Origin of the sequence: Micromonospora sp. NBRC 110038 (genome assembly GCF_020884815.1) — a bacterium.
In the GTDB taxonomy this organism is placed as follows: domain Bacteria; phylum Actinomycetota; class Actinomycetes; order Mycobacteriales; family Micromonosporaceae; genus Micromonospora; species Micromonospora haikouensis.
Genome location: NZ_BBOL01000009.1, coordinates 216,427 through 443,307 on the forward strand (window position 1 = coordinate 216,427; position 226,881 = coordinate 443,307).

203 protein-coding genes, 7 pseudogenes and 1 riboswitch (2 of these 211 cut by a window edge) are annotated in these 226,881 nt (G+C 72.9%); of the genes and pseudogenes, 117 read left to right on the top strand and 93 right to left on the bottom strand.

Annotated elements, in window-relative coordinates; all coding sequences use genetic code 11:
- Together LPU61_RS26505 and LPU61_RS26510 are read left to right on the top strand one after the other, a co-directional pair.
- A protein-coding gene (locus LPU61_RS26505; RefSeq protein ID WP_043961548.1) for a L,D-transpeptidase family protein crosses the window boundary here: on the top strand, nucleotides 1-711 show its 3' portion. The gene continues 165 nt to the left of window position 1, outside the view; 711 of the gene's 876 nt are visible here — the last part of the coding sequence; the start codon falls outside the window, past its left edge; it ends in the stop codon at nucleotides 709-711.
- Nucleotides 708-926, top strand: coding sequence for a hypothetical protein (locus LPU61_RS26510; RefSeq protein WP_043961549.1), 219 nt, complete (start codon nucleotides 708-710; stop codon nucleotides 924-926). The genes LPU61_RS26505 and LPU61_RS26510 overlap by 4 nt, the downstream gene beginning before the upstream one ends.
- 44 nt (nucleotides 927-970) lie before the next feature.
- Here LPU61_RS26510 and LPU61_RS26515 read toward each other — a convergent pair whose 3' ends face one another.
- Nucleotides 971-3,427 (bottom strand): helicase-associated domain-containing protein, encoded by a 2,457-nt coding sequence (locus tag LPU61_RS26515; RefSeq protein WP_229406502.1) that lies wholly within the window; start codon nucleotides 3,425-3,427, stop codon nucleotides 971-973.
- Between the two features lie 82 nt (nucleotides 3,428-3,509).
- Between LPU61_RS26515 and LPU61_RS26520 the strand changes: the two genes are divergently transcribed.
- The gene (locus LPU61_RS26520) at nucleotides 3,510-4,133 is read left to right on the top strand and encodes an HAD family hydrolase (RefSeq protein WP_043961551.1); all 624 of its coding nucleotides are present in this window, start codon (nucleotides 3,510-3,512) and stop codon (nucleotides 4,131-4,133) included.
- 28 nt (nucleotides 4,134-4,161) lie between these two features.
- Complete coding sequence (locus LPU61_RS26525) at nucleotides 4,162-4,548, top strand: cold-shock protein (protein ID WP_007074225.1); 387 nt, start codon at nucleotides 4,162-4,164, stop codon at nucleotides 4,546-4,548.
- Here the strand turns inward: LPU61_RS26525 and LPU61_RS26530 are convergent.
- The gene (locus tag LPU61_RS26530; RefSeq protein WP_043961552.1) at nucleotides 4,509-5,393 is read right to left on the bottom strand and encodes a 1,4-dihydroxy-6-naphthoate synthase; all 885 of its coding nucleotides are present in this window, start codon (nucleotides 5,391-5,393) and stop codon (nucleotides 4,509-4,511) included. The genes LPU61_RS26525 and LPU61_RS26530 overlap by 40 nt on opposite strands.
- A gap of 708 nt (nucleotides 5,394-6,101) precedes the next feature.
- Here LPU61_RS26530 and LPU61_RS26535 point away from each other — a divergent pair.
- On the top strand, nucleotides 6,102-6,995 hold the full coding sequence (locus LPU61_RS26535) for a helix-turn-helix transcriptional regulator (RefSeq protein ID WP_063838544.1): 894 nt from the start codon (nucleotides 6,102-6,104) through the stop codon (nucleotides 6,993-6,995).
- Here the strand turns inward: LPU61_RS26535 and LPU61_RS26540 are convergent.
- Entirely contained in the window at nucleotides 6,992-7,708 is a 717-nt protein-coding gene (locus tag LPU61_RS26540) for a futalosine hydrolase (protein WP_043963784.1), read from the bottom strand. The genes LPU61_RS26535 and LPU61_RS26540 overlap by 4 nt on opposite strands.
- 86 nt (nucleotides 7,709-7,794) lie before the next feature.
- Nucleotides 7,795-9,483, bottom strand: a complete 1,689-nt coding sequence (locus LPU61_RS26545; RefSeq protein WP_043961553.1) for an MFS transporter — start codon at nucleotides 9,481-9,483, stop codon at nucleotides 7,795-7,797.
- Nucleotides 9,484-9,572: 89 nt separating this feature from the next.
- Between LPU61_RS26545 and LPU61_RS26550 the strand changes: the two genes are divergently transcribed.
- Nucleotides 9,573-10,412 carry a DUF3027 domain-containing protein gene (locus LPU61_RS26550; RefSeq protein ID WP_043961554.1) on the top strand — a complete coding sequence of 280 codons (840 nt, stop codon included), beginning with the start codon at nucleotides 9,573-9,575 and terminating at the stop codon, nucleotides 10,410-10,412.
- A gap of 36 nt (nucleotides 10,413-10,448) precedes the next feature.
- Here the strand turns inward: LPU61_RS26550 and LPU61_RS26555 are convergent, their stop codons facing one another.
- Entirely contained in the window at nucleotides 10,449-10,727 is a 279-nt protein-coding gene (locus LPU61_RS26555) for a DUF2530 domain-containing protein (RefSeq protein ID WP_043961555.1), read from the bottom strand.
- 89 nt (nucleotides 10,728-10,816) lie between these two features.
- On the opposite strand from LPU61_RS26555, the gene LPU61_RS26560 reads away from it, so the two are divergent.
- From LPU61_RS26560 to thpR, 5 genes are all read left to right on the top strand, one after another.
- Entirely contained in the window at nucleotides 10,817-12,295 is a 1,479-nt protein-coding gene (locus LPU61_RS26560; RefSeq protein WP_043963786.1) for an NCS2 family permease, read from the top strand.
- 123 nt (nucleotides 12,296-12,418) lie between these two features.
- Nucleotides 12,419-12,868: a MarR family winged helix-turn-helix transcriptional regulator gene (locus LPU61_RS26565; RefSeq protein ID WP_176734295.1), complete on the top strand. Its 450-nt coding sequence runs from the start codon at nucleotides 12,419-12,421 to the stop codon at nucleotides 12,866-12,868.
- A gap of 85 nt (nucleotides 12,869-12,953) precedes the next feature.
- The gene (locus tag LPU61_RS26570) at nucleotides 12,954-14,267 is read left to right on the top strand and encodes an MFS transporter (RefSeq protein ID WP_043961556.1); all 1,314 of its coding nucleotides are present in this window, start codon (nucleotides 12,954-12,956) and stop codon (nucleotides 14,265-14,267) included.
- A 59-nt stretch (nucleotides 14,268-14,326) separates the two neighbouring features.
- Nucleotides 14,327-14,836: a hypothetical protein gene (locus LPU61_RS26575; protein ID WP_043961557.1), complete on the top strand. Its 510-nt coding sequence runs from the start codon at nucleotides 14,327-14,329 to the stop codon at nucleotides 14,834-14,836.
- Between the two features lie 47 nt (nucleotides 14,837-14,883).
- Complete coding sequence (thpR, locus tag LPU61_RS26580) at nucleotides 14,884-15,495, top strand: RNA 2',3'-cyclic phosphodiesterase (protein ID WP_043963790.1); 612 nt, start codon at nucleotides 14,884-14,886, stop codon at nucleotides 15,493-15,495.
- Nucleotides 15,496-15,789: 294 nt separating this feature from the next.
- Here thpR and LPU61_RS26585 read toward each other — a convergent pair whose 3' ends face one another.
- From LPU61_RS26585 to LPU61_RS26600, 4 genes are all read right to left on the bottom strand, one after another.
- Nucleotides 15,790-16,776 carry an aldo/keto reductase gene (locus tag LPU61_RS26585; RefSeq protein WP_229406503.1) on the bottom strand — a complete coding sequence of 329 codons (987 nt, stop codon included), beginning with the start codon at nucleotides 16,774-16,776 and terminating at the stop codon, nucleotides 15,790-15,792.
- A 91-nt stretch (nucleotides 16,777-16,867) separates the two neighbouring features.
- On the bottom strand, nucleotides 16,868-17,956 hold the full coding sequence (sepH, locus tag LPU61_RS26590; RefSeq protein WP_043961559.1) for a septation protein SepH: 1,089 nt from the start codon (nucleotides 17,954-17,956) through the stop codon (nucleotides 16,868-16,870).
- Nucleotides 17,957-18,142: 186 nt separating this feature from the next.
- Nucleotides 18,143-19,270, bottom strand: coding sequence for a phosphoserine transaminase (gene serC / locus LPU61_RS26595; protein ID WP_229406504.1), 1,128 nt, complete (start codon nucleotides 19,268-19,270; stop codon nucleotides 18,143-18,145).
- A gap of 376 nt (nucleotides 19,271-19,646) precedes the next feature.
- On the bottom strand, nucleotides 19,647-20,753 hold the full coding sequence (locus LPU61_RS26600; protein WP_043961561.1) for a citrate synthase 2: 1,107 nt from the start codon (nucleotides 20,751-20,753) through the stop codon (nucleotides 19,647-19,649).
- Between the two features lie 279 nt (nucleotides 20,754-21,032).
- Here LPU61_RS26600 and pdxH point away from each other — a divergent pair, with 279 nt between their 5' ends.
- The 6 genes from pdxH (at nucleotide 21,033) to LPU61_RS26630 (ending at nucleotide 26,314) form a co-directional block, all read left to right on the top strand.
- The gene (pdxH, locus tag LPU61_RS26605; protein WP_043963792.1) at nucleotides 21,033-21,683 is read left to right on the top strand and encodes a pyridoxamine 5'-phosphate oxidase; all 651 of its coding nucleotides are present in this window, start codon (nucleotides 21,033-21,035) and stop codon (nucleotides 21,681-21,683) included.
- The gene (locus tag LPU61_RS26610) at nucleotides 21,680-22,978 is read left to right on the top strand and encodes an MFS transporter (protein ID WP_229406505.1); all 1,299 of its coding nucleotides are present in this window, start codon (nucleotides 21,680-21,682) and stop codon (nucleotides 22,976-22,978) included. Before pdxH ends, LPU61_RS26610 begins: the two co-directional genes overlap by 4 nt.
- A 48-nt stretch (nucleotides 22,979-23,026) precedes the next feature.
- Nucleotides 23,027-23,959, top strand: a complete 933-nt coding sequence (locus tag LPU61_RS26615; RefSeq protein WP_043961563.1) for an aldose 1-epimerase family protein — start codon at nucleotides 23,027-23,029, stop codon at nucleotides 23,957-23,959.
- 17 nt (nucleotides 23,960-23,976) lie between these two features.
- Nucleotides 23,977-24,579 carry a nitroreductase family protein gene (locus tag LPU61_RS26620; protein WP_229406506.1) on the top strand — a complete coding sequence of 201 codons (603 nt, stop codon included), beginning with the start codon at nucleotides 23,977-23,979 and terminating at the stop codon, nucleotides 24,577-24,579.
- A 237-nt stretch (nucleotides 24,580-24,816) separates the two neighbouring features.
- Nucleotides 24,817-25,122, top strand: coding sequence for a type II toxin-antitoxin system VapB family antitoxin (locus LPU61_RS26625; protein ID WP_043961565.1), 306 nt, complete (start codon nucleotides 24,817-24,819; stop codon nucleotides 25,120-25,122).
- Between the two features lie 31 nt (nucleotides 25,123-25,153).
- Nucleotides 25,154-26,314, top strand: a complete 1,161-nt coding sequence (locus LPU61_RS26630) for an acyl-CoA dehydrogenase family protein (RefSeq protein ID WP_043961566.1) — start codon at nucleotides 25,154-25,156, stop codon at nucleotides 26,312-26,314.
- An 82-nt stretch (nucleotides 26,315-26,396) separates the two neighbouring features.
- On the opposite strand, the gene LPU61_RS26635 is transcribed toward LPU61_RS26630, so the two are convergent.
- Nucleotides 26,397-26,783 (bottom strand): helix-turn-helix domain-containing protein, encoded by a 387-nt coding sequence (locus LPU61_RS26635; protein ID WP_229406507.1) that lies wholly within the window; start codon nucleotides 26,781-26,783, stop codon nucleotides 26,397-26,399.
- 79 nt (nucleotides 26,784-26,862) lie between these two features.
- On the opposite strand from LPU61_RS26635, the gene LPU61_RS26640 reads away from it, so the two are divergent.
- Nucleotides 26,863-27,273, top strand: coding sequence for a RidA family protein (locus LPU61_RS26640; RefSeq protein WP_043961568.1), 411 nt, complete (start codon nucleotides 26,863-26,865; stop codon nucleotides 27,271-27,273).
- 301 nt (nucleotides 27,274-27,574) lie between these two features.
- Here LPU61_RS26640 and LPU61_RS26645 read toward each other — a convergent pair whose 3' ends face one another.
- Nucleotides 27,575-28,117, bottom strand: a complete 543-nt coding sequence (locus LPU61_RS26645; RefSeq protein WP_229406508.1) for a DapH/DapD/GlmU-related protein — start codon at nucleotides 28,115-28,117, stop codon at nucleotides 27,575-27,577.
- Between the two features lie 96 nt (nucleotides 28,118-28,213).
- On the opposite strand from LPU61_RS26645, the gene LPU61_RS26650 reads away from it, so the two are divergent.
- Complete coding sequence (locus LPU61_RS26650) at nucleotides 28,214-28,900, top strand: DUF4230 domain-containing protein (protein ID WP_043961570.1); 687 nt, start codon at nucleotides 28,214-28,216, stop codon at nucleotides 28,898-28,900.
- A gap of 90 nt (nucleotides 28,901-28,990) precedes the next feature.
- On the opposite strand, the gene LPU61_RS26655 is transcribed toward LPU61_RS26650, so the two are convergent.
- A complete protein-coding gene (locus LPU61_RS26655; protein WP_229406509.1) occupies nucleotides 28,991-29,200 on the bottom strand; it encodes a PspC domain-containing protein in 210 nt (69 codons plus the stop codon).
- A 216-nt stretch (nucleotides 29,201-29,416) separates the two neighbouring features.
- On the opposite strand from LPU61_RS26655, the gene LPU61_RS26660 reads away from it, so the two are divergent.
- From LPU61_RS26660 to LPU61_RS26690, 7 genes are all read left to right on the top strand, one after another.
- Nucleotides 29,417-30,787, top strand: a complete 1,371-nt coding sequence (locus LPU61_RS26660) for an L-serine ammonia-lyase (RefSeq protein WP_043961572.1) — start codon at nucleotides 29,417-29,419, stop codon at nucleotides 30,785-30,787.
- 58 nt (nucleotides 30,788-30,845) lie between these two features.
- On the top strand, nucleotides 30,846-31,661 hold the full coding sequence (locus LPU61_RS26665; protein WP_043963794.1) for an ABC transporter permease: 816 nt from the start codon (nucleotides 30,846-30,848) through the stop codon (nucleotides 31,659-31,661).
- Nucleotides 31,661-32,443, top strand: coding sequence for an ABC transporter ATP-binding protein (locus LPU61_RS26670; RefSeq protein ID WP_043961573.1), 783 nt, complete (start codon nucleotides 31,661-31,663; stop codon nucleotides 32,441-32,443). Before LPU61_RS26665 ends, LPU61_RS26670 begins: the two co-directional genes overlap by 1 nt.
- Nucleotides 32,440-34,485, top strand: a complete 2,046-nt coding sequence (locus LPU61_RS26675) for a DUF5941 domain-containing protein (RefSeq protein WP_374199716.1) — start codon at nucleotides 32,440-32,442, stop codon at nucleotides 34,483-34,485. Before LPU61_RS26670 ends, LPU61_RS26675 begins: the two co-directional genes overlap by 4 nt.
- Nucleotides 34,486-34,501: 16 nt before the next feature.
- On the top strand, nucleotides 34,502-36,694 hold the full coding sequence (locus LPU61_RS26680) for a bifunctional glycosyltransferase family 2 protein/CDP-glycerol:glycerophosphate glycerophosphotransferase (RefSeq protein WP_043961574.1): 2,193 nt from the start codon (nucleotides 34,502-34,504) through the stop codon (nucleotides 36,692-36,694).
- A 120-nt stretch (nucleotides 36,695-36,814) separates the two neighbouring features.
- Nucleotides 36,815-38,128: an ABC transporter ATP-binding protein gene (locus LPU61_RS26685; RefSeq protein ID WP_229406510.1), complete on the top strand. Its 1,314-nt coding sequence runs from the start codon at nucleotides 36,815-36,817 to the stop codon at nucleotides 38,126-38,128.
- Nucleotides 38,129-38,240: 112 nt separating this feature from the next.
- Complete coding sequence (locus tag LPU61_RS26690) at nucleotides 38,241-39,347, top strand: hypothetical protein (RefSeq protein ID WP_229406511.1); 1,107 nt, start codon at nucleotides 38,241-38,243, stop codon at nucleotides 39,345-39,347.
- A 135-nt stretch (nucleotides 39,348-39,482) separates the two neighbouring features.
- Here the strand turns inward: LPU61_RS26690 and LPU61_RS26695 are convergent, their stop codons facing one another.
- Nucleotides 39,483-39,824: a hypothetical protein gene (locus LPU61_RS26695; RefSeq protein ID WP_043961577.1), complete on the bottom strand. Its 342-nt coding sequence runs from the start codon at nucleotides 39,822-39,824 to the stop codon at nucleotides 39,483-39,485.
- Between the two features lie 209 nt (nucleotides 39,825-40,033).
- Between LPU61_RS26695 and LPU61_RS26700 the strand changes: the two genes are divergently transcribed.
- Complete coding sequence (locus LPU61_RS26700; RefSeq protein ID WP_229406512.1) at nucleotides 40,034-40,837, top strand: helix-turn-helix transcriptional regulator; 804 nt, start codon at nucleotides 40,034-40,036, stop codon at nucleotides 40,835-40,837.
- Nucleotides 40,828-41,016: a DUF397 domain-containing protein gene (locus tag LPU61_RS26705; RefSeq protein ID WP_229406513.1), complete on the top strand. Its 189-nt coding sequence runs from the start codon at nucleotides 40,828-40,830 to the stop codon at nucleotides 41,014-41,016. Before LPU61_RS26700 ends, LPU61_RS26705 begins: the two co-directional genes overlap by 10 nt.
- Nucleotides 41,017-41,062: 46 nt before the next feature.
- Here the strand turns inward: LPU61_RS26705 and LPU61_RS26710 are convergent, their stop codons facing one another.
- Complete coding sequence (locus tag LPU61_RS26710; protein WP_229406514.1) at nucleotides 41,063-44,161, bottom strand: M48 family metalloprotease; 3,099 nt, start codon at nucleotides 44,159-44,161, stop codon at nucleotides 41,063-41,065.
- Complete coding sequence (locus LPU61_RS26715) at nucleotides 44,158-44,793, bottom strand: hypothetical protein (RefSeq protein ID WP_043961581.1); 636 nt, start codon at nucleotides 44,791-44,793, stop codon at nucleotides 44,158-44,160. Before LPU61_RS26715 ends, LPU61_RS26710 begins: the two co-directional genes overlap by 4 nt.
- Before the next feature lie 124 nt (nucleotides 44,794-44,917).
- On the opposite strand from LPU61_RS26715, the gene LPU61_RS26720 reads away from it, so the two are divergent.
- From LPU61_RS26720 to LPU61_RS26730, 3 genes are all read left to right on the top strand, one after another.
- On the top strand, nucleotides 44,918-45,385 hold the full coding sequence (locus tag LPU61_RS26720; protein WP_043961582.1) for a DUF4442 domain-containing protein: 468 nt from the start codon (nucleotides 44,918-44,920) through the stop codon (nucleotides 45,383-45,385).
- Between the two features lie 68 nt (nucleotides 45,386-45,453).
- A complete protein-coding gene (locus LPU61_RS26725) occupies nucleotides 45,454-46,206 on the top strand; it encodes a beta-phosphoglucomutase family hydrolase (protein ID WP_229406515.1) in 753 nt (250 codons plus the stop codon).
- On the top strand, nucleotides 46,203-48,575 hold the full coding sequence (locus LPU61_RS26730; protein ID WP_043961584.1) for a glycoside hydrolase family 65 protein: 2,373 nt from the start codon (nucleotides 46,203-46,205) through the stop codon (nucleotides 48,573-48,575). Before LPU61_RS26725 ends, LPU61_RS26730 begins: the two co-directional genes overlap by 4 nt.
- A gap of 175 nt (nucleotides 48,576-48,750) precedes the next feature.
- Here the strand turns inward: LPU61_RS26730 and LPU61_RS26735 are convergent, their stop codons facing one another.
- Nucleotides 48,751-49,272, bottom strand: coding sequence for a hypothetical protein (locus LPU61_RS26735; RefSeq protein ID WP_229406516.1), 522 nt, complete (start codon nucleotides 49,270-49,272; stop codon nucleotides 48,751-48,753).
- A 93-nt stretch (nucleotides 49,273-49,365) separates the two neighbouring features.
- On the opposite strand from LPU61_RS26735, the gene LPU61_RS26740 reads away from it, so the two are divergent.
- Complete coding sequence (locus tag LPU61_RS26740; protein WP_229406517.1) at nucleotides 49,366-50,091, top strand: hypothetical protein; 726 nt, start codon at nucleotides 49,366-49,368, stop codon at nucleotides 50,089-50,091.
- 43 nt (nucleotides 50,092-50,134) lie between these two features.
- Here the strand turns inward: LPU61_RS26740 and LPU61_RS26745 are convergent, their stop codons facing one another.
- The 3 genes from LPU61_RS26745 to LPU61_RS26755 all read right to left on the bottom strand — a co-directional run bounded on the left by LPU61_RS26745 (nucleotide 50,135) and on the right by LPU61_RS26755 (nucleotide 51,138).
- On the bottom strand, nucleotides 50,135-50,317 hold the full coding sequence (locus tag LPU61_RS26745) for a hypothetical protein (RefSeq protein ID WP_229406518.1): 183 nt from the start codon (nucleotides 50,315-50,317) through the stop codon (nucleotides 50,135-50,137).
- Nucleotides 50,318-50,419: 102 nt separating this feature from the next.
- The gene (trxA, locus tag LPU61_RS26750; protein ID WP_043961586.1) at nucleotides 50,420-50,776 is read right to left on the bottom strand and encodes a thioredoxin; all 357 of its coding nucleotides are present in this window, start codon (nucleotides 50,774-50,776) and stop codon (nucleotides 50,420-50,422) included.
- Nucleotides 50,746-51,138, bottom strand: a complete 393-nt coding sequence (locus LPU61_RS26755; RefSeq protein ID WP_043961587.1) for a MerR family transcriptional regulator — start codon at nucleotides 51,136-51,138, stop codon at nucleotides 50,746-50,748. The genes trxA and LPU61_RS26755 overlap by 31 nt, the downstream gene beginning before the upstream one ends.
- 129 nt (nucleotides 51,139-51,267) lie before the next feature.
- Here LPU61_RS26755 and LPU61_RS26760 point away from each other — a divergent pair, with 129 nt between their 5' ends.
- Nucleotides 51,268-51,951, top strand: coding sequence for a dienelactone hydrolase family protein (locus tag LPU61_RS26760; RefSeq protein WP_229406519.1), 684 nt, complete (start codon nucleotides 51,268-51,270; stop codon nucleotides 51,949-51,951).
- Nucleotides 51,952-51,964: 13 nt separating this feature from the next.
- Here LPU61_RS26760 and LPU61_RS26765 read toward each other — a convergent pair whose 3' ends face one another.
- A complete protein-coding gene (locus LPU61_RS26765; protein ID WP_229406520.1) occupies nucleotides 51,965-53,158 on the bottom strand; it encodes an AI-2E family transporter in 1,194 nt (397 codons plus the stop codon).
- A gap of 202 nt (nucleotides 53,159-53,360) precedes the next feature.
- Between LPU61_RS26765 and LPU61_RS26770 the strand changes: the two genes are divergently transcribed.
- The 3 genes from LPU61_RS26770 (at nucleotide 53,361) to LPU61_RS26780 (ending at nucleotide 55,262) form a co-directional block, all read left to right on the top strand.
- The gene (locus LPU61_RS26770; protein WP_043961589.1) at nucleotides 53,361-53,546 is read left to right on the top strand and encodes an antitoxin; all 186 of its coding nucleotides are present in this window, start codon (nucleotides 53,361-53,363) and stop codon (nucleotides 53,544-53,546) included.
- Between the two features lie 251 nt (nucleotides 53,547-53,797).
- Nucleotides 53,798-55,000: a cytochrome P450 gene (locus LPU61_RS26775; RefSeq protein ID WP_043961590.1), complete on the top strand. Its 1,203-nt coding sequence runs from the start codon at nucleotides 53,798-53,800 to the stop codon at nucleotides 54,998-55,000.
- A gap of 19 nt (nucleotides 55,001-55,019) precedes the next feature.
- Nucleotides 55,020-55,262: a ferredoxin gene (locus tag LPU61_RS26780; RefSeq protein WP_043961591.1), complete on the top strand. Its 243-nt coding sequence runs from the start codon at nucleotides 55,020-55,022 to the stop codon at nucleotides 55,260-55,262.
- 60 nt (nucleotides 55,263-55,322) lie between these two features.
- Here LPU61_RS26780 and LPU61_RS26785 read toward each other — a convergent pair whose 3' ends face one another.
- The 4 genes from LPU61_RS26785 to LPU61_RS26800 all read right to left on the bottom strand — a co-directional run bounded on the left by LPU61_RS26785 (nucleotide 55,323) and on the right by LPU61_RS26800 (nucleotide 58,298).
- Entirely contained in the window at nucleotides 55,323-55,925 is a 603-nt protein-coding gene (locus LPU61_RS26785; RefSeq protein ID WP_229406521.1) for a hemerythrin domain-containing protein, read from the bottom strand.
- A gap of 246 nt (nucleotides 55,926-56,171) precedes the next feature.
- Entirely contained in the window at nucleotides 56,172-57,221 is a 1,050-nt protein-coding gene (locus LPU61_RS26790; RefSeq protein WP_229406522.1) for an ice-binding family protein, read from the bottom strand.
- 262 nt (nucleotides 57,222-57,483) lie between these two features.
- Nucleotides 57,484-57,891: a pyridoxamine 5'-phosphate oxidase family protein gene (locus LPU61_RS26795; protein WP_043961593.1), complete on the bottom strand. Its 408-nt coding sequence runs from the start codon at nucleotides 57,889-57,891 to the stop codon at nucleotides 57,484-57,486.
- A gap of 74 nt (nucleotides 57,892-57,965) precedes the next feature.
- Complete coding sequence (locus tag LPU61_RS26800; RefSeq protein ID WP_043961594.1) at nucleotides 57,966-58,298, bottom strand: YkvA family protein; 333 nt, start codon at nucleotides 58,296-58,298, stop codon at nucleotides 57,966-57,968.
- Between the two features lie 120 nt (nucleotides 58,299-58,418).
- Between LPU61_RS26800 and LPU61_RS26805 the strand changes: the two genes are divergently transcribed.
- Complete coding sequence (locus LPU61_RS26805) at nucleotides 58,419-59,582, top strand: VCBS repeat-containing protein (protein WP_229406523.1); 1,164 nt, start codon at nucleotides 58,419-58,421, stop codon at nucleotides 59,580-59,582.
- 89 nt (nucleotides 59,583-59,671) lie between these two features.
- On the opposite strand, the gene LPU61_RS26810 is transcribed toward LPU61_RS26805, so the two are convergent.
- Complete coding sequence (locus tag LPU61_RS26810; RefSeq protein WP_043961596.1) at nucleotides 59,672-60,490, bottom strand: hypothetical protein; 819 nt, start codon at nucleotides 60,488-60,490, stop codon at nucleotides 59,672-59,674.
- 241 nt (nucleotides 60,491-60,731) lie between these two features.
- On the bottom strand, nucleotides 60,732-61,154 hold the full coding sequence (locus LPU61_RS26815; RefSeq protein WP_229406524.1) for a hypothetical protein: 423 nt from the start codon (nucleotides 61,152-61,154) through the stop codon (nucleotides 60,732-60,734).
- 260 nt (nucleotides 61,155-61,414) lie between these two features.
- Here LPU61_RS26815 and LPU61_RS26820 point away from each other — a divergent pair, with 260 nt between their 5' ends.
- Nucleotides 61,415-62,026, top strand: coding sequence for a lipocalin family protein (locus LPU61_RS26820; protein ID WP_229406525.1), 612 nt, complete (start codon nucleotides 61,415-61,417; stop codon nucleotides 62,024-62,026).
- A 107-nt stretch (nucleotides 62,027-62,133) separates the two neighbouring features.
- Here the strand turns inward: LPU61_RS26820 and LPU61_RS26825 are convergent, their stop codons facing one another.
- The 6 genes from LPU61_RS26825 to eccB form a co-directional block, all read right to left on the bottom strand.
- Nucleotides 62,134-64,428, bottom strand: a complete 2,295-nt coding sequence (locus tag LPU61_RS26825; RefSeq protein WP_229406526.1) for an ABC transporter permease — start codon at nucleotides 64,426-64,428, stop codon at nucleotides 62,134-62,136.
- Nucleotides 64,425-65,162 (bottom strand): ABC transporter ATP-binding protein, encoded by a 738-nt coding sequence (locus tag LPU61_RS26830; RefSeq protein WP_374199721.1) that lies wholly within the window; start codon nucleotides 65,160-65,162, stop codon nucleotides 64,425-64,427. The genes LPU61_RS26825 and LPU61_RS26830 overlap by 4 nt, the downstream gene beginning before the upstream one ends.
- Before the next feature lie 29 nt (nucleotides 65,163-65,191).
- On the bottom strand, nucleotides 65,192-65,716 hold the full coding sequence (locus LPU61_RS26835) for a PadR family transcriptional regulator (protein WP_043961599.1): 525 nt from the start codon (nucleotides 65,714-65,716) through the stop codon (nucleotides 65,192-65,194).
- 104 nt (nucleotides 65,717-65,820) lie between these two features.
- Nucleotides 65,821-67,032: a WXG100 family type VII secretion target gene (locus LPU61_RS31670; protein ID WP_305072013.1), complete on the bottom strand. Its 1,212-nt coding sequence runs from the start codon at nucleotides 67,030-67,032 to the stop codon at nucleotides 65,821-65,823.
- Nucleotides 67,025-67,393, bottom strand: coding sequence for a hypothetical protein (locus tag LPU61_RS26845; RefSeq protein WP_043961601.1), 369 nt, complete (start codon nucleotides 67,391-67,393; stop codon nucleotides 67,025-67,027). The genes LPU61_RS31670 and LPU61_RS26845 overlap by 8 nt, the downstream gene beginning before the upstream one ends.
- A 139-nt stretch (nucleotides 67,394-67,532) precedes the next feature.
- Nucleotides 67,533-68,945, bottom strand: a complete 1,413-nt coding sequence (gene eccB / locus LPU61_RS26850; protein WP_229406528.1) for a type VII secretion protein EccB — start codon at nucleotides 68,943-68,945, stop codon at nucleotides 67,533-67,535.
- Nucleotides 68,946-69,195: 250 nt separating this feature from the next.
- Here eccB and LPU61_RS26855 point away from each other — a divergent pair, with 250 nt between their 5' ends.
- A complete protein-coding gene (locus tag LPU61_RS26855) occupies nucleotides 69,196-70,389 on the top strand; it encodes a type VII secretion protein EccE (protein WP_229406529.1) in 1,194 nt (397 codons plus the stop codon).
- Between the two features lie 19 nt (nucleotides 70,390-70,408).
- Here LPU61_RS26855 and eccD read toward each other — a convergent pair whose 3' ends face one another.
- The gene (gene eccD / locus LPU61_RS26860; protein WP_229406530.1) at nucleotides 70,409-71,806 is read right to left on the bottom strand and encodes a type VII secretion integral membrane protein EccD; all 1,398 of its coding nucleotides are present in this window, start codon (nucleotides 71,804-71,806) and stop codon (nucleotides 70,409-70,411) included.
- A 201-nt stretch (nucleotides 71,807-72,007) separates the two neighbouring features.
- On the opposite strand from eccD, the gene eccCa reads away from it, so the two are divergent.
- The 10 genes from eccCa (at nucleotide 72,008) to LPU61_RS26910 (ending at nucleotide 81,997) form a co-directional block, all read left to right on the top strand.
- Nucleotides 72,008-75,970 carry a type VII secretion protein EccCa gene (gene eccCa, locus LPU61_RS26865; protein WP_229406531.1) on the top strand — a complete coding sequence of 1,321 codons (3,963 nt, stop codon included), beginning with the start codon at nucleotides 72,008-72,010 and terminating at the stop codon, nucleotides 75,968-75,970.
- Between the two features lie 84 nt (nucleotides 75,971-76,054).
- The gene (locus tag LPU61_RS26870) at nucleotides 76,055-76,474 is read left to right on the top strand and encodes a YbaB/EbfC family nucleoid-associated protein (protein WP_229406532.1); all 420 of its coding nucleotides are present in this window, start codon (nucleotides 76,055-76,057) and stop codon (nucleotides 76,472-76,474) included.
- An 18-nt stretch (nucleotides 76,475-76,492) separates the two neighbouring features.
- Complete coding sequence (locus LPU61_RS26875; RefSeq protein ID WP_043961607.1) at nucleotides 76,493-76,786, top strand: hypothetical protein; 294 nt, start codon at nucleotides 76,493-76,495, stop codon at nucleotides 76,784-76,786.
- A gap of 31 nt (nucleotides 76,787-76,817) precedes the next feature.
- Nucleotides 76,818-77,543, top strand: a complete 726-nt coding sequence (locus LPU61_RS26880; RefSeq protein WP_043961608.1) for a hypothetical protein — start codon at nucleotides 76,818-76,820, stop codon at nucleotides 77,541-77,543.
- Nucleotides 77,540-77,812 carry a hypothetical protein gene (locus LPU61_RS26885; protein WP_229406533.1) on the top strand — a complete coding sequence of 91 codons (273 nt, stop codon included), beginning with the start codon at nucleotides 77,540-77,542 and terminating at the stop codon, nucleotides 77,810-77,812. The genes LPU61_RS26880 and LPU61_RS26885 overlap by 4 nt, the downstream gene beginning before the upstream one ends.
- A 200-nt stretch (nucleotides 77,813-78,012) precedes the next feature.
- On the top strand, nucleotides 78,013-78,321 hold the full coding sequence (locus tag LPU61_RS26890) for a WXG100 family type VII secretion target (protein ID WP_043961610.1): 309 nt from the start codon (nucleotides 78,013-78,015) through the stop codon (nucleotides 78,319-78,321).
- A 28-nt stretch (nucleotides 78,322-78,349) separates the two neighbouring features.
- Nucleotides 78,350-78,631, top strand: a complete 282-nt coding sequence (locus LPU61_RS26895) for a WXG100 family type VII secretion target (RefSeq protein WP_043961611.1) — start codon at nucleotides 78,350-78,352, stop codon at nucleotides 78,629-78,631.
- A gap of 81 nt (nucleotides 78,632-78,712) precedes the next feature.
- Nucleotides 78,713-80,089, top strand: a complete 1,377-nt coding sequence (gene mycP, locus LPU61_RS26900) for a type VII secretion-associated serine protease mycosin (protein WP_229406534.1) — start codon at nucleotides 78,713-78,715, stop codon at nucleotides 80,087-80,089.
- 37 nt (nucleotides 80,090-80,126) lie between these two features.
- Nucleotides 80,127-80,666 carry a hypothetical protein gene (locus tag LPU61_RS26905; RefSeq protein ID WP_043961612.1) on the top strand — a complete coding sequence of 180 codons (540 nt, stop codon included), beginning with the start codon at nucleotides 80,127-80,129 and terminating at the stop codon, nucleotides 80,664-80,666.
- 17 nt (nucleotides 80,667-80,683) lie between these two features.
- Nucleotides 80,684-81,997: a WXG100 family type VII secretion target gene (locus LPU61_RS26910; RefSeq protein ID WP_229406535.1), complete on the top strand. Its 1,314-nt coding sequence runs from the start codon at nucleotides 80,684-80,686 to the stop codon at nucleotides 81,995-81,997.
- A 90-nt stretch (nucleotides 81,998-82,087) separates the two neighbouring features.
- Here LPU61_RS26910 and mycP (LPU61_RS26915) read toward each other — a convergent pair whose 3' ends face one another.
- Entirely contained in the window at nucleotides 82,088-83,284 is a 1,197-nt protein-coding gene (mycP, locus tag LPU61_RS26915) for a type VII secretion-associated serine protease mycosin (RefSeq protein WP_229406536.1), read from the bottom strand.
- Nucleotides 83,281-83,679 carry a helix-turn-helix transcriptional regulator gene (locus LPU61_RS26920; RefSeq protein ID WP_374199717.1) on the bottom strand — a complete coding sequence of 133 codons (399 nt, stop codon included), beginning with the start codon at nucleotides 83,677-83,679 and terminating at the stop codon, nucleotides 83,281-83,283. Before LPU61_RS26920 ends, mycP (LPU61_RS26915) begins: the two co-directional genes overlap by 4 nt.
- A 193-nt stretch (nucleotides 83,680-83,872) precedes the next feature.
- On the opposite strand from LPU61_RS26920, the gene LPU61_RS26925 reads away from it, so the two are divergent.
- Nucleotides 83,873-84,583, top strand: a complete 711-nt coding sequence (locus LPU61_RS26925; RefSeq protein ID WP_374199722.1) for a carbonic anhydrase — start codon at nucleotides 83,873-83,875, stop codon at nucleotides 84,581-84,583.
- A gap of 117 nt (nucleotides 84,584-84,700) precedes the next feature.
- Here LPU61_RS26925 and LPU61_RS26930 read toward each other — a convergent pair whose 3' ends face one another.
- Together LPU61_RS26930 and LPU61_RS26935 are read right to left on the bottom strand one after the other, a co-directional pair.
- Nucleotides 84,701-85,726, bottom strand: a complete 1,026-nt coding sequence (locus tag LPU61_RS26930; RefSeq protein WP_043961613.1) for a hypothetical protein — start codon at nucleotides 85,724-85,726, stop codon at nucleotides 84,701-84,703.
- A gap of 4 nt (nucleotides 85,727-85,730) precedes the next feature.
- Nucleotides 85,731-85,861, bottom strand: a riboswitch (cyclic di-AMP (ydaO/yuaA leader).
- Between the two features lie 166 nt (nucleotides 85,862-86,027).
- The gene (locus LPU61_RS26935; protein ID WP_229406538.1) at nucleotides 86,028-87,452 is read right to left on the bottom strand and encodes a YibE/F family protein; all 1,425 of its coding nucleotides are present in this window, start codon (nucleotides 87,450-87,452) and stop codon (nucleotides 86,028-86,030) included.
- Nucleotides 87,453-87,806: 354 nt separating this feature from the next.
- Here LPU61_RS26935 and LPU61_RS26940 point away from each other — a divergent pair, with 354 nt between their 5' ends.
- The 3 genes from LPU61_RS26940 (at nucleotide 87,807) to LPU61_RS26950 (ending at nucleotide 91,369) form a co-directional block, all read left to right on the top strand.
- On the top strand, nucleotides 87,807-89,828 hold the full coding sequence (locus LPU61_RS26940; RefSeq protein ID WP_043961615.1) for a heavy metal translocating P-type ATPase: 2,022 nt from the start codon (nucleotides 87,807-87,809) through the stop codon (nucleotides 89,826-89,828).
- 104 nt (nucleotides 89,829-89,932) lie between these two features.
- Entirely contained in the window at nucleotides 89,933-90,628 is a 696-nt protein-coding gene (locus LPU61_RS26945) for a hypothetical protein (protein WP_229406539.1), read from the top strand.
- A gap of 84 nt (nucleotides 90,629-90,712) precedes the next feature.
- The gene (locus LPU61_RS26950) at nucleotides 90,713-91,369 is read left to right on the top strand and encodes a DUF305 domain-containing protein (RefSeq protein ID WP_229406540.1); all 657 of its coding nucleotides are present in this window, start codon (nucleotides 90,713-90,715) and stop codon (nucleotides 91,367-91,369) included.
- 205 nt (nucleotides 91,370-91,574) lie between these two features.
- Here LPU61_RS26950 and LPU61_RS26955 read toward each other — a convergent pair whose 3' ends face one another.
- On the bottom strand, nucleotides 91,575-91,877 hold the full coding sequence (locus LPU61_RS26955) for a metal-sensitive transcriptional regulator (RefSeq protein ID WP_043961618.1): 303 nt from the start codon (nucleotides 91,875-91,877) through the stop codon (nucleotides 91,575-91,577).
- A gap of 148 nt (nucleotides 91,878-92,025) precedes the next feature.
- On the opposite strand from LPU61_RS26955, the gene LPU61_RS26960 reads away from it, so the two are divergent.
- The 8 genes from LPU61_RS26960 to LPU61_RS26995 all read left to right on the top strand — a co-directional run bounded on the left by LPU61_RS26960 (nucleotide 92,026) and on the right by LPU61_RS26995 (nucleotide 98,915).
- Nucleotides 92,026-92,235: a heavy-metal-associated domain-containing protein gene (locus LPU61_RS26960; protein ID WP_043961619.1), complete on the top strand. Its 210-nt coding sequence runs from the start codon at nucleotides 92,026-92,028 to the stop codon at nucleotides 92,233-92,235.
- A 31-nt stretch (nucleotides 92,236-92,266) separates the two neighbouring features.
- A complete protein-coding gene (locus LPU61_RS26965) occupies nucleotides 92,267-93,277 on the top strand; it encodes a hypothetical protein (protein ID WP_229406541.1) in 1,011 nt (336 codons plus the stop codon).
- Between the two features lie 12 nt (nucleotides 93,278-93,289).
- Nucleotides 93,290-95,563 carry a cation-translocating P-type ATPase gene (locus tag LPU61_RS26970; RefSeq protein WP_229406542.1) on the top strand — a complete coding sequence of 758 codons (2,274 nt, stop codon included), beginning with the start codon at nucleotides 93,290-93,292 and terminating at the stop codon, nucleotides 95,561-95,563.
- Between the two features lie 74 nt (nucleotides 95,564-95,637).
- Nucleotides 95,638-95,811 (top strand): CsbD family protein, encoded by a 174-nt coding sequence (locus tag LPU61_RS26975; protein WP_043961622.1) that lies wholly within the window; start codon nucleotides 95,638-95,640, stop codon nucleotides 95,809-95,811.
- Nucleotides 95,812-95,979: 168 nt separating this feature from the next.
- Nucleotides 95,980-96,504 (top strand): hypothetical protein, encoded by a 525-nt coding sequence (locus LPU61_RS26980; protein ID WP_229406543.1) that lies wholly within the window; start codon nucleotides 95,980-95,982, stop codon nucleotides 96,502-96,504.
- 145 nt (nucleotides 96,505-96,649) lie between these two features.
- Complete coding sequence (locus tag LPU61_RS26985; protein WP_229406544.1) at nucleotides 96,650-96,988, top strand: ArsR family transcriptional regulator; 339 nt, start codon at nucleotides 96,650-96,652, stop codon at nucleotides 96,986-96,988.
- Entirely contained in the window at nucleotides 96,985-97,263 is a 279-nt protein-coding gene (locus tag LPU61_RS26990) for a hypothetical protein (RefSeq protein ID WP_052503604.1), read from the top strand. Before LPU61_RS26985 ends, LPU61_RS26990 begins: the two co-directional genes overlap by 4 nt.
- Before the next feature lie 125 nt (nucleotides 97,264-97,388).
- Entirely contained in the window at nucleotides 97,389-98,915 is a 1,527-nt protein-coding gene (locus LPU61_RS26995; protein WP_229406545.1) for an alpha/beta fold hydrolase, read from the top strand.
- A 149-nt stretch (nucleotides 98,916-99,064) separates the two neighbouring features.
- Here LPU61_RS26995 and LPU61_RS27000 read toward each other — a convergent pair.
- The 3 genes and pseudogenes from LPU61_RS27000 to LPU61_RS27010 form a co-directional block, all read right to left on the bottom strand.
- A pseudogene (locus LPU61_RS27000) lies at nucleotides 99,065-100,270 on the bottom strand (RNA polymerase sigma factor); the annotation flags it as partial.
- A gap of 155 nt (nucleotides 100,271-100,425) precedes the next feature.
- Entirely contained in the window at nucleotides 100,426-100,785 is a 360-nt protein-coding gene (locus LPU61_RS27005) for a YciI family protein (RefSeq protein WP_229406629.1), read from the bottom strand.
- Nucleotides 100,786-100,804: 19 nt separating this feature from the next.
- On the bottom strand, nucleotides 100,805-102,094 hold the full coding sequence (locus LPU61_RS27010) for a DUF2786 domain-containing protein (protein WP_229406546.1): 1,290 nt from the start codon (nucleotides 102,092-102,094) through the stop codon (nucleotides 100,805-100,807).
- Between the two features lie 329 nt (nucleotides 102,095-102,423).
- Here LPU61_RS27010 and LPU61_RS27015 point away from each other — a divergent pair, with 329 nt between their 5' ends.
- Both LPU61_RS27015 and LPU61_RS27020 read left to right on the top strand, forming a co-directional pair.
- Nucleotides 102,424-103,197, top strand: coding sequence for a DUF3152 domain-containing protein (locus LPU61_RS27015; protein WP_229406630.1), 774 nt, complete (start codon nucleotides 102,424-102,426; stop codon nucleotides 103,195-103,197).
- A gap of 152 nt (nucleotides 103,198-103,349) precedes the next feature.
- Nucleotides 103,350-103,745 carry an STAS domain-containing protein gene (locus LPU61_RS27020; protein WP_052503605.1) on the top strand — a complete coding sequence of 132 codons (396 nt, stop codon included), beginning with the start codon at nucleotides 103,350-103,352 and terminating at the stop codon, nucleotides 103,743-103,745.
- Nucleotides 103,746-103,817: 72 nt separating this feature from the next.
- On the opposite strand, the gene LPU61_RS27025 is transcribed toward LPU61_RS27020, so the two are convergent.
- Entirely contained in the window at nucleotides 103,818-104,585 is a 768-nt protein-coding gene (locus LPU61_RS27025) for a GAF and ANTAR domain-containing protein (RefSeq protein WP_082106164.1), read from the bottom strand.
- 169 nt (nucleotides 104,586-104,754) lie between these two features.
- On the bottom strand, nucleotides 104,755-105,210 hold the full coding sequence (locus tag LPU61_RS27030; protein WP_229406547.1) for an ATP-binding protein: 456 nt from the start codon (nucleotides 105,208-105,210) through the stop codon (nucleotides 104,755-104,757).
- 495 nt (nucleotides 105,211-105,705) lie between these two features.
- Between LPU61_RS27030 and LPU61_RS27035 the strand changes: the two genes are divergently transcribed.
- From LPU61_RS27035 to LPU61_RS27045, 3 genes are all read left to right on the top strand, one after another.
- Nucleotides 105,706-107,247 carry a glycosyltransferase family 2 protein gene (locus LPU61_RS27035; RefSeq protein WP_229406548.1) on the top strand — a complete coding sequence of 514 codons (1,542 nt, stop codon included), beginning with the start codon at nucleotides 105,706-105,708 and terminating at the stop codon, nucleotides 107,245-107,247.
- Nucleotides 107,248-107,474: 227 nt separating this feature from the next.
- Nucleotides 107,475-108,260 carry an FkbM family methyltransferase gene (locus LPU61_RS27040; RefSeq protein ID WP_229406549.1) on the top strand — a complete coding sequence of 262 codons (786 nt, stop codon included), beginning with the start codon at nucleotides 107,475-107,477 and terminating at the stop codon, nucleotides 108,258-108,260.
- A 380-nt stretch (nucleotides 108,261-108,640) separates the two neighbouring features.
- Complete coding sequence (locus LPU61_RS27045) at nucleotides 108,641-111,652, top strand: Ig-like domain-containing protein (protein ID WP_229406550.1); 3,012 nt, start codon at nucleotides 108,641-108,643, stop codon at nucleotides 111,650-111,652.
- Nucleotides 111,653-111,744: 92 nt separating this feature from the next.
- On the opposite strand, the gene LPU61_RS27050 is transcribed toward LPU61_RS27045, so the two are convergent.
- The 5 genes from LPU61_RS27050 to LPU61_RS27070 form a co-directional block, all read right to left on the bottom strand.
- Nucleotides 111,745-112,359 carry a hypothetical protein gene (locus tag LPU61_RS27050; protein ID WP_229406551.1) on the bottom strand — a complete coding sequence of 205 codons (615 nt, stop codon included), beginning with the start codon at nucleotides 112,357-112,359 and terminating at the stop codon, nucleotides 111,745-111,747.
- A complete protein-coding gene (locus LPU61_RS27055; protein ID WP_229406552.1) occupies nucleotides 112,356-113,732 on the bottom strand; it encodes a hypothetical protein in 1,377 nt (458 codons plus the stop codon). The genes LPU61_RS27050 and LPU61_RS27055 overlap by 4 nt, the downstream gene beginning before the upstream one ends.
- Nucleotides 113,729-114,532, bottom strand: a complete 804-nt coding sequence (locus LPU61_RS27060; protein ID WP_043961631.1) for an ABC transporter ATP-binding protein — start codon at nucleotides 114,530-114,532, stop codon at nucleotides 113,729-113,731. Before LPU61_RS27060 ends, LPU61_RS27055 begins: the two co-directional genes overlap by 4 nt.
- A gap of 95 nt (nucleotides 114,533-114,627) precedes the next feature.
- Entirely contained in the window at nucleotides 114,628-115,422 is a 795-nt protein-coding gene (locus LPU61_RS27065; RefSeq protein WP_229406553.1) for a zf-HC2 domain-containing protein, read from the bottom strand.
- Entirely contained in the window at nucleotides 115,419-115,970 is a 552-nt protein-coding gene (locus tag LPU61_RS27070) for an RNA polymerase sigma factor (protein WP_229406631.1), read from the bottom strand. The genes LPU61_RS27065 and LPU61_RS27070 overlap by 4 nt, the downstream gene beginning before the upstream one ends.
- A 210-nt stretch (nucleotides 115,971-116,180) precedes the next feature.
- On the opposite strand from LPU61_RS27070, the gene LPU61_RS27075 reads away from it, so the two are divergent.
- Nucleotides 116,181-117,827, top strand: a complete 1,647-nt coding sequence (locus LPU61_RS27075; RefSeq protein WP_229406554.1) for a cellulose binding domain-containing protein — start codon at nucleotides 116,181-116,183, stop codon at nucleotides 117,825-117,827.
- A 49-nt stretch (nucleotides 117,828-117,876) separates the two neighbouring features.
- On the opposite strand, the gene LPU61_RS27080 is transcribed toward LPU61_RS27075, so the two are convergent.
- Nucleotides 117,877-119,457: a bifunctional NAD(P)/FAD-dependent oxidoreductase/class I SAM-dependent methyltransferase gene (locus LPU61_RS27080; RefSeq protein ID WP_229406555.1), complete on the bottom strand. Its 1,581-nt coding sequence runs from the start codon at nucleotides 119,455-119,457 to the stop codon at nucleotides 117,877-117,879.
- 173 nt (nucleotides 119,458-119,630) lie between these two features.
- Here LPU61_RS27080 and LPU61_RS27085 point away from each other — a divergent pair, with 173 nt between their 5' ends.
- Entirely contained in the window at nucleotides 119,631-120,005 is a 375-nt protein-coding gene (locus LPU61_RS27085; RefSeq protein ID WP_043961635.1) for a PadR family transcriptional regulator, read from the top strand.
- Nucleotides 120,002-121,372, top strand: coding sequence for a permease prefix domain 1-containing protein (locus LPU61_RS27090; protein ID WP_043961636.1), 1,371 nt, complete (start codon nucleotides 120,002-120,004; stop codon nucleotides 121,370-121,372). The genes LPU61_RS27085 and LPU61_RS27090 overlap by 4 nt, the downstream gene beginning before the upstream one ends.
- A 65-nt stretch (nucleotides 121,373-121,437) precedes the next feature.
- Here the strand turns inward: LPU61_RS27090 and LPU61_RS27095 are convergent, their stop codons facing one another.
- The 6 genes from LPU61_RS27095 to LPU61_RS27120 all read right to left on the bottom strand — a co-directional run bounded on the left by LPU61_RS27095 (nucleotide 121,438) and on the right by LPU61_RS27120 (nucleotide 130,178).
- Nucleotides 121,438-122,565: a glycosyl hydrolase 53 family protein gene (locus LPU61_RS27095; RefSeq protein WP_229406556.1), complete on the bottom strand. Its 1,128-nt coding sequence runs from the start codon at nucleotides 122,563-122,565 to the stop codon at nucleotides 121,438-121,440.
- Between the two features lie 89 nt (nucleotides 122,566-122,654).
- A complete protein-coding gene (locus LPU61_RS27100; RefSeq protein WP_043961637.1) occupies nucleotides 122,655-122,849 on the bottom strand; it encodes a hypothetical protein in 195 nt (64 codons plus the stop codon).
- 187 nt (nucleotides 122,850-123,036) lie between these two features.
- Complete coding sequence (locus LPU61_RS27105; protein ID WP_229406557.1) at nucleotides 123,037-124,080, bottom strand: DUF916 domain-containing protein; 1,044 nt, start codon at nucleotides 124,078-124,080, stop codon at nucleotides 123,037-123,039.
- 60 nt (nucleotides 124,081-124,140) lie between these two features.
- The gene (locus LPU61_RS27110; protein WP_043961639.1) at nucleotides 124,141-124,767 is read right to left on the bottom strand and encodes a hypothetical protein; all 627 of its coding nucleotides are present in this window, start codon (nucleotides 124,765-124,767) and stop codon (nucleotides 124,141-124,143) included.
- Between the two features lie 40 nt (nucleotides 124,768-124,807).
- Nucleotides 124,808-127,198 carry a family 43 glycosylhydrolase gene (locus tag LPU61_RS27115; RefSeq protein WP_229406558.1) on the bottom strand — a complete coding sequence of 797 codons (2,391 nt, stop codon included), beginning with the start codon at nucleotides 127,196-127,198 and terminating at the stop codon, nucleotides 124,808-124,810.
- A gap of 103 nt (nucleotides 127,199-127,301) precedes the next feature.
- The gene (locus LPU61_RS27120) at nucleotides 127,302-130,178 is read right to left on the bottom strand and encodes a family 43 glycosylhydrolase (RefSeq protein ID WP_229406559.1); all 2,877 of its coding nucleotides are present in this window, start codon (nucleotides 130,176-130,178) and stop codon (nucleotides 127,302-127,304) included.
- 531 nt (nucleotides 130,179-130,709) lie between these two features.
- Here LPU61_RS27120 and LPU61_RS27125 point away from each other — a divergent pair.
- Nucleotides 130,710-132,299, top strand: coding sequence for a glycoside hydrolase family 43 protein (locus LPU61_RS27125; RefSeq protein ID WP_229406560.1), 1,590 nt, complete (start codon nucleotides 130,710-130,712; stop codon nucleotides 132,297-132,299).
- Between the two features lie 50 nt (nucleotides 132,300-132,349).
- Here LPU61_RS27125 and LPU61_RS27130 read toward each other — a convergent pair whose 3' ends face one another.
- Complete coding sequence (locus LPU61_RS27130; RefSeq protein WP_043961642.1) at nucleotides 132,350-133,660, bottom strand: cellulose binding domain-containing protein; 1,311 nt, start codon at nucleotides 133,658-133,660, stop codon at nucleotides 132,350-132,352.
- A 448-nt stretch (nucleotides 133,661-134,108) separates the two neighbouring features.
- Between LPU61_RS27130 and LPU61_RS27135 the strand changes: the two genes are divergently transcribed.
- The 6 genes from LPU61_RS27135 to LPU61_RS27160 all read left to right on the top strand — a co-directional run bounded on the left by LPU61_RS27135 (nucleotide 134,109) and on the right by LPU61_RS27160 (nucleotide 142,894).
- On the top strand, nucleotides 134,109-134,642 hold the full coding sequence (locus LPU61_RS27135) for a SigE family RNA polymerase sigma factor (RefSeq protein ID WP_229406561.1): 534 nt from the start codon (nucleotides 134,109-134,111) through the stop codon (nucleotides 134,640-134,642).
- Complete coding sequence (locus LPU61_RS27140) at nucleotides 134,629-135,855, top strand: hypothetical protein (RefSeq protein WP_229406562.1); 1,227 nt, start codon at nucleotides 134,629-134,631, stop codon at nucleotides 135,853-135,855. Before LPU61_RS27135 ends, LPU61_RS27140 begins: the two co-directional genes overlap by 14 nt.
- Before the next feature lie 319 nt (nucleotides 135,856-136,174).
- A complete protein-coding gene (locus LPU61_RS27145; RefSeq protein ID WP_082106165.1) occupies nucleotides 136,175-137,566 on the top strand; it encodes a ricin-type beta-trefoil lectin domain protein in 1,392 nt (463 codons plus the stop codon).
- A gap of 705 nt (nucleotides 137,567-138,271) precedes the next feature.
- A complete protein-coding gene (locus tag LPU61_RS27150) occupies nucleotides 138,272-139,033 on the top strand; it encodes a GAF and ANTAR domain-containing protein (protein ID WP_229406563.1) in 762 nt (253 codons plus the stop codon).
- Nucleotides 139,034-139,285: 252 nt separating this feature from the next.
- Nucleotides 139,286-139,696, top strand: coding sequence for an STAS domain-containing protein (locus LPU61_RS27155; protein WP_229406564.1), 411 nt, complete (start codon nucleotides 139,286-139,288; stop codon nucleotides 139,694-139,696).
- Between the two features lie 453 nt (nucleotides 139,697-140,149).
- On the top strand, nucleotides 140,150-142,894 hold the full coding sequence (locus tag LPU61_RS27160; protein WP_229406565.1) for an ice-binding family protein: 2,745 nt from the start codon (nucleotides 140,150-140,152) through the stop codon (nucleotides 142,892-142,894).
- Between the two features lie 314 nt (nucleotides 142,895-143,208).
- Here LPU61_RS27160 and LPU61_RS27165 read toward each other — a convergent pair whose 3' ends face one another.
- On the bottom strand, nucleotides 143,209-144,447 hold the full coding sequence (locus LPU61_RS27165; protein WP_229406566.1) for a hypothetical protein: 1,239 nt from the start codon (nucleotides 144,445-144,447) through the stop codon (nucleotides 143,209-143,211).
- A 316-nt stretch (nucleotides 144,448-144,763) separates the two neighbouring features.
- Between LPU61_RS27165 and LPU61_RS27170 the strand changes: the two genes are divergently transcribed.
- From LPU61_RS27170 to LPU61_RS27190, 5 genes are read left to right on the top strand one after another with little or no spacing between them, the layout of a single operon-like run.
- The gene (locus tag LPU61_RS27170) at nucleotides 144,764-146,386 is read left to right on the top strand and encodes an ABC transporter substrate-binding protein (RefSeq protein WP_229406567.1); all 1,623 of its coding nucleotides are present in this window, start codon (nucleotides 144,764-144,766) and stop codon (nucleotides 146,384-146,386) included.
- Nucleotides 146,383-147,387, top strand: coding sequence for an ABC transporter permease (locus LPU61_RS27175; RefSeq protein ID WP_229406568.1), 1,005 nt, complete (start codon nucleotides 146,383-146,385; stop codon nucleotides 147,385-147,387). The genes LPU61_RS27170 and LPU61_RS27175 overlap by 4 nt, the downstream gene beginning before the upstream one ends.
- Entirely contained in the window at nucleotides 147,380-148,255 is an 876-nt protein-coding gene (locus LPU61_RS27180) for an ABC transporter permease (protein WP_229406569.1), read from the top strand. Before LPU61_RS27175 ends, LPU61_RS27180 begins: the two co-directional genes overlap by 8 nt.
- Nucleotides 148,252-149,247 carry an ABC transporter ATP-binding protein gene (locus LPU61_RS27185; protein WP_229406570.1) on the top strand — a complete coding sequence of 332 codons (996 nt, stop codon included), beginning with the start codon at nucleotides 148,252-148,254 and terminating at the stop codon, nucleotides 149,245-149,247. The genes LPU61_RS27180 and LPU61_RS27185 overlap by 4 nt, the downstream gene beginning before the upstream one ends.
- Nucleotides 149,244-149,933: an ABC transporter ATP-binding protein gene (locus LPU61_RS27190; protein WP_229406571.1), complete on the top strand. Its 690-nt coding sequence runs from the start codon at nucleotides 149,244-149,246 to the stop codon at nucleotides 149,931-149,933. Before LPU61_RS27185 ends, LPU61_RS27190 begins: the two co-directional genes overlap by 4 nt.
- Nucleotides 149,934-150,071: 138 nt before the next feature.
- On the opposite strand, the gene LPU61_RS27195 is transcribed toward LPU61_RS27190, so the two are convergent.
- Both LPU61_RS27195 and LPU61_RS27200 read right to left on the bottom strand, forming a co-directional pair.
- Complete coding sequence (locus LPU61_RS27195; RefSeq protein ID WP_229406572.1) at nucleotides 150,072-151,664, bottom strand: MFS transporter; 1,593 nt, start codon at nucleotides 151,662-151,664, stop codon at nucleotides 150,072-150,074.
- Between the two features lie 76 nt (nucleotides 151,665-151,740).
- The gene (locus LPU61_RS27200) at nucleotides 151,741-152,400 is read right to left on the bottom strand and encodes a class I SAM-dependent methyltransferase (RefSeq protein WP_229406573.1); all 660 of its coding nucleotides are present in this window, start codon (nucleotides 152,398-152,400) and stop codon (nucleotides 151,741-151,743) included.
- 189 nt (nucleotides 152,401-152,589) lie between these two features.
- On the opposite strand from LPU61_RS27200, the gene LPU61_RS27205 reads away from it, so the two are divergent.
- The 8 genes from LPU61_RS27205 (at nucleotide 152,590) to LPU61_RS27240 (ending at nucleotide 161,900) form a co-directional block, all read left to right on the top strand.
- The gene (locus tag LPU61_RS27205) at nucleotides 152,590-153,186 is read left to right on the top strand and encodes a helix-turn-helix domain-containing protein (protein ID WP_043961654.1); all 597 of its coding nucleotides are present in this window, start codon (nucleotides 152,590-152,592) and stop codon (nucleotides 153,184-153,186) included.
- Nucleotides 153,187-153,423: 237 nt separating this feature from the next.
- On the top strand, nucleotides 153,424-154,326 hold the full coding sequence (locus tag LPU61_RS27210; protein ID WP_144420159.1) for a hypothetical protein: 903 nt from the start codon (nucleotides 153,424-153,426) through the stop codon (nucleotides 154,324-154,326).
- A 3-nt stretch (nucleotides 154,327-154,329) separates the two neighbouring features.
- Nucleotides 154,330-156,192 carry an ABC transporter ATP-binding protein gene (locus LPU61_RS27215; protein ID WP_052503609.1) on the top strand — a complete coding sequence of 621 codons (1,863 nt, stop codon included), beginning with the start codon at nucleotides 154,330-154,332 and terminating at the stop codon, nucleotides 156,190-156,192.
- Nucleotides 156,189-157,997: an ABC transporter ATP-binding protein gene (locus LPU61_RS27220; protein ID WP_229406574.1), complete on the top strand. Its 1,809-nt coding sequence runs from the start codon at nucleotides 156,189-156,191 to the stop codon at nucleotides 157,995-157,997. Before LPU61_RS27215 ends, LPU61_RS27220 begins: the two co-directional genes overlap by 4 nt.
- A 318-nt stretch (nucleotides 157,998-158,315) precedes the next feature.
- A complete protein-coding gene (locus LPU61_RS27225) occupies nucleotides 158,316-159,131 on the top strand; it encodes a hypothetical protein (RefSeq protein WP_229406575.1) in 816 nt (271 codons plus the stop codon).
- Between the two features lie 195 nt (nucleotides 159,132-159,326).
- The gene (locus LPU61_RS27230) at nucleotides 159,327-160,130 is read left to right on the top strand and encodes a phytanoyl-CoA dioxygenase family protein (protein WP_043961656.1); all 804 of its coding nucleotides are present in this window, start codon (nucleotides 159,327-159,329) and stop codon (nucleotides 160,128-160,130) included.
- Nucleotides 160,131-160,177: 47 nt separating this feature from the next.
- Complete coding sequence (locus LPU61_RS27235) at nucleotides 160,178-161,443, top strand: glycosyltransferase family 4 protein (protein ID WP_043961657.1); 1,266 nt, start codon at nucleotides 160,178-160,180, stop codon at nucleotides 161,441-161,443.
- Nucleotides 161,444-161,531: 88 nt separating this feature from the next.
- On the top strand, nucleotides 161,532-161,900 hold the full coding sequence (locus tag LPU61_RS27240; RefSeq protein ID WP_043961658.1) for an MmcQ/YjbR family DNA-binding protein: 369 nt from the start codon (nucleotides 161,532-161,534) through the stop codon (nucleotides 161,898-161,900).
- Nucleotides 161,901-162,051: 151 nt separating this feature from the next.
- Here the strand turns inward: LPU61_RS27240 and LPU61_RS27245 are convergent, their stop codons facing one another.
- A complete protein-coding gene (locus LPU61_RS27245; RefSeq protein WP_043961659.1) occupies nucleotides 162,052-162,726 on the bottom strand; it encodes a TetR/AcrR family transcriptional regulator in 675 nt (224 codons plus the stop codon).
- Between the two features lie 188 nt (nucleotides 162,727-162,914).
- On the opposite strand from LPU61_RS27245, the gene LPU61_RS27250 reads away from it, so the two are divergent.
- Both LPU61_RS27250 and LPU61_RS27255 read left to right on the top strand, forming a co-directional pair.
- Nucleotides 162,915-163,883, top strand: coding sequence for an NAD(P)-dependent alcohol dehydrogenase (locus LPU61_RS27250; RefSeq protein WP_229406576.1), 969 nt, complete (start codon nucleotides 162,915-162,917; stop codon nucleotides 163,881-163,883).
- A gap of 93 nt (nucleotides 163,884-163,976) precedes the next feature.
- Nucleotides 163,977-164,444: a DUF6326 family protein gene (locus tag LPU61_RS27255; RefSeq protein WP_043961660.1), complete on the top strand. Its 468-nt coding sequence runs from the start codon at nucleotides 163,977-163,979 to the stop codon at nucleotides 164,442-164,444.
- Nucleotides 164,445-164,468: 24 nt separating this feature from the next.
- On the opposite strand, the gene LPU61_RS27260 is transcribed toward LPU61_RS27255, so the two are convergent.
- The 3 genes from LPU61_RS27260 to LPU61_RS27270 all read right to left on the bottom strand — a co-directional run bounded on the left by LPU61_RS27260 (nucleotide 164,469) and on the right by LPU61_RS27270 (nucleotide 167,336).
- On the bottom strand, nucleotides 164,469-165,644 hold the full coding sequence (locus LPU61_RS27260) for an SGNH/GDSL hydrolase family protein (protein ID WP_229406577.1): 1,176 nt from the start codon (nucleotides 165,642-165,644) through the stop codon (nucleotides 164,469-164,471).
- A gap of 109 nt (nucleotides 165,645-165,753) precedes the next feature.
- Nucleotides 165,754-166,731, bottom strand: a complete 978-nt coding sequence (locus LPU61_RS27265) for a CPBP family intramembrane glutamic endopeptidase (protein ID WP_043961662.1) — start codon at nucleotides 166,729-166,731, stop codon at nucleotides 165,754-165,756.
- A complete protein-coding gene (locus LPU61_RS27270) occupies nucleotides 166,728-167,336 on the bottom strand; it encodes a hypothetical protein (protein WP_229406578.1) in 609 nt (202 codons plus the stop codon). The genes LPU61_RS27265 and LPU61_RS27270 overlap by 4 nt, the downstream gene beginning before the upstream one ends.
- 98 nt (nucleotides 167,337-167,434) lie before the next feature.
- Between LPU61_RS27270 and LPU61_RS27275 the strand changes: the two genes are divergently transcribed.
- Both LPU61_RS27275 and LPU61_RS27280 read left to right on the top strand, forming a co-directional pair.
- Nucleotides 167,435-168,043, top strand: coding sequence for a TetR/AcrR family transcriptional regulator (locus tag LPU61_RS27275; protein WP_043961664.1), 609 nt, complete (start codon nucleotides 167,435-167,437; stop codon nucleotides 168,041-168,043).
- A gap of 307 nt (nucleotides 168,044-168,350) precedes the next feature.
- The gene (locus LPU61_RS27280) at nucleotides 168,351-169,526 is read left to right on the top strand and encodes a metallophosphoesterase (protein ID WP_043961665.1); all 1,176 of its coding nucleotides are present in this window, start codon (nucleotides 168,351-168,353) and stop codon (nucleotides 169,524-169,526) included.
- Nucleotides 169,527-169,880: 354 nt separating this feature from the next.
- On the opposite strand, the gene LPU61_RS27285 is transcribed toward LPU61_RS27280, so the two are convergent.
- Nucleotides 169,881-170,024, bottom strand: coding sequence for a hypothetical protein (locus LPU61_RS27285; protein ID WP_229406579.1), 144 nt, complete (start codon nucleotides 170,022-170,024; stop codon nucleotides 169,881-169,883).
- On the opposite strand from LPU61_RS27285, the gene LPU61_RS27290 reads away from it, so the two are divergent.
- The gene (locus LPU61_RS27290; RefSeq protein ID WP_229406580.1) at nucleotides 170,023-170,727 is read left to right on the top strand and encodes a pentapeptide repeat-containing protein; all 705 of its coding nucleotides are present in this window, start codon (nucleotides 170,023-170,025) and stop codon (nucleotides 170,725-170,727) included. The two genes, LPU61_RS27285 and LPU61_RS27290, sit on opposite strands and share 2 nt — an antisense overlap.
- A 154-nt stretch (nucleotides 170,728-170,881) precedes the next feature.
- Here LPU61_RS27290 and LPU61_RS27295 read toward each other — a convergent pair whose 3' ends face one another.
- Nucleotides 170,882-172,141 carry a barstar family protein gene (locus tag LPU61_RS27295; protein ID WP_229406581.1) on the bottom strand — a complete coding sequence of 420 codons (1,260 nt, stop codon included), beginning with the start codon at nucleotides 172,139-172,141 and terminating at the stop codon, nucleotides 170,882-170,884.
- 341 nt (nucleotides 172,142-172,482) lie between these two features.
- On the opposite strand from LPU61_RS27295, the gene LPU61_RS27300 reads away from it, so the two are divergent.
- The 3 genes from LPU61_RS27300 to LPU61_RS27310 all read left to right on the top strand — a co-directional run bounded on the left by LPU61_RS27300 (nucleotide 172,483) and on the right by LPU61_RS27310 (nucleotide 175,032).
- Nucleotides 172,483-173,484 carry an NAD(P)-dependent oxidoreductase gene (locus LPU61_RS27300; protein WP_229406582.1) on the top strand — a complete coding sequence of 334 codons (1,002 nt, stop codon included), beginning with the start codon at nucleotides 172,483-172,485 and terminating at the stop codon, nucleotides 173,482-173,484.
- Between the two features lie 40 nt (nucleotides 173,485-173,524).
- A complete protein-coding gene (locus LPU61_RS27305) occupies nucleotides 173,525-174,349 on the top strand; it encodes an enoyl-CoA hydratase/isomerase family protein (RefSeq protein ID WP_229406583.1) in 825 nt (274 codons plus the stop codon).
- Between the two features lie 77 nt (nucleotides 174,350-174,426).
- Complete coding sequence (locus LPU61_RS27310; RefSeq protein WP_043961669.1) at nucleotides 174,427-175,032, top strand: TetR/AcrR family transcriptional regulator; 606 nt, start codon at nucleotides 174,427-174,429, stop codon at nucleotides 175,030-175,032.
- Nucleotides 175,033-175,196: 164 nt separating this feature from the next.
- Here LPU61_RS27310 and LPU61_RS31775 read toward each other — a convergent pair.
- Nucleotides 175,197-175,538, bottom strand: a pseudogene (locus LPU61_RS31775) (hypothetical protein); the annotation flags it as partial.
- Between the two features lie 16 nt (nucleotides 175,539-175,554).
- Here LPU61_RS31775 and LPU61_RS27315 point away from each other — a divergent pair.
- A complete protein-coding gene (locus LPU61_RS27315) occupies nucleotides 175,555-176,007 on the top strand; it encodes a DUF6671 family protein (protein WP_308102615.1) in 453 nt (150 codons plus the stop codon).
- A 13-nt stretch (nucleotides 176,008-176,020) separates the two neighbouring features.
- Here LPU61_RS27315 and LPU61_RS27320 read toward each other — a convergent pair whose 3' ends face one another.
- Nucleotides 176,021-176,551, bottom strand: a complete 531-nt coding sequence (locus tag LPU61_RS27320) for a carbonic anhydrase (RefSeq protein WP_043961670.1) — start codon at nucleotides 176,549-176,551, stop codon at nucleotides 176,021-176,023.
- Nucleotides 176,552-176,646: 95 nt separating this feature from the next.
- Here LPU61_RS27320 and LPU61_RS27325 point away from each other — a divergent pair, with 95 nt between their 5' ends.
- The 3 genes and pseudogenes from LPU61_RS27325 to LPU61_RS27340 form a co-directional block, all read left to right on the top strand.
- Entirely contained in the window at nucleotides 176,647-180,867 is a 4,221-nt protein-coding gene (locus LPU61_RS27325) for a putative inorganic carbon transporter subunit DabA (protein ID WP_229406585.1), read from the top strand.
- The gene (locus LPU61_RS27330) at nucleotides 180,864-181,214 is read left to right on the top strand and encodes a DUF190 domain-containing protein (RefSeq protein WP_043961671.1); all 351 of its coding nucleotides are present in this window, start codon (nucleotides 180,864-180,866) and stop codon (nucleotides 181,212-181,214) included. The genes LPU61_RS27325 and LPU61_RS27330 overlap by 4 nt, the downstream gene beginning before the upstream one ends.
- A 440-nt stretch (nucleotides 181,215-181,654) precedes the next feature.
- A pseudogene (locus LPU61_RS27340) lies at nucleotides 181,655-182,116 on the top strand (transposase); the annotation flags it as partial.
- Nucleotides 182,117-182,688: 572 nt separating this feature from the next.
- Here LPU61_RS27340 and LPU61_RS31885 read toward each other — a convergent pair.
- Both LPU61_RS31885 and LPU61_RS31890 read right to left on the bottom strand, forming a co-directional pair.
- Nucleotides 182,689-182,817: pseudogene (locus LPU61_RS31885) on the bottom strand (IS3 family transposase); the annotation flags it as partial.
- A gap of 99 nt (nucleotides 182,818-182,916) precedes the next feature.
- Nucleotides 182,917-183,201, bottom strand: coding sequence for a DDE-type integrase/transposase/recombinase (locus LPU61_RS31890; RefSeq protein ID WP_374199718.1), 285 nt, complete (start codon nucleotides 183,199-183,201; stop codon nucleotides 182,917-182,919).
- Between the two features lie 218 nt (nucleotides 183,202-183,419).
- Here LPU61_RS31890 and LPU61_RS27345 point away from each other — a divergent pair, with 218 nt between their 5' ends.
- From LPU61_RS27345 to LPU61_RS27355, 3 genes are all read left to right on the top strand, one after another.
- Nucleotides 183,420-184,625, top strand: coding sequence for a glycosyltransferase (locus LPU61_RS27345; RefSeq protein ID WP_043961673.1), 1,206 nt, complete (start codon nucleotides 183,420-183,422; stop codon nucleotides 184,623-184,625).
- Between the two features lie 734 nt (nucleotides 184,626-185,359).
- Nucleotides 185,360-185,656, top strand: a complete 297-nt coding sequence (locus LPU61_RS27350; RefSeq protein ID WP_043961674.1) for a helix-turn-helix domain-containing protein — start codon at nucleotides 185,360-185,362, stop codon at nucleotides 185,654-185,656.
- A gap of 237 nt (nucleotides 185,657-185,893) precedes the next feature.
- A complete protein-coding gene (locus tag LPU61_RS27355) occupies nucleotides 185,894-186,388 on the top strand; it encodes a sulfite exporter TauE/SafE family protein (protein ID WP_229406586.1) in 495 nt (164 codons plus the stop codon).
- Between the two features lie 163 nt (nucleotides 186,389-186,551).
- Here the strand turns inward: LPU61_RS27355 and LPU61_RS27360 are convergent, their stop codons facing one another.
- The 16 genes and pseudogenes from LPU61_RS27360 to LPU61_RS27435 form a co-directional block, all read right to left on the bottom strand.
- Nucleotides 186,552-187,745, bottom strand: coding sequence for an ATP-grasp domain-containing protein (locus LPU61_RS27360; protein ID WP_043961675.1), 1,194 nt, complete (start codon nucleotides 187,743-187,745; stop codon nucleotides 186,552-186,554).
- Complete coding sequence (locus LPU61_RS27365) at nucleotides 187,738-188,898, bottom strand: hypothetical protein (RefSeq protein ID WP_052503614.1); 1,161 nt, start codon at nucleotides 188,896-188,898, stop codon at nucleotides 187,738-187,740. Before LPU61_RS27365 ends, LPU61_RS27360 begins: the two co-directional genes overlap by 8 nt.
- Before the next feature lie 3 nt (nucleotides 188,899-188,901).
- The gene (locus LPU61_RS27370) at nucleotides 188,902-189,294 is read right to left on the bottom strand and encodes a tautomerase family protein (RefSeq protein ID WP_043961676.1); all 393 of its coding nucleotides are present in this window, start codon (nucleotides 189,292-189,294) and stop codon (nucleotides 188,902-188,904) included.
- A gap of 35 nt (nucleotides 189,295-189,329) precedes the next feature.
- Nucleotides 189,330-191,408: an AMP-binding protein gene (locus tag LPU61_RS27375; RefSeq protein WP_229406587.1), complete on the bottom strand. Its 2,079-nt coding sequence runs from the start codon at nucleotides 191,406-191,408 to the stop codon at nucleotides 189,330-189,332.
- Nucleotides 191,405-193,366, bottom strand: coding sequence for an FAD/NAD(P)-binding protein (locus LPU61_RS27380; protein ID WP_229406633.1), 1,962 nt, complete (start codon nucleotides 193,364-193,366; stop codon nucleotides 191,405-191,407). The genes LPU61_RS27375 and LPU61_RS27380 overlap by 4 nt, the downstream gene beginning before the upstream one ends.
- Before the next feature lie 54 nt (nucleotides 193,367-193,420).
- Nucleotides 193,421-194,638 (bottom strand): annotated as a pseudogene (locus LPU61_RS27385) (methylaspartate mutase); the annotation flags it as partial.
- Between the two features lie 180 nt (nucleotides 194,639-194,818).
- Nucleotides 194,819-195,106, bottom strand: a pseudogene (locus LPU61_RS27390) (cobalamin B12-binding domain-containing protein); the annotation flags it as partial.
- 43 nt (nucleotides 195,107-195,149) lie between these two features.
- A complete protein-coding gene (locus LPU61_RS27395) occupies nucleotides 195,150-196,688 on the bottom strand; it encodes a PLP-dependent transferase (RefSeq protein WP_043961677.1) in 1,539 nt (512 codons plus the stop codon).
- Nucleotides 196,678-197,997, bottom strand: coding sequence for a glutamate synthase-related protein (locus LPU61_RS27400; RefSeq protein WP_229406588.1), 1,320 nt, complete (start codon nucleotides 197,995-197,997; stop codon nucleotides 196,678-196,680). Before LPU61_RS27400 ends, LPU61_RS27395 begins: the two co-directional genes overlap by 11 nt.
- Nucleotides 197,998-198,155: 158 nt before the next feature.
- The gene (locus LPU61_RS27405; protein ID WP_043961678.1) at nucleotides 198,156-199,268 is read right to left on the bottom strand and encodes a scyllo-inosamine-4-phosphate amidinotransferase; all 1,113 of its coding nucleotides are present in this window, start codon (nucleotides 199,266-199,268) and stop codon (nucleotides 198,156-198,158) included.
- Nucleotide 199,269: 1 nt separating this feature from the next.
- Nucleotides 199,270-200,265 carry a phosphotransferase gene (locus tag LPU61_RS27410; protein ID WP_229406589.1) on the bottom strand — a complete coding sequence of 332 codons (996 nt, stop codon included), beginning with the start codon at nucleotides 200,263-200,265 and terminating at the stop codon, nucleotides 199,270-199,272.
- Between the two features lie 13 nt (nucleotides 200,266-200,278).
- Nucleotides 200,279-201,289 carry a 2,3-diaminopropionate biosynthesis protein SbnB gene (gene sbnB / locus LPU61_RS27415; RefSeq protein WP_043961680.1) on the bottom strand — a complete coding sequence of 337 codons (1,011 nt, stop codon included), beginning with the start codon at nucleotides 201,287-201,289 and terminating at the stop codon, nucleotides 200,279-200,281.
- Nucleotides 201,286-202,314, bottom strand: a complete 1,029-nt coding sequence (gene sbnA / locus LPU61_RS27420; protein ID WP_063838548.1) for a 2,3-diaminopropionate biosynthesis protein SbnA — start codon at nucleotides 202,312-202,314, stop codon at nucleotides 201,286-201,288. Before sbnA ends, sbnB begins: the two co-directional genes overlap by 4 nt.
- A complete protein-coding gene (locus LPU61_RS27425; RefSeq protein WP_229406590.1) occupies nucleotides 202,311-204,743 on the bottom strand; it encodes a hypothetical protein in 2,433 nt (810 codons plus the stop codon). The genes sbnA and LPU61_RS27425 overlap by 4 nt, the downstream gene beginning before the upstream one ends.
- 3 nt (nucleotides 204,744-204,746) lie before the next feature.
- Nucleotides 204,747-206,225: a pyridoxal phosphate-dependent aminotransferase gene (locus LPU61_RS27430; protein ID WP_082106170.1), complete on the bottom strand. Its 1,479-nt coding sequence runs from the start codon at nucleotides 206,223-206,225 to the stop codon at nucleotides 204,747-204,749.
- Nucleotides 206,226-206,292: 67 nt separating this feature from the next.
- The gene (locus LPU61_RS27435; protein ID WP_229406591.1) at nucleotides 206,293-207,255 is read right to left on the bottom strand and encodes a TauD/TfdA family dioxygenase; all 963 of its coding nucleotides are present in this window, start codon (nucleotides 207,253-207,255) and stop codon (nucleotides 206,293-206,295) included.
- A 538-nt stretch (nucleotides 207,256-207,793) separates the two neighbouring features.
- Between LPU61_RS27435 and gntA the strand changes: the two genes are divergently transcribed.
- The gene (gntA, locus tag LPU61_RS27440) at nucleotides 207,794-208,462 is read left to right on the top strand and encodes a guanitoxin biosynthesis heme-dependent pre-guanitoxin N-hydroxylase GntA (protein WP_052503619.1); all 669 of its coding nucleotides are present in this window, start codon (nucleotides 207,794-207,796) and stop codon (nucleotides 208,460-208,462) included.
- 301 nt (nucleotides 208,463-208,763) lie between these two features.
- The gene (locus LPU61_RS27445) at nucleotides 208,764-210,047 is read left to right on the top strand and encodes an MFS transporter (protein WP_229406592.1); all 1,284 of its coding nucleotides are present in this window, start codon (nucleotides 208,764-208,766) and stop codon (nucleotides 210,045-210,047) included.
- Between the two features lie 36 nt (nucleotides 210,048-210,083).
- Here LPU61_RS27445 and LPU61_RS27450 read toward each other — a convergent pair whose 3' ends face one another.
- Nucleotides 210,084-211,448 carry a circularly permuted type 2 ATP-grasp protein gene (locus LPU61_RS27450; RefSeq protein WP_144420162.1) on the bottom strand — a complete coding sequence of 455 codons (1,365 nt, stop codon included), beginning with the start codon at nucleotides 211,446-211,448 and terminating at the stop codon, nucleotides 210,084-210,086.
- Between the two features lie 215 nt (nucleotides 211,449-211,663).
- On the opposite strand from LPU61_RS27450, the gene LPU61_RS27455 reads away from it, so the two are divergent.
- From LPU61_RS27455 to LPU61_RS27465, 3 genes and pseudogenes are all read left to right on the top strand, one after another.
- Nucleotides 211,664-211,930, top strand: a complete 267-nt coding sequence (locus LPU61_RS27455) for a ferredoxin (RefSeq protein WP_082106173.1) — start codon at nucleotides 211,664-211,666, stop codon at nucleotides 211,928-211,930.
- On the top strand, nucleotides 211,927-213,165 hold the full coding sequence (locus LPU61_RS27460) for a cytochrome P450 (protein ID WP_043961685.1): 1,239 nt from the start codon (nucleotides 211,927-211,929) through the stop codon (nucleotides 213,163-213,165). Before LPU61_RS27455 ends, LPU61_RS27460 begins: the two co-directional genes overlap by 4 nt.
- A 596-nt stretch (nucleotides 213,166-213,761) precedes the next feature.
- Nucleotides 213,762-214,240: pseudogene (locus tag LPU61_RS27465) on the top strand (IS5 family transposase); the annotation flags it as partial.
- A 307-nt stretch (nucleotides 214,241-214,547) separates the two neighbouring features.
- Here LPU61_RS27465 and LPU61_RS27470 read toward each other — a convergent pair.
- From LPU61_RS27470 to LPU61_RS27480, 3 genes are all read right to left on the bottom strand, one after another.
- Nucleotides 214,548-215,051: a hypothetical protein gene (locus tag LPU61_RS27470; RefSeq protein WP_229406636.1), complete on the bottom strand. Its 504-nt coding sequence runs from the start codon at nucleotides 215,049-215,051 to the stop codon at nucleotides 214,548-214,550.
- Between the two features lie 618 nt (nucleotides 215,052-215,669).
- The gene (locus LPU61_RS27475; protein ID WP_229406593.1) at nucleotides 215,670-215,849 is read right to left on the bottom strand and encodes a hypothetical protein; all 180 of its coding nucleotides are present in this window, start codon (nucleotides 215,847-215,849) and stop codon (nucleotides 215,670-215,672) included.
- A gap of 545 nt (nucleotides 215,850-216,394) precedes the next feature.
- Nucleotides 216,395-216,751, bottom strand: coding sequence for a hypothetical protein (locus tag LPU61_RS27480; protein WP_229406594.1), 357 nt, complete (start codon nucleotides 216,749-216,751; stop codon nucleotides 216,395-216,397).
- A gap of 784 nt (nucleotides 216,752-217,535) precedes the next feature.
- Here LPU61_RS27480 and LPU61_RS27485 point away from each other — a divergent pair.
- From LPU61_RS27485 to LPU61_RS27495, 3 genes are all read left to right on the top strand, one after another.
- On the top strand, nucleotides 217,536-218,108 hold the full coding sequence (locus LPU61_RS27485) for a hypothetical protein (protein WP_229406595.1): 573 nt from the start codon (nucleotides 217,536-217,538) through the stop codon (nucleotides 218,106-218,108).
- Between the two features lie 74 nt (nucleotides 218,109-218,182).
- Entirely contained in the window at nucleotides 218,183-218,569 is a 387-nt protein-coding gene (locus LPU61_RS27490) for a cyclic-phosphate processing receiver domain-containing protein (protein WP_229406596.1), read from the top strand.
- A 95-nt stretch (nucleotides 218,570-218,664) separates the two neighbouring features.
- Nucleotides 218,665-218,946, top strand: a complete 282-nt coding sequence (locus LPU61_RS27495; protein WP_229406597.1) for a hypothetical protein — start codon at nucleotides 218,665-218,667, stop codon at nucleotides 218,944-218,946.
- Nucleotides 218,947-219,004: 58 nt separating this feature from the next.
- On the opposite strand, the gene LPU61_RS27500 is transcribed toward LPU61_RS27495, so the two are convergent.
- Complete coding sequence (locus tag LPU61_RS27500) at nucleotides 219,005-219,514, bottom strand: O-acetyl-ADP-ribose deacetylase (protein ID WP_229406598.1); 510 nt, start codon at nucleotides 219,512-219,514, stop codon at nucleotides 219,005-219,007.
- 240 nt (nucleotides 219,515-219,754) lie between these two features.
- Between LPU61_RS27500 and LPU61_RS27505 the strand changes: the two genes are divergently transcribed.
- A complete protein-coding gene (locus LPU61_RS27505; protein WP_229406599.1) occupies nucleotides 219,755-220,294 on the top strand; it encodes a hypothetical protein in 540 nt (179 codons plus the stop codon).
- 134 nt (nucleotides 220,295-220,428) lie between these two features.
- On the opposite strand, the gene LPU61_RS27510 is transcribed toward LPU61_RS27505, so the two are convergent.
- Nucleotides 220,429-221,223 carry a dienelactone hydrolase family protein gene (locus LPU61_RS27510; RefSeq protein WP_229406600.1) on the bottom strand — a complete coding sequence of 265 codons (795 nt, stop codon included), beginning with the start codon at nucleotides 221,221-221,223 and terminating at the stop codon, nucleotides 220,429-220,431.
- Nucleotides 221,224-221,334: 111 nt separating this feature from the next.
- Here LPU61_RS27510 and LPU61_RS27515 point away from each other — a divergent pair, with 111 nt between their 5' ends.
- Nucleotides 221,335-221,478 carry a hypothetical protein gene (locus LPU61_RS27515; protein WP_229406601.1) on the top strand — a complete coding sequence of 48 codons (144 nt, stop codon included), beginning with the start codon at nucleotides 221,335-221,337 and terminating at the stop codon, nucleotides 221,476-221,478.
- 371 nt (nucleotides 221,479-221,849) lie between these two features.
- Here LPU61_RS27515 and LPU61_RS27520 read toward each other — a convergent pair whose 3' ends face one another.
- On the bottom strand, nucleotides 221,850-222,386 hold the full coding sequence (locus tag LPU61_RS27520; RefSeq protein ID WP_229406602.1) for a plasmid pRiA4b ORF-3 family protein: 537 nt from the start codon (nucleotides 222,384-222,386) through the stop codon (nucleotides 221,850-221,852).
- A gap of 151 nt (nucleotides 222,387-222,537) precedes the next feature.
- Between LPU61_RS27520 and LPU61_RS27525 the strand changes: the two genes are divergently transcribed.
- Nucleotides 222,538-222,861, top strand: coding sequence for a helix-turn-helix domain-containing protein (locus tag LPU61_RS27525; RefSeq protein ID WP_229406603.1), 324 nt, complete (start codon nucleotides 222,538-222,540; stop codon nucleotides 222,859-222,861).
- A gap of 189 nt (nucleotides 222,862-223,050) precedes the next feature.
- Complete coding sequence (locus LPU61_RS27530; RefSeq protein WP_229406604.1) at nucleotides 223,051-224,511, top strand: site-specific integrase; 1,461 nt, start codon at nucleotides 223,051-223,053, stop codon at nucleotides 224,509-224,511.
- 546 nt (nucleotides 224,512-225,057) lie between these two features.
- Here LPU61_RS27530 and LPU61_RS27535 read toward each other — a convergent pair.
- A complete protein-coding gene (locus LPU61_RS27535) occupies nucleotides 225,058-226,167 on the bottom strand; it encodes a pyridoxal-phosphate dependent enzyme (RefSeq protein ID WP_229406605.1) in 1,110 nt (369 codons plus the stop codon).
- Nucleotides 226,168-226,465: 298 nt separating this feature from the next.
- On the opposite strand from LPU61_RS27535, the gene LPU61_RS27540 reads away from it, so the two are divergent.
- On the top strand, nucleotides 226,466-226,881 hold the start of the coding sequence (locus LPU61_RS27540) for an ABC transporter substrate-binding protein (protein WP_043961692.1). Its footprint extends 1,099 nt past the window's final position; 416 of the gene's 1,515 nt are visible here — the first part of the coding sequence; the start codon lies at nucleotides 226,466-226,468; its stop codon lies off the right edge, out of view.

Genomic DNA, 226,881 nt, shown 5'->3' on the forward strand with positions numbered 1-226,881 from the left:
GGCTCCGACCAGCGGACCCGGCCGGAGCCGAAGCCCACCCGCACGAAGTCCAAGCCGAAGCCGAAGCCCACCCCGACGAAGGCGAAGCCGAAGCCCGCGCCGAAGCCTGCGGCGGCCGGATGCCCGCTGGGCGAGCACCAGCGCGAGGTGGAGACCTACCTCGCCCGGCTGGGCGGCTTCGGGCGGGTGACCGTCGACGGCCGCCAGTCCGCCGCCGACTGCGCCGCCATCAAGAAGTTCCAGCAGCGGTACGACATCCGCCCCGCCGCCGGTCGCGCCGGCCCCACCACGTACGACGTGGCGAAGCGCCTCGCCACCACCGACACGAAGCGCTGCAAGGCCGCCTCCTCCGGCACCACGTTCTGCATCGACCTGACCCACCAGACCACGTGGGCGCTGCGCGGCGGCAAGGTGGTGTGGGGCCCGACGGTGACCCGCACCGGCATGAAGGGCTACGCGACGCCCGCCGGCACGTTCACCATCAACTACCGCAACATCAAGGAGTGGTCCGACCCGTACGAGGTGTGGCTGCCCTACTGGCAGCACTTCACCCAGGGCATGGGCTACCACCAGACCACCACCTACCTGCACGACAAGTCGATCGGCTCGCACGGCTGCGTCAACCTCCTCCCCGCCGACGCCCTCCGCGCCTGGGAGTTGGGCAAGGTCGGCAGCCGGGTGGTCCTCTTCGGTCGCCGGCCCGGCACGTGACAGGCGACGACGAGCCCGCGCCGGCCGGCGAGGTCTCGGCGGCGACGCTGCTCGCGTACGCGACCGCCGCCGTGCTCCTCGTCGGCTGGTTCCTCTACGGCTGGCTGGTCCAGCGGCAGGGCTTCGTCGCCTCCGTCGGCGAGTCCGCCGGGGCCGGGTTCGCCCTGCTGCTGGCCGTCTCCGTGGTCGGCACCGTGCGCCGGAGCCGCCGCTGACGCCACACCGCCGGCGGCGACGCCCGACCCGGCGGCCGGGCGGCTCAGGAGCCCTCCAGCACCGCCGCGGTGATCCGGTGCAGCGCGAACGTGTGCAGCATCTCCGTGCGCTCGTCCTCGGCGCGCAGGTAGCCCGCCCCGATCGACACCGGCCGGACCAGCCGCGACGCGGTCGCCCCGTGCGCGTCGACGTAGCCCACCCAGACCAGCGCCTTGTCCCGCACCGCCTGCTGCAGCACCGCCAGGGCGTCGGAGTGACCGTGCACCGGGGCCGGGCCGGTGCGTGCCGCCGTGCCGCGTACCACCGCCGGGGCCCGCCGGGCCGCCCGCGCCGCCGCCTCGCCCCGCCGGATCTGCTCCACCACCCCGAGCAGCCGGGGCAGGGCCAGTTTCGGCGACGCCAACGGGTCCACCGTCCGGCCCACCGGGGCCCGCCCCGGGGCCCGCCGGGTCCTCGGCCGCGACAGCACCGCCGCCCCCGACGCGTCCTCGGGCACCGGGGCGTACCCGGCGTCGCGCAACGCCAGCAGCATCCGGTTCACCTGGTACGGGGTGACCAGCACCGTCGGGGCCAGCCGCCGGAACGCCAGCGCCTCCAGCCGCCGGTCGGCGAGCACCTCCGCCAGCAGCGCCTCGTCGTCGCTGCGCACGTACCCCCCGGCGGAGCCGACCCGCAGCCCGCCGTGCTTGCGCGCGACGTCGTCCACCAGGTACGTCAGTCCTTGCGGCACCGGTGTGCGGGACCGGCGGCGGAACAGGTCGTGCAGGTCGTCGGCCGAGTAGCCGGCGTCCAGGGCCCGGCGCACGCTGGCCGTGGTGACCCGGTGCACGCTCGCCCCGCCCGCCGACTCGTGCTCGGCCACCACCTCCAGCTCGCCGGCGAGCGCCGGGTCGGGCGGGCCGGGCACCACCACCGTCAGGTCGGCCTGCACCAGGAAGTGGTCGACCGGCGCGGGCAGCAGCCCGTCGAGCGCCCGCACGGCCGTGGACGCGTCCTCGGCGTCGGCGCGCAGCCCCAGCGGGTCGTCGCCGCCCCGCTCGTCGGCCTCGGTCACGTCGGCCAGCAGCAGCCGCCCGTACGAGGTGAGCGCCCCCAGCCCCGTCACGCCCAGCCGCGCCGCCTCGACCAGGGCCTCCCGGTGCGCGGCCTCCCGGCCCCGGCTGCGCCGGGGAGCCCGCCAGTCGAGCAGCTCCAGCACCTCCTCCGGGGTGGGCGCGACGGCCGGCTCCAGGTCGGCCAGCACCGCCAGCACGGCCCGGCGGGCGGCGGGCGCCCCGGCCCGTTCCGCCTCGGGCGAGAGCGCGCCGATCGGGCGGTCCCGGTCGTCGCGTTGCCCGACGAGGCCCACCTGGCGGGTCATCAGCAGCCACGCCCGGGCCAGCTGCTCCCAGCGCCGGGCCAGCGACATGGCCCGCCACACCTCGTACCCGCCGCTGGGCAGGACCTGCTGGTCGGCGCCGTACCGGGTGGTCGTCGCCCCGGACAGCTCCAGCTCGCCGGCCAGCCCCGCCGCGTACGCCACCTCCAGCAGCAGGGCGGTCGTCGCCTCGTCCAGGGCGAGGGCCTTCGCCAGCCGGCGCAGGTCACGCACCCCGATCCCGCCCGAGCGCAGCACTGGGGCCGGCTCGGCGGAGAGCAGCTCCAGCAGCGCCTCGGTGTGGCGTACCACCTCCATGGTCTGCCCGGCCCCGGCGGAGTCGACGGCCTTCGCCTCGCGCGCGACGGCGGCCACCGGCGGTGGGCTGGTGCGCAGTGGCCCCAGGGGGCCGCTGTCGCGGCGCAGCAGCAGGCCGACCTCGCGGGGCAGCTCCACCGTGCCGGCGGACACCGCCACCAGCAGCCGGCTGTCGACCAGCCAGCGCACCGGCGACCCGGTGGGCGCGCCGCCGTTGGTCGGGTCCGGCGGGACGCTGTCCTCCGCCCCGAGCGGCGGGGCCTGGAGCGCGCCCGGGGGCACGCTGCCCACCGGCGGGCCGGCGGCGAGCCGGTCCAGGATCGCCCGCGCCGACGGGGGCGCGGCCAGCAGCGTGCGGCGCAGCTTCGCCGGGTCCGCGCAGAGGGCCGCCGTGCGCGCGTCCAGCTCCGTCGCCGGCCGGCCCAGCCCCGCCGGGTACGGGGCGACCTCGTCGACACCGTCGACTACGCGCAGGGCGTGCTCGGGCCCGTACAGCAGGAACAGCGCCCGCAGCTTGTTCACCGCGCCCCGAATGGTGGCCGGGGCGGGCGGGCGCGGACCGGCGGTGGCCATGGCGAGGACGGCCTCGGTGGAGGTGGTGCCGTCGTCCGGGTCCCGGGTGAGCCGGGCGGCGTCGAGGATCTGGAGGGTGAACTGGTCCAGCCCGTCCAGCGCCCGGGCCACCGAGACCCGGGACTGGGCCCGGACCGCGAGCGCGGACACGTCGGCCGGCACGGGCACGACGAGGTCCGGCCGCAGCTGGAGCAGGGCGGCCAGGGACTCGTCGGGCAGCGTCCGCAGGTGGTCGGCGAGTGAGGTCGTCATCGTCGTTCCACGCTAGCCCGGGACGGGGCCCGCGCGCCCCTCGGACGTCCGGCTGGACCCGCCGGCCGGGTAGGTTCTCGGCATGCCCCCGCTCACCGTCGGTTTCGACCTCGACATGACCCTCGTCGACTCGCGTCCCGGCATCGCCGCGGCGTACCGGGCGCTGACGGCGCGCACCGGCGTGCCCGTGGACGCCGACGCGGCGGTGTCCCGGCTCGGCCCGCCGCTGCGCGTGGAGATCGCCCGCTGGTTCCCGCCCGAGCAGGTCGAGTCGGCCGTCGAGGCGTACCGCGAGCTGTATCCGGCGTACGCGATCACCCCGACCCTGCCGATGCCCGGCGCGGTCGAGGCCATCGCGGCCGTGCACGCCCACGGCGGCCGGGTCGTGGTCGTCACCTCGAAGCTGGGCCGGCTGGCCCGGCTGCACTTGGACCACCTCGGGCTGGCCGTCGACGAGCTGGCCGGCGACCTGTTCGCCGAGGAGAAGGCGACGGCGCTGCGCGCGCACGGCGCGACCCTGTACGTCGGCGACCACACCGCCGACATGGTCGCCGCCGGGGCGGCGGGCGTGCCGGGCGTGGCGGTCGCCACGGGCCCCTGCTCGGCCGACGAGCTGCGCTCGGCCGGGGCCAGCCTGGTCCTGGCCGACCTCACCGGATTCCCGGCGGCGCTCGCCACCATGATCCGGCTAGCCTTGGAGCAGTAGACGTCTCAAGTGAAGCAGGGGTTCTCAGGTGCCGACGGGTCGAGTGAAGTGGTATGACGCGGCCAAGGGATACGGGTTCGTCACCAGCGACGAGGGTGGCGACGTGTTCCTGCCGAAGGGCGCGCTGCCGGCGGGTGTCACCGACCTCAAGGGTGGTCAGCGGGTCGACTTCAGCGTGGTGGACAGCCGTCGGGGCGCCCAGGCGATGGGGGTCAAGCTGCTGGAGGCCCCGCCGTCGGTGGCGGAGCTGCGCCGCCGGCCGGCGGAGGAGCTGCACGGCCTCGTGGAAGACATGATCAAGGTGCTGGAGGCGAAGGTCCAGCCGGACCTGCGGCGGGGGCGGTTCCCCGACAAGAAGACGGCACAGAAGATCGCTCAGCTGGTCCACGCGGTGGCGCGCGAGCTGGAGGTCTGAGGGCCGGCGGCCCGGGGCACGAGCCCGGCGTCGGCGGCCCGGCCCAGCAGCGCCTCCACGGCGGCGAACCCCGCGTCCCCCAGGTCCGCGGTGAACTCGTTGACGTAGAGGGCGATGTGCCGGTCCACCACGTCGGGCTCCATCTCCTGCGCGTGGGAGAGCACGTACGGTCGGCTGGCCTCCGGGTCGGCCCACGCCTGGCGTACCGACTCGCGGATCCAGCCGGCCGCCTCGACCGGGTCGACCACGCCCCGGCGGGCCAGGATCGCGCCGAGCGGGATAGGCAGCCCCGTGTCGCCCTCCCACCACTCACCGAGGTCGACCAGGGCGGTCAGCCCGTGCCGCTGGTAGGTGAAGCGGGCCTCGTGGATCACCAGCCCGGCGTCGTACCGGCCGGCCGCCACCGCGGGCATGATCTCGTGGAACGGGACCACCTCGATCCGTGCCGGCGGGCGCTCGGCCGACCAGAGCCGGAACAGCAGGTACGCCGTGGTCCGGTCCCCGGGCACCGCCACCGTCGCCCCGCTCAGGTCGGCGGTGTCGGGCTGCTCATTGCCGGCCTGCCCGCTGATGGCCCGGTCGGGGCGGGTCAGCACCAGCGGCCCGCAGCCCCGGCCGAGCGCGCCCCCGCAGGGCAGCAGGTGGTAGTCGTCCAGCAGCCACGGCAGCGCCGCGTAGCTCACCTTCACCAGGTCGAACGCGCCCCGCTCGGCGGCGGTGTTCGTGACGTCGACGTCCGCGTAGGTCACCTCGACCGGCGGCGCGCCGGGCACCCGGCCGTGCACCAGGGCGTCGAAGACGAACGTGTCATTGGGGCAGGGCGAGATCGCCAGGGTGAGCGCCACGCCCCCACCGTATCCCCGCCCCCGTTCTGGCCCGCCACCCGCTCGGTGCGGGCGCCTACCGTGCGGCGGCGGTGTCGGTGGACCTCGGGTACTTCTTCCGCCGGCTAGGGAGCTGATGTCGTGGATGACTCAGCGAACAGGCCGGTCCCGAACAGGCCGGTCCCGAACAGGCCGGTCCCGAACAGGCCGGTCCCGAACAGGCCGGTCCCGAACAGGCCGGTCCCGAACAGGCCGGTCCCGAACAGGCCGGTCCCGAACAGGCCGGTCCCGAACAGGCCGGTCCCGAACAGGCCGGTCCCCGGGCGGGCTGTTGCCGGGCAGCCTGGTCCCCAGGCAGCCTGGTCCCGGGAAGGGCGGTACCCGACATGCCGGGAATCGGCCTGCCGGCCCTCCTTCGCTGCGCGTCGCCTTCCGGCCTTGCCGGCCCGCGTCGCCTCGCCTCGCGCTGTCTTGCGCCCCCGCCGTGCCGCCTCGCCTCGCGCTGTCTCCTGGGCCCGCCGTGCCGCCTCGTCTCGCGCCGCCCCCTGCCCCGTGCCTGGCAGGTGGCTCCGGTGTCGTGCTCCGGTGCCCTGATGTCGTAGGTGACTCAGCTCCCTAGTGAGCGGAACGCAGTATCGGTCCTCAACAGCGAGTGGAGTTATCCACAGGTTGTCCACAGCCTGGCGGGGGTTGTTGATGACCGGCGGGAGCGGGCGACAGCATTGAGGCATGGCAGAGACAGCGGACCGGGTCGATCTGGGCGGATCGCTTCGGGCATTGCGTCGCCGCGCGGACCTGAGCCAGCGTGAGCTGGCAGACCTCGCCGGGGTGCCACAGGCGACGTTGGCGCGGATCGAGTCGGGTCGCTCCGGGGACGTCCGGTTCCGGACGGTCGAGCGGCTGGTGCGGGCGGCCGGCGGGCGGGTGGCGATCGGGATACCCGGCGATCAGGCCAGCGACGACCGGGTGCCGGAGGTGGTGCCGGTGCCCGGGGTGCCGCACGACGGGCTGCGGGACGCGGCGGGGCGGCGGTACCCGCCGCACCTGGACGCCTGGGAGGTGCACGGCCCGAGGGACTGGCCGGGTGCCTGGTGGGCGGGGTGGTGGAACCTTCCGCCGCAGCACTGGCCGCGGCGGTTGCCCGCGGCGACGTACGAGCTGAGCCGCGAGCGTCGGGACCGCCGCCGGTGGGGCGAGCGGATCCGCCGCGAGGTGACCGTGCGCCGGGTCACCGACGACGGGTTGCCCGGGACGTGCTGGCGGTTCGTGGCGGAGTTGCCCGACGGCCGGCTGGTCGGGGAGCTGCGCGCCCACGAGCGCGACCCCCGGTTGCTGTACGGCGACCTGATCGACGCCGGTGAGCGGGAGATCGTGCTGGACGGCGTGCTGGTGGCCGGGCCGTGCCGGCTGCTGGGGATCGGGCAGCGGCTGGTGGCGGCGCTGACTGCGGAGATGGAACGGGCCGGGATCCGGGTCGCCCACGCCGTCGCGGACTTCGGCGGTGTCGACCTGCTGCTCGCCTGTGGATACCGGATCGAGGGGCGGGGGCACTACGCGATGCGCCTCGACCGTGCGTGGCTCGGTGCTGCGCTGCTTCCTGGCCCAGCGCCGCTCCAGCCCTAGCCCAGCGCCGCCGCGGCCGTCGTGAGGGCGGCGAACGCCTCGCGCATCCGCCACGCGCTGCGGTCCCGGGGACCGATCGGGTTGGAGACGGTGCGCAGCTCGGCGAAGGGCACGCCGGCCTGGGCGGCGGCGACCGCCACGCCGTACCCCTCCATGGCCTCGGCCACCGCGTCGGGGTGCCGGTCGGCGAGCGCGGCGGTGCCGGCGGCGGTGCCGGTGACCGTGCTGACGGTGAGCACCGCGCCGACCGTCGCCGCCGGCAGGGCCGCGCGCAGGGCGGCCAGCAGGCCCGGGTCGGCGGGCACGGCGGTGCCGGCGCCGAGCAGCTCGGGGGGCATGCCGAGCTGGTCCACCGGGATGAAGCCCGTCGGCGACTCGGCACCGAGGTCGGCGGCGACGCTGCGGCTCGCCAGCACCGTCGCGCCCACGGCCGCCCGGCCGACGAAGCCACCGGCGATGCCCGCGCTGACCACGGCCCGGTACGGGCGGCCGGCGGCCTCCGCGAGCGCCAGCAGCCGGGCGGTGGCCGCCCCGGCGACGGCTGGGCCCACCCCCACGGGCACCACGGTCACCCCGGCGGCGGCCGGCGAGGTCCCGGCCGGCGCAGCCGCGGGCGGGGTGGCCCCGGGCGAGGCGGCGGAAAGGCCGGCGTGGATCGCCTCGGCCTCGGCCGGCACCGCCGTCACCACGAGCAGGCCGGCCTCGCCGAGCAGGCCGGTCCCGCCGATCCGGCCGGTCGGGCCGGTCACGCCCGTCCCGCCGGTCACGCCCGTCCCGCCGGTCACGCCCGTCCCGCCGGTCACGCGAGGGGCCCTCGGGGCTCCCGGCGGGCCTCGTCGTCGGCCGCGCCCGCTCCGCCGGCGCCGGCGACCGCGGAGGACGGCCGGTAGACGTGGTAGCCGGGCGGGGCGGAGGAGGCGGGTGCGGGCGAGGTCGGGGCGATGTCCGTCACCGGGTCGTGGTCGGTCACCGGGTCGTGCATCACCGGGTCGGGTGTCACCGGCCCGTGCGCCGTCGGGTCGTCGGCTGCCGGGCGGTCCCCGGCGGCCGGCTTCCCGGCGGGATCCTCGACCGGCTCGTCGGCCAACTCGTCGTCGCCGAGCGGGCGGCCGAGCAGCCGCTGGTCGCGGAGCTTGCCGGCGACGTACGCGCCCCGGGCGGCGGCGAGCACGCCCACGCCGGCGGCCACGGCGATGCCCAGCCGGCCGTCGAACGGGACCAGGCCGAGCGCGCCGCCGGCCACGAAGGCGAGCATCAGCGCCGTCTCCGAGTGGGCGAACGAGCTGGCCCGCAGCCGCTCCGGGATGCGTTCCTGGATGGAGGCGTCGACCGCGAGCTTCGCCACGCCACTGGCCAGCGTGGCGACCAGGCAGAGCAGGGCCACCATCGGCAGCGAGAACTGGATCGTGGCGAGAACGGCCGTGCCGGCCACGATGATCGTGCTGCTGGACTGGATCGCGGTGGGGCGGTGGATGCGCAGCCGGGTGCCGACCGCGGTGGCCAGGAAGCTGCCCACCGCCAGCGCACCGCCGACGAGGCCGAGCGCCATCTCCGCGCTCAGCTCGCGCCCGAAGAAGTCGGTGGTCAGGTCGCCCTTCTTCAGCGCGAACGCGAGGAAGAGCAGCAGGAAGCCGTAGACGACGCGGAGCAGCGCCGCGCCGAGCAGGCTGGCGATGACGAGGCGGCCGGACGGGCGGCCACGCCCCAGCGGGCGGTCCCCGGCGGCCCGCCGGCCCAGGGAGCGCAGCGGGCGGGGCACCCGCTCGGGCGGCTCGGAGTCGGCCCGGGGCGGGAGTCGCAACGCGATCACCATGCCGACCAGGAAGATCACCGAGGCGACCCGCAGCGGCCACTGCGGCCCGAACCAGAACGCGGCCAGCCCGATCGGGGCGACGAGGGCGCCGGCCACCGTGCCGTAGACGCTGGCCCGCGCGCCGACCTGGGACAGGCCGAGCCCCTCGGGCAGCAGCCGGGGCACGGCCGCCGAGCGGGCCACGCCGTACGCCCGGGAGAGCGCGAGCACCCCGAAGGCCGCCGGGTAGAGGCCGAAGCCGTGCATGTAGTCGGAGATCAGCCAGGCCAGGAAGGCCCGGCCGAGCATGGTGGCGGCGAGCGCGTACCGCCGGCCGTGCCGGAAGTGGTCCAGCAGCGGCCCGACCACCGGCGCGAGCATCGCGAACGGCACCATCGTGACCAGCAGGTAGAGCGCGACCTTGCTGCGCGCCTCCCCGAGGGGGACGTTGAAGAAGATCGTCCCGGCGAGGCCGATCGCGATCAGCGTGTCTCCCGCGCAGGAGAGGGCGTGCAGGTCGAACAGGCGCACCATGCCGACCTCGCCGCCCGCGCCCCGGGCCCGGGCCGAGCCGGCCTGACGGGTCATCCAGCGCCCGCCGCGCGCGGAGCCGCGCAGCAGGAGGCGGACGGCACGGATGCCGGTGCCGACGGTCCGCCCCAGCATGGACCGATCGGAGCGGGAGAACAACGGCATGTGCACCATCCTCGCCCATGTACCCCACCCCCGCGCCAGCACCGCCGGAGAACGACCTTGCGGGGAGTGCCTGTCGGTCTTCGTCACCCATGGGGAACAATGGACGGGTGACCAGGCCCGCCTCCGCTCGTGCCGCCCGCCTCGACCAGGTCTGCGCCGCCGCCGTCGAGGTGGCCCGCGACGCCATCACCGAGGTGGAGCCGTCCGACGTCGGCGACCACCTCCAGGCCGTCGCCGAGGCGGACCGGGTCGTCACCCACTACTTCGAGTGCCGGCTGTCCGGCTACCGGGGCTGGCGGTGGGCGGTCACCGTGACCCGGGTGCCGCGCAGCCGCAAGGTCACCGTCTGCGAGACGGTCCTGCTGCCGGGCTCGGACGCGCTGCTCGCGCCGGGCTGGCTGCCCTGGCAGGAGCGGCTCAAGCCGGGCGACCTGGGCCCGGGTGACCTCCTGCCGACCCCGCCCGACGACGAGCGGCTCGCCCCGGGGTACGTCCTGTCCGACGACCCGGCGGTGGAGGAGACCGCCTGGGAGCTGGGCCTCGGTCGGCCGCGCGTGCTGTCCCGGGAGGGGCGCAGCGAGGCCGCGCAGCGCTGGTACGACGGCGACCACGGCCCCTCGGCGCCGATCTCCACCGCCGCCCCGGCCGCCGCCCGCTGCGGCACGTGCGGCTTCTACCTGCCGCTGGCCGGCGCGCTGCGGCAGGCGTTCGGGGCGTGCGGCAACTTCTACGCCCCCGACGACGGTCGGGTGGTCAGCGCCGACCACGGCTGCGGCGCGCACTCGGAGACGCTGGTCGAGACGCCCGAGAGCCCGGTCGACGAGCTGCCCACGATCTACGACGACAGCGCCGTCGAGGCGGTGGCGGTGAGCCGGGCCCCGGGCTCGGTGGAGGCGGCGGAGCCGGGCGAGCCCTACGGCCACCCCTGAGCGAGTGCCGGCCAGCGGCCGGCGGACCGGGCGGGCTCAGCGGCGGGTGTCGGCGGGCTGACCGGCCCGCGCGGCGGCGCGGCGGCGACGCCGGTTGGCGTCGTGACGCATCATCACGGCGAGACCGGGGAAGCCCCAGAGGAAACCGGCAAGGCAGATCCAGAGCCAGTCCTGGTGGCCGTGCTCGGTCAGCCAGCCACGGAAGAAGAGCAGCAGCACCAGGCCGGCGACCGCCCAGGCGACCAGCCCGGCGACCGCGAACGGCACCATCGGCGGGTCGAGCGGCTCGGGCCGCGGCGGTTGCTCCTGTCGCACGGGGGCAAGCGTACGCGATCAACTTTCCCAGTTGGCGTGTGATCTGCGACGATGCGCGCGACAGACGGATGATCACCTGCGAGGACCAGATGGCCATTGCGCCGCCGGACAACGGCACTCCACCCGATCCCGCTCACCCCCGCAACGCCTTCGACCGCTTCTTCGAGATCACCGCCCGCGGCTCGACACCGGGCCGGGAGGTGCGGGGCGGCCTGGCGACGTTCTTCACGATGGCGTACATCGTGGTGCTCAACCCGCTGATCATCGGCAGCGCCGTCGACGGCGACGGCAAGAAGCTGGCGATCCCGGCGCTGGCCGCCGCGACGGCGCTCGTCGCGGGCCTGATGACGATCCTGATGGGGGTGGTCGGCCGGTTCCCGATGGCGCTGGCCGCCGGCCTGGGCGTGAACGCGCTGGTGGCGTACGAGATCGCCCCGCAGATGACCTGGGCCGACGCGATGGGCCTGGTGGTGATCGAGGGTGTGCTCATCGCGATCCTGGTGCTCACCGGCCTGCGTACGGCGGTGTTCCGCTCGGTGCCCACGCAGCTCAAGACCGCGATCGGCGTCGGCATCGGCCTCTTCCTGACGATCATCGGCCTGGTCGACGCCGGCTTCGTCCGGCGGGTGCCGGACGCGGCGAACACGACGGTCCCGGTGGGGCTGGGCATCGGTGGCAAGATCGTGAGCTGGCCGATGTTGGTCTTCGTGGTGGGCCTGCTGGTCACGATCGTGCTGGTGGTGCGCCGGGTACGCGGCGCGATCCTGATCGGCATCCTCGCCTCGACCGTGCTGGCGATCGTGGTGGAGGCCGTGGCGAACGTCGGCCCGTCCTTCGTCGACGGCAAGCCCAACCCCAAGGGCTGGTCGCTGAACGTGCCGGAGCTGCCGAAGACGGTCGTGGACGTGCCCGACCTGTCGCTGCTCGGCAACTTCAACGTGCTGGACTCGTGGACCCGGGTCGGCTGGCTGGTGCCGCTGATGTTCGTCTTCACGCTGCTGATCACGGACTTCTTCGACACGATGGGCACGATGGTCGCGATCGGCCAGGAGGGGAGCATGCTCGACGAGCGGGGCACCCCGCCGCGGGCCAAGGAGATCCTGCTGGTCGACTCGATCGCCGCGGCTGCGGGTGGCGCGGCGAGCGTCTCCAGCAACACGTCGTACATCGAGAGCGCCGCCGGTGTCGCGGAGGGCGCCCGCACCGGCGTGGCCAACCTGGTCACGGGCGCGCTGTTCCTGCTGGCGATGTTCCTCGCGCCGCTGGCGGTGGTGGTGCCGTTCGAGGCGGCGTCGACGGCGCTGGTGGTGGTCGGCTTCCTGATGATGACGGCGGTGCGGACGATCGACTGGACCGACTACGAGATCGCGATCCCGGCGTTCCTCACGATCACCCTGATGCCGTTCACGTACTCGATCTCCAACGGCATCGGCGCGGGCGTCATCTCGTACGTGATCGTGAAGCTGGCGAAGGGGAAGGCCCGCGAGGTCCACCCCCTGCTGTACGCGGTGGCGGCGCTGTTCGTCCTGTACTTCCTGCGCGGGCCGATCGAGTCGGTCGTACTCTGACGCCCCACGTGTCCCGGGGGTCGGGGTGCCGGACAGGTACCCCGGCTTCCGGGGCGCACACCCCCTGGTGAGCATGGTCATAACGGCTGTCGTTAGCCAGGCTCATTAGTTAGGCTAACTATCGTGACGGAGCGGACGGTGACGGCGAGACGCGTGCCACCGGCGCAGCTGGCTCCCCAGTTGCGTGATGCGATCACCCGGCTCAACCGGCGGGTCCGACAGGCCCGACCGGTCGGCGACCTGACGGTCACCCAGCTCTCCGCGCTCACCAGCCTCGTGCTGGCGGGCGCGCTGACGCCCCGGGAACTGGCCGACGTCGAACGGGTGCAGCCGCCGACGATGACCAAGATCGTCGCGAAGCTGGAGGAACGCGGCCTCGTGGGCCGCACCCCCCACCCGACCGACGGCCGGCAGGTCATCCTCTCGGCGACCGAGGGCGGCCGGGCCGTGCTCGACCAGTTCGAGCGGGCCCGCAACGAGTGGCTGGCCAGCCGGCTGGCCGAGCTGCCCGAGACCGACCGGGAGACCCTGCAACGGGCTGCCGAGATCCTGCAGCAGCTCGCCCGCGCCTGACGCGCCGCGCCCACCGGGGCGCGCCGCCGCCTGGTCCGCGCCGTCCGCCGTCGATGAGGCGTACGAGCGAGGAGGCGCATCCAGGGTGCAGGCGAAGCTGAGCACGATGTTCCAGTCACTGCAGGTCCGCAACTACCGGCTCTTCGCGTCCGGGCAGCTGATCAAACTGATCGGCGTCTGGATGATGTTCATCGCCCAGGACTGGCTCGTCCTCGAACTCTCCGACGACTCCGCCACCGCCCTCGGCGTGGTCACCGCCCTCCAGTTCACCCCGGTGCTGCTGCTCACCCTGCTCTCCGGGCGGCTCGCCGACCGGTACGACAAGCGCCTGCTGCTCTTCGTCGCGAACGCGTTCTGGACGGTGCTGTCGTTCGGGATGAGCCTGCTGGTGCTCACCGGCCTCGTCCAGCTCTGGCACGTCTTCGTCTTCGCCGCCCTGCTCGGCGTCGCCAACGCGGTGGAGACGCCCGTGCGGCAGGCGTTCGTCTCCGAACTCGTCGGCACGTCGCTGCTGCCCAACGCGCTGTCGCTCAACGCGGCCGTGTTCAACTCGGCCCGCATCGTCGGCCCCGCCGTCGCCGGCCTGGCCATCGCCGCCGTCGACGTCGGCCCGGTCTTCCTGTTCACCGCGCTCAGCTCGCTCGGCCCGCTGGCCACCGTGGTCCGGATGCGCCCCGCCGAGCTGCACCGCAAGGACCTCCTCCCCGTCGCCGAGCGGGACTCCGCCCGGGTCGTCGACGGCCTGCGCTACGTCGCCCGCCGCCCCGACCTGCTGCTGCCGATGGCCGTGATGTCGGTGATCGGGATGAGCCTGTTCAACTTCCAGCTCACCCTCGCCGCCCTGGCCAAGACCGTGTTCAAGACGGGTGCCGCCTCGTTCGGCCTGTTCAGCACGGCGCTGGCCGTCGGCGCGCTCGTCGGGGCGCTGGCCGGCACCGGGCGGCGCAGCCGCCCCTCGGTGTGGCTGGTGCTCGGCGCGGCGGTCGGCTGTGCCGTCTTCGGCACCCTGGTCGGGCTCGCCCCGGCGTACTGGATGGTGGTGGCGCTGCTGCTGCCCGCCGGGTTCTTCATGGTCTTCTTCGCCCAGTCGGCCAACCAGCGGGTGCAGCTCGGCACCGACGCCGCCTTCCGGGGCCGGGTCATGGCGCTGTGGGTGCTGGTGTTCCTCGGCACCAACCCGGTCGGCGCGCCGATCATCGGCTGGGTGGCCGAGCGGTTCGGCGCCGGGGCGAGCATCTGGATCGGCGGGCTGATCTCGCTGGCCACCGCCCTGCTGGCGCTCGCCTGGCAGTTGCGCCGCTCGGGGGCCCGGCTGCGCCTGCGGGTGCTTCCGTCCCCCCGCTTCTACGTGGTGGAGCAGGGAGCAGGGAGGGGCCCCCTGCTGACGCCGAGTAATTGAAGATGGTGAATGTCAACAAACCGGTGGCGGCGAGGCTCGCGGCAGCATAGCGTCGATGCGTGGAGGTAGGCCGAGCGATGCTCCTTGCCCTGGCGTTCGTCGCTGTCGCGAGTCTTCCGGTCGCCTTTGCGCTGGTGTTCTGCGCCGACGAGATCATCGACCGGGTCGCCTGCGGCTACGCCGAGTGGCGCGAACGACGCCGGGAACGCCGCACCATCGCCCGGCTGGACCGGGCCGTCGACGCCGAGGGGCTGACCCGAGGGATCGACCTCACCGAGTTCGACCGGGAGGACCGCCGGTCCCTCCAGCAGATCGCCGCCGACCTGCACCGGTTCGCCGGGCACCGGGTCAACCCGGGCGGCCGGGCGGTGATCTGGCACGCCGCCGTCGTCGACGCGTACGACGAGCACCTGAGGGCCGCCTGCCGCTGCCTGGGGCTCCCCGAGCACCTGGGCGAGCTGGAGGGCGTCGACCGGCAGATCGAGCGGGTCCGGGTCGAGGGGATGCTGCACGCGGCCGGTCTCACCCTGCCCGCCGCCCGGCCCCGACACCGCCAGCGGCACCGCTGACCCCCGCCGAGCCCCCGGTGACCGGCACCGTCGTGCCCGCCGCCGGGATGCGGCTCTTCGTCGGGGTCTTCCCGCCGCCCGAGGCCGTCGCCGACCTGAGCGCCGAGGTGGCCCGGCTCCGGGTCGGCCGCGCGGCGGCGGCCGGCACCAACGTACGGCTCGCCGACCCGGCGCGGGCGCACCTCACCGTCGCCTTCCTCGGCCAGGTCGACGCGGGCCGCCTCGTCGACGTCGAGAACGCCCTCGGCATCGCCGCCGAGACGTTCCGCACCCGCGATCTGCCGGCGGCCGAACGACTAGCGGGCGGCCGGACCGGGCCGGCCGTGCTGCGGCTCGGCGGCGGGGGCAGCTTCGGCCGGGGCCGGTTCACGGTCCTCTGGGTGGACGTGCGCGGCGACGTCGAGGCGTTGCGCGTCCTGGCCCGGCTGGTCCGGTCGGGGCTGCGCCGGGGCCGGCTGCCGTACGACGAGAAGCCGTTCACCCCGCACCTCACCATCGCCCGCCCCGGCGACCGGATCGACCGCGCCGAGGTGGCCGCCGACCGGGAGGCCCTGCACGACTACCTGGGGCCGCCGTGGCCGGCCGCCGAGCTGGTGCTGGTCCGCAGCCACCAGTGCCCGCAGCCGACGTACGACCGGGTGGCCGCCTGGCCGATCTGACCGGGACCGGCGGCCGGGTCGGGGCCGGTGGGCCCGGGTCGCGCCGGTGGTGGCCCGGTCGCGCCGGCGGGGCCGGGTCGGGGCCGGGTCGGGCCGCGTCGGGGCCGGTGGTGGCCCGCGATGTCGGCGACATGGCGGCTTCCCGCCTCGGGGATACCACCATGTCGCCGACATCGCGGCGCGTGCCCGGCGGCGCGTGCCCGGCCGCGGTGCGTGCCCGGCGGCGGCGCGTGCCCGGCGGCGGTGCGTGCCCGGCCGCGGCGCGACGCGCGCCCGCCGCGCTCGGCGTAGGCCCTACCAGGCCCACGCCTCCGGGCCGGGGCCGCCCTTGCCCACCGGCGGGAACAGCTCGTCGAGCTGGGCCAGCGCCGCCTCGTCGAGGCGGACGTCCAGCGCGCCCAGCGACCGGTCGAGCTGGTCGATGGTGCGCGGGCCGATGATCGGGGCCGTCACCCCGGGCCGGGAGAGCAGCCAGCCGAGCGCCACGTCCGCCGGATCGTGGCCGAGGTCGGCGCAGAACTTCTCGTACGCCTCGATGGTCGGCCGGTGCTCGGCCAGGCCCTCGGCGGCGCGGCCCGCGGCGCTGCGGGCGGCCCCGCCCTCGGCCATCTTGCGCAGCGCCCCCGACAGCAGCCCGCCGTGCAGCGGCGACCAGGGGATGATGCCGAGGCCGTAGTGCTGGGCGGCCGGGACCACCTCCAGCTCGACGGCCCGGGTCAGCAGGTTGTAGATGGACTGTTCGGAGACGAGGCCGAGGAAGTTGCGCCGCTGCGCCGCCGCCTGTGCCTGTCCGATGTGCCAACCGGCGAAGTTGGACGATCCGACGTAGACGACCTTGCCCTGGGCGACCAGGGTCTCCATCGCCTGCCAGATCTCCTCCCACGGGGTGGCCCGGGAGACGTGGTGCATCTGGTAGAGGTCGATGACGTCGGTCTGGAGCCGGCGCAGCGAATCCTCGCAGGCCCGGATGATGTGCCGGGCGGAGAGGCCCTGCTCGTTGGGCCAGTCGCCCATCTTGCCGTAGACCTTGGTGGCCAGCACCACCTTCTCCCGCCGGCCGCCGCCCTGGGCGAACCAGCGGCCGATGATCTGCTCGGTGATGCCCTCGCCGGTCTGCCAGCCGTAGACGTTGGCGGTGTCGAAGAAGTTGATGCCGTGCTCCAGCGCCCGGTCCATGACGGCGTAGCTGTCCGGCTCGCTGGTCTGCGGACCGAAGTTCATCGTGCCGAGGCAGAGCCGGCTCACCGACAGACCGGTGCGTCCCAGATTCGTGTACTCCATACGACCCACCCTGCCACGGCGGCACGCCGACTGCCTCGCCGTCGCCGGGCGGTGCGCGGGGAGCGCGTGCCGCCCGGCGCGGGCGGGTGGGTCAGGAGGACTCGCGGGCCGCCGGGCCGCTGCCGAACAGCACGTCGTCCCAGCTCGGCAGGCGCTTGCGCGGCTTGCCGGAGGCGTCGGTGGACTCGCCGCCGGAGGCCGCCGCGGCAGCGCCCGTGCGGCGGGGCCGGAGCACCGCCAGCGACGGCACGGCCGGGACCTCCTTGGGCGCGTCCGAGTCGTCGTCGAACGCCGAGCCCTGGCCGCCGCCGAGCAGGGCCGCCGCCCCGCCGCCGACCGGCCGCTGCCGGGGCGCGTCGGACCCGGCCAGTGCCGCCGGCGTACGCGGCTCCAGGCCGCGACCGGACGTCGAGCCGAGCGGCCGGTCCAGGGAGGCGAGCAGGGCGTCCCGCCCGGCGCGGATCGGGTCGCGCCCCGGGCGGCTGTGGTCGCCGGCCGCCGCGGGCAGCCCGTGCCCGCCCCGGCTCGGCTCGCCGCGCGAGGGGCCGGGCAGCGCGTGGCCGCCGCGCTCGGGTGCCGGCTCCTGGCCGAGGATCGGCGTGGGGCGCTCGGCGCAGAGGTATTGCGCCATGTCGTCGTGCGGGACGACGTGCTGCCGGGTCTTGTCCAGATCCCAGACCGCCTGCGCGGTGGCCTTGCCCGACGGCCAGGTGGCGATGATCCGCCAGGTGCCGTCGTCGCGGCGGTAGGCGTCCCAGGAGATCTTCTCGGTGTCGATCCCGTGCTGGGCCAGCCGGCCGTTGACCACCTCGGCCAGGGGGGTCGGCTTCTCGGCGCCCTTGAGGCGGGTGCGCCGGGCGTGCTGGGCGAGCATCGCCCGCTCCTGGAGCACCGGGCCCGCGTAGCGCAGCACGCGGTCGACCGGGACGCCCGCGACGCGGGCCACGTCCTCGGCGGACTCGCCGGAACGGATCTTGGCCTGGATGTCGCGCGGGGACAGCGACGGCAGGGGGTGGTCGGTGGTGTTCGGCACCACGGCGAGCGGGGGCGCGCCCGGCTCGGCGTGCAGGGCGCCGGCGATGCGCTCGTCGATGGGCAGGGCGAGCAGCCGCCCGACCTCGTCGGCGAGCACCAGAGCCTGGCCGTCCTCGGAGAGGGCGACGAAGCGTACTGGGCGCATGAGCGTTGCCTCCGTCCCGCTTCGCTGGCCGCACGCCACGGGTCGGCCACCCGGGCGTCCCGCACCACGGTACGCCCATCCGCAACCCGGTGGGGGATGCGACACCCGCATGTCGCGGATGAGCTGCGAAGATGATCACACTGGGTGGCCGGCGGCGGTGCGGCGGCCACCCAGTGTGACGATGTCTCAGAGCCGCTCGACCACGTAGTCGATCGAGGCGGTCAGCGCCTCCACGTCGGACGGCTCGACGGCCGGGTAGAGCGCGATGCGCAGCTGGTTGCGGCCGAGCTTCCGGTAGGGCTCGGTGTCGACGATGCCGTTGGCCCGCAGCGCCTTGGCGATCGCCGCCGCGTCCACCCCGTCGGCGAAGTCGATGGTGGCGACCACGTTGGAGCGCAGCGCCGGGTCGGTGACGAACGGGGTCGCCACGGCGGAGCGCTCGGCCCAGCCGTACACGATGCCGGCGCTCTCGGCCGTGCGCTTGGCCGCCCAGGCCAGGCCGCCCTGCTCGTTCATCCAGTCGGTCTGCTCGGCGGCCAGGAAGATGGTGGCCAGTGCCGGGGTGTTGTAGGTCTGCTCCAGCCGCGAGTTGTCGATCGCGGTGACCAGGTCGAGGAACGCCGGGATGTAGCGGCCCGACGCCTTGATCTCGGCGGCCCGGTCCAGGGCGGCCGGCGACATCAGGGCCAGCCAGAGGCCGCCGTCGGAGGCGAAGCACTTCTGCGGGGCGAAGTAGTAGACGTCGGTCTCGGCGACGTCCACCGCCAGGCCGCCGGCCGCCGAGGTCGCGTCGACCAGCAGCAGCGAGCCCTCGTCGGCTCCGGCGACCCGGTTGATCGGCACCGCGACGCCGGTGGAGGTCTCGTTCTGCGGCAGCCCGTACGCGTCGATGCCGGCCTCGGCGACCAGCGCCGGAGCGCTGCCCGGCTCGGCCTTGCGCACGGTGGGCTCGCCGAGGAACGGGGCGTCCTTGACCGACTTGACGAACTTCGCGCCGAACTCGCCGAAGCTGGCAAACTGCGCCCGGTCGCGGATCAGGCCGAACGTCGCGACCTCCCAGAAGGCGGTGGTGCCGCCGTTGCCGAGGATCACCTCGTAGCCCTCGGGGAGGGAGTAGAACTCGGCGATGCCGCGCCGCAGCCGGGCGACCTGGTCGCGGACGGTCTTCTGCCGGTGCGAGGTGCCCAGGAAGCCCGTCGCCGCGTCGGCGAGGGCGGAGACGGCCGCCGGACGGACCTTGGACGGCCCGCAGCCGAACCGCCCGTCGGCGGGCTTGATGTCGTCGGGAATCCGGATGGTCGGTGCGTCAGCCACGGTTGTCGAGATCCTTCCGCGTGGGCGGGGCCCGGTCACAGGTGGTGGTCGGGCGCGGAGGACGGACGCGTGCGTGGGACGCACGGGCGGCCGGATCCGAGCCCGGTCCGGCGGCACTGCCGAGCCCTCATCCTCGCACCCGGGGCGGCCCGGACACCCGAGGGTCCCGCCGCCGGAGCTGAGGCGTATGACACATCCGCCCGGTTACGTCGCCACCCCACCCGCGGTTACGCGGGGCCGGACAGACCTTCTGGTACGCGGAGGGGCCCCGCCGAACCGGCGGGGCCCCTTCCGTCGTCGCGTCGACGGGTGGATCGGACGGGCGTCGCGCACCCAGGTGGTGGGTGTCTGGCGAAGGCGTCGAGAGGGCCGCTGCTCACACGCCGTGCGGGATGGCGTCCCAGCCCTCGACCTGCTGCGGCTTGCGGCTGCCCGGCCCGACGTAGCGGGCCGACGGGCGGACCAGCCGCTGGAGCTTCTTCTGCTCCAGGATGTGCGCGCTCCAGCCGCCCATCCGGGCGCAGGTGAACATCGAGGTGAACATGTGCGCGGGCACCTCGGCGAAGTCGAGCACCACGGCCGACCAGAACTCGACGTTCGTGGCGAGCACCCGGTCCGGTCGGCGGGCCTGCAGCTCGGCCAGGGCCGCCTTCTCCAGCGCCTCGGCGATCTCGAAGCGCGGCGCGCCCAGCTCCTTGGCGGTGCGGCGCAGCACGCGGGCGCGCGGGTCCTCGGCCCGGTAGACCCGGTGGCCGAAGCCCATCAGCCGCTCGCCCCGGTCGAGGACGCCCTTGACGTACCCCTCGGCGTCGCCGCTGCGCTCGACGGCCTCCAGCATGCTGAGCACCCGCGACGGCGCGCCGCCGTGCAGGGGGCCGGAGAGCGCGCCGATGCCGGAGGAGATGCAGGCGGCGGCGTCGGCGCCGGTGGAGGCGACGATCCGGGCGGTGAAGGTGGAGGCGTTCAGGCCGTGCTCGGCGGCCGAGATGAAGTAGGCGTCGACGGCCTTCACGTGGCGGGGGTCGGGCTCGCCGCGCCAGCGCTTCATGAAGCGCTCGACGATCGTCTCCGCCTTGTCGATCTCCTTCTGCGGCACGGCCGGCAGGCCCAGGCCGCGCGCGGACTGGGCGACGAAGGAGAGCGCGGTGACCGACACCCGGGCGAGGTCCTCGCGGGCCTGCTCGTCGGAGATGTCGAGGAGCTGGCTGAGCCCCCAGTACGGGGCGAGCATCGCGACGGCGGACTGCACGTCGACCCGGATGTCGCCGGAGTGCACGGGCACCGGGAACGGCTCCGCCGGCGGCAGGCCGGGGCCGAACCGGCCGTCGACCAGCAGCGCCCAGACGTTGCCGAAGGAGACCTGACCGATCAGATCCTCGATGTCCACGCCGCGGTAGCGCAGGGCACCGCCCTCGCGGTCGGGCTCGGCGATCTCGGTCTCGAAGGCTACGACGCCCTCCAGGCCCGGTTTGAAGTCGGCCATTCTTACTCCTGGATCTGCTCGATGCGCCCGCCTGGGCTCATCCGGCCCGGCCGGCCGAGCGCCTTAGGCGACCCTCAGGGACGTGTTCGTGACATCTTGCCTGGTGGGTAACCGGCTGCGCGACCCGCGACGACTGTGCTGCACGCGACATCCCCGCCGGTGGACAAGCGTGCGGGGTCGATGAGACTGGGCGGTAGGGGCTGGCCAGCGTCGCCGAGGGTGACGGGGCCACCGAAGGGGAGGGTAGCTGTGACGGGTGACACACCCGGCCCGGCCGGCATGCGTAACGAGTACGCCGCCGACCTGGGCCTTTCCGAGGCTGATCTGGCCGCCGACTGGCACGCCCAGTTCGCCCGCTGGTTCGCCGACGCGGTGGCGTCCGGCCTGCCCGAGCCGAACGCGATGGTGCTCGGCACCGCCGACGCGGCCGGCCGCCCCAGCGGGCGCACCGTCCTGCTCAAGGGGTACGACCCGCAGGGCTTCGTCCTGTTCACCAACCACGGCTCGCGCAAGGGCACCGAGGCGCTGGCCAACCCGTACGCCAGCCTGGTCTTTCCGTGGTTTCCCATCCAGCGGCAGGTGGTGGTCGCCGGGCGGATCGAGCCCGTCGACCGGGCCGAGACCGAGGCGTACTTCGCCAGCCGGCCGCGCGGCTCCCAGCTCGGCGCGTGGGCCAGCGAGCAGTCGCGGGTGATCGGCGACCGGGCCGCGCTGGACGCCGGCTACCGGGCGGTGGCCGAGCGGTTCGCCGACGTGGACCCGGTGCCCGCGCCCCCGCACTGGGGCGGCCTGCGGGTGCGCCCCGAGACGGTGGAGTTCTGGCAGGGCCGGGCCAGCCGGCTGCACGACCGGCTGCGGTTCCGCCGCACCGCGCCCGACCCGGGGCCGGCCGACGACGGCCGGTGGGTCGTGGAGCGGCTCGCCCCGTGACCGCCGTCAAGGAGACCCGGCCGCGCGGGGCGCGTCGCTGGGCGATCGACCTGCGCCCGCTGCGGGTGCCCGTCTACCGGCGGATCTGGGTCGGCAACAGCGTCGCGATGCTCGGCTTCCAGTTCACGGCCGTGGCCGTGCCGGTGGAGATGTTCGCGCTGACCCGGGACTCGTTCTGGGTCGGGCTGCTCGGCGTGGCCGCGTTCCTGCCGCTGCTGGTCTTCGGGTTGTGGGGCGGCGCGGTCGCCGACGCCCGGGACCGGCGCGTGGTGCTGCTGGTCAGCCAGGCGGTGCTCTGGGCGTCGATGGTGGGGCTGCTGGCCCAGGCCGTGTTCCGGGTGGGCAGCCCGGTGCTGCTGCTGGTCCTGGTGGCGTTGCAGTCGGTCGGGTTCGCGGTCAGCGGGGCGGCCCGCACCGCGAGCATCCCCCGGCTCGTCCCGGCCGAGCTGGTCCCGGCCGCGAGCACCCTGAACTTCACCACCCACACCGCCGCGTCCGTGCTGGGGCCGCTGCTGGCCGGGCTGATCTTCGCGGCCTGGGAGGTCGGGGTCGCGCTGCCCATCGCGTACGGCGTGGACACGGTCTTCTTCACGGCGGCGGTCTGGGCGACGCTGCGGATGCCGGCGCTGCCGCCGGAGCCCGACCCCGACGGGGACGGCTCGCCCCGCAGGGCAGGGCTGGCCAGCGTCGTCGACGGGCTGCGCTACCTGGCCACCACGCCGGTGCTGCTGCTCTCCTTCGCCATCGACCTCATCGCGATGGTGCTGGCGATGCCCCGGGCGCTGTTCCCCGAGATCGCCGAGGAACGCTTCGGCGGCGGCGCGGCCGTCGGCTGGCTGTTCAGCGCCATCGCCATCGGGTCGATGCTCGGCGGGCTCACGTCCGGCTGGATCGGCCGGCTCCACCGGCAGGGGGTGGCGCTGGTGTGCGCCGTCGTCGGCTGGGGGCTGGCCATCGCCGCCGCCGGGCTGGCCCGCCAGCTCTGGCTGGTGGTCGGGCTGCTCGCCGTGGCCGGCGCGGCCGACCTGGTCAGCGCCGTGCTGCGGCAGACGATGCTGCTGGTGCACGCGCCGGACCGGATGCGGGGCCGGCTCCAGGGCGTCAACACGGTGGTGGTGGCGGGCGGGCCCCGCCTCGGCGACCTGCGGGCGGGCACGATGGCCGCCGGCTTCGGCACCGGCGTCGCCTGGGTCGGCGGCGGCCTCGCCGCGGCGGTGCTCGCGGTGCTGCTGGTGGCCGTCTTCCCGGCCCTGGTGCGCTACCGGGCGGGCGTCGATACCGCTGCGCGGCCATGACCGACAGCCGCACCCCGTGCGCGGAGGTGACCGACTAAGGTCACCGGCATGCAGAACGCCGCACCCCGCCCGCCGTCAGGCACCCAGTGGACCATTTCCGCCGCCGGCCACGAGGCCGTGCTCGTCGAGGTCGGCGGCGGCCTGCGGACGTACCGGCACGACGGCGTCGACTACGTCGACGGGTTCGCCGCCGACGAGCTCTGCCCCGGCGGGGCCGGGCAGGTGCTGGCCCCCTGGCCGAACCGGATCCGTGACGGTCAGTACGCCTTCGGCGGCCGGGAGTTCCAGCTCACGCTGACCGAGCCGAGCCGGGGCGCGGCCCTGCACGGCCTGGTCAACTGGGTGCCGTGGCACCTCGTCGAGCAGTCCGACGACGCCGTGACCCTCGGCTACGACCTGCCCGCGCAGCCGGGCTACCCGTGGGCGCTGCGGCTGCGCAACCGATACTCGGTCGGCCCGGACGGCCTGCGCATCGACCACGAGGCCACCAACGTCAGCGGGGAGCCCTGCCCGTTCGGCTTCTCGATGCACCCCTACCTGCAACTGCCCGGGGTGGCGGTGGACGACCTCGCCCTGCGGGTGCCGGCGAAGCTGCGGGTGCAGGTGGACGGGCGGCTGCTGCCGGTCGGGGCGACCCCGGTCGCCGGCACCGAGTACGACTACACCAGCCCCCGGCGGATCGGCCACGCGGTGCTCGACACGGCGTTCGGTGACGTGGTCCGCGACGCCGACGGCGGCTCCTCGGTGACCCTGGCCGCCCCGGACGACGCGGCGGCCGTCACCGTCTGGGCGGACCGCGAGTTCGGCTGGTGGCAGGTCTTCACCGGGGACACCCTGACCGGCGAGCGGCACCGCCGCTCGGTGGCGATCGAGCCGATGACCTGCCCGCCGGACGCGTACCGCTCGGGCAAGGACGTGATCACCCTGGAGCCGGGCGACACCTGGCGGGGCACCATGGGCATCCGGCCCGGGGCCCGGTAGCAGGGGGAGCAGGCGGCGTGGAGTTCGCCGAGGTGCTCCGGCGACGCCGGATGGTGCGCAACTACGACCCGGACCGCCCCGTCCCGCCGGAGGTGGTGCAGCGGCTGCTCGACCACGCCGTCCGGGCCCCGTCGGCGGGGTTCGCCCAGGGCTGGGGGTTCCTGGTGCTGGAGGAGCCGGCGGACCGGGAACGGTTCTGGGCGGCGACCACCCCGGACGGCGGCGGGCGCGAGCGGTGGCTGGCCGGGATGCGGCGGGCCCCGCTGATCGTCGTGCCGCACGCCAACCGATCGGCGTACCTCGACCGGTACGCCGAGCCGGACAAGGGCTGGACGGACCGCGCGCAGGAGCGCTGGCCGGTGCCGTACTGGTATGTCGACACCGGCTTCGCCGCCCTGCTGATGCTGCTCACCGCCGTGGACGAGGGGCTGGGCGCGTGTTTCTTCGGCATCCCGCCGCAGCGCACGCAGGCGTACCGGGAGGCGTTCGGGGTGCCGGCGGAGTACGACCCGGTCGGGGCGGTCACCGTCGGGTACCGGGCGCCGGACCACCGGTCGCCGTCGCTGCGGCGGGGGCGTCGCCCGGTCGACGAGGTGGTCCGGCGGGGACGCTGGAGCTGACGCCGGGGGGCGTCGGCGGCCCGGCTCGCCGTCGGCGGGGCGGTGTCGGCGGCCGGCCCGGCGTCGCCGGGCGGGGTTGACCAACAGTGGTCGCGAAAGCGACATGAGGGAGTAAAACGCGGTGTGGCGGGGGCGGCTACGCTGGCACGGTCATCGGTGCCGTGCCGCGCGGTGCCACGCCGCGATCCGACCCGGCGCGGTGGGTCGGAACGGTGAGGGGGAGGGGAGCGTGCCGTCGTGATCTTCAGAGCGGTCCGGGACGGGCGTCCCTATCCGGAGCACAACCTGACGCTCAAGCAGTGGGCGGAGATCCCGCCGCGTCCGCTGCGGCTGGACCAGTTGATCACCACCAAGCGTGAGCTGGCGTTGGACAAGCTGCTCGCCGAGGACTCCACCTTCTACGGGGACCTGTTCCCCCACGTGGTGCAGTGGAACAGCGGGCTCTACCTGGAGGACGGGCTGCACCGCGCGCTGCGCGCCGCGCTCCAGCAACGCAACCAGATCCACGCCCGGGTGCTGGTGCTGGCCGGTCAGCACGAGTGACCCGCTCCTGAGGCTTCGTTAGGGTGGCGGGATGACTCCTGTCGACCTGCTGGACCTGGACTCCCTCCTCGACGACGAGGAACGCCAGATCCGGTCCGTCGTACGCCGGCTGGTCGACGACCGGGTCCGGCCGCACGTCGCCGACTGGTACGAGCGGGGCCAGGTGCCGGCCCGCGAGCTGGCCCGGGAGTTCGGCCGGCTCGGCCTGCTCGGCATGCACCTGACGGGGTACGGCTGCGCCGGCTCCACCGCCGTCGCGTACGGGCTGGCCTGCCTGGAGCTGGAGGCCGGCGACTCCGGCGTGCGGTCCCTGGTCTCGGTGCAGGGTTCGCTGGCCATGTACGCGATCTGGCGCTACGGCAGCGAGGAGCAGAAGCAGCGCTGGCTGCCCGCCATGGCGACCGGCGAGGCGATCGGCTGCTTCGGGCTGACCGAGCCCGACCACGGCTCCGACCCGGCGTCGATGGCCACCCGCGCCCGCCGCGACGGCGACGACTGGCTGCTGCACGGCGGCAAGATGTGGATCACCAACGCGCCGGTCGCCGACGTCGCCGTGATCTGGGCCCGCGCCGAGGAGGGGGTGCGCGGGTTCGCCGTACCCCTGGATACGCCCGGGGTGTCGGTGCGCGAGATCCGGCGCAAGATGTCGCTGCGGGCCTCCCTCACCGGCGAGATCGCGCTCGACGACGTCCGGCTCCCGGCCGACGCGCTGCTGCCCGGCGCGGCCGGGCTCAAGGCCCCGCTGAGCTGCCTCACCGAGGCCCGGCACGGCATCGTCTGGGGCGCGCTCGGCGCGGCCCGCGACTGCCTGGAAACCACCCTGGCGTACGCGGGCACGCGTACCCAGTTCGGCCGGCCGCTCGCCGGCTTCCAGCTCACCCAGGCCAAGCTCGCCGACATGGCCGTCGAGTGGCAGAAGGGCTTCCTGCTGGCGCTGCACCTGGGCCGGCTCGCCGACGCCGGGAGGCTGCGCCCCGAGCAGGTCAGCGTCGGCAAGCTGAACAACGTGCGGGAGGCGCTGGCCATCGCCCGGCAGTGCCGCACCATCCTCGGCGCGAACGGCGTCTCGGGGGAATATCCGATCATGCGGCACGCCAACAACCTGGAGAGCGTGCTCACCTACGAGGGCACCTCCGAGATCCACCAGCTCGTCATCGGGCAGCGGCTGACGGGGCTTTCCGCGTTCGCCTGACCAGCCCGTGCCACAGGCGTGACGCGCCCGTCCCGTGCTCGGGGCGGGCGCTTGCCGTCGGGCTGCGGGACCTCGTCCGCCGTCAGGATGCGGTGGGGTCTGCCTCGTCGTAGGCCCGGCGGGCCGTCTCGATCGCGCCCAGGTGATGGTCGGCCCAGTCGAGGAGGGCGTCGACCGGCGACCGGAGGGTCTTGCCCAGCGGCGTGATCCGGTACTCGACTGCGACCGGCCGCGACGAGAGGACGCGACGCTCGACGATGCCGTTGCGTTCGAGCCGGCGCAGGGTCGCGCTCAGCGACTTCTGGCTGACGGCCGGGATCGCCTGGCGCAGCTCGTTGAACCGCGAGGGTCGTTCGCAGAGGGTGTTGAGCACCTCCAGCGACCACTTGTCGAGGACCTGGTCCAGGAGTTCGCGGTGCGCCGGGGTGACGTCGAGACGCTCCGCCGTGCCGGGGTCGGTATCTGCCATGGCACCTAGTCTCGTTGAAGTTTCCTCTAGGCACCAGGTATCAAGGTGATACCAAGGTTGGTGCGAGGAAGGAATTGCGATGGGTGTCCAGCTCTTCTCCCCCCGGGGCATGATGCAGCCCGTTCCCTACCACCACGTCGCGGTCGCGTCGGGGTCGCGCCACGTCCACGTGGCGGGCCAGATCAGCCGCGACGAGGCGGGGCGGCCGGTGGCGTCCGGTGACCTCCGGGGGCAGGTCGCCCAGGCGCTCCGCAACACGGCCCACGGTCTCGCCGGTGCCGGCGCGAGCTTCTCGGACGTGGTCCGCCTGACGTTCTACGTCACGAACTGGGCGCCGGAGCGGATCGGCGACTTCATGGCCGGCGTCGACGACGTCGCGGGGGAACTCGGCCTGCCGCAACCCCTGCCTCCGGCGTCGCTCATCGGTGTCGACTACCTCTTCGAGCCCGACGTCGAGGTCGAGGTCGAGGCGACGGCGATCCTGGCCTGACTGTGCGCTGTGCACCTGCCCTGACTGGCTCGGTTGCTCCGCAGGCGGTGGGACTGAATCTTGGAAGAATCCGGCCCCCAGAGGGGCCGTCGGCTTCCAAGATCTCCTGGCTTTGGCGCGTTCTGGGCCGGTGGTCTGCGGGGGAGTCTCGTCGGTCGGGTCCTGGCCTGCAAGATCGTGCTCGATCGGTGAAGGAGTTGGGTCCAAGCCGGAGCGAGGCCCCGCTTTCCCTGATCGAGCACGATCTTGGGCACCGATCGAGCACGATCTTGGGCCCGATCCGGCGCTCCCGGAAAGGCGTTCACCACTGGCGGCGCGTGGTCGCCTTCGCGCCGGTGACCAGGGTTGCCGGCGGTACGTCGTCGGCCACGACCGCGCCGGCGGCGATCACGGCGTCCCGGCCGATGCTGACGCCGGGCAGGATCGTGGCACCCGCGCCGATCCACACGTTCTCCGCCACGTCGATGGGCGCGCCGGTGAGATACAGCCGCCGTTCCTCGGGGTCGACCGGGTGGCCGCTGGTGATGAAGGTGACCTTCGGGCCGACCATCACGCGTTCGGCGAGCCGGATGCCGGCGTAGTCGAGGAACGTGCAGTTCTGGTTGATGAACACGCGCTCGGCGAGGTCGAGGTTGAGGCCGTGGTCCGTGTAGAACGGCGGATAGATGGTGACCCGCGCCGGCAGCGGCCTGCCGAGGATCTGCGCGAACAGCTCCGCCTTGCCCGCCTCGTCCTCGAAGGGCAGCACGTTCAGGCGGGAGGTCAGCTCGGTGACCCGCAGGACCCGGGCGGCCATGGCCTGGAACTCGGCGCTGTGGATCCGCATGAGACGACCGCTGGGCACGCCACGAACCATACGCCTCGGTGCCGTCGGCGGGCGGGTGTCGCACGGTGGCCGTAACGTCATCCTCAGACGATGTTCGATCGAGGATGGTGAGCGATGTCCCACGACGGTGAGGTCGACCGGCCCGCCCCCAAGGGCCCCTCCGGGCCCGCCCGGGGGTTGCTCGTGGTGCTCGGCGCGGCGGCGGTGGCCGTGGTCGTGCTGCTCGGCGCGCAGGCCACCAACGTGTTCCCCGACTTCCGCAACCCCTTCGCCAAGGAGCAGACCGACCGCAGCCAGCCGCCGCTGCTCAAGTCGATCCAGGACCTCAGCCGCTACGTCGCGGCCGAGGGCAACTTCCAGGTCGTGGTCGACCTGCAGAACGACCGCGACAACGTGCCGGAGTTCCTGCTCAACCAGCGCACCCTCTTCGTCGGGGCGGGCAGCGTGGAGGCGTACGTCGACTTCACCAAGATCGGTGAGGGGGCGGTGGTCGTCTCGCCCGACGGGAAGTCCGTCGAGGTGAAGCTGCCCGCGCCGCAGCTCGGCCAGACCAACCTCGACATGGAGAAGAGCTATGTCGTGGCGGAGCAGCGCGGCCTGCTCAACCGGATCAACGACCTGGTCAAGGGCGACCCGAACCGCCAACAGCAGGTCTACAAGCTGGCCGAGGACCGGATCACGGCAGCCGCCCGCGACAGCGGCCTGACCGACCGGGCGCAGGAGAACACCGACAAGATGCTGGCGGGCCTGCTGCGCTCCCTCGGCTACGAGAAGGTGACCGTCACCTACACCGCGCCCTGACCGGCGCGAACAGCAACGCGAACGCCAGCGCGGACAGCGAACGGACGCCCGCCCCGGGGGGAGCCGGGGCGGGCGTCCTCGTGCGGCGGGTCAGTAGCGGGCGGTGGCGGCGTAGCGGTCCTCGTTCGGCATGAGCACCCACAGCACCAGGTAGACGATCACCTGGGTGCCGGGCAGCAGCAGCGACAGCAGGAACAGCAGCCGGACCAGGTTGGCGGACGTGTTGAACCGGCGGGCCAGGCCGACGCAGACGCCGGCGAGCATGCGCCCCTCGCGGGGCCGGACCAGTTTGCGACTCATCGTCGTACTCCCACTCTGCGGCGTGCCCGCCGCCTCTGACTCAACGGTAGGAACCGCCGTTGCACCCGCCCTCCGTCGCGAGGGGGATCCCGGTACCCCTGACCCGTAGGTGCTTACCCGGGCGGGCCCGCCCCGACGCACCGAGCAGGGAAGCGGGCGGCGGGTAGGCTCGCCCGTCGGGTCCGTACAAGGGCGTACGACGGCGAGGAAGTGCACATGATCAGCGTTTTCGACCTCTTCAGCGTGGGCATCGGCCCGTCCAGCTCGCACACGGTGGGACCGATGCGGGCGGCGCGGACGTTCGTGGCCGGGCTCAAGGCCGACGGCCTGCTCGCCGACGTCGTCCGGGTGCGCGCCGAGCTGTTCGGCTCGCTGGGCGCCACCGGTCACGGCCACGGCAGCGGCCCGGCCGTGCTGCTCGGGCTGGAGGGCGAGGCCCCGGAGACCGTCGACACCGACACCGTCGCCCCCCGGGTGGCCGCGATTCGCGCCGGGCGGCGGCTGACCCTGCTCGGCGCGCAGGAGGTCGACTTCGACCCGGACCGGGACCTGGTGCTGCACCGCCGCCGGTCGCTGCCGTACCACCCGAACGGGATGACCTTCGCCGCGTACGACGGGGGCGGGGCGCTCCTGCGCGAGCGGACGTACTACTCCGTCGGCGGCGGGTTCGTGGTCGACGAGGCGGCGGCCGGGGCGGACCGGATCGTGCCCGACACCACCCGCGTGCGGTACCCGTTCGGCACCGGGGCGGAGCTGCTGGCGGTCAGCGCCGGCAACGGGCTGTCGATCAGCGAGGTGATGCTGGCCAACGAGCTGGCCCGCCGCACCGAGGGCGAGGTGCGGGCCGGGTTGCTGGACATCTGGCGGGTGATGCGGGAGTGCGTCGAGAACGGGTGCGCCCGCGACGGCGTACTCCCCGGCGGGTTGAAGGTGCGGCGGCGGGCGGCGGAGCTGCGGCGCGGCCTGGAGGCGGACGCCGCGAGCGCCGACCCGCTGCGGGTGATGGACTGGGTGACCCTGTTCGCGCTCGCGGTCAACGAGGAGAACGCGGCCGGCGGGCGGGTGGTGACCGCGCCGACCAACGGCGCGGCCGGCATCATCCCGGCGGTGCTGCACTACTACACCCGGTTCGTGCCGGGGGCGGACGAGGCGGGCGTGGTCCGGTTCCTGCTGGCGGCCGGGGCGATCGGCGTGCTGTTCAAGGAGAACGCGTCGATCTCCGGGGCCGAGGTGGGCTGCCAGGGCGAGGTCGGGTCGGCCTGTTCGATGGCCGCCGCCGGGCTGGCCGAGGCGCTCGGCGGCACCCCGGAGCAGGTGGAGAACGCGGCCGAGATCGGCATGGAGCACAACCTGGGGCTGACCTGTGACCCGGTCGGGGGCCTGGTGCAGATCCCCTGCATCGAGCGGAACGCGGTGGCTAGCATCAAGGCGATCACTGCGGCCCGGTTGGCGCTGCGCGGCGACGGGGTGCACCACGTGTCGCTGGACAAGGTGATCAAGACGATGCGCGAGACGGGCGCCGACATGAAGGTCAAGTACAAGGAGACGGCGCGGGGCGGCCTGGCCGTCAACGTGATCGAGTGTTGAGCGGGCGAGGAGGCGGGCGGTGACGTCTGGCGTCCGGGCGGCCGGCCCGCACGGGCCCGTGGCCCGCCTGTGGGCGCACCGCAACTCGCTGCGCATCCTCGTCCGCCGCGACCTCGCGGTGAAGTACCAGCAGTCGGTGCTGGGCTACTTCTGGTCGCTGATCGAGCCGCTGGGCATGGGCGCGATCTACTGGTTCGTCTTCGGGGTGCTCTATTCCGGCGACACGAGCCGGCACCTGGGGCAGGCCGCCGGGTCGTACCCGCTGTTCCTGATCACCGGCATCTTCGCCTGGATGTGGACCAGTTCGGCGCTGAGCGAGGCGACCAACGCGCTCACCGGTCAGGCCCGGCTGATCACCACGATGAACGTGCCGCGCCAGGTGTTCCCCATCGGCCGGATCACCGGCCGGTTCGCCGAGTACGCCGCCGGCCTGCCGATCCTGGCCGCCATCGCCGTCGCGTACGCGGTGCGCGGCGAGGTGCACCCGGGCTGGTCGGTGCTCGCCCTGCCGCTGGCCGTGGCCGTGCAGGCGGTGCTGCTGGTCGGGCTGGCGCTGCTGCTGTCGGCGCTGAACGTGCTGATGCGCGACATCGAGCGGTTCATGCGGCTGGTGATCCGGGTGCTGTTCTACGCCACCCCGATCATCTACCCCCTGAGCCTGGTGCAGGAGTCCACGCTGCCGGGGTGGGTGAAGGCCGCGTACGAGCTGAATCCGCTGGTCGGCATCTTCCAGCTGCACCACGCCGTGTGGTACCCGGACCAGTTCCCCGACGCCCGGCTGCTCGTCACCACGGTCGTGGTGAGCGTGCTGGTGCTGGTGGCCGGCTGGTGGGCGTTCCGGCGGCTCGAACCCGCCGTGCTCAAGGAGCTGTGATGGCCGCCGATCCGATCATCGAGGCGGACGGGCTCGGCATCCGGTTCGTCCGCAACCGGCGGCGGCAGCTGCGGCTGCGCGAGTTCTTCATCCGTCCCGGCGGCCGGGGCACCGCCGGACTCGCCGCCGACAAGAGCCGGTCCGGCGACGACGGGCGGTTCTGGCCGCTGCGGGACGTGTCGTTCCGCGTCGCGCCCGGCGAGACGCTCGGGGTGGTGGGCCGCAACGGCACCGGCAAGAGCACCCTGCTGCGGCTGATCGCCGGGGTGCTCATCCCCGACGAGGGGAGCATCCGGGTGCGCGGCGACGTGGCCCCGCTGCTGGAGCTCTCGGCCGGGTTCTCCAACGACCTGACCGGGCGGGAGAACCTCTACCTCGTCGGCGGGCTGCACGGCCTGTCGTCGCGTTACCTGCGGAAACACTTTCATGAGATCGTCTCCTTCGCCGGCGAGCAGGTGGAACGGGCCATCGACACGGCGGTGCGGCACTACTCGTCGGGGATGAAGGTCCGCCTCGGCTTCGCGATCATCTCCCACCTCCCGCACCCGATCCTGCTGATGGACGAGGTGACGGCGGTCGGGGACGCGGAGTTCCGCGAGAAGTGCTATGCGACGATCGAGAGATTGCTTCGGGAGGGACGCACACTCGTGCTGGTGTCACACAACGAAAAGGATCTGACCCGGTTCTGCCGTCGAGGGCTCTACCTCGACGCCGGGCGGCTGACCGTCGACGGGACGATCGCCGAGGCGCTCGACGCGTACCACGCCGCGGTCGCGCGGTGACCGTCGCGATCGTGCTCGCCGCCGGAACGCCGGCCGCGGGCCAGCCGACAGCCGCCGGGGACACGCTCGGGGACACCCTCGCCGACCGGCTCGCCGAGCAGTGGCACCGGGCCGGGGTGACCCACGTGCGGCGCGCCGCGAACCTGACCGAGCTGGCGACGCTGGTCGACGCCGCGACCGGGCCGGTGATCGTCAGCGGGACGGACCTGGTGGCGCACACCGCCGTACTGCGGCACCTGGCCACCAGCCCGGTGGGCCCGACGGTGGCCCTGGTGCTGACCGACCCGCCGGCCCCCGGCCAGGCGGTGGTGCGCGAGGAGCGCGGCCAGGTCGTCGATGCCGGCCCGGACGGGCGGCTCGACGGCGGGCAGACCGGGGTGTTCGGCGGCGCGCTGCGGGTGGGCCGCGACGACCTGTCCGCGCTGGCCGCCGCCGCCCGCGCCGCCGTCGCGGGCACGCCGATCGCCGGCACGGCCGCCGTCGCGGGCACGCCGCCGGCCGCCGGGCCCGAGGCGGCCGGGTCCGCCGTGGACCGGCTGTTCACCGGCCTCACCGCGCTGGGCACGCTGACGTTCGCCCATCGGGTACGCCTGCTCGTCGCCCACCGGGTCGCCGACCCGGCAGGGCTGGCCGCCGCCGAGGCCGCCGTCGCCGCCGTCGACGAGGACCGAGCCGAGCTGCGGCTGTCGGTGAAGGAGAAGGACGACTTCTTCACCACGTTCTTCGTCAGCACCTGGTCGCCGTACGTGACGAAGGCGTCGGCGAAGCTCGGCCTGACGCCGACCGGGGTCACCGCGATCTCGGTGCTCTTCGCGGCGGTCGCGGCGGTGCTGTTCGGCGTCGGCGGCCGGCCGGCGCTGGTCACCGGCGCGGTGCTGCTCTACCTCGGCTTCGTGCTCGACTGCGTCGACGGGCAGCTCGCCCGCTACACCCGGCACTTCAGCGCGTGGGGCGGCTGGCTGGACACGATGGCCGACCGGGCCAAGGAATACCTGGTCTACGCCGGCCTCGGCTATGGCGCGACGGCCGCCGGGTTCCGCTACGGCTGGGCGCTGGCCGTGGCCGCGATGACGTTGCAGACCGTCCGGCACATGACCGACACCTGGTACGGGGTGCTGCACGACGAGGCGGCCCGCCGGCCGAAGGCCGTCGGCGGGGGCGGCGGCGGGATCGGCGACCGGCTGAACGCCGCGTCGACCCGGGTGCAGGCCGACACGGGCTCGCTGTCGTACTGGCTGAAGCGCACGGTGGTGTTCCCGATCGGGGAGCGGTGGGCGCTGATCGCGCTGACGGTGGCGCTGTTCGGGCCGCTGGTCAGCCTCGTCGCCGTGCTGACCTGGGGGGTGCTGGCGTTCGCGTACACGGGTGCGCTGCGCACGCTGCGGGCCCGCTGGATGTGGGTGCCGGTGCTGGACACGGTCGACGCGACCCTGCACCGCGACGACGGGCCGATCGCGGCCCGGTTCCCGGTGCTGCGGCCGATGGGCCCGCTGACCCTGGCGGTGCTCGGGGCGCTCGGCCCGGCGGCGCTGCTGGTCGCGGCGGGGCTGCGGGTGCGTGCCGGCGACGAGGCGGGCGGGCTGGCCTGGGCGGTGCCGGTGGCGCTGCTGGTGCTGCTGGTCGCCGCGCTCGGGGCGGGGGCGGCGCACAACGGCCCGCTGGACTGGCTGGTGCCGGCGGCGCTGCGGGCCGGCGAATACCTGTTCGCGATCGCCGCCGGCGTGGTCGGCGGGGCCCCCGCATGGGTGGTCTTCGGCTACGTCTTCGTGCTCACCCTGCACCACTACGACCTGACCGCCCGGCTGGAGAAGCGGCAGGCGGCCCCGCCGCTGCACGGTGCCACGCTGGGCTGGGAGGGGCGCTCGGCGGTGCTCGCGGTAGCGGCTTTCGCCGGTTTTGCGGGGATTGCCATGGCTACACTCGGTGCGTACCTGCTCGTGGTTTTCGTCGGGAGCGTGGTCCTGGCCTGGGTCGTCCTGCCCGCCCGCGCCCGGCGGGGCGTGGGGGTCCCGGCGGGCGGTGAGGTCCGCCAGCCGGGCTGACGTGAGGGGCCGGCCGATGACGCTGATCAGCTTCGTCGTACCGGCCTACCGGGTGCAGGCGTTCCTGAGCGAGTGCCTCGACTCGATCCTCGGCCAGCCGTTCGACGACGTCGAGGTCATCGGCGTCGACGACCACTCGCCGGACGGCAGCGGCGACATCCTCGCCGACTACGCGGCCCGGGACCACCGGGTGCACGCCGTCCGGCTCGACGACAACGTCGGCCTCGGTCCGGCCCGCAACGTCGGGCTGGACCGGGCCGGCGGCGAGTACGTCTGGTTCGTCGACGGCGACGACTGGCTCGCCCCCGACTGCCTCGCCGAGGTGGCCGCCCGGCTGCGCCGGACCCGCCCCGACGTGCTGCTCGTCGACCACGTGCGGGTGCGCTGGGACGGCCGGGCCACCCGCAGCGCGCTGGCCGACGTCTTCCCCACCCCGCCCGGCGAGGAGACGTTCCGGCTGGCCGAGCGGCCGGAGGCGCTGCGGCTGCTGCACACCGCCTGGAACAAGCTGGTGCGGCGGGAGTTCCTCGTCGACCTCGGGCTGCGCTTCGAACCCGGCTGGTACGAGGACGTCGCGTTCAGCTATCCGCTGCTGCTGGCCGCCGAGCGGATCGGGGTGCTCGACCGCGTCTGCCTCAACTACCGGCAGCGCCGGGCCGGGGCGATCACCCGCACCCGCGGCGACCGGCACTTCGAGGTCTTCGTCCAGTGGCACCGGGTGTTCCGGTGGATGGACGGGCGGACGCCGCCGGTCGACGGCCTGCGGCCGGCGGTCTTCGAGCGGATGATCTGGCACTACCTGACCGTGCTCGGCAACGGCGAGCGGATCGCCCCCGAGCTGCGGTCGGCCTTCTTCGACCGGATCACCGCCGACCACGCCCGCTGGCTGCCGCCCGGCGGCTACCCGGCCCCGCCCGGCGTGGAGGGGCTCAAGCACCGGCTGGTCGCCGCCGGCCGGTGGCGGACGTTCAGCGCGCTGCGGGCCGCCAACCAGGCCCGGGAGGTCGCCGGGCGGCAGGTCCGCCGGGGCAGGCCCGTTGCCCGCCGGGCCGCCCGGCTGGGCCGCGACGCGGTGCTGCGCGAGTACTACCTGGCGGAGCTGCGCCGGCCGCTCGACCCGCACCTCGCCGTCTACGCCGCCTACTGGTTCCGGGGGTACGCCTGCAACCCGGCCGCGATCTACGAGGCGGCCCGCCGGCTGGCCCCGCAGGTGCGCGGGGTGTGGATCGTCCGGCGGGACCGGGTCGAATCCCTGCCGCCCGGGGTGGAGTACGTCGTCGCCGGCACCCGCGAGTACCACCGCGTGCTGGCGCGGGCGACGTGGCTGGTCAACAACGTGAACTTCCCCGACTTCGTGCGTAAGCGCCCCGGGTCGGTGCACGTGCAGACCCACCACGGCACCCCCGTGAAGGTGATGGGGTTGGACCAGCAGCGGTACCCGGTCGGCGCGGTCGGGATGGACTTCGCGAAGCTGCTGCGCCGGGTGGACCGCTGGGACTACAGCGTCTCGGCGAACAGCTTCTCCACCCAGATGTGGGAGCGGGCGTACCCGGCCGCGTACACCACGCTGGAGGTGGGCTACCCGCGCAACGACCGGCTGGTCACCGCCACCGACACCGAGGTGCGCGAGGTGCGCGCCCGGCTCGGCCTCGCCCCCGGCGACCGGGTCGTGCTGTACGCGCCGACGCACCGCGAGCACCTGCCCGGGTACCGCCCGCCGTTCGACCCGGAGCTGCTGCGCGACGCGCTCGGCCCGACCGGGGTGCTGCTGATGCGCAGCCACTACTTCGCCGACCGGGACCGGCGGCCGGGCCTTGATCCCGGGGCGGGTCCCGGGCCGGCCCGGGTGCGCGACGTCAGCGGGCACGACCGGGTGGAGGACCTCTACCTCGCCGCCGACGTGCTGGTCACCGACTACTCGTCGGCGATGTTCGACTACGCCGTGCTGGACCGGCCGATCGTGGTCTACGCGCCGGACTGGGAGGCGTACCGGCTGGCCCGGGGCGTCTACCTCGACCTGCTCGCCGAGCCCCCCGGCGCGGTGACCACCAGCTTCCCCGGCCTGCTGGACCTGTTCCGCTCCGGCGCGGTCGACGCCGAGCCCGCCACGGCGGCCCGCCGCCGGTTCCGGGAGCGGTTCTGTGCCCTGGAGGACGGGCACGCCGCCGAGCGGGTCGTCCGGCGGGTGTTCCTGGGGGAAGTCGGCTGAACCGCAGGATCATGTAATAGGTCTGTCACGAGCCGAACATGGCACGTTTACCCGATGTGCGGCGTCCATGATCCTGGTCACATTCATTCGGGGTTCAACCGAGGGGCTGGGGAGGAGACGGTGACAACCGTCGCGCTCAAGGATGTGACCAAGGTGTTTCAGGACGGCACAGTTGCCGTCGACAAGATAAATCTGGACGTGAACGACGGGGAGTTCATGGTCCTGCTCGGCCCGTCGGGTTGTGGGAAGTCGACGGTGCTGCGGATGATCGCGGGCCTGGAGGACCCGACCTCCGGTGCGGTGCTGCTCGACGGCGAGCTGGCCAACGACCTGCCGCCCCGGGACCGGAAGATCGCCATGGTCTTCCAGGACTTCGCCCTCTACCCGCACATGACGGTGGGCGACAACATCGGCTTCCCCCTGCGGCTGGCCGGGGTGGACCCGTCGCCGCGCGGGGAACGGGTCGCCGACGTGGCCAGCGCGCTGGGCATCGGCGACGTGCTGGGCCGCAAGCCCAGCCAGCTCTCGGGCGGGCAGCGCCAGCGGGTCGCGATGGGCCGGGCCATCGTCCGCCGGCCGGGCCTGTTCCTGATGGACGAGCCCCTGTCGAACCTCGACAGCGGCCTGCGGGCCGAGCTGCGCGCGGAGATCTCCGCCCTCACCCGCGAGCTGGGCGTCACCACCATCTACGTCACCCACGACCAGGCCGAGGCGCTCACCATGGCCGACCGGGTGGCGATCATGCGCAAGGGCGTCCTCCAGGACGTCGGCACCCCCACCCAGGTGTACGGGCGGCCGGCGACCCTCTACGTCGCCGCGTTCCTCGGCAGCCCGAGGATGAACCTGCTGGAGGCGTCGGTCTACGTCCACCTCGACCGGTACGTCGCGCTGAACCTCGGCGAGCAGTCGCTCTACCTGCCCTGGGACGACATCCGCAGCCGGGCCGTCGCGCACTACCACGGCGAGCGGATCGTGGTCGGGATGCGGGCCGAGGCGCTCACCCCGGTCGCGCCGGACACCCCCGGGCACGTCCTCCAGGGCCGGATCCGCTACCTGGAGCACCACGGCCACGAGTCGCTGGCGTTCCTCGACATCGGGGCCACCGCGATCGTGGTCGACGAGATGGGCAACCGGACCGAGGAGAGCAGCGGCGGCCAGCGCGGGCTGCGCCGGTTCGGGCAGGTCATGCAGCGGCTCACCGGGCGCTCCGGTGACGCCGAGGCGGCCCCCGCCGAGCCGGCCCGGGGCGGCGGCAACCGCACCAGCGTGCTCAACGACCCGGGCCGGCACCACCGCCGCCCCGCCGAGCTGGCGGTGCGACTCGCCCCGTACCCGGCGGTCAGCTCCGGGCACCCGCTGGCCATCTCCGTACGCATGGACGCCCTGCACTTCTTCGACGAGCGCGGCGACCGGATCGACGTGGGCTGGCGCTGAGCGGCCCGTTCCGATCCGCGCCGGAGTCGAGCGGGGTGGCGGGCGGGGCGGGCGGTGCCCTACGGTCAGCGGACCTCGTCCACTGAGCACAGTGTGAGAAAGGGGTCAGCCCGTGTCGGGTGACCGTCCGAGCCCGCTCGTCATCGAGCGCATCCTGCGCGACCGGCAGGGCATCTGGCAGCAGATCGTGGCCGACCACGACCTCAACGCCCTCACGCTGCGCATGCTGGCCAGCTCCGGCGTCGCCCTGGCCTGCTACGGGGCGGTGCTGGGGGCGTTCCACAGCGTGCTGATGGCGCTGACGTCGGCGGTCAAGCTCCCACTGCTGTTCCTGGTCACCCTCGCCATCTGCCTGCCCACGCTCTACCTGTTCAACCTCGTGTTCGGGGCCCGGCTGTCGGTGCGGCAGTCGCTGGCGCTGGTGATGGTGGCGATCACCGTCACCTCGATGCTGGCCGTGGCGTTCGCGCCGATCAGCCTGTTCTTCCTGATCACCGCCCCGGACTACGGCTTCTTCAAGCTGCTCAACGTCGCGATCCTGACGCTGAGCGCGGTGGTCGGGCTGCGCTTCCTGACCGGCGGGATGCAGGTGCTCAACGCCCACGGCCTGCTCGCCCCGGCTGCGGCTCCTCCCGTCGCCGCCCCGGCCGTCGCCCCGGCTGCCCCGGCCCTTGTCCCGGCTGCTCCGGCCGCGCCGGCCTTGGCGGTGCCGGCTGTTCAGGTGACGCCGCAGGCCGTCGGTCAGCCCGCCGCCGAGCCGGTGGCGGTCGGCGCGAACGGCGCGAGCGCCGCGACCCCGGCGGTCCCGGCCACTCCGCCAGTTCCCGCCGCCCCGGCCACTCCCGCCGCCCCGGCTGCCTCCACCCCGGCGAACGGGGCCGGTGAGCCCGTACCCGTCGCGGTCGGCGTCCCGCCGCAGCAGATGGTGGCCGGGCAGCACCTGGTGCCGGCCGGGCCGGGCCTGCTCCCGCCCGGGTACCCGGCGCAGCAGCACCGGCAGTGGCCGTACCCGGCGGCCCGCCCCGCACCGGACGCGCAGCGCCCGGCCAGCATGACCCTGCTGTACGTGTGGATCCTGCTGTTCGGCTTCGTCGGCACCCAGCTCGCCTGGACGCTGCGCCCGTTCTTCGGCAGCCCCGGCGAGGGGTTCGCGCTGTTCCGCAGCATCGAGGGCAACTTCTACGCCGAGATCATCCGCACCCTCGGCAACCTCTTCTAGCCGCCTCCCGCCCGCGCCTCCCGCCCCCACCCCGGCGTTGGTGATCAAGAGAAAAGCGTCAGAGTTGATCGCAACGATGACGCAAACCTCTTGATCACCAGAGCCGAGCGGCGAGCCGGGTCACCGGTGGCCCGGTCATGGGGGGTCGGGGGTGGGTGGGCGGCGACGGTACGGGCCCCAGGCGACGAAGCGGGCGTACAGGTCGGCGGGGGCGGGGCCGTCGTCGGGGTTGAGTCGGTAGAGATCCCGGGCCGCCTCGTAGAACATCCCGCACAGGTAGATCGACAGGCCGATCGCGTTGCCCGCGTAGTCCGCCTTGAGCAGCAACCGCGCCTCGGCACACGGCCACGGCTGCCCGCACGCCCGACAGCACCACAGTGGGCGCAGCGGGGTGTGCGGCGTGGCGTGCGGCGGGTACGCCCGGGGGCGGTCCGCCGCCGGCCCGTCACCGGGCTGCGGAAGCTGGTGGCTGATCACGTACGTCTCCTTTCTCGCCGGGAGGGGCCCGCCCCGCCGGGGGAATGGCGGGGCGGGCCCGTGCGGTCGCGCCGCGTTCCCGGGGGCGGAAGCGGCGGCGGCCCCGCTGTGTGACAGTCTGCTGATCGTCGTACTACTCTCAGAAGTCTTTCCGCTCCCACCAGCCCGGCCGTCCGGATCGGCCGGGGCGTGTGTGCAGAGGTGTGCAGATGAGCCATCGGATCCCCATGTTGGAGCTGTTCGCCGGCGAGCTGCGCCGCCTGCGGACGGGCGCGGGCCTGTCGCAGGAGGCCCTCGGCGAGCGGGTCAACTACTCGGCGTCGCTGGTCGCGGCGGTCGAGCAGTGCCGCCGCCCGCCCCGGGAGGAGTTCACCCAGCGGTGCGACGACACGCTGGGCGGCGAGGGGCTGCTGGTGCGGATCCGGGACACGCTGGTGCGGGAGAGCCTGATGCCGTGGTTCCGCGAGTGGGTGACCATCGAGCAGGAGGCCACCACGCTGCGCAGCTTCGAGCCGCTGGTCGTGCCGGGCCTGCTCCAGACCGAGGGGTACGCCCGCGCGCTCTACGAGGGCGCGGCCCAGCTCGTCGGCGAGGCGATCGAACCGCCCCTCGCCGCGCGACTGGCCCGGCAGGCGGTGCTCGACCGGCCCGCCCCGCCGCAGCTCGTGGCCGTGCTCGACCACACCGTGCTGGAACGCCCCGTCGGCGGGCCCGCCGTGATGCGCGAGCAGTTGCGGCACCTGGTCGAGATGGGCCGCCGCCCCCGGGTGCACCTGCACCTGGTGCCGCGCGGGACCGGCGCGTACCCGGGGCTCAACGGCGCGTTCGTGCTCGCCACCCTGCCCGAGGCGAACGACGTCGGTTACCTGGACAACCAGTTGCAGGGCACCATCGTGGAGCGCACAGTGGACATACACTCGCTGCGGCAGGGGTGGGAGTCCGTGCGGGCGGAGGCGCTGCCGCACGGTGCCACGCTCACGGCGATCATGGAGGCGGCAGAGGCATGGACCTGACCGGCGCGACCTGGCGCAAGAGCTCCCGCAGCAGCGGCAACCAGGGCAACTGCGTGGAGGTGGCCGACGACCTGCCGGGGGCGGTCGCGGTGCGCGACAGCAAGGACCGGCGGGGCCCGGTGCTGGTGTTCGCCCCGGCGAGCTGGGCGGCGTTCGTCGCCCACGCGAAGCACCGCTGAGGCACGCGCGCCGCCGAGATGCCGCCACCCGTCAGGGGCGGTCGGGTCAGCGCCGGTCGAGGGCGCGCACGACGGCGGTCAGCGCGTCGGCGACGAGCCGTTCGTCCAGGGGCCGCAACACCGAGGTCACGGTGAGCGTGACGAGGTTGTGGCCCACCCGGACCATGACGAACGCGCTGCTGCCGGTGATCTCGTTGACGCCGCTGCCGACCGATAGCCCGTAGTCGACGCGCCAGGACTGCTCGCCGGCCGCTGGCGCCGGCCGGGCGCGCACCGCGAACCGCACGGGCGGGCCGTCGTCGTTGCTGCCGGTGAACCGCCGGCACGCGGCGCGGTCGGCCTCTGCGGCGGCGAACACGGAGGCGGGCACCGGCTCGGCATACGAGGCGACGGTCACCTTCGCCGTGGTCGAGGCAATGCCGACCTGGCCCGGCGGCGTGGAGTAGCGCGCCTCGGCGGCTGCCCGCTCGCCGGGCTTCAGCCCGTCAAGGTAGGCGTCCCGGGCCAGCGGGCGGCAGGCGGCCGGTTCGATCCGGGACTCGGTGCCCGGCCCGGCCTCCTCGGCGACCCAGGACCTGGGCAGTGCCGCCCGGACCGCCCGCGCGACCTTCCGGGCCTCGGTGCCGGTGAGCAGGCGACCGGCGTCGGCGGAGCTGCCGATGGTCGGTGGCCCCGTGCGCGCCGGATCCGTGGTCGTCGTCGGAGCGGCGGGGATCGTCCCGTCCGCGCCGGGTCCGGGCGAACCGGCCGGCGCTGCGGCGGCGCCGGTGCCGTCCGGCGGAGCCGACGGGAGGGCGGCGGGCAGCGGCACCGGCGCGTAGCTGCCGGGCACTCCCGGGCCGAGGACGACCCCGGCCAACAGGACGATGACCAGCCCGGTCGCCGGCAGGACCAGCCGGCCCGGCAGCGCTGGGCGGTCGGGCGACTGCGGGACACGGCCGGGCGGCGCGGTGCGGGCCGGGGTGCTGTCGCGGGGCGCGGCGTGGGCTGGGGTGCCGTCGGGCAGCGCGGTGCGGGCCGGGCGCAGCAGCAGGACGGCCGACGTGAGCGCCGTCAGGAACAGCAGCCAGACCAGGGGCGTCCCGACAGCGAGCCGCAGGGCCAGGACGTCGGCCGAGCGCCCGGTCACGGCCGAGTGCGCGTACTGGAGGAAGCCGGCCAGGACCGTCGCGGACCCGGCGGCGAGCAGCCCACGGGCGAGGGCCCGCGGGCCCGGCCTCGTCGCGGTCGCGAGCAGGACGACCCAGCCGGTCAGGGCGCAGAGCAGCCACCGGGCCTGCGCCGCGCGGAGCGCCTCGTCGATGGTCGCGGGTGGATCGATTTGGGTACGCAGGATCGCGGCGGTGCCGCCGACGAGCGCGGCGAGCGCGGCGGTCCTCGCCTCGACCGAGCCGAGTGCCCGGCGCAGTGCGCCTGGCCCGGTGGCGAGCGACCGCACCGCGATCAGCGCCGGCAGCGCGAGCGCCGCTGGCCAGGCGGCCTTCGGCAGCGAGTAGACCAGCCAGGCCCGGAACGCTTCCGGGAGGTCCGTGTGCAACACCGTAGCGAGTATGTGCAGCGGCCACAGCAGGACGGCCGTGGCGGCGATCGCCACGAGGTGCCCGGCGAGCCGTCCCGCAGCCCGTGCCGGGCCTGTCGAGGGCCTGGTCCCGGCCAGCACGGTCGCGAGGGCCACGCAGAGGCCGACCGCGCCCGCGCCCAGCGCTGCGGTAGCGGCGGCGAAGAGCAGGCCGTCCGCCGTCCCCGGGGCCAGGAACAGCCCATCCGCACCGGGCAGGGACGGCATCGCCGTGCCGAACGCGGCCACGGAAAGGCCGGTCGCCGTGCCCGCGACCGGCCGCCACCACGTGGCCGGCACTCCGGTCCGCCGGGCCGACTCCGCGCGGCAGAGCAGCGACGGCAGGAGCCCGCCGACGAGCAGCGCGGCACCGACCCAGGCGGCGGCGGCCGTCGGCAGCCAGCCCTGCGCCGCGTAGTGCAGCGCCCAAGTGAGGTTCGCGGCGGCGGCCATCGCCATGACCGTCACCGCGCCGACGGCCAGCCCCTGCGCCAGGTCGCCGTCGCGTCCGTCCGGCTGCCGCAGCGACCGGACCCGGTCCAGCGGCCGGGGGTGGCGGGCGAACGGGCTGCGCAGCGCGACGGCCAACCGGTTGCCGGCCGGCGCCGTCCGGGCGGCGGCGTCGCGCAGCAGCGCGGCCAACGCGTCCGCCTGGCCGGCCCGGGCCGCGTGCCGGTCCGCCTCCCGCTCACGCATCCGGAGCAGGCTGGCCGCCAGCAGCGTGACCAGGCCCGCCAGGAGCAGGACCGTGAGCAGCGAGCCACCCAGCCATCTGCTGGTGGTCTGCGAGAGGGGGGAGGTCTGCTGGTTGGAGGCAATCTCCACGAGGATGCCGGCGGCGACCGCGGGCACGGGCAACCAGACGAGTCCTCGTACGGCAGCCGCCCAGGTCACGTCGCGGGCCCGTACGTGGGCGAGCTCGTGCTGCACGACCGGGTCGAACCGGGCCGGGTCGCGGTACGCCACGGCCACCCCCGCCGGGAGCACGACGAGCGGCCGCCGGCCGACGACCCCGATGGTGAACGCCTGCCGGACCGGCGGGCCGGCGATGAGCAGGCGTGGCCGGTTGCGGCCGGTCAGCCCGTTGTCGTCGCAGAGCGCGTCGAACCGGTCGGCCGCCCCCGGCACGGCGAACCGGCCCCGGTGCCGGCGCAGCCGCCACTGGTCGACCGCCGGCACCAGCAGCAGCAACAGGGCCGCGCCGGCCAGCACCACGCCCACCGCCCCGAGCATGACCAACCCACGTTCTCGGGCCGGACCGGCCATGCAGTCGGTGAACCCGGGCGGGATGGGATTCGCGGCGGTCGCCCCGTATGCCAGCTCGCACTCGGCGAAGGCGGCTGCCCAGGGCAGGCTCCACGCCCGGTTGGCGAGGAAGAGCAGGTCACCCGCCCTGATCCCGATGGCGACCAGCGCCGCGACGACGAGCAGGTACAGCCAGCCCAGCCGGTACGGCGTGCCGCCGTCGCCGTCGTGGCCGGGCGTCGTCGTCGTGTCACGGTCATGGAGTGGCGAGGGCTCGTCGCGGTCCTGGGGTGGCGGGGGCTCGTCGCGGCCCGCCTCGGGTGTGCCGGCTGGCCGGGTCACCGGTCGCCCGGTGCGGCCAGCGCGCCCACCAGGGCGTCGGCCAGCAGATCGGCCGCGTCCGCCGGCAGGCCCAGCGCGAGCGCGTGCCGGCGGCACGCCTGTTGGAGTGCGGCCACCTGGGGGCCGGTCAACCCGAGCCCGTCGGCCGGCCCGGTGCCGGCCTCCGGTGCCTTCGCTGCCGTCGGGCCGGTGCCGGCTGCGGGTCCCGCCGATCCGGTGGCCGGTCCCTCCGGTTCGCTGGCGACCTTCGCGGATTCGCCAGCCGAGTTCGGTGCGAGCGCTTCCGTCGGTGCGAGCGCTTCCGTCGACTCGGCCGTCGTCGCGTCCCGGCCGCGGTGTCGCAGCCACCTGGCCCGGAGCCCCGCGCCGACCCCCGTCACGCCGAGCACGAGCACCTCGGTCACGGCGGCGGACATGGCCTGGAGGAACAGCTCGCTGACGAGCGTGGTGTCGATGCCGAAGCCGACCGCGCTGCCCGGGGCCTCCTGCTGCCGAGCCCCCCTCGCGGCCTGCTCCCGCCAGCCGGCGGCCACCCCGTCGAACACCTCCAGCTCCTCCGGGGCATAGCCGGTCACCGCGCGGCGCGCGGCGTCGACGACGAGGGCTGCGGCGCGCTGCTGTGCATCGATCACGCTCCCCATCGTGCCGCCGCCGCGCCAGCATCCGACAGCGTCGGGTCGGGAACCGAACACTTCCACCCGCCGGCCTCCGCAGCCGACGCTTGAGCCGCAAGTTACTGCGGAGTAACGTGCGGGCATGACCATCGACTCGCGCCAGGTCGCCGCCGGCATGCTGGAGGCGGTGCCGTTCGCCCGCACGCTCGGCGTCGAATTCGTCGAGGTGGCCCCCGAGGCCGACGGCGGCGTGCGCGCCGTGGTCCGGCTGCCCGACTCGCCGGCCACCCACAACCACGTCGGCGGCCCGCACGCCGGGGCGATGTTCGCCCTCGGCGAGACCGCCTCCGGCGCGGTGGTGCTCGCCGCGTTCGGGCAGCTCCTCGACCGGGCGGTGCCGCTGGCGGTGCGGGCCGAGATCGCGTACGGGAAGGTGGCGATGGGTCCGGTGCTGGCCACCGCGCGGCTCGGTCGGCCGGCGCCCGAGGTGGTCGCGGAGCTGGAGGCCGGCCGGCGGCCCGAGTTCCCGGTCGACGTCGAGATCGCCACCGAGGACGGCACCCCGACCTCGGCGATGACGGTCGTCTGGACCCTGCGCCCCCACCGCTGATCCCCGTGCGGGCCCCTCCTTCTCCCCAAACGGGTTTGGGGGATTCCGGGGGTGGATAGATTCGTACCGTGCTGGGCCTGCCTGCTCACGTGACCGCGTGTCTCTTCGACCTGGACGGTGTGCTGACGCAGACCGCCCGGGTGCACAACGCCGCGTGGACCGAGACGTTCGACGCGTTCCTCCAGCGCCGCGCGGCGGCCACCGGCGAGCCGTACCGGCCGTTCGACCCCGGCCCCGACTACAACCGGTACGTCGACGGCAAGCCCCGCGCCGACGGGGTGCGGTCGTTCCTCGCCTCCCGGGGCATCGTCCTGCCGGAGGGCTCGCCCGACGACCCGCCCGACGCGGACACCGTCCACGGCGTCGGCAACCGGAAGAACGCCGTCCTGCTCAAGCGCATCCACACCGACGGGGTCGAGGTCTATCCGGGCTCCGTGACGTACCTGCGGGCGGCAGCCGACGCCGGCCTGCGCCGCGCCGTCGTCTCCGCCAGCGCCAACTGCCGCGACGTCGTCGCCGCCGCCGGGCTGGAGTCGCTGCTGCAGGCCCGGGTCGACGGGGTGGTCGCCCGCGAGCAGGGGCTGCGCGGCAAGCCGCACCCCGACACGTTCCTGGCCGGCGCGAAGCTGCTCGGCGTCGACCCCGCGCAGGCCGCCGTCTTCGAGGACGCCCTCGCCGGGGTTGCCGCCGGCCGGGCCGGCGGATTCGGGTACGTCGTGGGCGTCGACCGGGTGGGCCAGGCCGACGAGCTGCGCGCGCACGGGGCGGACGTCGTGGTGACCGACCTCGCCGACCTCGTGGACAGGAGACCCGTCGCATGATCCGGGAACGCGCCTATCCGGTGGAGCCCTGGCACATCCGGGAGACCCGGCTCGACATGGACGTCCTGGCGCAGTCCGAGTCGGTCTTCGCGCTCTCCAACGGGCACATCGGCCTGCGCGGCAACCTCGACGAGGGCGAGCCGCACGGCCTGCCCGGCACGTACCTGAACAGCTTCTACGAGCTGCGCCCCCTGCCGTACGCGGAGGCCGGGTTCGGCTTCCCCGAGTCCGGCCAGACCATCGTCAACGTCACCAACGGCAAGCTGATCCGGCTGCTCGTCGACGACGAGCCCCTCGACGTCCGGTACGGCGAACTCCTCGCCCACGAGCGGATCCTCGACCTGCGCGCCGGCACCCTGCACCGGGAGCTGCACTGGCGCACCCCGGCCGGGCGCGAGGTCAAGGTGCGCAGCACGCGGCTGGTGTCGTTCACCCAGCGCTCGGTCGCCTGCATCAACTACGAGGTGGAGGCGGTCGACGGGCCGCTGCGGCTGATCCTCCAGTCCGAGCTGGTGGCGAACGAGAACCTCCCCGCGCAGAGCCGCGACCCCCGGGTGGCGGCGGTGCTGGAGTCGCCGTTGCAGGCCGAGGAGGAACTGACCACCAACGACGGCGGGCTGCTCATCCACCGCACGAAGGTCAGCGGGCTGCGGGTGGCCGCCGCCATGGACCACGACGTGCACGCCCCGGAGCACACCACCGTCACCACCGAGGGGTACGAGGACTGGGTCCGCACCACCGTCGGCTGCGTGCTGAAGCCCGGCGAGAAGTTGCGGGTGGTCAAGTACCTGGCGTACGGCTGGTCGAGCCGCCGGTCGCTGCCGGCGCTGCGCGACCAGGTCGGCGCGGCCCTCACGGGGGCCCGCCTCGACGGCTGGGACGGGCTGCGCCGGGAGCAGCGGGAATACCTCGACGAGTTCTGGGACGTCGCCGACGTCCGGGTCGAGGGCGACCCGGAGGTGCAGCAGGCGGTGCGGTTCGGGCTGTTCCACGTGCTCCAGTCCGGGGCGCGGGCCGAACGCCGGCCGATCTCCGCGAAGGGCCTCACCGGCCCGGGGTACGACGGGCACGCGTTCTGGGACACCGAGATGTTCGTGCTGCCGGTGCTCACCTACACCCAGCCGGGGGCGGTGCGCGACGCCCTGTACTGGCGGTACTCCACCCTCGCCCAGGCGCAGGAGCGGGCCCGCACCCTGAACCTGGCGGGGGCGGCCTTCCCGTGGCGCACGATCGAGGGGCCGGAGTCGTCGGCGTACTGGCCGGCGGGGACGGCGGCGTTCCACATCGCCGCCGACATCGCCGACGCGCTGCGCCGGTACGTGCTGGTCACCGGCGACGAGGGGCTGGAACGGGAGATCGGCCTGGAGCTGCTGGTCGAGACGGCCCGGCTGTGGCGTTCCCTCGGCCACCACGACCGGCACGGCCGATTCCACATCGACGGCGTGACCGGCCCCGACGAGTACACGGCCGTGAAGAACGACAACGTCTACACCAACCTGATGGCGCAGCGGAACCTGCTCACCGCCGCCCAGTGCGCGATGCGCTTCCGGGACCAGGCGATCGGCCTGGGGGTCACCGAGGAGGAGGCGGCGGCCTGGCGGGACGCGGCGAACGCGATGTGCGTCCCGTACGACGAGGGCGTCGAGGTGCACGAGCAGGTGGAGGGGTTCACCCGGCTCCAGGAGTGGGACTTCGAGCACACGCCGACCGAGAAGTACCCGCTGCTGCTGCACTACCCGTACTTCGACCTGTACCGCAAGCAGGTCATCAAGCAGGCCGACCTGGTGCTGGCCATGCACTGGCGGGGGGACGCGTTCACCGAGGAGGAGAAGCGGCGCAACTTCCTCTACTGTGAGCGGCGCACCGTGCGGGACTCGTCGCTGTCGGCCTGCACGCAGGCGGTGATCGCCGCCGAGGTGGGCTACCTGGAGCTGGCCCACCGGTACCTGCGCGAGGCCGCGCTGATGGACCTGCACGACCTCAACGAGAACACCCGCGACGGGGTGCACATGGCGTCCCTCGCCGGGGCGTGGATCGCCCTGGTCGCCGGGTTCGGCGGGCTGCGCGACCACGACGGGATGCTCGCGTTCGCGCCCCGGCTGCCGAGCCGGCTCGACCGGCTGGAGTTCTCGTTGCAGTGGCGAGGGCTGCGGCTGCGGGTCGACGTCCGGGCGCACCAGACGACGTACGCGCTGCGCCACGGCCGCGCCGACGACGTGGTGGAACTGCGGCACCACGGCGAGAAGGTGCGGGTGACCTACGCGGAGCCGGTCACCGTGCCGGTGCCGCCGTTCACGCCGCCGGCCACCGAACCGGAGCAGCCGCCCGGCCGGGCCCCGCTGCTCCGCCTCCCAGAGCAGCTCGGCTGAAGCTCCGCGCCCGGATCGGCGCCGAAACGGTCGTGGTGTTCGAGGCTGCGCCACGGTCCCCGGGGCCGGGGTGACGGCCGTGGGCCAAGGGGTCGGAGAAGTCGTAAGCGACCTCCGACCCCTTGACCGTTGCTGCGTGCCGCCGACGAGAGGCGGCATCAGGCTCCTCGACGGCTCAGTAGTCCTCACCGCACGAGTGGCCCGCGTTGGAGCCGATCGGAACGAAGGCCATGCTGTCGAATGCGACCGCGTCGAAGCCGCTTGTGGTTGCGGAGCCGGCGTTGTTGAGCTGCACCTGGGCGCCTCGGCCCAGTTCGTACGAGCCCAGGTACACCCACTTGTCGTCGCCGAGGTCGAGGGGGTTCGGGTTGGGTATCCCCCCGATCGCCCAGCCCGCCTCGTTGGCGAGGTTGATCGAACAGGCCGCCTGCGGGAGGACCGCGCCCCTGGTGATCAGGTACTCGGCGTTGTCGTAGTCGGCACCGTGGCTGGGCACGTGGGCGACGATGTCGTACCGGGCCCGCTCGCCTGGGGCCAGGTCGAGATTCGGGGTCCAAGACCCGACGATCCGGCGCTTGCTGTTGCCCTTGTCCACGTACGTGTACCAGATGTGCCCCTTGTATCCGGCTCCGATCTGGTGCAGGTCGACCTCGGCGTACGGGGCCGTGTCGCCACCTGCGGGGACGCCCCACCGCATCGTGAACTTGCCGTCAGAGGCGCCGATCTCGCAGTGTTAGCGTGGCTCCGCCTCAGCCCCTGCTGGCTGCGGTGCGACGAACGGGGGATGCGCATGACGGAGCAGTTCGGGGCCGAACTCAGACCACGCACGCCACGACCGAGGCGGGCCGGAGGACCCCTGCTCGTCGTGCTGATCGTGTTGGTCATCGCCGCGCTCGGGCTCGGCACGTGGTGGTTCCGGGCGGCGAGGACGGAGCCGGCAGTCGAGGTGTCCGGTGTCACCCCTGGCTCGCCCTTGCCCTCGAGCGCCCCAGCCGCAGCACGTCCCGAGACGACCGGGGACTCCGGGCAGCAGTCCGCCGGACCGCTGCCGGCCATCCCTGGGGTGAAGGTCGAGGCCGTCGCCGCAGACTGGGCGAAACGGTGGGGCACCCCGCCGAAGGCCTTCGCCAAAGGGTACGACACCACGGCGAAGCTGCCAGGGACCGCCTACCGTGCCCGCTTCGGGGTCCTCGGCAGCCCGGACGGGGACGGGACCGAGGTCGCTACTCTCTTCTGCACCGTCGGTGACCAACAACACACCAAGGACCGGCGGCTGATCCGGGCAATGGTGGACTCCTGTCTCGCCCCTGCCCTACGCGGGGAGGAGAAGGCGACGGTGTCGACCTGGCTCAACGCGCAGGACTACTCCCACGACGTCTTCGCGACGCGGGAGCTTCCCCGGTTCGTCGTCGACCTCGTGTCCTCAGAGAGCGTCTTTCATATCAGCCTCGTCTCGAAGGGCAGAAAGGCCGGCCCGGGTGCCGTCCCGACAACCCGGACAGAACCCGCAGGCTAGTTGCCCACGGCGGGCCGGCACCCGTCCACCCGGCACGGGACGCTCAGAGCGGCCGTCCCTGGGACGGCCGACCGGCCGCGTCGTGCGGGGCGACGGCCCTCGGGTCGTCGGCGGTGCGGGCCTGCGCCGCCTCGTCCGCCCAGTCCCGGCTGCGCTCGGCGTCTCGTTCCCGCTGTTCGTCCCGCTCGGCGGTCTGCTGCTTGGACCTGTCCTGTCGTCGGGCCATGACGATCCTCGCGATCCGTCGGGGCGCGGCTGCGCCGGTGCTGCGGTCACCCCGGGCCTTCCCGCCCGGCCCGGCGGCAAACCGCAGCGGCGGCGAGCCGGGTCAGGGCCGCCAGGGCTCCAGGTGCCGGGCGAAGCTCAGCCGCAGGTTGCTCTTGGGGCGGGCCCCGACGGTGGAGCCGACCACCTCCCCGTCGCGGAACACCAGCAGGGTCGGCATCGACATCACCTGGTACGCCCGGGTCGTCGCCGGGTTCTCGTCGGTGTTGAGCGTGACGATGCGCAGCCGGTCGCCGAACTCCACGGCCAACTCGGCGAGGCTCCGGGAGACCGCCACGCACGGCGGGCACCACTCGGCCCAGAAGTCGACGACCACCGGCCGGTCGGCGGCGAGCACCGTCGCGGCGAACGAGGCGTCGGTGACGGCGGTCAGCGGGGTGGTTCCCGTTTCCTGAGGCATGTTTCCTCCCGGTACGCGATGGCCTGGGCGAGTTGGTCGTGCAGCTGTCGCCGCACCGCGCCGAGCCGGTCGAGGTAGGCGTCCACCTCGGCCAGCTTGCGGCGCAGCACGGCCACCGAGTCCGGGCAGACGTCCCCGGAGGCGTGCCCGGCCCGGAGGCAGGCCACGAACGGCCGGATGTCGTCCAGGCCGAAGCCCACCGCGAGCAGGGCCCGGATCTCGTGTACGACGCGCAGCTCCGCCTCGTCGTAGACGCGGTAGCCGTTGGCGGAGCGTCGGGGCCGGACCAGCCCCTGCGACTCGTAGTACCGCAGGGTCCGGGTGCTCGTGCCGGCGCGTTCCGCCAGCTCACCGATCAGCATCCGACCTCCTTCGCCCGCCGCCGACCGCAACGCTAGACCTTGCCGCCGATGTCAAGGCAACGGCGAATCCCGGCCGCCAGGGCGGGTAAGCGCCGCCGGACGAGGCGGAAGCCGTGGGGAGGATGTGCGATGGCGGCACGGGGACAGGTGGGCACGACGACCCGGGGTGGCGAGGTGACGATCCCGGCGGGTGACGCCGGGCTGCCGGCCGACGTCCTGGTCCCGGCCGGGGCCACGGGGGTCGTGCTCTTCGCGCACGGCAGCGGCAGCTCCCGACACAGCCCCCGCAACACGGCCGTGGCGGGGGTGCTGAACGGGCGGGCGCTCGGCACGGTGCTGGTGGACCTGCTCACGCCGGAGGAGGACCGGGTCGACGCCCGTACGGCCGAACTCCGGTTCGACATCGGGCTGCTCGCCGACCGGCTGGCCGCGATCGTCGACTGGATGGCCGTCGAGCCGACGCTGGCCCGGTTGCCGGTGGGCCTGTTCGGCGCGAGCACCGGTGCCGCCGCCGCGCTGGTCGCCGCGGCGGCCCGCCCCGAGCGGGTGCGGGCCGTGGTCTCCCGGGGCGGCCGACCGGATCTGGCCGGCGCCGCCCTGCCCCGGGTGGCCGCCCCGACACTGCTGCTGGTGGGCGGGCTGGACGAGCAGGTGATCACGCTCAACGAGCAGGCGGTGGCGGAGCTGGGCGACGTCGGCGAGCTGCGGGTGGTGCCCGGCGCGACCCACCTGTTCGAGGAGCCGGGCGCGCTGGAGCAGGTCGCCGACGCGGCGGCCGACTGGTTCGCCACCCACCTGCGCCCGCCCACCTGACGGGCCATCGGTCTCAGGCGGGCGCGGGCGGCCGTCCGGTGGCGGCCTGCCGGTGCCGCTGCACGGTGTCGATCACCCGGTACACGACCGCCGTGATCGGCACCGAGACGAACGCCCCGGCGATGCCGGCGATCAGCGTGCCGGCCGTCACCGCCACCAGGACCACCGCCGGATGCAGCTGGACCTGCCGCTTCATCACCAGCGGCTCCAGCAGGTTGCCCTCGATCTGCTGTACGGCGATCACGGCGGCCAGCGTGAGCAGCGCGACGGTCGGCCCCTTCGCGGCGAGCGCCACCAGCACCGCCACCGCCCCGGCCACGGTGGCCCCGATGATGGGGACGAACCCGCCGAGGAAGGTGATCAGGGCCAGCGGCAGGGCGAGCGGCACCCGCAGCAGCACCAGGGCCAGGCCGATCCCGAGCGCGTCGATCGCCGCGATGATCATCGTCCCCCGGCTGTACGCGCCGAGGGTCCGCCAGCCCACCCGGCCGGCCTCGGCGGCGACGTCCCGGTTGGGGCCGGCCGTGCGGCGCAGCACCCAGTGCCACATGGGCCGGCCGTCCTTGAGCAGGAAGAAGAGCAGCACCAGGGAGAGCAGCACGGAACCGGCGACCTCGGCGGCCGTCCGCGCCCCGCCGACCGGGTCGGGGGCGCCGCCGCCCAGCCCGTCCCGGGTCTGCCGGATCAGCTTGTCGAGCTGGTCGTCGGTCACCGGGAGGGTGGAGGTGACGAAGTCCCGGGTCCGCTGGAGGCCCTGGTCCAGCTCCTGGCTCAGCTCGCTGAACTGGCTGGCGGTCAGGTTCCACACCAGCACCCCGACGCCGACCAGGATGCCGAGCAGGAACAGCACGGTGAGCAGGGCGGCCAGCGCCGCCGGCAGCCGGAGCCGGCGCAGCAGGAGCAGCACCGGGTCGAGCAGGGCGGTGAGGAAGAGCGTCGCGGCCAGCGCGATCGCCAGCGGGGCCAGCAGTACGGCGATCTTCCCGACCAGGTACAGCCCGGCGACGACCACCACCAGGCAGGCGCTCCACAGCACGGCAGAGCGGACCAGCCACGGCAGCCCGGCCCACGCCTGGCGCGACCCCGCGCCGCTCGCGTCGACCGCGACCCGCCGGGCGCGCTGCCCGTCGTCCGTCGTATCCCCGGCACCGTCGTCGACCACGTCACCCTCCCACTTCTCGGCGAGTTCCCCGTACCCGAACGCCACCTCCCCGACACCCGCCCCACCTCGTACCAATCTTGGACGGTTGTCGCTGGGACGGAACGCGAACTGTCCAAGGTCGGCGGGCGCGGCCGATCCGGCGGCGGTTTGTGCGGGTGGGGGCAGGGAACGCTCCCCTCAGGGAACGCTTCCGTCAGGGAATCAGCGGAGGGATCCAGCGAGGGATCCAGCAGAGGAGGGGAAGCGCGTGGGTGACTTCATGGACAAGGCCAAGGACTTCGCCGACAAGCACGACAAGCAGGTCGACCAGGGCATCGAGAAGACCGGCGACATGGCCGACCAGCGCAGCGGCGGCAAGTACGACAAGCAGATCGACAAGGGTGTCGACATGGCCCAGCGGCGCACCGGCGAGGGCGACACCTCGCCGCGCTGACCCCGACCCGTCTCCGGTCCCGGGCCGCCACGCCGAGGCGCCCCGGGACCGTCGTGTCGGAGCAGCCGCCGCGCCGGGGCGGGCCAGGGGGATTCTCGTCAAGGCGACCCGGGCCGGAAATCCGGTCCCGCTCACTGGCCGATCATCGAACTCTCTCGCTACGATCCGTATTCGGGGCATGACTCCAGGTGGGTCGCCCCGGCGGACCGGGCGGCCCGACGGCGGGGCTGCGGACGAGAGGGAGTCATCCGGTGACCGACACATCCGAGGCGACGATCCAGCGCTACCCGTTCGGCGATCCCGACCGGCTCAACCTCGATCCGCGCTACGCCCGGTTGCGCCGGGACGAGCCGCTGATCCGGGTCCGCCTGCCGTACGGCGAGCCGGCGTGGCTGGCCACCCGGCACGCCGACGTGCGTACCGTGCTCGGCGACGCCCGGTTCAGCCGGGCCGCCGCCGTGGGGCGCGACGAGCCGCGCAACACCGCGCGGCAGATCCAGGGCGGCATCCTGTCCATGGACCCGCCCGACCACACCCGCCTGCGCCGGCTCGTGGCCCGCGCGTTCACCGCGCGCCGGGTCGAGGAGCTGCGGCCCCGCACCCGGCAGATCGCCGACGAGCTGGTCGACAATCTGCTCGCCGCCGGCCCGCCGGCCGACCTGGTGGAGCACGTGGCCACCCCGTTGCCGATCCGGGTCATCTGCGACCTGCTCGGTGTGCCGGTCACCGACCAGGACAAGTTCCACACCTGGTCGGAGGCGATCGTCTCGACCACCTCGCTGAGCCAGGAGCAGATCCAGCAGTACATCGACAACCTGTTCGCGTACATGGGCGAGCTGATCGCGCGGCGGCGCGACGAACCCACCGACGACCTGATCGGCGCGATGGTCCGGGCCCGCGACGCCGACGACCGGCTCAGCGCGGAGGAGGTGGTCCAGCTCGCGGCGGGGCTGCTCGCCGCCGGCCACGAGACCACCGTCACGCAGATCCCCAACTTCGTGTACGTCCTGCTGCAGCACCCCGACGAGTGGGCCCGCCTGCGGGCCGACCGGACGTTGGTCCCCCGCGCGGTCGAGGAGCTGATGCGCTTCGTCCCGCTCGGCGCGACCGCCGCCTTCGCCCGCTACGCGAAGGAGGACGTCGAGATCGGCGGCGTGCTCGTGCGCGCGGGCGAGCCGGTGGTCGTGTCGATCCCGTCGGCCAACCGGGACGAGACGGTCTTCGCCGACGCCGACCGGCTCGACCTGGGCCGGGAGGTCAACCCGCACCTGGGCTTCGGGCACGGGGTGCACCACTGCGTCGGTGCCCAGCTCGCCCGGATGGAGCTCCAGGTGGTGCTGGACACGCTGCTCGACCGCACCCCGGGGCTGCGCCTGGCGGTGCCCGAGCCGGAGCTGATCTGGAAGAGCGGCCTGCTGGTACGCGGCCTCACCGCGATGCCGGTGGCCTGGTGAGGGGGAGGATCAGGTGAGCATGGAGGAAGGGCAGTCCGGCCCGGGGTGGCGGCTGCACGTGGACCCGACCCGGTGCATCGGCTCGGGCATCTGCGCCGGGACGGCACCCAAGCACTTCGGCCTGGTGGACGGGTTGTCCCGCCCGCTGGCCGAGCGGGTGGCCCCGGCGCAGGCGGTCCTCGACGCGGCCGACTCCTGCCCGATGGAGGCGATCCTCGTCTCCGAGGCGGACAGTCGCCGGCGGATCGCCCCCGAGCCCTGACCGGTGACCACCGTCGACACCGACCCCGAACCGGTGTCGGCGGTGCGTCACCGCAACAGTTCAGAGCTGCTTGTCGCGCAGCTCCTCCATGGAGGTGGGCCGGCCGCTGAGGGCGTCCCGTAGCCGGTCCACCAGGCCGGTGCCAGGGGCGAGCAGCCGGTTCGCCGGCGGGTGGTCCGGCGCGGCCGGGTGCGGCCGGGTCGGCGCCGACCTCTTCGCCGCCTGCACCTTGCCGGCCAGCTCCACCAGTTCCTCCCGGGCCATCGCGGCGCGCAGCCGGGGGAACAGCTCCGCCTCCTCCTCCTGCACGTGGTGGCGGATCGTCTTGGCCAGGTGACCCAGCAGCGGCTCGAACCGGGCCTCCGACGGGTCGACCGACTCCAGCTCCTTCATGGTCCGCTCGGCCTCGGCGTGCTCGGCGATCTCGTGCTCGGCGAGCTGGTCGCCGTCGGGCAGCGCCTTGCGGGCGGCCGGGTAGACGTACTGCTCCTCGGCGACCGAGTGGCGGACCAGTTCGGCGATCACCACGTCGGCGAGCTGCCGGCGGTGCTCCGGGGTGCCCTGCCGGCCCTCCAACTCCACGAAGATCGCCTCCACCGCGCGGTGGTCGGCGACGAGTACGTCCACGACGTCCTGGTCGGTCACGCTCTGCGGGTTGGTCATGTCGCTGCCCCTTACCGGTTGCGGAATCGGTCGGTGCTGTGGCAGGTACCCTGCGCTGTTCGGGCGAACCCATGGCGGTGGGGGAATCGGCCGTCGTCCACCTCGTCCGGCACGAGTTCGTCCGGCCCGAGTAGCGGGAAGGGGCCCCGAGCAACGCCGTCGGCGCAGCTGGGCCCCCTGCTCACCGCCGCGCGTACGCAGCAGTGGTGCCCCGGCGGCCGGTCACCGGCCGCCGGGGCCTTCCCGTCAGGACTCGGATGTCCTCCGTCGGTAGAGGACCAACAGGGCCACGCCGGTGGTGAGCGCGATTCCGCCGATGCCCGTCAGGAGGGGCAACGACGCGGTGCCGTCGTTACCCCCGGTCACCGGCAGCGCTGTGCGGCTGCGGGTGGGGTATCCGGTCGGGCTGCCTGTCGGTTGGCCGGTCGGGGTCCCGGTGGGTGTGCCGGTCGGGCTGCCCGTCGGTTGGCCGGTCGGGGTGCCGGTGGGCTGGCCGGTCGGGGTGCCGGTGGGCTGGCCGGTCGGGGTGCCGGTGGGCTGCCCGGTCGGGCTGCCCGTCGGCCCGAGGCAGACGGGCTGCGTGATGGTGTTGGTGTCGAGGGTGACGGCGCCGGTCTGGGCCAGGGCACGCCCCTGGAGAGTGGCACCGGTGTTCATGGTGATCGAAGCCTGGGCCAGGATGTTGCCCACGAACTGCGTGCCTGTCCCGAGCGTCGCGGAACTGCCCACCTGCCAGTAGACGTTGCAGGGTGAGGCGCCGTTGATGAACACCACGCTGCTGTCGGAGGCGGTGATGAGCGTGGACTCGATCTGGAAGATGAACACGGCGGCCGGGTCGCCCTGGGTGTTGAGCGTCAGGGTGCCGGTCAGTTGCGCGGCACCGATCCGGTACACCCCGGGCGTGAGCGTGGTGCCGCCGAGTTCCGCGGGGAGGATGGTGAACGGGGTCCGGCCGGCGGCGTCGTTGTAGGCGGTGGTGAGGTCGTTCTTGGCCTGGAGGGCGACGGCGTCGCCGAGGTGGATCTCGCCGGCCACGACGCCCGGTGGGAAGCCTGGCGCGGTGTTGCCGGGATGGACGCCGAGGCTCTGTGCCAGGAAGCTCGGCCCGGTGTTGGTCACCGTGGAGCCGGCCAGCACGGAGAAGTTCGCGGCCGTTCCCAGGTTGACCGGCGCTTCCGCGGCGCTCGCGCCGGTGCCGCTGAAGATCAGCACAGCTACGGCGGTGCCGGTGGCGGTGACGGCTGCGAGCGCCGGCAGTACCGCGCGGCGGAGTCGTCGGACTTTGGTGCGTGTCACGATGTGGCCCTCTCGTGGTGCGCCTCGGGGTTCCCGCCACCATGGCGACTCCCCGATGCCACCGGTTACAGAGTATGCGTAACCGGACTTTGACACACTAAAGCGCCTTTTGCTCCCAAAAGTTCTAAACTGTATGGGTCGTGCCCGGCAGGGCCCGGGTAGCTGTGCTCCCGGCCCCCGGTGTCCACCGCGCTGGCGAGGACGCTGGCCACCACCGGCTCGCCCGCGTCCACCGGTGGTGCCGGGTTTCTCGGCCAGCCGGTCAGAGACTGCCCAGCACCCGGGTCACGGCGATCTCGATGACGACCCGCTGCGGATTGGGGCGCGGGACGCGGTAGCGCTCGGCGTACCGGCGCTCGGCCTCGGCGACCGACGCCGGGTCGGCGCGCAGCACCGCCCGACCCTCCACGGTCAGCCAGCGCCTCCCGTCGACGTGACAGACCGCCACCGGGGTGCCCGCCGCACCGGCCGCTGCGACGTGCCGGGCCTTGGCCGACGTGCCCGACGTGATCACCCGGGCCAGGCCGGCGGCCGGGTCGAGGGTCATCCCGACCGGTACGACGTGCGGGGTCCCGTCCGCGCGCAGCGTCGTCAGGGTGGCCAGGTGCCGCTCCCGGCAGAACGCGAGGACCCGTTCGTCGTGGATGCCCAACCGATGGTCGCCCGGCATGTCCCGCCCCTGTCCGATCCCGCCGCACCGTGCCGCCCCCGACGCGGGAGCCCGGCCCCGATCATGGCACGGGCTCAGCCGACCGGGCGGCGCGTCCTGTCCTCCTGCGGCCCGGGCTGGCCGGGAAGCTGCCGCTGGGCGGCGCGGTGCTGCCGGACCAGCCGGCCCAGGTAGAGCAGGGCGGCGGCGAGCACCCCGATGTCGTCGAGGTAGATCGGGTCGGGGAGCACGTCGATCGGGAAGATCGTGTAGGCCAGCGCACCCCAGAAGGCGACCTTGCCGCCGACGCCCAGCGTGCCGAGCAGCTTGCGGGTGCGGACCACCCGTACGGCCAGCACGACGGCGCCGACGAGCGTCGCCGCCACGACGAGGCCGGCGACGACCAGCAGCCAGGTGCGCTCCGTCATGAGCCCACGCTAGCCGACCGGGGGCGAAGAAGGGCGACAGAGTTTGCGCCGTCGGCGCTCAGGGAAGAGGGAGCGCCGACAGTGGTCGATGGGTGACCGTACGGTGACGGGGGATTCGCAATGGACAGACGTGCCTGTGTCGGGTTGGCGGCGACGCTCGCCGCGGTGGCCGGGGCGGCGGTGCCGGCAGCCGCCGGGGCCGCGAGCAGCGGGACGTTCGCGCCCCCGCAGTATCTCGCCAGCGGGTCGACGGCCACCAACGCCGTCGCCGTCGCCGACGTCACGGGGGACGGGCGACCCGACATCGTCGTCGGCGTCGACGCCGTGGACGGCACGCAGACGAGCTCGGTGCTGCTCTTCGCCCAGCGCGCCGACCACAGCTACGGCGCTCCGACGAGGATCGTCGCGCACGGCGGCTACAACAGCGACGTACGCCTCGCGGTCGCCGACATCGACGGCGACGGGCGCACGGACGTGGCGCTGTCGTCGTCCGCCGGGGTCGACCTGCTGTTCCAACGGGGCGGGCGGCTCGCCGCACCCGTGCTCGTCGCGGGGAGCGCCGGAGACGTCGCGATCGCGGACATGACCGGGGACGGCCGGCCGGACCTGGTGGTCAGCGCGCGGCCGGGCGAGGTGCGGATCCACGCGCAGACCGCGACGGGTGCCTTCCCGGTCCACTCGACGGTGACCGGGCCGTACCTCGCCGGCGCCCCGGGCGAGCAGGTGTTCGCCGCCGACCTCAACGGGGACGCCCGGCTCGACGTCGCCCAGTTCTACCGGCACGGCACGTGGGTGCGGCTGCGCCGCGCGGACGGCTCCTTCGGGCCGGCGACGACGTACCGGACGCCGGAGGACAGCAACGGCTACCGCCGGGTCAGCAACGGCGCGGCGGTCGGCGACGTGACCGGCGACGGCCGGGCCGACCTGGTGACGAGCGTCAGCGGCAACACCCCCGACTCCGCCGTCCAGGTGTTCACCCAGGGCACCGGTGGGCTCGCCACGACGCCGGTGCGGTATCCGGCCTACGACATCGCCTCCGGTCTCGCCGTCGGCGACCTCACCGGCGACGGTCGCAACGACCTGGCGGTCACCCACGACAGTTGGCTGGCGGTGAGCGTCCACCTGCAGCAGCCGACCGGGACGCTCGGCGGGTACACGACGAACCGGGTCGACGGCGTCGGGCCCCAGCGGGACGGCGTGGCCATCGGTGACGTGACCGGGGACGGCAAGCCGGACGTCGTCGCCGTCGCCTACGACAAGGTGGCCATCCTGCGGCAGCTCTGAGCCCCGTGTCGGCCGCCCCGACCCGCTCGGCGGCGGCCGGCACGGTGTCCGGGGCGCGGCGGCCACCCTCACCCGTCAGGCGTGGCCGCTCAGGCCGGGACGGCGGCCCGGCCCCTCGCCACGGCCGGCTTCTGCCGGGCGACCACCGGCATCTCCCGGGTCTGCTCGGCGGCCGGCGACGGCTCGTCGCCCACCCCGGGCAGCAGCGACTCCTGCTCCTGTGGGGCGGGCACGGTCGCGGCGAAGGCCTCGTCCCGCAGGCTGCGCGCGGCGACGGCGGCCTGCTCGGCGGCCCGCCAGGCGGCCTGCTCCCGCTCCTGGGCGGCCTCCTGCCGGGCGCGCAGGTGGTCGCGTACGGCGCGGCGCAGCACCAGCTCCTGGTCGACCGGGTGCAGCCGGGGGTCCCACCCGTTGCGGTGCGCGAACACGTCGCTGAGCTGCTCCTCCGACAGCTCCCGACGCCAGTACGCGTCCAGTGCGGCCCGGTGCAGGTAACGCTCGCGGTCGGCGTACTCGGCGGGGGTGCGCTCGGTGTGCGGGCGGGGCAGGGCCGTGGCGGCCGCCAGCCGGCGGACATCTGCCTCCGCCGCCTCGTACGCCTGCCACGCGGCCTCGACCTCATCCTGTGCGGACAGCCACTCGGCCCGCATCCGGCTGGCGGTCGCCGCGGCCCGTTCCGCCGCGGTCGCCACCTCGTCGGCGTACCGGCGCTGGGCGCGTTCCTCGGCGGCCTCCTCCAGGAGGCTGGGCATGGCGGCCTCGCGGATCCGCCCGCCGATCACGGAGCGGAACAGGTCGGGCCGGGCGACCAGGCCGGCCACGGCGACGACGGCGAGGACGAGCAGGGCCAGCCAGATCGCGGCGGCCCGGGGCACGTCGAGCAGGACGGAGGAGAGCGCGGTCTGCATGAGGGGCACCTCGGAGGGGACGAAGTGGACTGACGGTCGGGGCCCGCGGTGCGGGCGGGGCCGCGCGTCGACCGGTGCCGGACGGGGCCCTGCCGGAGTCGTCACCGGTGCGGGTGACGGCGGGCGGGGTCGTCGGCGGCGCGGAGCGCGGCGGGCGGCGGGCTCGCGGCGGGCCAATATGGTGCCGGCACGGCGGTACGACGCCGGGGCGGACCGGATCGGCGGCTGGTGGCGGCCCGGGTCAGTGCCGGGGCGGCCCGCGCCGGACGACGGCGCCGGCGGCCGGGTCGACGGCGGGCCGGTCGACCGGGACGGCCGCCACGGGCCCGCCCACCGGGGCCGGGACCGGCCGCCGCGCGTCGCCGACGACCGGGCGGGCCTGCGGGGCGGCCGGATCGGTGCGCGGCTCGGCCGTCGCGCCGGGGCCCAGCGAGTCGACCCGGCTGGCCACCACGACGGGGTGGGTCGGGCCGGTGGCCGTGGCCGCCATGGCGGGGGTGCCGGCCGTGAGGGCGGCGACGCCGCCGAGGCCGACGGCGAGGACCAGGGTGGTCAGCGCGAGGCGACCCAACTCCCCGATGCGGCGCAGCCTCGACCGCCACGAAAGGCGCGACCCGCGCAGCGTCGCCGGCAGGGACGGCCGGGCGAACGCTACGGATTGCACGACACCAACCTATCGCCGATGCGGCCCGCCCGCAGCCTCGGCGGCCGGCCCGGCTGGTGACCCGGGCCACGACCCGTCGCAGTGGACAGAGGATCCCCGTCGGGATACGACCGCCGCGCCGCCGCCGGATGCATCGACGGCGATGAGAATGCCGACAGTTTTCCGGCGGTGTCCCCGGGCATCCTGTCGGGTAGCGCGGCCCCGCCGTCGCCCGTGGGGTGCCGCACCCCACGGTGGAGCGCAAGACCGGAGGAGACCCCATGGGAGTACGTCGACAGGTGGCGCACGCCGTCGCCGCCACCGCCCTGCTCGTGGCCGCGACGGTGGCGGCCACCGGCGCGCCCGCCAGCGCCGCGCCGTCGGTGGCCGCCGCAGCGGTGACCCCGGTGGCGGCGGTCGACCTCCAGCGCTACGCCGGGGACTGGTACCAGGTCGCCGCGATCCCGGCGATCTTCGAGATCCAGTGCTTCAAGAACGTGAAGGCCCGGTACGACGTCCAGCCCGACGGCACCGTCGGGGTGCGCAACACCTGCCGGACGATCCTCGGCACCACCAGCGCGGTCACCGGCCGGGCCCGCAGCGAGAACCCGCCGGCCAACTCGGTGCTGACCGTCTCGTTCCTGGAGGTCGGCGGGCGCTGGCTCTACTTTGGCGGGCCGAACTACCTGGTCATGGGCCTCGACGCGGACTACCGCTGGGCCGTCGTCGGCGACCCGGACCGCCGCACCGGCTTCGTGCTGTCGCGCGGGCCGGCGCTGGGCGGCGCCGAGCTGGCCGAGGCGAAGGCGGTGCTGACCGCCAACGGCTACGACCTCTGCGACTTCCGCACCACCCGGCAGGACGGCGGGGCCGACGCCGGCAGCTTCTGCTGACCGCCCGGCCGGCCCGTCGACGCCCGGCCCGCCGGCCGGGGCGCGACGGGCCGGCCGCTTACCCGCGCAGGCCCTCGTCGGTCGGGTCGACCGGCTCCGGGCCGGTGTCACTCGGCCCGCAGGCCCTCCGGCCGGGTCAGCCGCCAGAGGGCGGGCAGGCTCGCGCCGGTGACCAGCAGCACCACGCCGCCGCCGAGGGCGGCGCCGAGGCCGACCACCGGCCAGCTCATCGAGACCGGCGCGCCGACCATGCGCAGCAGCACCGCCCCGAGGCCCAGGCCGAAGGCCACGGCGAGGCCGAGCCCGACGAGCACCGGCACGGCCGCCTGCCACAGCACCGACAGGCCCAGCGTGCGGCGCGGGGTGCCGACGGCGGCCAGCATCGCCAGCAGGCGGCGGCGCTCCCGCAACTGCTCCAGCACGCCGACGAGCATGCTCGCCCCGAGCAGCAGCAGGGTCACCACGACGCCGACGAAGAGGCCCCGCTTGACGTTGACGAACTGCGTGGCCTGGCGTTCCTCGTCCAGCGCCATGACCTGGGCGCGCACGTCCACCTCGGCGGCGGCGTTGCGGACCCGCTCCAGCGCGTCGGGGTCGGCCGGGTCGAGGCTGAGCAGCGCCTGCGCTCGCAGTCCCGTCCAGGCGGCGTCGGCCGCGCCGGGGGTGACCAGCAGGCTGGTGTGGGACCAACCGACGGGGTCCGGGACCGACGGCACGGCGCGCAGCCGCCGCGGCAGCGTCCAGGCCGTCTCGTTCCCGCTCAGGGTCACCCGGTTGCCGGGGTCGAAGCCGGTGAGCTGCTGCTCGCCGGCCGGCGGTTGAGCGAGGAAGACGTCCCCGTCGGCGCAGGGGCCGAGCCGCGCGTACTCGGCCAGCGTGGCGCAGTCGCCGATGCGTAGCGTGGCCGCCTGGCTCACGTCGGAGCCGATCGCGACGGTGGTCGACGTGCCCGCGCTGCGGGCCACGCCGGGGGCGGCGGCCAGCCGAGCCAGCGCCGCGTCGGGGTCGGGCACGTCGTCGAAGGTGACGAACGCCTGGGCCCGGGAGGTGTCCTGGCCGGTGCGGGTGGTGAACTGCGCCTCCACCCCGGCGACGAGCATCTGCAGGCCGATGCTGCCCGCCACCGCCACCGCCACGCCGCTGACCAGGCGCGCGGAGGTGGCGCTGTCCAGTTGCAACCGGCGCACCGCGAGCTGCCACGGGACCGGGCCGCCGCGCAGCCGGCGTACGGCGAGGTCGACCAGCCAGGGCAGCATGGTGACCGTGCCGACCAGCAGCAGCACCGCCCCGGCCGCCACCTGGTAGTCGGGGGTGTCGGAGCGGCCCTCGCCGACGCCGGTCAGCGGGTAGAGCAGGGCCAGCCCGGCGGCCGGCAGCAGCAGCCGCCACCACAGGCGGCGACGCACGGCCGGGCCCTGGCGGCTCACCCCGAGGGGCTCGACGACGACCCGGCGCAGCGCGACGAGCGCCACCAGCACGGCGAGCACCGGCACCGCCACCGCGACCGCCGCCACCAGGGTCGGGGCGGGGCGCAGGTCCGACGCGTACACGCTGATGTCGCGGAGGGTGACCAGCGGGGCGAGCTGGCGGCCGGCGGCGAAGAGGACGCCGCCGACGGCGAGGCCGAACACCGCGCCGGCCGCCGCCTCGCCCGCGGCGATCCGCCGGACCATCGCGGTGTCGGCACCGAGCAGGCGCAGGGCGGCTAGCCGGCGGTCCCGGCGGTCCCCGCCGAAGCGGACCGCCGCGCCGACGAAGACGACGATCGGCAACAGCAGCACCACGACGACGACCACGACGAGGACCATCAGCACCGGCGAGAACTCCTCGCCGGGCTTCCCGCCGCCGAACTGGTCGCGCCGCACGGCCCACTCGTCGGTCAGGTCCGCGCTGCCGAGATAGAAGGCCAGCTCACCGGGGCCGGCGAGGCCCTGCGCGCCGATCGTGCCGGCGACCCGCGCGCCGCCGAGCCGGGGCGCGAACAGCGGGCCGTCGGGCGAGTCGAGCAGGTCCCGCAGCGCCGGGGAGACGACCACCTCGCCGGCCCCGGGCAGGCGGGTCAGCCCCGGCGGCACCGGCGCGGCCGGCCCCTCGGCGCGCACGATCCGGCCGCGCACCGAGCGGTCCCGGAACTCGGTGTCGGCAAGGGCGACGAGCAGGGTGTTGGCTGCGGCGACCTTCTCGGGACGCCACCCGGTGTCGTTGCGGGCCTCATTGCGGACCGCCCGGGCGTCGAGTGCGCCCGGCACGGCGGCGGCCAGCAGCAGCATGGCCACCCCGATGCCGACGCCGAGCGCGGTCAGCGCCGCCCGCGTCCACCCGTCCCGGCCGCCGGTGACGGCCATCCGCGCGCCCAGCCACAGGTCGGCCAGCACCCGGCCCGGCCTACGCGGCCCGGTCACGCGGCCGGCTCCAGGCTGCGGGTGCGACCGTCGCGCACCACGACCTCCCGATCCGAGTACGCGGCCACCCGCGCCTCGTGGGTCACCAGCACCACGGCGGCACCGGTGTCCCGGGCCGCCCCGGTCAGCAGCCGCATGACGCGCTCGCCGTGCAGCGAGTCCAGCGCGCCGGTCGGCTCGTCGGCGAAGACGACCCGGGGGCCGGTGACCAGCGCCCGGGCCACGGCGACCCGCTGGCCCTGCCCGCCGGAGACCTCGCCGGGGCGCTTGCCGGCCACGTCGTCGACCTCCAGCCGGCCGAGCCACTCGGTGGCGCGCCGTTCCGCCTCCCGCCGCCCGACCCGTTCCAGCCGCAGCGGCAGGGCCACGTTCTCCAGGCAGGTCAGCTCGGGCACGAGCTGACCGAACTGGAACACGAAGCCGAACTGCCCCCGCCGCAGGGCGCTGCGCTCCCGGTCCGACATGGCGGTCAGGTCCGCGCCCCGGTAGGTCACCCGCCCCGAGTCGGGACGGACGATGCCGGCGAGGCAGTGCAGCAGGGTCGACTTGCCGGAGCCGGACGGGCCCAGCACCGCCAGCACCTCGCCGGCCCGGACGGTCAGCGACGCCCCGGCGAGCGCCGGGGTGGGGCCGAAGGCCCGGTGCAGCTCCTCGGCGACGAGCAGCTGCTCCGCCGGGGTCGTCCGGTCGTGGCCGTCCACCGTCGTCCCGCCGTCGGCGCGTGCGCCCGTCATCGCCGTACCGCCGTCGGCGTGGGTGCCCGTCATCGCCGCACCGCCTCGGCCAGCTCGTCCAGCCGGGCCGCCGTCAGCTCCAGCCAGCGCAGGTCGGCCTCCAGGTGGAACAGGGCGTGGTCGCAGATGAGCCGCTCGGCCAGGTCGCCGGAGTCCCGACGCCGGGTCAGCTCGCGCATCAGCCGCAGGTGCTCGGCGCGCTGCGTGTCGAGCAGGTCGGCGGCGGAGCGGCCGGTGAGCAGCGCCAGCACCACCTTGGTGTAGAGGACACTGTGCAGGTACGGCTCGGGCTTCTCCGGCTGGGACAGCCAGCGCCGCACGTCGGTCACCCCGGCCTCGGTGATCGCGTACCGCTTGCGGTCGGGGCCCTCGCCGGCCTCGACCGAGTCGACCTCGACGAGGCCGTTGCGCAGCAGCCGGGACAGGGTGGCGTAGACCTGGCCGAAGTGCAGCGGGCGGGCCTGGCCGAAGCGCTCGTCGTAGGCGCGTTTCAGGTCGTAGCCGTGGCGGGGGCTGGACTCCAGGAGCCCGAGGAAGGTCTGACCGATCGACATGGCCGCGACTATACACATCATGTATACACATGGTGGATAGGCAGGTCGGAAAAGGGGCCCTCCCCGTCGGGGAGGGCCCCGCAGCGTGCGCGGCGGAAGAAGGATCAGCCGGCGTCGAGCACCGGCGGGACCCCCGGGTCGCCGTCCCGCCAGACCATGTCGTCCTCCGTCAGCCAGGTCAGCCGCTCGTCGGACTCGTCGTCGTCGGCCCGCCCGCGCCCGCCGAGCACGCCCGCCCGGCCGCCGCCGGTGCCGTTCGCGCCCACCCGGCCCACGCCCGTGGCCGCCCGGTGCTCGGCCCCCGCCAGGCCACCCGCCGGCCGGGCCGCCACCGTCGCGCCCGTGCGGGCCGACCCGGCCAGGGAGCCGGTGCCGCCGCCGAGCACGCCGACCGGCGCCCCGGCGGGCGCGCCGAAGAGCAGCCCCGCCCCGGCCCCGGCCGACGCGGCGGCCGTCACGCCAGCCGCCGTGCCCACCGGGCCAGCCGGCACGCCGCCGCCGAGCGGCGCAGCGCCGGCCAGGGACGTGCCGGTGTCGAGGTCGGTGCCGCCGGCCCCGGCCGTGCCGCCCGGCGACGCCGAGCCGCCGTCGCCCCCGCCCGGCGGCTGCGCGTCCGGCCCGTCCGACAGGCCGCCCGGGGCGTCCACCGTCGCGTGACCCGTGGTCGGGGTGCCGAAGCCGCCGCCCGGCGCGCTCCTCGGGGCGTGGGCCCCGGGACCGGCCGTCGGCGTCGACGTGCTGGTGCTCGGGTCGTACGGCAGGTCGCCGTCCGGCGGCGGCGGGTCGACCAGCCGGCCGTACGCCGACAGGTCGTAGCCGGCCGCCAGCTCGGCGACCACCTGGACCATCCGCCGGTGCGCCTTCTCCTGCTCGGCCTTGTCCTGCTCGTGCCCGAGGAAGCCGCCGACGATCGCGCCCGGCAGGCCACCGGTGAGGCCGCCCGTGATCGCCCCGGAGACCGTCTTGTCGTGGTCGTCGGTCTCGGCCGGGCTCTCCGCCTGCTTCTGCGCGGCGCGCAGGTCGGTGGCCATCAGCGTCAGCCCCTGCCGCACGTCGGCCATCCCCTCCGAGAGGGTCGTCGAGTAGTCGACGATCAGCGACACCCGCCGCTGGAACTCCCGGCCGGCGTCGCCCGTCCAGCCGTTGGCCAGCTTCTCCAGGTCGGCGCGCAGGTCGCGGGCGAGGTCGTCGAGGGTGCCCTTCATGGAGCTCCAGCTGCTGGCGAGACCGTCGATCTGCTCGGGGTCGCCGGCCCGCACGGCGTCGTAGAGCCGCTGGTGGCTGACGTTCTCGTAGCGCGCCGTGTATTCAGACACGAGGGTCGTCCCTCCCGTTCAGCGCGTCGTCGACCCCGGTCAGCGCGGCGGCGATGTCGGCGGCGTTGGCCGCGTTGCGCGCCTCCGTGGTCCGGTAGTTGGTCAGGATCGTGCCGGTCGCGCTCTGCGCCGCCCGCACCGCGTCGCGCAGCCGCCCGACCCGCTGCGCGTAGCTCGTCTGCAGCGCCGAGTAGCGGCGGGCGTTGCTGGTCGCGTCGGCGAACGTGCCCAGATCCGGCGGCCGGCACTGCAACTCGGTGGTGAGCTTCCTGAGCACGGCCTCGGCCTCGGTGAGCCGCGCGGCCAACCGTCGCTGGAAGTCCTCCAGGGACAGTACGTCGACTGTCGTGCGCCCGGTCATGGCATTCCCCGTACGTCGTCGATAACCGTTGGCGAGGATCAGGTTAGTGGACGGCGACCAGACCGGGCGACCCGTGACGACGCCCCACGGCAGCGGCTACGTGCCCGTGCGGCAGCGCCGACGTGCCCGGCAGCAGCGGCTACGTGCCCGGGGCGAAGTAGGCGAGCGCGTCCTGACGTTCCAGGGCGGGACCCGTCGGGATGAGGGCCAGCAGCGACGCGGGCACCGCCAGCGGCTGCACCCCGCCGTAGCCGAGGGCGGTCAGCGCGTCGCCCGACCGGGTGCCCAGCGGGTGGCGTACCCCCTGGGCGGTGACCAGGTAGACCGTCGAACCCGGCGCGGCCGCGCCGCCCTCCCCGGCGCCCGGCGCGGCCTGGACCAGCACGCCCCGGCCGCCCGGCAGCAGCACCTGCTCGGCGGTGCGGACCGCGTCGCGGGCCCCCTGCCGGACCGGGGTCGCGGCCGGGCCGGTCAGCTCGGTCGGCACCCGGTCGAAGACCTCCAGGGTGGTGGTGGGCGGCGCGTCGGCCGCCGACCTGCGGTAGGTGGCGCAGAGCACCGTCCGGCCCGCCTGCACCGGGTGCAGCGTCGGCAGGGTGCGCGGCGTGCCCTCCGGCTCCACCCGCTGCCGGGTCAGCAGCCGGCCGGCCTCGTCCGGGGTGATGTCGGTGATCCGGCCGCCGTCGCGCAACAACAGCAGGGCGCTGACCTCGCCGATCGACGCCAGCCCCTCCCGGGTCAGCACGTAGTGCTGGCCGGCGGCCCGGAACACGTCGCCGACCCGGGCCGGCCCGTCGCCCACGCTCTGCCGGCCGGTCTCGCCGTCGCCGGGCAGCTGCGGCTCGCGGAGCACCGGCCCCGCCGGCACGGCGTTGAGCAGCTGCTCGCCGACCGTGAGCGTGGTGGCCCCGGCCATCCGCAGCGCGGCGGTCGCCGGGTCCCCGCCGGCGATCCGCAGTCGGGCGTCGCCGGTGAGCAGATAGCGCCGACCGTCCACGGTGGCCAGCACCGCGCGGTCGCCCAGCGGCGTGCCGCCGGCGAGCGGCCGGTCGATCACCACGTGCGTGGTCGACCGGTCGGGAGCGGCCGGGTCCGGCACGTCGCAGACCGACCAGGGCAGACCGACCAGCGCCTTGCGGTCGGGCAGCGCGTCCGGCGCGCCGACGATCCCGATGGTGCGCCCGCGCGGCCGGTCCGCGATGGACGCCCGCGACATGGTCCGCACCGTCGGGTCCGCCGCGTCGAGGACGAGCCGGGCCGAGGCGTAGTTCAGGGTCGGGTGCAGCAGGCCGTCCACGTAGACGTACGTCGCGCCGGTCTCCCGCTCGATCACCAGCGTGTTCGCCTCCAGCGGCGCGGCGTTGCCGGTGAGCTGGCCGTACGCGCCGACGCCGCCGAGCACCACCGCCGCGGCCACCACGCTGCCGACCACCGCCAGGCCGAGCCGCCGCATCGGGAGGTTCGTCGTCTCGGGGTCGCCGGAGAGCAGCGCGGAGACGATCCGGCGGGTGACGAAGCGGTACGCCTGCACCTGGTCGCGGCGGGTCCGCATGAGCTACCTCCGGCGGCGGGTCGGGCCGCGACGATCGAGCCCGACGACGGGGTGGGCCGTGGCGATCAGGTCCGAGCGCCGCCACGGGCTTCCCTACGATAAGGGGCCGCCGGCCGGTCACCGGGGCCACCGCCCGTCCGGGGGTGGGGCCACCGTCCGGCGGGACCGGGGCCGCCGTCCACGCGGGGCGGGGGTCGCCGCCCGCCGGGCCGGCCGCCAGGAGAGCCGCTGTCGAGAAGGGACGCCACCGATGACGCAGGTCCAGGCGCCACCCGGTCGTACGGCCGCCGGCCCGGCCGATCCGCCCGCCCGGCCCGCCCCGCCCGACCGCGCGGTGGTCCCCGCCGACCGGCGCAGCCGGGGCCGGCTCGGCCCGGTCGTCGTCGGCCAGCTCGTCGTGGCGGAGCTGGCCGCGCTGGCCGGCTACGCCGCGCTCGGCGGACCCCCGTGGCTGGTCGGCGTCGTCGGGGTCGTCGCGGTGGCGGCCGTCGCCGCCGCCTTCGCCCGCCGGGGCGGCCGCTGGTGGTACGAGGACCTGCTGCTGCGCCGCCGGCTGCGGCTGCGCCGGGAGGAGGCGCGGGCGGCGGCGGGCGGCGACACGGGCGAGGCCCGGCTGGCCGTCGTCGCCCCCGAGCTGACCATGATCGAGCTGACCGAGCGCGGCACCCGCCTCGGCGTCGGCCAGGACGTCCGGGGCTGGTTCGCCGCCGTGGCGCTGGACCCGCCCCCGGGCGCTCCCGCCGGCTCGGTCGACGCGACGGTGGTGGACCGGGCGCTGGCCGTGCTCACCGAGTTCACCGCGCCGGTGTCGCTGGCCCAGGTCGTCTCGCACACCCTCGTCTGGTATCCGGCGCCGGGCGCGCCCCCGGCCGCCCACCGCACCGTCTGGGTGGCCGTACGGCTGTCCGTGCGCGACGCCCGCACCGAGGCGGTGACCCGGGGCGGCGGGCCGCTCGGCGTGCACCGCACCGTCGCCGCGGCGGTCGGCCGGCTCGGCAAGGCGCTGCACGCCGCCGGCCTGGGCCACCGGGTCCTGGGCCGGGACGAGCTGCGCGCCGCGCTGGTCTCCGGGGCCGGCCTGGACCTGACGCCCGAGCCGCAGGCGGAGACCTGGACCGGGCTGCGCGGCGGCGGCTGGACCCAGCGCTGCCTGGCCCTGCGCGCCCGCGCCGGCGCCACCTGGGGGCCGCTGGTGGACGCCGTCACCGCCACCTCCGCGCCGTCGCACACGTTCGCGGCCGTGGTCCGCCCCGGCGACCGGCCCGGCCCGCCGCTGCTGCGCGTCGCCGCCCCGGCCGACCACGTCGAGGCGCTGGTCAAGGTGGTCCGGGACGTCGCCCGCCGGGCGGGCGCCCCGGCCCGGCCCCTCGACGGCGAGCACGGCCCCGCCGCCTGGGCCGCCGCCCCGACGGCCCGCCGCGTCGTCGACCACCGACCCGACTGAGCCGTCCCCGCAGGGGCGGTCAGGGGCGGAGGTTGACGATCCAGCCGTAGAGGCCGCAGACCCAGACCGCCAGGGGCACCAGGGAGATGATCAGCAGGACCTCGACGATGTCCAGCAGCCGTCCCCAGACCGGCGAGATCCGCTTGCCCGCCACGGTCAGCCCGTAGATCAGGCTGACCACGGCCGCCACCACCAGCCCGCCGAGGACCACGCCGAGCCGGACGGCCGCCCCGCCCGCGGCGAACGTGGCCGCCGCCGTGAGGCCCAGCCCGAGGCCCCCGGCCAGCAGCACCGGAACGCGCTGGGCGCGCCCGAGGAACGGCCGGGCGCGCAGCAGCGACAGCAGGGCCAGCACCAGGCAGAGCAGCACCGCCGGCAGCCGGCCGTCGAGGGCGAGCACGAACTCCCCGCCCAGCACCAGCAGGGCGACCGTCCACAGCAGACCGGTGAGGAACTCGTCGGCCCGCTCGCTGCGCCGCAGCACGCTGCGGCCGTCGACGGTCTCCGTGTCGGTCTTGAGGTCGTCCGGGCCGGTCGGGATGGACGGCACGGGCAGCCGGGCCAGCCGGTACGCCGCCATCGGCAGGGCCGGCAGGGTGGCGAACGCGACCGTGGCGACCACCGCGGCGGCGGCCGGCGCGCCCACCGAGAACGCCAGGCTCACCACCGCGCCGAAGCCGACCGCCCCGCCGACGGCGACCGCGCCGAAGAACAGCGGCAGCCGGTCGCCGACCGCCAGCGCGGCGACCGCGCCGAACACCACCACGGCGGTCGCGGCGAGCAGCACGTCCGGGGCGGCCAGCTCGCCCAGGCCCCGGTCGCCGGCCAGCACCAGCAGGCCGCCGACGGCGGCGTACCCGAGGCCGACCAGGGCCAGCACCGCGCCGGTGCGGCTGTCGCCGGCCGCCCGGGACAGCACGGCCGCGCCGACCAGCAGGGCGACCGCCATCAGCAGGGCGGCGATCGCCCCGGGCAGCTGCGGCGGGCCCGCGAACAGCGCCGCCAGCGCGCCGGCCGACAGCGCCGCCGCCGCGAACAGCACCGCGAACGACCGGGTCGTGCTCACCTGCCAGCTGCCGGGGCGCTGGTTCGTCGCGGTGGCCACCGCGTCCACCACGTCGTCGAAGACGATCTCCGGGGCCGCCGCCGCGCGGGGGTTGAAGTAGAGCACCTCGCCGTCGCGGACGCCGAGCTGCGCGGCCGTACGTCCACCGTCGAGCGGCTGCCCGCCGAGCCGGGCGAGGCTCCAGCCGCCGTGCCGCACCCCCTCGTCGGCGAGGTCCTCACCGGCGTACCGCAGCAGGGTCGGCAGCAGGTCCGCCAGCGGCACGTCGGCGGGGAGGGCGAGGTCCATCCTGGTCCGGGGCGCCACGATGGTGACCCGGCTCAGGCCGCCGGTCGCCGTCCTCGTCGCCACTGTGGCCTCCTCGCGTTCGCCTGCGCTCCACCCGCCCGGGCCGCCGCCGAAGTGGGTCCCCGACGCCCACGGGAGATTACCTACGATGGCCCCCACGTACGATGCCCACCCGACGGCCCGCGCCCGGTCGTCGCGCCGCCCCGGCCGCACGTCACGCCGCGCCGGCCGGCGTCCGGGCCGCTTCTGGGGGAGGAGAACGCCGTGAGCACCGTCGTGTTCCGTCGGCTTCCGCGTCAACCGGGGCCGGCCCTGCCGCGCGGCGAGGTGCTGCTGGAGTCCCCGCCGGAGCTGCCCGAGCCGACCCCCCGGGGCATGGGCCAGCTGCTGATGATCCTGCCGATGGTCTGCGGCGTCGGCGCGATGGCGTTCCTCTACGCCGGCCGGGGCGGCGGCATGATGACGTACGTCGCGGGTGGGCTCTTCGGGGTCTCCATGCTCGGCATGGCGATCGGCTCGCTGAGCAACGGCGGCAACGACAAGGCCGAGCTGAACGCCGAGCGCCGCGACTACATGCGCTACCTGGCCCAGATGCGCAAGCGCACCCGGCGCGCGGCCGAGCAGCAGCGGGCCGCCATGACCTGGCGGCACCCGGAGCCCGACGCGCTCTGGTCGATCGCCGCGTCCCGCCGGCTGTGGGAACGCCGGGTCACCGAGGACGACTTCGGCGAGGCGCGGATCGCCGTCGGACCGCAGCGGCTGGCGGTGGAGATCGTGCCGCCGGAGACGAAGCCGGTGGAGGACCTGGAGCCGATGAGCGCGATCGCGCTGCGCCGGTTCGTCCGCGCCCACTCCACGGTGCCGGACCTGCCCACCGCGCTGTCGGTGCGGGCGTTCTCCCGGGTGGTGCTGCGCGGCGGGCGGGAGCCGGTGCTCGACCTGGCCCGGGCCACGATCGGCCAGCTCGCCACCTTCCACGCCCCGGACGACCTGGTCGTCGTCGTGGTCGCCGCCGACGACCGGCAGCCGGCCTGGGACTGGGTGAAGTGGCTGCCGCACGCCCAGCACCCCGGCCGCACCGACGCCGCCGGGGCCCGCCGCCTCGTCTTCGCCACCCTCGCCGAGGCCGAGGAGTCCCTCGCCGACGAGCTGGCCGGCCGGGCCCGGTTCAGCCCGGACGCCAAGCCGCTGACCACCGCGCCGCACCTGGTGGTGGTCGTCGACGGCGGCGAGGTCGCCGCCACCTGCCAGCTCACCGGGCCGAGCCTGCTCGGCACCACCGTCGTCGACCTCTCCGGGGCCGTCCCCCGCGACGCCGGCCGCTGGCTGCTCTGCCTCGACGTCGGCGACGGCAGCGCCGTCGACCTGGTCCGGGGCGCGACCACCACCCGGCTGGGCCGCCCCGACCGGCTCACCGCCGCCGCGGCCGAGGGACTGGCCCGGCAACTCGCCCCCTACCGCCTCTCCCAGCAGCAGGCCGGCGCGGAGGAGCCGCTGGCCCGCAGCACCGAGCTGCCGGACCTGCTCGGCGTCGGCGACGCCGCCACCGTCGACGTGCGGCAGACGTGGCGACCGCGCAGCCACCGCGACCGGCTGCGCATCCCGCTCGGCGTCGGCCCCGACGGCAACGTCGTCGAGCTGGACTTCAAGGAGTCCGCGCACGAGGGCATGGGCCCGCACGGCCTGGTCATCGGCGCGACCGGCTCCGGCAAGAGCGAACTGCTGCGTACGGTGGTCGCCGCCCTCGCCGTCACCCACTCCTCGGAGGAGCTGAACTTCGTCCTGGTCGACTTCAAGGGCGGCGCGACGTTCGCCTCCCTGGACGCGCTGCCGCACACCAGCGCGGTGATCACCAACCTCTCCGACGAGCTGCCGCTGGTCGACCGGATGCGCGACGCCCTGGCCGGCGAGATGAACCGCCGCCAGGAGGTGCTGCGGGCCGCCGGCAACTACGTCTCCCGCTTCGAGTACGAGAAGGCACGGGCCGCCGGCGAGGCGCTGGAGCCGATGCCGAGCCTGCTCATCGTCTGCGACGAGTTCAGCGAGCTGCTCGCCGCGAAGCCCGACTTCATCGACCTGTTCGTGATGATCGGCCGGCTGGGCCGGTCGCTGGGCGTGCACCTGTTGCTCGCCTCGCAGCGGCTGGAGGAGGGCAAGCTGCGCGGCCTCGACACGCACCTGTCGTACCGGATCGGCCTGCGCACCTTCTCGGCGGTGGAGAGCCGGATCGTGCTCGGCGTGCCCGACGCGTACGAGCTGCCCAGCGCCCCCGGCCACGGCTACCTCAAGACCGACACCGCCACCATGCTGCGGTTCCGCGCCGCGTACGTGTCCGGCCCGTACCGGGCCCCGGGGGAGCAGGCGCGCTCGGCGCAGGCGCTGGTGCGCCGCCGCATCGTGCCGTACGGCACGGAGTTCCTGCCGGTGCCCGCCCCGGACCTGACGGCGGAGCCGGTGGCCGAGCCGGAGCAGCCGGCCGAGGGCAAGGCCGTGGCCATGCTCGACGTGCTGATCGGTCGGCTCGCCGGCCAGGGTCGCCCCGCCCACCAGGTGTGGCTGCCGCCGCTGTCGGAGCCGCCGAGCCTTGCGGACCTGCTCGGCCAGCTCGCCGTCGACCCGACGTACGGCCTGACCACCGCCGGCTGGGCGGGCCGGGGCCGGCTCACCGTCCCGGTCGGGGTGGTCGACCGCCCGTACGAACAGCGGCGCGACCCGATGATGGTGGAGCTGGCCGGCGCGGGCGGCAACGTGGTGATCGTCGGCGCGTCGCTGTCCGGCAAGAGCACCCTGCTGCGGTCGCTGCTCGCCTCGCTGGCGCTCACCCACACCCCGCGCGAGGCGCAGTTCTTCTGCCTCGACTTCGGCGGCGGGGCGCTGCGCAGCCTGGAGGGGCTGCCGCACACGGCGGGGGTGGCCGGCCGGCGGGACACCGAGGCGGTCCGCCGCACGGTCGCCGAGGTGGTCGGGATCATCGACGAGCGGGAGCAGCGGTTCGCCCAGCACGGCATCGACTCGGTGGCGGCGTACCGGCGTCGCCGGGCGGCCGGCGAGTTCGCCGACGACCCGTTCGGCGACGTGTTCCTCGTGGTGGACGGCTGGAACACGCTGCGCCAGGAGTACGAGGAGCTGGAGCAGACGATCACCAACCTGGCCAACCGGGGGCTGGGCTTCGGCATCCACGTGGTGATCACGGCGGTGCGCTGGGCGGAGATCCGGATCAACCTGCGTGACCTGCTCGGCACGAAGCTGGAGCTGCGGCTCGGCGACGCGGCCGAGTCGGAGATCGACCGACGGGCCGCGCAGAACGTGCCGGAGAAGACCCCCGGTCGCGGCCTGACCCGCGACAAGCTGCACTTCCTGGCGGCGGTGTCGCGGATCGACGGCCGCCGCGACGTCGACGACCTGACGGAGGCGTCGGTCGCCCTGGCCGGGCACGTGGCGCGGGCGTGGCCGGGCGCCCCCGCCCCGAAGGTACGGCTGCTGCCGCGCCGGCTGCCCCTGGCCGAGCTGGCCCGGGTGGCCGACCGGTCGGCGCCGGGCCTGCCGATCGGGGTGAACGAGTCGGCGCTCGCCCCGGTCCACCTGGACCTGGCCAGCGAGCCGCACCTCACGGTGTTCGGCGACGCCGAGTGCGGCAAGACCAACCTGCTGCGGGTGATCGCCCGGGGGATCGTCGAGCGCTACACCCCGGCCCAGGCCCGCCTGGTCATCGCCGACTACCGGCGCGGCCTGCTCGGCGCGGTCGAGGGCGAGCACCTGCTCGACTACGCCCCGTCCAACCAGGTCTTCGCCCAGGGGCTCGCGTCGATCCGCAGCGCCCTGTCCAACCGGCTGCCCGGCCCGGACGTCACCACCGCCCAGCTCCGCGACCGGAGCTGGTGGAAGGGGCCGGACCTCTACATCCTGGTGGACGACTACGACCTGGTCGCCTCCGGCGGCAGCAACCCGCTCAGCGCCCTGCACGAGCTGCTGCCGCAGGCCCGCGACATCGGCCTGCACCTGATCGTCACCCGCCGCGTCGGCGGGGTGGCGCGGGCGCTGTACGAGCCGGTGCTGCAACGCCTGCGCGAGCTGGACTCGCCCGGCCTGCTGATGTCCGGCGCCCGGGAGGAAGGGCCGGTCTTCGGCACGCTGCGCCCGAGCCCGCAGCCGCCGGGCCGGGGCACGCTGGTGCGGCGGCGCGACGGCCAGCAGCTCATCCAGACGGCCTGGTCCGATCCGGCCTAGCCGCGTTCCGTCGGGGCCGGGGACGGACGCGGGGTGACCCGGTCCGGTAGCGTCGGGCCGATCGTCGATCGTGCAGAAGGGACCGTGGTGAGCACCTCGGGGGGATACGGGGGCGGCGGCGCCGTCGAGAACATGTTGCGTCAGGCGCAGGAGCAGCAGCGCCGGTTGGCCGAGTTGCAGCGGCGGCGCGCCGAGCTGCGGGTGCCGGGGGAGAGCCCGGACGGCCTGGTCCGGGTCACGGTCGACGGCGAGATGAAGATCGGCGACATCGAGATCAACGCGCGGGCGATGCGGCTGGACAGCTTCTCCCTCGCGGAGTCGCTCCAGGCCGCGATCGACGCGGCGTACGCGGCCTACGGCGAGCACCAGCAGGAACTGCTCACCGAGATGCTCGGCGGCTCCGAGCTGGTCAGGAAGGCCCAGGACGGCACCCTGACCCCCCAGGACTGGTTCCGCCGGTTCGGGGTGGACCTGGACGACCCGTTCCGCGGCCTGCGCCGCTGAGCCCGGCAGGGGGACACGATGGCGAACAAGGTCGACGTCGACGCGATCCGCAAGGCGGGCCAGAAGCTCGACGCCCCGGACGGTCCGATCCAGTACCTGCGCAACGTGCAGTCGCTGCTGGAGAGCGTGAGGCTGCCGGAAGGGTCGCTGACCCTCTTCGGTGGCGCGACCGTCGACGCGCACAACGCCTCGGTCGACGGCCACCTGGAAAACGTGAAGACGGGCATCGAGCACCTGCACCGGGCGGCCGAGCAGCTCGAACAGACCGCCAAGAACTGGGAGAAGTCGGATCAGCCCTGGGTGGTCAAGTGACCGGCCGGGAGCGCGACGGGGGGCAGCACCGATGACGGAGATCCTGATCGCCAACGCGTCCGGCGCGGTGACCGGCACGCACACGGTCGCCGCGACGACGGCACCGGTGCGAGGGCTGCTCCCGGCGGCCCGGGCCAACTGGGTGTGGCTTGTGGGGGCGAGCCTCCTCGCGATGGGCATCGCCTACCTGGAGACGTTCGACAACGACGAGGTCAACAAGTCCATCAAGGAGTGGGGCGACGCCGCCCGGCTGCTCGGCGCGGACCAGTTCGGCGCGGCCCTCGGGCAGGTGCCGCCGTCCGACGAGGAGTGGGACTTCGACGACCGGGACGCGTTCGAGCTCTTCCTCCGGAAGCTGGGTGCGGAGATCAACTCGCTGGCCGAGGCGTTCAACGCCAACAAGGAGAGCCTCACCGCCGCCCGGGACGCCTTCAACGACGCGGTCAACGCGCTGGTCGAGGCGCTCATTCCGGTCCTGGTCGCGGTGATCGCGTCGGTCGCCCTCCAGGCGTTCCCGGCGACCGCGCCCATCGCCGAGGCGATCGGGATCACCGGGCTGACCGTGAGCGTGGCGATCCTCGCCCTGGTCTTCGGGGACATCAGCGCGTTGTTCACCAGCGTGATGGCGGGGTTCCAGCACAACAACCGGTTCGCCTTCGTGTCGGACTCCCGCCCCGGCTGGGCGGCCACCGGCACCGACCCCGACATCAAGGACATCAAGATCGACTGGGTCAAGGATTCCAAGTTCTACCAGTGAGAGGCGGCGACATGGTGGCGCTCTTCGTGTTCTCCCTGCTCACCATCCCGGTCTTCCTCGTGCTGGGGCTGGTCGCCCAGATCTGGCGGGTGACCTGGGCCAAGCGGGGCAGCGAGGTGGCGGTCCTCGCGGGCGTCGCCGCGCTGCTGCCGGTGGTGTTCGAGCGGGCCTTCGAGAAGCCGGTGCTCTGGCCCGGCGTGGTGCTGCTGGCCGTACTGCTGGTGTTTGGCGTGGTGATGCACGTGCGGTCCTACCGCAAGCCCTCCTGACCCGGATGCGGCCCGGGTCCGATCGGGACGGTCCACGCGAGGGCGCCCCTGCACCGGTGACACCGCGGCAGGGCTGCGCGGGTTGGACGGGGTCGGTTACGGTGCATCCTGAATGTCCGTCGGTGGGGTTGGTCGCCTCGCCACGGGGGAGGGGCGCGGCAGAGTTCCGCCGCCACAACGATGACGGAAGGGTGTGAAGCATGGCGTTCGAGGTCGACGCATCGACTCTGCATACCGCGGCGAATGACGTGCGGTCCACGCGCGGCGATGTCGACGGTGAGCTCAAAAAGCTGTGGAACGTGGTCGACGACCTGGCGATGGCCTGGAAGGGGCAGGCGTCCTCGGGCTTCCAGCAGCTCATGCTGCGCTGGAACGAGGACACGGCCAAGCTGCTGACCGCGATGGACAACATCGCCGACCTGCTCGACAAGTCCGGCACGACCCACCAGGTCAACGACGAGGAGCAGCAGCAGATGCTGGACAAGTTCCACGCTGCGCTGAACCCGTGACCGGCAGCCAGGCGTAGGGGAGGAAATCATGAGCATCAAGGTCGACTACGCGGTTCTCGAGAGCAGCAACCAGCAGATGACCGCCATCTCGCGGACCATCGACGAGAAGCTCGACACGCTGCGGTCCATGCTGAGCAAGCTGCACTGGGAGGGCGAGGACCGCACCGCCTACGAGCAGCACCAGGCGCAGTGGGACGCCGCCGTCCGGGACATCAACAAGATCCTGAACGACATCGGCGGCGCGGTCGGCATCGCCCGCGAGAACTACGTCACCACGGAGATGAGCAACTCCAAGGTGTGGAACAGCTGAGCTGACGCGGGAACGGCTCCGGTCCGGTCGAGCCGGACCGGAGCCGTTCTGCGTGAGGGCCGACGAGAGCCGGGGAGAACGATGCACACGGGGGGACACCGCCGACCGCTGCTGCGGTCCGCCGCCGCCACGCTGGCGCTGGTCACCCTCGCCGGTGGCGGCCTGCTCACCGCGCCCGCCCCGGCGCGCGCCGCCGACACGGTGCGCGGCCTCCAGTGGCACCTCGACTCGTTGCGCATTCCCGAGGCGCACAAGCTGTCCCGGGGCAGGGGCGTCACGGTCGCGGTGATCGACGGTGGGGTCTACGCCGCCCACCCCGACCTGCGCGGTCAGGTCCTGAAGGGCACCTCGCTGTCCAGCGCGGTACGGGCCGACGGCCACGCCGACCCGGATCGCGAGCATGGCCACGGCACCGCGATGGCCGGCATCATCGCCGGCCGGGGCGGCGGGCCCATGCGCCTGCTCGGCATCGCCCCGGAGGCGAGGATCCTGCCGGTCGCGCTGGGCCAGCCCCGCGAATACGACATCGCGGGTGGCATCCGCTGGGCGGCCGACGCCGGAGCCGACGTGATCAACCTGTCCGTCGGCACCCCCGGCGACGATCCGCAGGTCACCGAGGCCGTCCGGTACGCGCTCGGCAAGGGCGCGGTGCTGGTGGCCGCCGCCGGCAACCGCAGCACCAACCAGGCCGTGCCGACTCCGGCCAACGTGCCCGGCGTGCTCGCGGTCGGGGGCACCGCGAAGAACGGCTCGCGGTGGAGCGGGTCGGTCACCGGCCCGGAGCTGGTGCTCGCCGCGCCCGGTGAGCGGATCATCAGCTCGGTGCCGCCGCCGGTGTCGCCGAACGGGTACGGCGTGGGCGACGGGACCAGCGACGCGGCGGCGATCGTCTCCGGGGTCGCCGCGTTGGTGCGGTCCCGCTATCCCCGGCTCGACACCGCGAACGTGGTCAACCGGCTGATCCGCACCGCGCGCGACCGGGGCGCACCCGGCCGCGACCCGGAGTACGGCTTCGGCGGCGTCGACGTGCTGGCCGCGCTGACCGCCACCGTGCCCGAGGTGGACGGCAATCCGCTGCTGACCGGCGCTTCCCCGAAGCCGGGCGACCCCGACGCCGACTCCCCGGCCGACGACTCCGACGACGGTCGGCCGGCGGTCTCCGTCGGCCTGGCGGACAACGCCCCGATCCAGCTCGCGCTCTGCCTGCTGGCGGTGCTCCTGGCCGGCGCGGTGATCGTGGTGCTGGTCGTGGTCAACCGCCGGGCGGCCCGCCGCCGGGTCCCGTCCGGCCCGCCGGGCCCACAGCCGCAGAGCCCGCCGGGCGCGTATCCGCACAACCCGCCGGGCCCGCACGGGTACGCCCCGCCGCCCGGCCCGCACCCGCACGGGCCGCCGCCGGGCCCGGCCGGCGGGTACCCGCACGACCCGGCGGGGCCGCCGGGCCCGCAGCCGCGCTGACACCGACACCTGAGATACGGGGCCAGGGGAGGGCACCATGAGCGACGAACGGAACGACCCGGACCGGGTGGAGGTCGACCTGCCCGTGCCGTTGCCGATCAACCCGCTGTACCCGGGGATGGGCGACATCCGGGGGATCAGCTTCGACCGGACCGGCGTGGACCAGGCCGAGACGCCGAGCGGGTTGGTCGCCGGCAAGGGCGAGAAGGGCGTCCAGACGGAGTGGGACGCCGGCAACCTCGACTCGGCCATCACCTGGCTGGAGACGCACGCCAGCTACCTCCACCGGCTCTCCTACGACATGGCCGACATCTCCGAGAAGCTCGGCGGCGGCCAGGCCGTCGCCGGCAAGGGGCCGCTCGGCGGCTTCCCGTACGCCCTCCAGCTCGCCCAGCGGCACCAGCAGGTCTACACCGGCACGGAGGGCGGGCTGCGCACCCTCTCGGAGAACCTCTACTCGGCGGCCGAGGCGCTGCGCACGGTCAAGCGCAACTACGAGACCGCCGAGGGGGCCAACGAGATGACCGCGCAGGAGATGCAGCAGGCCTTCACCGACGCCGCCCGCGGCGGCAGCTAGATCGACGGGAGCGGAGCATGGGGGACAAGAGCTGGGAGGACATGGCCCGGGAGGTCCTCGTCGAGGGCCGCCCGGCCGACGTGCAGAGCGCCGCGCTGGGCTGGCAGGAGCTGATCAAGAACGTCGATCAGGTCCGGGAGAGCCTGGAGAAGAACGTCAAGGACCTGGGCGCGGTCTGGAAGGGCCCGGCGTACGAGTCGTTCAAGACGCACATCGAGGGGCTCGCCAAGAACGCCAAGTCGATCGTCGACGACATCGACAACCCGGGGCGGGGCAAGGTCAGCATCGTGACCACCCTGGAGACGGCCGCCCGCCAGCTGGAGGACGCCCAGAACAAGATGCCGATCCCGGCGGCCTGTGTCGGTGACGTCCTGGCCGCCCGCAACGGCGAGATCACCCTCGGGGTCGGGCTCTTCGAGACCCGGGTCAAGGCGGAGGTCATGGGCAGCTGGCCGGCCGAGCAGCTCGGCAAGGTGGGCGACTGGGTGACCGGCTGGTTCTCCGACCAGGAGGGCGACGCCCGCAAGGTCTACGACGAGGTCAACGGCAACTTCAAGGACCGCACCATGGAGGCGCCGGGCACGGTGACCTCCAACAACCTGGGGACCGGCCCGACGGAGGTGCCGAACCTCGGCGGCGGCCCGGGCGGCGGGGGTGCCGGCGGGGTCCCCTCGGTGGGCGGCATGCCCTCCACCGGCGGCGTCGGCGGCGCGTCCCCGACGGGCCTCGGCAAGCTGCCGGACGTCGGCGACGGTAAGCCCGACTTCGGGTCGACGACCCACCCGGACCTCACCCCGGTCACCGACCTCCCCGACACCGGGTCCGTGGATCCGGGCGGGCTGGACGACGGCTACGGGACCGGCCTGGCCGGTGCCGGCGCGCCGACCACCACCGGCCTCGGCCCGGGCGGGCTGGGCGGCGGCAGCGGCGCGGGCCTGTCCGGTGGCGGCGCGGGCGGCGGCATCCCCGGCGGCGGCGCGCTCGGCAAGACGGTCAGCCCCGGGCTGCCGCCGATGCTCGGCGGCGGTGCCGCCGGCGCGGGCCGGGGCGCCGGCAGGGGCGCGGGCGGCCGGCTCGGCGCGGGCAAGCCGGGCATGGGCGGCATGATGGCCCCCGGCATGGGCGGCGGTGCCGCCGGTGCCCGGGGCGCGGGCGGCCGGGCTGCCGGTGCCGGTCGGCCGGGTGGCGCGACGGCGGGCCGGGGCGGCGTGGCCGGCGCGGGCGGCGGGGCCGGCTACGCCGAGGAGGAGCAGGTGCGCAACACCTGGCTGGAGGAGGACGAGGACGTCTGGGGCGCGGGCGGCGACACCACCCCCGGCATCCTGCGCTGACTGTGAGGCTGGCCGGTCGCCGTCACCGGCCCGGGGCGGGCCCGACCGTGGTCATCCCCGGGCGGAGGTGGGGCGGCGGTCCGGCCGAGGTCATCCCCCGGCCGGGGTGGGGCGGCGGCCCGGCCGCCAGCCCCGGCGCCGTCCCCGGGCCAGGATCGGCCTGGCGGCCAGCAGCACGCCGGCCAGCACCGCGCCGGCCGCCGCCACCCAGACCGCCACGGCCCGCTGCCAGCCCAGCGGGTCCCGCGGCGGGGCGGGCGCGGCCAACGCCCCGGGCGGCGGGTCGCTGCGCGTGCCGAGCACGCTCGTCACCGCCCGGTACGGGTTCACCACCCCGTAGCCGACCTCGGCGTTGTGCCCGTCCGGGGGGTTGTCCGCCGTGCGGGTGAGCCGGTAGGCCACCCCGTCCGGCGTGAGGTCGGGATGCGCGGCGCGGACCAGCGCGGCCACCCCCGAGACGTACGCGGCGGCGAAGCTCGTGCCGCCCTGCGGCTCGGCGAGGTACCCCTGTCCCCGGGGCGCGGGGCCGACGATGTCCAGCCCCGGGGCGGCGATGTCCACGTAGTCGCCGCTGACCGAGCTGCCCACGTGGCCGCCCTGCGCGTCGACGCCGGCCACGGCGATGACCCCGGGATACGCCGCCGGGTACGCCGGCAGGTCCTGCTGCTGCTCCTGGCGGTTGCCGGCGGCGGCCACCACGACGACGCCCTTGGCGAGGGCGTACTCGACGGCGGCGGCCAGCTCGGGCCGGGGCAGGGTGACCAGGGACAGGTTGATCACGTCGGCGCCCTGGTCGACGGCCCAGCGGATGGCGAGGCCGATCTGCGCCGGCAGGCCCTCGTCGTTGGTGCGCCGGGTGTCCGGCAGCACGCGTACGGGCAGGATCCGGGCGGCCGGCGCGACGCCGGTGAACGGCGAGCCGGTGCCCTCCCGGCCGGCGATGATGCCGGCGACGATCGTGCCGTGCCCGGCCGCGTCGCACTGACCCTCGTTGGGGGGCAGCGCGTTGAAGTCCCGGCCGGGTCGCACCTGGCCCCGCAGCAGCGGGTGGATGGCCGACACGCCGGAGTCGACGACCGCCACGGTGACGCCCTCGCCCCGGGTGACCCGCCAGGCCGCGCCCGGGTCGAGCCGGGTCAGCGCCCAGGGCGCCGCGGTGGGCGCGGTGCTGCCGGTCGGCCCGCAGCTGGGGGCGGCCGACGCCGGGGCGGGCGGCACGACGGCGGTGGCGAGCAGGGCCGCCAGCGCGGGCAGCGCGGCCCGCCGCAGCCCGGCCCGCCCGGTCACCCGGCGTCCCCTTCGGCCCGGTCCGGGGCGTGCCCACCCGGGGCGCTCCGTCCGGTCTGGTCCGGGACGTCCCGTTCGGGCTGGTCGGTGGTGAAGAGGGCGAGGAGGTCGCCGACCTGGCGGTCCGCCTCGGCCGGGTGGCGGAAGTGGCCGCTGGGGTTGACCGTGTATTCGTTGCGCCGGCCGACCCGGGTCCGCCGCAGGTAGCCGCCGGCCTCCAGGTCGGCCACGATCGCCTGCGCCGCGCGCTCGGTCACGCCCACCTCGTCCGCGACGTCGCGCAGCCGGGCGGTCGGGTTGCGGGCGATGGCGAGCAGGACGTGGCCGTGGTTGGTGAGGAACGTCCAGTTCCGGGTGTTCCCGTTCCCGCCTGCTGTCGTCGCCATGTCGGACATGTTAGGGCTCGGCGACGACGCCCACGCCCCTGGGCCGACGCGGGCCGGAGCGCGGGCCTGCGCAACCCCTTCCCAAAGCAGGAAATGTGTATCACGTAACGCTTGACGTGCCTTTCGCTGCGTGTGACCGTGGGGGAACTGGTCGTGCGCGTGAATGACGAGGTGATGGGGCATGGAGCATTCCAGCATGTCGATGGCTAAGGCGGGCTCCGGGCAGCTAGACCCCCTCTCGTCCGTCGGGCGACCGGGCGAGCCGGGCGCTGCCTGCACCCCGGCCCGGGCCCTCGCCGAGCTGCACGCCGGCAACCACCGCTTCGTCAGCGGAACGCCGCGCCACCCCAACCAGGACGCCGACCACCGGGCGGCCGTCGCCGACGGGCAGCACCCGTTCGCGGTGATCGTCGGCTGCTCCGACTCCCGCCTCGCCGCCGAGATCATCTTCGACCGTGGCCTGGGGGACCTCTTCGTGGTCCGCACCGCCGGGCACACCGTCGGCCCCGAGGTGCTGGGCAGCGTCGAGTACGCCGTGACCGTGCTGGGCACCCCCCTGGTGGTGGTGCTCGGCCACGACTCCTGCGGGGCGGTGCAGGCGGCCAAGGCGGCGGCCGGCACCGGCAGCGAGCCCGCCGGCAACCTGCGGGCCGTGGTGGACGCCGTGGTGCCCAGCCTGCACCGGGCCGCCGAGCGGGGCGTCGAGGGCATCGACGAGATCGTCGACATCCACATCGCGTGCACGGTCGAGGCGATGCTCGACCGGTCGCCCGTGCTGGCCGCCGAGGTCGACGCGGGCCGCTGCGCGGTCGTCGGGATGTCGTACCGGCTCAGTGCCGGCGGGGTGCGGACGGTGGCCGCCGTGCCGGCCGCCATGGCGGCGGACGCCACCCCGGCCCGCGCCGCCGCCTGACGCACCCCCGCCGCCCGGCGCTCACCCCGGCCCTGACGCGCACCGCCGCCCGAGACACGACGAGAGGGGCCGCCCCCACAGCGGGACGGCCCCTCTCGTCGTGCGCGGCGCGCCGCGTCAGAGCAGCGACATGTGCACGTGGTCCGTGTGGTTGGACGGCCCGCTGTAGGACTTCCAGCCGGTCGCCGGGAACCAGATCTGCCGGTTCCAGATGACGTAGTAGATGCCGAGCCGGTCGGCGTTGCGGATGAGGAACGCGGCGAGGTTGTTGCCGTACATCCGGGTGTCGTTGTTGTGCCAGGGGGAGAACCCGCTGTTCTGGAGCGACCAGTCGCAGGCCCGGCCCTTGGGGTGTTCCCACGGCCCGCCCGGCCGGTAGCAGCCCACGAACCGGTTGAAGCCGGCCCGCTTGGTCTCCTTGTAGGCGTGCAGGGTGCGGGGCGTGATGCAGCCGGAGGTGGTGGGGTCGTTCTCGCTGCACGACTCGGGCCGCCAGTCGCCGTCCGACGTCCGGCCCGGCCCGATCCTCGCGACCGGGGAGGTGGCGTTGACCAGGCCGCCGGTGAAGCCCTTGCCGCCGACCAGGGCGAGTGCCTTCTCGGCGTCGAACTTCTTCTTCGCCATGACCGACGCCTGCTTCTGCTGCTCGCGCACCTCGGCGTCGAGCGCGAGCTTGGCCTGCTCGGCGCGGTTCTTCGCCGCGCTGACCTCGGCCAGCTTGTTGGCGTTGACCATGTTCAGCTCGTCGAGGGCCGAGGCGCGCTTGACGAACGAGTCCGGTGTGTTGCTCTCCAGCAGCATCGCCATCGCGCCGACCCGGCCGGTCCGGTACGACTGCGCGGCCATCTCGCCGACCTGCGGCGCGAGCGCGTCCAGCTCCTCCTGGGCCTTGCGCACCTCGTCGGCGAGCTGGGCCTGGCGCTTCTTGGACTTCTCGAGCTTCGACTTCGCCTGGGCGTAGTCCCGGTTCGTCGCCTCGATGACGTCGGTGATGAGCTGGGGCTCGTCGTCCTCCTCGTGCCCCGAGGGTTGGGGGGCGGCGGCGGGCAGGGCGAGCGCCGGGGCGGCCGGCCCGGCGACGACCGCCAGGGCAGCGAGCACGGCCACCACGGGTGTCAACCAGCGGTGCAGGGGTGCCGTCACAATGTTCCCTTCCATCGACCGCCGACCGGGTTAGCTGACGGGTTCGGGGCGGAAGCGGCCCCTACCGCTCGCGCGGATTCACCCCGGGCACCTGGTTCCCCGGCTCGCCTTGCGGCGATTGGGCGGCGGCACCGCAGGCGCCGCTTCGCGCCTTCGGCGGTGACCGGCAGCGAGGTTACCCGAGAGCCCATGCGGGGAGCTACGTCCGGATGCCGACTAAAAGCGTCATTTCGTAATCGCCATCGGTAATCAGTGATGCGCTTCTCAGGGCGGATGCCGCCACCGGTCACGCTGTGAAGTGTCACCATGCGGTGTCCGTGCCTCCTTCTCGGTGCGGCCGTCCGGCCGGGGGGTGGGTGGGGGCGTGGTCGTCGGGGAACCCCTCGGCCGCCCGGCCGCCGCCGAGCGCCTCCAGCGCGAGATTGCGGTCCGCGGTCCGCCGCCCGCCCCCGGGGGTACGCGCCGCCGGCACGTCCCCGCCGTCCGTTGGGCCGGGCCGGGACGCGGCGGTGTGCCCCTCAGCCGTGTGTCCCGCCGCCGTGCGCCCCGCTGCGGTGACCACGGCGGCCAGCCCGGTGGTGAGCGGCACGGCGGCGATCAGGCCCAGCGTGGCGACCGCGCTGCGGACGATCTCCTGGGCGAGGAACTCGCTGGTCAGGATCTCGGTCACGGGGCGGGAGTCGGCGGTGAGCAGGAGCAGCAGCGGCAGCGACGCGCCCGCGTACGCCAGCACGATCGTGTTGACCGTGGAGGCGATGTGCGCCCGGCCGACGCGGGTGGCCGCCCGGTAGAGCTGCAACCGGGACAGCCCCGGGTTGGCGTGCGCCAGCTCGGTGACCGTGGCCGCCTGGGTCACGGTGACGTCGTCGAGCACCCCGAGCGAACCGATGATGATGCCGGCCAGCAGCAGGCCGTGCAGGTCCACGTCGCCCCGGAACATCGACAGGGTGGTGGCGTCCTCGCTGCCGTACCCGGTGAGGTGGGTGGCCGCCGTGGCCAGGGTGCCCAGCAGGCCGGTGAGCACCAGGCTGCCCAGGGTGCCGAGGACGGCCACCGACGTCTGCGCGGTGACCCCGTGGGTGAGGTACAGCACCACGAACATGATCAACGCGGAGCCGACGACGGCGATCGGCAGCGGCGACCCGCCCGCGCCGATGCCGGGCAGCACGAAGGTCAGCAGGATGGCGAAGGTGGCGGCGAGCCCGGCCAGGGCGGCCACCCCCCGCCAGCGGCCGAACGCGACGATCGCCAGCGCGAACACCACCGCCAGCCAGATCAGCGGGGCGCCGCGCTGGTGCTCGGCGATGTTGTAGGTGCTCGCCGCCGGGTCGGCCGGGTCGGTCAGCTTCACCAGCACGATCCGGTCGTCGACGGCTACGGTGGGCGCGCCGGGGCCGGTCGGGATCGGCGTCTCGACCTGCTGCCCGGCGTCGGGCCCCTGCTCCACCCGGACGGTCACCGTGCCGCACGGGCCGTCCGCGACGCCCGGCCCGCCGCCCTCCGGCGTCTCCGGCTGCGGCGGGCACTCCTCGGTGACCACCCGGGTCACCGTGCCGTGATAGCGGGGCACCGGCGAACCGCCGTCGACCTCGGGACCGCCGTCGCGGGGCCACAGGACGACCGCCGCGATCACGGTGAGCACGAAGAGGGGCACCACGGTCGCGACGAGGACCCGCCGCACCCCCGGTGGGGTGGGCGGAGCGGGTCGGTTGTGGTCGGCGCCCATCGACGATCTCCAAACGGTGTCAGCGCGGGATACGGCTCGGCGGCCCGGACGGTTCAGCGTCGCGGGCGATCGATCCGGGCCGGCTGCCCGGACGACCGCACCGGGCCGGCCGCCGGAGGACCTGCCCGTCCCGCGGGTCGCCCGAAGCCCCGCCCCACCGGCGGCCCGGTCTCCGCCCTGCGGACCGCCCGGAGCGGGATCCCACGTCCCATCGCCCGGAATCGTAGCCACCCTCACCTGCGAACGCAGGTCGGCCGACACCATGTCGGCGACATGGCGGTGTTCCGGCCGCCCTGATACCGCCATCTGGCCGACATCCTGCCGATTCGACGGCCGGCAGGGCATGTTGGAGACATGGCCCACGACGAGCACGCCGGACACGGCGGGCACGACAAGCACGCCGGGCACGACCCGGAGATGTTCCGCCGCCGGTTCTGGGTCTGCCTCGCGCTGACCCTGCCGATCGTCGTCACCAGCCACATGGTGATGGACTGGTTCGGCTACTCGCTGGAGTTTCCCGGCCGGGCCCTGGTCGGCCCGGTGCTCGGCTCGGCCGTCTTCTGGTGGGGCGGGTGGCCGTTCCTGGTCGGCGCGGTCCGGGAGCTGCGCGACCGGGCACCCGGGATGATGCTGCTCATCGCGATGGCGATCAGCGTGGCGTACGCCGCGTCGCTGGCCACCAGCGCCGGCGCGTTCGACCTGGACTTCTGGTGGGAGCTGGCGGCGCTGGTCACCATCATGCTGCTCGGGCACTGGCAGGAGATGAAGGCGATCGGCCAGGCCCGGGGCGCCCTCGCGGCGCTGGCCGCGCTGCTGCCCGACGACGCGGAGCGGGTCGGGCCCGACGGCGGCACCGAGCGGGTCCCCGTGGCCGCGCTGCACGTCGGCGACGTGCTGCTGGTCCGGCCCGGCGGTCGGGTGCCGGCCGACGGCCGGGTCGTCGACGGAGCCGCCGAGCTGGACGAATCCATGATCACGGGCGAGTCCCGCCCGGTCGCCCGGTCGGTCGGCGACCGGGTGGTGGCGGGCACGGTGGCCACGGACTCCGCGCTCCGGGTCGAGGTGCAGGCCACCGGCGAGGAGACCACCCTCGCCGGCATCCAGCGCATGGTCGCCGAGGCCCAGCGCTCCAGCGGCCGGGCCCAGGTGCTCGCGGACCGCTTCGCGGCCTGGCTGTTCTACGTCGCCACCGCCACCGCCGTGGTGACGGTCGTGGTCTGGTCCCTCCTCGGCGACACCGACGAGGCCGTCGTGCGGACCGTCACGGTGCTGGTCATCGCCTGCCCGCACGCGCTGGGGCTCGCGATCCCGCTGGTCATCGCGCTGTCCACGGCGGTGGCGGCGCGCTCCGGCATCCTGGTGAAGAACCGTCTCGCGCTGGAGCGGATGCGCACCGTCGACGCGGTGCTGTTCGACAAGACCGGCACCCTCACCCGGGGCGAGCACGCCGTGACCGGCGTCGCGGCCGTCGCGGGCACCGGCGAGGACGAGCTGCTGCGGCTGGCCGCCGGCGTCGAGGCGGACAGCGAGCACCCGCTGGCCCGCGCGATCGTCGCCGCCGCCGAACAGCGCGGCGGCCCCGCACCGGCCACCGGCTTCCGCGCCCTGCCGGGCCGTGGGGTGCGGGCCACGATCGACGGCACGGAGTACGCCGTGGGCGGGCCGGCCCTGCTGCGCGAGCTGGGCGTGGGCCTCCCCACCGAGCTGGAGCAGGCCGCCGCCGACTGGGCGGGGCGAGGGGCCGCCGTGCTGCACCTGGTCCGCCTTCCCGGCACGGTGCTCGGCGCGCTCGCCCTCGCCGACGAAGTTCGCCCCGAGGCCCGCGAGGCGATCGCCGAGCTGCGTGCCCAGGGCATCCGGACCATCGCGATGATCACCGGGGACGCCCGGGCGGTGGCGGACGCGGTCGCCGCCGACCTCGGCTTCCGTGCCGGTGTGGACGAGGTCTTCGCGGAGGTGCTGCCGGCCGACAAGGACGGGAAGGTCACCGAGCTGCAACGACGTGGGCTGACGGTGGCGATGGTCGGCGACGGGGTCAACGACGCCCCGGCGCTGGCCCGCGCCGACGTGGGCATCGCCATCGGGGCCGGCACGGACGTGGCGATCGAGTCCGCCGGGGTGGTGCTCGCCTCGTCCGACCCGCGCGGGGTGGCGGCGGTGGCCCGGCTCTCCCGGGCGTCCTACCGCAAGATGGTGCAGAACCTGGCCTGGGCGGCCGGCTACAACGTGGTGGCCCTGCCGCTGGCCGCCGGGGTGCTGGCCTGGGCGGGGGTGGCGCTGAGCCCGGCGGTCGGGGCGATCCTGATGTCGGCGTCCACGATCGTGGTGGCGCTGAACGCCCAACTGCTCCGCCGGGTCCGCCTCACCCCCGGCTGATCGCGGTCGGGGCCGCGGCCCGGCTCGCGGTGCCGGGTCACATTCCGCGCCCGCATCCGCGAGGCGAGGTGAGTCGACCCCGGGCGAGGCTCTAGCGTGGTGGTGTGGGGACGACGGCGGTGACGGGCGGGCGGTGGGGTCGCCTCGCGCTGCTGCTCTGCACCCTGATCGGCCTCGCCGCCATGCACACCCTCGGCCACGGCGCACACTCCGGCGGCACCCACGCCGGCCACGACGGGGCAACACCGCGCGACGGCCACCCGGCCCCAGCGACGCTCGCCGACGGCGCGGCTGTCCCCGTGGCGCTCGCCGACGGCACGGGCGGTCCCGTGGCACTCGTCGGCGGCACGGGCGGTCCCGTGGCACTCGTCGGCGGCATGGGCGGCTCCGTGGCGCCCGCTGTCCCCGTGGTGCTTGCCGGCGGCGCGGCTGTCCCTGTGGCGCTCGCCGGCGGCGCGGATGCGCTCTGGGCGTTCGCCGGTGGAATGGCCGTCCCCGTCGGCGGCATGGACGCCGCCGTCACCCTGGGTGGCCGCGCCGGCTGTCCGGCTGGTGGGTGTGCGCCCGCCCGGCTGCTGCCGGACGGTGGTCGCGCCGACGGGCCGTCCGGTTGGAGCGTCTGCCTGGCGGTGCTCGGCGCGCTCGGGGTGGCCCTGCTCGTCGCCGTGCTCCTGCTGACCCGTGCCCGGGCACCCGGCCCGCCCGGCTGGCAGGCCGGTGGCGTGTCCGCCGGGCCGCGCGCCCCGCCATCCCGCCCGCTCGGCCTTCGGCTGGCCGAGGTCTCGGTGTCGCGTACGTAGGACGCCCCGGCGCGGTGCCCGGCTCTGCCGGTGACCCGTGTCTCCGTCCTGCCCTCGTACGTGACCGAGACCGAAGGATTCGCCATGACCACTCGTACGACCGCGCGCCGCGCCGCCCTTGCCGGCGTGGCCCTGACCGCTGTCCTCGGCCTGGCCGCCTGCGGCTCCGCCGACCACGGCTCGCCCAGCCACGCCCAGCCGGCCGCCGGCACCACCGCTGCCGGTGCCAGCGCCGCCGGGACTCCGACGCGCGGGCCGGCCGCGTTCGGCGACGCCGACGTGATGTTCGCCCAGATGATGATCCCGCACCACCGGCAGGCCGTGGAGATGGCCGAGCTGGCCGAGACCCGCGCCGCGGACCCGGAGGTCAAGCGGCTCGCCGCCGCGATCAAGGCCGCCCAGGCACCGGAGATCGCCACCATGACCGGCTGGCTGACGGGGTGGGGCCGGCCGGTCCCGTCGCCTGCCCCGGGGCACGGGCACGGCATGCCGGAGATGGACCACGAGATGCCGGGGATGATGTCCGAGGCGGACATGACGAAGCTGGCCGGCGCGCGCGGCGTCGGCTTCGACCGGCAGTTCCTGACCATGATGATCGCCCACCACGAGGGCGCGATCACCATGGCGAGGGAGGAGTTGGCCGCGGGGGCGAACCCCGAGGCCAAGGCGCTGGCCCAGCAGATCGCCACCAGCCAGCAGGGTGAGATCGACCAGATGAGGAAGATCGTCGGCCGGCTCTGACGGCCGGATCGGACGGCGGGGCCGCGCCACGCGTCATGCCGGCGAGGTGGGGGTGTCCGCAGCTCGGGATGCCCCCATGTCGCCGACATGAAGTCGATCAAGCGCCTGTCGGCGCGCGGGGCGAGTCGCGAGCGGCGCGGGGCGAGTCGCGAGCCGACAGGCGCGAGTCGCGCTGCGCGGGCGGCGTCAGTGGGCCGGGCGGGCGTCAGCCGCGTTTCATGAGGCGGCCGACGGCGGCCATCATCTCGGTGGCCATCTCGTCGGCCCGGCCCTCGACGGCGCCCTCGTGCAGGCAGTGCCGAGCGTGCCCGTCGAGCAGGCCGAGGGCGACCTTGTCCAGGGCCGCCTGGATCGCGGAGATCTGGGTGAGCACGTCGATGCAGTAGCGGTCCTCGTCGACCATCTTCTCGATGCCGCGGACCTGACCCTCCACGCGGCGGAGCCGCGCGAGCAACTGGTCCTTGCTGGCGGTGTACCCCCGGGTCGGGGCGGGCATGGGTCCGGTCATGCGACCGAGATTAGCATACCCCTCGGGGGTATGGTACGGTTCCCTGCGTCGGATACCCCCACCCGGTATTCCTGGCGTTCCTGAGACGGTGGTCCGCCTCGCGTTTACCCCCCGGGGGTAACGTGAGGTGCAGCGGAAGGAGAGAGCGATGGTCAGCACGACGTACGAGGTGCGGGGGATGAGCTGCGGGCACTGCGCCGGCTCGGTCGTCACCGAGGTCGGCGCGATCGACGGCGTCACCAACGTCAAGGTGGACCTGGAGGGCGGCCGGGTCACCGTCACCAGCGACAACCCGCTGGACACCGAAACCGTGCGCGCCGCCGTCGACGAGGCCGGATACACCCTCGTCGACGCGTGACGCCGCCCCTGCGGAGAAACCGAGGCACACGATGAACACGGCGACGAAGCTGAGCGGCTTCGCCCTCGGCCTGGCGGCGGTGTTCGGCGCGGCGTACGGGGTCGGCCAGGTGGTCGGCCCCGTCGCCCCGGCCGCCGACACCCGCCACGACGCCGACGACCCCGCCCACGGCACCACCCACGCCGACGCCGGGGACGCGCCGGCCGCCCACCTGCCCGGCGGGCTGCTCGTCTCCGACCGGGGCTACACCCTCGCCCCGCTGGCCGCACCGGCCGGCGAGTTCGCCTTCCGGATCACCGGCCCCGACGGGCGGCCGGTCACCCGCTACGAGGTCGCGCACGACAAGCGGATGCACCTGATCGTCGCCCGGCGGGACCTCTCCGGCTTCCGGCACGTCCACCCCGAGGCGGGGCCGGACGGCACCTGGCGGGTGGCGTCCCCGCTCGCCGGCCCCGGCGTCTGGCGGGCGTTCGCCGACTTCACCCCGGCCGGCGGGCCGGCGTTGACCCTCGGCGTCGACGTCACCGTCCCCGGCGCGCTCGACGCCCGGCCGCTGCCACCGCCCGCCGCCGCCACGACCGTCGACGGCTACACCGTCACCCTGGCCGGCACGGCCCAGCCCGGCCGGGCCAGCCGGCTCACCCTGACCGTCAGCCGGGACGGCACGCCGGTCACCGACCTCCAGCCCTACCTCGGCGCGTACGGGCACCTGGTGGCCCTGCGGCAGGGCGACCTGGCGTACCTGCACGTGCACCCGGAGGGCGCGCCAGGCGACGGGGCGACCCTGGCCGGGCCGGCGGTCACGTTCTCCGCCGAGTTCCCGTCGGCCGGGACCTACCGGCTCTACCTCGACTTCCGGCACGGCGACACGGTGCGCACCGCCGAGTTCACCGTCGTCGCCGGCACCCCCGCCGGAGCCGGTCCCGGCGCGTCGGGTGCACCGACGACGACCGGCACACCTACGACGACCGGCACACCGGCCGCCACCAGCACCCCGACCGCCGACGCCGACCACGGCGCCCCCGGGCACGGGCACGACTGACGGGAGGCAGCGATGAGCTCGCCCACGCGACCGCTACCGGTCGCACCGAACCGCATCGAGCTGGCGATCGGCGGCATGACCTGCGCGTCCTGCGCCGCGAGGATCGAGAAGAAGCTCAACCGGATGGACGGCGTGACCGCCACGGTCAACTACGCCACCGAGAAGGCCACCGTCTCGTACGCCGACGACGTCACCCCCGACGACCTGATCGCCACCGTCACCAAGACCGGCTACACGGCCGCCCTGCCGCCCCCACCGTCGCCCTCGCCCTCGCCCGAGTCGCCCACGGCCGCCGCCGAGCCGGTGGACGAGCTGCGCGGGCTGCGTACCCGGCTGTGGGTGTCCGTGGCCCTGGCCGTGCCGGTGGTCGTCCTCGCCATGGTCCCGGCCTGGCAGTTCGACTACTGGCAGTGGCTGTCGCTGACCCTGGCCGCCCCGGTCGTGGTCTACGGCGGCCTGCCGATCCACCGGGCCGCCCTGATCAACCTGCGGCACGGCGCGGCCACCATGGACACCCTCGTGTCGCTGGGCACCCTGGCCGCGTTCGCCTGGTCGCTGTGGGCGCTGTTCCTCGGCGACGCCGGCATGCCGGGGATGACCCACCCGTTCCGGTTCGACATCACCCGCACCGACGGGGCCGGCAACATCTACCTGGAGACGGCGGCCGGGGTGACCGTGTTCATCCTCGCCGGCCGCTACTTCGAGGCGCGCTCCAAGCGGACCGCCGGTGCCGCGCTGCGCGCCCTGCTGGAGCTGGGCGCGCGGGACGTCGCCGTGCTGCGCGACGGCGTGGAGACCCGGGTCCCGGTGGACCGGCTCGCCGTGGGGGACCGGTTCGTGGTCCGCCCCGGCGAGAAGATCGCCACCGACGGGGTGGTCGACGAGGGCACCTCGGCCGTCGATGCCAGCATGCTCACCGGCGAGTCCGTGCCGGTCGAGGTCGGCCCCGGCGACACCGTCGTCGGCGCGACCGTGAACGCCGGGGGCCGGCTGGTGGTCACCGCCACCCGGGTCGGCGGCGACACCCAGCTCGCCCAGATGGCGCGGCTCGTCGAGCAGGCCCAGACCGGCAAGGCGGCCGTGCAGCGGCTGGCCGACCGGATCTCCGGGGTGTTCGTGCCGATCGTGATCGCGCTCGCCGCCGGCACCCTCGGCTGGTGGCTCGGCGCGGGGGCGGGCCCGACGGCCGCGTTCACCGCCGCCGTGGCGGTGCTGATCATCGCCTGCCCGTGCGCCCTCGGCCTGGCCACCCCGACCGCCCTGCTGGTCGGCACCGGGCGCGGCGCGCAGCTCGGCATCCTGATCAAGGGCCCGGAGATGCTGGAATCCACCCGGCAGGTCGACACGGTGGTGCTGGACAAGACCGGCACCGTCACCACCGGCCGGATGACCCTGGTCGCCGCGCTGCCCGCCGACGGCGAGGACGCCGGAGAGGTGCTCCGGCTCGCCGGGGCGCTGGAGGCCGCGAGCGAGCACCCCATCGCCCGCGCCGTGGCCGCCGGTGCCGCCGACGCGGGGCCGCTCGCCCCGGTCACCGGCTTCGCCAACGTGGAGGGGCTGGGCGTCACCGGCACGGTCGACGGCCGCGAGCTGACCGTCGGGCGGCCCCGGCTGCTGCGGGAGCGCGGACTCGACGTACCGGATGAGGTCGAGCGGGCGGTGACCGACGCGGAGGCCGCCGGCCGGACGGCGGTGCTGGCCGGCTGGGACGGCCGGGCCCGGGGGGTCCTCGCGGTGGCCGACGTGGTGAAACCGACAAGCGCGGCGGCCGTCGCCGGGCTGCGCGCCCTCGGCCTCACGCCGATCCTGCTCACCGGCGACAACGCCACGGTGGCGCGGGCGGTGGCCGCCGAGGTCGGCATCGACGAGGTGACCGCCGAGGTGCTGCCCGCCGACAAGGTCGACGTGGTGAAGCAGCTCCAGGCCGACGGCCGCACCGTGGCGATGATCGGCGACGGGATCAACGACGCCGCCGCCCTCGCCCAGGCCGACCTGGGCCTGGCCATGGGCACCGGCACCGACGCGGCGATCGAGGCCAGCGACCTGACCCTCGTCCGGGGCGACCTGACGGCCGCCGTGGACGCGATCCGGCTGTCCCGCCGCACGTTGGCGATCATCAAGGGCAACCTGTTCTGGGCGTTCGCCTACAACGTGGCCGCCCTCCCGCTGGCCGCCGCCGGCCTGCTCAACCCGATGATCGCGGGCGCGGCGATGGCCTTCTCCTCGGTCTTCGTCGTCGCCAACAGCCTCCGCCTGCGCCGCTTCCAGCCGGCCCGCGTCAGTTGAGGGTTTGGCGGGCCGCGTCGGGGTACTGGATGGGTGTCGCACCACCCCAGTGACCAGGACGTTGGAGGTTCATGATGGGTTTCGATGACAAGATCGCCAACGCGTCCGAGGACGCCGCCGGCAAGCTGAAGGAAGGCGCCGGCCGGGCCACCGACGACGAGCGCCTGGAGGCCGAGGGCCGCAACGACCAGGCCAAGGCCAGCCTCAAGCAGGCCGGCGAGAAGATCAAGGACGCATTCAAGAGCTGAGTCGTACGTCCCGTCGCGCGCGCCGGGCCGGCCCCTGTTGCCGGCCCGGCGCGCGCGTTCGTGCCCGCTTGCGTCTGTGACCTCGGCGGGCCGACGTGCCGGGGTCGACGGCGGCCGGCATGCTGGGACGGTCCACCACCGAACGGGGAGAACATGTCTCGTCCTGCCGTGACCGCGCTCCGCGCCGCCGCCCTGGTGGCCGTGCTCGCACTCGCCGCCGGCTGCCAGTCCGACGACACCACCGACGACCCGGCAGCCGCGCCCGCCACCACCGCGCCCGCCGCCGACGCCTCGACCGGGCCGACCGGTTCCGTCGAGCCGTTCGCCGCCAGCTCGACGCCGTCCGCGTCCACGCCCGCCGTGACCGCCGCCAACACCGCCGAGGTGTGCGGAGAGGTCGACCGGCTGATCCTCGCCGGCAGCAAGAAGCTCGCCGCCGACTCGGCCGCCGTCACCCGGGACAAGGAGACCACCCCCGACGAGCTCAACGACCGGCTCAAGCGGACCATCGCGGGGCTGGCCGGCGACGTACGCAGGCAGGCGGCGCGCGCCGAGGACCCGGAGATCGAGAAGCTGATCACGGACGTCGCGAAGCAGCTCGACGGGGGCGCGAAGGCGGCCAGCCCGGCGAAGTGGCTGGGGGAGACCTTCGTCGACATCCCGCCGAAGCTGGCCCGGGACTGCCACGCCTGACGCCGCGACGTGCCATAAGCGATCTGGGAAGTGAACGGCCCCTCTGGGGGCCGAGATCTTCCAAGATCCACCCCGGTTCCCGCCGTCCACTTGTGACCGTGCGACCAGCCCTGCTAACTTTCCTTTGCATGTGCAAGGGTTGGTTATGAGCGACAAGCCGCCCACCGGGGACGACCTCCTGCGGGTGCTGGCGACCCTGGCCAACCCGCACCGCCTCCGGGTGGTCGCCGCGCTGGCCAGGGAACGCGCCTACGTCAGCCGGCTGGCACGCGAGCTGGGCATCAGCCGGGCCCTGCTCCAGGTCCACCTGCGCAAGCTGGCGGCGGCCGGGCTGGTCTCCGCGCGCCTGGAGCTTTCCGAGGACGGGAGGGCAATGAAGTTCTACGAGGTGAATCCGTTCGTGTTCACCCTCACCCCCGAGGCCATCCGGCGGGCGGCCGAGACGCTGAGCCCGCCGAACGCGGCCGGACAGGAGGGGGAATGACCGGGATGAGCGGCCACGACTGGACCGAGGTGATCGGGGCGGCCGGCATCTTCACCCTGCTCGTCACCGTCTTCACGGTGCTGGTCGTGCAGCTGTCCAAGAACCGCCGGGCCAGGCTGTCCGGCGGGCGCGAGGACGACTACCGCCGGCTCGCCGAGGCGTCGGCGCGGGCCCAGGAGACCAACGAGCGGCTCCTGGCCACGATCGACGCCCGGCTCGGCGAACTGGCGACCCGGACGGCTGCGCTGGAGCGCGTCCTGCGGGACGTCGACTGAGCGGCGGCAACCAGCGATGGCCCTGGGCCGCCGAGCGGCAACTCGGCGACCCAGGTGAAGCAGCATCACCTCGCCCGTGGGCGAGTTCTCAGCGCAACGCTCCTTCGAGGAGAGGACAGCATCTCATGCTGCGTACCCGCAAATCCGCAGCCGGCGGGCCAGCGCTCGCCGGCTTCCGGCGGGCCGTCGGCGCGACACTGGCGGCGGCCGTCGCCGGCACGGCCCTCGCCGGCACGCCCGGCACGGCCCGCGCCGATCCGGCAGCAGAGCCGACGGTACGGCCGACGTCAGGGTCGACGGCGTTCGGGCCGATCCGGTGGGTGCCCTGCCCCGCCGACGGCTCCGCCGAGTGCGGCACCCTGTCGCTGCCGGTGGACTGGGCCGACCCGGCCGGCCCGAGGTTCGATCTTGCCCTGGCCCGCCGGCCCGCGACCGACCCCGCCGCCCGGGTCGGCGTGCTGTTCTTCGGGCCCGGCGGCCCGGGGGACTCCGGTGTGCAGAAGGTGGTGGAGAGCGTGCGGTTCAGCGCCGAGCAGCGCCGCCGCTTCGACATCGTCAGCTTCGACCCGCGCGGCGTCGGCCGCAGCAACCCGGTGGTCTGCGCGGCGGACCTGCTCGCCCGGGTCCCGCAGGTGATCACCGACCAGGCGCAGTTCGACGCCACCGTACGCGACAACGCCGCCCTGCGCGCCGACTGCCGGGCCCGCACCGGACCCGTCTTCGACCACCTCGACACCCGCAGCGCGGTACGCGACCTCGACGCCGTCCGGGCCGCCCTCGGCGAGGAGCGGCTGACCTTCCACGGCAGCTCCTACGGCACGCTGCTCGGCGCGCAGTACGCCGACGAGTATCCGCACCGGGTGCGGGCCATGGTGCTGGAGAGCGTGATCGACCACAGCCTGCCGATGCGGCCGTTCCTGGCCAGCCAGGCCGCCGCCGCGCAGGACTCGTTCGACGAGTTCGTGGCCTGGTGCGACCGCGCCGCCGAGTGTGCCCTGCACGGCCAGGACGTCCGGGCCCGCTGGGCGGAGCTGCTCGACCGGGCCGAGCGGGGCGAGCTGCCCGACCCGACCCGACCCGGTGCGACGCTGACTCCGTTCGCGCTGACCGCCCGCGCCCAGCGCGACCTCTACGGCCCCGACTGGGCGGTGCTCGCCGGCCGCATCGCCTCCTGGTCGGCGACTCCGGCGTCCGCCGCTGCCGCCGCCACCGCCGGCCCAGGAACATCAGCGACCGCAGCGAACCCGCTCGCCATCTTCTGCCAGGACTGGAGCCTGCCCGTCGACGACTACGCCGAGTACGCCCGGCACCTGCGCCGACTCGCCGCGCTCGCCCCCGACGTCCGGTATCCGCTGGTGGTGCAGGCGCTCGCCCTGTGCCTCGGCGCACCCGTCGGCAACCCGCAGCACCGGCCCCGGGGTCGCACCGACGTGCCGGTGCTGGTGGCGGCCACCCGGCACGACCCGGTGAGCGAGTTCGACCGGGCCGCCGCCGTCGCCCGCCAGCTGCGCGGCGTCCTGCTCGCGTACGAGGGGTGGGGGCACGGCAGCTACACCACCAGCCCCTGCATGGGCGCCACGATCGACCGCTACCTGGCCGAGCTGAAGTCTCCCGCCCCCAACACCCACTGCCCACCGCTAGAACCCCGCTGACCCACCCACCCCGGCTCGGTGATCAAGAGGTTTGCGTCATCGTGGAGATCAACTTTGACGCTTTTCTCTTGATCACCGGGGCGAGGGGGGCGAGGGGGGCGAGGCGGGCGAGGCGGGCGAGGGGGCGCGGGGGTGGGGAGGGGGTGGGGCAGGCGGGTGGCGCGGGATTCCAGGTAGCGGCGTTCGGGGCGGCTGGTGGTGGCGCGGGCCGCCGCCCGGTACGCGTCCCGGGCGGCGGCCGGGTCCCCGGCCAGCTCCAGCAGGTGACCCCGCACGGCGGCGAGCCGGTGGTGCCCGGCGACGCGCCCGTCGCCGTCGAGCGTGGCGAGCAGGGCCAGGCCGGCGCGCGGACCGTCCACCATGGCCACCGCCGCCGCCTCGTTGAGGGTGACCATCGGGTTCGGGGCGAGCCGGCCCAGCAGCCGGTAGAGCGCCACGATCTGCCGCCAGTCCGTCTCGGCGGCGGTCGGGGCCTCGGCGTGCACCGCCGCGATGGCCGCCTGGAGCTGGTACGGCCCGGGCGGCGACCAGGTCAGCGCCTCGGTCACCAGGGCGGTGCCCTCGGTGATCGCGGCCCGGTTCCACCGGCTGCGGTCCTGCTCGGCCAGCGGCACCAGCTCGCCGTCGGGGCCGGTGCGCGCATCCCGGTGCGCGTCGGTGAGCAGCATCAGCGCCAGCAGCCCGGCGACCTCGCCGTCGTCGGGCAGCAGCCGGCGCAGCTCCCGGGTCAGCCGGATCGCCTCGGCGGTCAGCTCGGCGCGCTGGAGGTCCGGCCCGCTGGACGCGGTGTAGCCCTCGTTGAACACGAGGTAGAGCACCTGGAGCACGGCGCGCATCCGCTCGTCGCGTTCGGCGGGCGAGGGCAGGACGAACCGGGCCCCGGCCGCCTCGATCCGCTGTTTGGCCCGGCGGATGCGCTGGCTCATCGTCGCCTCGGGCACCAGGTGGGCGCGGGCGATCTGGGCGGTGGTCAGCCCGCCGACCGCGCGCAGGGTCAGCGCGACCTGCGCCGACCGGTTCAGCGCCGGGTGGCAGCAGAGCAGGAGCAGCAGCAGGGTGTCGTCGCCGGTCGGCGGCTGCTCGTCGGGCGGCGGGGCCGCCGCGGCGTACGCCGGCTCCCGGAGGGCCACCGCGACCTCGCGGTCCCGGCGGGCGCGCTCGCTGCGCCAGGCGTCGGTGAGCCGGCGGGTCGCCACGGTGAGCAGCCACGCCCGGGGGTTGTCGGGCACCCCGTCGGCGGGCCACCGGGTCGCGGCGGCCAGCAGCGCCTCCTGCACGGCGTCCTCGCAGGCGTCGAACTGGCCGTGCCGGCGCACGAGCAGGCCGAGGACCTGCGGCGCGAGCCCGCGCAGCAGGTCACCGACGCCCGTACCGTCCCGGCCGGCGAAGCCCCCCGCACCGAAGCACCCCGCACGGGAGGGATCCGCACCGGAGGCACCCGCACGGGAGATACCCGCACCGGCCGGCTCGCCGGAGCCGGTCCCGCCGGAGAGGCCCGGCCCGGCGGGGATCACATCTCCGCCCCGGCCTCGTCCATGATGGGCCGCACCTCCAGCACGCCGAACCCCCGCACCACGTCCGGCCAGCCGGCGGCGATCTCGGCGGCCCGCTCGACCGACTCGCAGTCCACGGTGAGATAGCCGGCGAACTGCTCCTTGCTCTCCATGAACGGCCCGTCGGTGACCTCGACCCGGTCGCCGGCCAGCCGAGCCGTGCGGGTCTGCGACGGGTCGGCCAGCGCCTGCCCGCCGACCAGCTCGCCGGAGGCCGTCAGCTCCCGCATGATCTCGTCGACCTCGCCGAAGAGGGCGGCCCGGTCCTGCTCCGACATGCCGTCGACGAAGCCGGGGCGGTTCCAGATCAGCAGCATGTACTTCACGGCGTACTCCTCACGTGTCGGCCGCGCCCCGTCGGCGCGTCCCGGCAGGGGGTCGGAGCCGGTGCGCCGAACCCGACACCCGGGCCGGGGCGGATCCGCTCGGGTCCAGCGCCGCCCGGTCGGCGGCGGAGGTGCCGGAGGCCCAGCCCTCCTCGTCGGCGACGGTGAGCCGCTTGCTGGTCACGCCGGGGAACAGGTCGTCCAGCCGCTCCCGCACGGCGGTCGCACGGGACGCGAGCACCGGCAGCAGCCGCTCCCCGCCCGCTTCCCGGGCCGCCTCCCGGCCCGCCTCGTCGGCGGCGGCCCGCAGCCGCTCGCCGATGCGCAGCGCGAACGCGTTGAGGAACGACTCGTCGTACGCCTTCGTGCGCCTGCTGCCGCCGCGCGCCCGGCGCTCGGTGCGCCCCCGCAGCATCGCGGCGGTGGCCTGCACCAGCAGCGACGTGTAGAGCAGCTCGACGGCGGCCAGGTCGGCCGGGAAGCCGAGCACCGTGGCGAAGCCCAGGTCGTCGGACCACACCGACTCGCAGCGGTTCGCCGCCGCCACCTCCTGCACCAGCAGCGCCTTCGCCCCCGGGTACGGCGGCTCGGTGCCCAGCCGCACCCCGCCGGGCGCGTCGCCCCGCTCGGCCGTCGCCTCGACCAGGGCCGCGTCGATGCTGTGCCGGGCCATCAGCTCCTGCGCCTTGCCGGTCAGCGCCTCCGCCTCCGCCGGGAAGGTCGTCGACTCGGCCTTGGCCAGCAGCGCCCGCACCCGGTCGAGCATCCGCGACCCGCTGCCGCCGCGCCCGACGGCCGTGGCCGGGGCGGCCACGCCGGGCGGCGGGCGCAGCACCGCGATCGGCGGGAGCCCCTCCACCAGCGCCAGCACGTCGACGGCGTCGCGCAGGGCGGCGATCCGGTCGGTGCCCTCCCGGGCCGCCCAGGCCGTCAGGTGCCGCCGGTCGTCGTCCCACCACACGGCCGCGTCGAGGCCGGCGAGCTGGTCGTCCCACCAGAGCGGCACCGGATCGGGCTGGACCCTGCGCTGGGCGGCGGCCAGGTCGGCCACGAGCCGCCCGGCCGCCGGGCCGAGCCGGCGGGTCGCGATGCGGACCAGGTCGACGGGCTGCCAACCCCGGGGCCAGAGCCGGCCCACGCCGCGCACCAGGCGCGCGGTCAGGGCGGCGTCGACCGCAGCCGGCCCGTCGGGCACGCCGGCACCGACCACCAGGCGGTCCAACTGCCGCTCGGCGGCGCGTACGTCGGTGCCGCGCGCCGCCGCGAGGGCGTCGGCGACCAGCGCGTCGGCGTCCGGCACGAGCTGCTCCTCAGGGTCGGGTGGCGCAACGTCCGCTGGCCGGGGCGGAGCCGGTCGGCCAGGTTCCGCCGGAAACCGTACCGCCGGAGCAGCACCGGCCGGGCGTGAGCGCCGCCACCGCCGACGAAATGACCGCCGGACGCCTCATCCGCTCCGGGTCGCCGTCCGTATCCATCCGTGCACGGGTGCGGAATCCCTCCGTGCACCGACAGCGGATCGACGGGACGGAGCGCGAGTTGTCGAGTCGTACCCATGCCAGGTCCGGCCCGGGTGGCCACCGCCGGCGGCGCGCCGCCACCCGGAACGGGCCGGTGGTCGCGTGCGTCGCCCTGGCCGTGGTCGCCCTGGCCACGGCCGGCGCCGGGGCCGTCCGCCGGGGCGGGCCGGACCAGGCGACCCGGCCGGTCGCGGCCGCGGGGGTCGCCGCGCCCACCCTCGCCTCGCCGACCACCCGGGCCCCGGCCCGGTCCGCGACCCCGACCCCGACCGCGCAGGCGCCCGCCGACATCACCTTCCCACCCCGGGGTACGGGCGACTTCCGCGCCGCCACCCTCCGGGGCGCCGTCGCCGGGCGCTCCGGTGAACTGCTGCGGTACCGGGTCACCGTGGAGGAGGGGATCGACGGCGTCGACGTGGAACGGTTCGGCCGGGAGGTGGGCGCGATCCTCGCCGACCCCCGGGGCTGGACCGGGGCGGGCCGGTGGCGGCTGCAACGCGTCGGCCCGGACGACCCGGCCGACTTCACCGTCGCGCTCACCACTCCGGTGACCCGGGGCGTCCTCTGCGGGGACGTCACCGACCACTACACGTCCTGCCGCAACGGCGACCGGGTGGTGATCAACGTGGCCCGCTGGGCGGGCGGTGTGCCGCAGTTCACCGGCGACCTCGCCACCTACCGTCGGTATCTGCTCAACCACGAGGTGGGCCACCGGCTCGGCCGGGGACACGAGCTGTGCCCGCGCGCCGGGGGACCCGCCCCGGTCATGCAGCAGCAGACCCTGGGCCTGCACGGCTGCCTCCCGAACGCCTGGCCCGAGGTGGACGGTGCCGTGTTCACCGGCCCGCCCGGCCAGTACGACGACCCGGTGCCGGACGGCTGGTGAGGTCCGGCCCCGGCGGCCCGTTCGGACGGGGTGGTGCGCTGCCGGCACGCTGGGTGAGTGCGATCGACGGGGATGACGGCTACCCTGGGGACGACCGGCACCCGCCTTCTGCTACGAGGGATCGCTGCCGGTGCCGATCAGGGGAGTTCCCGTTGGGCCCCGCCACGCCGCTGTCCGTTTCGCTGCCACCCCCCGGTGGCCTGTCGATCGGCCCGTTCACGGTCGCCGAGGGTCGGGGGCGACTCGTCGTGACCGGGGAGATCGACATCGCCACCTCGGGTGAGCTGGCCTCGGTCCTCGCCGACCTGCTCGACGGCGCACCGCCGGCCGCCCTGGAACTCGACTTCGGCGGCGTCCGGTTCCTCGACTCCTCCGGCATCCTGGTGCTGCTGCGTGCCCAGGGCCGGGCCGCCGACCGGGGCTGCCGTCTCACCGTCGCCGACGTGCAGCCCACGGTCCGCCGGGTCCTGGAGATCACCGGCGTGCTGGAGCTGCTCGGCCTGGGGACCTCGGCCGAAGCCGCCGACGACGCACCGCCGATTCGCTGACGAGGCACCGCAGACCCGCTGACGACGCACCGCCGATTCGATGACGCCGGCTGCCCGGGTCGGCGCTCCCGGTCAGGGCCGGTCGACCAGCTCGCCGGTCTCGATCAGGTCGCGGGCGACGTCGAGCAGTTTCACGTTGAGCCGCTGGCTGGCCCGGACGAGCAGCTCGAACGCCTGCTCCCCGGTCAGCCGGTGCCGCTCCATCAGGATCCCCTTCGCCTGACCGATCAGGTCCCGCACGTCCAGCGCCTGGGAGAGCTGCGCCAGCCTCCGGGCGTCCCCCATCGCCACGGCCGCGTGCGCGGCGAAGAGCACCCCGATCCGCTCCGACTCGTCGGTGAACGCCCCCGGCTCACGCGCGTAGAGGTTCAGCGCGCCGAGGTTGTCCCGGGCCAGGTAGAGCTGGAACGACAGCATGCTGCGTACGCCCAGCCCGTCGATCCGGCGGACGAAGTCCGGCCAGCGGGTCTCCGCGGCGACGTCGGGCATCCGCACGGTGTGGTGCTCGAAGAGCGCCGTCAGGCAGGGGCCCTGACCCGTGTCGTACTGCGCCTGGTCGACCCGGCGTACCAGATCGCCCGTCGCCGCGCTGGTCACCACCCGGTGCCGGCCCTCGACCTCGGTGATCGCGGCGTGCCAGGCGCCCGGCACGGTGCCGACGGCGCACCGGACGATCCCGTGGAGGGTGGCGTCGAGGCCGGGTTCGTCCTGGAGCGCGCGGGCGATCTCGGCGAGGCGGGCGGCGAGGTCGTCGTCCGGCCCGGCGGCGCGCGGCCGGCGGCTCGACGTGGCCCTGATCCGGCGTGACCGGACCGGGTCCGGGCGGCTCTCGACGTCCATGACGGCCCCCTTCCGCCGCCGGCCCCTTCCCCTCTCGCCGACGGCCGTGGACCGATACCCGGGTGGCCGTCCGGCCAATCCCCGCCGACCTCGGCGGCCCCACTGCCTGCGAGCGCCCCGGCGTCAGCGGGTGCCGCCTCCCGGCGTCGATGGGTGCCGCCTCCTGGCGTCAGCGGGTGCCGCCCGCCTCGTCGGCCTCCCGCCGGGGGAAGGACGCCCAGATGTGCTTCGTGCCCTCGGTGGCGTACCAGCCGACGTCCAGCGAGAAGGCACGGGCGAGCTGGAGGCCACGACCGCCGGCCCCCAGCGGTCGGGTGTCGGCCAGCTCGGGCACGGTGGTCAGGTCGTGGTCGGCGACGTCGAGGACGAACAGGTCGTCGTCGCGCAGCAGCCGGACGGTGGTCGGCGGCAGCCCGTGCAGCAGGGCGTTGGTGGCCAGCTCGGTGGCGACGAGCACGATCCGTTCGGGGATGTCGTCGAGCTCCTCGCCCTCGGCGAGCGCGTGCCCGGTCAACGCCTCGTGCAGGGAGGCGCGCAGGCCGCGCAGCTCCGCCCCGCTGGACAGGGCCCAGGTCCGCATCTCGACGGCGCGGGGCGGTGGCGGCGACGTCCGCAACGATCCCATGAGCGGGCAGTACCCTGCGCGCCCGCCGTTCACACGACCCGCGCGACCGGGCCCACCGGGGTGGCCGGGGCCGCGGTCAGGCCAGCGGCTTGCCGCCGGTCACCCCGAGCTCGTCGGGGGTGGGGAACTGCTGCTGGGGGTCCCGCCTGTCGTACTGGTCGTGGGTCACGGCCGCATCCCTTTCCTCCGGGGCCGGTGGTACGACAGTGAACTTCCCCGGTCGGACGTGCCCAATCGCGTCACATGGTGACAATCGCCCATCCCGGCGCGTGTCGCGGCGGCAGGCGGGCGGCAGGGGGGTGCTCACCCGCCGTGGCCCGGACCGCTACCGTGTTCCGTGTTCCGGACCGGGGCGAGGCAGTCCAGGTGGAGCGGGACGGGCCGGCCGACGTAACGGCATGGACACACGTGGGGCACCGCAGGGTGCCCGTTCCGGTCCATGATGTTCGTCGGTTGTTCGCATACCGGTTCACGGACCTGACGGGGAAGAAGACGATGACGGCCAGTACGAATGTTCCCAAAGTCAGCGTGGTGGTGCCGGCCTACAATTCCGGCCCGCACATCGAGAGGCTGATCGCCTCTCTGTTGCGCCAGTCGCTGCAGCCGGGGGAGTTCGAGGCGGTCTTCGTCGACGACGGCTCCACCGACTCGACCGGGGCCCGGCTGGACGAGCTGGCCGCCGCGCACCCGCACATCCGGGTGGTGCACATCGAGAACTCCGGTTGGCCGTCCCGGCCGCGCAACGTCGGCGTCGCCAACGCCCGCGGCGAGTACGTCTTCTTCTCCGACGACGACGACTGGTTCGGCGACGAGGCCCTGGAACGCCTCTACGCGTACGCCGTGGAGAACGACGCGGACATCGTGATCGGCAAGATGGCCGGCCACGGGCGCTCGGTGCCGCGCGAGCTGTTCCGCCGGGACCGCCCGGACGCCACGCTGGACAACGCGCCGCTGATCGACAGCTTGACGGCACACAAACTGTTCCGCCGGTCCTTCCTCGAAGAGCACGAGATCCGCTTCGTGGAGGAGAAGCGCCGGCTGGAGGACCACCTCTTCGTGGTCCGGGCCTTCCTGCTGTCCAAGCGCACCTCCGTGCTGTCGAACTACGTCTGCTACCACCACATCCGCCGCGAGGACGCCGGCAACGTGACGGCGCAGGGGCTGGACCCGGCGGGCTACTACGCCAACCTGCGCGACGTGCTGGACGTCGTCGACGCGCACACCGAGCCGGGGCCGCTGCGCGACAAGCTGCACCGGCGCTGGCTGCGCAACGAGATGGTCAGCCGGCTGCGCGGCAAGCGGTTCCTCCGGGAGCCGGCCGACTGGGTGGAGCAGGTGGCGCTGGAGTGCGGCAAGATCGTCCGGGAGCGCTTCGCGCCGGGCGTGGCCGCCGGGCTCCCGCCGCTGCAACGGGCGATCACGGCCCTCACCGCGGCCGACGACGTCGCCGGGCTGCGCGAGCTGGCCGAGTGGGAGGCGGGCGTCCGCGTCCAGGCCCGGGTCGACGACCACCGGGTGGACGGGACGGTGCTCACCGTCGACGTCACCGCGCACCTCGCGTCCGGCGACCAGCCGGTGGCCCTCACCGCCTCCGACGGGCGCTACCAGATCGTCCTGCCCGTCGACCTCGACCCGGAGATCCTCGACGTCACGGCCCGCCGGGCCATGGCCCGGCTCGACGTGGTGGCCCGGCGCAAGGAGGGCGGCGAGGAGTGCTTCCTGCCGGTCGAGTTCCGGGTCGAGGACGAGCCGCTCCAGGGCGCCGGGCAGGGGCGGGTGCATCTCGTGCACCACGCCACCGCCACGGTGGACTTCGCCACCCTGAACTCGGGCCGGACCGAGGGCACCTGGCTGCTCAAGGCCCGGCTCACCGAGAACGGGTGGACCGAGGACGCGCGGCTCCCGCTGACCTTCCGGTGCGCCGCCGACGGTGCCGCCCCGGTGCGGGTCGTGCCCGCCGCGAAGAAGAAGCCCGCCCTGCACCGGCGCGTCCGCAACCGCCTGCGCCGGGTGGCCAACCGCCTGCTGGGCCGGTAGGGGCCCGCCGCCGCCCCGGACCTTGGACAGTTGCTGTTCACCAGGAACGGGAACTGTCCAGGAATCGGCGGGCATCCCGGGCGGATGAACCGTTTCGCCGCTGCCCGCGTAGTCATCGTCAGCGCCGCGCGGCGTCCAACCGGCCGGCCGGACAGCCGGACGGCGGGGCGGTGCGGCGGCGCCGACGATCCGAGGTGTCCCGGTGGCGGGGCGACGGGAGGACCACCATGACCAGCGACGCGCGGCCCGGACAGCGGACGTTGCGCCGGGCCTGGGGACTCACCCGTTCCCTGGCCATCTACCACGGCCAACCCCACAAGCACCGCCGGGCGCTGGAGCTCTACCGGGAGTTCCTCAAGCCCGGGGACGTCGGCTTCGACATCGGCGCCCACGTCGGCGGCCGGGTACGCACCTGGCGGCGGCTGGGCGCGCGGGTGGTGGCGGTGGAGCCGCAACCCGACTGTCTGCGGGCCCTGCGCCTGTTCTTCGGCCGGGACCCGAACGTGACGATCGTGCCCGAGGCCGTCGGCGCGGACGCCGGCCGGGCGCGGCTCGCCCTGTCCACCGCCACCCCGACGGTCTCGACGATGTCTACCGAGTGGATCGAGTCGGTCACGGCGGACAGCAGCTTCTCCGGGGTCCGCTGGGACCGGTCCGTCGAGGTCGACGTGGTGACCCTCGACGACCTCGTCGCCGCGCACGGCGTGCCCGCGTTCTGCAAGATCGACGTCGAGGGCTTCGAGGTGGACGTGCTGTCGGGGCTCAGCCGGCCCCTGCCCGCGCTGTCCTTCGAGTACCTCCCCCCGGCCCACGACGCGGCCCTCGCCGCGCTCGACATCGTGGACCGGCTGGGCGGCCCGGCCGGCGGGTACCGCTACAACTATTCGCCGGTGGAGACGATGCGCTACGCCGCTGACGAGTGGCTCGACGCGGCCGGGCTGGTGCGGCTGCTGGAGCGGTTCCGCCCGGCGGGCCGGTCCGGCGACGTCTACGCCCGCCTGCGCGGGGCCTGAGGCCGGCCCCGGCGCAGCCGCCGAGCCCGATCCGTTCGGTGGAGTGAGATTCGCTCCGATGGTGGTGCGTTCCGTCGCCGGGATCATGTCTGATGGCGATCGGCCGGATTCCGGCGAGGCACGGGGTGGTGAGGCGGTTTCGCCTCTTACGGTGTCCTCGGCATGCCGGCGGGTGGACGCTGCCGGGGCCGACCCGGCGGCGCGATGCGGGCGCTAACAGGGGGTTTGTCTCGATGCGTGTTCGGAGCCGCGTCATCGCGGGTCTGGTGGCCGGGACTGTCGTGTTGATCGGTCAACCGGTCATCGCGGCGGTGTCTGCCTGGCAGGCGGGTCCTGCCGCCAAGGCGCTCGTCGTGGAAAGGCCGGGGCACACCGGCCTGGTGCCCAGCACACCGCGCAACGATGTCCCGAGGATCACCGACGGTGAGGTCACCGACATCGAGGTGATCGGGAACCGGGTGTTCATCGCCGGCTCGTTCACCGGGATCGCCAACGTCGGGCAGACCGCGCTCGCGCAGCGGTGGCTGGCGTCGTACAACATCGACACGGGCAAGGTCGACACCGACTTCCGGCCGACGTTCGACGGGGCCGTCGAGGCCGTCGAGGCGTCGCCGGACGGCTCGGCGCTCTACGTGGCCGGCACGTTCAACACCGTCGGCGGGCTCACCAAGCGCAAGGTCGCGCGGCTCGACCCGGTGACCGGTGCCCCGGTCGCCGGCTTCACCGCGCAGGGCAACGGCCGTGGGACCGCCCTGGCCGTGACCAACAACGCGGTGTACGTGGGCGGCCAGTTCACCAAGATCAACAGCACGAACCGCACCGGCCTGGCGGCGCTCAACCCGACCACGGGGGCGGTGGACGCCGGCTTCGACCTGCAGTTGTCCGGTGGCATCGGCGTCGGCGGCATGCTCACCGTGCAGCAGCTCAAGCTGACCCACGACGGCGCGAAGCTGATGGTCGTCCACACCGGCCGGCAGATCGCCGGCCAGGACCGCTACGGCGTCGGCCTGATCGACACCGCCACCAAGGCGCTCCTGCCGTGGCGCACCCGCCTGTGGGAGGACAACCTCTCCTTCGTCGGCGGCATCCAGCGGGCCTTCGGCGGCGACATCTCGCCGGACGACTCGTACTTCGTCGTCACCAGCGGCTCGGGCGGCGACCGGCCGCCGATCAACGACACCGCGATGGCGTTCCCGATGGCCGGCGGCGACCACGTCGAGCCGATCTGGATCTCCCGGCACTTCGACAGCATCTACTCGGTCGCCGTCACCGAGGCGGCAGTCTACGTCGGCGGCCACTTCAGCTGGCAGGAGTCGCCGACCGCCAACGTCCCGTGGCCGGGCCTGGACAACGTCGGGTACGGCACGGGCCAGGGCCTCAGCGGCTACGGCCTCGGCGACCAGGTGGTCCGCCGTGACCACCTCGGCGCGCTCGACCCGGCGACGGGCACCGCCCTGGAGTGGAACCCGGGTTCCAGCTCGTACGAGGGCGAGAAGGCGATGCTGGCCACCCCGCGCGGCCTCTTCGTCGGCGGCGACGGCAACACCAAGGGCGGCCTCACGGTGGGTCGGGTCGGCTTCTTCGACCTGGGCCGGGTGCCGGCGCCCTCGGCGGTGGAGACGACGATCGACACGCCCATCGAGGGACGCGTGAAGCCCGCCAACGGCTCGTTCACGATCGAGGGCCAGGCGACCGCGCCGTCCGGCGTCAAGAAGGTGCAGGTCGAGATCCAGAACCGCGGCTCCAAGAAGTACCTCCAGCCGGACCTGAAGACGTGGGGCTCCTCCGCCGTCATCGTGTCGACCCTGGCCAGCCCGAACGCCACCTCGACCATGTGGTCGCTGGCCGTCTCGCTGCCCGTCGGCGAATACCAGGTCCAGGCGAAGACGTTCGGTCGCACCAGCAGCGAGACCGACGCGACGAAGGCCGTCAAGAAGATCGAGACGTTCAGCTTCGACGACCTGCCCCCGACGACGAAGTTCAGCGCGCCGGCCGCCGGCCTGCTCGCCACGAAGACCTTCGTGGCCACCGGCACCGCCACCGACGACAAGGGCGTCAACGCGCTGACCTACTCGTTCCGCACCCCGGACAACCGCTACCTCCAGGACGACGGCACCGTCGCGCCGGTCTACAACACGTTCCGCACCGAGCCGGACGTGATCGGCGCGGTGTCGACGACCTGGCAGGTCGAGGTGACCCTGCCGACCGAGGGTGAGTGGCGGATGACCGCCACCGCCATCGACACCGCCGGCCAGAGCGACCTGCGCGGCGAGAACCGGGACTGGATCATCGCGGAGGACGGCGTGGCGCCGACGGTGGCCATCACCGCGCCCGCCGCGATGACCCCGCCCACCGCCGCCGGCCCGGTCACCGTGGCCCCCGGCAGCCCGCTCACCTTCTCCGGCACGGCCAGCGACGACGGCACCCTGAAGTCGGTCGAGGTCTACCTGCGCAACACCACCACCCGCGAGTCGCTGGCCGCCGACGGGACGTGGGGCCCCGACGCGGTCGCGGCCTACCACCGGGTGTCGCCGACGAACCTCAACGCCGCGTCGTACAACTGGTCGTTCACCACCGCGGCGCTCACCCCGGGCATCTACGACTTCCGGGTACGCGCCACCGACAACCTGGGTCTGGTCACGACGAACGCCAACCTGGGCAAGCTGAGCGTCACCGCCCAGGTGCCCGGCGACGCCTTCCCGAACGGCAAGCTGAACTTCACCGGCACCGACCAGAACGTGGAGCAGTTGCACCTGAACCTGGCCGGCACCGCGACCGACGACAAGGGCGTGCAGGGCGTCCGGGTGGCGCTGCGCGACCTGGACACCGGCCGGTACGTGCAGCCCAACGGCACGATGGCGGCGAGCTTCGCCACGGTGAACGCCACGCTCGCCTCGCCCGGCGCGACGAGCACCGCCTTCACCCTGTCGGTCGACCTGCCGACCAAGGGCGAGTACAGCGTCGAGGCGTGGGCCGTCGACACGGCGGGCCAGCAGGACAGCTCGACCTCCGGGGCCACCGCCAAGTACCTCGTCTACCCGGGCGACCTCGACCCGCGGCTGGAGCCGAGCCTCAGCCCGACCAACGGCGCGGTCTTCGGCGACTCGCGGATCGTGGTGACCGGGCGCGCGGTGGACGACGTCGGCATGTCGAAGGTGGAGGTGCAGATCGTCAACGGCGCGGGTCAGGGGATGAACTCCTCCGGCGCGTTCGGCGGCGGCTCCGCCCCGTGGATCGCCACGTTCCTCACCAGCCCGGGGTCGCCGGGGTCGAACTTCGCGTACACGTCGCCGGTGGTGCCGGCGGGCGCGTACACGATCTCGGTGCGGGCGGTCGACAACTACGGGCAGCTCCAGCAGCCGCCCACCACCATCTCGGTGACCGTCAGCTGAGCTGACGGCAGCCCAACCCGGGCCGCGTCGGGGCTACTTCCGCCCCGACGCGGCCCGGCCCGTATCCGGCCGCCGGCCCGATGCGGGCCACGTCACCGGTCGGGAGCCGTCTCCGCGGCCGGGCGACGGGGGCAGCCCCGCAGGGCGTACGCGACGAGCCCGACCACCGCGAGGACCGTCGCGCAGGCCGTCGCGGCGGTGGTGCCGGCCGGCTGGACCAGCCAGGCACCGACCTGCAGCCGCAGTTGGTCGCTCGGCCCCAGCCACGGCAGCATCGCGACGAGGGTCCAGGTCAGCGGGGCGATCCAGGACAGCGCGGCACCCAGCAGCGCGGCGCCGAGCGCGGTGAGCCCGAGCAGGCCGGCCGTGTTGCGCGCCACCACACCCAGCGGCTCGAACCGCACGTCGGTGAGCGTGCTGGCCAGGAGCAGCGCGACGATCGCGGCGGCGGCCGCCAGCACGTGCCCGGCGCGGCGGGCGGGCCAGTTGACCGACGCCGTGTGGTCGAGGGCGTCGTCGGCGCCGCCGAGCGTGGTGCCGACGGCGACCGCCGCGACCAGCGCGGCGACGCTGACCACCCGGGCGTTGACGGTCTGCCCGTCGGAGAAGTACGGCCAACTCGCCCAGAGCGACCCGACCGCGCAGACCGTGCCGGCCAGCGCCAGGGGAACCCGGCGGGCCCGCAGGTACAGGCGGAGCCACCTCACGGCTGCGCCAGGAACAGCAGCGAGTGGAACCGGTCGATCTCGCAGCCGAGCGCGGCGGCACGGGCCGCCTGCACCCGCTTCCGCTGCTCGTCGGAGGGCAGGTTCCGCAGCTCCCGGAGGGCGGCGTCCACCTTCTGCCGCTCCTCGGGGGCCGACCCCCGACCGAGGTCCGGCTGCCCGCCGGTGAGCCAGGCGACGGCGACCGCACGGGCCAGGTAGGTCGTGTGCTCGGTCCCGCACTCCCGCCACCAGGCGGCGTCGAGCAGCGCTGCCGACAGTTCGTCGGGCGAGACGTCGGCGAAGCCGGTCCAGCCCACCGACAGGGCGTCGAAGACCAGGGTCCCGTCGTCGCGGACATGGTTCGCGTCCGACCGGACCGTGTTGTCGAGCAGTTGCCGGCTCTCCTCCACGCGGGTGGGGGCGGCGCCGGGCAACTTCGCGTCGATGAGGGCCAGCGTCTCCCGGGCCGGGCCGACGACCTTGGGCAGCAGCGCGGCGTGCGCCCGGGTCACACAGACCTGGGGGCCGTCGTCGTCGCAGACCAGCTCGACGGCGGCCGGATCGAGCACGGCCGACCCGGAGTATCCGCCGGTGGGCAGCAACGGCACCGCCACGGCGGCACCGACCACGGCCGGAAGCGCGGCCAGTGCGACGGTGCGGCGGCCGGCCGCCCCGAGCAGCAGCAGCCCGGTCGCGGCGAGGGCCGCCAGCCACAGCGCCTGGAGCAGGCTGACCGACGACGGGATCGTCTTGAAGTCGTTCAACGAACTGATGGCAGGGGCCAGCAGCAGCGCCGCCGGGTCGGGCCGGACCTTCGTGAAGTTCTCGTCGTAGCCCGACATCGAGACGTAGTCGGGCACGAAGGTCAGCACGGCGAACGCGACCACCGCGAGGATCGGGGCGGTGGCCACCCGGGGCACCGCCCGGCCGGCGGCCATGCCCAGCCAGCCGGCGGCGACCAGCGCGAGCACGCCGACCGCGGTGATCGGGATCGTCGCGACGGGGAAGTAGCCGGCGGTCGGCGCCACCCAGGGGATCCCGAGGAGGAACGTCAGCAGGTACACGGTGGCCAGCGCGACCGCGTAGCCGGCGGCGAGCGGGACGCTCCGCTGCCACCGGGGGCGGACGGTGGTGCCGAACAGCTCGTCGACCCGGTGCCGCCGGTCGCGGCGTCCCAACCATGCGCCGCCGGCCAGCGCCAGTGGCATCAGCATCATCAGCGTGGACCGGGCGTACACCGCCAACTGCGTCCACCGCCCCGCGTACCCCCCGGTGACGGTCAGCATGAGCGCGGCGCCGACGATCACCAACAGCAGGACGATGCCGGGGACCGCCGACCGGCGCACCTCGGTCCGCATGATCCTCCCGATCATGCCGCCACCCGCTCCCGGTGGGAGCGCAGCAGCGCCGAGTAGCCGCGCTCGGCGGCGCTGTCCCCGGCGTCGCCGGTGCCGCCCTGCGCGGCGAGCTGCGCCGTGGTGCCCTGCCACACCAGCCGGCCCTCGTGCACCAGCACCACGTCGGTGCAGGCCACGGCGACGTCCTCGACCAGGTGGGTGGAGACCAGCACGCAGCTGTCCGACCCGATGTCGCGGAGCAGCTCGCGGAAGTCGAGCCGCTGCTCGGGGTCGAGGCCGACGGTCGGCTCGTCGAGCAGCAGCAGCTCCGGGTCGTTGACGATCGCCTGGGCGATCCCGGCGCGGCGCACCATGCCGCCGGAGAGCGTCTTCATCCGGGCGTCGGCCCGGTCGGTCAGGCCCACCCGGTCGACGGCCCGCTGGACCGCGCCGGGGATGTCGGCCTTTGGCATCTCCTTGAGCCAGGCCATGTACTCGACGAACTCCCGGACGGTGAAGCGTGGATAGAAGCCGAAGTGCTGCGGCAGGTAGCCCAGCCTGCGGCGGACCCGACGCAGGTCGGCGCGCCCGCTGATGTTCTCGCCCAGCAGGTCGAGCCGCCCACCGGCGGGCCTCACCACGGTGGCGAGCGCCCGCATCAGGGTGGTCTTGCCGGCGCCGTTCGGGCCGAGCAGCCCGTGCACACCGGTGCCCAGCGCCAGGTCGAGCCCGTTGACCGCGAGGCGTCGGCCGGCGCGGACAGCCAGGTTCTCGGCGTGCACCGTCCACGCGTACGTGGTCGGTGCGGTCTCCGCCGCGCTGACGGCACGCATCATGATCTCTCCGTTCGTCGTGTCGTCGGCGGTGCCCGCCGACGGAGAAGGGGATGTACCGGCCGGACGACCGGGGTCGCCGGTGACGACCGGGCCGGTCAGCTCCGGTCGGCGCGCAGCCGGCTGTGGTCGGTGGCCCGCAGGAGCACCACCGCGCTCAGCGCGACGGTGGCCAGCGCCCAGCCGGGCCAGCTACGGGTCTGGAGGACGACCGGCAGTTCCTGGCCGACCAGGCTCGGCGTGATCACGCCGACGGACCAGGCGATCGCCAACCCGAGCGCCGCCCGGTCCACCCCGACCAGCCCGCCCAGCGCCAGGGCGCCGGCGGTGAAGGCCAGGCACGGCAGCAGCCACAGCGCCGGCGAGTGCCCGGTCCACCAGCCCGCCACGGCCAGCACCGGGACGACCGCCGTCAGGATCGCCAGGGTCCGGCGCAGCAGCAGCGGCAGCCCCGCGCGGGGCACGGTGGCGATCAGTTCCCAGGCCGGATCGGTGCGTCGGCTCCACGCGGCGGCCACCAGCAGCAGCGGCACCAACGGCGCGACCAGCAGCACCGGCGACGGCATCCGGCCCGACACCATCTCCAGCAGGACCGCGACGACCACCAGCGCGGTGGTCGTGGCCAGCCAGGGCAGGAGCCGCGCGGCGACACCGGTGCGCCGTAGCCGGCGGCGACGCACCGGCCCGGGCCCGGCGTCGAGGCCGGCGGCGATCCCGACGGCCACCCGGTCCAGCAGCTGCCGGGCGGCCGGGTCGGCCGCGTCGGCCAGCAGCGCCCGGCACCCGGCGCAGGACTCCAGGTGCGCCTCGACGGCCCAGACGGTGACGTCGTCGACGCCGTCGTCGCCGGTGGCGTACCGGGAGATGAGGGCGGGGGTGGGGTGGTCGGTCATGACAGCGCCTCCCGTAGCGCGATGCGGGCCCGCCGCGCGTACGTCTTCACGGTTCCCTCCGGCATGCCGAGCAGCACCGAGGTCTCCCGCGTGGTCAGCCCGTCGAGCACCATCGCGCGCAGGACCCGGCGCAGGTTGAGCGGCAGCGCCAGCAGCGCCTGCTCCAGGTCGGCGTCCATCCCGCCGGCCAGCGCCTCCTCCTCGGCGGCGGGGGCGACGGTGGCGAAGGTCCGCACCGCCGGGACCCGCTCGGCGCGGGCGCGGGCGCGGAACGCGTCGACCAGCCGGTGGGCGGCGATCGTCCACAGCCAGCCGACCGCGCTGCCGCTGCCCGAGTGCCGTGCCTGGCTGCCGGCCGACCGCCACACCGCCAGGTAGGTGTCCTGGAGCACCTCGGCGACCACGTCGTCGTCGGCGCAGCGCCGCCGCAGCCGGGCGGTCAACCAGGGCGACGTGCGGCGGTACAGCTCGTCGAAGGCCCGCCGGTCGCCCCGGGCGACGCGGCGCAGCAGCGCACCCTCGTCGAGGGTTTCCAGGCTCTGTCTCACAACAGGCAAGACGATCCCCGGGCCCGCCCCGGTTTCCCATCTGTGGTGATCCACGTCACAGCTGGCGGGGGTCGTTGCCGGGGTGGTCTCGGTCGACGGGGCCGGCGGTGGCCGTCGTTACCGATAACATCGACGCTTATAGTTTCCTGGCCGGAGTAGCCCCGGCCCAGCGTCCGCGGCGTCGGCTCCGCCGCCGAAGAGGAGACAACGATGAGACGTACCGCTTCCCGCCGCCGGTGGGTGACCGCCCTGGCGGCCGGGTTCCTTCTGGTCGGCGCCGCCGTGGGCCTGCACGCCCCGGCGGGCCAGGCATTGGAGAACGGGGTCGCCCGCACCCCGCCGATGGGCTGGAACAGCTGGAACACGTTCGGCTGCAACATCAACGAGGCGCTGATCCGGCAGATGGCGGACGCGATCGTCAGCAGCGGCATGCGGGACCTGGGCTACCAGTACGTGGTGGTGGACGACTGCTGGTTCAACCCCAACCGGGACTCCGCCGGCAACCTCCAGGGCGATCCGACCCGGTTCCCCAGCGGGATGAAGGCCCTCGGCGACTACATCCACGGCAAGGGCCTCAAGTTCGGCATCTACCAGGTGCCGGTGGACAAGACCTGCGCGCAGTACTTCGGCGGGTACCCGGGGGCGACCGGCAGCCGGGGGCACGAGGTCCAGGACGCGCGGCAGTTCGCCGCCTGGGGGGTCGACTTCCTCAAGTACGACTGGTGCTCCCCGGAGGGCACGATCAACGACCAGGTGGCGACGTTCGCGAAGATGCGCGACGCGCTGGCGGCGACGGGTCGGCCGATCGTGTTCAGCATCAACCCGAACAGCATCCACGCGAAGACGGGTCCCCAGCGCAACTGGGGCGACGTGGCGAACATGTGGCGGACCACGGAGGACATCACCAACGCGTGGAACACCGGGCAGACCAACGGCTACCCGATGGGGATCCAGAACATCATCAACGTGACGGTGCCGCTGGCGTCGTACGCCCGGCCAGGCGCGTTCAACGACCCGGACATGATGGAGGTCGGTCGGGGCGGGATGACCGACACGGAGATGCGCAGCCACTTCGCGATGTGGGCGATGATGGCGTCGCCGCTCATCGCGGGCAACGACATCCGGTCGATGAACGCGGCGACGCAGACCATCCTCAAGAACCAGAACCTGATCGCCATCAACCAGGACCCCCTCGGCCTCCAGGGGGTGCAGGTGTCCAACGACGGCACCCGCCGGGTGCTGGCGAAGAAGCTGGCCGACGGCGACGTGGCGGTGGCGCTGTTCAACCAGGGCAGCGCGACCACGACGGTCTCGATCACGGCCCCCGCGATCGGCATGAGCCCCGGCACCCTCACCCTGCGCGACGCGTGGACCAACGGCACCAGCACCACCACCACCGGGACGATCTCGGCCAGCGTCCCGAGCCACGGCACGGTCGTCTACCGGGTCAGCGGCCCGGGCAGCACCCCGCCCCCCACCACGACCCCGCCGCCCACCCCGCCCTCGCCCTCTCCGCCGCCCACGACGGGCCCGCCGGCGGCCGGGTGCCGGGTCGGCGCGACCGTCAACGCGTGGAGCACGGGCCTGACCGAGAACATCACGATCACCAACACGGGCAGCTCGGCGATCAACGGCTGGTCCCTGGCGTTCACCCTGCCGGCCGGGCAGAGCATCACCGGCGGCTGGAACGCCACCTACGCCCCGACCAGCGGGCAGGTCAGCGCCACCAACGTCAGCTACAACGCGGCGATCCCGCCCGGCGGCTCGGTCTCCATCGGCTTCCAGGCCAACCACACCGGCGACTCGGCCGCACCGGCGGCCTTCACCCTCAACGGCAGCCCCTGCTCCCGCGCCTGACGCCCTGGCCCGGCCCGGTGCGCGCGTGCGGCGCACCGGGCGGGGCCGGTCACGCCCGGCGGCGGGCGACCAGCACGGCGTCGTGGATGGTGACCTCGCGGCCCTCCGGGTCGACCGTGGCCCGGGCCCGGGTCTCGGTGGCCAGCACCTGCCAGGCGGCGGGGTCGAGGGCGGCGGCGACCTCCTCGGCGGTGTACATCGCGTCCGGGAAGTGCATCCGGTGGGCGGTGGTGCGCAGGTCGCGCGGGTGGTGCCCGACGATCAGCAGCGTCCCGCCCGGCGCGACCGCCGCGGCGAGCCGCGCGAACAGCTCCCGCCGCGCCGCGCCCGGCAGGTGCATGAACTGCGCCGACACCAGGTCGTACGCGCCCTCGGCCGGCGGCCGGACGCGCAGGTCGGCGTGCAGCCACTCGATGCGGTCGGCGACCTCGGGGCCCGCCGCCGCGGCGTGGGCGGCGGCCCGCTCCAGGGCGGTGGCGGAGATGTCGACCGCCGTGACCCGCCAGCCCCGCCCGGCGAGCCAGCCGGCGTCGGCGCCCTCCCCGCAGCCGACGTCGAGCGCCCGGCCCGCCGGCAGCCCGGTCGCCTCCGCGACGAGCTGGGGGTTGGGTCGGCCGCTCCACACCGCCGGCCGGGCGCGGTAGCGCTCCTCCCAGGCGGCCTCCTCGAACATCGTCCGCGTCCGCTCCCGGTACGCGTCCACGGCGGCGCGACCCTCCTCGGCGACGAGGTCGGCGTTGATCGCCGCGCCGGCGGCCAGGCCCGCCGCGGCGGAGGAGACGACCTGGGCGCGTACGTCGGCCACGTTGCCCGCGACCCACACGCCGGGCACGGCGGTGGCCCCGGTCGGGTCGGCGGGCACCTGGCTGCCGATCACCTGCCCGCCGAACTCGACGTCGACCGGCTTGCACCCCAGCGACTCCAGCACCTCGGCGCGGGCGGTGAACCGGGGCGCGACGACCACCGCGTCGAGCGCGACGACCTCGCCGGAGGCCAGGCGTACCCCGGTCAGGGTGTCGTCGGTGACCTCGACCGCCGCGACCCGGTCCGCCACGACGGTGATCTCCCGCGCGGCGAGCCGCTCGGCGTCCTCGACGGCGAGCGTCGCGTCGTGCAGCAGGAGCAGCACGTGCGGGCTCCACTGTCGCCACAGCTCCGCCTGGTGCACGGCCGTCGGCCCGGTGGCCAGGACGCCGATGCGCCGGTCCCGGACCTCCCACCCGTGGCAGTACGGGCAGTGCAGCACGTCGCGCCCCCACCGCTCGGCCAGCCCCGGCAGGTCGGGCAGCTCGTCGGCGAGCCCGGTCGCCACCAGCAGCCGCCGCGCCCGCACCTCCCGCCCGCCGTCCAGCGTGACCACGAAGCCGGTGTCCTCCCGGGCTGCCGCCTCGACCCGGCCGGCGACGATCTCGCCGCCGTAGCGGGTCACCTCGTCGCGCCCGGCCGCCACCAGCTCGGCCGGCGGGTTGCCCTCCCGGCCCAGGTAGTTGTGCACGTGCCCGGCCGGGGCGTTGCGCGGCTGCCCGGCGTCCACCACCAGCACCGACCGCCGCGCCCGGGCGAGGGCCAGGGCCCCGCTCAGCCCGGCCGCGCCCCCGCCGACCACCACCACGTCGTACGCCTCGTCCACCGCGCGCCTCCTTCGCTCGTCGTGCGCCCACCGTGCCGCGCGGCCCGCCGATCCGACAAGAGAAGTTGCCGGAACGGCAAAAGGTCGGCCGGCCGGGTGGCCCCGCCGGAGGGGATTGCGGGGCGTGTTACCTAGAGCTACTATGCATTGCAGTTCTAGGTATAGGTGGTCGGATGCACATCACCAAGGACCTCGTCGCCGCCTCGGCGACGCCGCTCGTGCTGGGGATCCTCGCCGAGGGCGAGAGCTACGGCTACGCGATCCTCAAGCAGGTCAACGAGCTATCGGGCGGCCGGCTGGAGTGGACCGAGGGTCTGCTCTACCCGCTGCTGCACCGCCTGGAGCGACTCGGGCACGTCGAGTCGTACTGGCAGACCCCGCCCGGGGGGCGCCGCCGCAAGTACTACCGCATCACCGACCAGGGCCGGGCCGAGCTGGTCGAGCAGCACCGCCAGTGGGCCGCGGTCGTCGACGCCCTGCGCGGCGTCTGGAACACGACCCGGTCCATCAACCCGATCGCGGCACCGGCCTGGGAGGCGGGACGATGACCCTCGACAGCGACAGCGACCTGGAAGGCCAGATCGCCCAGTGGCGGGCCTACACGCGCCGCCGCCGGGAGCTACACCACGCCGACACCGAGGAGCTGGAGGACCACCTGCGCAGCCGGATCACCGAGCTGACCGAGGCGGGCCTGCGCAGCGACGAGGCGTTCCTCATCGCCGTCAAGCGCATGGGCAGCCTCGACGAGCTGTCGCGGGAGTTCGCCCGCGAGCACTCCGAGCGGTTGTGGAAGCAACTCGTGCTGCCGGGGGAGCCGGACGCGCCCGCCGCCGCCCGCACCCGCCGCGAGCTGCCCGTCATGGTGCTCTGCGCGGCCCTCGCGGCGCTCGCGATCAAGGTGCCGAGCTGGTTCGGGCTCGACCTGGCCGACGAGGACGCCGCCTTCTACGCCCGCAACCTGAGCCTGTTCGCGCTGCCGGCGCTGGCCGCGTACTTCGCCTGGCAGCGCCGGGTCGGCGTCCGCGTCGTCGGGGCGCTCGTGGCGCTGTTCGCCCTCGGCGGGGTCGCCGCGAACGCGTACCCGCTCGCCGGGGACTCGCAGTCCTTCGGGCTCACGGCGATCCACCTGCCGCTGGCGTTGTGGCTGGTCGTCGGCGTCGCCTACGTGGGCGGCGACTGGCGCTCCGAGCGGCGCCGGATGGACTTCATCCGGTTCACCGGCGAGTGGGTCATCTACTTCAGCCTCCTCGCCCTGGGCGGCGGCGTGCTCACGGCCTTCACCGCCGGCACCTTCCAGGCCATCGGCATCGACGCCGAGAGGTTCATCAGCTCGTGGCTGCTGCCGTGCGGCGCGATGGCGGCCGTCGTCGTGTCGGCGTGGCTGGTCGAGGCGAAGCAGAGCGTCATCGAGAACATGGCCCCGGTGCTGACCCGCGTCTTCACGCCGCTGTTCGCGGCGACCCTGCTGGCGTTCCTGGTCGCCGTCGTCTGGACCAACAGCGGCATCGACGTCAAGCGCGACGTGCTCATCCTGTTCGACCTGCTGCTCGTCGTCGTGCTGGGCCTGCTGCTGTACGCCATCTCCGCCCGCGACCCCGCCGCCCGGCCCGGGCTGTTCGACCGCCTCCAGTTGGCGCTCGTCGTCAGCGCCCTGGTCATCGACGTCCTGGTGCTGGTGGCGATCACCAGCCGGATCGGCGAGTGGGGCTTCAGCCCCAACAAGACGGCGGCGTTGGGGGAGAACATCGTCCTGCTGACCAACCTGGCCTGGTCGGCGTGGCTGTTCCTCGGCTTCGTCCGGGGCCGCGCACCCTTCGCCCGCCTGGAACGCTGGCAGACCCGCTACCTCGCCGTGTACGCCGGCTGGGCCTGGGTCGTCGTCCTCGCCTTCCCCCTCGTGTTCGACTTCGCCTGAGCCCTGAGCCCTGAGCCCTGAGCCCTGAGCCGGTCCGGTCGCCGTTCGCGCGGTGGCCGGGCCGGCTACGGCGTCCAGCGGATGTTGGGGTTCACCTGGCCGGTCCAGTTGAAGATGGCCATGTTGTCCCACTGGTTGCCGGTGCCGTTGATGTTCGCCGGGTCCCACCCGTTGCCGGGGACGGCGTACCAGGTCGGCTCCCAGTAGAAGACGCCGACGGCGCCGGCGTCGCGGGCGGTGTTCTGCACCCAGGCGAACTCGGTGGCCTGCCCGCTCCAGCTCGCGGGGTGGCCGGCGCAGGGCTCACCACCGTTGATCGAGTTCGGCTCGCCGTCGGCGTTCGCGGCGGTGAACGGGTACGCCGTCTCGGTGAGCACGACGGGCCTGCCGTAGCGGGACCGCACGTCGGTGATGACGTTGTAGAGGTTGGCCAGGCTGCCGTGCCACATGCAGTAGTAGGACAGGGCGGTCAGGTCCCACTGGACGCCCTTGGCCCGGATGCCGTCGTAGAACCAGCGCGCGTTGGCCATGCTGTCCGCGTTGGCGGTGTGGATGATCACCTGCGTGCCGCCGTTGCACTGCTTCGTCGCCTGGTAGCCGGCCTTGAGCAGCAGGCTGAGGTTGGTGAAGTCGTTGTTGACGACCTTGCCGTCGTTCCACAGCATGCCGACGTTGATCTCGTTGCCGATCTGCACGCTGTCCGGCGTGGTGCCCTGCGCCTTCAGGCTGGAGCAGACGTCGTAGGTGTAGTTGTAGACGTCCGTCTGCAACTGGCCGATGCCGTGGCTGGCCCAGGCGGCGGGCTTGTACTGCTTGCCCGGGTCGGCCCAGGTGTCCGAGTAGTGGAAGTCGATCATCAGCTTGAGGCCCTTGGCCTTGACCGTCCGCGCGTACGCCAGCACCCGGGCCTTGTTGTTCCAGCCGCTGGCGGGGTTGTTCCAGACCCGGAGCCGGACGTAGTTGACGCCGAGGCCCTTGAGGATGTCGAGCGGGTCCCGCGCCGTGCCGGCGGCGTCGTAGTATCGCGCGCCGAGGTCCAGGCTGCGCTGCACGCTGGAGACGTCCGCGCCCAGCATGGAGAGCGTGTTCGCGGCGGAGGCCGGCGCGGGCGGCACGAGCAGGGCGGCCGGCAGGGCGACCAGCGCGAGGAACGCGGCGATCCAGGCGTGCGGGCGAGAGCGGTGCCGAGTCATCCCGACCTCCTCGGTGGCGGGCGCGGGGCCGGGGCGCGGCACCGCCGGACATCAATCGATGTCCATATATACCACAGGTGGCGGGCCCGTCAGGCGTTTCGCCCCGGGCGGTCGCCCGCCTCCGTCGGGGCGGCTGCCTGGTCGACCGGGCTCACCGCGAACGGATGGCGCAGCCGCCGCATCGCCTCCTCGCTGCCGTCGAAGGTCACGCCCCGGTCGTCGAGGTCGTCGGCGGTCGGCGTGACGAGGAACAGGGCCGATCGATCGTCGTCGTGGAAAGTCATGCGGGGATCCCGTTTCTGGAGAGGAAGAACCTGGGCGGCTGCGGGTGGTGTTGCCGCATGGTCCCAGTCGGCGCTCACACCGGCGCCCGATCACGATGCCCGACGGCGGAGGGACCTCCTGCCGACACCGTCACCCCGCACCATACCCGGCGACGCCCCCGTCCACGCCGGCCGGACGTCGCCGGCCTCAGTCCGTCGAAGGCCCCACCGTGGTCGCGGACGCCCGGCCCTCCTGCCGGGCCCGGTCGAGCAGCAGGGCGAGCCGCCGCTGCCGCCGCCGACGGACGGCCCGCAGCAGCAGGGCGACCGCGACGAGAACGACCAGCAGGCCGAGCTGTGGCCACGGCACCGCCCAGACCGTCACGGTGGCCGTGGCCTGCCGGACGTCGGCGACGGTCCCGTCGCCGAGCGCCGCCGGGGTCACCGTCACGGTCGTCCGCAGCGGGCCCAGCCCCCAGACGCCGCCGACGCTGGCCCGGGCCACGCGGCTGCCGCCGGGCAGCAGCTCCTCCACCTCGACGGTGGTGTCCCGCCTGGCGAGGCCGAACGCCTCCGAGACGGTCACCCGGCCCTTGCCGGAGGCCCAGACGTTGCCGCCGTTGGCCACCGCGTACCGCAGGCGGAGGGTGCCCGGCGCGAACGGGTTCCAGGACCGGGCGTACGTGGCGGTCACGTCGTCGACGGCCAGGGCCGCCGTGGCCGTGCCGCTGGCGCGCAGCATGACCCGGAAGCCGACCCGGCTCTCGACGGCGACCGTGCCGCCGGTGCTGGTGACCGACGCCGCGATGCCCGCCGGGTGGTCGCCGGGCGCGGCGTCGGCGGGCACGGTGATCGTGAAGGGCACCACCTTCGTCTCGTTCGCGCCGACGGTGACCGTGTCGCGCACCGAGATCCAGGTGCCGCCGTCCTTCGACGTCTCGGTCGAGGGCAGCATGTTGAAGCGGCCCTTGTCGGTGAGGTAGCCGTCGGCGGCCTGGAGGCGGAAGACCGCCCTGGTGGCGCTGAAGTTGCGCACGGCCAGGTGTTCCGTCACCACCTGGCCGGGGTCGAGGGTGCGCTCGATCCACCGCCGGCCGTCCGGGCCGTCCGGGCCGGCCGGCTGCACCGCCCAGGTCAGCTTCGGCGCGGCGGGTTCCGCGCCGGCGCCGGTGGGCGCGACCGGCACGGTGACGAGCACCGCCGCCAACACGGCGAGCAGCCTCGGCAGCGCCTGCGGCACGGAACGGATCATCGGGCGTCCTCCGGCGGGGTGCGGGGGCGGGACCGCTGCCGGCCCCGCCCCCGCGCGTGATCATTCGAACAGGGACAGGGTCAACGTCGAGGTGTACGCGCCCGCGGCGACGTCCGCCGGGGTGCGCAGGTACAGGTCGGCGTTGACCGAGTACGAGTCACCGGCGACCGCCCCCGAGTCGTACGTCGACATCAGCAGCTCCTGGTCGGCCAGGCCGACATTGTTGCCGGGCTGGGTCGGCTCGTCCAGGACGGTCACGACCTCCTCGCCCTCGGTCACCGAGCCGGTGGTGCCGCCGTCGATCAGCCGCGGCTTCCAGCCGAGGTGACCGGCGCTGATCGGGGCCTGCCCGGAACTGCCGACGAAGTCGCTCGCGCTGCCGACCACGGCCCACGCCGCGCCGGCCGGCACCTCGTCGGCGGTGCGGGTGTCGGTGACCGTCACCGTCGGCAGGGTGCCGACGAACTGGCGCACCAGCAGGGTCGAGCCGTCCTCGGCCAGCGCCACCGAGTCGCCCGCGACCGACAGGGCGAGCACGCCCGGCTCCCGGATCTCCTCGATGTCGACCGTCACCCGGACGTCGGCGCCGTCCTCGGCCAGCGCCGGTGCCGGCAGCGCCGCCGTCCCGGCCAGGATGGCGGCCGCGGCACCCGCCGCGTACAGCCGCTTACGCTTCCATGTGTTCATGCGATCTCCGTTGACGTCCGTGGTTGATGGGGGTTGGTGGTCATCCGCCGCAGCTGAGGGCGGGGTGGTTGGCGGTGACGACGGTGGTGACGGTGGTGCCGTCGGTGGTGCCGGTGGCGCGGATGGTGGCGGTGCCGGCGGGGATGGAGGTGGCGCGGGTGGTGAAGGACTGGTAGGCGTTGGCGCCGGGTGCGACGGCGGTGACGGTGCGGGTGCCGTACGCGGTTTCGAGGGTGATGTCGACGGGTGCGGTGTGGCCGTTGGTGGCCTGTACGGCGACGTACGCTCGGCCGCCGACGCAGCGCGCCTGCGCGCTCGCCGTCACCGACAGCTCCGGCTGACCGGTCGCGGCCGCGAACTTCCAGGAGTCGAGTTCGAAGAGGTCCGCCCCGGCGGGGCCCGAGTAGGTGAAGTAGACGTCGTGCACGCCGCTGACGCCCTGGAGCGCGGCGGTCACCTCGGCCCACTCGCCGACGGGCGTGTCGACCTCGACCGTGCCGACCACGGGGCCCGCCACGTCGTCCAGGCGCACCTGCACCCGGCCGCCGGCGGCCAGCGCCCGCACCTTCGCCGTCACGCTCGCCGCGCCGGCCGTGCCGAAGTCGACGGACGACAGCGCCGTCCAGTCGCCGTTGTCGATGTCACGCACCACCAGGTTCGGCGCGGAGGTGCCGAACTGGGCGGAGCCGCCGTCGACCTTCGCGGTCGCGATGCCCTTGCTCCAGCCGAAGGTCTCCGCCTCGAACACCCGGTACGGGTCGAAGTCGCGGACCTGGTCCACGCCCGCGTAGGTGCCCACGACCTGCTGGATCGTGCCGTCCGGGTTGAACGTCAGCTCCTGGATGTGCGGGCTGCGGTAGCCCTGCGTGGTGTTGCCGTTGATGCGCTTGTTGAGCGTCGGGGCGTGGTAGGTGAAGTAGTACTTGCCCCCGAACTCGAACACCGACTGGTGGTTGTTGCCGCCCGTGCCGGCGCCGAAGAACTGCGACTGGTTCGGGAACAGCACGCCCGCGTAGGTCTCCTTCGGCCAGGACATCGGGTCGTCCGAGATCAGGTAGCCGATCTGGCCGCCGCCGGGGTAGCCGGGCAGCGGGGTCTGGTTGCCGCCGAAGTCCGCCCCGCCGAAGTGCGACGAGTACGACAGGTAGTACTTGCCCTGGCGCTTGAAGACCTGGGCCGCCTCGAAGGAGACCGGGGTGTCGACCACCACGGCCGACCCCTGGGTCGAGACCATGTCGTCGCCGAGCCTGATCGCCCGGATGTTCTTCGGGTTGTTGAAGCGCTCGGCGGCCGGCATGCTCGTCGATGCGGGGCCGCCACCGAAGTAGAGGTAGGCCTGGCCGTCGTCGTCCACCAGCGGGGCCGGGTCGAACTTCCACGCGACGTCCTCGGCGCCGGGGGTGCTGCCGTTGATCAGCGTGCTCGTCCGCTCGCTGGTCCACGGGCCGAGCGGCGACTCACCCGTGATCACGTTGCTCGAACCGCCGCCGTTGGCGTAGTAGAGGAAGAACTTCTCCTTCCCGTTCACCATCTTCTTCGCCATGCCGGGCGCCCACGAGTTGCCGGTGAACGGCGCGACGCCGTTCGGGCCCGCGACCTGGATCTCGCCGTGGTCCGTCCAGTTCACGAGGTCCTCGGAGGAGATCAGCGTGATCTGGTTGATGTTGCCGTAGTTGATGCTCGGCGAGATGCCCGTGACCGGGTCGGGCGCGTAGCCCTGGGTGTCGTTGGTCAGGTACAGGTAGACCCGGCCGTTGTGCACGAAGCCGAAGCCGTCGGCGCCGAACTTGTGCCCGATCAACGGGTTGTGCTCGCCGGGCAGCTTCCCGACGACCTCGATGGTCTTCGACGGCGGCGGGGGCGGCGGCGCGCCGATCACCGACACGTCGTCGAGCTTGAAGTCCATGAGGTGCAGGGCCGGGTCCGTGGACGGCGTGCTCGTCCACGGCGTCTCGAAGAAGATCCGGGCCGTCGACACGTTCTGGGCCGCCGGGATGGTGAACGTCCCGTTGAACTGCGCCCACTGCCCCTTCGTCGCGACCACGCTCACCAGGTTGGTGTAGGTGGACCCGCCGTAGTGCATGGTGGCGAAGAACTGCTTCGTCGCCGGCCCGGCGGCGTTCTCGTACTTGATCCGGGCCGTCAGGGCGTAGGTCTGCCCGGCCTGCACCTTGCCGCTGAGATCCTGCATCGGCCCGGAACCGGTCGTCGCCCGGCCGGTGACGAGCGCCGCGCCCGACCCGGCGTAGGCGTCCGGCGTCGCCGACAGCGTCGCGCCGTCGGTCGAGTTGCCGTTGTTCACGAACCAGTTGGCGACGCCGGCCTCGAACCCGCCGTTCACGATGAGGTTCTCCTCGGCGGCCTGGGCCGGCGCCGACGTGGCGACCAGCCCCGCGGCCAGCATGACGCCGACCGCCGCGATCGCGGTCACCCGTCGCCGGGCAGCCCCTCGCAAGCGTTGTCTCACTCGGTGTGCTCCTTCGTTCGGACGTGCACTTGGTGGTGGATCACCGGCCCCGTCTCGGGCCGGTCGGCTATGCGCCGCAGCTGAGGGCGGGGTGGTTGGCGGTGGTGACGGTGGTGACGGTGGTGCCGTCGATGGTGCCGGTGGCGCGGATGGTGGCGGTGCCTGCGGCGACGGAGGTGGCGCGGGTGGTGAAGGACTGGTAGGCGTTGGCGCCGGGTGCGACGCCGGTGACGGTGCGGGTGCCGTACGCGGTTTCGAGGGTGATGTCGACGGGTGCGGTGTGGCCGTTGGTGGCCTGTACGGCGACGTAGGCCCGGCCGCCGACGCACCGTGCCTGCGCGCTCGCCGTCACCGGCAGCTCGGGTTCGGCCCGGAGCACGCCGAGCCGCGCCAACTGGAAGCTGAGCGACCGCTGCGGCGCGTCGATCTGGTTCTGGGTGCCGAACCGGCCGGCCCGGGCCGCCTTGGCGCTGGCGAGTGCGGCCCGCATCGCCGTCCAGGCGTCCGCCGGGTAGTGCCGGCTGTCGAGCGTCTCGGCGTGCGCGATGGCCGCGTCGAGCGCGCCGGTGTCCAGCGGCTGGCCCTGCGCGGTCAGCGTGTCGCTGAGCAGGTAGTGGTCGAAGTCGACCCGCCCGCCCGTGGCCTGTGTGGCGTAGTTGAACAGGCCGACCCGGTGGCCCATGAAGTGCGCGAGGCTGCCGTCGAGCGTCTGCGGGCCGACCCGGTTGCCGAGCTGCGTCCAGGTGAGCCCGTCGAGGCTGTAGTAGAACGTGGTCCAGAGCTGACCGACCGGCGAGGCGAAGTCGAGGTCGGCCTTCACGTGCACCACGGTCGCGTCGCCCAGCGGCACCGTCGTGCCCGGCAGGAAGCTCTCCAGCGCGGCCTGGTCGAGGTCGACCGCGAACGGCTGCCCCCGGTTGACCACGCCGAGGGTGTTCTGGCCGTCGACGCGCTTGACCGCCACGTACGAGAAGCCCCGGTTGTAGGCGGCCAGGCCGGCGACGTCGCCGTTGCGCATGCCGGAGATGTCCATCCGGGTCTCGGCCGACTGGCGCGGGCCGAAGGTGCGCTGCGACAGGGTGTTGCGCGCCTCCTCGAACCAGGCGAGTTCCGCCCGGTTCGACAGCTTCGTGTAGACGTACTGGCCGGTGACCACCTTGCCGGTGGTCAGCCGCAGCCAGCCCTCCCGGTCGGTGAGCGACCAGTACCGGTTGTCCGGGGCGTGGTTCCACTCCCAGGCCAGGTCCAGCCGCGAGCCGTTCGGGGCGATCTCCGCCTCGGTCGGGTGTTCGGTGGTGACGGGTTGCCCGACGACCGAGACGTCGTCGATCAGGTATTCCACCGTGGACGACGCCGGCTGCGGGTTGCCCCACGGCGTCTCCACCGCGAACTTGACGTTGGCGAGGTTCGCCGTCGCCGGGAACGTGTACTGGCCGGTGACCGTCGTCCACTGGCCGACGGGGACGGTGCCGAAGGTCATCACCTGCACGCCGGAGCCCCAGTCGGCGGCCAGGTTGAACCGGACGCTGGCCGGGCCCGAGGTGTACTTGATCTTCGCCGACACCGTGTAGGTCACACCGTGCTGGAGCTTGCCGGCGAGATTCTGGTTGGGGCCGGAGCCGTTGAGCGTGCGGTTGCCGACCCGCAGCGCCGCCGAGCCCGAGGCGGCGTCGGCCGGCTCCAGGGCGAGGGTCGCACCGAACTGCGCGGCCCACGGCGAGACGCTGCCGGCTTCGAAGCCGGCGTTGCCGAGCAGCTCGACGCCGAGGAGCGACTCGTCGAGGTCGGGCGGCGTCGGGATCGTCCACTCCTCGTCCTGGTACGCCTTGTGCGGCGCGTCGTTGGCGAAGTCGTCCGAGGCGACGATGCTCTTCTGCCGTTCGAGGGCCTCCTCGGCCGGGCTGAGCCGGATCGGCTTGGCGAACGCGCCGTCGACCGGCACGACGCCGTTGTTGCCGAACGTCGGCCACCCGCCCGACCAGGTGGCGGGGATGAGGGCGGGGATGCGGCCGATCGGGAACGTGTCGCGGAAGAACATCCCGTGCCAGTCGGTCCCGCCGCCGGCGCGCGCGACCGGCACGAGGCTGCCCTGGGCGAAGCCGTTGGAGTTGAGCACGCCGCGCGCCTCGTACGTGTTGACCCCGCCGGCCGAGGTGTACCGCCCGAGCAGGTCCTTCGAGCGGAACATGACGACCTGACGCCCCTGGCCGGAGGGCCAGGTGATGATGACGGCGTAGTACCAGCCGTCGATGTGGTAGAACTGCGCGCCCTCGAACAGGCCGCCGATGAACGGCTGGCCGGCGTAGTCGGCCGCCGTGAAGATGTTCGGGTAGTCCTGCTCGATCGCGGTCAGGCCGGCGTTGAGGCGTACGGCGCTGGTGCCGCCGGAGCCGTAGAAGATGTACGGCGTGCCGTCGACGTCGAAGAAGAGCGACGGGTCGTGCAGGCCACGGCCGAGGGCGGTGCGCTGCCACGCGCCGTTCTCGATGTCGTCGGTGCGGTAGATGTACGCGCCGTTGAGGTTGTTGGTGTTGAACGCGACGTAGTACATGCCGTCGTGGTAGCGCAGCGACGACGCCCACTGCCCCTGCCCGTACGAGTTCTGGCCGTTGCGCAGGGAGAACGAGTCGCCGATGCTGGCCCGGTCGAAGACGTAGTTGACCGTCTCCCAGTTGACGAGGTCGTACGACTTCATGATCGGCGCACCCGGGCTCAGGTGCATCGTCGTGCTGATCATGTAGTAGATGTCGCGGCCCTCGTCGTTCTCGGCGGCCGGGACCCGCTCGACGCTGATGTCCGGCACGTCGGAGCGCAGCAGCGGCACGGTGTACGTGCCGTCGCCCCGGTCGGTCGACGTGTGCGACGACTCCGGGGACCACTCGTCGGCCGCCTGCGCCGCTGTGCCGATCGTCACGACGCCGGCGCACAGGAGGAGTGCCCCCACGGCCGCCAGTGAGACCCGTCGTAGCCCTCCGGAGGCACCACGACCCACGGTTACTTTCATGCGAACTCCTGCCGCCAACGTAACGGGAAGTTCATAGTGTTATCGCTCACATGGGCTGTCAAGGCGTTCCCGAGACTTGCCGGAAATCTTCGTGAAACAGTCGCCGCCCGGCGTGGAAGCGCTCCCGTAGCGGCAGATCAGGCGCGCTCCGATCAGGTGCAAGTCGCCCAGTTCGCGGCGAATCACGTGAGCGCGACCTATGGGGCAAGGGCCCGCGAGTGCCGAATACCGGGTCACCATGTTTGCGCTAACACGTCCCTGTCCCGAGGGGGAACCGAATTGGCGGTGAGGGCCGCTCACAATCGCTCGGCAGGCGCAATTCTGAATGAGTCATGTCGATGCCGATACATTGTTCGTGGTGTTCCGGGTCGCCGGTCGAACGCTGCCCGGGGCTGACCCGGAACCCGGCCGCCGGGGAGACTGCGGTACGGCCCGCACCGCGCGGGCCACCTCGACCCCGGGAGGCAGCAGATGACTCCGGCCCAGGCCCACCCCACCCCCGGCGCCGCCGGCTGGAGCGACGGCGCGTTCACCAACCCGGTGCTCGCCGGTCTGCACCCGGACCCGAGCGTCTGCCGGGTCGGCGACGACTACTACCTGGCCTGCTCCAGCTTCGAGTACTTCCCCGGGGTGCCCATCTTCCACAGCCGCGACCTCGTCCACTGGGAACAGATCGGCAACGTGCTGGACCGGCCCGGCCAACTGGTGCTGCCCGCGACGATGCCGTCGTCCGCCGGCATCTACGCGCCGACGCTGCGCCACCACGACGGCCGCTTCTGGCTGATCGTCACCAACTGCGCCGACGGCGGCGGCAACCTGATCTGCACCGCCACCGACCCCGCCGGCGACTGGTCGGATCCCGTCCGGCTGCCCGGCATCGCCGGCATCGACCCGGACCTCGCCTGGGACGACGACGGCACCTGCTGGTGCACCTACGCCGGCATCGAGCAGGTGCGCATCGACCCGTACACCGGGCGGACGCTCGGCCCGCCCCGCCGCCTGTGGTCCGGCGCGTCCGGTGCCCAGGCGCCGGAGGCCCCCCACCTGTACCGGGTCGGCGACCACTGGTATCTCCTGATCGCCGAGGGCGGCACCGAACGCGGGCACGCCGTCTCGATCGCCCGCGCCCCCGCGCCCGACGGCCCCTACGAGCCGTGCCCGGCCAACCCGATCCTGACCCACCGGGGCACCAACCGTCCGATCCAGAACACCGGCCACGCCGACCTCGTCGAGGCGGCCGACGGAACGTGGTGGATGGTGCTGCTCGGCGTACGCCCCGGCGGCGGCACCCCCGGCTGGCACGTGCTCGGGCGGGAGACGTTCCTGGCCCCGGTGACCTGGGTCGACGACTGGCCGGTGGTGGGCGCGGTCGAGCCGGTCATGCAAGCGCCGCCGTGGCCCGCGCACCCGGTGCCGGCGTCGGCCGTGCGGGACGACTTCGACGCCGACGGGCTGCACCCGCGCTGGGTGTCGGTGCGGTCCCGACCCGCCGAAAGCTGGTCGCTGACCGAGCGGCCCGGCTGGCTCACGCTGCGGGCGCGCGGCGCGTCGCTGGACGAGCCCGACGTCACGTTCGTCGGCCGCCGCCAGCAGCACCTGTCGTGCCGGGTGCGGACGCTGGTCGACGCGACCGGTGGGCGCGGCGGCCTCGCCGTACGCCTCGACGAGCGGCACCACTACGAGATCGAGGCGGGCGACGGCGAGGTGCGGGTGCTCGCGCGGATCGGTTCGGTGCTGTCCACGGTGGCCACCCGGCCCGTCGGTGCCGGCCCGGTGTGTCTGCGCGTCGACGTGGTCGCCCCGTCGCCGGGCGACTGGCACCCGGCCAAGGAACCCGACGTGCTCCGGTTCGGCATCGAGGCGGCGGACGGCACGTACGACGTGCTGGGCACGCTCGACGGCCGTTACCTGTCCACGGAGGTCGCCGGCGGCTTCACCGGCCGGGTCATCGGCATGTACGCCGGGGCCGGCAGCGTTAGCTTCGACTGGTTCGACTACGAGCCCGGCGACGCCGTGCGCGCGGACGGGACGGTGTTGTCCGGGACCGAGCCGGGGCGCTGACGGCCGGCGGGCCCGGAGCCGGGTGGCTCCGGGCCCTGGTCGTGCCGTGCTCAGGGGCTGGTGCAGGAGACGTTGCTGGGCGCGGGCCCGTCGCCGGTGGCGGTGAACCCGAACGTCGTCGAGCCGTTCGCGGCCAAGGTGCCGTTGTAGGCGGCGTTCTTGACGGTGACGTTGCCGGTGGTGCCCGTGTTGACGCCGTTCCAGACGCTGCTGATGGCCTGGCCGCTGCCCAGCGTCAGGCGTACGGTCCAGCCGTTCAGCGTGGCCGTGGTGTTGTTGGCCACGGTGACCTCGCCCTGGAACCCGCCGGGCCAGCTGTTGACCGCGCGGTACGTGGCGGTGCAGGTGCCGGGCTCGCCGGTCGGCGGCGGAGTCGTCGGCGGCGGGGTGGTCGGGGGCGGGGTGGTCGGCGGCGTGCTGGTGGGGGGAGCGGTGGTCGGGGGCGTGGTCGACGCGAACTGGCTGAAGAACTTCCAGATCTCGCCCGAGGTCCAGGTCCGGGAGTCGTTGGGGCTGGAGGAGCCGTCCACCGGGCTGGGGGTGTGGTCGCCGTCGAAGGCGGCCCACTGCACGGGGTAGCCGGCCCGGCAGCCCGAGTAGAGCGTGGTGATGTGGGTGAGGCTGCCGCGGCTCGGCTCGCGCGGGCTCTGCGCGGTGCAGCCGTTGTTCCTGACGAACGTGTCGCGCAGCGACCGGCCCATCGAGATGTTCAGCACGCTGTCGTAGATGCCGTGGATGCCGAAGTACGCCACCGGCTGGGTGCCGGGGTTGCAGCCGCTGAGGTTGGCCCCGGACAGGACGGTGACCGCCCGGATGACGGTGGGCCGGGCGCAGGCCACCGCGTAGCTCATGGCCCCGCCGTAGCTCCAGCCGAGCGCGAAGCGCTGCGTCGTGTCGACGCAGAGGTCGTTCTCGATCACCCGGGAGATGTCGTCGAACAGGGTCAGGTCACGGCCGTTGGTGTTGGCCCAGCCGTTGTCGATGCCCTGCGGCGCGACGAAGATCGTGCTGTTGTTCGACAGCGGCAGCAGTCCGTAGTAGCCGGCCGAGGCGACGTTGTTGGCCGAGCCGTTCAGCCAGTGGAAGCCGAAGATCAGCCGGTAGGGGCGGTTCCTGTCGTACCCGTCGGGGATCCGCAGGATGTAGCTGCGGTTCTGCCCGCTGCTGGAGATCGTGCGCGTGCCGCTGGTCAGCGTGGGGGCCTTCCCACAGCCGGCGGTCGCCGCGAGCGTGCCGTTCGTCGCGGCCTCCGCCGCTTGGCCGAGGCTGCCGGTCAGCACGCCGCCGGCGGTGGCGACGACGAGCGCCGCCGCGGCCGCGACGGAGGAGAGGACGTATCTGTGTTTCCACTGCCTCACCATTGCCTGGTTCCTTTCATCGGTCGTCATGTGCGTGGTGGGGTCGTGTTGCCGCCCGTCGGCCGGCCCGGCAGGAGGGGGCTCGGAACGTGACGCCCGGCGGGTTGCCGCTTGGGTGAGCGGCCCGGCTGCCCGACCGGGCCACGGGGTGGTGGCGGCCACGGGCGTCCGGGCTTCCTCCGCGTGGTCGACGGAAGCACCTCCCGGAGTCGTGGGGTTGCCACCAGCCCGTGTTAACGCTCACGTATTGATGGTCATATGTTTTCAGAAAGTTGCGGATTCATCAAGCGATAGTTTCGATCTTGGGTCGCCGCGCTGCGGTGGCGGCGCTCCCCGTCCCCTCGGGCATGCGGCGCGGTCGCGCAGAGTCCTCGGACGACTACTTCCCCGGGCGGTGCAACTCCCCGGACGGGTGGCTCCGTTCTACCTCCGTCACGAGGAGGCAGTCGACTTGAGAGCCGAAGACGAGCAGGCGTTCCGCGAGTTCGTGACGTCAGAGATGGCGTCGCTGCGCAAGCTGGCGTACATGACCTGCGGCGACTGGCACACGGCGGAGGACGCCGTGGCCAACGCGCTGGTCAAGCTCTACCCCCGCTGGCGGAAGCTGGAACGGCCCGATCTCTACGCCAAGACCATGGTCTACCGGGCCGCGATCGACGAGACCCGCCGGCCCTGGCGACGCGAGCGGTCGGCCGGCGACGCCATGCCGGACGTGGCGCTGCGGGACCCGGCCGCCGCGGCCGACGAGCGGATGCGCCTGCGGGCGGCGCTCGACGCCGTGCCGGCCCGGCAGCGGGCCGCAGTCGTGCTCCGGCACTACCTGGGCCTGAGCCTGGAGGACACGGCCGGCGTGCTCGACTGCACGGTGGGCACGGCCAAGAGCCAGGTCTCCCGTGGCCTGGCGAAGCTGCGCGAGGCCCTCGCCGGCGAACACATCGGTCTCACCGGGAAGCAGATGGAGGAGTGGACCAGTGCAGTTGCGTGAATTCGTGGATGCCGTGACGGGCGAGGAGCCGCCGATGGCCCGCACCGTCGACGACATCGTCGCGGCCGGGCGGCGGGCCGAGCGGCGACGCCGGGCCGGCTTCGCGTCGGCGGGCGCGGCCGGTCTCGTCGTGGTCGCGGTCACCGGCGCGTTCCTGCTGCCGACCTCCGGCGCCGAGCGGAACACCCCGGCCGCGCCGGCACAGGCCGGCGCGGCGGCGGCCGGGCCCGCCGAGGCCACGTGGTCCGACGCCGCGCCGTTCACCTTCACCTTCCAGGGGTACGACGCCGGCACGCTGCACGTGCAAAACCCGATCGTCGCGTCCACCACCTACCAGATCGCCCCCGTCTACTCCGACCGCCACACCTCGAACGACAAGCCCGTCACGGCCGAGGAGGAGGCGGGAACGCGGGGCGACATCATCGAGTGGAAGAAGAGGGCGGCCAAGGGGAAGCCGAGCCTGTGGGCGTACCTGACCGTCTACCGGCCGGGTGCCTTCGACCCCGCCCGCATCAAGGACGGCAAGAAGGTCACCGTGGCCGGTCGCAAGGCCGTCCAGGCGACGCTGCCGGTCGGCCTCGACCCGCAGGGCCCAGCGGTCGCGGGCAACAAGCTCTTCGCCTGGGAGTACGCCCGCGACGCCTGGGCGGCCGTCACGTCGATCTCCGGCGACGAGGCCACGCCGAGCTTCCAGGACCTCGGGGGCCTGGTCGAGGGCCTCAAGCCCAGCAAGCCGAAGCCGGCCCCGGTGCCGTTCACGGTGGGCTACGTCCCGGCGGGCTACGTGCCGCTGCAGAGCGGCACGCACGCCATGCCCGGCCTCGACGGCGTCGCCTCGGCCCGCGCCGGCGACTACGGCGGCGCGACGTACACCAGGCCGGCCATGCCGACCTCGGGCCTCACCGCGCCGTACGACCAGGGCGAGGGTGCCATCAAGGACGGCTTCCACATCTTCGTCACGCCGAACACCAGCTCGAACCAGTCGCCGGAGCCCGGCACGACGAAGTGCTACCGCACCACCGACGGCCCCGCGCGGGGTGGCTTCTGCAACGTCTGGAGCGCCGACGGCAGCGTCGTCCTCCAGGTCAGCAGCCAGGGCCTCGGCAACAGGCTGCCGCTGGCCGAGGTGGAGAAGGTCGCGAAGGGGATCACGGTCGCCGACGTCGCGGACGAGTCGACCTGGACCCCCGCCGCGAAGGCCCTGCGTCCGTGAGGAATCGGCACCTGGAGGTGGCGGCGCCCCGCTCGGCGGGGCCGGCTCCCGGGGGCGGGGCGGGGAGCTGAGGCTGGCCTGATCGCCACGGCGACAACGGCACTGCGCGTCACCGGCAGTGCCGTTGTCGCCGTTTCGGGTCCAGGTCAGCGGTCGGCCGTGGTCGAAACTTTCGGGCACTTCGTTCGAAACTACCGGTTGAAACGCCCGGGGTTGTCTGTCAGCCTTGGTAACCATCGATCGATGTGAACGTAGACCTGGCCCCGTCCCGGCCCGGCCGGACCCACCACACCCACCCCACCACCAGGAGGAACCGACAGTGCGAGGACACGCGCACCCCCCGCCCCCGGGGAACACCAGCGCCGGCCGGGTGGCCCCCGGCCTGCGGGGACGACTGGCCAAGCTGGCCGCAGCCGGCATCGCCGCCGCCGTCGGGCTGTTCACCATCGCGGTGGCGACCGGGTCGGCGTCGGCCGCCGACAACCCGTACCAGCGGGGCCCGGACCCCACCCGGGCCAGCGTCGCGTCCGAGAACGGCCCCTTCGCCAACACGTCGGTCGCCGTCCCGACCGGCTACGGCTTCAACGGCGGCCGGATCTACTACCCGACCGACACCAGCCAGGGCACCTTCGGCGCGATCGCGATCTCGCCCGGCTACACCGCGCTGTTCTCCGTCGAGCTGGCCTGGATGGGGCCGTGGCTGGCCTCCCACGGCTTCGTCGTGATCGGCATCGAGACCAACAGCCGCAACGACTTCGACACGGCCCGGGGCACCCAGTTGCTCGCCGCGCTGGACTACCTGACCCAGCAGAGCCCGGTACGCGACCGCGTCGACTCCAGCCGGCTGGCCGTCGCCGGTCACTCCATGGGCGGCGGTGGGGCGTTGAGCGCGGCCATGCGGCGCTCGTCGCTGAAGGCGGCGGTCGGCATCGCGCCGTACTCGCCGTCGTCGAACCTGGCCACCGACCGGGTGCCCACGATGGTCTTCTCCGGGCAGGCCGACACGGTGGTCACCCCGTCCTACGCCACCGGCCTCTACAACAGCCTCCCGACCACCACGGAGAGCGCCTACCTGGAGGTCGCGGGCGCCGACCACGGGTTCATGGTCGGCCGGTCGAACCCCGTGTTGATCCGGACCATGCTGCCGTTCCTCAAGATCTTCGTCGACAACGACGCCCGCTACAGCCAGTTCCTCTGCCCGCTGCTCGACACCAGCGGCGTGGTCACCTACCGCAGCACGTGCCCGCTGCTGCCCACCCCGCCGACCAGCCCGACGGCGACCCCGACCACCACCCCGACCACCCCTCCGCCCACCAGCCCGCCGGGCACCGCCAGCCAGCTCGTCGGCGCGCAGTCGGGCCGGTGCGTCGACGTGCCCAACGCCTCCCGCGCCAACGGCACCCGGGTGCAGCTCTGGGACTGCAACCGGCAGTCCAACCAGTCGTGGACGTACACCTCGACCAAGCAACTACAGGTGTACGGCGACATGTGCCTGGACGCGGCGGGCACGGGCAACGGCGCGGCGGTCCAGATCTACGGCTGCCACGGCCAGGCCAACCAGCAGTGGAACGTCAACTCCAACGGCACCATCAGCAACGTGCAGTCCGGGCGCTGCCTGGACGTCTGGAGCACGGCCAACGGGGCGCAGATCCAGCTCTACGACTGCCACGGACAGACCAACCAGCGGTTCAACCTCACGCCCCTCGCGTGATGCTCACGGCCGACGGGCCCCGGGCGGCCTCGGAGGCCGTCGCAGCCCGACCCGGCCACACCGCCCGACCCGGCCACACCGCCTGACGCGGTGGCGATCGCCGACCGGCCCCGCTCGTCCCCCGAGCGGGGCCGGTCCGGTCCCTGTGATCGCCTGCACCGCACCGCGCTGCTGCCGTTCCTCACCCGGCTCGGTCCTGGGCTGGCGAGGGACCTGCGGTGGGCACGGGCAGGTCGGCTGGGTGGGAAGCCCTGAGCCAATGTGGATCCTTCACCTCGGGCTGGGTTGGTGGCTCGCGCTGCGATCCGGCCGGACGCTTCCGGCCCTTCGGCGCGGGTTCGGATCCGCCTGACGAGGCGTATGGTGAGCATGGCGCCCGAGCGTTCGGTGGCAGTCAGTTGTTGTCGCCACCAGCCTGCTCGGGCTGCTTCCCACCCTGCGCCCGCGCCCGGCAGTTGATCATTGAACGTTGCATCGAACACGACATCGACTACCGCGACACCACGCCGGGCCGCTCCTGGGCCAGGACCGAGCCGCCTGAACGAGATCGGATTCCGGACGTCGCAGTCGGGGTAGTGGCCCGCGCCTGTGGCACGCCCATCGACCAGGCTGGCGTCAGAAGCCGGGTCCCCGTCCACCCGGCAACCGGTCGACAGCCAGCACCACCGCACCTCTGCGGGACTGAACTACTCCAGGGGGAGTGACATGGTCGAGATCCGGTTGTCCGACGTGTTCGTGGAACTGGCGGACACACTCGTCGACGACTTCGACGTGATCGAGTTCCTGCATGTGCTCGCCGACCGGTGTGTGCAACTGCTGGGCGTGTCGGCGGCTGGGCTGCTGGTGACCGACCAGCAGGACAGCCTCCGGGTGATAGCGGCCTCCTCCGAACGCACCCGGCTGCTGGAGCTATTCCAGCTGCAAACTGCCCAGGGGCCCTGCGTGGACTGTTTCCGCACCGGCGGGCCCGTGTCGGTCATCGATCTGCGGACCGCCGGCCACCGCTGGCCCCGCTTCACCGCCGCCGCAGCCGAGGTCGGCTTCGCCGCCGTACACGCCCTGCCCATGCGCCTTCGTTCCAAGGTCATCGGCGTGCTGAGTCTCTTCGACGCTCACCCGGGCGGCCTCGACGAAGGCAAGGTCCGGATCGGGCAGGCATTGGCGGACGTGGCCACGATCGGGCTGCTCCAGCAACGCGCCATCCAGCACGGCGACATCCTCACCGAGCAACTACGGGCCGCGCTGCACAGCCGAGTCCTTATCGAGCAGGCCAAGGGTGTCCTCGCCGAACGTCACCAGATGGACGTTGGTGAGGCTTTCGCGTTGCTGCGCAACGGTGCCCGTAGCCGCAACCGGCGGCTGTCCGAGCTGGCACAGGCGATCATCAACGGCTCCGAGAGGCTCGAACCGGAACCGGCGATCACCCGGTCCGCGTGCTCCGCTCTGCGGGAGGTCCGCTCGCCCTGACCGGTCGTCGTGACACTCACTGGGACATCGGGCAGCACGAGGCAACTGGCCGAGGGAGCTGCGATTCGACTCTGGTGGCGATCGCGCCGGAGGCCGCGTACGCCGTGGCGACTCGATGCGCCGGCATCTCGCGCTTGACCCATCGAGTGAGCGTTCGCGCATCGGGTCGCCGGGGGCTAGCATCAGGACACCGCCTGTTACAGGTCGTTGCCCCAGACCCCGGCATCAGTTGATTCATGCCGAGGTGAGGCTATGGCCCAAGTGTCCGGCGCGCATTTTGTCATCACCGTACTGACCGCCCCTCGATGCCCCACCGCGCTGGTCTGCCTGGCAGGTGAGATCGACATGGAGGCTGGCCCGGCTTTGTCGGGCGTGGTAGACCGCCTGCTCACCATTGCGCCGACCGAGGTCGTCGTGGACCTGGCCGACGTCACCTTCGCCTCTTCCGCGTTGCCCAACTTCCTCGCCCGCGCGCATCTCGCGCTCGCGGCGCATACCACCCTGGTCGTCTGCCGACCCAGGGGTAGCACCCTGCGGTTGCTGCAGGTGACGAACATGGAAGCGATGGTCACACTGCGTCGTGAGCTGACAGTGTCCGACTACTGGACACCGCTCAGCGCCGCACGACCGGTCGCCCTGTCCGCCTTCGATGGCATCCACTGACTCACCCTTGGTCCGTCGGTGTTTCCGCCGATCCTGGTCAGCACTGGCAGGCACTTCAACGCGGCCAGTTCGTCGGACTGGGTCGGGCGCCTCCGACGTCCGGTGGTGGGGGCGCTGAGGGGCCTGGCTGAAGGCGGCCCGGTTCCGGGTGGCCGATGTCGTGCTCGGCGCAGAACCGCCGGACAAGCGGGCGGGCGCGTCGCAGGTTGGGGCACTCGCCTCGTGGCACGGGGGCCCGTCTCGATGATTCCCTTTTGGGGCATTTCGGCATATTGCTGCGCTTCTGTGCGGATACACTCCGGCCCGAGGCTTTGGAGGTGCTCACCGCGAGCGCCAGTACAACTTTCGCATTCCGAATCTTGCCCGCTGGCGGGCTCGTGATTGGTGGGGGCATCCGTGTCGAGATCCGCTTGGCTCGCGTATCGCGTGCGTCGTCGGTCTACTGCGATGTTGATGGCGGGGGCCGTCGCCGCTACGACGATCCTTGTCGGCGTCGTGGGGACACCGGCCTGGGCCCAGTCCCCGGTGCCGTTGGGGGTTGCCGAGACCTACGGGGTGTTGGCCGGTCAGGCGGTCACCGACGTTCCGCCCCCCGTCGGTCCTTCGGTCATCAACGGGGACTTGGGTGTCTGGCCGGGTACGTCGGTCACCGGGGCTCCGGTGGTGAACGGTGCCACGCACGTCGGTGACACAGAGGCGATGCAGGCCCAGGCCGATCTGACCACCGCGTACAACTTCGCTGCGGCCGAGCCCACGACCAGCACGGTCGGCGAGCTCGGCGGCCAAACCCTGGTCGCAGGGGTGTACACGTCACCCGCCACCATGTCCCTGACCGGCACCGTCACGCTGGACGGGCAGAACGATCCCAACTCGGTGTTCATCTTCCAGGCGGGATCCGATCTGATCACCGCGGTCGACAGCCGGGTCAGCCTGGTCAACGGCGCCCAGGCGTGCAACGTGTTCTGGCAGGTCAGCAGCTCGGCGACCCTGAACACCCGGACCGTCTTCGTCGGAAGCATCCTGGCGCTGCAATCGGCGACCCTGGGTGAGGGAGCCACCGTCGCTGGACGGGTGTTGGCCCGCAACGGCGCCGTCACGTTGATCCACAACACGATCACGCGACCGTTCTGCGCCGCGTCCATCGCGCCACCGACCATCTCGAAGGCTTTCGGGGCCGCGACGATCCCGGCGGACGGGACGACGTCGCTGAGTTTCACCCTCACCAACCCCAACGTGGGTACGGCGTTGACCGGCGTCACCTTCAGCGATGCGCTACCCGCCGGGCTGGTGGTGGCCACTCCGAATGGTCTGACTGGTTCGTGCGGTGGTGGGACGATCGCCGCGGGGGCTGGTGGTGGCAGCATCAGCTTGTCTGGTGCGACGTTGCCGGCTGGTGGGAGTTGCACGTTCTCGGTGAACGTGACCGGCACGACCAGTGGTGCGAAGGTCAACACGACGAGTCCGGTGGATTCGAACGAGAGCGGCCCGGGCGCCGTCGCGTCGGCGAGCGTCACGGTCGGCGCGGAGGTCGTCGCGCCACCGACGATCGCCAAGGCTTTCGATGACGCGACCATTCCGGCTGGCGGGACGACGTCGCTGGGGTTCACTCTCACCAACCCGAACGTGGAGACGCCGCTGACCGGGGTCGGCTTCACCGACGCGTTGCCTGCGGGGCTGGTGGTGGCCACTCCGAATGGTCTGACTGGTTCGTGTGGTGGTGGGACGATCGCCGCGGGGGCTGGTGGTGGCAGCATCAGCTTGTCTGGTGCGACGTTGCCGGCTGGTGGGAGTTGCACGTTCTCGGTGAACGTGACCGGCACGACCAGTGGTACGAAGGTCAACACGACGAGTCCGGTGGACTCGAACGAGAGCGGCCCGGGTACGCCCGCCGCGGCGAGCATCACCGTCAGGGTTGCGGAAGCGCCGACGATCGCCAAGGCTTTCGAGGACGCGACCATCCCGCTCAACGGAACGACGACGCTGGAGTTCAGCCTGACCAACCCCAACGCGAACACGACGCTGACCGGTGTCAGCTTCGTCGACAACCTTCCTGCGGGGCTGGTGGTCGCCACTCCCAATGGCGCGCAAACCGACTGCGCCTCCGGCACGATCGCCGCGACTGCCGGGAGCAGCAGCATCAGCCTGTTCGGCGCCACCCTGCCGGCCAACGCGAGCTGCACCGTGTCAGTCAACGTCACCGGCACAACCACCGGAACGAAGGTCAACACCACCGCTGCGGTCACCTCGGTCCAGAGCGGTCCGGGCTTGCCTGCCTCGGCAAGTGTCACGGTCGGCGCGGCGGTCGTCGCGCCGCCGACGATCTCGAAGGCTTTCGAAGACGCCACCATTCCGGTTGGCGGGACGACCTCATTGGTCTTCACGCTCAGCAACCCCAACGCGCGCACCTCGTTGACCGGGGTCGGTTTCACCGACGCGCTGCCTGCGGGGCTGGTGGTGGCAACTCCCAACGGTGTGAGTGGCTCGTGCGGTGGTGGCACGGTCGCCGCGACCGCCGGTGGCAGCAGCATCCGGCTGACCGGTGCGACGTTGCCGGCTGGCGGGAGTTGCACGTTCTCGGTGAACGTCACCGGCACGACCAGCGGAACGAAGGTGAACACGAGCGGTCCGGTGGACTCGAACGAGAGCGGCCCGGGTGCTACTGCCTCGGCAAGCATCACGGTCGGCGCTGTCGCGGCACCGACGATCGCCAAGACCTTCCGGGATGACATCATCCCCCTCAACGGGACGACGTCACTGAGCTTCACCCTCCGCAACCCCAACCCGGCCATGTCGCTGACCGGAGTCGGTTTCGTCGACAACCTTCCTGCGGGGCTGGTGGTCGCCACTCCCAACGCCGCGCAGACCAACTGCGCCTCCGCAACGGTTACCGCGACTTCCGGCGGTAGCAGCATCAGCCTGGCCGGAGCGACCCTGCCGGCCAACGGGAGTTGCGCGGTGTCGGTGAACGTCACCGGCAAGACTGCGGGGAAGAAGGTCAATACGACGGCCGCCACCTCGATCGAGAGCGGCCCAGGCTCTCCTGCCTCGGCAAGCATCACGGTCCGTAAGAGCATTCTGCCCGTCACCGGAAGCCGGATCTCCAGCTACGCCGCGATCGCACTGACCATGCTCGGCCTGGGTGGAGCGCTCATCGTGATGAGTCACCGGCTGGCCCGGCGTCGGCGTCGAACCGTCTAGTGCCCCGTCCTGAACGTTGATCGGGTAATCCGTCAGGTTCTGAGCCCGACAGCACATCGATGGCCGATGCTGCGCAGGGCGATCGTGGGCGAATGTCCGCCCAGGGAACCGGACCCACATGGAGCGGGGGCCGCACCGAGACGGATCGATGACGCAGACCCGCGATCGGGTCTGCGTCATCGCCCGGTGCGGCCCCGTTTCCCCGGCTGTCGGCTCCGCCTGAAGCGGTTGAGGTGGCGTTGACATCGGCCAGCCGTTCTTCCGCTGATTGCTGGCCGAGCCGCGTGACCACCTGATCCAGCCGGGCTCAGGCTTCAGGCTGCTGGCCTCTCGTCCTCGGGGGTCACCAGGATCATCCGGCGCCGCCGGGCAGCGAGGAACAACGCGGCTCCGGCCGCCAGCGCCGCGACGCCGATCCCGCCGATCAGACCGGCCTGCGGCCCGGTGACCGGCAACCCGCCGTCACCGCCGCCGCCACCATTCTCGCCACCATCGTCGCCGCCGCTCTTCGCGGCCAGCACCACGGCGAACCCGTCCTCGTTGTCGCTGTCGTCCGTGTCGGCCACCCGTACGGCGACGGCGTTCGCGGGCAGCGCGGTGCGCGCAGGCTTGGAGCGGTCGTCCGTCGACCGCTCGGCGAGGCCCTCCACCTGCACGGTTCCGCCCCGCAACGTCGCCGGGGCGGTGGCGGAGGCCGCGGTCTTCACCAGGTTGGACAGCTCGACCGCCGAGTAGGTCGTGTCGTTCGGATCGGTGTCCTCGACGGCCGGGACGAGGGTGAGGCTCTCGTAGGTGCAGACCGCCGACCGCCCGGCGTCGGCGAGCACACACTCGGTCGGCTGGCTGGTGAAGGTCGCCCCCTCCGGCAGGCGCAGCGTGACCCGCACTCCGCTGACGGCCTTCCGGCCCTGATTGGCGACGGTGTGCCGGACCGCACCCGTCTCGCCCGGGTGCAGCGTCCCGGCGGGCTCGGGCGTGTCGTCGGCCCCGACCCGCACCGACTGCTTCACGTCCGGGGCGACCACCGAGAGGTCGGCACTGGACTGGTCGACCAGCTCCAGCGGGAACCATCCGGTGTTGTCGGCCGGGTTCGCGTCCTTCTCCGGCCCGATGGTGACCGAAGCCTCGAACTTGCCCTCGTAGGGCCCCGCAGCCCCGTAGACGGTCGCGTCGACGGGAACGTCGACTGTCTCACCCGGCCCCGGGATCAGCTCCGGCAACAGTCGGCAGTAGAACCCGCCGAAATCGCCGTCGCACTCGCCCACACCACCCTCTGAGTGCCAGATCAGGGCGACCGGCAGGGGGCCGGGGCCCTCCTGCGGCTGGCGGACCCTGACGACGACGTCGGTCGGGGTCTCGTCCCCCAGGTTGCTGACCTTCAGATGGACGACCTTCCTCTCGACCCCCAGCGGGACTCTCGTCCCGGATGCGGCGACCGCGAGGTCCGGGCCCCTCTTCGCCGCCTCGGCGGGGCCGGCGGGGACAGCCACCCCGGCGACGAGGAGCAGCGCGGCGGCGACAGTTCGCGACAGCCGCCGACGACCAAAGCTCATGGCAGAACCCTTCAGGACGAGCGGACAGGGTGGTTGAGAACACTATCGGCAATCGGCTTCCGTGAGCGCCCGTCGCGCCAGCGAAACCGGGGAGGCGCTGGAGTCGCCTGGCGGAGGATCGCGCCCGTGCGAGGCCGGGGGTGACACCGGCGAGGAGCGGTGTCACCGGCACCCCGATGGGGGCTTATTGCCAATCGTTGGCAACTGCGCGATAGTGGCATCAGTGGGCGGGTGCTCCGGCGGCGTGATGATCCGAACCAGTGCCGGGGTGCCCGCCCAGCGCATGCGACGACGAACGTTCGAGGAGCCGCCGCCCGTGGCCGCACGATGCCTGGAGTACGTCATGGTCAAGCCCCTGCCCGCGCGCGTGACGGCGGCGGCCGTCGCCGCCCTGCTCGCCGTCGCCGGCTGCTCGTCGCCGACGGCGTCGTCCGGCGGGGCGGGCGACGCCGGCACGCTGGTGGTGGCCACCGCGGGTGAACCGGACACCCTCAACCCGGTGCTGAACTACGGCGTCGACGGCGCGTCACTGATCTTCGACGGGCTGGTCGCCCGGGACGCCGGCAACCGGCTGGTGCCCGCCCTGGCCCGCGACCTGCCGACCGTGTCGGCGGACGGCAGGACCGTGACGGCCAGGCTGCGCGAGGGCGTGCTGTTCCACGACGGCACCCCGCTCACCGCCCAGGACGTCGTCTTCACCTACCGGGCGGTGCTCGACCCGAAGGTCGACTCCACGCTGCGCTCCGACCTGGACATGCTCGCCTCCGTGACCGCGCCCGACCCGGCCACCGTGGTCTTCACCCTGAAACACCCGTACGCGCCGTTCCTGCAGCGGCTGGCGCTGGGGATCGTCCCGGCGAAGGCGTTCGCCGGGCAGGACGTCAACAAGGCCGAGTTCAACCGCAGGCCGGTCGGCACCGGCCCGTACCGGGTGACGGCGTGGACGCCGGGGGACCGGCTCGTGCTCGCGGCCTACGACAAGCACTGGGGCGGCCGGCCGAAGAACCCGGGTGTCGTGGTCGCGTTCGTCGCCGACGACAACGTGCGCGCCCAGCGGATGCGGGCCGGGGAGTTCGACGCGGCCGAGCTGGCACCCAAGCTGGCCACCGGCTTCGACGGGCAGGGCGGCTACCGGGTGCAGCGGGTCCCGACCGCCGACTACCGGGGCGTCATGCTGCCCATGGGCAACCCGGTCACCGGCGACCTGGCGATCCGGCGGGCCCTGAACACGGCGGTGGACCGGCAGGCCATGGTGACCGGCGTCCTCGGCGGGGCGGGTGAGCCGGCGTTCGGGCCGGTGCCGCCCTCCTCGGAGTTCGCCGAGCCGTCGATCGTCGGCAGGGCTGCCGCCGACCCGGCCGCCGCGACCGCGACCCTGGACGCCGCCGGCTGGAGGCCGGGCCCGGACGGCATCCGGGCCAGGGGCGGCCGGCAGGCCGCGTTCACGCTGATGTACCCGGCCACCGACAGCCTGCGCAAGGAGCTGGCCCTCGCCGTCACCGCCGACGCGAAGAAGGTCGGCATCAGGGTCACCCCGGAAGGGCTGACCTGGGACGCGATCACCCCACGGATGAAGACCGACGCGCTGGTGATGGGCTACGGCACCCCGTACGACCCGGATTTCGTCTCCTACAAGCTGTTCGGCTCGGCCCTCGCCGGGCAGGGCTTCTTCAACCCCGGCTCCTACCGGTCCGCCGTCGCCGACGGCGCGTTGCAGCAGGGGCGCGACAGCGCCGACCCGGCCGTCCGCAAGGCCGCCTACGCCACCTTCCAGAAGCAGCTCGCCGCCGACGTGCCGTGGGTGTTCCTCACCTACCTGCAGCACACCTACGTCGTCAGGGACACCGTCGCGGGTGTGACGCCGCGGGTGGAGCCGCACGAGCACGACGTCGCCAACAGCCTCTGGTGGAACGTGCACACCTGGACGAAGCAGCCGTGACCGCGGCGACGACCGGGCGTCGGCGGCTGGCCGGGGCCGGGGCGGTGGTCCGGCGGCGGCTGCTGGTGGCCGTACCCGTGCTGGCCGCGACCAGCATGGGCATGTTCGCCCTCGGCGCGGCCTCCCCGATCGACCCCGCGCAGCAGTACGCGGGCGCGGCGGCGTTCACCACCAGCGAGGAGAACCTCGCGCAGATCCGCGCGAACTGGGGCGTCGACGACCCGCTGCCCGTGCAGTACGCCCGCTGGATCGGCAACCTGCTGCGCGGCGACCTGGGCTGGTCGACCAGCCGCCACGAGCCGGTCACCTCCGTGCTGGCCGCCCGTGCCGGCTGGACCCTGCTGCTCGTCGGCACCGCCCTCGCCCTGGTCCTCGTGGCCAGCGTGCTGCTGGGCACCCTCGCCGCGTACCGGCGCGGCGGCTGGTTCGACCGGGCGCTGCGCGCCGCCGCGTACGCCGTGCAGTCGATGCCGGTGTTCTGGATCGGCCTCGCGGCGATCGCCGGGTTCGCCCTCGCCCTGGGCTGGTTGCCTGCCGGTGGGCTCACCGACATCACCGCGACCGGCACCGACCCCGCCGACGTGGCCCGGCACCTGATCCTGCCCGTGACGGTGCTGGCCATCTCCCAGGCCCCGTGGTTCGTGCTGTTCGTCCGCGACGCCGTCGCCGAGAGCCTGCGCGACGACCACGTCCTGGCCGCCCGCGCCCGCGGCCTGCCGGGTCGCACCGTCCTGTTCGGCCACGCGCTGCGCACCGCGCTGCTGCCGTTCCTCACCCTGGTCGGCACGCACCTGCCCGAACTGGTCGGCGGCGCGGTCCTGGTGGAGACCGTGTTCTCCCTGCCCGGCCTCGGCGCGGTCACCGTCGCGGCCGCGCTGGGCGCCGACTTCCCGCTGCTGGCGGCCACCACCCTGGCCACCGCCGTCGTGGTCCTGGCCGCGAACCTCGCCACCGACCTCGCCTACGCCGCCGCCGACCCCCGGGTACGCCTCGATGACTGACCTCGCCCGGCCGCCGGCCACCACCCACCCGCCGACCCGGTTCCGCACCGGTCGCCTCGGCGCGGGGGTGGCCGTCGGCGTCCTCGCCGCCGCCGTCGCCGCGTGCCTGCTCGCGCCGCTGCTGTGGCCACTCGACCAGAGCGCGGTCGACCTCGCCCGTACCCGCCTCGCGCCCTCGCCCGACCACCTGGCCGGCACCGACGACCTCGGCCGCGACGTGGCGCTGCGCAGCCTCTACGGCCTGCGGGTGTCGCTGCTGGTCGGCGCGGTCGCCGCCGGAGTCGCCACCGTCGTCGGTGGCCTCGTCGGCGCGGTCGCCGGCACCCTCGGCGGCCGGGTCGACCGGACCCTCATGCGCGTCGTCGACACCGTCGCCGCCCTGCCGCACCTGCTGCTGGGCATCTTCGTCGTGGCGATGCTGCGCCCCGGCCTCGGCGCCGTCGTCGCCTCCATCGGGCTGACGCACTGGCTGTCCACCGCCCGCATCGTCCGCTCCGAGCTGCTCAGCCTGCGCACCCGCCCGTTCGTCGACGCCGCCATCTCCGGCGGGGCCTCCCGCACCCGCGTGCTCACCCGGCACCTGCTGCCGCACGTCCTGCCGCGACTGGCCCTGGCCACCACCCTGATGGTGCCGCACGCCGTCTGGCACGAGACCGCCCTGTCCTTCCTCGGCCTCGGCCTGCCCCCGCACCTCGCCTCCATCGGCAACATGATCAACGACGGGCAGCGGTCCCTGCTCACCGGAGCCTGGTGGGCCAGCATCGTCCCCGGCCTCCTCCTCGTCGCGGTCACCCTCGCCCTCGCCGTGCTCACCGGCCGCTGGCGCGACCGCCTCGACCCCCGCGTCCGAGCGGAGCTGCACCTGTGACCACCACCGTCCCCACCGACACCCGCCGCGCTCACGCCCTGCTGGGCGTCGACGGGCTCACCGTCCGCTTCCACCTCCGGGGCGCCGTCGTGCACGCCGTCACCGACCTGAGCCTCACCCTGCACCCGGGCGAACTGCTGGCCGTCGTCGGCGAATCCGGCTGCGGAAAGTCCGTCCTGGCCCACGCCCTGCTCGGTCTGCTGCCCCGCAACGCCACCGTCACCGGACGCGCCCACCTGCACCCGCCGGACGGCCATCCGGTCGACCTGGTCGACGCCGGTGAACGGCACCTCACCCGCCACGTACGCGGCCGCGCCGTCGGCCTCGTCCCGCAGAGTCCCGCCACCGCGCTCACCCCGGTCCGCAGCGGCCGGCGGCTGCTGGAGGAAACCCTGCGCGCCCACGGACACACCCGCCGCACCGCCCCCGCCGCCGCCGACCGGATCGCCGCCGACGTCGGACTCGACCCCGGCGACCTGGACCGCTACCCCCACGAGCTGTCCGGCGGCATGGCCCAGCGGCTGGCCACCGCCCTGGCCCTCGCCCCCGACCCGCCGCTGCTCCTCGCCGACGAACCGACCACCGGCCTCGACCGGCCCCTGGTCGACCACACCCTCGACCTGCTGCGCCGCCGCTGCGACACCGGCGCGGCCGTGCTGCTCATCACCCACGACCTCACCGCCGCCCGCCGCGTCGCCGACACCGTCGCCGTCATGTACGCCAGCCGCATCGTCGAACACCGCCCCACCGCCGCCCTGTTCGACGCACCCGCCCACCCCTACACCGCCGGACTGCTCGACGCCCTGCCCGACCGGGCCTTCACGCCCGTGCCCGGTCATCCGCCCATGCTCACCGACCTGCCCGACGGCTGCGCCTTCGCCCCACGCTGCCCCCGCGCCACCGACGCCTGCCACATCCCACCCCGCCTCCTGCCCGACGGTGCGGGGCAGGTCGCCTGCCACCACCGGCTCACCCCCGGAGCGCCCGCATGACCACCGATGACACCGTGCACGGGGCCGCAGCCGGCGGGCTCGCCGCGCACCGGGTCACCGTCGCGTACGGCCGGCAGCGCGTCCTCGACCGGGTCGACCTGCACATCGCCCCCGGCGAGACGGTCGGACTGCGCGGGCCCTCCGGCAGCGGCAAGTCCACCCTCGCCCGCGTGCTCGCCCTCCTGCACGCCCCCGACAGCGGGCACGTCACCATCGACGGGCGCCCCGTGGGCGGTGCCCGGCACCGGCTGCCCGCCGCCCTGCGGACCCGCGTCGCGATCCTGTTCCAGAGCCCCCGCTCCGCCACCGACCCCCGGCTGAGCCTCGCCGACCTCATCGCCGAACCGCTCCGCGCCACCGGCGCGTCCCGCGGCCAGGCGTCCGCCCGTACCGCTGACCTGGCCGACCTGGTCGGCCTCACGCCCGACCTGCTCGCCCGCCGCCCCCACGCGGTCAGCGACGGGCAACTGCAACGCGCCTGCCTCGCCCGCGCCCTCGTGCACCGGCCCGACTACCTGCTCTGCGACGAGGCCACCGCCATGCTCGACGCCTCCACCCAGGCCCACGTCGCCGCCGTCGTCACCGACTACCAGCGCCGCAGTTCGGCGGGGGTCCTGCTCATCACCCACGACCCCGCCCTGATGAGCCGCTGGGCGACGCGGGTGGTGGAGCTCCCGCCGCCATGAGAAGGCGGTCTGCGCCACGATGGAGTCGGACGCGGCGTCCCGGCCGCGGACGCCGGCGCACCCGAACGCTTGTCGGCGTCACGGCCGGGCCCGCCGGCCGCCCGGCGGGCCCGGCGTTCGCCGGGGGTGGATCGGGCGTTACGCGGCGATGGCGTCGCTGGTCGAGTGCGACGGGGTGGCCGGCGTGGTGGGCATGGTCCGTCGCGGGCCCCGGGCCAGGACGTAGACGAAGAGGATCGTCATGACGGCGACTCCCGCCCACATGGCCTGACGCCAGCCGTCGACGAACGACTCCTGGGCGGCGCGGATGAGGGCAGGTGCCTGGGCGCCGGCGGTGTCGGCGGTGTCGATGGCGTTGGCGATGCCCTCGCGGGCGGTGTCGGCGGTGTCGGTGGGGACCGTGGCGAGGCGAGGGGTGATGGCGTCGCGGTAGCCGGCGGTCAGGACCGCCCCGAGGAGGGCGACGCCGAGAGCGGTGCCGAACTCGCGGGTGACGTCGTTGAGGGCGGACGCGACGCCTTGGCGTTCGCGGGGCAGAGCGGAGGTGATGGCCTCGGTGGAGGGGGTCTGGGTCAGGCCCATGCCGAGTCCCATGGCGAGCATGCCGGGCAGGATCGTCAGGTAGCCGCCGTCGACGGAGACGAGGGCGGCCATCAGCGCCAGGCCGGTGCCGCCGAGCAGGATCCCGGCCCCCATCGTCGCGCGGGCTCCGGCCCGGGCGGCCACGCGCGGGGCGAGTCCGGAGGCGAGCATCATCATCGCTGCCATGGGCATGAGCGCGAGGGTGGAGCGCAGTCCGGACCAGCCGAGAACGGCCTGGAAGTAGGGGAACAGCACGACGAAGATCCCGGCCTGGACGCCGAAGAGGGCCAGCAGTGCCAGTGAGCCGCTGGCGAGGCGCCGGTCGCGGAACAGGCGCACGTCGAGCAGGGGTGCCACCCGGCGTAGTTCCCAGGCCACGAACCCGAGGGCGGCGACCACGCCGACGAGCAGGCTGGCCAGGGTGACGGGTGCGGTCCAACCGTGGACCGGGCCCTCGTGCAGGACGTAGATGAGCGCGACCACGGCGATCACCGAGGTCAGTGACCCGACCAGGTCGAAACCGTGCTGCGACCTCTCGCGGGAGTTCGGGACAGCTCGCAGGGCCGCGACGGTGGCTGCGGCGACGAGCACGACCGGCAGCAGGAACAGCCACCGCCAGTTCGCCCAGTCGACGAGGACCGCGGACAGGTACATGCCGAGGATGCCGCCGCCGCCGGCGACGCCGGTCCAGACGCCGATCGCCTTGGAGCGTTCCCCGTCGGGGAACGTCGAGGTGATCACGGCCAGGGTGACCGGCATGATCATGGCGGCCCCGACGCCGGCGAGCAGCCGGGCGGCGATCATCATCTCGGAGGACGTGGCCAGCCCCGCCGCCGCGCTGGCGACGCCGAACAGGGCCAGCCCGGCGAGCAGGATCGGTTTGCGGCCCACCCGGTCGCCGAGGGCGCCGAGTGGGAGCAGCAGCGCGGCCAGGCTGAGGGTGTAGATGTTGATCATCCAGAGGACGGTGCTCTGGGAGGCGTCGAACGCGACAGCGATCTGCGGCTGAGCGACGTTGAGCCCGGAGACCGAGGCGATGACCGCCATCAGGGCGATACACACCGCGATCAGGATGGCACGGCGCTGGCGCGGGTCGCGGATCGTCGCGTCGGGGACGCTCACGCTCGGGGACCTGTCGGGGGCGGGCATGCGCGGGTTCCTTCCAAGGGGCGCGATGGGGTACGCCGGGAGGGACCTCGGTCCCCGGCGTCGGGAGAGGGTGGGGTCAGCGGCGGCGGGTGGCGCGTACGACGACGTCGTGCAGCGTGACCGGTTGGCCGCCGGGCCCGGGGATCGGGCGCTGGTGCTCCTCGGCGGTGACGACCTCCCAGTCGGCTTCGTCGAGGCCGGTCGTGATGTCGGCGAGGGTGACCGTCGCCTCGGCGGGATGACCGTGGCCGTGACCGTGGTCGTGGCCGTGGTCGTGGCCGTTGCCTTGCGAGGTGTGCAGGTGCCCGACGATCAGCAGGGTGCCGCCGGGTGCCACCCAGTCGCAGATGCGCTGGTAGAACGCCAGTTGCGGCATCGCGGGATGCGCATAGTGGGTGGTGACCAGGTCGAAGCGCCGGCCCGGTTCCCAGCCGGTCAGGTCCGCCTCGACCCACCGGATGGGCCCCGTCGGCCCGCTGGCGGCGGCGCGGACGGCAGCGTGGGCGAGGGCGTCGGCGGAGATGTCGGCGGCGGTGACCTGCCAGCCACGGGAGGCGAGCCAGATCGCCTCGGCACCGGCGCCGCATCCGGCGTCCAGGGCGGTGCCCGGTGCCAGGCCGGCGGTCTCTCGGGCGAGGTACGGGTTGGGTGGGTTGCCGGCCATGGAGCCGGGCCGACCGGCGTGGGTCTGCTGCCAGTGCTGTTGCCAGTAGGCCTTGTCGAAGCTGTGCGTCATCGGACGGCCTGCGCGTTCGTCAGCCGGGCGACGGCCCGGTCGGTGTCCTCGCCGACGATCTCGTCCCGCACCAGCTCTGTCTGATCTAGCATGTGACCTGCCCTTTCGCGGTCTCCTCCGGTCGTGACCCGATCCTGGGCGCCCCGGCGAAGATGCGCAAAGTTTCTTGCCGAATGGCAAAGTGGGTGCATGGACGAGAACCTGGACCGCACCCTCGACGCGGTCGGCCCGCGGCTGAAGCAGCTGCGGCAGCGCCGCAACATCACCCTCACCGATCTGGCCGAGGAGACCGGCATCTCGGCCAGCACCCTCTCGCGCCTCGAAGCCGGCCTACGGCGCCCCACGCTCGAGCAGATGCTCCCGCTCGCCCGCGCCCACAACGTCACCATCGACGAACTCGTCGACGCCCCGCTGACCGGCGATCCCCGCATCAACCTGCGTCCGATCGCCACCGGCGACGGCTCCACCATCCTGCCGCTGACCCGCCGGCCCGGCGGCATCCAGGCCTACAAGTTCGTCCTGCCCGCAGGCGACGACAACCGCGTACCCGAGCTGCGCACCCATGAGGGCTACGACTGGGTCTACGTCCTCAACGGCACCCTGCGCCTGGTCCTCGGCGACGACGACCTCACCCTGCAACCCGGGGAAGCCGCCGAGTTCGACACCCGCACCCCCCACTGGTTCGGCGCCACCAGCGCCGGGCCCGTCGAGTTCCTCAGCCTCGTCGGCAGGCAGGGAGAACGCGCACACGTACGCGTCACGCCGAAACCGGGGACGCCGCACTGAGCGGCGGGAACCGCTGACCGACCTCCGACCCGTCGACGCCGGCTGATCATGCCGGTCGGGGCTCCGCCGGCTGAGCCCGGGTTGGCAGGATGTGGCCGACGAGCCGGCGGCCGGCCGTCCTCGCGTTACCGTCGTCGGACGACGAGACCGTTTGCGACATCGTGTCGAGGAGGTCTGATGGGCGCGACGCCGGTAGCGGGTGGCCCGGCAGATCCGTCTCCGGCGAAGGTGACGCTGATGCCGCATTCCTCGCCTGACGAACTGCACCGTCGGATGCTCCAGGCACCTCCGGCCGAACTCGACGGTGCCGCTCCGGTGCAGGTCCACTCCCTGGTCTCCCACAAGCACGTTCCGTTGTACCTGTTCGCCATCAAGTCACTCGCCGGCTACTGGCGCCAGGTGGGGGCGGTCGTGCACGACGACGGCTCGTTGACCGACGCCGACCGGGCGCTGCTGGAGGAACAGGTCCTGGGCGTCCGCGTCATCCGGCGGCCCGACGCCGACGACATGGTCCAGGCCATGCTCGGGGACCATCCACTCCTCGCGGAGGTCCGGCGGAGGAACGTCCGCATCCTGCAACTCGTCGACTACTTCCTGCTCGGCGACGCCGACCTGGTCATCGGCATGGACAGCGACATCCTCTTCTTCGGCGAACCGCTGGAGGTGGTGCGGTGGGCCGCCGCCACCGAGCGGCAGCCGGCCTTCATGTACTCGCAGGAGCGGTTCGCGTCGGGGCGACTGCCGGGCGGTGTGCGGTGGATTCCCGAGGCGTTACCCGACGTGCCGTACGTGCCGCACATGTGCTGCGGTTTCGTCTGCGCGCACCGTCGCCGCTTCCTCGACCTCGACTACCTGGAGGTCATGATGGATCGGACGCCCCGGGAGATCCTCTTCCGCCCCCGCCATGTCACCCAGATGTTCTACTCGGTGCTGGGCGGGCGGCTCGGTGACGCGGCCCAGCCGCTCGGTGAGCCCTATCGCTCGGGGCCGTGGAGCAGGCTGCCGCCTGCGGAGAACCGCGTCCTGTGCCACTACTTCGCATCCATCGAGTCGGCGGAGGCCGAGGACAACATCCGCCGGCTCCCCGAGCTGTTCCGGCGTGCGCTCCAGCAGCTCGAAGGCGCGGAACAGCGTGGTTGACCCATGAGCGGCGCGGCCCTGCGCACGCCGCCGTTGTGGGAGAACGTGAACCCGTCCGGTGTGCGGGCGGTGTACGTCGAACGGCGCAGGCTGCTCGGGTTGCTACGCCACGCGGACCGACGGTGGCTGGCTGCCCTGGTCGCGTCCCTCGTCGTCGTCGTGGCGGTCGGCCCGATCACCGTCGCGGCCACCCGCGGACTCGTCGACGCCATGCTCTCGAGGTCGGGAGAGTTCGTCCGGCTGGCCGTCGCCGTCGCCCTCCTGATGTTCGTCCGGCAGTTCGCGGAGATCGCCGGATCGACCCTGCGGGCCTCGATCGCCAGGCAGGTCGACGGTGCCGTGCGCGCCGAGCTTCGACGTATCGCCTCCCGGCCGCCCGGTATGGCCCACCTGGAGGATCCCGCCTTCCAGGACGTGGCGCTGCGCGCCGCGGACCAGGGCGTGGCGTGGCGCGACAGGTCCGCCGGTCTGGCGGCCGTGGGCCAGTTGTCGCTGACCGGCCGGATCCTCTCCGCGGCGGCCATGGCCGTGGCGCTCGGCGCCTACTTCCCGGTCCTGGCGGCAGTGCTGTTCCTGCTCTCCGTCACCTCGCGGTGGATCGCCGTCCGGCAGTGGATGCACCTCGAGTCGGTCAAGGACGCGGCGATGCCGGAGCGGCGCAAGGTCGACTACTGGGCGGAGTTGGCGGCCGGGCCCGAGGCCGCGAAGGAGGTCCGCCTGTTCGGTCTCGCCGGGTGGGTGGTCGAACGCCGGGCCGCTGCCCACCTCGCCTGGCTGGCCGACTACTGGAAGTTGCGGCGGAGGGTTCTCCGTAGCCAGAAGACGGCGGCCGTGCTGGCCGTGGTCTGTGCCGGTCTGGCACTCGGGGTCCCCGGCCGTGCGGCCTTCGACGGTCGGATCAGCGTGGGGGCGTTGGCGTCGTGTCTGGTCGCTGCCTGGGGCATCTTCGCCGTCGCCGCCCTCGGTGCCGAGGCACACGACATCGAGTACGGCAAGGATCCGATGCGGGCGCTGGCCGTCCTTGAGCGCGTGCAGGTCGAACCGCGGCGGAAGCTGCAGCCGCCGCCCGCGACGATCCCGACCATCAGGTTCGAGGAGGTGTTCTTCTCGTATCCCGGTCAGCCCCGCCCTGTCATGAACGGACTCGACCTGACCATCCGGGCGGGGGAGCGGCTGGCCCTAGTGGGGGTGAACGGGGTGGGGAAGACGACCCTGATCAAGCTCCTCGCGGGCCTGTACGAGCCGACGGGGGGACGGATCACGGTGGACGGGGTCGACCTGCGCGACCTCGACCCCGAGGCGTGGCGGCGCAGGGTCACCGCGCTGTTCCAGGACTTCGTCCACTATCCGCTGACCCTCCGCGACAACATCACCCTGGCCGCCCCGGAGGTGGAGACCGACGACGCCGAGCTCGACGAGTTGATCCGGCGTGCCGGGGCGGGGGCTCTGCTGGCGGGCCGGCCCCGCGGCCTGGACACGTCGCTGTGGCGTACGGGGACCGCCGGCACCGACCTCTCGGGCGGGCAGTGGCAGAAGCTCGCGATGGTACGAACGCTCCACGCGGTCGACAAGGGGCGGCAGGTGGTGCTGCTCGACGAGCCGACGGCGCACCTCGACGTCAGGGCGGAGGCGGAGTTCCACCAGCGGATCCTGGGGTCGATACCGGCCGCCTCGGTGGTGGTGATCTCACACCGGTTCTCCACCGTCCGGGCGGCCGACCGGATCGTGCTCCTCGACGGTGGGCGGATCACCGAAGAAGGTGATCACGACTCCCTGATGGCCGACGGCGGGACGTACGCCAGGCTCTTCACGCTCCAGGCGTCGAGGTTCACGGCCCGGCACCCGCATCGGGAGTCCCCGGGGTGACCGTGCCGGCGAGCCTGCGGATGGCGCTCCACACCCTGCGGCTCAGCTACCGCGCGGATCCCCGGGTGACCTGCTTCGTCGGGGTCCTCGTCCTTCTCCAGGCCGGCCTCGTCGCCGCCACTGCGAGCGCCCAACGGTGGCTGGTCGATGCGGCGGGCACCCGCATGCTCGCCGGGCTCGTCGAGGCCGTCGTGGTCGGCATCCTCGCCTACGTCATGCAGGTCGTGGGCCAGCGGCTGGCCCTCAACTTTCGCAACGACCTCGTCAACCGCGTCCAGATGGCCATGGAGCAGGAGATCACGGAGACAGCGGCCCGGATCCCGACGATCGAGCACCTGGAGCGCGCCGAGTTCCTCAACCAGATCACGATGCTGCGGCGTGGAACGGTTGCCCTGACCACCACCGGCTGGGCGGCGGCCTACGCCGTGTCCGCCGGAGTCGGACTGTGCCTGAGCGTCTGGCTGTTGGCGGATCTCCACCCGCTGCTCACCATTCTGGCGCCGTGCGCCCTGCCGATCCTCGTCCTGACCAACCGGGCCCGGAAGATCCAGCAGCAGGCGTTCGACGCGACTGCGGAGCCGCTGCGGCAGGAGGCCGCGCTGCATGAGCTGTGCCTGCGACCCGGCCCTGCGAAGGAAGTGCGGATCAGCGGGAACGCCGAGAGGCTGAACCGGCTCGCGCAGCAGTTGTGGACGAGGGCCGCCCGCGAAGAGGGGGCGGCGCGGCTCCGGGGCCTGGGCATCGAGGCAGCCGGCTGGGCGCTCTACTACGGAGCCCTGGCCGTCACCCTCGTCCTCGTCGGGCACCTGATGGCGTCCGGGCGGACCACCGCGGGTGGTGCCGTCCTGCTCATCTCGCTCGCCGGTCAACTGCGCACCCAGCAGCAGGCGGTGGTCGATGCGATCACCCAGGTCGCTGCCGGTGGGCGGATCGCCGAACATCATCTCTGGCTCACGAGATACGCGTCGGCGTCCCGTGCCGGGGTGCTGCCGCCGCCAACGCGGTTGACCCGGGGAATCGTCCTGGATCGGGTCTCCTTCACCTATCCCGGCACCGAGGAGCGCGTGTTGGACGGGGTGGACCTCGTCGTTCCCGCAGGCTGCTCGATCGCTGTCGTGGGGGAGAACGGGGCGGGCAAGAGCACCCTCATCAAGCTCCTCATGGGGGTGCTTCGTCCGACCGGAGGCACCATCACCGTCGACGGGGTCGACCTCACGCGACTGGACGCGTCCGGATGGGCGGCGGCGAGCACCGGTACGCTCCAGGACTTCCTGAAGCTCCAGGTCCCGGTGCGGGAATCGGTCGGCGCGGGCGACCTGCGGAAGATCGGGGACGTCGTCGCCGTCGACGGTGCCCTGCGGCGTGCCGCCGCCGCGCAGTTCGTCCACGAACTTCCCGAAGGCATCGAGACCCTCCTCGGCAGGCTCTTCGGCGGGATCGAGCTGTCGCACGGGCAGTGGCAGCGACTCGCCGTCGCGCGAGGGCTGATGCGCACGAGCCCGTTGCTCCTCGTCCTGGACGAGCCGACCGCGGCCCTCGATGCGCAGTCCGAGCACGACCTGTTCGAACTCTTCACCAGGCAGGCTCGCGAGTACGGCGGTGACGGGGCGATCACGGTGCTGGTGTCCCACCGCTTCTCGACGGTCCACCTGGCCGACCGCATCGTCGTCGTCTCCGGCGGCAGGATCATCGAGCAGGGCACGCATCCGGAGCTGTTGGCGGCCGGGGGCGAGTACGCGAGCCTCTACCGCCTCCAGGCGGAGGCATATGGGCACCGGGCCCGCCCTCGTCGCCGCCCCGCATAGCACCGTCGTCGCCGGAGACGCCCGGTGCGGGCCGCAGACGTCTTCCGAGCTCACTACCCGTGACGTCGGGCATCCAGCCAGCGTGGAATGACCTTCCGACAAGGACTGTGGACATCACGCGTCGACGTATGGAAAGATCGGTGTTCGTCACTGCGTTTAAGGTATATCCGCTATGCGGGTGGCCGGGAAGAACGCTTGCCGCTGGCTGACTGTCGGTGCTGGGCGATAAAGCCGATCCGCGGCTCGGCGCGTTGGGCGCCGTTGCCGAGGTCGCAGTGGGATCCATGATGAGTCGCGGCATGGATGAAAAGAGGAGAAGTGCGCGCTGACGGCAATCTGATCAACGATTCCGCACTTCCGAGAGGTCGCCGTCGCGACGATGGCGGGTCTGCCGACTTTCTTCCTGCGCCGCCTGGAGGGCGGTCCGTTCTCGGCGACGTCATTGGTCCGCTGGAAATGAGGATGGTCGGTCCCGAGGTCGTCTACCGGGCCATTGCCGGCAGCAGGCACGAGCTTCTGCTGGCGTTGCCCGTCGAGTGGAAGCGAACGGGGCCGGCGCTGGATGTTATCGCCGGGTGCCGGCTGGCGCGGGCGGGAATTCGGGTCAAGGCATACGTCAGTGCCGAGTGCCGGGTCGGTGAGACGACCATCGACGGGGCGGTCCGGCGGCTCATCCGTTCCGGCGCATCCGTCTTCACGACTTCGGAATCGTTGCCGCGACTCAGTGTGGTGGATGGAAGACTGCTGATGTCCGCCCTGAACCAGCGCGGGTATGACAGTGGCGGCCTCGCCGGCCGGGAACTTCCCTTCCTGGGGCTCATGCTTCGGTCGATGCACGCGCATGCCTTGGCCCTGCCCGCCGAGTTCCCGGGCGACGAGTCCACCGAGTCGCTGAGCCGGGAGGTGCTGCACCAGCTCGTCAGCGGTTTCAAGGACGAGGCCGCCGCACGCAGGGTCGGCATGTCCCTGCGCACCTATCGCCGGAGCGTGGCGCGGTGGATGACCCGTCTCGGCGCGCAGAGCCGCTTCCAAGCGGGATACGAGGCGGCTGTTCAGGGCCTCCTCTTCAGCCGGACGCGTCGAGACGGTGGACCGAACGAGGGCGCGGCGGTGCCCGGGGAATTCGCCGGTTAGCCCTTTGCGTCCACGCCGAGCTGGGCGGGCGGGCTGGCATGAACCTGCCAGTGTCGCCGTCCGGACTTTGCCCCCTCCTACGCTCGGAGTTGGTCCGGGGTCGCCGGACCACACCCAGAGTTCCACGAGGCCCTTGTCCAGCGGCGCGGCGAATTGCCGGGTGACCGTACCGAGGTCGTGACCTCAGGAGGCCCTATGCTCATCCCTCCGTCGCAGACGCAGCCGATGTCCACTCGCGAGCTGTACCTGTTCGACACCATGGGGCTGTTGCGGATACCCGGGTTCCTCTCCCCTGACGCCGTCGAGGTGTGCCGGGCCGAAGTGCGGCGTCTGTCGTCGACGGCGGCACTCGGCGACGGTGAGAAGGAGAAGGTCGAAGACCTGGTGGGGAACAGCGCCCACTTCGCCGAGTTGGCGGCCAGTGAGGCGGTGCGGGCGCTGGTGGAACCGCTCGTCAACCAGCCGTACCGGCTCATCGAGAGCTATGCGCTGCGGCGCACCCGGCAGAGCGTCTTCTATCTCCACAACGGCAGCGGCGAGGTGCTGCATTACGCGGGGGACCGGGTTGCCCGACGGAACATGAGCTATATGCACACGTTCCATGACGGGAAGCTCTACTGCATGTTCGTCAAGGTTCTGATCTATCTGAGCGACGTCCTGAGTGACGACGATGGACCCTTCTGCTACCTGCAGGGATCGCACAAGGCCAACTTCGCCTGGTTTCCGGACGGTGACTCGGGTTCGCCGAATGCGTGGGTCTCGGAGACAGGCAACCCAAGGGCGGCCCTCACGAGGGAGAACTTCCCGTCGCTGGAATTCGTCCGGGCGAGGGCCGGGGACGCTCTGGTGATCAACGAGGCGCTGTTGCACGGCTCGCTCCAGAAGGCGTCCGGGGGCGAACGGATCCTGACCGCACTGGGCTTCGCCCCGTCGTTCGTGACGGACTGGAAGCGCCTCGATCCCCGGTCGGACGACATCCAGCGGCTGGGTCACTACTAGCTTCGCCCCCTCAAGAGCCCTCGTCTCCTTCCCCGGCGGTTGACGGCATGCGTGTACTGATGATCAGCAGTGACTACCCTCCCCGGCCCCGCAGCGGCATCGGAGTGCATGCCGCAGCCCTCGCCGGGGCTCTGCGCAGGCTGGGCGTCTCGGTAACGGTCATCACGACGGGGTCGAAACCGGAGAGCGGCCGCGACGGTGACGACCACTACTGCGGGACGCTCGGCGCGGAGATCCTGTCCCTCCCCGGTGAGGCGTCGGCCACGTTGAGCATGTTGCACCGCAACGTGGGCATGGCGGCGGCCGCCGGAAAGCTGCCCGCCGGCTTCGACCTGGTCCACTGCCACGACTCGCGAGCCGTCCTGGCGGCACGTGCCGTCGCCGACCTGTGGGATCTCCCGCTGGTCATGACGAAACACTACGACCGTTCGGCGGGCGGCACCCACCTCGACGAGGACACCTCCGACCGGGTCATGCTCGACTACGAACAACGGCTCGAACGGTGGGGGTTGGAGCGCAGCACCGTCGTCATCGCGGTCAGCCAGTCCCTCGCGCGGGGGGTCCGTACGTCCGTCGGCCGGGCGGTCGAGAACCTCGTCGTCATCCCCAACGGGACCGAGTTCCACGACACCGCCCGGGACGCCCCGGCGTCGTCGCTCGGCGGGCCGCGAACCCGACAGGTCGAACTTCTCCAGGTGGGACGACTGGTCCACCAGAAGGGCTGTGACCTGTCGATCGCGGCGTTGAGCCTGCTGCGCGATCTTCCCGTCCGTCTCGTGGTCGCGGGCGACGGCCCGGCCCGGCCCCAACTGGAAGGTCTCGCACGGTCGCTCGGCGTGCGCGACCGGGTCACCTTCCTCGGCTACGTGGCCAGGAGCCGGCTGGAGACGCTGTACGCGGACGCGCAGATCGCGCTGGTGCCGAGCAGGTTCGATCCCTTCCCCATCGCCGTCTGCGAGGCGCAGGCCGTCGGCAAGGTGGTCATCGGGGCGCGGATCGGCGGGATCCCCGAGCAGATCGACCACCTGGAGACCGGGATCCTCACCCCGCCCGAGGACCACATCGCGCTGGCCGGATGGATCCGTTGGGTGCTGGCAGATCCCGACCGCGCCCGCACCCTGGGCGAACGAGCCGGCTCCCACGCGCGGGCGGCGTACTCCTGGGACCGTATCGCGGAGGCGACCCTGCGGCAGTACCAGGTGGCTCGGGAAACCTTCGCTGCGGCAGGGCAGCCCCGCCGGCCTGTCGCCGACCTGGACGCCGTGGCGGCGGTGGATGCGGTACGTCCGACCGACACCGGAGGCGACAGGTGACCTCGCGGCACCGGGCGACCCCGGGATCGCCAGTGTTGGATGCTTGGGGAAGGACGTACGTCCTCAGGCGTCGTTGTAGCCTCTGCGGATGGCTGATGCCGACGATGTGCGCCGTCTGGCGCTCGCGCTGCCCCACGTGGTGGAGATCGACAGCGACGGCTTCGACTTCCGGGTGGAGAACAAGGGATTCGTCTGGTCCTATCCGGAACGCCTGCCGGGGAGACCGCGGGTCATCCGCACCGACATCGCGGTGCTCTACGTCGGCGATGAGGCGGAGAAGCAGGCGCTGCTCCTCGGCGAGCCCGACCTGTTCTTCACGGCGACCGGCTACGACGGCTTTCCCTTGGTGATGTTGCGCCTCACCGAGGTGTCGGTCGAGCGGCTGGCCGAACTGATCACCGATGCGTGGCGGATGCGGGCGCCAGCTGAGCTGCAGGGGACCCTGCAGGGCGGGTGACCGCGCGGGGCGGGGCATCCTGGTGCGGGCGGCAATCTGATGGGTCTTCATCCCGAACGCTCGGGCGACGGGATGAACTCCTGTAGCGGCCCGACCCTGTCGCTGGCGGAGCTCCGCCCACAAGAGGGCGCGCGACGGTCCGTCGGCGTCGCTATGCGGAGGCTCTCAGGGGTTCGAGGGCGGCCAGGACGAGGTCGAGCCCGAACATGAACTCCTCTGCCGGGTCGTAGCCGGCGGCGACGAGCGCCGCGGCGGACTCGTTGAGGTAGGGGAACTCGTCGGGAGGAAGCTGGGGGAGGAAGACGTCCTTGGCCATGTCCGCGAATTCGTTGGCGGTGTCGAACGGCAGGCTGGCTTCCTGCAGGGCGAACCCGTAGACGTAGACGTCGAGCAGCCAGTTGGCGTGTGTCGCCATCAGAACCGAAAAGCCGGCCCTCCGCAGGCAGGCGGTGACCGCTTCGCGGTGGCGCAGGTGCGCGGGCCCCGGGGATGTCCGGGACTCCATCAGGCCGATCGCCCACGGATGGCGTGCGAGAACCTGTCGGGCGGATACCGCCCGCCGTCGCATCGCCGACTGCCAGTCGGTTTCCTCGGGCGGGAGCTCGATCTCCTCGAACACGACGTCGATCATCGCGTCGAGCAGTTCCTCCTTGTTCGCCACGTAGTGGTAGAGCGACATCGCTCCCGCGCCGAGCGCGCCAGCCAGCCGGCGCATGCTCAGCCCGTTGACCCCCTCGCGGTCGGCGAGCCGGATCGCCTCGACCACCACCCGCTGCTTGCTGAGCCCCGCGTCTGACGCGACCTGGCGTTGCTTCCTGGCAGACACGGGTCTCCTCGCTCCCTCGGACGGCTTGACAATCGTACACCGTACGAGGATAGTACGGTGTACGACGTACGGTGTACGAGTCGGCGCGGGCCGCAGCTCGGACGCGAGGAGGTCCTGTGGGAAACGAACAGCGATCGAACGCCTCAGCACGCCTGGTGCCAGGGGCCGGTCCGGCCGAGGCGGCGACGATGCGGGCCGCCGTCCAGCACCGCTACGGCCCGCCCTCGGTGCTCGAGTCGTCCGAGGTCGGGCTTCCGCTGCCCGGTCGAAACGATGTGCTCGTCCAGGTGGGCGCGGCCTCAGTGCATCCTGGCGACTACTTCGTCATGACCGGAAAGCCGTACGTGGTGCGCCTGGTGTTCGGGTTCCGCCGGCCGCGTAACGGGATCCCTGGCAGGGACCTCGCCGGCGTCGTGGCAGCGGTCGGAAAGGACGTCGCCGCTCTCCGCCCCGGCGACGAGGTGTTCGGCTGGAGCACCGCTGGAGCGCTCGCGGAGTACGCGTGCGTCCCGGCGGACAACCTCGTGCCCGTGCCCGCCAACCTGTCGGCCGTGGATGCGGCGACGGTGCCCACGTCGGCCATGACGGCGTTGCAGGCACTGCGCGACATCGCGAACGTTCGACCGGGCCAGACGGTGCTGGTCACGGGCGCGTCGGGCGGCGTGGGCTCCTTCGCCGTGCAGATCGCCAAGGCGTTCGGCGCCGAGGTGACGGGTGTATGCAGCCCCCGCAACGTCGACCTGGTTCGGTCGCTCGGCGCCGACCACGTCGTCGACTACACGAGGACCGACTTCACCCGCACCGAGAAGCGCTGGGACGTCATCCTCGACAACGTCGAAGCACAGCCCCTGGCGGCTGTCCGCCGCGCGCTGACGCCCACCGGCACCCTCATCCCCAACAGCGGACGCGGCGGCCGCTGGCTCGGCCCCCTCGGCCGGATCGCCAAGGCGCGCCTGCTGTCCGGGTTCACCCGTCAGCGGCTGAAGCCCTTCACGTCCGTCGGGAAGCGCCAGGACCTGCTCACCCTGGCCGACCTGCTCGCGACCGGGCAGATCACGCCCGTCATCGACCGCACCTACCCCCTCGACGAAGCAGCCGACGCCCTCCGGTACGTCGGGGCCGGCCACACCCGAGGGAAGGTCGTCGTCACCGTCTGACGACCGGACCGGCGAGCACGACTCACCCCGTGCGTACGACCCAGACCTGCCGCCACTCGGGCGGACGGACCACTCCTCTCGGAGGAAGAACCGATGACCATCCGAACGACAACCCCGAACCTGCTCGACAACCCGCCGGTCCCCGTGCAGGCCAAGCTCGCCGCCGCATGGACCAGCTTCATGTTCCTCTACATCTACGTCGACTACTTCCACCTCTACAAGCCCGGGACCATCGACGGCATCCTGGTTGGCGTCGTCTTCGAGTTCGACATCAGCCCGGCGTTGATGACCGTGTTCCTCGCGCTGATCTCGATCCCGGCCCTGATGGTGATGCTCTCCATGACGCTACCCGCCCGGGCGAACCGCACCACGAACCTCGTCGTGGCATCGCTGTACATCCCCGTCACGGTGTTCAACGCGGTGGGGGAGTCCTGGGACTGGGCCTCCTTCTACGGCCTCTCCATCGGAATCGAGGTGGTGCTCCTGGCCTTCATCCTGCGCTCCGCCTGGACCTGGCCCCGCCGCGTCGCATCGCCGGTGACCACGGCAGCCGGCGTGTAGCGCCGACCTGAACGACGAGCACGCTCAGGAGGTGGGTCCCGCGAAGGCGCCGTCGGCGCTGAACACCCGCTTCGCGAAGCGTTCGGCGATGCGCCGGTGGGTGGCGGTGTCCGGGTGGAGCTGGTCGGGCAGCGGCAGCTCGGCGAAGTCGGCCTCACCGTAGAGGTCGAGGCCGTCGAGGTGGTGCAGGTTCGGGTCGTCCGCCGACCGCTGCGCGGTGATCCGGGCCAGTTCCTCCCGGATGACGCTGAGCGTGAGCTTGCCGCTCGCCTTCTCGGCCGGGTCGCCGGTGGCCCGGAACCGCGCCTCGCCGGTGGCGAGGGCTGCGAGGTCGAACGTGCCTGGGCCGGGGGTGTCCTCGTGGATCGGGCAATAGATCGGGGAGACCACCAGCAGCGGCGTGGTGGGATGGCCCTCCCGGATGGTGTCGAGGAAGCCGTGCACCGCCGGGGTGAAGGCACGCAGCCGCATCACGTCGGCGTTGACCAGGTTGATGCCGATCTTCACGCTGATCAGATCAGCCGGGGCGTCCCGCATCGTCCGGGCGGTGAACGGGTCGAGCAGCGCGCTGCCGCCGAAGCCGAGGTTCACCAGGTCCACTCCGCCGAGGCGCGCGGCGGCAACCGGCCAGGTGGCGGTGGGACTGGTGGCGTTGGAACCCTGACTGATCGAGCTGCCGTGGTGCAGCCACACCCGGCGGCCCGATGCCGGTACGGGCGCTACCGGGGCGTCGGTACGCAGGGCGACCAGTTCGGTGGTCTCATGGTGCGGCAGCCAGATCTCCAGGTCCTTCACCCGGTCGGGCAGCCCGGTGAAGCGGACGGTGCCGGGAGGACCGGAGCGGCGCCCCATGGTCCCGTTGGTCATGTCGATGGTCACCGTGTCCCCGCCGGTCACGCTGGCCTGGTCGGTCAGCTGGCCGTCGACGAGCAGGTCGTACACGCCGTCCGGGCGGGACGGCAGGCCGATGTAGGTCCATCGGGTGGGCAGCGTGTCCACCTCGACCACGGTCGCGCGGGTGCGCAGGGCCAGTCGCACGCCGGCGGGCTGAGCCTCCACCATGGCGAGCTGGCCGTCGGTGTTCTGGGCGCGCGCCCAGGCGGGCAGCCGGTGCGGCAGCACACCGCAGGCTGTGCGCTGCACGTCGAGCGCTCCGCGCAGCAGGTCGGCGGTGATCGGGGTGGTGATCCAGGAGGACATCGTGCTCTCAATCCAGAGTCGAGGTGTGGTTGCACTCCGGCTGCTTGTTGGCGTGGTGGACACAGTTCGACGACAGCCGCTTTCGGAACCACCCGTCGGCGATCCCACGTCACGACCGCGCGTGACCTGGCGTTCGACTGCGGTCTGAGGCAACCGCTGGCCCTGTTTCGCGGGTGCGCCACCAGATGATTGCGGTGATGACGATGACAGTGAAGGTGGGTACGAGCTGATACGGCGTGCCGACTCCGGCTGAGCGGTCCTGCAGTGCACTACCGAGGTCCACCCGCAGGATTGTGGCCAGGACGAACGTGAACGTGTTGAGGACGGCGTGGAGCATGACCGCGATCTCCAGCCCGCCGGTGCGCCAGGTGATGATGGCCAGTCCGGTCCAGAGTACGAAGTACCAGACGATGATGTACGGATCCGTCGCGCCGTGTGCCGCCGTGAACAGCACGCTCGATAGCAGCACCCCGGCGACCAGTCCCGCCCGTGGGCTGCGGGTCCAGCTTCCGATCACGCGGAAGATCAGCCCACGCACGCCGTACTCCTCGCCGGCTGACTGCAGCGGGGTGAGGAGCATCGTGGCGAGGAGGATGGCGATGAGGTCGGTCTGCGACCAGGGGAACTCCTCGACGGGCGTAAGGGCTCCGAGGGCGTTGACCACCAGCCAGGCGGGACCGAAGATGAGCAGCGACCTGCCGAGCAGGCCGAAGCGGAACCGCGACGTCACGGAGTGCAGGGACGCGCCGGGCACCCCGTAGAGCCACCGCTGGATGAGCATGCTCCACGGAATCAGCAGGCCGAGGGAGAGCATCGAGCTGGCATGGTAGAGCGGCGTGTAGTCGGTGCCGCCCAGGATCGGCGGGGTGTTGCCCATCCGTACGTCGATCAGCGCAGCCGCCCTGCCGAGGACCGTCGGGAAGATGACGAGCCCTGCCAGCAGGAGGATGATGGCGAGAACGCCGCGACCGATCCGGCGTTTGTCGCCGGCGAGGACCCGGTGGTACTCCACTCCGGTGGGGACTGACGGCCCGTTTCGGGGCTCGGCCGAAGTGAGTAGCGAGGTCGGCTTGTTCATCGTGGTCATGGCTTCCTCTGGTGGATGTGGTTACTTCCCGGCTTGGTCGAGCACGCTGTGACGCAGGCGGAGTGCCCGCTCGGTGCTCCCCAGGACGGCCCCGACAGCGAGGGCGAAGTTGAGCCAGACCGGTAGCCGGACGGGCGATTCGAAAGTTCCGATGTTCTCGGCGACAGCACGGAGAGGTAACTGATCGAGCGGCTCAGCGTCGGGTGCTCGCGTTCGATGCGGGCGCGGCGACCTTCGGCGGATTTCGGATCAGGGATGAGCTGGTGCTCCGCGCCGGCGGTGGTGACGTAGTGGCAGCGCTTGAGCCCGAATGCACTGATCGCCACCTCGATGGTGCCGCCCTGGACGGGGAAGGCGGCCGGGAGTACGGACTCGGCGTGGTGCCTGCCGTCGAGATAGAGGTGCGCTCTTGCCTTGCCGCCTTCCGGGTCGGTCCGGCGTGGGATGTCGACGGCGTAAACCGTCTGCCGGCCGCCCCCGTGCGGCAGCGGTAGGTGGAACAGCGCGCGGAAGGGCAGCTGCCACCATCGGAGGCATTTCAACGCCCGCCCGTCTCCGCCGGTGATGCGCTTGACTACCCGCTGTCGCCGCCACTCCTCGATCATGTTTCCTCACTCGCCGTCGACCGCCGCTTCCCACTAATACGCTGTACTAGTGGCAACGCTAGCACGGCGTGCTAGTACGATGTACTAGGAGGTGGCAGATGGCACGGGACGACGGGAGCACCGGCTCACGGGAACGGATCCTCGCGGCTGCGGCGGCGATGCTCGCGGAAGACTTGACTGCGCGGTTGAGCGTGCGTGCGGTCGCGGCACGGGCCGGGGTGAGCACGGGCTCGCTCAGGTTCCACTTTCCGACCCAGCGGGCGCTGCAGGACGCGGTGCTCGCCAGGATCTACGACCACGTCTTCCCCGATGACCCGATCCACGACCGGTCGCTACCCGCCCGGGATCGACTGGTCAACTGCCTCCGGCAGGTGCTCGCTCCCACCGGCGTCGGGAAGCAGGCGCGTGAGGCGTGGGGCAAGGCGTACCAGATGTTCATCGCACCCGAACCGACCGAGGAGGTACGCGCGGCGTATCTCGCCTTGGAGCGGGAAGGGGGGCGCCGTGTCGAGTACTGGCTGACTGTTCTCGCCGACGAAGGCGCGATCCCCCGGGAAGACCACGCACGCCGAGTAAGGTTTCTGCTCACCCTCCTCCAAGGGCTCTCCGTCGAACGAGCCCTGCCCGCCGAGGACTCGATCCTGAGGTCCGAAACCGAAACCCTCTACACGGCCGTGGACTGCGTCCTCGACGCCCCGCACACATGAGGCCTCCCGTGTCGATCCTCCGCATCCTGAGATGCGCCCCCGGCAACGTTCCCGAACTGGTCAGCTGTGGGCCGTCACTCGCGGACCAGCCCTGGTGGTAGCGCGTCCTCGTCGGGTTGGACCTGGCAGTAAACGATCAGGCGCAGGCTCTCTGCCCGGGCGTCGTACGCCATCCGCTGACGTACCCGAGTCGAGGCGCCCCCGGGTCGCGGATCGGCACCTACGGGCCGGATCCGTCCCGGTTCTCGGGCGTGGTCGATCCGGCCCGGATCGTGTCATGCTGCACGGACCCGACGGGAGGACGGCGATGGCTGCTGGCGATGCCGTACAGGTTCGGCCGACGCGAGGGTCGCTGCGACCGCTGGTGTCCGGGGCGACGCTGATCGCGGTCCTGGCGTTGCTGTTCGGGCTGCCATGGTGGACGTTGACGGTGGCGGCGCGGTGGCCGACGGCGGTGGTGGCCGCCGGCACGAGCGTGTTCGTCGTCGCGCTGGTCGCGTTCCCCGTTCTGATGTATCTCGGGCACGGCCGCCGGCGGCTGGACGCGGCGGCCCGCGCGGGGGACACACTGCTTGGCCTGGTGTGGATCCTGTTCGTCTGGGCGCTGATCGGCAATGTGGCCCGGCTCCCGCTGGCCGCGGCGGGGGTCGCCGATCCGGTGCGGTCCCGATACGTGGCGGCCGGTGCGGCGGTCGTCTCGGTCGTCCTGGCCGTCTGGGGCTACGCCGAGGCGATGCGGGTGCCCCGGGTCCGGCGGGTGGACGTCACCATCGACCGGCTGGGGGCCGGTCTCGACGGGGTGCGGGTGGTGCTGTTGACCGACACCCACTACGGCCCGATCGACCGGGCCCGCTGGTCCGCCCGCACGATCGAGGTGGTCAACGGCTTGGCCCCCGACATCGTCTGCCACACCGGCGACATCGCTGACGGAACGGTCGACCAGCGCCGGGAGCAGGCGGCGCCGCTGGGCACTGTGCAGGCCCGGCTGGCCCGGGTGTACGTGACGGGCAACCACGAGTACTACGGCCAGGCGCAGGGCTGGGTCGACCACATGCGGACACTCGGCTGGGAGCCCCTGCACAACCGGCACCTCGTGGTGGAGCGCGGTGGCGCCCGGCTCGTCGTCGCCGGGGTGGACGACGTGACCGCCGCCTCGTCCGGCGTCGCCGGTCACCGCGCCGACCACGCCGCGGCGCTCGCCGGCACCGACCCGCTGCTGCCCGTGCTGCTGCTGGCGCACCAGCCGAAGCAGATCGACGACGCGGTCGCGGCCGGCGTGGATCTGCAACTGTCCGGGCACACCCACGGCGGCCAGATGTGGCCCTTCCACTACCTGGTCCGGCTCGACCAGCCGGTCGTGCAGGGCCTCAGCCGGCACGGCCGGACCCAGCTCTACACGAGCCGGGGGACCGGTTTCTGGGGTCCGCCATTCCGGATCTTCGCGCCGAGCGAGATCACCCTGCTCACCCTCCGGGCGGGGTAGCCCGACCAGGCCGGCACCCACCTGACCATGGCCGGGATGCCCTCGGTCAACCCTGTTGGCTGTCCCCGGGCCTCGGGATCCATCCGCATGCAATCGACGGCAGTGGTGTGACCGACGATCCATGCCGAGAGTTGGCGCGCGATCGCCGCCGAAGTCGACCGCAAGCGAACGCCCATCGAGGCCCAGGCGGTGTGCGCGCCACACGGGACAGGCGTGCTCCGGATGGGACTCGGCGGTCGGCTCGAGGTGGGAGGCTCCACGGCCGACGGCCGCGTCGAGGTCGTGATCCGCGGCAACGACGAACACACCTCCGAACAACTCGGCCACTCCCACCACCACCCTCACCCGCGACACCTACCAGAGCGTTACGAGGAAGATGCGCCACGACGCCGCCGACGCCGTCGCCGAGAAGATCCGGCAGCGGCGGCCCAGGACCGCGTAGCCGCCCGCGTGCCGCCGTCGGCGGGTCTCCACCGGCTCGGCTAGCGTGCCCGGCATGGTCACGCGTTCGTCCGCTCGTGGTGCCGCCCGATGGCGGGCTCCGGCGGCACCGAAGCTGCCGGCGTCGGCGGACCTGACCGCCGCCGGGGACCTGACCATCGGGGACGAGGTGACGTTCGAGCGGCTGGGCCTGGGCGACCTCGACCTGTCCGGGCGCTCGGCGGACGGCGTCGAGTTCAGCCGGTGCCGCTTCACCCGCACCGACCTCAGCGGCAGCCGGCTGGAGGCGGCGCGGTTCGCCGACTGCGTGTTCGAGAGTACGAACCTGGCGAACCTGCGGGCGGAGAGGTCGTCGATGCTCCGGGTACGGGTGTCGACGGCGCGGATGACGGGCCTGCAGTGGGTCAACGGGACGCTGCGGGACGTCACGATCTCGGACAGCCGGCTCGACCTGTCGTCGTGGCGGTTCACCACCTTCACGAGCGTGGCGTTCGAGGGCTGCAACCTGACCCGGGCCGACTTCCAGAACGCGGACCTGCGCGGCGCCCGCTTCACCGACTGCGACCTGACCGGCGCGCAGTTCTCCCAGGCGAGCATGAGCGGTGCGCGTTTCGCCCGCTGTGACCTCACCGGGATCGGCGGCGTGACCAGCATGACCGGCGCGACACTCGCCCACCAGGACCTCATCGCCCTGTCGTACACCCTCGCCGCAGCGCTCGGTGTCCACATCGACAACCCCGACGAGGAGCGCACCCGCTGACCCGAAGCCGCCTCCCGTCTGCTGCCGGAAGGATGGCCGCGACATGAGCACACCCGGTCATGGAGGATTTGTGGCGGTGGCCTGCCACCGTGTGTCCCACCCTCTCGTCGGGCTCGGCTGGGTGACGCGGCGGTTGTCGGCGTCGACCTTCAGCTCACCGCAAGTCGATGTCGACCTGATGCTCCGTAAGCATGTCGAGCACGTACTCCATGGTGGTCGTCGGACTCAGTCGATGCCGGTCGTAGCCGGTAACGAGGTGTTCACGGGCGACGGCCGAGGCGTGCCACACCAGCCGGAACGGTGTCTGAGCACCGAACCTTCCGGATAGGCAGTCAACGAGGGCGTCGAGGTTCCACCCGAAGTATCCGCCCGGTCCGTTGATCGCCTCACCGATCGCGCAGTAGAACCCTTCGATGTCGGTCACGAAACGACCGTCGAGGTCGTACGTGACACCTGCCGGCCGGTCCGGCGCATCCGTTTGGTGGGCGAGAGCCACGCCGGCCCAGTGATGGCGTAACTCCCGGCCGTAGCCAGCCCACAGATTCCTCTCGGCGGGCCTTCCGTTATGCCAATGTGCCAGGATGCCGAGGATCCCCGCCGGCATCGGCTCACCCATGTCGCTGCGGACCGTCACGTCGAGGAGTCCGGCACCGATCCGCGACGGCTCGCCGGCATCGACCGTCCCGGACAGCATGGCACCGATGACCTGGCTGGCCGAGCCGTCGGCGGCGACCGCGTACACGTCGGCGCTGATCCGCCGGCGACGCAGACCGGTCTTGGTCGACTGGCCGAGCGCATTGAGCTTCGTCAGCAGGGGAGATTCCGGCCGGCAGCCGAGCAGCCGCACCTGCGTCACCATGGGCGCGGCCTGATCGCGGAACACTCCGGTGACGTTCCGACACGTGCCGTACGGCTCTCCGTCCGGGCCCTGCAGCACGAACTCGGTCACCTGCCCGGGACCAAGCACGGCTTCCGTGCGGTCGTGGACGCGGACGAAACCGCTGAGGTCGATGTCCACGGCTCCCGGCACGGTGGCGTTCGGGCGCTGCGCCAGCACGACGACGTCACCGAGATACTCGCCCCACCAGTACGGTGGCGGGGACGCTGTCACGAAGAGGCCGCCCAGCCAGGCATGCTCCGTGCCGAGCGCCTCGGCGGGCAGCCGATCGAGGAGGTCAGCAAGCGCGCCGACCGGCGTGCAGCCGACGAGCGTGAACCGCTCCCGAGGCCGTGGCGGCAGGTCCACGAACAGTCCTTCGATCTCCGCGCACAGCGCCAGCGGGACGTCGTCAGTCCAGGAGCCCTCAAGGTCGACGTCGCCCAGCAGCAGCCAACGCGGACCAACGGGATGCTCCCACGTCCACCGCCGCCACTCGGGCGGCAAGTCCGCCCCGGGACCGACGCTCGACGTCACGCCGAGACCCTACCCGCTGACAACGGCACGACAGGGGCCGCTGGAGCGGAAAGCTATGGATGAATCTCGATGAAGTGCGCGGTGGGTGCTCGCCAGCGGATGTCAACCGGGTCGCCCTGGTGGCTGCTTTCCTCGATGGGTTGTCTGCGTTCGAGGAGGCGTGAGTCGGCAACGGGCCATCCCGCTGATGACAAAGTCATCCCAAAGTGTTGACGGTGTCATCTCGATTGCTTACGCTGGCTGTGATGGCGCCGTCACCTTGAAGCGCCGAGGCCCTCGGTCTGCAGGGGTCGACATCCGCACGTATGCCATGGGCGTCACGCAATCGTCGAGGAGTGTCGATGAAAATCTTTCTCACGGGCGGATCGGGCTTCGCCGGAGGAGCAGTCCTCCGGCGGCTGGTCAACGACGGGCACACGGTGCACGCGCTCGCGCGGTCCGCGGCCGCCGTGGACGCGATCACATCGGCCGGCGGGCTCCCGGTCAGCGGTGACCTGTTGGACCTGGTCAAGCCCGGCAGCGGGCCTGCATGGCTACAGGTTCTCGGCGAGGTCGACGCCGTGGTGCACTCGGCAGCCTTCATGGCCTTCTGGGGACCCGACCAGGTTTTCGTCGACCGCAACCTGCTGCCGACCCGCGCCCTCTACCAGGCCGCCGTGGACGCGCAGGTCAAGCGATTCGTCTTGGTGTCCGCGGCCAGTGTCTCCACCGGCACCAATCGCGACCACACCATCGACGAGAACTCCGATACGGGCAAGGCGAACATCGCCTACAGCCGCGTGAAGCTCCGCACCGAGCAGGAACTGCTTGTCCTGCCGCACGGGAACACGTCCCTGGTCGTCATCCGGCCGCCGTTCCTGTGGGGCCAGGGCATGACCCACACCTTGCAGGGATTCATCGACTCCGTCGAAGCCGGCCGATTCTCCTGGATCGACGGAGGGCGGCACATGGTCGACTTCTGCCACGTCGACAACCTCGCCCACATCATCACGCTGGCACTCGACCGTGGGGATCACGGCTTGATCTGCTACGTCACCGACGGCAGCCCTCGCCCCGCCCGCGACTTCTTCACCCCTCTGCTGGCCACCCGCGGCGTCGACGTCAGCGCGGCCAACAGCGTTCCCCGGGCAGTCGCCTCACCTCTGGCCACGCTCATGCAGACCGCCGCGAAGGCGCGTCGCAGCGCCACCGCACCACCGCTCACCCCTTGGATCATCTCGTTCATGGGCCGCGACCGCGTCTACGACATCACCCGAGCACGACTTCGACTGGGCTATCAGCCGGCGATCACCGTGGAAGAAGGACTCCGGCAAATGGTGCAATCCCACACCATGGGCCGCTGAATCTCGCGTCTACGCCGCCCCACCAGCGGAAGGAATCTCCATGAAGCAGTTCACAGTGGGCGACCAGACGTCGACGGTGTGTCGAGTCACGTTCGCAAGTCCACCGTTCAACCTGATCGGCGCGGACACCGTGGCTGAACTGTCGGACATCGTCGACGGTCTGAGCGGCGAGGAACAGGTCAGCGTCGTCATCTTCGACAGCGCAACGCCGGGATACTTCTTCAACCACGTCGACAGCGACCAGATGCCGGCCATCGCGGACATGGCCGGCAGCGGGCCCCTGCCCGGGTTCGTCGAACTCGGCATGCGCCTGGCTGCCGCACCGTTCGTCAGCATCGCGTCGATCCGGGGACGCACCCGTGGCGGCGGCGCGGAGTACACCGCCGCCTTCGACCTGCGCTACGCCAGCCGGGAACAGGCGATCTTCTGCCAGCCCGAGGTCGGCTTCGGTCTGGTCCCCGGCGCCGGCGGCACCGAACGACTGACGCACCTCCTCGGCCGCGACCGGGCTTTGGAGGTACTCCTGACCGGCCGAGACTACGACGCGGACCGTGCCGCACAGTACGGCTGGGTCACCCGGGCGCTCCCCGACGCCGAACTCGACGACTTCGTCAACGCTGTGGCCCGGCGTATCGCCAGCTTCGACAAGCAAGCCATCACGGCGGTCAAGACCCAGGTGAACCGCTCCACCTTGCCGCCGGAGGAGAACCTGCTGGCGTCGTTCGTGGAGTCCGCCCGAGCCACCACGGGACCTGGCGTCGAGGCTCGACGGCGGGCCGCCGGCAAACTCATCGCCCAAATCGGGATGGACGACCTCGAACGAAACCTGGGCCACCACCTCGAGTCGTTGGCCGAACAGCCGTAGCACCCTCGGGGGCCGGTGGCCACAACCCTTCGCCTACGGTCGGCAAAGGCGTCCTAACCCGGCCATAGGATGAACGGATGATCCGGGCTGAAACCGCCGCCGCGACACGCCAGGCCCTGCTCGAAGCGGCGGCCGAGCTGCTTGACCAGGGCGGCCTCGAAGCCGTGACCCTCCGTGCCGTTGGAGCGCGGGCAGGGGTCACCCGTGGAGCCCCCTACCGGCACTTCCCGGACAAAGAACACCTCATGATCGCGGTCGGCAGCCATGCCTGGGACGAACTCGGTCAACGAATCGGCGCCATCCACCGAGACCCCAGCCTCACACCGGCCGCAAAGCTGCGGGCCCTCCTCGCCGCTTTCATCAATCTCGCCCGCCGCCAACCCCATCTCTACCGTCTGATGTTCAGCAGCCCCGCCAGCGATCCCACCGCGTTCGCCCGGGCTGCCCAGCCAACGCAGGACGAATCCCTTCAAGTGGTCGCCGCCGTGACCGGCGAACACCACGCCCGCCGATACGCCGCCCTACTCCTCGCCAGCGCCGACGGCATCGCCGGCATGGAACTCACCGGCCAGCTCGAAGGCGACAAATGGCACACCACCGCCGAAGAGCTGATCGACACCCTCGTCACCATGGTCGCCGCTCAAACCCGCGGAAGCGCCACGGAGGCGGCGGGCAGTTCCTGACACATTCCCTGAGCCTCTTCCAAGCTGACCTTGCAGGTCGGAGGGGGTGCGGCGGGCCCGGAGGTCGATGAGGGCGAGGCTCCGGGTAAGACAGCAGTCGACCGAGATCCGATGCTCCGACCGGGCGCCTCGCCTGGGCTGTCCCACCCCTCCGCGATCCCGCTGTTCAGGTCGTATTCGGCGTGCCCGGACCGGTCGAGGTGACGCGGAAGGGCGTGCCTTCGGTCGGGCCGTGCAGTTCGGCGAGGGTTTCGGCCACGACGTGGGGCTTCCGGTCGCCGTAGGGGCTGGTAGTCCGCCGGCGGTTGGGGTGACGTCCTGCGCCGGTTGAGGTTGGTCGCCCGCCGGACTTCCGGTCGGAGTGCCTGACGGATCGTCTCCCGGCTGTACCCGGTGACGCGCTGCAGATCCACCGGCCGCCAGCCGGCGGCGTGAAACGCCCGTAGCTGCTCGTCCCGCTCGGTCAATGCCTGCGCCCGCGTCGCCAACCACGGGGAGCTGGTCACCGCCGACCGGAGCGCGCTGCTCGGCTTCGCCCGCACGATCGGGCTGCCCGGGCACGCGGTGACGGTCCGACCCGCAGCCGTGCCGGACGGTGCCTCGTACCCGGTGGTGAAGGGGATCGTCCGGGTGCCGGAACTGCTGGCGGCGGTGGCCGGCGCGGTCGAGGCGGGCACGGACGGACGCGTCAGGGTGGCGGCGGACCTGCGGGCCCACCACAATCCGCGCCGGATGGCGGTGATCGCCGAGGCGGCGGGCCGGTTGGCCGAACGGTTGGCCATCCCCTGCCCGGCCTGCGGAGCGCCCGGCTTCGGCGTGGCCGGGGTCGAGACCGGCCTGCCGTGCGCCGACTGTCGCACCCCGACCGAGCTGGCCGCCGGGCGGATCCTCGGCTGCACGCTGTGCGGGCACCGGCTGACCAGCCCGGCGGAGGCGCCGGCGGACCCGCGGTGGTGCCCGCGCTGCAACCCCTGAATCGACCCGCCGGTCAGGGGATCCCCGCGGCGCGGCGGCTCGGCGGCCGGGACCGGGCCGGCCGGCGTACGGGTGCCGGCTCGTTGCGCCGGACCGACCTGACCAGCTGTCGGTTCTCGTCCCACGTCATGCCGTGGATCGCGCACCGGCCGGACCGGACGGCCGCGTCGAGCAGCGGGGACCGGTGGCGCAGGGCGGCGACCACGGCGCGTACCCGGCCGTCGCCGTTGCCGCAGGCCAGTCGACAGGACTGGTGACCGAGGACGACCAGCAGCGGCAGGTGCAACTGGGTGACCGCGTACTCCAGGCTGCCGAGCACGGCCGGGCCGACGCTCAGTCCGGCCGTGCGCACGGTGAACAGCTCGCTGCCGCCGAACAGCATCCCGGGCTCGGGCTGCGGGTCGGCGCAGGCGAGGACCGCCGCGAGCGGTCCGGACCCCGGTGCCGGTGGGTGGCCGGCGCGGAAGCGCGCGTGGCCCGCGCGCAGGGCGGCGAGGGTGGCGCCAGGGTCGGGTGTGCGGTCGGGGGGATCGGGGACGTTCATCGCCGCTCCTGCATCGTCAGCCGACTTGTCGTACGCCTCACGATACACGAATTACAAATCGTGTTCTACAGTGCGTGTATTAGAGGGAGGTGGCGATGTCCGTCGCACTGGCCACAGGAGTTCTGTTCGCGACCGCGTCCGCAGCGGTCTGCGCACTGGTCGTACCGGATTCGCGGCGGGCTGCCCGCGCGGCCGGGCTGCTGCTCGCCCTGGCCGCCGTCGCGGCCACCGGGTTGCTCGTCAGCGTCGCCACCGGAGCCGTCGCCGCCGGGGTGGCGGCCCGCCCGGAGATCGCCGGCGTGCCGTTCGGCATCGGGGTACGAGTCGACCGCTTCGATGCGCTCTTCATGCTGCTGGTCAGCGGCATCGCCGCCGTGGTCGCCGGCTACGCCCGGCGCTACCTCGACGGCGAGCCGGGAATGGCCGGCTTCCAGGCCCGGGTCGCCGGCGCGGCGGTGGCCACCCTGGTGATGGCCACCGCACCCAGCCTGGTGCAGTTCGCGGCCGGCTGGATCGGCGCCGGCTGGCTCCTTGTCGGGCTGATCGGCTACCACCGTGACCAGCACCGCGTCCGCGCCGCCGTCCGCCGGATCCGGCGGCTGTTCCTTCTCGGCGACCTCGCCCTGGTGGCCGGCTTCGCCCTGCTGGCGACGGCCGCCCGCAGCGCCGACCTGGCCGACGTGCGGGCCGTCGCCGGCGACGCCCCCGGCTGGCTGCTGGCGATCGCCGGCGGTTTGCTGCTGGTGGCCGGCATGGTCCGCTCCGCCCAGGTGCCGGTGCACGGCTGGCTGCCGAGCACCCTGGACGCACCCACCCCGGTCTCGGCCTTCCTGCACGCCGGGATGGTGAACGTGGCCGGTTTCCTGATGATCACGTTCGCGCCGGTCGTCGTCGCCGCGCCCGGGGTGCTCCCGGCGGCCCTGCTGGTGGGGCTGGTCACCGCCGCCGCCGGCACGCTGTTCGCCGCGGTACGCACCGATGTCAAGGGCGCCCTGGCCCGCTCCACCGTCGCGCAGATGGGCTTCATGCTGGCCCAGTGCGGGCTGGGCGCCTTCGGGCTGGCCGCCGTGCACCTGGTCGGGCATGGCGTCTACAAGGCGTACGCGTTCCTCTCCGCCGGCGGGACCGTGCAGGCCCGATCGCAGGCGGCCGAGGCGCCACAGCCGGTCGGCCCCGCCCCCCGCCAGCGCATGATCGTGGCCACCGCCGTCCTGGTCGCCGTCCTCGGGCTCACCGAGACCCTGCTCGGCGCCACGGCGACCGGGCTGCTCACCGCAGCCCTCGCCGGCGCCGCCGGGATCGCCGCCCTGCGGGCCGCCCTGGCCGACCGCCGGCTGCCGGCCCGGACCGCAGCGGCCGTCACCGGCGCGGTGGTCGCCCTGGCCGGGGGCTACCTGGTCGCCGGGCGGGCGGCCACCGACTGGCTGGCCCTGCCCTCGGCGGTGACGCCGGGCGCCGTGGCAAGTGCGGCGGCGGTGCTGGCCGCCGTCACCCTGCTCTGCGTGGTCGTCCGGCGCCGCCGGGCCGCAGGGCTGTGGTGGTGGGCGTGGCGGGACGGCCGGCTGCCGACTCGCCGCCCGGCCCTCCCGGCCCGGGCGGCCGAAGCGGTGAGCGGACCGGGGCTGGCCGGGGCCGGCCCGTCCGACGCCGCGCGCGCCGCCGCCGCCGTGACCGTCGCCGCCGACCACGTCGCCGCGACCTGGCCGCTGGACAGCTTCATCGCCGTCAACCCGCTCGCCGGCCTGGAGCGCACGCCGTTCGAGGCGGCCACCGCCCGGCTGCGCGAGCTCGGCGGGGTACGCACCCACCTGCCGGCCGCGCAGTGGCGGCAGCGGCTCCGCGACGGTGAGATCGGCGAGGCGGACCTGGCCGCCGCGCTGGCCACCCTGCCGGCGGCGACCGCGACCGGTGCGGTGCCGCTCGACGGCCGGCTGGTCGACGGCGCCGAGCTGCGGATGCTGGTGCTGCGCCACCCGGTGCTGGACGGGCCGCTGCCCCAAGCCGACCTGCTCGACGCGGCCCGGCGCCGCCTCGCCACCCGACCCACCGGCACCCCGTCGCCCCCCGACCTGGTGGGCGAGCGCACCCTCGCCGAGCTGCTCGACGACGCCCTGGGCACCCGGATCGGGGCCGACGTCGACGACCTGGTGGCCGGCTGGTGCGCCGCGCACTGCGGTCGGCCGGCCGCGTCCTGGCCGGTCCCCGGCACCGAGGAGCAGGGTTGCTGGTCGCGGTGGCGGCAGGTCGCGGCGGCTGACCGGTCCGGCGTCCCCGGCCTGGGCGACCTGGTCGACGCCCTGCCCGCCGCCCCGGAGCGGGCCCTCGCCGTTCTGCTGCGCGCCCTCGGCGTGCCGGCGGAGCGGTGGGCGGCCTACCTGTCCCGGTCGCTGCTGCGGCTGCCCGGCTGGGCCGGCTACGCCCGCTGGTCCCAGGGCCACCCGGGCCAGCGGCCCGCACTGACCGTCACCGACCTGCTCGCCGTACGCCTCGGCTACGAGCTCACCCTGGGTGGCGCCGCCGCCCGGCGGCGGCTCGGGGTCGGCCCGGCCGTCGACCTGGTCGCCGCGGCGACGCGTGCCCCGGTGGCGGTCGAACCGGACGCCGCCGACGCCGCCGCGCTGGCCCGGCTGGCGGCGCTGCTCGGCCTGGACGCCGCCACCGTGGCCGCCCTCCCGCAGGACGTCCTGTCGGCGCTGCACGACACGCTGACCGAGCTGTCCCCGCAGCGGCAGGCGGAGGTCTGGCTGGCCGCCGCCGAACACGCCTACCGGCGGCGGCTGCGGCACCGCCTCAGCCGCGCCGGGTCCGCCCCGGCATCGCCGGGCGCGCCGCTGGCCCAGGCGGTGTTCTGCATCGACGTGCGCAGCGAGGGGCTGCGCCGGCACCTGGAGGCGGCCGGACCGGTGTGGACCTTCGGCTTCGCCGGCTTCTTCGGCCTGCCGGTCCGCACCCTGGCCGACGGCGCCCGCCGCGGCCGGGACCGCTGCCCAGTGCTGATGGCGCCGGTCGCCACGGTCACCGAACCGTCGGCCGGCACCGAACCCCGACGGGTACGGCAGGCCTGGCGACGGGCGTTCGGCGGGGCCAAGGCCAGCCCGGCCGGCGCGTTCGCCTTCGTCGAGGTGGCCGGGTTGCTCGCCACCGCCGCCCTGCTGCTGCGGCTGGCGACACCCCGCCGACTGGCCCCCGCGGTCGAGGACACCGCGGCCACCACGGCCGAGCTGGACGCCGCGCTGACCCTGGACGAGCAGGTCTACTACGCCGAGGCGACCCTGCGCACGATCGGCCTCACCGCCGACTTCGCCCCGCTGCTGCTGCTCTGCGGCCACGGCGCGACCAGCAGCAACAACCCGTACGCCGCCGCCATCGACTGTGGCGCCTGCGGCGGCAACCGTGGTGGGGTCAGCGCCCGCCTCGCCGCCACCCTGCTCAACAACCCCCGGGTACGCGCGGCGCTCACCGCCCGGGGCATCGAGATCCCCGACCACACGCTGGTCCTGGCCGGCGAACACGACACCGTCACCGACGAGGTACGCCTGCTCGACGCGGACGCCGTCCCGGCCACCCACCGGCCGGTCGTCGACGCGCTGTCGACCTACCTTGCGGGTGCGAGCGCCGGGCTGCGGGCCGAACGGGCCACCCGGCTGCCTGACCGCCCCGGCCCGACCCGGCTGCCCGGCCGGGCGCTGGACTGGGCGCAGGTCCGGCCGGAGTGGGCGCTCGCCGGTAATGCCGCCTTCGTCGCCGCGCCCCGGGACCGTACCGCCGGACTCGACCTCGGCTGCCGGACGTTCCTGCACTCGTACGACTGGTCCACCGACCCTGACGCCGCCGCGCTGGAGGCGATCATGACCGGGCCGCTGGTGGTCGCCGCCTGGATCAATCTCCAGTACTACTTCTCCAGCGTGGAGCCGCAGCGGCTCGGCGCGGGCACCAAGACCGTGCACACCGTGCTCGGCGACGGGCTGGGCGTCCTCTCCGGCACCGGCGGCGACCTGCGTACCGGCCTGCCCTGGCAGTCCGTCGGCGCCGGCGAGGAGCTGGTCCACGAGCCACTGCGCCTGCTCGGCGTGGTGTACGCCCCGACCGCACTGGTGGACGCCGTGCTGAACCGCAATCCCGCCCTGCGCCAGCTGGTCGACGGCAGCTGGATCTCGCTGACCGTCCGCGACCCGCACGGCGACCGCTGGTGGGAACCCGGACCGGCGGGCACCTGGCAGGCCGTGCCCGCGTTCCCCGCCACCCGTCCCCGGACCGTCGAGCCGGTCCAGGTCCGATCCACGTCCCCCATCGCAGAGAAGGAGCCGACCGCATGAACGAGCTGGGACTGACCCGCATGGTCAAGGTCGAGGTGGTGACCCGCGCCGACGACGCCGACGCCGTCCGGACGCTGCTGCACGCCTCCGGCGTCAGCGGCTGGACCAGCCTCAGCGGCGTCTCCGGCTTCGGCCACCACGGCACCCACGAGGGCCGGTTGCTCTTCAACGACCGGGCCGGGCTGGTGATGGTCATCGTCGTGCTGCCGTACGACCGGGCCACCGCCGTCGTGACCGGCCTGCGCGACATCCTCGCCCACCGTCCGGGCGTCATGTTCGTCAGCGAGGCCTGGGTGAGCCGGCCCGACTACTTCGGCGCCGCCGAGCCGGCCGGTACGGCGGGCTGACCCGCATCCGGCCCGGTGGCGGGGAGCCGCCCGCCACCGGGCCGGATCAGGGCCGCGGCGACCCAGCCGGCCGCTGATTACGGTGCCGCAAGAGCCTGGGCCTCGGCGGCCATCCGGGCTGGCCGTGCGGTGCACCGCAGATAGGCCGTGGAGTCGGCGCGGGTGACCGGACAGACGTCGAACTGGTGGTGCGGGTTCGGCTCCGGCAGGTGGGCGCTGCTCGTGATCAGTACGACGTGGTGGCCATGCCCTGAGATCGACGTAGAGCCGGCCGTCGGGCAGGTGCGGACCAGCGCGGCGCGCCGCCCGCCACGCTGGCCGGTGGCCGGCTCGGCTTCGTCAAGCTGACCCCGGCGCACCTGTCGCTGCTCGCCGACGTCGCCAAGCCGCAGGCACTGGCCGCGGTGCCGCGGGTGGTCGTCGGCGGTGAGGCGCTGACCTACGCCGGCCTCGCCCCAGTGACCCGACGATCCGGCAGCAGCATCCGCGGCGAACACCCACCTCGCGGAGGCAACAAGCAGCTCAAACGGGCCTTCTTCCTCGCCGCGTTCGCCGCCCTCGCCGACCCGGGGGAGATCGTCACAAGTCTGCCCGGCATCGGCACCACCCTCGCCGCCGAGTTCCTCGCCCACGCCAGGACCCTCACCACCTACGCCAGCCCCGCGGCACTTGCCGCCCACGCCGGCCTCGCCCCGATCTCCCGTGATTCCGGACGACGGCAGGGCCACCAGATCCGACCCCACCGCTACCATCGCGGCCTGCGCCGGGTGTTCAGTATGTCCAGCTTCGCCGCCCTGTCCGGACAACGCCTCAGCGTCCTCTGGGCCTGCATCCGCGACAAGACCCCCTACCAGCCCAGACAACCAAGATTAGCTGAGCTGGCGCTGTGCGAAGTCGCGTAGAGACTCCGCCAGCGGATGCCAGCCCGGGTCAACCGACGCCAACGCGGGTCACCACAGCCGATCGTGGTCGCAAACGGGGGTTTCGTGTGCTCGAGCTGTGGTCCTGGGCTGGGTGAACGGGGGTCCGGGTGCCGTGGGTGGACGTGGGCCACTCCCTGCCACCCCAGGTGAACCCCCAGGTCGCGAGACTAGGCCCTCGCGTCCCCGTAGCTCAGGGGATAGAGCGTCGGTTTCCTAAGGCGGTGCTCTATCTGTTTCCGCAGGGCAATGACCTGCGGGTATCTATTACTTCTCTATTTCAGTGGGGTCGCGCTCGGGCAATGTTGTGCCCGCTTGCTGAAGATCAGTAGAGCGGACGTAAGCACTGCTCAAGCTGTCCTCCGATCGTTTCGATCTGTCTTTTCTGGGTCTAGCGAAGTTGCCGCGCCGTGTCAGTTTACGGTGCCGTGAGAGCCCGGCCAGCAGCGTGGCTAGTTTGGCCGCGCGTGCTGGGTGGTGATGACCGGCCCAGAGCACTCGTCCGATGAGGCATCGAGCTTCTCCCGGTTTCCCGGACGGCTTCCGTGTGGTGGTCAGGCCGCGGCCATGACCGGGGTGTGCTGTCGTTCGTAGTCGATCGGGACCAGGTTGCCAAGACTTGAGTGGCGTCGGCGCGGGTTGTGCCATGTATCGATCCACTCGAAGATGGCGTTCGCCAGCTCCTGGCGGGTAGCCCCACGGCTGACGTTCGAGCAGTTCCAGCTGCATCGAGCCGAAGAACGACTCGGCCATGCTGTTGTCGTAGCAGTCGCTGATGGAGCTCATTGAGCCGAGCAGCCCCGCCGAGCGGAGTCACTGCCCAAGGCCCCAGCCGGTGTATTGGCTGCAGTGGCCGGAGTGGACCACGGTTTGTCCCTCGGTGGGGCGGCCTCGCCAGCGGGCCATATCCAGGGCGTCGATGACCAGCTCCGAGCACAGTGGTCGGCGCTCGACCAGCCCACGACCCGGCGGGCAAACACGTCCAGCACGACCCCGCAGTACACCCAGCCGGCCTGGGTGCGTTGCTGGGTGATGTCGGTGACCCATAACGCGTTCGGCTTGAACATCAGCCGGTGCCGCGCACTGTCACGCCCATGATCATCGCAGGGCCGGTCCTGGCGACAGGGGGAGCCGCGGCAAGGAGGAGCGCAACAAAAACGGCAAGGAGTCGCATCCCCTTGCCATAACTAACATATACCGCACCCGGGGGCTTGCGGCAAGGCCCGGGGGTGGGCGCAGAATCGCTGTCCGTAACTGGAATCCGCGTGGAGATGGGGGTTGCGACATGCGGGTATTGCTGTCGACATTCGGTGGCCGTGGCGATGTCGAGCCGCTGGTCGGGCTGGCGATCGCGCTGCGGGAGGCGGGCGCGGGCGTGCGGGTGTGCGCCCCGCCGGACTGCGCCGAGCGGCTGGACCAGTTCGGGGTGGAGTTGGTGCCGATCGGCCAGTCGGTGCGCGAGATGGTGCACGGGCCGGCCCCGACCAGGGTGCCGGACGTGCCGCGCAAGGCCGCCGAGCTAATGGCCGAGCAGTTCGCCGAGCTCCCAGCGGCCGCCGAGGGCTCCGATGTCATGGTGGCGACGGGCCTGTTCCCGGTCACGGCGAGCGTGCAGTCGGTGGCGGAGCGGCTGGGCATCCGCTATGTCTACGCCGCGTACTGTCCGATCTTCCTGCCGTCGCCCGCCCACCGCCCGCAGTCAGCGCCGACCCGGCCGCTGCCGCCGGACGTCACGGACTGGAAGGAGCTCGACGCGCTGGCGATCGAGGGCTACAACGCGGTCTTCGGCGCCGCCCTCAACCGTGAACGGGCGGCGATCGGCCTGTCGCCGGTCGACAACGTCCGCGACCACGTCTTCACCGCGGACCCGTGGCTGGCCGCGGACCCGACCCTGGCCCCGTGGCCAGCCGACGCCGCAAACCCCGTCGACGTGGTGCAGACCGGCGCCTGGATGGTCCCCGACCCGCGTCCGCTCGACCCCGGTCTGAAGGCATTCCTCGACGCCGGCGACCCGCCCGTGTACGTCGGCTTCGGCAGCATGCCCGCACCGCAGCACGCCGCGGAGGTCGCCCTGGCCGCGATCCGCGCCCATGGCCGTCGCGCCGTCGTCTCCCGCGGCTGGGCTGGCCTGACCCCGTCCGCCAGCGCAGACGATGTCCGCGTGGTCGCCGAGGTCAACCACCGGGCGCTGTTCCGGCGCTGCGCCGCCGTCGTGCACCATGGCGGCGCCGGCACCACGACGACGGCCGCGTTGACGGGCGCACCCCAGGTGTTGATTCCGCAGATGGCTGATCAGCCGTACTTCGCCGCCCGCGTCGCTGCCCTGGGCATCGGCGCCGCCCACTCCGGCCCGTCTCCGACCGTCGAGTCCCTGGCAGCCGCCCTCGGGCAGGCCCTGTCGCCCGAGACCCGGTCCCGCGCCGCCGCGACGGCCGCCACCATCCGCCCGGACGGCGCCGCGGTGGCCGCGAACCTCATCCTCGACCTCTGACGCCCGCACCAGTCCACTTCTGACGGCGCCGACGCGCCTGTTGCAGGCGCGTCGGCGGGACGTGCTGAATCGCTGACGGCCGCATCCGCTGGATCGCGTCGTTTCCCGACCGGCGGAAACTGTCTCGCGTCGACCGCGACTTCCTGATGGCCGGCGGACAGGAAATCTAGGCTTCGGAGCCTAGACATCTTCGGCAGCGTGGCATACTGTTCTTCGAGTCGAGGGGAAAGATCCGTCAAGACGCAGACGGGCCGTCCGGCCGTGAGGTCACGACGGGCGGCGAGGAGAGGGACAAGCTTCACCGTTCCCTCCCGAGAAGCAGTAGGCAGTAGGAGCACGTCAGCCCCGGCGGAACGCACGCCGGGGTGCAGGTGGGGCCAGGGTTCTCTTCGGGGCTCCAGCTGATGTCCACCGCACGTGTCGGGGCCATGAAGTCGCGTGGGCTCCGGCGCCGGTGGACCGTACGACCGCAAGGTGAGAGACGCAGAGGAAAGGGAGGGCCGTACACCGTTGGATCGCCCGCCGGCAGCCGTCATGCCAGGCTCGGCGGACACCGCAGTTTCCATCGAACGAGAGGTGGTCTCCGGTCACGCATACGCGATCCTCGCACCCGAAGCCGGCGTTGACGGCTGGTGCGGATACGACAAGCCGACGTTCCTGTCGGCAGATGGTGTTCTGACCCGTAACCCTGGGCCCCGGCGCGTCAGCGCCGGGGCCCTCGACGTGGAGGTGACATGGGGCAGAACCCCGATGACATGTTCGGCGATGAGAACTACCCGGCCTACACCATCGGCCAGGCCGCGGAGATGCTCGGCACCACGCAGGACTTCCTGCGCCGCCTGGACGAGGCGAAATTGATCAACCCGCACCGCTCCAGCGGCGGCCACCGCCGCTACTCCCGCTACCAGCTGCGCCTGGCCGCCCGGGCCCGCGAAATGGTCGACCAGGGCACCGCCCTGGAGGCCGCCTGCCGGATCATCATCCTGGAGGACCAACTTGAGGAAGCCCTCCGGCAGAACGAAAAGCAGTAGCGGGGGCCGCGGCCCGAGTAGGCCCATGCCAGGCTGAGATGGCCTGGGGGAACGGCTGCACCGAGTGCCGTTATTCCGCCGCGATAGGGCCGGCGTACCGTCGCGCCGTACGTGCCGGATCCCACGCCGTACGTGGCGCCGGTCCGAGGCGAGGGGAGCATTCCGCAATGGGCTCCGTGATCTCTCTCCCGGCCCGTCGGTTCGGCACCGGAGCAACCCCCACCCCCGGGGGCCTGAATGAACGGCGACGTTCTCGGCACGCTCGCGGCGGCGTCAGCAGCGGCGTTCGCGTTGGCCTGGCTGTCTGCCGTCGCCGGATTCGGCGGCGGGGTCCTGCTGCTGCCCATGTTCACCGCCCTGTTCGGGCTGCGGGTGGCGGTGCCGATGCTGACCCTCACCCAGCTGTCCAGCAACGGCGCCCGGGTGTGGTTCAACCGGCGGGACCTGAACTGGCCGCTCGTAGGCTGGTTCACCCTCGGGGCGGTGCCGTGCGCCGTCGTCGGAGCTCTCCTGTTCGCCCACGCTCCACTGGAACCACTCAAGCGGACCCTCGGCGTGTTCCTCATCGCCGTTGTCCTGTGGCGCCGGATCAACCCCCATCCCCGACGCCCCGCCGACCGCACCTTCACCGGGGTGGGCGCGGCATCCGGGCTCGGATCGGCGCGCTGGTCGTCGGTGAGGTCGATGTTCCAACGGATCAGCAGGGGTTCGTCCCGGGGCACTTTGAGGTAGGTATCGAAGGTCAGGTCGGTCGAGCCGCCCTCTCCGGACGCTGAGGCCGACCACGCCGTCGGCGCAATGGGTGACCCGACCGGTTACCCGCCGACCGGCGGCGGTGGGGTCGGCGCGGCAGCGCCTCAGCCGGTGGCGGGCGCAGGGGCGGGAGCGGCGATGGTCAGCCGGTGACCACCGTCAGTTCCCGCAGCATCGCCTCGGCCCGTTCGCTCGACTCCTCGAGCAGGGCGCCCCGGGCGACGACGAAGGCGATGTGGTCCATGTTGTCGCGGGCCTCTCGCAGCTCGCTCCCGATGGGTGTCATCAGTCGGGTCTCCACCGCGCCGGCCATCCGCCTCGCCCGCTCGACGCCGTCGAGCCGCAGCAGCCGGCCCTTCCTGCTGCAGAGGAAGCGCATCGCCTCGTGGTGCCGCCACCGCAGGCGCACGTCGGGCCGGCCGCCCAACGCCATCTCCAGGGCCGCCCGGTACGGATCGAAGCCGGACGCGTGCCAGATCATGTCCATGATCACGTCGCCGGGCGTCCGGGCGTTGATCTCGATGACCACCGGCCCTCGTTCGGTCAGGATCAGCTCGGAGTTGCTGAAGCAGCGGTCGACGCCCAGGGCGGTCAGCCCGGTACGCACAGCCGCCTCGGCGGCGTCCGCGTCGGCGTGCCGGAAGGGCAGGGCGTGGCCGCGCACGATCGGATAGTCGCCCGGCACCACCTCCTTGCGTACCTGGCAGAGGACCGTCGTCTCGCCGTCGCAGGTGAGCGACTCGACGCTGATCTCCTGCCCGGTGACCCGCTCCTCCACGAGCACCGGCGAGTCCGGCCGCAGCCGCCTCTCCCAGGCCCTCGCGGCGACGACCTCGAGCGCGGCGGGCGAGGCGGCCATCCCGACGCCGATGCTGCCGGCCTGGTCGACCGGCTTGACGCAGACCGGGAACCCGAAGTCGTGCGCCGCCTCGCGCACCTCCGCCAGGGAGGGACACACCCGAAACCGGGGTTGCGGCACCCCGGCAGCGCGCAGCGCGGAGCGCTGGAGGCTCTTGATGGTGGCGGCTGCGGCGGCGTCCCGGCTCATGAAGGGCACGGCGAACTCGGCGGCGAGGTCGGCCGCGAGGATCATGCACTCGTCGAAGAAGGTCATGATGCCGCTGGGCACCTCGCCGTCGAGGAGATCGGCGACCGCGGCGCGTACCTGCCGTTCGTCGAACAGGTCCGCCACGCTGCGGTAGTCGTCGGCCAGCCGCAGGTGGGGAGCGTCGACGAAGTCCACCAGGAGCAGCCGTACGCCGCTGCGGAGCAGGGTCCGGATGGCGAACTCCCGATTCTCCACGAACCCCAGCACGAGCAGCCGCTGGTCAGGCATCGACCGTCGCCTCCTTCCCGCCCACGGGCAGGAGCACGCCGTCGCGCAGCACGTGCACGACCGTCACCTGCCGCCCCTCGCCGGGCGGCCCGTCCGGCCCGGCCGGAACGACGCCGTCGCGTACCTCGAAGATCGTGACGTCGGCCGGGGCGCCGGGGCGCCACGGGGTGGCCCAGTGCGGATCCCCGAGGGCTCGGGCGCAGTTCGTCGTGACGGACGCGACGACGCGCTCCAGCGGCATCCCCATCGTGAGGAACACGGACATCAGCTCCGGCAGGGTGGGCACCCACTCGCCCGGCCCCGTCCGGTAGGCGTCCGTGCTGAGGGTGTCCGGCCAGAAGCCCGCGTCGGCCGCCCGGCGGGCGGTCTCCGCGCAGAAGAGCGTGCCAGCGTGTCCCACGTCGAAGAGGACGCCCCGCTCACGTGCCTCCACGAACCACGGTTGCGGTCGTCCGCCGCTGGTCAGGAGGCCTTGGGCGCCGCCGTGCAGGGCGTGCGTGACGATGTCCCCCGGGCGCAGCCGCTCAAAGATTCGCGCGACCGGCACCGGCGGGTCCGTGACGTGCACCATCAGCGGCAGCCCGGCGCGCCCGGCGGCGTCGAGGCCCCGGCTCAGCACCCCCATCGGCGGCGCCTGGACCCGCGGGGTCAGCCGCACCTTGAAGCCCACGACCTCGTTGGGGAACTCCGCCGCCCGGCGTACCGCCCCGGCTACGTCCGCCAGGCTCAGGTCGTGCAGCTCGCCGACGCCCGAGGCCAGGGTCTGCAACCCGATGCTGCACACGTGCAGGAACGCGAGCACTCTGGTACGCGCCTGCGCCATCTCCAGGGCGCGGAAGGCGGGAAAGTTCGCCCAACCGGTGGTCCCCGCATCGACGACGGTGGTCACGCCGACATCGACGCCGAACGGGTCGGGTTCGGTGGCGATCGGGGACCCGCTGGCGAAGTAGTGGCCGTGCAGGTCGACGAAGCCTGGAGCCACGAACCGCCCGCCGAGGTCGATCCGGCTGCCGGCGTCCGCGCCCAAGCCGGGGCCGACGGCGGCGATCCGACCGGTCCGGACGGCGACGTCACCGGCGTACGTGGTCCCCGCCTGGGGGTCGACGATCCGGCCGCCGGTGAGCACGAGGTCGTACGGCGCAAGTTGCTCCACGGTCTACCGGCCCGGCTCGACGAGTTGGGCGACGCCCTCACCGAAGGACCAGTCGCAGAGCTCGTTCTCGACGATTGTGATCAGGACGTTGCGGGGTTCGACGGCGGCGCGTTCCGCGGCGAGTTCGACGACGCGGCGGTACAGCGCCCGCTTCTGCTCCACGCTGCGACCGCCGCGCATCGTGATCCGCACGAAGACCACGTCGTCGTCGCGGCGGATGCCGAGGTAGCCGGCGTCGTAGCGCAGCATCCCATCGTCGTTGCGGCGGAGCACCTGGAACAGGTCGTCGGCGGGTACGTCGACCGTCTCGGTCATGGCCTGGTGGACGGCGTCGCCCAGGGCCTGGAGCGTCTTCGGGTCACATCGTTGCAACACATTGATCTCTACGAGTGGCATGTTGGGATCCTTCCGGCCGATGGCGTGGTGGTGGGTTACTGGTCGACGGGTCGGGTCGGTCCCTGTCGGACGACCAGGAGCGTGCAGCCCTCGCGCGAGTCGACCCGGTGCACGCTGTGTGGCTTCTCGACGATCACGTCGCCGGGCCGGTAGCTGTCACCGTTGTCGTTGTGCAGCTCGCCGTCGATCACGAACATGAGTTCGTAGTCAAGGTGCTCGTGCAGGTCGCCGTGGGCGCCGGGGCGGAACCGGACGAGGAAGGCTGTCGCCGCCCCGGCCGGGCCGTCGCAGCGGTAGAGATGGTGGATTTCGGCACCGGCGCGGCCCGGCTGGATCCACTCCTGCCAGGGCACCGCGTCGCGCCCGTCCGGGGTCATCAGCCCTCGCAGCACGGTGACGTCCCGGCTCTGCGGGACGGGGGGACGGCTCGTCGTCTCGGGCATGTCGCTCCTTTCAACAGGGGACGGCTCGGCCCTCGGCACCCGTAGGTCCGACCGGCGGACCTTTCCCGAGGCGGTACGCGGCAGGCCGCGACTGAAGCTCACGGAGTGCACGCGCGCCTCGGGCGGCATCCGGCCCGCGACGTACGCGACGAGTGCCCGCTCCAGCTCCGCCGTGGCGCGAGCGGGCCGGGCCAGCTCCACCACGGCGTGCGCGACGGTCTCCTCGTCCGGCAGCCGCCGGGGCACGACGGCGGCATCGGCTACCTCGGGATGCGCGCGCAGCACCGCCTCCAACTCGTACGGCGACACCCGGTGCCCGAACGACTTGAAGACGTCGTCCCGCCGGCCCAGGATCCGTATCCAGCCATCCGGGCTGCGCTCGGCGAGGTCGCCGGTGCGATACTCACGCCCCGGCGTCGCCGGTCCGGGTGGTACGCATCCGGGTGCGACGCCGACGGGGTCGTCGGTCAGGTCGACGCACACCTCACCCTGGCCGGCCGTGCCGCCGTCGGAGCCCCGCAGCCGGATGTGGTACCCGGGTAGGGGCCTGCCGAGCCAGCCGGGCCGGGGACGCAGGCCCGGCGTGGTCCCGACCAGTCCGGTGGTCTCCGTCTGCCCGTACCCGTCGCGGACGCGGACCCCCCAGGCGGCGCGCACGGCGGCGGCGACGCGCTCGTCAAGGGGTTCACCCGCACTGAGCGCCTCGCGTAGCGCCGGCGATCCGGTGTCGAGCGCGGGCAGCATCGCCCGCCACGTGCTCGGTGACGCGCAGAGCGTCGTGACGCGGTGGCGCGCCATCAGGCGGGGGAGCCGCGTGGGTGGGCACCCCGACGGTGGCACCACGATCGACGCCTCGGCGTTCCAAGGCACGAAGAAGCTGCTCCACGCGTGTTTCGCCCAGCCCGGCGCGGACACGTTGAGGTGCCGGTCGCCCGGCATCAGCCCTGACCAGTACATGCCGGAGAGATGGCCGACGGGGTAGCTGACGTGGGTGTGGGCCACCAGCTTCGGCAGCGAGGTGGTGCCGGAGGTGAAATAACAGAAGGCGGTGGCGTCGGCCAGGGTGGGTTCGGTCGGCAGGTAGGGGCCGGCGACGGCGAGGCTGTCCCGGTAGTCGTGCCAGCCCGGGGGCGGCGCGCCCACCGCGATCCTCGTCCGCAGGCCGGGGCCGGGCGGAAAGAGCCGGGTCAGGTCCGACTCGCAGACGACGTGGCGCACCGCGCCCCGGGCGACGCGGTCGCGGGCGTCCGCCGGGCCGAGCGTGACGTTGACCGGGATGACGACCGCGCCCGTCTTCAGGCAGGCGAGGATCGTCTCCCACAGCTGCGGCCGAGGACCCAGGGCGACGAGCACGCGCTCCCCACGGCGTACGCCGAGATGGGTGAGCCAGCACGCGACGGCGTCGGACCTCGCGGCCAGGTCCGCGAAGCCGATCTCGTCGGCGGATTCCTCGTTGGTGGGCAGCACCAACGCCGGGGCGTCGTTTCCGGCGGCGATCACGTCGAACCACTCGAGTGCCCAGTTGAAGTGCGGCAACCGGGGCCAACGGAACTCCTCGTACGCCCGGTCGTAGTCCGTGCGGTGCCGCAGCAGCAGGTCGCGGGCGGCCCGGAACCGCTGGTGCGCCCGGGTGCGCCGCAGGCGCCAGTACGCCTCGTCCGGACCCGTCACGACTGCGCCACCTCGTCAACGGCGCGGCGCGGCGCCCCCGGCTCGTTCCCGGCCGTCGGCACCAGCGCGGGCGCGGCCAGCCCGGCCAGGATGTCGGCAGCGATCGCGTCGGCGTCCCGAGTGAACTGGGTCCAGTGGCCTGGTCGACCGCTGCCGACCTGGGTGAACCAGCGCGTGTGCTCGGTGGGGATGCCGAGGACGTAGAGGCCCCGCTCGGCACCGCCGTCGGCCCGCACCGGGTGGTACGGGGCCTCGGTCACGGCGACCCCGCCGGTGTCGAAGACCGAGCCGCCGGACCGGTTCGCGTAGCAGGTCAACAGCCCCGATGCCCGCAGCCGGGTGGTCAGGGCGGCGACGTCGGTACGCAGGTCCGCCTGGGGGATCCGGGCGTCCACCAGCGTGTCGAGCTTCACCCGGCTGCCGGCGACCTGGGGCGACCAGGCCACGAAACGGCCCGTCGCCACGTCGGTGTCGAAGCGGGCCCGCGGCCCGAGCACCCGCAACAGCCCGCAGTCGACGAGCGCGCCGACCTGCCGCAGCCGGACCAGCGGCGGCCCGGCGGCCAGGAACGAACTCAGCGGGGTGAACCAGTCCAGGAAGTCCCGCTGGTGCGACTGCGGCGTCAGCCCGGAGAAGTCGACGGCGGCCCGAAGTACGTGCCGAACGTCGCGGAGCACGTCGCAGGCGGCCTTGCGTGGCCCGTCGACGTTGCCGGCCAGCGCCTCGGCGATGTCGGCCCGGAGGAATTCCGTCAGCGCGGCGCGGAAGCCGGCGCGGTCGCCGAACGACCGGTCGCCGAACGGCTCCCGCCAGGCGGTGAGGTCGAGCGGCGGCAGGTCGGTGACGCCGAAGGCCGCCGCCAGCCGCTCGACGGCCTCCCGCGACGGGGGGTCGTCGGTCGAGGCGAGCAGCTGCGCGGCGAAGCGCTCCGCGACGTCCCCGCCGAACCGCCGGCGCACCTCGGCGGCGTAGTACACCAGCCGCATCTCGGCCAGCACCAGCGGCAGCACGTCCCGGCGGAAGTCGAGTAGGCCGTCCCGGCGCATTCTCTCGACACGCTGCACGGTGCAGATCCGGCTCGGGTAGGAGAAGTCGGGAGGCTTCTGGTTGTGGCCCCGAGCCGGCAGGGGGGCGCCGCTGCGAGAGCCGGCGACCAGGAGGGGTTCGTCCCCGCTCGGCTGGTAGCGCAGCGTGCCATCCGCCTCAGTGGCGAAGCTGCCGCCCCGGCCGACGGTGAGGGCCGCCATCACGTCGTAGAACGACAGTCCGAGCCCGATCACTCCGACCGTCGACCCCGCGGGCAGCGCGTCGAGCGGCATATCCGCTGCCGAGTCGCCGCGTACGTACCGCAGCCCCGGGTGGCGACGGGCGAAGGTGGCGAATCTCCGCTGCTCGGGGTCGAGCAACGGACGCGGGTGCCCGGTGGCCAGCACGACCCGGTCCGCGCTCAGTCGGTGGCCGTCCGCCGTGGTGAGCACGTACCCGCCGTGGCCGGTGGTCAGGTCGGTGACCTCGGCGCCCAGGCGGCGCAGGGCAACCCCGGCCGGCAGGTCGCGCTCGACGGCGTCCAGCAGGAACCGCAGGTACCGGCCATAGAGCGCTCGGGGCGCGTACCCGTCGCCCGAAGCGGCCGGGTCGACCCGCCCCCACCACTGGGCCAGGGTCGGGCCGGCGCCGGGCCTGGCCGGGCCGTCGTCCGCCGCCCCCGAGAACATGGTCACCTCGTCGGCGACGGTGTTCATGACGAACCATGGCGGCTGGTCGGTGCGCCAGACGCGACCGCAGCCGACCTCGCGCCGGTCGACGAGCCAGACGTCCACCGGCCGCCGGGGCGGGTCCGCCGCGAAGCGGGCGGCGAGACGTTCGAGCACCGCGAGGCCCCGTGGCCCGCTGCCCACGATCGCCACCGTGTACGGGCCCCGGCCCGGCGGCACCGCCGGAGAGGCGACCGCGTCCACCGTGGGCGTACGTGGCGACGGCCTGCCCGGCGCGGGACCGGACGTGGCCAGGCCGTCGTAGGTGTCCGCCGTGTGCCGGAGCATGCCAAGCAGCTCGTTCGCGCGCACCTTCCGGCGGGTGCCGCCGCCGATGGCGGGCAGGGGCAGCCGCCCCACCCGCGTCCACCGCAACCTTCCGTCCGCGTCGATCTCCGCCTGGGTCAGGCCCATGTTGTCCGGGTGCAGGCAGAACGGCAGGTCTAGGGTGCCGCTGGCGAAGGCGCGCACGAGCGCTCGGCCCGTGTCGCCCCCGTCGAGCACCGCCGACACCAGGGCCCGCGCCTCGGTCAGCACCATCGAGCCGTCCAACTGCTCGGAGCGAGACGGCCGGGTCGCTGCGGCGGCGGCTGCCGCCAGCTCCAGTGCCGCGACGTTCTCGGCCACCGTGGGGATCCGCCTCGACTCGGCCGCCGTCTTGACGATGAGCCGCTCCGCCCCGCCCCGTACGGCGAGTGCCGCGCTGGCTCTGAGCAGCCGCTCGGCACCGGCGGGCGTGCGTGGATGCACGCCCATGTAGGTGTAGAGGACGACGTGCCACCGCACGTACGACGGCAGGAGCTCCTCGGCGAGTCGGCGCAACGCCGCCAGGGCCTCCAGGTCCTGGCGTGCGTCGGTCTGCTGCGCGTAGCTCAGCGAGACGGTGGGGATGCCGCGCTCGACGAAGAACAGCGCCTCCAGCACGCTGATAGCCACCAGCATCGACGGCGGGCACAGCTGCCCGAGCATGCAGCCGCCGAACGTCTCCAGATGCGCCCGACCCGGTGCGGTCGCGGCCAGTTCCCTGGTGGCCTCGTCCCAGTGCCGCACCGACTCGGCGAGTGGAACCCGGCCGTACGGCAGGCAGTACGAGACCGGTCCCCCCTCGCTGGCGTTCAGGCCGGCGCGCACGGCCGTACGGAAGATCTCCTGGGGAACGGCGGAGCCGTGCCGGACCTGGACGGGGACCGGGCACGGCCCTGCCTGACCGGCGCGGACCACCTCGGCGGTGACGGCGGCGCCGTGCACGACCAGCGGGAACCCGTTGAGCGGCTGCCCGGCCGCCAGCGCCTGCCGTGCCGAGGCATGGTCGCCGACCCTGGTGTAGCTGTCGAGCGTGATCGTGCCGACGGTGCTGGCTCCGGCCTGCGCCACCGCGCGTAGGCCCTCGGCCATCGCGCCCGGGTCCGCCATGCCCATCCTCGGCTGCACGACCAGCAGCCCGGCCGCGCGGGCGCGCGCCACGTGGTCCGCCAGATCGGGGACGGCCCGTACCGCGGTCGCGCAGCCGTCGGCCGGGCGCTGCGCGGGCAGGCCGGCCAGCCATCCAAGCAGCTCCCCGGCCTCGGCGTCGTCCGGGAAAACGGCGTCGAAGCCGGCGTCGAGCAGCGCGGCGTCGTCGTCCATCTCACCGGCGGCGATGCCGAGCTTCCCGCCGATGACGACCGGCACCCGGCGGGTGCCCGGATCGGCGCGCAGCGCCGCGACGAGCCGGGTCCCGTCGAGCCGACCGTGGCCGTTGACGGTGCTGACGACAACCGCGTCGGGGGCGTGGTCGCGGACCGCCCGGACCACCGTCGCGTCGACGACGCAGGGCCCGAGATTGACCACCGTGTGGCCGTGTTCCTCCAGCAGGAGCTGGAGGTACGTCAGGTTCCACGTGTGCGCGTCCGACCGGACGGTCGACAGGACCACTCGGCGGGGGGTGGTGGCGGGTTCGGCCATGGCAGGGACTCCTCGCGATAGCCGTCGGCATCCTCGGGGCGGCTCAGCTGGTGGCCGGCACGGTGGCCTGGCCGGACGCGCCCGCGTAGGTCGGCGTCAACAGGTGTTCGGCCAGGGCCGCCGCCAGAGCGCCTGCGATGTGTTCGATGCAGGCGACCGGGTCCTCCCCCACGCTGACGCGCAGGAACGGTCTGGTCAGGCGGGCCCCGCCTGTCGCGGCGATGCCGATGTGGGTCGAGGTGAAACCGAAGCTGGTGCTGTGGTGCAGGGTCACGCCGCTGCGGCGGCAGTCGGTCACGGTCGTCGAGATGACCTCCTGGAGGACGTCCAGCCCCAGCTCACGGGTGAACGCCAGCGGGACGACGCCGCCCAGGTACCGGTAGGCGTGCCGGTAGACGGTGTGGTCGGCGTGGGTGGTGGCGATCGGCGTGCCGAGGACGATCAGCTTGCGTAGCGGCTCGGACATCGCCGCCAGCAGCTCGCGGCAGAAAGTCTCGCTGTTCTGCTTGATCCGCAGCATCCGCTCGTCGTGGGCGTGCGCGGTGTAGCCCAGCATCTCAAAGGACTGCAGGTCGGGCAGGAAGGCCCCGCACCGCTCCCGCTGCACGAAGACCTCGCGGGCGAACTGGCTGTCGACGAGGATGGCGCCCCCGTTGATCCGGTCCAGGCCGTGCTGGCGGTACTTGAGCAGACTCTCGATCTGCACGAGGTGCAACCGCGGGTTGTCGCGCAGCTCCGGGATCGCGAACAGCGCGCCCTCGCCGCCGGCCGACATCGAGGTGTCGAGGACGACGAAGAGGTCCTGTTCGAGGGGCAGCCGGCCGAGCGACCGCAGCATCTCCACCACGTCGATGAGGGTCGTCTCGTCCTCGTTGTTGATGGGTTCCACGAAGAACGCCGCCGGACGGGCGGAGCGCACGTACTCGACGACGTCGGCGGCGCGCTCGACCTCCACCCCCTGGACGGTGACCCCCTTGAGCTTCGACAGCTGGTCGCGCGACTCGAAGTACGTGCGCGCCATGTAGCCGATGCGGTCGCCCGCGCGAAGCCGGTCGCGCACCAGCCAGTTCTCGACCGCCGTGAAGGCGCCCATCCCCGAGCTGGTCAGGAAGCAGGCCGGGCCCAGCTGCCCGTACCCGAGCTCGCAGCGGTACTGCTGCTCCAAGCGGGTCAGGATCGGGTGGTGGACCCGCCGGTAGCCGAGCAGGCCGCGGTAGCCGTGGTCGTCGACGTGGAACAGGTGGGGACGGTTGCTGCTCTCGTACGCCGGCGACTGCCAGTCGTGCAGGGTCGCCAGGTTCGCCAGGTCCCGGACGAGGACCCGGAAGACCTCGCACCGGTCCAGGTAGGCCGACCAGTCGGTGCTCTCGTGCGCCGTGCGCCGGAAGGCGTCCACCTCCTCAACCAGGGCGGCGAGACGTCGCTGCGCGGCCGGCACCACCAGGGGATTGGTCCGCATCCCGGTGCGCTCGCACAGCCGCAGGTACTGCCGCCACGTGTCCTGGGCGTAGCCGAGCAGGCGGTGCAGCTCGTCGGCCAGGCCTCGCAGCCGCTGCTCGTAGTACGAGGGCTCAGGCGACACGTTCCACCGCCCGGTCGTGGCGACGACGCAGGCACGACCGGTCGAGGTCGCGCGGTGACCGGTGGCCGAGCAGCCAAGTGAGCAGCCGGACGTCCTGGTCGTACTGCACCGAGTAGCTGCGCAGCCCCTGCGCCGTCCGCGCCACGTCGATGGCCTCGGCTGTCTCCCGGGCCTGGTCGGTCAGCGAGTAGGGCGAGACGCCCTGTCGTACGGCGACGCCATTGGCGGCGGCAGCAGCGTAGAGGAATCCACGGGCGACGAACACCGCGTCGGCGCCGTGCGCGAAGGCGGCGACGGCGTAGGCGGGGGTGTGCAGGGCGCCGGAGGCGCACAACACCACGCGCTCGCGCAGCCCTGTGGCCCGTAGCGCGTCGTCGACCAGGCCGATGCTCTCGTAGACGTCGCCGTACCCCACGTAGTTGGCGGTGCAGGCATGGGCGCTGGACGTGCCGCCGTAGGCGCTGTCGATCGTCATGAAGTCCGGCGGGCAGCCGGTGCGCCGGAACCGTTCGACAAGCGCCACCACCTCCTGGGGCCGGCCGATGCAGAGCTTGATGCCGACGGGCAGACCGGTGGCGACGCGTACGTCGTGGATCCACGCGCAGAGCTTGTCGTACTTCTCCTCGCGGGTCCGGCCCAGCAGCTCATAGTGCTGCGGCGGCGACACGGCCTCCACACCGGCCAGGACGCCCCGCGCCTTCGCGACCAGCGGGGACACCCGGCTGCCGGGCAGGCTGACCACCCCGGGCTTCGCACCCTGGGACAGCTTCAACTCCACCAGCCGCACGTGCTCGTGGGTCCGGACCAACTCGGCCAGCCGGTCCAGGTCGAGCCGCGCGAACATCCGCCCGTGTGCTGGGGCCGGCACCCCCAGGCCGAACTTCGCGGTGCCGATCTGCAACACGAGGTCCGCGCCGGTGCCGAGATGGATGCTCGGGCCGCCCTCGCCCGTGTTGACCAGGCCGAGTCCCCGCTGCCCCTGCGCGACCGCCTCGACGAGCTTGTCGTTGATCCCGCCGAGGCTCATCGCGGACGCGTTGAGCAGGTGCCGCAGGCGGAACCGCCGCACGTCGGCTCCCTGCCCGAAGGTGACCTCGTAGGTGACGTCGTCACCGTCCGGCTCGTCGGGCGGCAGGTTCTCGTGCAGCAGTTGGAAGGGGAACGCGGAATCGGGCTCCGGCCGCGTGTTGCCGAACTGCACAAGAGCGGTCTGCCCGTGCGCCGCCTGCCAGATGTAGTCGATGTCGTGTACGGCGAACGTGTGACCGTTGGCCGGGACGACCTGGCCGGTGTCTTCACGTGTGGGCACGGTGGTCCTTTCTTGTTCCGCGGCTGGAATCTTGTTCCGCGGCTGGAACCCGGCCTGCGGCGCCGTCCGGACGGCGGGAGGTTCCTGGCCTGGCGCCTGCCTTCGGGCGGCCCGCCGGGCCGCACGTCGACCGGTACCGGACGGCGCCGCACGGGGCATCAGGACAGGTAGGTCTGGCACCCACCGTCGCGAAGGACGTCGAGGGTGACGCAGTGGAAGCCACCCCCGAGGACCCTGGCGTGGCGCAGCTTGCGGGGGATGACGGTGATGCCTGCCTTTTCGAGCGCCCGCAGCAGGTCCGGCTGGAACGCGTCGACGATGGCCGTCTCGGGGTTCACCATGAGCAGGTTCATGCTGATCCACCGCTCGCTGAGCGTGTGCGGCAGCGCGGTCGGGTGCACGGTCGGCTCAGGGCACCAGACGATGTCCCAGGAGTCGAACGGGGCGGGCACCTTGTCCGGGTCGATGCGGTCGGGGTTGAGCATGACCAGGCCCGGCCGCAGGATCGCGATCGTGCTGTCGATGTGGGTGTAGCCGTAGACGTCACGCAGCGGGTGGAGGCGCAAATCCGAGCCCAGCATGGGCAGGATCGACGCCAGCCACCGCATTCCCGTCTCGTTGCCGCTGCGCGACACCTGATAAAAGATGTCGCGCCCCAGCCGCAGGACGTTGGCGGCGTCGAAGACGGGCTCGCCCTCAGCCAGCAGCGGGCGTCCCAGCGGGTCGCGCGCGTAGAGCTCGTCGCGCAGCTGCGGGCGTGGGGCGGAGATCCAGGTGGCCCCTTCGTCGCTGTACCGCTGGAACAGCGGACGCAGGTTGAATATCTCGAAGTACCGCGAGCGCATCGGGCTGGGCGCCTCGATGATCGTGGAACCGAGGATCAGGGTAATGTCGCGCGGGCAGTAGGAGATGTAGCCGTCCGCGTCCCAGTAGGGCGTGCTGAAGCTGCGGGAGTGGTCCACGGCCGGCGGCCGGTGCGTGGTCACGCCGAGCTCGCGCAGCGTCTGCTCGAGTTCGGCTAGGTCCTCGTTGGACTCCTCGATGACCTGCTTCGGGAACTCGCCCTGGTGCACGCGCTCGATCTCCGCCGGCGTCAGCGTCGGGTAGCACGCCAGCCAGGCGGAGGGGTCCGTCATCCTCGGCACCCGGGACGTCGTGGCGTCCCCGATGAGGATCTCCCGGAGCTGCGTGAACTCGTCCCAGGAGTTGACCGGTCGACGCACGTCACTGAGCGTGCCGGGGCTGACGGGGGCGGGAAGGGAGGTGGTCATCTCATTCTCCAGGGATTCGGTGTTCTCGGCGGACGATCCGGCGGGCGGCGGCCGTGGCGGCGCGCCCGAGCGAAAGCAGGTAGGTGTTCTCTCTCCCGTCGTTGCCCTTGAGGATCGCCTCGCGGGCCGCGCCCAGCAGTTCCATGGCCGCCGTCGCGTACACGTAGGCGGGCAGCGCGGCCAGCTCGGCGTCGGTCAGCGGCGGCGAGCCGTACCGTCGCGTCAGGTCCGCGAGGCGCTCGTCGAGGTCCCGGGGGTCGCCGTGCATGAGGTTGACGACGATCATGGACAGCTCGTGGATGCGGGGATAGCGGTTCGCCACGGCGAAGTCGAGGACGGCCACGGTCGTGTCCGAGGTCGGTACGACGTTGGCCTTCGTGAGGTCGCCGTGCACCAGCGCCCGGGGCAGGTTGGCCAGGTCGATCGTGGCGAAGGACTCCAGGGCCTCCGTGACGGTCCGCTGGTCCTCGGGCGGGAGCAGCGGCAGCACCTCGCGCGCCAGGACGGGCATGTTCGGCGTCGCCCACCAGTCGTGCAACGGCGCGAAGTCGCGCTCGATCGAATGGACGAGCCGCACCTGCCGTATCAGGTCGGCGAGCTGGGCCGGGTTCGGGTGCCCGCCGCGGTCGAAGAAGGTGCCACCGTCGAGGTGGTCCATCACGACGAGCAGGTTTCCCGAGGCGCGGTGGTGCAGCAGGTCCGCACCCCCGGCGGGGTGCAGGGCGGGGTGGGACACCCCGGCCGCGATGACGCACCGGAGCAGGTCCACGTAGCGCAGGGTCAGCTCCCGCGGGCGCTCGGTCGTGAATATCTTCACGTGGTAGCGGCCCCGTGTGGTGCTCAGCGTGAGGTTGCAGTCGTCGTAGCCGCTGTCGCAGACAACGTGTCCGCGTACGGTGCCGAGGCCACAGCCCGCCGCTGCCCAGCCAAGGAGTTCGGTCACGAGTTCTGGCCGGTGGATCCGCCGCAGCGGATCGGTCGGGTTCTGGATCGTCATCGATACGTCCCCGTCACCGTTCGTTCCGGACGTCGCCGAGGAAGTCGTCGACGGCGAGGCCGGCCCCCTCGGCCAGCACCCGGTCGAGCACCGTTCCCGCCACGGCCACGTCCAGCACCCCCAGGCCGAACGGGGAGACGACCACCGGCCGGCGATCGTCGAGTTCGGCCTCGCCCAGCAGGAGCTGGCCGATGGTCGCGGAGATGAAGCCCCGCGATCCGGCCTGCTGTTCGGCGAGGTGGGGCGACGTGTCGGCCTGGAGGCAGTGCGCAACGTCGTCCACCACGTTCTGAGCGTCGAGGATGACCTCCGGCGCCAGGTCGCGCAGCGAGATGTTCAGCACGACCTGGCCGGGACGCAGCGTCGTCTCGGGTCCGATGTGCGGGCGCAGCGCGTTCGTCGCCAGGACGACGACGTCCGCGTCGAGGGCCTCCGCCTTTCCGACCCGTCGCGCCGGCGCCGCCACCAGCCGCCTGGCCTGTCCGACCATCGCGTCGGCCGTGGCCGAGTCGGCGTCGTGGCAGTGGATCTCGCCGACCTCGATCGGGGTCTGGAGGAGGTATTCGAGCACTGAACTGGCGATGGGCCCGCAGCCGACGAAGCCGACGCGACGCGGCCGTTCCGTGGCGCCCGCGCCGAGCACGGCCCGCGCCGCCACGGCCGCCGCCGCGCCGGTGCGGGCGGCGCTGATCCGGGCCCCCTCCAGGCAAGCGACGGGTCGCCCCGTCTCGTGGTCGTTCAGCACGATCACGGCGGAGGCGCGTTTCTCGCCGCGGGCCAGGTTCTCGGGGAAGCTGGAGATCCACTTCATGCCGACCCGCTGCGTCGGGACGCGTACGTGCGCGGAGAGCGCGATGATCCGCGCGTGCCGCTCCGGGAAACGCAGGAACGCGCTCGGTCCGAGCGTGGTGGCGCCCGTCTCGTGCGCCACGTACGCGTCGGCGACCGTCTGCAGCACCAGCGGACGCGACCGCGCCAGGACGTCGGCGACGACGGCGCCCGGCACCAGGTGGAAGCTGCTCATCCGGTCACTCCTCGCTGGTGGGGGCGCGGCTTCTGCGCTGCTTCGGGGGAACGCCGGCCCTCCGGCCACGCGCCCGCCAACGTCGGGTAGCGCGCGGCGATCCACTGGTCGTCGTAGATGGTGTCCAGGTACCGGTCGCCCAGGTCCGGGCTGATGGCCACGACCCGGGCCTGCCGGGGAAGGGTTCCCGCGATCCGGCGCAGGGCGGTGAGGACGCTGCCGGTCGAGCCGCCGACGAGGACGCCGTAGCGGAGTGCCAGTTCCCGGCAGACCGCGATGCTCTCGTACTCCGACACGATGCACTTCTCGTAGCTGCCGTCGTCCCGCATGATCTCGGGGCGCCGGCTGGTACCCAGTCCGGGAACGTGCCGGGGCCCCGGCGGGCCGCCGAACGTCACCGAACCCTCGACGTCGACGGCGATGATGCGGGTACGCGGGCTCCGCTCCCGGAAGTACTCGACGCAACCCATCAGCGTGCCGGTCGTTCCCGCCCCCACGGCCAGCACGTCGACCTGGCCGAGCTCCTTGTGCACGCTCTGCGCCGTGTGCTGGCGGTGGGCGTTCGGGTTCGACCGGTTCGCGTACTGGTTGAGCCACACGAGTTCCGGGTCCTGCTCCAGTGCCCGCCGGATGTAGTCGATGCGGCTCTGCAGGAAGCCCAGGTTGGCGTCCTCGGTCCGGATCACCACCAGCCGGGCGCCGAGACTGCGCAGCATCGCCATCGCCGCCGAGGTGGTCCGCACGTCCGTGACGACGGTCAGCGAGAAGCCCTTAGACGCGCAGACGACGGCCATCGCGATGCCGAGGTTGCCCGAGGAGGACTCGATGAGTCGGGATCCGGGCTTCAGCCGGCCCTCCCGCTCCGCCGACTCGACCATCGACAGGGCGGTCTTCAGCTTGATGGAGCCGGCGACGTTGAGCCCCTCCACCTTGAGGTAGAGCTCGACGTCCGGGCGGCCGAGGAAGTCCGGTACCGCGAGGAACACGTCGTCGATGATGATGCGCGCCGCGGACGCGTAGATCATGACTGCCACCCGCCCGGAGCGCCCACGCGAGTGCCGCCAACGGCCCGGTCACGCCACACCTGGAACCTGAGCTCCGAGGTCAGGCGGCCGTCCAGGGTCCGCAACCACAGCTGGTCGGGATCCGGAAGGGCCTCCGAGAGCACGACGTGCCGCGCCCGGGCCACCATCCGGCAGAAGTTGCGGACGGAGACGATCGAGGCAAAGTCGAGGTACACCGGCTTTTCCTCGGTGTCGACGATGAAGTAGACCTGGCGGGGCAGGTCCCGGTCGTGGCGCCACCGCATGATCGCCCGCCACTCCCCGACGCTGGGATGGTGCCCCCGGATTCCCGGTACCTCGGCCGAGCTGGCATGCCAGCGGCGGCGTTGCAGCACCACCCCGTCGATGACGATCCGCGGCGTGTGCGCGCCCGCCGTCAGCCTCGGCAGCTCCAGCGCCGGCAGGGCGCAGTTCATCAGGCCGCCGATCTCGACATAGGTGTCCTCGTACTCGGGCAGCAGCCACAGGTCGGTGCCCGCGGCGGGATCGTGCAGGCCGATTAAGCCGTTGGGCCACCGCCGGACCTCGGCCCGGTCGAGCGGGACCGTGACGGCCCCGGGGACCGGCGTGTCGGTGTCCAGGCACAGGACCCGATGCCCGTACGGGGACGAGTCGGTGCCCTTCTGGTCCCGGCTGACCTGCTGGAGTGTCGGCAGGGCCGACGCCAGCTCTCGGGTGACGATCCTGTGCAACTCGTCGTTGCCGAGCTGCTCGTCGGTGTACAGGGCGCGTACCTGGCAGGCCAGGGTCGGCCAGATGTGGTGCAGTTCGCTGAGGATGATCTGCGGCTCGTCGCCGGGCCGGTCCCCGGTCAGCATCAGGTCGACGGCGCCGAAGAGCGGCCAGTCGTCGAGGTCGTCGCGGATCAGCCCGGCCCTGACGAGATCCGCCCGGTCGAGCTCGACGACGGTCTTGCGGGCGTCCAGGAGGTCCACGAGCCGTCGCTCGTAGCGTCGCTCCGCGTCCGCGCCGCCGGTCGGCACCGCCCGTGCCTCCGCCGCGGGCAGGCCCGACAGCCCTCGCCGACGCAGCTCGTCCGCCAACAGCCGCTGCCCTTCGAGGCGGGACTCGACGGCCAGGGACGCCAGCAGGTCCAGCGCGGTCGACATGCACTCGACCAGCCGGGCCGCCCCGTCAGCGGTGATCCGGGCATTCTCGATGTTGCCGACGGCCTCCTCGTAGAAGACCGCGCGGTCCGTCATCAACCCGCCCGCGCCCCGCCAGGGGGAGCAGCGGGTCAGCGCCGAGAACTCCTTGGTGATCTCCGCGAGCATCGCCGGCCGGTCGACCAGGCCGGTCGACGCGAACCGCTCGATCCCGTCCAGCAACTCGCCCGCCTGGCGGGCGCTCTCGCCGTCGAGGCCGCCGACGAGCGCACGCAGTTCGGCGCCCGCGTCGGTGGTGAAGTCGGAGACGTGCCAGTCGTCGAGGATCAGCTTCCGCCCGACCAGCCGGGCCAGGCTCGCCTCGACGACGTCCTCGCCGAGGCCCAGCGCCGCAGCCAGGGCGCTGCGACCGCCCGTGCCGTCGACAGCGGCGAGCACCCGCGCGTCCACGTCGTCGAGGTCGTCCGGGGCGGGGCCGATCACCCGACGGGGGATCGTGTGTGCCGTGCCGTTCTCGGTGAGCACGGCGTTTCCGACGGCGGTGGCGGCCCAGTAGGCCATGAAGGTGCGGCGGTTCGCGGCCCGACCGTCGCCGCGCGGCAGATAGGTCAGCGGGCCCAGGACCGGGTCCTCGTGGACGACGGTCGCCGGAACTGACGATCCATCGGCCGGGCTGCCGATCGTGACCAGGTTCAACGGCCCGACCTGCCCGCCCGTCTCGTTCTTGCCGCAGAACCGTTGCAGGAACCGGTACGCGACGGTCTCCCGGCCCCGGCGGAAGCCGTTGCGGGCGGCAGTGCGGCGCAACTCGTCGTACACGTCCGGGCTGCTCAGCATCACCGTGTCGGTGAAGTACCCCTGCCGGACATGGGCCATGAGGATCTCCAGCTCGCGGCTGGCCGCGGCGTGCAGCTCCTGTTCGACCCGCGCCTCGACGGTCGAAAACGCGTCGAGCGCGTCGGCCCACTGCGCGAGCGCCGGCGCGGCTTCGGCCGGCCGTTGTTCCACCGGCACCGGTCGCAGGGTCATCACCCGCCGCGAGGCCCGGCGCAGTGCGCGGCGTTCGTCCCCGTCGGTCTTCATGATCAGCGCCTTGACTTGGTTGAGCGTCGAAGCCCGGGCGGTGAGTACCGTTTCCTCCGCCACCAGCACCGACCGGGCCAGATCCTCGAGCCGGGCGTCGGCGAGCATGTCCAGCCAGCGGAAGGGCAGTCCGGCGGAGCGAAGGAGGCCGATGGGGAAGATCCGCCATCCGTTCGGACAATCCGGATAGGACGCCGACATGGTTCACCCTCTTCCATTCGTCGGTGCGGCCGTGGCTGTCGGGTGGCCGACGCCGACGGTGGGTCGACCCAGTGCGGCGCACGCGTCCGCCAGTCGTTCCAGACCGCGCACCCACTGCGCGGGAGGAAGCGCGAAGGACAGCCGGGTGAAGTACCCCCGCTGCCGCCACCACTGCGCGGTGTGCCCGAAGGCGGGCGCGGGCAGTGTCTGTAGTCCGAACCGCCGGAAGAGCGTGTGGGTGGTCTGCAGGTAGTCCCTGCCGTCCAGGGCCGGCAGGTGGATGAAGGTGTTGAAGTCTCCCCGCCAGGTTGGCACCCACCCGGTCAGGTCGCCGAACCGGGTGCGCAGAATCGCCTCGTTTGCCGCTAGGAGCTGCCGCAGGTCCTGTCGCCAGGCGAGCAGGCCAGCCATCGCGCCGCTCGTGTGAGCCTCGTCGATCAGCCGCGAGGTGAGTTCCCGGAGCCCGGGGAAGGTGGCGAAGTGCGGCTCGATCAGATCGACGACCTGCTCGGCGCCATCGCGGGCGGACCCGTACTGGCGTTCGGCCTCGAGCATCGCCAGGCGGTCCAGCAGCAGCGCCGGTGAGGCCAGACCCGGTGACGACGGGGCGATCAGCTCGTTGGCCGCCGCAGCCGCCTGCATCGTCTGCGCGTCGCCGATGAGCCAGGCGATCCGGAATCCGGGCAGCGCCCGGGACTTGGACAGGCTGCCGACGGTCAGCACGCCGTCGGCATACCCCTCCTTCGCCGCGATCGACGGCAGGTGCGGCAGGTGTCCCTCCGGGGCCAGGTCTGACGAGACGACGTCGTGCAGGATCACGACGGAGCGGTCCCTCGCCCAGACGGCCAACTGCCGCAACTCGGCCTCGCTGTACCGTTCGCCTGTGGGGTTGTTGAAGGTGTTGACATAGATCACCGTCGTCTGCGGCGGGGCGCTGGCGGTCAACTCCTCGACGGTGGGCAGCCAACGTTCCGGAAGACACGAGACCACCTGGGAGACCGTGAATCCCGCGTCGCACAGCGCCGCCCCGACCAGGGGGAAGGTCGGCGCGGGCAGGACGGCGTGCGGTCGCTGGAGTCCCGGCCGGACGCGGGCGGCCAGCACCCGGGCGGCGAGGGCTATCCCCGCGCTCGCCCCCGCCGTCACGATGACGTTCTCCGGGCCGATCGTCGTGAGGCCGGCGCTGCGTCGCGTCTCGTACGCCGCGACCGCCGCGCGCCCGAGGACGTGACCGTTCGGCCCGTCGTAGTCGTGCCACAGCAGCGGATCCCGCGCCGCGCCGAGGACGAAGTCCACGAACTCCCAGGCCGGCTGCTGAAAGTTGACGCCGGAGGAGAGGTTGACGAGGGGACGCTCGTCGCCGGAACGCTCGACGTAGTCCGCCTGCTCGGTCAGATCGTAGTTCACCTCGTCGACAGCGAGCATGAACTGCCACGGCGTGAATTTCGGGCAGAGGGCAGCAGCGCCTCGTAAGGACGTCATGGACGGACTCCCCGTATCGCGATGGGTTGCCGTCCGCCACACGCGCGTGGCGGACGGCTTCAACGGGTCAGATGACGCGGGCGCCGTGCCGCCGGAACCGCGGCAGCGACGAGCAGATCATCGTGCGCAGGAGCCACCGGTCACGCCGGTCGTGCCGGGCCCGGAACGGAGTGCGGGCGTGCACCACCCGCCGGTTGTCCAGCAGCAGCAGATCGCCGGGTTCCAGGACGTGCCCGACCACGGCGTCGGAGAGCGCGGTACGCAGTACCACCAGCGCCTCGGCGGCCTCCGGGTCGCCCTCGGCCGCGCGCAGGTAGTGGTCGTCGTAGCAGATCTCCGGGTTGTGCGGAGGCCCAAACAGCACCGGGGTCCGGGAGCTGGTGAGGTGCGGCGAGACGTGCGCCGAGTCGGCGAACATCTCGAAGCGCGGCTCGGCGAGCACCCGGCGCACGTCGGGTGGCAGGCGCACGTCACGCGCGGCGGCGTACCGGGTGACGGCGGTTGGTTCTCCCCGCAGGCACAACAGGGCGAAGTAGTCGCAGCGGTCGGGGGTGAAACCGTCCTCGACATGCCAGTCGAGGCTGCCGCTGCTGCTCTCGCTGGTCTGGGTGTACTCCATGTCGGGCACCGGTACGACGTGTTGCACGACCCGCCCGCCGTAGAGGCTCCGGAAGTTGAACGGCTCCCCGAGCGACATCGTCACGGCCAGCAGGCACAGGGCGACGCGCTGCACCAGCTCCGTGTCGAGCGGCGCGGCGGAGGAGACGGGGTTGGGCCCGAAGTCGAGCGACGGCAGAAGGCCGCGCAGCAGCAGGGCGTCCCCGCCGATGGCACCCGTGCGGTAGGCGTGCAGGTGCCGGTGCAGTCGCGCGGGGAGGGCGGACATCAGCGGCGCGGCTGCCGAAACCAACTGGTCGGCGTCCGCCTTGGACAGATCCGTCCCGAGACAGGCCGCCGTGCCTTTCCACAGCTGCGCGACCTCGTCCTCGGTGAACACGAAATTTTGACATCGTTCGACAAGAGCCGTCACCTTACCCCCGTAATACAAGATCAGCTCGATCAATGGTGCCTGGCGCGGGAACGTGCCCCGCCCGGTCCGTTATACATTCACAGACACCGCTGCTGTCGTGCCTTCTGCAACTTACCGAACACTAAGGCGTAACACAAGGGCTACGTTGCGTAGCGGGAAGTTCCCGCTGATCACCGCTGCTGGGACGCCCTCACCGGTCCGCGACGGTCGACCGTATTCGCCAAGATGGGTTGCGATGTTTGTGATCGTCCAGCATTCTGGTGGACCGGGACGGGGGCGACCGCGGCCGCACCCGACCCTTGGCTCACCAGAACTGCAGAGCCGCCCGTGACCGACACGCCATCGTGCCGGGCCACGGTGCCGGTCCGCCACCGGCAATTCGGAAGTGCGGTCCGAAGCGTCGCGCCGAACGTTTGTGGTAATCGTTCTATGCTTTTGGCGAGCGGGGGTACTGACCATGGAAAGGGCAGCTCGAGGGGTGCCGCGAGAGCGTCCCCGACGTGACACCGGGCCGGTTCCCGGAGCGCTCAAGGACTTGGTGCGGGGCCAACTACACGCCCTCGTTTCGGCCCAACCGTTTCCCTGCCTCGGCGCGCGTTCCGCCCTCGCCAACGGCAGTTATCTCTTCAACCTCCACGAAGACATGGGCTCCTCGGAGAGCCTGCGTGATCTCGCAGCCGACCTGCGCCACTTCGCTCAGGTGCGGCTGGAACTGGGCGACCTCTACAGCTACGTCGCATCCTTCGTCGAGCCGCGGGTCCCTGGCGACGAGGCGGCCTGGGCAAGCTGCTTCTGGGCCTTGATGCAGCGCCTGCACGAAATCGACGAGGACGCCTGGGACCATCGGTTCTCCCGGGATCCAGAGAGCCCGGACTTCGCCTTCTCGTTCGCCGGTCTTGGTCACCTCGTCGTGACGCTCTACCCGGGGGCGAGCCGGTTCTCGCGGCGGTTCGCCTGGCCCACCCTGGTATTCAACCCGCTGGAGCAGGACAGGGCACAATTCCCCGAGGACGAGGCGTTCCTGCGGTTCCGCGACCAGATCAGGCTACGCGACGCTCGCCTCCAAGGGCAGGTGAACCCCTCGCTGCCCAAGACGCTGGACGACTCACAGGTGCCCGGCTTCGCGGGCGCACCGGTGCCTTCCGACTGGCGCTGCCCCCTGCGACTGCGGCCACCGCCCGAAGCGGGCAAGCCGACGTCGCAGTGAGCGAATGACGTTCGGCGCGGGGCGCCTCGTCGCTGAAACGGGAGTTGCCACCGTGGCCGCGCCGGCGTTGCCGTGACCGTGCCGTTCGAACGGCGATTGCGGACGGGCGCGCGTTCGCAATGCGGCGCGAAATCGGCTGTCGCGGCCGGACCAAACCAGGGTGGAGCCGGGTGGCGCGACGCCTTCGATGGCGGGCTTGCCATCCGGCGTCGACTACGTAAAGGTGGGTTGGCGCCGGGTCGATCTGACCATCGCCGGAGCATGAGGCTACTGGCCACGTGTATACCCGAGGCACGGGGAGGTGGGCGAAATATCAGCGCCTGAGCAGCGGGAAAGGGCTGCCCTGGGACGCGGATACTGGCGGCTGCTGGGGTCGGTCAGCTTCGCCAATCTCGGTGACGGCATCCGTATCACCGCGTTTCCTCTGCTGGCATTGACGCTGACCCGCGATCCCACCGCGATCGCCGGGCTCGCCGCCATGGAGTTCGTCCCGTGGATCCTGTTCGGTCCGGTGGCCGGCGCGGTGGTGGACTTCGTCAATCATCGACGGCTGATGTTGGCAGTGAGCCTCGTGCGCGCGCTGGTGCTGGCATCCGTCGCAATCTCCGTCTACGCGGGCACGGCCGAACTCTGGTGGCTGTACGCGGCGGCACTCGTTATCGGCCTCGGCGAATGCCTCTACGACACGGCGTCCCAGGTGGCGGTGCCGCAGGTCGTGTCGTCCGAAAATCTCCCGCGGGCCAACAGCCTCCTCTCGACGGCCTGGATCACCTGCAACGAGTTCGTGGGCCCGTTCCTCGGCGCCCGGCTGTTCGAGGTTGCCCGGACGCTGCCATTCGTGCTTCATTCGGCCGCCCTCTTTCTCTCGTCGGCGCTTCTGGTCGGCAAGTACCCCGGCTATTCTGGGACGCAGCGGTCAGACGACGGGCCCCCGCCGAAGGTCCGCAGGCCGATGGCCGAGCTGCTCGCCGACGGCTTCCGCGTCGTCCGGCGGGATCCGGTGCTGCGGTCCGTGATCCTCGCCGGCGCCGCGGTCGCCGCCGCCGACAGTGCCTGGTACGCGGTACTCGTCATCTACGTCACCGAGGACATCGGCGCCCCAGCGTCGGTCTTCGGTATCCTGCTCGCCGTCAGTTCCATCGGCGGCATCGTCGGCGGGCTGGTGATGGAGCGCGCCGGCAACCGCATCGGTGACGCCAAGGCCCTCGTGGCGGCGACCGCCGGCATCGTCGCGTCGCAGGTCGGCCTCGTCCTCGCGACCAGCGAGTTCGTCGTGGGCGCCCTGCTCGTCCTGAGCAGCATGGCGCTCGCCGTGTGGAACATCGCGGCGGTGACGATCCGGCAGCGGGTGGCGCCGCCCGACACGCTCGGCCGGGTCATGGGCCTCTCGCGTAGCATCACCTCGCTCGCGGCGGCCGTCAGCGCCGTCCTCGGGGGTGTCGTGGCCGCGACGGTCGACGTGCGGGCCGCGTTCCTGTTGGGCATTCCGTTCGTGCTCGGCACGAGCATCTGGGCGATACGCCGACTCGGCGCCCGGGCGACGCAGGCGATCGAACCCGACGACCACACCGCCGGTCGGGTATGACCGCCGTTCGGAGCGTTCTGGCGGCCCGGGGGTGGCTCAGTCCTCCAGGAACACCCCGCCGTACAGCGCCCCGTTAGCCATTGCGATGAGCCCGGGCTTGCGGCCCGGGACGACCCGGGTCCACGCGCCGGTCGTCCGCCCCTGCGTCACGAAGAAGCTCGGGTGGATCTGGCAGCCGCGGAAGGTCAACTCCTGCCCCTGGAGGAACGGCAGGTCGACGAGGTCACTCGGCACGTACCGCTGCGCCACCCACGCCTGGTTCGACACGGTGGCTGCCGCGACCGCCGCCTGGAACGTCTCGTCATTTACGGCCGGGCCGAGCGTGACCTCGCCGCCGGAACTGCCTATGGAGGGCTTGACTACCCATTCCCGCGCCGCTCCCGGGTGGCGGAGCCGGTCATGGCCGTCGCCGCTTCCGGCGAAGGCCCGCCCGGCCGGCCGGTGCAGCAGATAGGTCTCGGGGACCACCGCGCGCATCAGCCGCGCGTCGTCGGCGGGGAGCACGCCCCGCTCGGCTGCGGCGCGGAGGATCGCCAGCATGCCCTTGCCTCCGAGGAACTCCTCGCGGAAACCCGTGACGATAGCCACGTTGCCCGCGCGCGCGGCCTCGAAGACCGGCACCGCCGCCGCCGGCTCCTCCAGCATGTCCTCGATGATGAACTGGCGATGGACGAGGTCGACGTGCGTGTCGTCGGCGTAGAGGTGGCCGTCGCGCAGCGACAACCGCCTCTGGTGGCGGATGACCACTCGGAATCCCCTGGCCGCGTAGTGCCTGGCGAGCGTGCGGTGGGCGAGATGGAAGAGCGGTTCGTACGTCGGACTGTCGACGATGGCCAGCACCGGCCGGGACGACGCGGTGCCCAGGCGCGCGCAGGCCGCCAGGGCGGCATCGGCCAGCGCCGCGATGGGCGAGCCGGCGGAGAGGCCGTGCTCCCGGAGGAACGGACCGATCGCCGGATCGGCCTCGGCGAGTTCGTTGTAGTCCAGGACGTCCAGGCCGCCGACCGCGCCGCCGATGTTCACCTCGACGACCTTCCAGCCCTCGGCCGACCAGAGAAAGTCGCAGCGTGCCACGGTGACGTTCGTCGACAGCGCGTCGCGGAGGAAGGGCCGCAGCTCCGCGCCGATCCGCAGCGCGTCCAGCAGGTCGGGCTCGTGCGGTACGTAGCGGCCCAGCTCCGTGGTGAGCAGCGCGACCAGGCGCTCGCTGGCGTGCCGCAGGTATGCCGACTGTTCACGGTCGAGCAGCAGCGGGGCGGCCATCGGCGGCAACCGCACGTCGTCGCGGGTGCTTAGCACCTTCCGCGCCTCCATCTCCCGGCGCAGCCGCGACAGCCGCGTCGCCGAGCCCGGCCGCCGGAGTCGCTCATTGAAAGCCGACTGCACCCGAAATTTCGTCACCGCGAGCCTGCCTTCCTGGAACTGCCCCGCTGGCCGGCATCCCATCGATCGGGGTCATGTTACTTGATAATGAGGGCCGACCGGGGGGCCGAACCCGTTTCGTCGGCCTGGTTCGCGAAGGCCGGGCGGCGCGAGGCTCTTGGCTGTCGAGGCACGTGTGCATAGACTCGCGTCGAGGTACCGTAGCGTCGTTTGACACGGGGGCGTGAGCAGCGATGAGCGACCGGAGTGATCCGCATCCTTTCGGGGGCGATGGCCAGGCGCCGGCACGACTGTCGGTGGATGCGCAGATCTGCATCGGCAGCGGCGAATGCGTATTGGCGGAACCCGACGTCTTCGCCTTCGAAGCGGACCAGACGGCACGTGTCCTTCCCGGCCCAGCCCTGCACCGGATGCCCGCAGCGCGGGCAAGGGAGTTGGCGATGAACTGTCCTAGTTCCGCCATCTCCGTCGGCCGTGCGCCGGATGGAGAAGTCGAGTGAACGCCGCGCAGCCGAGCCTGGTGCTGAGCACCTACCGCGACGTCCAGGAAGCGTTGTCTAACGGCGCGCTGACCCGCAGCATCGACGCCGAACGGTTCGAACGCGGCAACATCCTCGAAGGCGTCGTCATGATGCTGAACGGCTCCCAGCACCGCGACCGGCGTCGAATCGAGAACACCCTCTTCCGCCGCGAGGTGCTGACCGAATACGAACAGAAACTGTTTCCCGTGGTCATCGAAGAAACACTCGCCCCGATCGTCCGGCAGGGCAAGGCGGACCTCGTCGAAACGGGCGCGCTGCTCGCTGTCGTGTTGTCGGCGCGGATGGTCGGCATCGACTTCGACGTCGACTCGCTGGACCAGCGCCGCCGGCTCATCCGGTACGCCGCGGCATTCACCCGGGCGGTCGCGATCGACGTGGCCGTCGTGCCAGAAGCCGAATTGCGCAGCGCCTCCGACGCCGCGCTCGCCGGGTTCACCAGCACCTTCCTGCGCCCCTCCTGGGATCGGCGGGCGGCGCTGATCGCCGCCGTCAAGGCCGGCGAGAGGGTGGAGAGCTACCTTCCGCGCGATCTCCTCACCACGCTGCTGCGGCACCGCGAGGCACATGGGCTCGACGACGGCCAGGTGATCCGGGAAACGGCGTTCTATCTGGAGGCGAGCGCCGACACCAGCGCCCAGGCGCTCACCAACTCCATTGACCTCGTCTTCGACCACGCCCGACGCGACCCGTCCGCGCTGTCCCGGCTAACGCAGGACACGTTCCTGGTACAGCGCTTCGTGCACGAGGCGGTACGGCTGCGCCCCACGGTTCCCCGGATCCGCCGGCGTACCCTCACCGACACCGTGCTGAACGGCACCGTCGTACCCGCCGACACCCTCGTGGAACTCGACACGACGGCGGCCAACCGCGACGTGGACGTCTTCGGGCCCAGCGCCGACGAGTTCGACCCCTGGCGTGAGGTCCCCGCCACGGTGCCGCGCTACGCGCACGCCTTCGGCGGCGGCGTGCACTCCTGCATCGGCCGCAACCTCGCCGTCGGCCTCTCGCTGCGCGGCGACCAGCCGCCGCCCGACAACCACCTCTTCGGCATCGTGCCCCTCATGGTCCAGGCACTGCTGCGCGCCGGGATGCGACCGGATCCCACGGCCGAAGCGGTGCCCGACACCTTCTCGACCCGGTGGACCCGCTGGGCGGACTATCCGGTGGTGTTCGAGGCGGCAGTCACCGCCTGACCGGGGGCGCCGTCGGGACCGGCGGTCGGGGTCGGCCCGCCGTGGCGCCGCTGCCCTTCGCCGTGGAGATCAGCAGGTCGGGCAGGTCACCGAGGGCCCGGACGGCGGTGACGGCGTCGGCAAGAGCTACCGCATCGTCGTCATCAACAACGTCGCCGTGCTGCCGGTGGAGTACGCGAAGGACCTCGCGACCGCCTACGACAGCCCTCGCGCTCTGAAGAAGATCAACAAGACGACCCTGGAGCTGGCGCGGCACGTCGGCTGTCGTGCGACAGCCGCCGGCAACCCCCCTCATGACAGCAGCGCTCGACCCTTCCCACTACGACGACAACCAGGAGACCGAGGCCGAAGGCGATCAGCTCGCCGAGCACCGGACTCAGCGCCCCACCGCGGCCGGGAGCGACACCAACCGTCGACCGATAGGCGCGACGGGGGCGCCGAGGTGACAGCGCTACGGAGATCTAGGCCCTGTGTCGAAGTCGGTCCCAGGGCTTGAGCTGCCGGCTTGAGGGTCTTGGCGTGTTGGTGTTCGAGATGTAGCGAGGTCTCCGGTATCTGGTTCAGCGACCAAGCAAAACCCGAACACCGGAGACCTCGTGGACACCCTAGCGGTGACGAGGCGGCATGACCTGACCGACGCACAGTGGGCGGCGCTGGAGCCGTTGCTGCCCGTGGGGCGTAGGCCGGGTCGGCCGTCGAGATGGACGAAACGGCAGCTCATTGACGGGATTCGGTGGCGGATGCGGGTCGGTGCCCCGTGGCGGGACGTCGCGGAGTGCTACGGGTCCTGGGCTGCGGCGTACGCGCTGTTTCGGCGGTGGCAGCGTGACGGGACCTGGGCGAGGATCCTGACCGCTTTGCAGGCTCTCGCGGACGCGTCCGGGTGTATCACGTGGGACGTGTCGGTGGACTCGACGGTCGCTCGGGCGCATCAGCACGCCGCTGGGGCGCGTAAAAGGGGGATCTGCAGGTCGAACCTCCGGGCGGGGTCACGGTCGAACCGGACGATCACGCGCTCGGTCGGTCGCGGGGCGGCCTGACCACGAAGGTGCACCTGGCATGTGAGCAGGGGCAGATAGCCGCGGACGGTGTCGAAATGGGCTCGGTTGTATGCGAGCACGTCCTGCTTGGCGACGGCCCGGCCCGCGCGCCCCGGCGGCAGCACGAGCGGCGCGTAAGCGGTGCGGTAGTAGTCACCGTAGTTGAGCCACGGCAGCCGGCGCAGCAGGTTCAGCGGCGCGAGCAGGACGGGCGAGGCGTCGGATGGGTTGTACGGAAGGTACGCGTCGAACGGCCGCCAGTCGAGCGCAGCCGGGTCCCAGCCGATCAGCCGGCGGCGTGTCGTCGGGATGCCCCATTGCTGGCAGTGACGCTGGGTGAACTCAGCCAACCACCGTTTGATGACCGAGGCGGTCAGGTCGCTGATCCGATCCTCGGCGATGCCTGGCACGAGCCAACGCGAGGATTTCCAAGTGGTCCAAGCCCGCGGTCTGCAACTGGGGTACCTGCTGAAACGTGCGGATGATGCCGTCGATGGTGCCTGGGCCCAGGGCCGATCCCCGTTTGGTCCCGGTGGCGTAGCCCAAGCCGAGCTCGACCGGCTCGCTGACCTCCGCCAGGAGCACAGCCGCCCGGTTGGCCTGCCCGCCGACGGCCTGCCGGCGGACCTCCTCGACGAAGCCGAGCAAGTCGGCGTGAAGCTGCTGGTACTGCGGGTCCTCAGACTTCCAGAGCAGAAAGGGGTCGAGGTAGAGCGGAAGGTCCTCACGTAGGTGAGGGACTACGAAGTCCACCTCGTCTTGCCGGATGACCAGGCCGAAGACGTCACTCAACCGTGGGTTAACGATGCCCGCGGCAGATTCAACCTCGTCGTCATCCGCTACCACGCTGTCCCGCCCTTCGTCGCTTCTCCGAGCTGCCACGCTAATGGAGGGTTCCGACACTCGGCACCCCCACCCACGCGGACGCATCCAGCCCGCCGGCTTGACTCACGCCAGGATCTCCGGTGTGGAGGTGGGCCGGTTCAGTGTCGCCTCCGGCTCGGCCTTCATCCGGACCCTCCCCGCCCGGTACGGGGACACCGTCTGCCTCACCGTCGTCAACCAGGGAGCCGGGGTCGGCGAGACCGCCTGTCGGGCGCTCGCCGTCCGGTTCGACCCGTTCGGCTCGTTCGACGAACTCTCCCCCGGACCGTCCGGCCTGCGGGTACGCGGCTGGGTCATCGACCCGGACACCGCCTCGCCGCTGACCGTGTCGGTCCGGGTGAACGGCCGGCTGCACACCGCGTTGGTCGCCTCGACGACCCGTACCGACGTGGCCGCCAGCTACCCCGCCTACGGCGGCGACCACGGCTTCGACCTGCTGGTGCCGGCGGCCCGGGGCGACCACACGGTCTGCGTCACCGCGCTCAACGTCGGCGTGGGGGTGGACACCGCGCTGCCCTGCCGGACGGTCACCCAGGGCGGCGCACCGGTGATCGACCACTTCCTGGTCCGGGCCCCCGACTACCCGACCCCCCGGATGGAGGTCGACGTACGGGTGGGCACCCGGGACGCCACCCAGGTCAGCGTGTGGCGCGGCCCCACACCGAACGGGCCGTGGACCGACTGGCCCACCCCGCACAGCACCTGGAGCAACCCGGCCGGGTACTGGGAGATGGACCTGACCGTGGACTGGGGGCGCACCTACTGCTACCTCGCCACCGCGTACAACGCGTACGGCTCGCACACCCCGCCGGCGGTCTGCGCGACCACCTGGGCCGGGGCCTACCCCCAGCCGGCCCGGGTGGGGGTGACCGGAGTCTCGGACAACTCGATGCGGTCCTCGCCCGGACGCGGTGGCCGGGCGCAGCCCGGTAGGAGCGCGGACGGGTCGGCATGCCAACAGTCTCACCGGCCGTGCCGGCCGGTTTTCCTCCAGGCTAGCGGCCAACGTTGTCGAGCCCGCTCACCACCGGCACGCCGTGGCGCTGCTCGTAGTAGCGCCTCTATAGATCGCGAACGTGTGCGTCCAAATGGAGGCAACCCTGCGGTACTCGGATGGGACGCTGTACGGCAGGGCGTTCGAGCCGGCTTGCTGACTTGCGGCGTTGGTGTGGCCGGCTGTAGCGGACGACGAAGCCGCCCCATCACCTCGGGGGCGGCTTCGTCACGCCATGGGCGCTGGCAGCGTAGGCGGCTACACAGAGAAGCCCGCCACCACCACGGCGACGGGCTTCCCCACCAGCGACTCAGCCGTCCGTGTCGGGCACGAACCTTCCGAGACGCATCCAGCCCAGCCGGTGCGGCGTGCCGTCCCGGAACACGATGGCCACCGCGTCACCGTCCCGCCTGTGTAGGCGCTGCACGAGCACGGCTTCCCGGTCGAGCAGCGCCGCTGACCGCAGGTCGTTCACACTTCGATCGGGGATGATGTCGTGCTCTGTGATGTCGGTGAAGCCCCGCTCTCTGAGTAGGCCCACCGCGCGGTTTTCGTCGTCGGCGGCGATGACCCAGTGCCCTTGGGTGTGGTTGTCGTCGAGCCCGAGCACGTCTCGGATGGCCTGGTTGATGTGGTCCTTGCCGGGGGCGAGACTGTAGATGTGCATAGTGTTCCTCCTTTCGTGCTGACCCTGTCAATCAAGATCAACTAGCTCAAGGATAGACGATCTTGAGGATGCCTACCAGGGGGCTTGACAACGCCAAGAGCCGGTCATCCGAGGGCAACCGGCCCCACCAGTCGGCGGTCACACCCGCTGCTGCTTCCCCTTCTCCGTCGCCGGAGAGAACCGCCCCTCCAGGAACGACACGAAGTCGAGAGCGTGATCCCGGCGGGCCTCCTACACCCGGTCGGTATAGCCCCCGGCCAGCAGCTCGGCCTCATAGTCGGCGAGATGACGACGTAATCCTGCGGTCACCTTCGCAGGCACCTTCGGCGTCGACATCAGGCACCCTCACTTTTCATCTTCTTCTGCCGCTTGATCGCATCCTTACGGAACTCGACGAGGGTCGAGGTGACCCCTGGACGCCAAGCCGATGGGAGAACATCAACGACGTCCTCGTCAGCCTCGGAACGCATGCCTACCGCCGGCACGGAGGCGAACTGACGCCGGAAGAACTCCGCCTCATCTCCGACACGCTCCAGCCCTCACCCGCTTGAAGAAGACCGGGGCGGTGATTTGCCGGGCATCGCCCGCGACGCGTATCGGAGCCGCTCATGACGCGCCGAGTGTGGATGCCTCGGGGCCAGACGACCGTGCCCGGCACCATCCGGAAGTCCCTCGCCACGCCACGCGGACTACGGCGACAATGCCCGCACAGACAGGCGGACCGACGGCAGGTCGAGAGGACTCGGCTGGAGTGACGCAACGGTTGGGCGGGCGCAGGTGGCCGGTGACGATCAGCACGGTGCAGCTCGGACACCACCAGTACCGGGTCCTGCAACCGGCGAGGCCACCCAGGTTCGCCGGTCTCTACGAGGGCCGTCTCGGCGCACAGTTCTGCCTCGACAAGGAAACCACGGTGATGTTCGCCCAGGCGTGGGGCCTGGCCGCCCGGTCGCCACGAACAATCATCTACCTCCCCCTGCGACGCGCCGAACTGCCGACCGACCACGCCTGGGGCCGCCCGCTCGACCTGGTGCTGCTGCACCACCGCCTCGCGTTCCCGCCGTCACGCTGGAAACAGGTCCGCTCCCGGCTCGGCACCGGCAGACCGCACACCGTCGTACTACCCAGCCGAGCATGGCCGGCACGGCCTGCCGCCGACACGCTGGTGCTCACCGGCAGCCGCGAGGCGTTCGAGCTGCAAGCCGACCAGGTCCGCGCCCTGGCCGAGGAGTGCCCAGCACACCGCGCCCACAACCCCACGACGCACTGCTGCGCCGAGATCAGCATGGGCAGAATCCGACGCCACCCCGACCACCGCCGCCCCTACGCCGAACTACACGCCGAGTACACACGGTAGGACCACGGCGACGTCGACGGTCCGCAGCAGATCCGGGTGCCGGAGCAGGACGGCTTCAGGCATTCATCCCGGAGGTGGATGCCAGCGAGGTCAGGGTCAACCTGGTCGATGATCTCCGGTCCTTCGTGGACGGCTGCAAGGCGGAAGTGGCCCGCACCAGCGTGGCCGGGGTCCAACTCCTCGACCAGTACCGGGGCCGACGGCTGGACGAGCTATGGCTGGACCACGACCTCGGCGGGGACAACACGATCTGGCCGGTCGTGGAACTGCTGGAACGCGCAGCGTTCGAAGGACACCCACTCGACATCGGCGTCGTCCACGTCCACTCCGCCAACCCGGTCGGCGCCACAAAGATCGTCCAGGTGCTGAGGCACTGGGGCTACCACATCCAGGCCACGCCCGGCTCGACGAGTGTCGGCTATGTCGACCAGCCCGCGAACGCACGGCGAGAGCGGTGGTAGTCGGTGCGGGATCGTCACGGCGGGCCGCCGATCCGCACGATTCACGGCATGAGCGCGCTTCCCGTCCAGATGCACGCCTCTACTACCGTGATGACATGCAGTGGCACCTCTTGCTCGCTTGCATGGTGCTTGCGACGGGCATCGCGGTCCTGATCTTCAAGCGCAGACGTCGTCGGCCACAGAGCGCAGCGGAGAAAGCGGCGGCCGCGCGGGCCGCCATGCGGTCGATACGCCGCGACTCGCCGCGCCCTGATCGCGACGTCTTCCAGCGGGGCCGTGGCGTCCCCGACCGTCACTCCGCTGCCATCGCGGAGAACACCGCGTATGGCGATGCGGCGACCTTCGACACCGGCGGAGGCGGAGGGGGAACCGACTGAACCCCACCCGCGCCTGCCCAGCCTGCTTGCGGAACTGCGCAACGCACCCGTCTCAAGGTCAGCCGGTGGCTGCCAGCGCGGCCTGTAGCTGATCCCGGGTGCCTTCGTCGAATGCGACGAGTCGTACCCGTTGAACGTTCGTCGACACGGACCTGATCGTTGCTATGGCGATCCGCGCCGCCCGCTCGGCAGGAAAGCCGTACACGCCGGTCGCGATCGCGGGGAACGCCACGGTCCGGGCGTCGAGCTCATCGGCGACCTGCAGGCTCCTGCGGTAGCAGGAGGCCAGAACATCGTCCTCACCGTGGCCGCCGCCCTCCCAGACCGGCCCGACCGTGTGGATGATGTGCCGCACCGGTGGGTCGAGGTCGAACGCCGGGGTCGGCATCGCCTCGCCCGGCTCGCACGGGCCGATCGCACCACCCGCCCGGGCCAGGCGAGGCCCGGCAGCGCGGTGGATCGCCCCGTCGACACCACCGCCACCCAGAAGCGACTCGTTCGCGGCCGTGACAATGGCGTCCACGTTCTCCCGCGTGATGTCACCCAGGACGACCTCGATCGCTACCACAGCAGAATCCTGGCACACCAGACGACGTCACGACCGCTCCTGTTGCGTCAACTCCCGCACTTGGCGCAGCAGCGCGGCACGTCGGCGGTGCGCCCGCACAGCCTCCTCCGGCGCCACCACGACGAACAGGCCCCCGATCACCAGCACAGCGTCCAGACCGGATGCTTGAATACCGGCCTGTTCGAGGGCTGGCGTTGGATGGGCTTGCGAACTGCGTCGACACTTGGTGATGTGTCGGGAATGGAGCCGCAGGATGTCAGACGGCTGGGCCGAATCTTCCTGCTGTCACTCCCCCTGCTCGTGTTCGCCGTCGACTTCCTCCTTGCCCTCCTCTCTCATCTACTGATGTCTATTGGCGTGCCAGAGTCGCTGGGCGAGGTGGCCACGGGTCCTGCGGGGCTCGCTGCCTCGATCGCGCTGGTGAAGCTACCGATATCCGTCGCCTACATGCTGGCCGTTTCGAGGCCGGGCTGGGCCGCCTTGGTGACCAGGGGTGAACTCCCACCTCCGCCGGTACGCAAGGGAAGGCGACTCTTCGTGGCCCGGATGCGCGACCACGGGATGGAGGCAGTGGCGTGGCTCACCGCCACGCTGATTGTCCTCCACCACGTCGTTGACCCCGGCGAAGCACAGGTCTGGCGACTCGCTCTCATCGCGGCTGTCGTGCCGTCCCTACTGTGGTTCTCTACGGCAGGGCTTGTCTGGCTGACCCGCCGCTGGTGGAGACACAGACCCAGCTACCGGCCACGGCACACGGCTGCATCGTCGACCTTCGACTAACCAGCGCGATCCCACACGGCTATGTCATCGGGACCACCAGCGGCTGGTGCTGAGTGGCCAGCGGTGACGCTACGCAGCGCTCCACCTGCGGCAGATCCGGATACCCGATCTTGCACCCGGGCTTGCTCGACGGCTCAACTGACGAGCGCCAGATGACGTGAGATGAAGTCACGCCAGAGAGCGATGGCTCCGGGATCGGTCTCCGCGTGCGTGCCGACGTAGCTCACGAGCTGTTTACCCGTTGACCCCAGCAGGTCGAACAGCGCCAACTGACCATGCCTGGGGAAGAGCTCGTCGTGCCACTGGACGTGGAAGAGCACCGGAGCGGTGATTCTCCGGGCATCGCTCGCGACGCGTTCCGGAGCGGCCATTCCTTCGTTCATGGCCGACCCCTGCTGAAGGCCGAACTTGCCGAAGACCAAGCACCGGAACCGGTCGCCCATCGCGGCCGCGACGGACAGACCGAACCGCGCTCCCATGGACATGCCGACATACGCGAGCCGGTCCGGGTCGGCCAGGCCCATCGCCGCGATGGCATCCACCGTCGCCCGCCAGTCCTCCGCCATCCTGTCGAGGACAACCTCGATCCCCGTCTCGGCGATCCGGGCCTGGTATTGCGCCGCCGACAGCGGGGATGACACGCGGTCGCCGTGGTAGGGGCCGTCGATCGCGACCGCGGCAAGGCCGGCATACGTCGCGAACCATCGGGCGAGTTCCACGATCCGGCCGCTTCGCTTGTGCCCGCTACCACCGTGGCCCAGAAGGACCAACGGCCGCGGTGTGGAGCAGCAAGACGGCAGCCAGAGCACGCCTGGAACGTCGCCGCTCGTCCGCACGACATGGAACGACCGCTCGGCGACGCCGTCGATCACCCGGTGATCGAACCACTCGACAGCCGCGGGCATGAGGTCATCCAACCAGTCGATCATCGGCGGTACGCGACTGAGGTTCCCCCGATAACACGAGTTCGTTTTCGCCTGATACTTCGAGCGGATAGGTGCTTCGGTGTGCTCATGATTCGCACAAGGTTGCTCCGATGGGTGACCCCTGCCAGGACGGAGTGGGTTCTGCTCCTGATCGCCGCGATCGTTGGCGGACTGGCGTGGAAGGCGGGTGCGCCCAAACCCAGCGGCCAGGATGAGCACGACGATGGCGATCTCGAAGGGCCGGACGCACTCTACTGAATGCGGCATCTCCTATCGAACTCGTCCGACCGCTACCCCGTACGTTCTGCGCTGTCAGTGATGGCCTTGTCAGTCTTTGTGAGAGGGCTGTGAGGCTGGGAAGTGTTCGCCGGAGCTGACAGAGCCCGGTTTGGGGGTGTGAGCGCATCGCGGCCGGCGAGCTGGCCGGCAGTCGGCGGGCCGATGTGGATCACCTCAGCTCGCCTGGTCAGTTGCCACAGCGAGTGTCCTCGCCCCCGCGCCGGGGTCTCGTGGCTCTGCGGTCGCGGGCGGAAAGTGTCCGGCCCGGTCGTCGTGTTCGTCGGCATCGCCTGGGGCGCGTGGCGCCGCGCGGATGAGTGGTGTTCGGTCATGACGGTTGTCGGCTGTGGCTACGGCTGTCGGGGTCCCCACCAGGGGAGGATGGGTGGCAGGTCGGCCAGGGGGTTGCTGGGTGGTCTTGGCGCGGGGGATCCGTTGTCGCCGTCCCAGCGGCGGCCGTATTGATCCGGTAGGTCGCCCCAGCCCTGGTACGGGGTGGGCTGGGCGGCCACGAGGCCGAGTTGGTCGAGTGGGTCGATGCGGTGGTCGGCGACGGTGCACAGGTGGGTCCAGTCGTCGCCCATGTCGAACACGTAGGCGAACTGGTCGCCCGGGGTGAGTCGGCTCAGTGTGGTCCTGTCGCTGTCCACCGCGCCGTCCGGCATGTCTTCCCAGGTGCGGAAGGAGCAGACGGGGGTCTGGTCGGCGAGGGTGAACAGCCGTAGGTGCGCGAGGTCCCAGCGGGCGAAGGCCAGGTCGATGGCGGCACCCAGTTGCTCGAACGTGTGCGACCTGGCGGCGGCGAGGACCCGGCCCGGTCGGGGCCAGTAGTCCTCGCCCCGCCCGGAGACGAGTTCGACCCGGATCGACAACCACGTCCTGGCCACCGTTGACCTCCCGTTGCCGCTGGCCGACCACGCTACCGCCGCGCCACGGCCCGTACGCCAGGACACGCCTCGCACCGCTCGAACCCGGCGTGCCGCGCCGCCGGGTGCTGTCACCACGTCACCGCGAGTTTCTTCATCAGGGAGACCGATCATGCGATCGCCACGACGAACCCGAACCGCTACGCCCGCCACCGGTCAGGCGTCCCACCGTGAGAAGCAGCAGGCGTGGACCGTCGAGCGGATCCGCGCGCTGGGTCCGAGCACCGACCTCGCGACGGCCGCCGCCATCCTGGGCATGTCCCGGTCGGCCGCCTACAAGCTGGCGCGCCGCGACGCGTTCCCCACGCCGCTGTACCGGGTCGGTGCCCACTACCGGGTACCGACCGCACCGATCCTGGCCATGCTGCACCTACCGCATCCGACCGACACCGGGCCCGACGAACGGGCCGCTGACGACCGCGGTGACCCGCCCTGATCCTCACCGTGTCAGCCACGTCCCGTGATGCCCTCCGGTCTCGCCGGGACCGGAGGGCGGCCCCGCCGGCCGCAACGTCGACCCTGCCGGCGGCCGGTCCGTCGATGACTTGATCGTCGCGCCGTGTCACGCGTGGATGTCGATCGACAAACCGATGCCGCACCCCCAACCCGAGGAGCACCACACGCTATGCCAGACGGGAGCATCTTCAAGCGCTGCGGCTGCCGCCATCCCGATACCGGCAGGCCATGGGGCAACGACTGCCCGAAGCTGCGTCGTCCGAACAAGGCCTGGAGCTTCGAGCACGGCCACTGGGCCTACCAGCTGGAACTGCCGGCCACCAGTGACGGCCGGCGTCGGCAGTTGCGCCGGTCCGGGCTGTCGACCCGCCGCGGCGCCGCCGCCGAGCTGGACCACGCGCGGGCCCTGCTCGCCCTCGCCGTCGGGGACCGGCGCCGCCGCACCGAGATCGCCGACCTGCTGCAGACCTGCGTGCGCGCGGGCCGGCCGCTGCCCGAGGTGGACCGGATCCGGCAACGGCTGCGCGGTGACGGTCCGCTGGCCGACATGGTCACCGTCGGCGAGTACCTCACCGAGTGGCTCACCCACCTCACCGTCGATGACAACACCGCGGTCGGCTACGAGTCGCTCACCCGCGTGCACCTGATCCCGCACCTCGGAGAGATCCCGCTGGACCGGCTACGCACCGGCCACATCAAGACCATGTTCGCCGCGATCGAACGCCGCAACCAGGACATCCTTGCGGCGAAGGCCAGCGCGGACCCGGACGTGCGCGCCTCGGTCGCCGGTGTGCGGCCCACCGGCGCGTCGACCCGGCAGCGCATCCGCGCCTGCCTGCGCAAGGCCATCAACGACGCCCTCGCCGAGGAGGTGATCGTCGGATCCAACCCCGCCGCGCTGGTCAAGGTCCCCGCCGACCGGCCGGTGCCGATCGTGTGGGAGGCCGAACGCGTACAACGGTGGAAGGACACCGGGAAGGTCCCCGGACCGGTCATGGTCTGGACCGACGAACAGATCGTCGTGTTCCTCGACCACGCCCGCGAACACACGCCCGACCTGTACCCGATGTGGCACCTCATGGCCTACCGGGGCCCCCGCCGCGGGGAGGCGTGTGGACTGCTCGACGCCGAGGTCCGCCTCGACAAACGCGAGATGACGATCAACCACCAGATCGCCACCCACGGCTACACCGCCGTGCGCAAGAAGCCCAAGAGCAGGGCGGGCAACCGTGACCTCGCCCTCGACGCCGAGACGGTCAGGGTCCTCGCCGCCTACCGGGCCCGCCGCGCCCAGTGGCGCCTCGCCGCCGGCGAGGCGTGGCCCGACACCGGCCTGTTCTTCGTCCGCCCCGACGGCCGGCCGTGGCATCCCAGCGGGGTCACCCAACGCTTCCGCAGGCTCGTACGCCAGGCCGGGTTCCCGCCGATCCGCCTGCACGACCTGCGGCACAGCGCGGCCACCATCGCCCTCGACGCCGGAGTGGACATCAAGGTCGTCTCCGAACAACTCGGCCACTCCACCACCACCCTCACCCGCGACACCTACCAGAGCGTCACCAGGAAGATGCGCCACGACGCCGCCGACGCCGTCGCCGAGAAGATCCAACAGAACCGGCCCAGAACCGCGTAGCCGTCCGTTATCGGAGCCGACAAACTGCCGGCGTCGCCGGACTGGCCGTGGGGATCTGACCCTCGGCGGCGAGGCGACCTTCGAGCGACTGCGTCTGGGCGACAGTTCTTTCCGTGCCCTAGGACTGCGTAGTTCTCCGTGTTGGCCTGGGTGTGGTCCGTTGGACAGGGCGTTGATCCTGTGGTCCATCATCCTCGCCGTGGAGGGGCTGGTGGTGCGCCTGCTCGGCTGATCGTTGCCAACGGCCCTCTCGCCTGGATCGAGGTGCTGTTGGTGATCCTCATCGTCGCCGCGAGCTGTCTATGGCAAGAGATGGCCCGGTGAGAGCACCGCTCCTACCGCTGCAGACCCGCCCGGACGGCGTCGGCAGGAAGTCCTTGCGGCGGGTCGCGTCGACGGGCCGGCACCGCCGACGGCAAGCTGCTGCAGCGTCCTCCCATCACCGCTCTCACCTTCCAGGCCACGGGTTCCAGGGATCCGTCAGATCTCCACTGTCGAGGTCCTGCACGACGGCGACCTGTCCGTGCCAACCGGGCTGATGACTCCTCAGCATCCCTGTTCATGATCGGGTGCTCGGTACATCTCCGGGTAGGGACGTGAAACGGTGCGGGTGGGTAGTGCATGGTCCGGGTGGGCGCGCCGGTCCCAGTCCATGGTTGACCATGGGAATGCCAGGTCTGTGAGGGCGTCGATCTCGGTGGGTTTGAGCGGGGCCGGGTCTAGGGCCTCCTCGTGCCGGGCGAATACCCGGTCCACGTATCGGTGCCCGGTGTCGGCGCCGATGACGAGGTGCTCGCGTTCGGGGTGACGCTGTGCCTCCCACGCTGCTGCCAGGAAGGCCGCTCCGGTGGACAGGCCAGCGAAGACGGCGTGTGTCCGCATCAGGTCGACCGTGCCGGCCATGGCGTAGTGGAACGTCAGCCAGTGCAACCGGTCGTAGAGGTCGGGGCGGACGTTGTCGAAGGGGATGGCGCTGCCGATGCCGGCGATGATGGCCTCGGGGTCCTGGAAGCGCTCGCTGCCGAAGCTGACGCTGCCGAACGGCTGGACTCCGACGAGTTTGGTCGACGGGTCGTGCTGGCGTAGCGGCTGGATCAGGCCGGCGCTCGACGCGCCGGTGCCGACGCTGGCCACTACCGTCAGGGGCCTTCCGGCAAGCGCGATGCGTACGAGGCCGGCCAGTTCTGCGTATCCCAGGTAGTGGTTGGGGTCGTGGTACTGGCGCATCCAGTGCATCTCGGGGTGGTCGTGCAGCAGTTGGCGTACCCGCGCGACCCTGCGGTCCTGATCGAGGCGCAGATCGGATTCGGCTGGCATCTGGTCCACTGTCGCGCCGAGGATTTCCAACTGCGACCGGATCGTCGGTGTCACGGTGGTCGAGGCGACGATGTGGCAGCGGAGGTCGTAGCGGTGGCAGACCATCGCCAGGGCCAGGGCGTAGATGCCGCTCGAACTGTCGACGACGGTGTCTCCCGGCCGCACGGTGCCGTCGGCGAGCAGGGCCCGGACGGCGCCGAGGGCGGCGTAGATCTTCAGCGTCTCGAACCGGACGAGCATGGTGTTGTCCGACAGGCGGATGAGGCGTGGCGTCCTGAGGGCGTCGGTGACATGGCTGTGGACGGTCGTGACGGCTTCGGGCGGGACCGTGAATGGCATGGGTGGTCGTCCCTCGTGTTGTGCCGCTGGTGGGGGCGGCGGAGCGCGGGCATCCAAGGCCAGTCATCTAGGTCGATGTCTAGCGCTTCGTTCAGGTCGCGTCCACGGCCGTGCCGGTTCCGGTGCACAGGGAATCTTCGCGAATGACGAATTGACCGATCTCGGGGGAACCAGGGGCATTGTGCCGCCGACTACTTCAGCGGTGGCCGACGAATCGCCGCCGAGCCGTCTGGTCAGCGTCCGCCCAGGAGAGCCCGTGTCACGACTACGCCTGCTCGCCCCCCTCGTAGCGTCGATCATGTTGGTCAGTGCGTGCACCGTCGACGCCGGTGCCGACGACGCCAGCTCCACGGTGCTGCGCATCGGCCTGAGCGGGGAGTCCGGCGCGCTGGATCCGCACGCGTTTACCGGCAACTTCCTGCTGCTCGACGCGATCTACGAGCCGCTGGTCACCTACGCGGAGGGCGGCAAGCTGGAGCCGGGGCTCGCGCAGTCGTGGACCGTCGCCGAGGGCGGCAAGCAGGTCACGTTCGACCTGCGCGACGGGGTCGCCTTCAGCGACGGGACGCCACTGGACTCCGCCGCCGTGAAGTGGAACTTCGACCGGTGGATCGGCAACAAGAAGTTCACGTTCTTCCGCGCCTCGCAGATCATCTCGGCCGTGGACACCCCGGACGCGGACACCGTGCGGCTGACGCTGTCCGAGCCGTACGA

Bases quoted from the DNA above. Each gene is read 5' to 3' on its own strand.
- LPU61_RS27510 (WP_229406600.1), bottom strand. From the start codon at position 221,223: ATGATCGACTGGTTGGATGACCTCATGCCCGCGGCTGTCGAGTGGTTC.
- trxA (WP_043961586.1), bottom strand. From the start codon at position 50,776: ATGCCTCAGGAAACGGGAACCACCCCGCTGACCGCCGTCACCGACGCC.
- mycP (WP_229406534.1), top strand. From the start codon at position 78,713: ATGCACACGGGGGGACACCGCCGACCGCTGCTGCGGTCCGCCGCCGCC.
- LPU61_RS26890 (WP_043961610.1), top strand. From the start codon at position 78,013: ATGGCGTTCGAGGTCGACGCATCGACTCTGCATACCGCGGCGAATGAC.
- LPU61_RS27320 (WP_043961670.1), bottom strand. From the start codon at position 176,551: ATGAACGTCCCCGATCCCCCCGACCGCACACCCGACCCTGGCGCCACC.
- LPU61_RS26950 (WP_229406540.1), top strand. From the start codon at position 90,713: ATGACCACTCGTACGACCGCGCGCCGCGCCGCCCTTGCCGGCGTGGCC.
- LPU61_RS27075 (WP_229406554.1), top strand. From the start codon at position 116,181: ATGAGACGTACCGCTTCCCGCCGCCGGTGGGTGACCGCCCTGGCGGCC.
- LPU61_RS27505 (WP_229406599.1), top strand. From the start codon at position 219,755: ATGGAGCCGCAGGATGTCAGACGGCTGGGCCGAATCTTCCTGCTGTCA.
- LPU61_RS27150 (WP_229406563.1), top strand. From the start codon at position 138,272: ATGGTCGAGATCCGGTTGTCCGACGTGTTCGTGGAACTGGCGGACACA.
- LPU61_RS27090 (WP_043961636.1), top strand. From the start codon at position 120,002: ATGACCCTCGACAGCGACAGCGACCTGGAAGGCCAGATCGCCCAGTGG.
- LPU61_RS27200 (WP_229406573.1), bottom strand. From the start codon at position 152,400: ATGACGCACAGCTTCGACAAGGCCTACTGGCAACAGCACTGGCAGCAG.
- LPU61_RS26600 (WP_043961561.1), bottom strand. From the start codon at position 20,753: ATGGCCGACTTCAAACCGGGCCTGGAGGGCGTCGTAGCCTTCGAGACC.
- LPU61_RS27285 (WP_229406579.1), bottom strand. From the start codon at position 170,024: ATGCCGGGCACGCTAGCCGAGCCGGTGGAGACCCGCCGACGGCGGCAC.
- LPU61_RS27305 (WP_229406583.1), top strand. From the start codon at position 173,525: ATGAAGCAGTTCACAGTGGGCGACCAGACGTCGACGGTGTGTCGAGTC.
- LPU61_RS26875 (WP_043961607.1), top strand. From the start codon at position 76,493: ATGGCGAACAAGGTCGACGTCGACGCGATCCGCAAGGCGGGCCAGAAG.
- LPU61_RS27065 (WP_229406553.1), bottom strand. From the start codon at position 115,422: ATGACCGACCACCCCACCCCCGCCCTCATCTCCCGGTACGCCACCGGC.
- LPU61_RS26760 (WP_229406519.1), top strand. From the start codon at position 51,268: ATGGCGGCACGGGGACAGGTGGGCACGACGACCCGGGGTGGCGAGGTG.
- LPU61_RS26635 (WP_229406507.1), bottom strand. From the start codon at position 26,783: ATGGCAGATACCGACCCCGGCACGGCGGAGCGTCTCGACGTCACCCCG.
- LPU61_RS26515 (WP_229406502.1), bottom strand. From the start codon at position 3,427: ATGACGACCTCACTCGCCGACCACCTGCGGACGCTGCCCGACGAGTCC.
- LPU61_RS27350 (WP_043961674.1), top strand. From the start codon at position 185,360: ATGGGGCAGAACCCCGATGACATGTTCGGCGATGAGAACTACCCGGCC.
- LPU61_RS26615 (WP_043961563.1), top strand. From the start codon at position 23,027: ATGCAGAACGCCGCACCCCGCCCGCCGTCAGGCACCCAGTGGACCATT.
- LPU61_RS26535 (WP_063838544.1), top strand. From the start codon at position 6,102: ATGGCAGAGACAGCGGACCGGGTCGATCTGGGCGGATCGCTTCGGGCA.
- LPU61_RS27325 (WP_229406585.1), top strand. From the start codon at position 176,647: ATGTCCGTCGCACTGGCCACAGGAGTTCTGTTCGCGACCGCGTCCGCA.
- LPU61_RS26520 (WP_043961551.1), top strand. From the start codon at position 3,510: ATGCCCCCGCTCACCGTCGGTTTCGACCTCGACATGACCCTCGTCGAC.
- LPU61_RS27370 (WP_043961676.1), bottom strand. From the start codon at position 189,294: ATGCCACTCGTAGAGATCAATGTGTTGCAACGATGTGACCCGAAGACG.
- LPU61_RS27125 (WP_229406560.1), top strand. From the start codon at position 130,710: ATGACTCCGGCCCAGGCCCACCCCACCCCCGGCGCCGCCGGCTGGAGC.
- LPU61_RS26960 (WP_043961619.1), top strand. From the start codon at position 92,026: ATGGTCAGCACGACGTACGAGGTGCGGGGGATGAGCTGCGGGCACTGC.
- LPU61_RS27345 (WP_043961673.1), top strand. From the start codon at position 183,420: ATGCGGGTATTGCTGTCGACATTCGGTGGCCGTGGCGATGTCGAGCCG.
- LPU61_RS26705 (WP_229406513.1), top strand. From the start codon at position 40,828: ATGGACCTGACCGGCGCGACCTGGCGCAAGAGCTCCCGCAGCAGCGGC.
- eccB (WP_229406528.1), bottom strand. From the start codon at position 68,945: ATGCGGACCCGCCGCGACCAGGTGCAGGCGTACCGCTTCGTCACCCGC.
- LPU61_RS26925 (WP_374199722.1), top strand. From the start codon at position 83,873: ATGGCTAAGGCGGGCTCCGGGCAGCTAGACCCCCTCTCGTCCGTCGGG.
- LPU61_RS26740 (WP_229406517.1), top strand. From the start codon at position 49,366: ATGACGGAGCAGTTCGGGGCCGAACTCAGACCACGCACGCCACGACCG.
- LPU61_RS26720 (WP_043961582.1), top strand. From the start codon at position 44,918: ATGACCATCGACTCGCGCCAGGTCGCCGCCGGCATGCTGGAGGCGGTG.
- LPU61_RS27165 (WP_229406566.1), bottom strand. From the start codon at position 144,447: ATGAGCTTTGGTCGTCGGCGGCTGTCGCGAACTGTCGCCGCCGCGCTG.
- LPU61_RS26975 (WP_043961622.1), top strand. From the start codon at position 95,638: ATGGGTTTCGATGACAAGATCGCCAACGCGTCCGAGGACGCCGCCGGC.
- LPU61_RS27275 (WP_043961664.1), top strand. From the start codon at position 167,435: ATGGCACGGGACGACGGGAGCACCGGCTCACGGGAACGGATCCTCGCG.
- sbnA (WP_063838548.1), bottom strand. From the start codon at position 202,314: ATGATCTACGCGTCCGCGGCGCGCATCATCATCGACGACGTGTTCCTC.
- LPU61_RS27425 (WP_229406590.1), bottom strand. From the start codon at position 204,743: ATGTCGGCGTCCTATCCGGATTGTCCGAACGGATGGCGGATCTTCCCC.
- LPU61_RS26735 (WP_229406516.1), bottom strand. From the start codon at position 49,272: ATGCGGTGGGGCGTCCCCGCAGGTGGCGACACGGCCCCGTACGCCGAG.
- LPU61_RS27235 (WP_043961657.1), top strand. From the start codon at position 160,178: ATGCGTGTACTGATGATCAGCAGTGACTACCCTCCCCGGCCCCGCAGC.
- LPU61_RS27300 (WP_229406582.1), top strand. From the start codon at position 172,483: ATGAAAATCTTTCTCACGGGCGGATCGGGCTTCGCCGGAGGAGCAGTC.
- LPU61_RS26880 (WP_043961608.1), top strand. From the start codon at position 76,818: ATGACGGAGATCCTGATCGCCAACGCGTCCGGCGCGGTGACCGGCACG.
- LPU61_RS26995 (WP_229406545.1), top strand. From the start codon at position 97,389: ATGCTGCGTACCCGCAAATCCGCAGCCGGCGGGCCAGCGCTCGCCGGC.
- LPU61_RS26670 (WP_043961573.1), top strand. From the start codon at position 31,661: ATGGCCGCCGATCCGATCATCGAGGCGGACGGGCTCGGCATCCGGTTC.
- LPU61_RS26810 (WP_043961596.1), bottom strand. From the start codon at position 60,490: ATGCAGACCGCGCTCTCCTCCGTCCTGCTCGACGTGCCCCGGGCCGCC.
- LPU61_RS27240 (WP_043961658.1), top strand. From the start codon at position 161,532: ATGGCTGATGCCGACGATGTGCGCCGTCTGGCGCTCGCGCTGCCCCAC.
- LPU61_RS27535 (WP_229406605.1), bottom strand. From the start codon at position 226,167: ATGCCATTCACGGTCCCGCCCGAAGCCGTCACGACCGTCCACAGCCAT.
- LPU61_RS27495 (WP_229406597.1), top strand. From the start codon at position 218,665: ATGCAGTGGCACCTCTTGCTCGCTTGCATGGTGCTTGCGACGGGCATC.
- LPU61_RS27180 (WP_229406569.1), top strand. From the start codon at position 147,380: ATGACTGACCTCGCCCGGCCGCCGGCCACCACCCACCCGCCGACCCGG.
- LPU61_RS27085 (WP_043961635.1), top strand. From the start codon at position 119,631: ATGCACATCACCAAGGACCTCGTCGCCGCCTCGGCGACGCCGCTCGTG.
- LPU61_RS26795 (WP_043961593.1), bottom strand. From the start codon at position 57,891: ATGCCGGGCGACCATCGGTTGGGCATCCACGACGAACGGGTCCTCGCG.
- LPU61_RS26785 (WP_229406521.1), bottom strand. From the start codon at position 55,925: ATGACCAACCCGCAGAGCGTGACCGACCAGGACGTCGTGGACGTACTC.
- LPU61_RS26780 (WP_043961591.1), top strand. From the start codon at position 55,020: ATGGAGGAAGGGCAGTCCGGCCCGGGGTGGCGGCTGCACGTGGACCCG.
- LPU61_RS27160 (WP_229406565.1), top strand. From the start codon at position 140,150: ATGGCGGGGGCCGTCGCCGCTACGACGATCCTTGTCGGCGTCGTGGGG.
- LPU61_RS26910 (WP_229406535.1), top strand. From the start codon at position 80,684: ATGGGGGACAAGAGCTGGGAGGACATGGCCCGGGAGGTCCTCGTCGAG.
- LPU61_RS27060 (WP_043961631.1), bottom strand. From the start codon at position 114,532: ATGATGCGTGCCGTCAGCGCGGCGGAGACCGCACCGACCACGTACGCG.
- LPU61_RS26585 (WP_229406503.1), bottom strand. From the start codon at position 16,776: ATGGAGTACACGAATCTGGGACGCACCGGTCTGTCGGTGAGCCGGCTC.
- LPU61_RS27330 (WP_043961671.1), top strand. From the start codon at position 180,864: ATGAACGAGCTGGGACTGACCCGCATGGTCAAGGTCGAGGTGGTGACC.
- LPU61_RS26855 (WP_229406529.1), top strand. From the start codon at position 69,196: ATGACGCAGGTCCAGGCGCCACCCGGTCGTACGGCCGCCGGCCCGGCC.
- LPU61_RS26990 (WP_052503604.1), top strand. From the start codon at position 96,985: ATGACCGGGATGAGCGGCCACGACTGGACCGAGGTGATCGGGGCGGCC.
- LPU61_RS27195 (WP_229406572.1), bottom strand. From the start codon at position 151,664: ATGCCCGCCCCCGACAGGTCCCCGAGCGTGAGCGTCCCCGACGCGACG.
- LPU61_RS27410 (WP_229406589.1), bottom strand. From the start codon at position 200,265: ATGACGATCCAGAACCCGACCGATCCGCTGCGGCGGATCCACCGGCCA.
- LPU61_RS27265 (WP_043961662.1), bottom strand. From the start codon at position 166,731: ATGACCACGATGAACAAGCCGACCTCGCTACTCACTTCGGCCGAGCCC.
- LPU61_RS27095 (WP_229406556.1), bottom strand. From the start codon at position 122,565: ATGACTCGGCACCGCTCTCGCCCGCACGCCTGGATCGCCGCGTTCCTC.
- LPU61_RS27430 (WP_082106170.1), bottom strand. From the start codon at position 206,225: ATGACGTCCTTACGAGGCGCTGCTGCCCTCTGCCCGAAATTCACGCCG.
- thpR (WP_043963790.1), top strand. From the start codon at position 14,884: ATGCGGCTCTTCGTCGGGGTCTTCCCGCCGCCCGAGGCCGTCGCCGAC.
- pdxH (WP_043963792.1), top strand. From the start codon at position 21,033: ATGCGTAACGAGTACGCCGCCGACCTGGGCCTTTCCGAGGCTGATCTG.
- LPU61_RS27255 (WP_043961660.1), top strand. From the start codon at position 163,977: ATGACCATCCGAACGACAACCCCGAACCTGCTCGACAACCCGCCGGTC.
- LPU61_RS26660 (WP_043961572.1), top strand. From the start codon at position 29,417: ATGATCAGCGTTTTCGACCTCTTCAGCGTGGGCATCGGCCCGTCCAGC.
- LPU61_RS26830 (WP_374199721.1), bottom strand. From the start codon at position 65,162: ATGACGGGCGCACGCGCCGACGGCGGGACGACGGTGGACGGCCACGAC.
- LPU61_RS27130 (WP_043961642.1), bottom strand. From the start codon at position 133,660: ATGGTGAGGCAGTGGAAACACAGATACGTCCTCTCCTCCGTCGCGGCC.
- LPU61_RS27210 (WP_144420159.1), top strand. From the start codon at position 153,424: ATGCCGCATTCCTCGCCTGACGAACTGCACCGTCGGATGCTCCAGGCA.
- sepH (WP_043961559.1), bottom strand. From the start codon at position 17,956: ATGCGCCCAGTACGCTTCGTCGCCCTCTCCGAGGACGGCCAGGCTCTG.
- LPU61_RS26550 (WP_043961554.1), top strand. From the start codon at position 9,573: ATGGGGAACAATGGACGGGTGACCAGGCCCGCCTCCGCTCGTGCCGCC.
- LPU61_RS27405 (WP_043961678.1), bottom strand. From the start codon at position 199,268: ATGACCACCTCCCTTCCCGCCCCCGTCAGCCCCGGCACGCTCAGTGAC.
- LPU61_RS26545 (WP_043961553.1), bottom strand. From the start codon at position 9,483: ATGCCGTTGTTCTCCCGCTCCGATCGGTCCATGCTGGGGCGGACCGTC.
- LPU61_RS26745 (WP_229406518.1), bottom strand. From the start codon at position 50,317: ATGGCCCGACGACAGGACAGGTCCAAGCAGCAGACCGCCGAGCGGGAC.
- LPU61_RS26805 (WP_229406523.1), top strand. From the start codon at position 58,419: ATGGACAGACGTGCCTGTGTCGGGTTGGCGGCGACGCTCGCCGCGGTG.
- LPU61_RS26560 (WP_043963786.1), top strand. From the start codon at position 10,817: ATGGCCATTGCGCCGCCGGACAACGGCACTCCACCCGATCCCGCTCAC.
- LPU61_RS26640 (WP_043961568.1), top strand. From the start codon at position 26,863: ATGGGTGTCCAGCTCTTCTCCCCCCGGGGCATGATGCAGCCCGTTCCC.
- LPU61_RS26650 (WP_043961570.1), top strand. From the start codon at position 28,214: ATGTCCCACGACGGTGAGGTCGACCGGCCCGCCCCCAAGGGCCCCTCC.
- LPU61_RS26730 (WP_043961584.1), top strand. From the start codon at position 46,203: ATGATCCGGGAACGCGCCTATCCGGTGGAGCCCTGGCACATCCGGGAG.
- LPU61_RS26955 (WP_043961618.1), bottom strand. From the start codon at position 91,877: ATGACCGGACCCATGCCCGCCCCGACCCGGGGGTACACCGCCAGCAAG.
- LPU61_RS27105 (WP_229406557.1), bottom strand. From the start codon at position 124,080: ATGATCCGTTCCGTGCCGCAGGCGCTGCCGAGGCTGCTCGCCGTGTTG.
- LPU61_RS26680 (WP_043961574.1), top strand. From the start codon at position 34,502: ATGACGCTGATCAGCTTCGTCGTACCGGCCTACCGGGTGCAGGCGTTC.
- LPU61_RS26970 (WP_229406542.1), top strand. From the start codon at position 93,290: ATGAGCTCGCCCACGCGACCGCTACCGGTCGCACCGAACCGCATCGAG.
- LPU61_RS27310 (WP_043961669.1), top strand. From the start codon at position 174,427: ATGATCCGGGCTGAAACCGCCGCCGCGACACGCCAGGCCCTGCTCGAA.
- LPU61_RS27040 (WP_229406549.1), top strand. From the start codon at position 107,475: ATGACCAGCGACGCGCGGCCCGGACAGCGGACGTTGCGCCGGGCCTGG.
- LPU61_RS31890 (WP_374199718.1), bottom strand. From the start codon at position 183,201: ATGTTCAAGCCGAACGCGTTATGGGTCACCGACATCACCCAGCAACGC.
- LPU61_RS27455 (WP_082106173.1), top strand. From the start codon at position 211,664: ATGAGCGACCGGAGTGATCCGCATCCTTTCGGGGGCGATGGCCAGGCG.
- LPU61_RS27530 (WP_229406604.1), top strand. From the start codon at position 223,051: ATGCCAGACGGGAGCATCTTCAAGCGCTGCGGCTGCCGCCATCCCGAT.
- LPU61_RS26800 (WP_043961594.1), bottom strand. From the start codon at position 58,298: ATGACGGAGCGCACCTGGCTGCTGGTCGTCGCCGGCCTCGTCGTGGCG.
- LPU61_RS27355 (WP_229406586.1), top strand. From the start codon at position 185,894: ATGAACGGCGACGTTCTCGGCACGCTCGCGGCGGCGTCAGCAGCGGCG.
- LPU61_RS26835 (WP_043961599.1), bottom strand. From the start codon at position 65,716: ATGTCGATCGGTCAGACCTTCCTCGGGCTCCTGGAGTCCAGCCCCCGC.
- LPU61_RS27250 (WP_229406576.1), top strand. From the start codon at position 162,915: ATGCGGGCCGCCGTCCAGCACCGCTACGGCCCGCCCTCGGTGCTCGAG.
- LPU61_RS27025 (WP_082106164.1), bottom strand. From the start codon at position 104,585: ATGGACGTCGAGAGCCGCCCGGACCCGGTCCGGTCACGCCGGATCAGG.
- LPU61_RS27260 (WP_229406577.1), bottom strand. From the start codon at position 165,644: ATGTCCTCCTGGATCACCACCCCGATCACCGCCGACCTGCTGCGCGGA.
- LPU61_RS26655 (WP_229406509.1), bottom strand. From the start codon at position 29,200: ATGAGTCGCAAACTGGTCCGGCCCCGCGAGGGGCGCATGCTCGCCGGC.
- LPU61_RS26895 (WP_043961611.1), top strand. From the start codon at position 78,350: ATGAGCATCAAGGTCGACTACGCGGTTCTCGAGAGCAGCAACCAGCAG.
- LPU61_RS26965 (WP_229406541.1), top strand. From the start codon at position 92,267: ATGAACACGGCGACGAAGCTGAGCGGCTTCGCCCTCGGCCTGGCGGCG.
- LPU61_RS27155 (WP_229406564.1), top strand. From the start codon at position 139,286: ATGGCCCAAGTGTCCGGCGCGCATTTTGTCATCACCGTACTGACCGCC.
- LPU61_RS27280 (WP_043961665.1), top strand. From the start codon at position 168,351: ATGGCTGCTGGCGATGCCGTACAGGTTCGGCCGACGCGAGGGTCGCTG.
- LPU61_RS27100 (WP_043961637.1), bottom strand. From the start codon at position 122,849: ATGACTTTCCACGACGACGATCGATCGGCCCTGTTCCTCGTCACGCCG.
- LPU61_RS26920 (WP_374199717.1), bottom strand. From the start codon at position 83,679: ATGTCCGACATGGCGACGACAGCAGGCGGGAACGGGAACACCCGGAAC.
- LPU61_RS27290 (WP_229406580.1), top strand. From the start codon at position 170,023: ATGGTCACGCGTTCGTCCGCTCGTGGTGCCGCCCGATGGCGGGCTCCG.
- LPU61_RS26935 (WP_229406538.1), bottom strand. From the start codon at position 87,452: ATGGGCGCCGACCACAACCGACCCGCTCCGCCCACCCCACCGGGGGTG.
- sbnB (WP_043961680.1), bottom strand. From the start codon at position 201,289: ATGAGCAGCTTCCACCTGGTGCCGGGCGCCGTCGTCGCCGACGTCCTG.
- LPU61_RS26940 (WP_043961615.1), top strand. From the start codon at position 87,807: ATGGCCCACGACGAGCACGCCGGACACGGCGGGCACGACAAGCACGCC.
- LPU61_RS27190 (WP_229406571.1), top strand. From the start codon at position 149,244: ATGACCACCGATGACACCGTGCACGGGGCCGCAGCCGGCGGGCTCGCC.
- LPU61_RS26845 (WP_043961601.1), bottom strand. From the start codon at position 67,393: ATGACCGGGCGCACGACAGTCGACGTACTGTCCCTGGAGGACTTCCAG.
- LPU61_RS26700 (WP_229406512.1), top strand. From the start codon at position 40,034: ATGAGCCATCGGATCCCCATGTTGGAGCTGTTCGCCGGCGAGCTGCGC.
- LPU61_RS26985 (WP_229406544.1), top strand. From the start codon at position 96,650: ATGAGCGACAAGCCGCCCACCGGGGACGACCTCCTGCGGGTGCTGGCG.
- LPU61_RS27270 (WP_229406578.1), bottom strand. From the start codon at position 167,336: ATGATCGAGGAGTGGCGGCGACAGCGGGTAGTCAAGCGCATCACCGGC.
- LPU61_RS26905 (WP_043961612.1), top strand. From the start codon at position 80,127: ATGAGCGACGAACGGAACGACCCGGACCGGGTGGAGGTCGACCTGCCC.
- LPU61_RS27360 (WP_043961675.1), bottom strand. From the start codon at position 187,745: ATGCCTGACCAGCGGCTGCTCGTGCTGGGGTTCGTGGAGAATCGGGAG.
- LPU61_RS27055 (WP_229406552.1), bottom strand. From the start codon at position 113,732: ATGATCGGGAGGATCATGCGGACCGAGGTGCGCCGGTCGGCGGTCCCC.
- LPU61_RS27215 (WP_052503609.1), top strand. From the start codon at position 154,330: ATGAGCGGCGCGGCCCTGCGCACGCCGCCGTTGTGGGAGAACGTGAAC.
- LPU61_RS27110 (WP_043961639.1), bottom strand. From the start codon at position 124,767: ATGAACACATGGAAGCGTAAGCGGCTGTACGCGGCGGGTGCCGCGGCC.
- LPU61_RS27005 (WP_229406629.1), bottom strand. From the start codon at position 100,785: ATGCTGCTGATCTGGAACCGCCCCGGCTTCGTCGACGGCATGTCGGAG.
- LPU61_RS27525 (WP_229406603.1), top strand. From the start codon at position 222,538: ATGCGATCGCCACGACGAACCCGAACCGCTACGCCCGCCACCGGTCAG.
- LPU61_RS26755 (WP_043961587.1), bottom strand. From the start codon at position 51,138: ATGCTGATCGGTGAGCTGGCGGAACGCGCCGGCACGAGCACCCGGACC.
- LPU61_RS27205 (WP_043961654.1), top strand. From the start codon at position 152,590: ATGGACGAGAACCTGGACCGCACCCTCGACGCGGTCGGCCCGCGGCTG.
- LPU61_RS26820 (WP_229406525.1), top strand. From the start codon at position 61,415: ATGGGAGTACGTCGACAGGTGGCGCACGCCGTCGCCGCCACCGCCCTG.
- LPU61_RS27230 (WP_043961656.1), top strand. From the start codon at position 159,327: ATGCTCATCCCTCCGTCGCAGACGCAGCCGATGTCCACTCGCGAGCTG.
- LPU61_RS26630 (WP_043961566.1), top strand. From the start codon at position 25,154: ATGACTCCTGTCGACCTGCTGGACCTGGACTCCCTCCTCGACGACGAG.
- LPU61_RS27035 (WP_229406548.1), top strand. From the start codon at position 105,706: ATGACGGCCAGTACGAATGTTCCCAAAGTCAGCGTGGTGGTGCCGGCC.
- LPU61_RS27030 (WP_229406547.1), bottom strand. From the start codon at position 105,210: ATGGGATCGTTGCGGACGTCGCCGCCACCGCCCCGCGCCGTCGAGATG.
- LPU61_RS27480 (WP_229406594.1), bottom strand. From the start codon at position 216,751: ATGCACATCTACAGTCTCGCCCCCGGCAAGGACCACATCAACCAGGCC.